This window comes from Roseovarius aestuariivivens (genome assembly GCF_004761875.1).
Lineage (GTDB): Bacteria > Pseudomonadota > Alphaproteobacteria > Rhodobacterales > Rhodobacteraceae > Roseovarius > Roseovarius aestuariivivens.
This window is the reverse complement of the sequence record NZ_SJEY01000008.1, coordinates 57,460-253,845: the sequence shown is the minus strand read 5'-3', so window position 1 is coordinate 253,845 and position 196,386 is coordinate 57,460. Positions and strand designations below refer to the sequence as shown.

The 196,386-nt window shown below is 62.1% G+C and carries 181 protein-coding genes and 1 tRNA gene (1 of these 182 only partly in view); 74 read left to right on the top strand and 108 right to left on the bottom strand.

The annotated features are described in order from the left end of the window. Positions 1-97: formate--tetrahydrofolate ligase (locus EZV60_RS14520; protein WP_135506312.1), on the top strand; the 97-nt coding region annotated here is incomplete at its 5' end. An 82-nt stretch (positions 98-179) separates the two neighbouring features. Beyond that, the gene (gene folD, locus EZV60_RS14515; protein ID WP_135506311.1) at positions 180-1,070 is read left to right on the top strand and encodes a bifunctional methylenetetrahydrofolate dehydrogenase/methenyltetrahydrofolate cyclohydrolase FolD; all 891 of its coding nucleotides are present in this window, start codon (positions 180-182) and stop codon (positions 1,068-1,070) included. A gap of 103 nt (positions 1,071-1,173) precedes the next feature. On the opposite strand, the gene EZV60_RS14510 is transcribed toward folD, so the two are convergent. After that, positions 1,174-1,596 (bottom strand): PaaI family thioesterase, encoded by a 423-nt coding sequence (locus tag EZV60_RS14510; RefSeq protein WP_135506310.1) that lies wholly within the window; start codon positions 1,594-1,596, stop codon positions 1,174-1,176. A gap of 171 nt (positions 1,597-1,767) precedes the next feature. Between EZV60_RS14510 and EZV60_RS14505 the strand changes: the two genes are divergently transcribed. After that, positions 1,768-2,526, top strand: coding sequence for a LytTR family DNA-binding domain-containing protein (locus tag EZV60_RS14505; protein ID WP_135506309.1), 759 nt, complete (start codon positions 1,768-1,770; stop codon positions 2,524-2,526). Here EZV60_RS14505 and pdeM read toward each other — a convergent pair. The 15 genes from pdeM to EZV60_RS14430 all read right to left on the bottom strand — a co-directional run bounded on the left by pdeM (position 2,523) and on the right by EZV60_RS14430 (position 18,009). Beyond that, positions 2,523-3,185 (bottom strand): ligase-associated DNA damage response endonuclease PdeM, encoded by a 663-nt coding sequence (gene pdeM, locus EZV60_RS14500; protein ID WP_135506308.1) that lies wholly within the window; start codon positions 3,183-3,185, stop codon positions 2,523-2,525. The genes EZV60_RS14505 and pdeM overlap by 4 nt on opposite strands. 41 nt (positions 3,186-3,226) lie before the next feature. Next, on the bottom strand, positions 3,227-5,629 hold the full coding sequence (locus EZV60_RS14495) for a ligase-associated DNA damage response DEXH box helicase (protein ID WP_135506307.1): 2,403 nt from the start codon (positions 5,627-5,629) through the stop codon (positions 3,227-3,229). 76 nt (positions 5,630-5,705) lie between these two features. Continuing rightward, positions 5,706-7,016, bottom strand: coding sequence for an ATPase (locus EZV60_RS14490; RefSeq protein WP_135506306.1), 1,311 nt, complete (start codon positions 7,014-7,016; stop codon positions 5,706-5,708). A gap of 139 nt (positions 7,017-7,155) precedes the next feature. Then, positions 7,156-7,659, bottom strand: a complete 504-nt coding sequence (locus EZV60_RS14485; RefSeq protein WP_135506305.1) for a prepilin peptidase — start codon at positions 7,657-7,659, stop codon at positions 7,156-7,158. Between the two features lie 19 nt (positions 7,660-7,678). Beyond that, positions 7,679-8,533: a tetratricopeptide repeat protein gene (locus EZV60_RS14480; RefSeq protein ID WP_135506304.1), complete on the bottom strand. Its 855-nt coding sequence runs from the start codon at positions 8,531-8,533 to the stop codon at positions 7,679-7,681. Between the two features lie 26 nt (positions 8,534-8,559). Then, positions 8,560-9,000, bottom strand: coding sequence for a tetratricopeptide repeat protein (locus EZV60_RS14475; protein ID WP_342588802.1), 441 nt, complete (start codon positions 8,998-9,000; stop codon positions 8,560-8,562). 142 nt (positions 9,001-9,142) lie between these two features. Then, entirely contained in the window at positions 9,143-10,129 is a 987-nt protein-coding gene (locus tag EZV60_RS14470; protein ID WP_135506302.1) for a type II secretion system F family protein, read from the bottom strand. A gap of 12 nt (positions 10,130-10,141) precedes the next feature. Then, a complete protein-coding gene (locus EZV60_RS14465) occupies positions 10,142-11,110 on the bottom strand; it encodes a type II secretion system F family protein (protein ID WP_135506301.1) in 969 nt (322 codons plus the stop codon). Between the two features lie 5 nt (positions 11,111-11,115). After that, positions 11,116-12,573 carry a TadA family conjugal transfer-associated ATPase gene (locus EZV60_RS14460; protein ID WP_135506300.1) on the bottom strand — a complete coding sequence of 486 codons (1,458 nt, stop codon included), beginning with the start codon at positions 12,571-12,573 and terminating at the stop codon, positions 11,116-11,118. Between the two features lie 12 nt (positions 12,574-12,585). Beyond that, positions 12,586-13,821 carry a CpaE/TadZ family protein gene (locus EZV60_RS14455; protein WP_135506299.1) on the bottom strand — a complete coding sequence of 412 codons (1,236 nt, stop codon included), beginning with the start codon at positions 13,819-13,821 and terminating at the stop codon, positions 12,586-12,588. 248 nt (positions 13,822-14,069) lie between these two features. Then, on the bottom strand, positions 14,070-14,732 hold the full coding sequence (locus EZV60_RS14450; RefSeq protein ID WP_135506298.1) for an OmpA family protein: 663 nt from the start codon (positions 14,730-14,732) through the stop codon (positions 14,070-14,072). Between the two features lie 16 nt (positions 14,733-14,748). After that, complete coding sequence (locus EZV60_RS14445; RefSeq protein ID WP_135506297.1) at positions 14,749-16,167, bottom strand: type II and III secretion system protein family protein; 1,419 nt, start codon at positions 16,165-16,167, stop codon at positions 14,749-14,751. Between the two features lie 201 nt (positions 16,168-16,368). Further along, on the bottom strand, positions 16,369-17,235 hold the full coding sequence (gene cpaB, locus EZV60_RS14440) for a Flp pilus assembly protein CpaB (RefSeq protein ID WP_135506296.1): 867 nt from the start codon (positions 17,233-17,235) through the stop codon (positions 16,369-16,371). 213 nt (positions 17,236-17,448) lie between these two features. Further along, positions 17,449-17,637: a hypothetical protein gene (locus tag EZV60_RS14435; RefSeq protein WP_135506295.1), complete on the bottom strand. Its 189-nt coding sequence runs from the start codon at positions 17,635-17,637 to the stop codon at positions 17,449-17,451. 183 nt (positions 17,638-17,820) lie between these two features. Then, positions 17,821-18,009, bottom strand: coding sequence for a Flp family type IVb pilin (locus EZV60_RS14430; RefSeq protein ID WP_135506294.1), 189 nt, complete (start codon positions 18,007-18,009; stop codon positions 17,821-17,823). A 358-nt stretch (positions 18,010-18,367) separates the two neighbouring features. Here EZV60_RS14430 and EZV60_RS14425 point away from each other — a divergent pair, with 358 nt between their 5' ends. After that, positions 18,368-19,186 carry a lytic transglycosylase domain-containing protein gene (locus tag EZV60_RS14425; protein WP_135506293.1) on the top strand — a complete coding sequence of 273 codons (819 nt, stop codon included), beginning with the start codon at positions 18,368-18,370 and terminating at the stop codon, positions 19,184-19,186. Between the two features lie 113 nt (positions 19,187-19,299). Here EZV60_RS14425 and topA read toward each other — a convergent pair whose 3' ends face one another. Then, the gene (gene topA, locus EZV60_RS14420; protein WP_135506292.1) at positions 19,300-21,840 is read right to left on the bottom strand and encodes a type I DNA topoisomerase; all 2,541 of its coding nucleotides are present in this window, start codon (positions 21,838-21,840) and stop codon (positions 19,300-19,302) included. 182 nt (positions 21,841-22,022) lie between these two features. Next, positions 22,023-23,177 (bottom strand): DNA-processing protein DprA, encoded by a 1,155-nt coding sequence (gene dprA, locus EZV60_RS14415; RefSeq protein ID WP_135506291.1) that lies wholly within the window; start codon positions 23,175-23,177, stop codon positions 22,023-22,025. Positions 23,178-23,428: 251 nt separating this feature from the next. On the opposite strand from dprA, the gene EZV60_RS14410 reads away from it, so the two are divergent. Beyond that, positions 23,429-25,114, top strand: coding sequence for a hypothetical protein (locus EZV60_RS14410; protein ID WP_135506290.1), 1,686 nt, complete (start codon positions 23,429-23,431; stop codon positions 25,112-25,114). Positions 25,115-25,163: 49 nt separating this feature from the next. On the opposite strand, the gene tldD is transcribed toward EZV60_RS14410, so the two are convergent. Beyond that, the gene (gene tldD, locus EZV60_RS14405) at positions 25,164-26,585 is read right to left on the bottom strand and encodes a metalloprotease TldD (protein WP_135506289.1); all 1,422 of its coding nucleotides are present in this window, start codon (positions 26,583-26,585) and stop codon (positions 25,164-25,166) included. Positions 26,586-26,789: 204 nt separating this feature from the next. Between tldD and coxB the strand changes: the two genes are divergently transcribed. The 9 genes from coxB to EZV60_RS14365 all read left to right on the top strand — a co-directional run bounded on the left by coxB (position 26,790) and on the right by EZV60_RS14365 (position 34,334). Then, complete coding sequence (gene coxB / locus EZV60_RS14400) at positions 26,790-27,689, top strand: cytochrome c oxidase subunit II (protein ID WP_135506288.1); 900 nt, start codon at positions 26,790-26,792, stop codon at positions 27,687-27,689. 106 nt (positions 27,690-27,795) lie between these two features. Further along, a complete protein-coding gene (cyoE, locus tag EZV60_RS14395) occupies positions 27,796-28,743 on the top strand; it encodes a heme o synthase (protein WP_135506287.1) in 948 nt (315 codons plus the stop codon). Beyond that, on the top strand, positions 28,743-28,904 hold the full coding sequence (locus EZV60_RS19135) for a hypothetical protein (protein ID WP_167853530.1): 162 nt from the start codon (positions 28,743-28,745) through the stop codon (positions 28,902-28,904). Before cyoE ends, EZV60_RS19135 begins: the two co-directional genes overlap by 1 nt. After that, a complete protein-coding gene (locus tag EZV60_RS14390; protein WP_135506286.1) occupies positions 28,904-29,485 on the top strand; it encodes a cytochrome c oxidase assembly protein in 582 nt (193 codons plus the stop codon). Before EZV60_RS19135 ends, EZV60_RS14390 begins: the two co-directional genes overlap by 1 nt. Before the next feature lie 25 nt (positions 29,486-29,510). Next, a complete protein-coding gene (locus EZV60_RS14385) occupies positions 29,511-30,311 on the top strand; it encodes a cytochrome c oxidase subunit 3 (RefSeq protein ID WP_135506285.1) in 801 nt (266 codons plus the stop codon). A gap of 105 nt (positions 30,312-30,416) precedes the next feature. Further along, complete coding sequence (locus EZV60_RS14380; protein WP_135506284.1) at positions 30,417-31,106, top strand: SURF1 family protein; 690 nt, start codon at positions 30,417-30,419, stop codon at positions 31,104-31,106. After that, the gene (gene thrC / locus EZV60_RS14375) at positions 31,103-32,491 is read left to right on the top strand and encodes a threonine synthase (protein ID WP_135506283.1); all 1,389 of its coding nucleotides are present in this window, start codon (positions 31,103-31,105) and stop codon (positions 32,489-32,491) included. Before EZV60_RS14380 ends, thrC begins: the two co-directional genes overlap by 4 nt. Beyond that, positions 32,488-33,750, top strand: a complete 1,263-nt coding sequence (locus tag EZV60_RS14370) for a M16 family metallopeptidase (protein WP_135506282.1) — start codon at positions 32,488-32,490, stop codon at positions 33,748-33,750. Before thrC ends, EZV60_RS14370 begins: the two co-directional genes overlap by 4 nt. Next, positions 33,750-34,334, top strand: a complete 585-nt coding sequence (locus EZV60_RS14365; protein ID WP_210115098.1) for a GNAT family N-acetyltransferase — start codon at positions 33,750-33,752, stop codon at positions 34,332-34,334. Before EZV60_RS14370 ends, EZV60_RS14365 begins: the two co-directional genes overlap by 1 nt. 103 nt (positions 34,335-34,437) lie before the next feature. Here the strand turns inward: EZV60_RS14365 and EZV60_RS14360 are convergent, their stop codons facing one another. Further along, positions 34,438-34,713 (bottom strand): DUF4242 domain-containing protein, encoded by a 276-nt coding sequence (locus EZV60_RS14360; RefSeq protein ID WP_135506281.1) that lies wholly within the window; start codon positions 34,711-34,713, stop codon positions 34,438-34,440. Between the two features lie 159 nt (positions 34,714-34,872). On the opposite strand from EZV60_RS14360, the gene EZV60_RS14355 reads away from it, so the two are divergent. The 3 genes from EZV60_RS14355 to EZV60_RS14345 all read left to right on the top strand — a co-directional run bounded on the left by EZV60_RS14355 (position 34,873) and on the right by EZV60_RS14345 (position 37,337). Beyond that, positions 34,873-35,571 carry a winged helix-turn-helix transcriptional regulator gene (locus tag EZV60_RS14355; protein ID WP_135506280.1) on the top strand — a complete coding sequence of 233 codons (699 nt, stop codon included), beginning with the start codon at positions 34,873-34,875 and terminating at the stop codon, positions 35,569-35,571. 54 nt (positions 35,572-35,625) lie between these two features. Further along, positions 35,626-36,480 carry an MBL fold metallo-hydrolase gene (locus tag EZV60_RS14350; RefSeq protein WP_135506279.1) on the top strand — a complete coding sequence of 285 codons (855 nt, stop codon included), beginning with the start codon at positions 35,626-35,628 and terminating at the stop codon, positions 36,478-36,480. Positions 36,481-36,695: 215 nt separating this feature from the next. Beyond that, positions 36,696-37,337 carry an NAD(P)-dependent oxidoreductase gene (locus EZV60_RS14345; protein ID WP_135506278.1) on the top strand — a complete coding sequence of 214 codons (642 nt, stop codon included), beginning with the start codon at positions 36,696-36,698 and terminating at the stop codon, positions 37,335-37,337. Positions 37,338-37,398: 61 nt separating this feature from the next. On the opposite strand, the gene EZV60_RS14340 is transcribed toward EZV60_RS14345, so the two are convergent. After that, entirely contained in the window at positions 37,399-38,001 is a 603-nt protein-coding gene (locus EZV60_RS14340; RefSeq protein WP_135506277.1) for a GcrA family cell cycle regulator, read from the bottom strand. Positions 38,002-38,124: 123 nt separating this feature from the next. Between EZV60_RS14340 and EZV60_RS14335 the strand changes: the two genes are divergently transcribed. Next, positions 38,125-38,931, top strand: coding sequence for an ABC transporter permease (locus EZV60_RS14335; RefSeq protein WP_425353572.1), 807 nt, complete (start codon positions 38,125-38,127; stop codon positions 38,929-38,931). A gap of 107 nt (positions 38,932-39,038) precedes the next feature. Here the strand turns inward: EZV60_RS14335 and EZV60_RS14330 are convergent, their stop codons facing one another. After that, positions 39,039-39,389, bottom strand: a complete 351-nt coding sequence (locus tag EZV60_RS14330; protein ID WP_245306314.1) for a hypothetical protein — start codon at positions 39,387-39,389, stop codon at positions 39,039-39,041. Positions 39,390-39,573: 184 nt separating this feature from the next. On the opposite strand from EZV60_RS14330, the gene EZV60_RS14325 reads away from it, so the two are divergent. Then, entirely contained in the window at positions 39,574-40,401 is an 828-nt protein-coding gene (locus EZV60_RS14325) for an SDH family Clp fold serine proteinase (protein ID WP_135506276.1), read from the top strand. Between the two features lie 6 nt (positions 40,402-40,407). On the opposite strand, the gene EZV60_RS14320 is transcribed toward EZV60_RS14325, so the two are convergent. The 5 genes from EZV60_RS14320 to EZV60_RS14300 all read right to left on the bottom strand — a co-directional run bounded on the left by EZV60_RS14320 (position 40,408) and on the right by EZV60_RS14300 (position 43,618). After that, positions 40,408-40,941: a hypothetical protein gene (locus EZV60_RS14320; protein ID WP_135506275.1), complete on the bottom strand. Its 534-nt coding sequence runs from the start codon at positions 40,939-40,941 to the stop codon at positions 40,408-40,410. Positions 40,942-41,027: 86 nt separating this feature from the next. After that, complete coding sequence (locus EZV60_RS14315; RefSeq protein ID WP_135506274.1) at positions 41,028-41,426, bottom strand: DUF2177 family protein; 399 nt, start codon at positions 41,424-41,426, stop codon at positions 41,028-41,030. A 68-nt stretch (positions 41,427-41,494) separates the two neighbouring features. After that, complete coding sequence (locus tag EZV60_RS14310) at positions 41,495-42,130, bottom strand: class I SAM-dependent methyltransferase (RefSeq protein ID WP_135506273.1); 636 nt, start codon at positions 42,128-42,130, stop codon at positions 41,495-41,497. A gap of 71 nt (positions 42,131-42,201) precedes the next feature. Beyond that, the gene (locus EZV60_RS14305; protein WP_135506272.1) at positions 42,202-42,483 is read right to left on the bottom strand and encodes an acylphosphatase; all 282 of its coding nucleotides are present in this window, start codon (positions 42,481-42,483) and stop codon (positions 42,202-42,204) included. A gap of 106 nt (positions 42,484-42,589) precedes the next feature. Then, positions 42,590-43,618: a hypothetical protein gene (locus EZV60_RS14300; RefSeq protein ID WP_135506271.1), complete on the bottom strand. Its 1,029-nt coding sequence runs from the start codon at positions 43,616-43,618 to the stop codon at positions 42,590-42,592. A gap of 209 nt (positions 43,619-43,827) precedes the next feature. On the opposite strand from EZV60_RS14300, the gene lepA reads away from it, so the two are divergent. Together lepA and EZV60_RS14290 are read left to right on the top strand one after the other, a co-directional pair. Next, positions 43,828-45,627, top strand: a complete 1,800-nt coding sequence (gene lepA / locus EZV60_RS14295; protein WP_135506270.1) for a translation elongation factor 4 — start codon at positions 43,828-43,830, stop codon at positions 45,625-45,627. Between the two features lie 6 nt (positions 45,628-45,633). Further along, complete coding sequence (locus EZV60_RS14290; RefSeq protein WP_135506269.1) at positions 45,634-46,443, top strand: hypothetical protein; 810 nt, start codon at positions 45,634-45,636, stop codon at positions 46,441-46,443. 190 nt (positions 46,444-46,633) lie between these two features. Here the strand turns inward: EZV60_RS14290 and EZV60_RS14285 are convergent, their stop codons facing one another. Beyond that, the gene (locus EZV60_RS14285) at positions 46,634-47,059 is read right to left on the bottom strand and encodes a type II toxin-antitoxin system Phd/YefM family antitoxin (RefSeq protein ID WP_135506268.1); all 426 of its coding nucleotides are present in this window, start codon (positions 47,057-47,059) and stop codon (positions 46,634-46,636) included. A 99-nt stretch (positions 47,060-47,158) separates the two neighbouring features. Continuing rightward, positions 47,159-47,932 carry an alpha/beta fold hydrolase gene (locus tag EZV60_RS14280; RefSeq protein WP_135506330.1) on the bottom strand — a complete coding sequence of 258 codons (774 nt, stop codon included), beginning with the start codon at positions 47,930-47,932 and terminating at the stop codon, positions 47,159-47,161. A 93-nt stretch (positions 47,933-48,025) separates the two neighbouring features. Between EZV60_RS14280 and EZV60_RS14275 the strand changes: the two genes are divergently transcribed. Beyond that, entirely contained in the window at positions 48,026-48,400 is a 375-nt protein-coding gene (locus tag EZV60_RS14275) for a hypothetical protein (RefSeq protein WP_135506267.1), read from the top strand. 64 nt (positions 48,401-48,464) lie between these two features. Here EZV60_RS14275 and glyA read toward each other — a convergent pair whose 3' ends face one another. Further along, the gene (glyA, locus tag EZV60_RS14270) at positions 48,465-49,772 is read right to left on the bottom strand and encodes a serine hydroxymethyltransferase (RefSeq protein ID WP_135506266.1); all 1,308 of its coding nucleotides are present in this window, start codon (positions 49,770-49,772) and stop codon (positions 48,465-48,467) included. 165 nt (positions 49,773-49,937) lie between these two features. Here glyA and EZV60_RS14265 point away from each other — a divergent pair, with 165 nt between their 5' ends. Further along, the gene (locus EZV60_RS14265) at positions 49,938-50,705 is read left to right on the top strand and encodes an NAD kinase (RefSeq protein WP_135506265.1); all 768 of its coding nucleotides are present in this window, start codon (positions 49,938-49,940) and stop codon (positions 50,703-50,705) included. Here the strand turns inward: EZV60_RS14265 and EZV60_RS14260 are convergent, their stop codons facing one another. The 3 genes from EZV60_RS14260 to EZV60_RS14250 form a co-directional block, all read right to left on the bottom strand. Continuing rightward, positions 50,706-51,197 carry a CIA30 family protein gene (locus EZV60_RS14260; RefSeq protein ID WP_135506264.1) on the bottom strand — a complete coding sequence of 164 codons (492 nt, stop codon included), beginning with the start codon at positions 51,195-51,197 and terminating at the stop codon, positions 50,706-50,708. A 67-nt stretch (positions 51,198-51,264) separates the two neighbouring features. After that, positions 51,265-53,157, bottom strand: coding sequence for a propionyl-CoA synthetase (locus EZV60_RS14255; protein WP_135506263.1), 1,893 nt, complete (start codon positions 53,155-53,157; stop codon positions 51,265-51,267). Positions 53,158-53,354: 197 nt separating this feature from the next. Continuing rightward, on the bottom strand, positions 53,355-55,634 hold the full coding sequence (locus EZV60_RS14250) for an NADP-dependent malic enzyme (RefSeq protein ID WP_135506262.1): 2,280 nt from the start codon (positions 55,632-55,634) through the stop codon (positions 53,355-53,357). A gap of 146 nt (positions 55,635-55,780) precedes the next feature. On the opposite strand from EZV60_RS14250, the gene EZV60_RS14245 reads away from it, so the two are divergent. The 5 genes from EZV60_RS14245 to EZV60_RS14225 all read left to right on the top strand — a co-directional run bounded on the left by EZV60_RS14245 (position 55,781) and on the right by EZV60_RS14225 (position 60,992). Further along, a complete protein-coding gene (locus tag EZV60_RS14245; protein ID WP_135506261.1) occupies positions 55,781-56,197 on the top strand; it encodes a cytidine deaminase in 417 nt (138 codons plus the stop codon). Beyond that, a complete protein-coding gene (locus EZV60_RS14240) occupies positions 56,194-57,501 on the top strand; it encodes a thymidine phosphorylase (protein ID WP_135506260.1) in 1,308 nt (435 codons plus the stop codon). The genes EZV60_RS14245 and EZV60_RS14240 overlap by 4 nt, the downstream gene beginning before the upstream one ends. Continuing rightward, the gene (locus EZV60_RS14235) at positions 57,498-58,685 is read left to right on the top strand and encodes a phosphopentomutase (RefSeq protein ID WP_135506259.1); all 1,188 of its coding nucleotides are present in this window, start codon (positions 57,498-57,500) and stop codon (positions 58,683-58,685) included. Before EZV60_RS14240 ends, EZV60_RS14235 begins: the two co-directional genes overlap by 4 nt. A 77-nt stretch (positions 58,686-58,762) precedes the next feature. Next, positions 58,763-59,395, top strand: coding sequence for a uracil phosphoribosyltransferase (gene upp, locus EZV60_RS14230; protein WP_135506258.1), 633 nt, complete (start codon positions 58,763-58,765; stop codon positions 59,393-59,395). A 64-nt stretch (positions 59,396-59,459) separates the two neighbouring features. Next, the gene (locus EZV60_RS14225) at positions 59,460-60,992 is read left to right on the top strand and encodes an SPOR domain-containing protein (RefSeq protein WP_135506257.1); all 1,533 of its coding nucleotides are present in this window, start codon (positions 59,460-59,462) and stop codon (positions 60,990-60,992) included. Between the two features lie 39 nt (positions 60,993-61,031). Here the strand turns inward: EZV60_RS14225 and EZV60_RS14220 are convergent, their stop codons facing one another. Together EZV60_RS14220 and EZV60_RS14215 are read right to left on the bottom strand one after the other, a co-directional pair. Beyond that, on the bottom strand, positions 61,032-62,057 hold the full coding sequence (locus EZV60_RS14220; protein ID WP_135506256.1) for a M48 family metalloprotease: 1,026 nt from the start codon (positions 62,055-62,057) through the stop codon (positions 61,032-61,034). A gap of 74 nt (positions 62,058-62,131) precedes the next feature. Continuing rightward, positions 62,132-63,760 carry an AMP-binding protein gene (locus EZV60_RS14215; protein ID WP_135506255.1) on the bottom strand — a complete coding sequence of 543 codons (1,629 nt, stop codon included), beginning with the start codon at positions 63,758-63,760 and terminating at the stop codon, positions 62,132-62,134. 133 nt (positions 63,761-63,893) lie between these two features. Between EZV60_RS14215 and EZV60_RS14210 the strand changes: the two genes are divergently transcribed. Both EZV60_RS14210 and EZV60_RS14205 read left to right on the top strand, forming a co-directional pair. Further along, positions 63,894-64,538 carry a sulfotransferase family 2 domain-containing protein gene (locus EZV60_RS14210; protein ID WP_135506329.1) on the top strand — a complete coding sequence of 215 codons (645 nt, stop codon included), beginning with the start codon at positions 63,894-63,896 and terminating at the stop codon, positions 64,536-64,538. A 174-nt stretch (positions 64,539-64,712) separates the two neighbouring features. Continuing rightward, positions 64,713-65,396 (top strand): Hint domain-containing protein, encoded by a 684-nt coding sequence (locus EZV60_RS14205; protein ID WP_135506254.1) that lies wholly within the window; start codon positions 64,713-64,715, stop codon positions 65,394-65,396. Between the two features lie 93 nt (positions 65,397-65,489). Here the strand turns inward: EZV60_RS14205 and EZV60_RS14200 are convergent, their stop codons facing one another. From EZV60_RS14200 to EZV60_RS14165, 8 genes are all read right to left on the bottom strand, one after another. Continuing rightward, complete coding sequence (locus EZV60_RS14200) at positions 65,490-67,688, bottom strand: 3-hydroxyacyl-CoA dehydrogenase NAD-binding domain-containing protein (RefSeq protein WP_135506253.1); 2,199 nt, start codon at positions 67,686-67,688, stop codon at positions 65,490-65,492. 23 nt (positions 67,689-67,711) lie between these two features. Beyond that, a complete protein-coding gene (locus tag EZV60_RS14195; protein ID WP_135506252.1) occupies positions 67,712-68,923 on the bottom strand; it encodes an acetyl-CoA C-acetyltransferase in 1,212 nt (403 codons plus the stop codon). A 13-nt stretch (positions 68,924-68,936) separates the two neighbouring features. Further along, positions 68,937-69,572 carry a glutathione S-transferase family protein gene (locus EZV60_RS14190; protein ID WP_135506251.1) on the bottom strand — a complete coding sequence of 212 codons (636 nt, stop codon included), beginning with the start codon at positions 69,570-69,572 and terminating at the stop codon, positions 68,937-68,939. Between the two features lie 142 nt (positions 69,573-69,714). Continuing rightward, positions 69,715-70,854: an acyl-CoA dehydrogenase family protein gene (locus EZV60_RS14185; protein WP_135506250.1), complete on the bottom strand. Its 1,140-nt coding sequence runs from the start codon at positions 70,852-70,854 to the stop codon at positions 69,715-69,717. Between the two features lie 14 nt (positions 70,855-70,868). Beyond that, the gene (locus EZV60_RS14180) at positions 70,869-71,081 is read right to left on the bottom strand and encodes a hypothetical protein (RefSeq protein WP_135506249.1); all 213 of its coding nucleotides are present in this window, start codon (positions 71,079-71,081) and stop codon (positions 70,869-70,871) included. 68 nt (positions 71,082-71,149) lie between these two features. Next, the gene (locus EZV60_RS14175) at positions 71,150-72,928 is read right to left on the bottom strand and encodes an acyl-CoA dehydrogenase C-terminal domain-containing protein (protein WP_135506248.1); all 1,779 of its coding nucleotides are present in this window, start codon (positions 72,926-72,928) and stop codon (positions 71,150-71,152) included. A 38-nt stretch (positions 72,929-72,966) separates the two neighbouring features. Continuing rightward, positions 72,967-73,368 (bottom strand): MerR family transcriptional regulator, encoded by a 402-nt coding sequence (locus tag EZV60_RS14170; protein ID WP_135506247.1) that lies wholly within the window; start codon positions 73,366-73,368, stop codon positions 72,967-72,969. Positions 73,369-73,567: 199 nt separating this feature from the next. After that, entirely contained in the window at positions 73,568-73,936 is a 369-nt protein-coding gene (locus EZV60_RS14165) for a MerR family transcriptional regulator (RefSeq protein ID WP_135506246.1), read from the bottom strand. Positions 73,937-74,053: 117 nt separating this feature from the next. Between EZV60_RS14165 and EZV60_RS14160 the strand changes: the two genes are divergently transcribed. From EZV60_RS14160 to EZV60_RS14140, 5 genes are all read left to right on the top strand, one after another. Then, positions 74,054-74,473, top strand: coding sequence for a PaaI family thioesterase (locus EZV60_RS14160; protein ID WP_135506245.1), 420 nt, complete (start codon positions 74,054-74,056; stop codon positions 74,471-74,473). Further along, positions 74,470-74,979 carry a PaaI family thioesterase gene (locus EZV60_RS14155; protein ID WP_135506244.1) on the top strand — a complete coding sequence of 170 codons (510 nt, stop codon included), beginning with the start codon at positions 74,470-74,472 and terminating at the stop codon, positions 74,977-74,979. The genes EZV60_RS14160 and EZV60_RS14155 overlap by 4 nt, the downstream gene beginning before the upstream one ends. Beyond that, on the top strand, positions 74,972-76,306 hold the full coding sequence (locus EZV60_RS14150; protein ID WP_135506243.1) for an MATE family efflux transporter: 1,335 nt from the start codon (positions 74,972-74,974) through the stop codon (positions 76,304-76,306). Before EZV60_RS14155 ends, EZV60_RS14150 begins: the two co-directional genes overlap by 8 nt. Positions 76,307-76,390: 84 nt before the next feature. Continuing rightward, the gene (locus EZV60_RS14145; protein WP_135506242.1) at positions 76,391-77,389 is read left to right on the top strand and encodes a type I glyceraldehyde-3-phosphate dehydrogenase; all 999 of its coding nucleotides are present in this window, start codon (positions 76,391-76,393) and stop codon (positions 77,387-77,389) included. A gap of 93 nt (positions 77,390-77,482) precedes the next feature. Beyond that, positions 77,483-79,501, top strand: coding sequence for a Hint domain-containing protein (locus tag EZV60_RS14140; protein WP_135506241.1), 2,019 nt, complete (start codon positions 77,483-77,485; stop codon positions 79,499-79,501). On the opposite strand, the gene EZV60_RS14135 is transcribed toward EZV60_RS14140, so the two are convergent. Together EZV60_RS14135 and EZV60_RS14130 are read right to left on the bottom strand one after the other, a co-directional pair. Further along, entirely contained in the window at positions 79,477-80,163 is a 687-nt protein-coding gene (locus EZV60_RS14135; RefSeq protein WP_135506240.1) for an SOS response-associated peptidase, read from the bottom strand. The two genes, EZV60_RS14140 and EZV60_RS14135, sit on opposite strands and share 25 nt — an antisense overlap. Next, positions 80,163-81,356: a class I SAM-dependent methyltransferase gene (locus tag EZV60_RS14130; protein ID WP_135506239.1), complete on the bottom strand. Its 1,194-nt coding sequence runs from the start codon at positions 81,354-81,356 to the stop codon at positions 80,163-80,165. The genes EZV60_RS14135 and EZV60_RS14130 overlap by 1 nt, the downstream gene beginning before the upstream one ends. Before the next feature lie 130 nt (positions 81,357-81,486). On the opposite strand from EZV60_RS14130, the gene EZV60_RS14125 reads away from it, so the two are divergent. From EZV60_RS14125 to EZV60_RS14110, 4 genes are read left to right on the top strand one after another with little or no spacing between them, the layout of a single operon-like run. Continuing rightward, on the top strand, positions 81,487-81,825 hold the full coding sequence (locus EZV60_RS14125; RefSeq protein ID WP_135506238.1) for a DUF952 domain-containing protein: 339 nt from the start codon (positions 81,487-81,489) through the stop codon (positions 81,823-81,825). Next, a complete protein-coding gene (locus EZV60_RS14120; RefSeq protein WP_135506237.1) occupies positions 81,822-82,880 on the top strand; it encodes a quinone-dependent dihydroorotate dehydrogenase in 1,059 nt (352 codons plus the stop codon). The genes EZV60_RS14125 and EZV60_RS14120 overlap by 4 nt, the downstream gene beginning before the upstream one ends. Further along, a complete protein-coding gene (arsC, locus tag EZV60_RS14115; RefSeq protein WP_135506236.1) occupies positions 82,871-83,218 on the top strand; it encodes an arsenate reductase (glutaredoxin) in 348 nt (115 codons plus the stop codon). The genes EZV60_RS14120 and arsC overlap by 10 nt, the downstream gene beginning before the upstream one ends. Before the next feature lie 22 nt (positions 83,219-83,240). Next, the gene (locus EZV60_RS14110; protein ID WP_135506235.1) at positions 83,241-84,830 is read left to right on the top strand and encodes an MFS transporter; all 1,590 of its coding nucleotides are present in this window, start codon (positions 83,241-83,243) and stop codon (positions 84,828-84,830) included. A 196-nt stretch (positions 84,831-85,026) separates the two neighbouring features. On the opposite strand, the gene EZV60_RS14105 is transcribed toward EZV60_RS14110, so the two are convergent. Next, positions 85,027-85,617: an outer membrane protein gene (locus EZV60_RS14105; RefSeq protein ID WP_135506234.1), complete on the bottom strand. Its 591-nt coding sequence runs from the start codon at positions 85,615-85,617 to the stop codon at positions 85,027-85,029. A 281-nt stretch (positions 85,618-85,898) separates the two neighbouring features. Further along, positions 85,899-86,327 carry a DUF1489 family protein gene (locus EZV60_RS14100; protein ID WP_135506233.1) on the bottom strand — a complete coding sequence of 143 codons (429 nt, stop codon included), beginning with the start codon at positions 86,325-86,327 and terminating at the stop codon, positions 85,899-85,901. Between the two features lie 229 nt (positions 86,328-86,556). Here EZV60_RS14100 and EZV60_RS14095 point away from each other — a divergent pair, with 229 nt between their 5' ends. Next, the gene (locus EZV60_RS14095) at positions 86,557-88,848 is read left to right on the top strand and encodes an adenosylcobalamin-dependent ribonucleoside-diphosphate reductase (RefSeq protein ID WP_135506232.1); all 2,292 of its coding nucleotides are present in this window, start codon (positions 86,557-86,559) and stop codon (positions 88,846-88,848) included. A gap of 64 nt (positions 88,849-88,912) precedes the next feature. On the opposite strand, the gene EZV60_RS14090 is transcribed toward EZV60_RS14095, so the two are convergent. Next, positions 88,913-90,571 carry a BCCT family transporter gene (locus EZV60_RS14090; protein WP_245306313.1) on the bottom strand — a complete coding sequence of 553 codons (1,659 nt, stop codon included), beginning with the start codon at positions 90,569-90,571 and terminating at the stop codon, positions 88,913-88,915. 284 nt (positions 90,572-90,855) lie between these two features. Between EZV60_RS14090 and EZV60_RS14085 the strand changes: the two genes are divergently transcribed. The 4 genes from EZV60_RS14085 (at position 90,856) to EZV60_RS14070 (ending at position 95,702) form a co-directional block, all read left to right on the top strand. Further along, a complete protein-coding gene (locus EZV60_RS14085) occupies positions 90,856-91,773 on the top strand; it encodes a DMT family transporter (protein WP_135506231.1) in 918 nt (305 codons plus the stop codon). A gap of 159 nt (positions 91,774-91,932) precedes the next feature. Next, positions 91,933-93,036 carry a TRAP transporter substrate-binding protein DctP gene (gene dctP / locus EZV60_RS14080; RefSeq protein ID WP_135506230.1) on the top strand — a complete coding sequence of 368 codons (1,104 nt, stop codon included), beginning with the start codon at positions 91,933-91,935 and terminating at the stop codon, positions 93,034-93,036. 82 nt (positions 93,037-93,118) lie between these two features. Next, positions 93,119-94,339, top strand: coding sequence for a TRAP transporter small permease subunit (locus EZV60_RS14075; protein ID WP_135506229.1), 1,221 nt, complete (start codon positions 93,119-93,121; stop codon positions 94,337-94,339). Between the two features lie 4 nt (positions 94,340-94,343). Next, positions 94,344-95,702: a TRAP transporter large permease gene (locus EZV60_RS14070; RefSeq protein WP_135506228.1), complete on the top strand. Its 1,359-nt coding sequence runs from the start codon at positions 94,344-94,346 to the stop codon at positions 95,700-95,702. Here the strand turns inward: EZV60_RS14070 and EZV60_RS14065 are convergent. Continuing rightward, positions 95,699-96,613: a hydrogen peroxide-inducible genes activator gene (locus tag EZV60_RS14065; RefSeq protein WP_135506227.1), complete on the bottom strand. Its 915-nt coding sequence runs from the start codon at positions 96,611-96,613 to the stop codon at positions 95,699-95,701. The two genes, EZV60_RS14070 and EZV60_RS14065, sit on opposite strands and share 4 nt — an antisense overlap. Positions 96,614-96,782: 169 nt before the next feature. On the opposite strand from EZV60_RS14065, the gene katG reads away from it, so the two are divergent. The 4 genes from katG to EZV60_RS14045 all read left to right on the top strand — a co-directional run bounded on the left by katG (position 96,783) and on the right by EZV60_RS14045 (position 101,467). Further along, positions 96,783-98,999 (top strand): catalase/peroxidase HPI, encoded by a 2,217-nt coding sequence (katG, locus tag EZV60_RS14060; RefSeq protein WP_135506226.1) that lies wholly within the window; start codon positions 96,783-96,785, stop codon positions 98,997-98,999. A gap of 148 nt (positions 99,000-99,147) precedes the next feature. After that, positions 99,148-99,732 (top strand): response regulator transcription factor, encoded by a 585-nt coding sequence (locus EZV60_RS14055; RefSeq protein WP_135506225.1) that lies wholly within the window; start codon positions 99,148-99,150, stop codon positions 99,730-99,732. After that, on the top strand, positions 99,710-100,108 hold the full coding sequence (locus EZV60_RS14050) for a thiol-disulfide oxidoreductase DCC family protein (RefSeq protein ID WP_210115097.1): 399 nt from the start codon (positions 99,710-99,712) through the stop codon (positions 100,106-100,108). Before EZV60_RS14055 ends, EZV60_RS14050 begins: the two co-directional genes overlap by 23 nt. A 30-nt stretch (positions 100,109-100,138) precedes the next feature. Further along, on the top strand, positions 100,139-101,467 hold the full coding sequence (locus EZV60_RS14045; protein ID WP_245306312.1) for an ABC1 kinase family protein: 1,329 nt from the start codon (positions 100,139-100,141) through the stop codon (positions 101,465-101,467). On the opposite strand, the gene EZV60_RS14040 is transcribed toward EZV60_RS14045, so the two are convergent. The 5 genes from EZV60_RS14040 to EZV60_RS14020 form a co-directional block, all read right to left on the bottom strand. Next, positions 101,458-101,613 carry a DUF2256 domain-containing protein gene (locus EZV60_RS14040; RefSeq protein WP_135506223.1) on the bottom strand — a complete coding sequence of 52 codons (156 nt, stop codon included), beginning with the start codon at positions 101,611-101,613 and terminating at the stop codon, positions 101,458-101,460. The two genes, EZV60_RS14045 and EZV60_RS14040, sit on opposite strands and share 10 nt — an antisense overlap. Further along, positions 101,610-103,139: an FAD-binding domain-containing protein gene (locus EZV60_RS14035; RefSeq protein WP_135506222.1), complete on the bottom strand. Its 1,530-nt coding sequence runs from the start codon at positions 103,137-103,139 to the stop codon at positions 101,610-101,612. The genes EZV60_RS14040 and EZV60_RS14035 overlap by 4 nt, the downstream gene beginning before the upstream one ends. Positions 103,140-103,290: 151 nt before the next feature. After that, the gene (locus tag EZV60_RS14030) at positions 103,291-105,933 is read right to left on the bottom strand and encodes a TRAP transporter large permease subunit (RefSeq protein WP_135506221.1); all 2,643 of its coding nucleotides are present in this window, start codon (positions 105,931-105,933) and stop codon (positions 103,291-103,293) included. An 18-nt stretch (positions 105,934-105,951) separates the two neighbouring features. Beyond that, positions 105,952-106,920 (bottom strand): TRAP transporter small permease subunit, encoded by a 969-nt coding sequence (locus tag EZV60_RS14025; RefSeq protein ID WP_135506220.1) that lies wholly within the window; start codon positions 106,918-106,920, stop codon positions 105,952-105,954. 114 nt (positions 106,921-107,034) lie between these two features. Further along, complete coding sequence (locus EZV60_RS14020) at positions 107,035-108,117, bottom strand: TRAP transporter substrate-binding protein (protein WP_135506219.1); 1,083 nt, start codon at positions 108,115-108,117, stop codon at positions 107,035-107,037. A 341-nt stretch (positions 108,118-108,458) separates the two neighbouring features. Here EZV60_RS14020 and EZV60_RS14015 point away from each other — a divergent pair, with 341 nt between their 5' ends. Beyond that, on the top strand, positions 108,459-110,126 hold the full coding sequence (locus EZV60_RS14015) for a gamma-glutamyltransferase family protein (protein WP_280952597.1): 1,668 nt from the start codon (positions 108,459-108,461) through the stop codon (positions 110,124-110,126). Positions 110,127-110,164: 38 nt separating this feature from the next. Here the strand turns inward: EZV60_RS14015 and EZV60_RS14010 are convergent, their stop codons facing one another. Continuing rightward, positions 110,165-112,567 (bottom strand): mechanosensitive ion channel domain-containing protein, encoded by a 2,403-nt coding sequence (locus tag EZV60_RS14010; RefSeq protein ID WP_210115096.1) that lies wholly within the window; start codon positions 112,565-112,567, stop codon positions 110,165-110,167. Positions 112,568-112,915: 348 nt separating this feature from the next. On the opposite strand from EZV60_RS14010, the gene EZV60_RS14005 reads away from it, so the two are divergent. Continuing rightward, positions 112,916-114,409, top strand: a complete 1,494-nt coding sequence (locus EZV60_RS14005; RefSeq protein ID WP_135506218.1) for a tryptophan halogenase family protein — start codon at positions 112,916-112,918, stop codon at positions 114,407-114,409. 534 nt (positions 114,410-114,943) lie between these two features. Here the strand turns inward: EZV60_RS14005 and EZV60_RS14000 are convergent. The 5 genes from EZV60_RS14000 to EZV60_RS13980 form a co-directional block, all read right to left on the bottom strand. Next, positions 114,944-115,018 (bottom strand) — tRNA-Glu (locus tag EZV60_RS14000). 103 nt (positions 115,019-115,121) lie between these two features. Next, on the bottom strand, positions 115,122-116,864 hold the full coding sequence (gene recJ, locus EZV60_RS13995) for a single-stranded-DNA-specific exonuclease RecJ (protein WP_245306311.1): 1,743 nt from the start codon (positions 116,862-116,864) through the stop codon (positions 115,122-115,124). Continuing rightward, complete coding sequence (gene glpX / locus EZV60_RS13990; protein ID WP_135506217.1) at positions 116,861-117,820, bottom strand: class II fructose-bisphosphatase; 960 nt, start codon at positions 117,818-117,820, stop codon at positions 116,861-116,863. Before glpX ends, recJ begins: the two co-directional genes overlap by 4 nt. A gap of 82 nt (positions 117,821-117,902) precedes the next feature. Continuing rightward, positions 117,903-119,189, bottom strand: coding sequence for a homoserine dehydrogenase (locus tag EZV60_RS13985; protein WP_135506216.1), 1,287 nt, complete (start codon positions 119,187-119,189; stop codon positions 117,903-117,905). Positions 119,190-119,276: 87 nt separating this feature from the next. Then, on the bottom strand, positions 119,277-119,615 hold the full coding sequence (locus tag EZV60_RS13980; RefSeq protein ID WP_245306310.1) for a hypothetical protein: 339 nt from the start codon (positions 119,613-119,615) through the stop codon (positions 119,277-119,279). An 81-nt stretch (positions 119,616-119,696) separates the two neighbouring features. Between EZV60_RS13980 and EZV60_RS13975 the strand changes: the two genes are divergently transcribed. Together EZV60_RS13975 and EZV60_RS13970 are read left to right on the top strand one after the other, a co-directional pair. Continuing rightward, on the top strand, positions 119,697-120,320 hold the full coding sequence (locus EZV60_RS13975; protein ID WP_135506215.1) for a TetR/AcrR family transcriptional regulator: 624 nt from the start codon (positions 119,697-119,699) through the stop codon (positions 120,318-120,320). After that, on the top strand, positions 120,317-120,808 hold the full coding sequence (locus tag EZV60_RS13970; protein ID WP_135506214.1) for a hypothetical protein: 492 nt from the start codon (positions 120,317-120,319) through the stop codon (positions 120,806-120,808). The genes EZV60_RS13975 and EZV60_RS13970 overlap by 4 nt, the downstream gene beginning before the upstream one ends. A gap of 56 nt (positions 120,809-120,864) precedes the next feature. Here the strand turns inward: EZV60_RS13970 and EZV60_RS13965 are convergent, their stop codons facing one another. From EZV60_RS13965 to EZV60_RS13955, 3 genes are read right to left on the bottom strand one after another with little or no spacing between them, the layout of a single operon-like run. Next, a complete protein-coding gene (locus EZV60_RS13965; RefSeq protein ID WP_135506213.1) occupies positions 120,865-121,446 on the bottom strand; it encodes a TadE/TadG family type IV pilus assembly protein in 582 nt (193 codons plus the stop codon). Further along, entirely contained in the window at positions 121,446-121,982 is a 537-nt protein-coding gene (locus EZV60_RS13960; protein ID WP_135506212.1) for a TadE/TadG family type IV pilus assembly protein, read from the bottom strand. Before EZV60_RS13960 ends, EZV60_RS13965 begins: the two co-directional genes overlap by 1 nt. After that, complete coding sequence (locus EZV60_RS13955) at positions 121,979-123,787, bottom strand: TadE/TadG family type IV pilus assembly protein (RefSeq protein ID WP_135506211.1); 1,809 nt, start codon at positions 123,785-123,787, stop codon at positions 121,979-121,981. The genes EZV60_RS13960 and EZV60_RS13955 overlap by 4 nt, the downstream gene beginning before the upstream one ends. A 291-nt stretch (positions 123,788-124,078) precedes the next feature. Between EZV60_RS13955 and EZV60_RS13950 the strand changes: the two genes are divergently transcribed. Then, on the top strand, positions 124,079-125,512 hold the full coding sequence (locus tag EZV60_RS13950; RefSeq protein ID WP_135506210.1) for a Glu/Leu/Phe/Val family dehydrogenase: 1,434 nt from the start codon (positions 124,079-124,081) through the stop codon (positions 125,510-125,512). A 49-nt stretch (positions 125,513-125,561) separates the two neighbouring features. On the opposite strand, the gene EZV60_RS13945 is transcribed toward EZV60_RS13950, so the two are convergent. After that, on the bottom strand, positions 125,562-127,115 hold the full coding sequence (locus EZV60_RS13945; protein WP_135506209.1) for a phytoene desaturase family protein: 1,554 nt from the start codon (positions 127,113-127,115) through the stop codon (positions 125,562-125,564). A gap of 231 nt (positions 127,116-127,346) precedes the next feature. Here EZV60_RS13945 and EZV60_RS13940 point away from each other — a divergent pair, with 231 nt between their 5' ends. The 5 genes from EZV60_RS13940 to EZV60_RS13920 all read left to right on the top strand — a co-directional run bounded on the left by EZV60_RS13940 (position 127,347) and on the right by EZV60_RS13920 (position 133,028). Beyond that, positions 127,347-127,676 (top strand): hypothetical protein, encoded by a 330-nt coding sequence (locus tag EZV60_RS13940; protein WP_135506208.1) that lies wholly within the window; start codon positions 127,347-127,349, stop codon positions 127,674-127,676. A gap of 42 nt (positions 127,677-127,718) precedes the next feature. Continuing rightward, positions 127,719-129,668, top strand: coding sequence for a DNA primase (dnaG, locus tag EZV60_RS13935; RefSeq protein ID WP_135506207.1), 1,950 nt, complete (start codon positions 127,719-127,721; stop codon positions 129,666-129,668). A gap of 114 nt (positions 129,669-129,782) precedes the next feature. After that, a complete protein-coding gene (rpoD, locus tag EZV60_RS13930) occupies positions 129,783-131,771 on the top strand; it encodes an RNA polymerase sigma factor RpoD (RefSeq protein ID WP_135506206.1) in 1,989 nt (662 codons plus the stop codon). A 157-nt stretch (positions 131,772-131,928) separates the two neighbouring features. Further along, the gene (locus EZV60_RS13925; RefSeq protein ID WP_135506205.1) at positions 131,929-132,468 is read left to right on the top strand and encodes an SRPBCC family protein; all 540 of its coding nucleotides are present in this window, start codon (positions 131,929-131,931) and stop codon (positions 132,466-132,468) included. Between the two features lie 122 nt (positions 132,469-132,590). Beyond that, on the top strand, positions 132,591-133,028 hold the full coding sequence (locus EZV60_RS13920; RefSeq protein ID WP_280952596.1) for a secondary thiamine-phosphate synthase enzyme YjbQ: 438 nt from the start codon (positions 132,591-132,593) through the stop codon (positions 133,026-133,028). Between the two features lie 4 nt (positions 133,029-133,032). On the opposite strand, the gene EZV60_RS13915 is transcribed toward EZV60_RS13920, so the two are convergent. Further along, on the bottom strand, positions 133,033-133,710 hold the full coding sequence (locus tag EZV60_RS13915; protein ID WP_135506203.1) for an SDR family oxidoreductase: 678 nt from the start codon (positions 133,708-133,710) through the stop codon (positions 133,033-133,035). A 207-nt stretch (positions 133,711-133,917) separates the two neighbouring features. Here EZV60_RS13915 and nrdR point away from each other — a divergent pair, with 207 nt between their 5' ends. Further along, entirely contained in the window at positions 133,918-134,394 is a 477-nt protein-coding gene (nrdR, locus tag EZV60_RS13910; protein ID WP_135506202.1) for a transcriptional regulator NrdR, read from the top strand. After that, complete coding sequence (ribD, locus tag EZV60_RS13905) at positions 134,391-135,488, top strand: bifunctional diaminohydroxyphosphoribosylaminopyrimidine deaminase/5-amino-6-(5-phosphoribosylamino)uracil reductase RibD (RefSeq protein ID WP_280952595.1); 1,098 nt, start codon at positions 134,391-134,393, stop codon at positions 135,486-135,488. Before nrdR ends, ribD begins: the two co-directional genes overlap by 4 nt. 101 nt (positions 135,489-135,589) lie before the next feature. Here ribD and EZV60_RS13900 read toward each other — a convergent pair whose 3' ends face one another. The 3 genes from EZV60_RS13900 to EZV60_RS13890 form a co-directional block, all read right to left on the bottom strand. After that, complete coding sequence (locus tag EZV60_RS13900) at positions 135,590-137,629, bottom strand: capsular polysaccharide biosynthesis protein (RefSeq protein WP_135506201.1); 2,040 nt, start codon at positions 137,627-137,629, stop codon at positions 135,590-135,592. Continuing rightward, the gene (locus EZV60_RS13895; protein WP_135506322.1) at positions 137,629-138,720 is read right to left on the bottom strand and encodes a polysaccharide biosynthesis/export family protein; all 1,092 of its coding nucleotides are present in this window, start codon (positions 138,718-138,720) and stop codon (positions 137,629-137,631) included. The genes EZV60_RS13900 and EZV60_RS13895 overlap by 1 nt, the downstream gene beginning before the upstream one ends. 153 nt (positions 138,721-138,873) lie before the next feature. Further along, on the bottom strand, positions 138,874-140,166 hold the full coding sequence (locus EZV60_RS13890; protein ID WP_135506200.1) for a capsule biosynthesis protein: 1,293 nt from the start codon (positions 140,164-140,166) through the stop codon (positions 138,874-138,876). A 145-nt stretch (positions 140,167-140,311) separates the two neighbouring features. Here EZV60_RS13890 and EZV60_RS13885 point away from each other — a divergent pair, with 145 nt between their 5' ends. Then, positions 140,312-140,899, top strand: a complete 588-nt coding sequence (locus tag EZV60_RS13885) for a riboflavin synthase (protein WP_135506199.1) — start codon at positions 140,312-140,314, stop codon at positions 140,897-140,899. 213 nt (positions 140,900-141,112) lie between these two features. On the opposite strand, the gene EZV60_RS13880 is transcribed toward EZV60_RS13885, so the two are convergent. After that, positions 141,113-142,168: a proline racemase family protein gene (locus tag EZV60_RS13880; RefSeq protein ID WP_135506198.1), complete on the bottom strand. Its 1,056-nt coding sequence runs from the start codon at positions 142,166-142,168 to the stop codon at positions 141,113-141,115. 138 nt (positions 142,169-142,306) lie between these two features. Between EZV60_RS13880 and EZV60_RS13875 the strand changes: the two genes are divergently transcribed. Continuing rightward, positions 142,307-143,272, top strand: coding sequence for an MBL fold metallo-hydrolase (locus EZV60_RS13875; protein ID WP_135506197.1), 966 nt, complete (start codon positions 142,307-142,309; stop codon positions 143,270-143,272). A gap of 6 nt (positions 143,273-143,278) precedes the next feature. Here EZV60_RS13875 and EZV60_RS13870 read toward each other — a convergent pair whose 3' ends face one another. From EZV60_RS13870 to glpD, 16 genes are all read right to left on the bottom strand, one after another. Continuing rightward, positions 143,279-143,932, bottom strand: a complete 654-nt coding sequence (locus EZV60_RS13870) for a DUF3726 domain-containing protein (RefSeq protein ID WP_135506196.1) — start codon at positions 143,930-143,932, stop codon at positions 143,279-143,281. A gap of 11 nt (positions 143,933-143,943) precedes the next feature. Further along, on the bottom strand, positions 143,944-145,638 hold the full coding sequence (locus EZV60_RS13865; protein ID WP_135506195.1) for a hypothetical protein: 1,695 nt from the start codon (positions 145,636-145,638) through the stop codon (positions 143,944-143,946). 71 nt (positions 145,639-145,709) lie between these two features. Next, positions 145,710-147,263, bottom strand: coding sequence for a BCCT family transporter (locus EZV60_RS13860; RefSeq protein WP_135506194.1), 1,554 nt, complete (start codon positions 147,261-147,263; stop codon positions 145,710-145,712). A 57-nt stretch (positions 147,264-147,320) separates the two neighbouring features. Further along, positions 147,321-148,301, bottom strand: a complete 981-nt coding sequence (locus EZV60_RS13855) for a membrane dipeptidase (RefSeq protein ID WP_135506193.1) — start codon at positions 148,299-148,301, stop codon at positions 147,321-147,323. Next, positions 148,298-149,749 carry an aldehyde dehydrogenase family protein gene (locus EZV60_RS13850; RefSeq protein ID WP_135506192.1) on the bottom strand — a complete coding sequence of 484 codons (1,452 nt, stop codon included), beginning with the start codon at positions 149,747-149,749 and terminating at the stop codon, positions 148,298-148,300. The genes EZV60_RS13855 and EZV60_RS13850 overlap by 4 nt, the downstream gene beginning before the upstream one ends. A gap of 87 nt (positions 149,750-149,836) precedes the next feature. After that, on the bottom strand, positions 149,837-150,718 hold the full coding sequence (locus tag EZV60_RS13845; RefSeq protein WP_135506191.1) for a LysR family transcriptional regulator: 882 nt from the start codon (positions 150,716-150,718) through the stop codon (positions 149,837-149,839). 86 nt (positions 150,719-150,804) lie between these two features. Beyond that, on the bottom strand, positions 150,805-151,926 hold the full coding sequence (locus EZV60_RS13840) for an iron-containing alcohol dehydrogenase (protein ID WP_167853531.1): 1,122 nt from the start codon (positions 151,924-151,926) through the stop codon (positions 150,805-150,807). Next, positions 151,926-153,413, bottom strand: a complete 1,488-nt coding sequence (gene glpK / locus EZV60_RS13835; RefSeq protein ID WP_135506189.1) for a glycerol kinase GlpK — start codon at positions 153,411-153,413, stop codon at positions 151,926-151,928. Before glpK ends, EZV60_RS13840 begins: the two co-directional genes overlap by 1 nt. An 82-nt stretch (positions 153,414-153,495) precedes the next feature. Beyond that, complete coding sequence (locus EZV60_RS13830; RefSeq protein WP_135506188.1) at positions 153,496-155,217, bottom strand: ABC transporter substrate-binding protein; 1,722 nt, start codon at positions 155,215-155,217, stop codon at positions 153,496-153,498. Between the two features lie 78 nt (positions 155,218-155,295). Beyond that, positions 155,296-155,568 (bottom strand): DUF2160 domain-containing protein, encoded by a 273-nt coding sequence (locus EZV60_RS13825; RefSeq protein WP_135506187.1) that lies wholly within the window; start codon positions 155,566-155,568, stop codon positions 155,296-155,298. Between the two features lie 12 nt (positions 155,569-155,580). Continuing rightward, positions 155,581-155,907 carry an SH3 domain-containing protein gene (locus EZV60_RS13820; protein WP_245306308.1) on the bottom strand — a complete coding sequence of 109 codons (327 nt, stop codon included), beginning with the start codon at positions 155,905-155,907 and terminating at the stop codon, positions 155,581-155,583. After that, positions 155,907-156,779, bottom strand: a complete 873-nt coding sequence (locus tag EZV60_RS13815) for a carbohydrate ABC transporter permease (RefSeq protein WP_245306307.1) — start codon at positions 156,777-156,779, stop codon at positions 155,907-155,909. Before EZV60_RS13815 ends, EZV60_RS13820 begins: the two co-directional genes overlap by 1 nt. A 4-nt stretch (positions 156,780-156,783) precedes the next feature. Next, positions 156,784-157,653, bottom strand: coding sequence for a carbohydrate ABC transporter permease (locus EZV60_RS13810; protein ID WP_135506185.1), 870 nt, complete (start codon positions 157,651-157,653; stop codon positions 156,784-156,786). Further along, positions 157,653-158,729 (bottom strand): ABC transporter ATP-binding protein, encoded by a 1,077-nt coding sequence (locus EZV60_RS13805; protein WP_135506184.1) that lies wholly within the window; start codon positions 158,727-158,729, stop codon positions 157,653-157,655. The genes EZV60_RS13810 and EZV60_RS13805 overlap by 1 nt, the downstream gene beginning before the upstream one ends. 13 nt (positions 158,730-158,742) lie before the next feature. Next, positions 158,743-159,831, bottom strand: a complete 1,089-nt coding sequence (locus tag EZV60_RS13800; RefSeq protein WP_135506183.1) for an ABC transporter ATP-binding protein — start codon at positions 159,829-159,831, stop codon at positions 158,743-158,745. A gap of 18 nt (positions 159,832-159,849) precedes the next feature. Beyond that, positions 159,850-161,469: a glycerol-3-phosphate dehydrogenase gene (gene glpD, locus EZV60_RS13795; protein WP_135506320.1), complete on the bottom strand. Its 1,620-nt coding sequence runs from the start codon at positions 161,467-161,469 to the stop codon at positions 159,850-159,852. 237 nt (positions 161,470-161,706) lie between these two features. Between glpD and EZV60_RS13790 the strand changes: the two genes are divergently transcribed. Next, the gene (locus EZV60_RS13790) at positions 161,707-162,468 is read left to right on the top strand and encodes a DeoR/GlpR family DNA-binding transcription regulator (RefSeq protein ID WP_135506182.1); all 762 of its coding nucleotides are present in this window, start codon (positions 161,707-161,709) and stop codon (positions 162,466-162,468) included. Here the strand turns inward: EZV60_RS13790 and EZV60_RS13785 are convergent. Further along, the gene (locus tag EZV60_RS13785) at positions 162,450-163,316 is read right to left on the bottom strand and encodes a LysR family transcriptional regulator (RefSeq protein WP_135506181.1); all 867 of its coding nucleotides are present in this window, start codon (positions 163,314-163,316) and stop codon (positions 162,450-162,452) included. The genes EZV60_RS13790 and EZV60_RS13785 overlap by 19 nt on opposite strands. A 108-nt stretch (positions 163,317-163,424) precedes the next feature. Between EZV60_RS13785 and EZV60_RS13780 the strand changes: the two genes are divergently transcribed. The 5 genes from EZV60_RS13780 to EZV60_RS13760 all read left to right on the top strand — a co-directional run bounded on the left by EZV60_RS13780 (position 163,425) and on the right by EZV60_RS13760 (position 168,304). Beyond that, on the top strand, positions 163,425-164,897 hold the full coding sequence (locus tag EZV60_RS13780; RefSeq protein WP_135506180.1) for an aldehyde dehydrogenase: 1,473 nt from the start codon (positions 163,425-163,427) through the stop codon (positions 164,895-164,897). Between the two features lie 11 nt (positions 164,898-164,908). Then, positions 164,909-165,964 (top strand): LLM class flavin-dependent oxidoreductase, encoded by a 1,056-nt coding sequence (locus EZV60_RS13775; RefSeq protein WP_135506179.1) that lies wholly within the window; start codon positions 164,909-164,911, stop codon positions 165,962-165,964. Continuing rightward, positions 165,954-166,562 carry an amino acid synthesis family protein gene (locus tag EZV60_RS13770; protein WP_245306306.1) on the top strand — a complete coding sequence of 203 codons (609 nt, stop codon included), beginning with the start codon at positions 165,954-165,956 and terminating at the stop codon, positions 166,560-166,562. The genes EZV60_RS13775 and EZV60_RS13770 overlap by 11 nt, the downstream gene beginning before the upstream one ends. Further along, a complete protein-coding gene (locus EZV60_RS13765; RefSeq protein ID WP_135506178.1) occupies positions 166,562-167,356 on the top strand; it encodes an alpha/beta fold hydrolase in 795 nt (264 codons plus the stop codon). Before EZV60_RS13770 ends, EZV60_RS13765 begins: the two co-directional genes overlap by 1 nt. Positions 167,357-167,572: 216 nt before the next feature. Further along, positions 167,573-168,304: a Crp/Fnr family transcriptional regulator gene (locus tag EZV60_RS13760; RefSeq protein WP_135506177.1), complete on the top strand. Its 732-nt coding sequence runs from the start codon at positions 167,573-167,575 to the stop codon at positions 168,302-168,304. Between the two features lie 304 nt (positions 168,305-168,608). On the opposite strand, the gene argE is transcribed toward EZV60_RS13760, so the two are convergent. The 18 genes from argE to EZV60_RS13670 form a co-directional block, all read right to left on the bottom strand. Beyond that, positions 168,609-169,823 (bottom strand): acetylornithine deacetylase, encoded by a 1,215-nt coding sequence (gene argE / locus EZV60_RS13755; protein WP_135506176.1) that lies wholly within the window; start codon positions 169,821-169,823, stop codon positions 168,609-168,611. Beyond that, the gene (locus EZV60_RS13750) at positions 169,820-170,746 is read right to left on the bottom strand and encodes a LysR family transcriptional regulator (protein WP_135506175.1); all 927 of its coding nucleotides are present in this window, start codon (positions 170,744-170,746) and stop codon (positions 169,820-169,822) included. Before EZV60_RS13750 ends, argE begins: the two co-directional genes overlap by 4 nt. A 60-nt stretch (positions 170,747-170,806) precedes the next feature. Beyond that, positions 170,807-171,481 carry a DUF1028 domain-containing protein gene (locus EZV60_RS13745; RefSeq protein ID WP_135506174.1) on the bottom strand — a complete coding sequence of 225 codons (675 nt, stop codon included), beginning with the start codon at positions 171,479-171,481 and terminating at the stop codon, positions 170,807-170,809. 28 nt (positions 171,482-171,509) lie between these two features. After that, positions 171,510-171,926, bottom strand: coding sequence for a RidA family protein (locus EZV60_RS13740; RefSeq protein ID WP_135506173.1), 417 nt, complete (start codon positions 171,924-171,926; stop codon positions 171,510-171,512). 48 nt (positions 171,927-171,974) lie between these two features. Beyond that, positions 171,975-172,973 carry an NAD(P)H-quinone oxidoreductase gene (locus EZV60_RS13735; RefSeq protein WP_135506172.1) on the bottom strand — a complete coding sequence of 333 codons (999 nt, stop codon included), beginning with the start codon at positions 172,971-172,973 and terminating at the stop codon, positions 171,975-171,977. Beyond that, positions 172,970-174,040, bottom strand: a complete 1,071-nt coding sequence (locus EZV60_RS13730; protein WP_210115095.1) for an ABC transporter ATP-binding protein — start codon at positions 174,038-174,040, stop codon at positions 172,970-172,972. The genes EZV60_RS13735 and EZV60_RS13730 overlap by 4 nt, the downstream gene beginning before the upstream one ends. A 43-nt stretch (positions 174,041-174,083) precedes the next feature. Then, entirely contained in the window at positions 174,084-174,893 is an 810-nt protein-coding gene (locus EZV60_RS13725; protein ID WP_135506170.1) for an ABC transporter permease, read from the bottom strand. 1 nt (position 174,894) lies between these two features. Continuing rightward, complete coding sequence (locus EZV60_RS13720) at positions 174,895-175,746, bottom strand: ABC transporter permease (RefSeq protein ID WP_135506169.1); 852 nt, start codon at positions 175,744-175,746, stop codon at positions 174,895-174,897. Positions 175,747-175,806: 60 nt separating this feature from the next. Beyond that, complete coding sequence (locus tag EZV60_RS13715) at positions 175,807-176,832, bottom strand: polyamine ABC transporter substrate-binding protein (RefSeq protein ID WP_135506168.1); 1,026 nt, start codon at positions 176,830-176,832, stop codon at positions 175,807-175,809. A gap of 442 nt (positions 176,833-177,274) precedes the next feature. After that, complete coding sequence (locus EZV60_RS13710; RefSeq protein WP_135506167.1) at positions 177,275-178,210, bottom strand: 2-hydroxyacid dehydrogenase; 936 nt, start codon at positions 178,208-178,210, stop codon at positions 177,275-177,277. Beyond that, positions 178,207-178,653: a type II 3-dehydroquinate dehydratase gene (locus EZV60_RS13705; protein ID WP_245306305.1), complete on the bottom strand. Its 447-nt coding sequence runs from the start codon at positions 178,651-178,653 to the stop codon at positions 178,207-178,209. The genes EZV60_RS13710 and EZV60_RS13705 overlap by 4 nt, the downstream gene beginning before the upstream one ends. A gap of 68 nt (positions 178,654-178,721) precedes the next feature. Continuing rightward, entirely contained in the window at positions 178,722-180,020 is a 1,299-nt protein-coding gene (locus tag EZV60_RS13700) for a flavin-containing monooxygenase (RefSeq protein ID WP_135506166.1), read from the bottom strand. A gap of 610 nt (positions 180,021-180,630) precedes the next feature. Then, complete coding sequence (locus EZV60_RS13695) at positions 180,631-180,921, bottom strand: hypothetical protein (protein WP_135506165.1); 291 nt, start codon at positions 180,919-180,921, stop codon at positions 180,631-180,633. Positions 180,922-181,027: 106 nt separating this feature from the next. Then, a complete protein-coding gene (locus EZV60_RS13690; RefSeq protein ID WP_135506164.1) occupies positions 181,028-181,273 on the bottom strand; it encodes a MoaD/ThiS family protein in 246 nt (81 codons plus the stop codon). Between the two features lie 66 nt (positions 181,274-181,339). After that, complete coding sequence (locus tag EZV60_RS13685) at positions 181,340-183,592, bottom strand: xanthine dehydrogenase family protein molybdopterin-binding subunit (RefSeq protein ID WP_135506163.1); 2,253 nt, start codon at positions 183,590-183,592, stop codon at positions 181,340-181,342. Beyond that, positions 183,592-184,071 (bottom strand): (2Fe-2S)-binding protein, encoded by a 480-nt coding sequence (locus tag EZV60_RS13680; protein WP_135506162.1) that lies wholly within the window; start codon positions 184,069-184,071, stop codon positions 183,592-183,594. The genes EZV60_RS13685 and EZV60_RS13680 overlap by 1 nt, the downstream gene beginning before the upstream one ends. Before the next feature lie 3 nt (positions 184,072-184,074). Continuing rightward, the gene (locus tag EZV60_RS13675; protein WP_135506161.1) at positions 184,075-184,932 is read right to left on the bottom strand and encodes an FAD binding domain-containing protein; all 858 of its coding nucleotides are present in this window, start codon (positions 184,930-184,932) and stop codon (positions 184,075-184,077) included. Between the two features lie 97 nt (positions 184,933-185,029). Beyond that, complete coding sequence (locus EZV60_RS13670) at positions 185,030-185,920, bottom strand: LysR substrate-binding domain-containing protein (RefSeq protein WP_135506160.1); 891 nt, start codon at positions 185,918-185,920, stop codon at positions 185,030-185,032. A gap of 94 nt (positions 185,921-186,014) precedes the next feature. Here EZV60_RS13670 and EZV60_RS13665 point away from each other — a divergent pair, with 94 nt between their 5' ends. The 3 genes from EZV60_RS13665 (at position 186,015) to EZV60_RS13655 (ending at position 189,336) form a co-directional block, all read left to right on the top strand. After that, positions 186,015-187,169 carry an aromatic ring-hydroxylating oxygenase subunit alpha gene (locus tag EZV60_RS13665; RefSeq protein WP_135506159.1) on the top strand — a complete coding sequence of 385 codons (1,155 nt, stop codon included), beginning with the start codon at positions 186,015-186,017 and terminating at the stop codon, positions 187,167-187,169. Then, entirely contained in the window at positions 187,166-188,356 is a 1,191-nt protein-coding gene (locus EZV60_RS13660; RefSeq protein ID WP_135506158.1) for an aminomethyl transferase family protein, read from the top strand. The genes EZV60_RS13665 and EZV60_RS13660 overlap by 4 nt, the downstream gene beginning before the upstream one ends. A 110-nt stretch (positions 188,357-188,466) precedes the next feature. Further along, positions 188,467-189,336 (top strand): DMT family transporter, encoded by an 870-nt coding sequence (locus tag EZV60_RS13655; protein WP_167853529.1) that lies wholly within the window; start codon positions 188,467-188,469, stop codon positions 189,334-189,336. Positions 189,337-189,345: 9 nt separating this feature from the next. On the opposite strand, the gene EZV60_RS13650 is transcribed toward EZV60_RS13655, so the two are convergent. Further along, entirely contained in the window at positions 189,346-190,110 is a 765-nt protein-coding gene (locus tag EZV60_RS13650) for an SDR family NAD(P)-dependent oxidoreductase (protein ID WP_135506156.1), read from the bottom strand. Then, positions 190,103-190,888, bottom strand: a complete 786-nt coding sequence (locus EZV60_RS13645) for an MBL fold metallo-hydrolase (protein ID WP_135506155.1) — start codon at positions 190,886-190,888, stop codon at positions 190,103-190,105. The genes EZV60_RS13650 and EZV60_RS13645 overlap by 8 nt, the downstream gene beginning before the upstream one ends. 158 nt (positions 190,889-191,046) lie before the next feature. Here EZV60_RS13645 and EZV60_RS13640 point away from each other — a divergent pair, with 158 nt between their 5' ends. The 3 genes from EZV60_RS13640 to EZV60_RS13630 all read left to right on the top strand — a co-directional run bounded on the left by EZV60_RS13640 (position 191,047) and on the right by EZV60_RS13630 (position 195,225). Next, the gene (locus tag EZV60_RS13640; RefSeq protein WP_135506154.1) at positions 191,047-191,994 is read left to right on the top strand and encodes an ABC transporter substrate-binding protein; all 948 of its coding nucleotides are present in this window, start codon (positions 191,047-191,049) and stop codon (positions 191,992-191,994) included. A 73-nt stretch (positions 191,995-192,067) separates the two neighbouring features. Beyond that, positions 192,068-193,162, top strand: coding sequence for a quaternary amine ABC transporter ATP-binding protein (locus EZV60_RS13635; protein ID WP_135506153.1), 1,095 nt, complete (start codon positions 192,068-192,070; stop codon positions 193,160-193,162). Continuing rightward, positions 193,159-195,225, top strand: a complete 2,067-nt coding sequence (locus EZV60_RS13630) for an ABC transporter permease (protein WP_135506152.1) — start codon at positions 193,159-193,161, stop codon at positions 195,223-195,225. Before EZV60_RS13635 ends, EZV60_RS13630 begins: the two co-directional genes overlap by 4 nt. Here EZV60_RS13630 and bchO read toward each other — a convergent pair. Next, positions 195,222-196,097: an alpha/beta fold hydrolase BchO gene (bchO, locus tag EZV60_RS13625; protein WP_135506151.1), complete on the bottom strand. Its 876-nt coding sequence runs from the start codon at positions 196,095-196,097 to the stop codon at positions 195,222-195,224. The genes EZV60_RS13630 and bchO overlap by 4 nt on opposite strands. Positions 196,098-196,100: 3 nt before the next feature. Further along, positions 196,101-196,386: the 3' end of a magnesium chelatase subunit D gene (locus EZV60_RS13620; RefSeq protein ID WP_135506150.1), read on the bottom strand. It continues 1,367 nt past the right edge of the window; 286 of the gene's 1,653 nt are visible here — the last part of the coding sequence; its start codon lies beyond the right edge, outside the window; its stop codon occupies positions 196,101-196,103.

Sequence of the window (196,386 nt, the reverse complement as noted above, 5' to 3'; positions counted from 1 at the left end):
CTGCGGCGAGATCATGACCATGCCCGGCCTGCCCTCAAGACCCGCCTCCGAAAACATCCGCCTCAACGAAGACGGACAGATCGAGGGGCTGTTCTGAGACAAAAGGTGGCATGGTCTTGCGCGCGGTTAGCGCTAAAACCGCCTCACAAAGCACAAGGACAGAAAGAAGAGGGACAGAGATGACCGCGCAAATTATCGACGGCAAGGCGTTCTCGGCCAAGGTTCGGGAACAGGTGGCGGCCCATGTGGCCCGCCTGAAGGAAGAGCACGGGATCACGCCTGGTCTGGCCGTGGTGCTGGTGGGCGAGGACCCCGCCAGCCAGGTCTACGTGCGTTCGAAGGGCAAGCAGACGGTCGAGGCGGGGATGAATTCCTACGAGCACAAGTTCGACGCCACGATCAGCGAGGAAGAGCTTCTGGCGATTGTCGACAAGCTTAACAAGGACCCCGACGTGCACGGCATCCTCGTGCAATTGCCGCTGCCCGATCATCTTGATTCCGATCTGGTGATCAACTCGATCGACCCGGCCAAGGATGTGGACGGTTTCCACATCTCGAACGTGGGTCTGCTTGGCACCGGTCAGAAAAGCATGGTGCCCTGCACGCCGCTGGGCTGTCTGATGATGCTGCGCGAACATCACGGCAGCCTCTCGGGCATGGATGCGGTCGTGCTGGGACGCTCCAACATCGTGGGCAAGCCGATGGCGCAGCTTCTCTTGGGCGACAGCTGCACCGTGACCATCGCGCATAGCCGGACCAAGGACCTGCCCGAGGTCGTGCGCCGCGCCGATATCGTGGTGGCCGCCGTCGGCCGGCCCGAAATGGTGCCGGGCGACTGGATCAAGGAAGGCGCCACCGTTATCGACGTGGGCATCAACCGGATCGAGCGCGAAGGCAAGAACAAGCTGGTGGGCGATGTCGATTTCGACAGCTGTGCCGCGCGTGCCGGGGCCATAACGCCCGTGCCGGGCGGGGTGGGGCCGATGACCATCGCCTGCCTTCTGGCCAACACCGTGACGGCCTGTTGCCGCGCGAACGGCCTGCCCGAGCCCGAGGGGCTCACCGCCTGAGCAGGCCCATCATGAAAAGCCAAAGCCCCCGCGCGACACCGCGGGGGCTTTTTTTGGGGGGTCCAGGCGACCTCCCGCACGGCATCCACCGGCAGGGACGACCTTAGCCCAAGGGTACGGGAATCATCGTGCCCGTCATCAGCGCCACCTGTTTTTCCGCGCCGGATGTGACCGAGAACACCTTTGCCTCGACCACCACCAGCCGTCGGCCCGCACGGATCACCCCGCCCCGCGCCACGAGGCGGTCGCCGGCCGCCGGAGCGAGCAGATGTATCTTCATCTCGGTTGTCAGTACCTCGTGCCCTTCATCCAACAGCGACAGCGCGGAATAGCCCGCGGCGCTGTCGCCCAAGGAAAAGCTGAGCCCGGCATGGGCGAAGCCGTGCTGCTGACGCACGTTGTCCCCGATAGGTGCGCTGATGTCGACCGCGCCGGGCGCAACACGCTCCAGCCGGGCGTCAAATGTGCGCATCAGGGATTGCGCGTTGAAGCTGTCGCGGATGCGGTTTTCGGGGCTGACGGACATGCGCGGATCGGATCCTAGTGCGACAATTGGGAGGCTGACAGGGAACCTTTTTTTTAACTTAATGGTTGAACCAGAAAAAAGCCATATATTACATGGTATTGTGTGAGTTAGTGCGAGGTGACTGTGTTCCGGGACAGGTTTAGGAAACAATTGACCCTTCAAGCTCGGTCATTGTTCACGATCGAGACCGGGTTGATCTGGTTTTGCGCGGTTGGGGTTGCGGTTGTCGCCGGACCCTTCGGTACGCTTGACTGGCTCGATACTATCAACCGCGCGGCGTTCTGGGTCGTGATCGTTTCGGTTTCGATCCTGGTGGGCTATGGCGCCCGCGCCCTCGTCTTTTCACTGGTGCGGACCGACAGGCGGCTCTGGCAGGAGGCGCTGGTCACTGTGTTCCTGGTCGCGCTGCTTTCACCCGCGATCTGGTGGATCACGCGGGCCTTCGCAAGCCAGACAGGCGCACAGGCGCCGGGCCTGGCCTATGTCGCGTTCTATGTTCTCGTGCTGTCCCTGTCGGTCGCGGTGGTGCGGCATCTCATTCCTTCTTTGGACACGCGCGCGCAGCGCTTCATGGGCTCGGAAATCGGCGGACTGGGCGGATCTCTGGACCGCTCGGCACCACGCCTGGCGCGGCGGCTTGACCCGGATATGACAAGCCCGGTTCTGCGTCTTTCCGCACAGGATCACCATGTCGAGGTTGCCACCGCCGACGGCGTACAGATGCTGCGGATGCGCCTTGCCGATGCAATCGACGAGATGGAACCGGTCGAAGGTTACTGTACCCACCGGTCGCACTGGGTCACGCGCGCGGCCATCGCCGGCATCGACCGTGAGAACGCGCAGAAGACCTGGATCGTGCTGACCAATGGCGACCGCGTGCCGGTCAGCCGTACCTATCGTCGGGATCTGGAAGAGGCCGGAATTCTTTAGCGCGGCATCGGTGCCGCGCGTGGGGTCGTGCCGGTCAGAACGGCGATGGCCTCGGGCCGCATCAGGTCGGTCAAGGCCGAATCGTGGCTACGTAGACCGCCCGTATAGGTGCCGTAGGCGGGCAGGATCACCCTGTCGGTGTCGATCAGAAAGGCCGGTCGCGTGATCGCGCGGCCCCGCACCGGCAGCGTCACCTTCGGATGATAATGCCCCGAAAGCTCGCCCGAGCGTCCGGGCTTCGCGATATGGCGGAAGGTCAGCGGCGGCAGCGGCAATTCGTGCAGATGCGTGCCACCCAGATCCATCGGGCCGGGATCGTGATTGCCCTCGATCCAGACCCAGCGCCGCCCGGCCTGCAGCCGCGCGATCCATAACTTTTCGGCCTCCAGAAGCGCGCGCGCGGCGGCGGCGTCGTCGAAACTGTCGCCAAGGCAGATCACCGTGGTGGCCCCCGTCGCCGCCAGATCGGCCTGTAGCCGGGACAGGGTATCGTGGGTCTCGTAGGGCGGAAGGGTGGCCTCGCCCAGCCGTGCGCGCCGCTCGGTCTTGCCCAGATGCATGTCGGAGACGCATAGAAGGTTCTTTTCGCGCCAGTAAAGCGCGCCCGAGCCAAGTGCCGTCAACGCGGCCCCGGCGAGAATAAAATCGTATCCGTTCATGTCTTGTTCTTGTCGCGCCATGCCAGCCGATGCAAGCCCTATCACGCCAGTCCTGCGGCCTCCATCAGGCGCTGCGTCTCTTCCTCCAAAAGCCGCTCTTGCGCCGCGCCCTCGACCGGGGTGCGCCCGGCCTCAAGGAACAAGGGTGCAGCGAAGGGTGTGACGCGGGGCAGGCGCACAAGGTCGATGCGGTCCTCGATCCGGTCCAGCATCTCCTCGATCCGGCCAAAGTCGATAAGCCCGCGCATCGCCTCTTCGCGGGTGATGTCCAGAAGCAGGTGATCGGGATCGTATTTCGCCAGCGTGTCGTACAGGATATCCGAGGAAAAGGTCGCCTGACGCCCGGATTTGCGCGCCCCCGCGACGTTGCGCTGAATGAGCCCGGCGATGGTGGCCGAGGCCCGAAACGTCCGCTTGATCAACTGGTTGCCGGCCAGCCACTTGTCCAGCCCCGCGCGTAGCGCAGCCCGGTCAAAGAGTGGCGCAGCCTCGGTCAGCGGATCGAGCCCCCAGATGAGCGTCGCGTAATCGGTGGACACGAACCCCATTGGCGCAAGGCCCATCTCCTCCATCCGTTTGGACAGCAAAAGCCCCAATGTCTGCTGCGCGTTGCGTCCGGCAAAACCGTAGATGCAGGCGTGTTCGCGCCCCTCATGCGGAAAGCTTTCGATCAGAAGACGGCCCGCCTTGGGCAGGCGCGACATCTGCGTCTGCAGGTCGATCCAGTCGCGCGTGTGGGCGGGCAGGGGGCGCTGGTCGCCCTCGTTCAGCAGGTGCAGGATCCGCTGGCTGAGCTGGGTCGACGTGGCGAATTTGGTGCCGGCGAAGGTGGCGATCTTGGGCTTGCGGGCGCTGTCGCGGCTGACCTCGACCACCATCTCGCGCAGGCCTTCATATTTCACGATCTGACCGCCGATCAGAAACGTATCGCCGGGGGTGAGGGACGCGGCAAAGCCCTCCTCGATTTCGCCCAAGGGCTTGCCGCCGCGCTGGCGACGCATCCGCACCTTCAGAAGGTCACTGTCCTGAATGGTGCCGATATTCATCTGGATCAGACGCGCGGCGCGCGGATCGCGCAGCTGCCACAGCCCGTCGCGACAAAGAAGCCGCTGCCACTGGTCATAGGCGCGCAGGGCATAGCCGCCGGTGGCGCAGAAATCGAGGCAATCGTCGAATTGCGCGCGGGTCAGACCCTGATAGGCGCCAACGGTTTTCACCTCGTCAAAAAGCGCGTCCGCCTCGAACGGGCCGGCACAGGCGCGGATCAGGATATGCTGGCACAGCACGTCGCGCGGCCCCGGTCCGCGCGGTTCCCCGTCGAGATCGCGGTCTTTGACGGCTTCGAGTGCTGCGTGGCATTCGATCACCTCAAACCGGTTGGCGGGCACAAGCAGCGCCTTCGAGGGCGCATTGTAGCGGTGATTGGCCCGCCCAATCCGCTGCACCAGTCGCTTGACGTTCTTGGGTGCGCCCACCTGGATCACGAGATCCACATCGCCCCAGTCGATGCCGAGATCGAGCGAGCCGGTGCAGACGACCGCGCGCAGCTCGCCACGCTGCATCGCGCCTTCGACGCGCTCGCGCTGATAGCGGTCAAGGCTTCCGTGGTGGATGCCGATGGGCAGCGCGTCTTCGTTGGCAAGCCACAGGTTGTGAAAGAAAATTTCGGCCTGCGCGCGGGTGTTGTGGAAGATAAGCGTGATCTTGTGGCGCCTGACCTCGTCCAGAACGGCGGGAATGGCATAGGCCGCGCCGCCCCCGGCCCAGGGCGGGGGCGCGTCCGTTTTCAGCATGGAGATATCGGGCTCCGGCCCCGGATCGGCCTGCAGGATCTCGCAGGGATCGGGGTTTTTGGCCAGAAGCCGGGCGATGGCGTCGGGGTCCTCCACCGTGGCCGAGAGACCCACGCGGCGCAAATCCGGGCACATCGCCTGCAACCGAGAGAGCGCGAGGAAAAGCTGATCGCCCCGCTTGCTTTCGGCCAGTGCATGGATTTCGTCCACCACCACACGCTTCAACCCTTTGAAAATACGCGGTGCATCCTCGTAGGAGGTCAGAAGCGCAAGGCTTTCCGGCGTGGTCAGCAGGATATGCGGCGGGTCCGCGCGCTGACGGCGCTTGGCGCTCGACGGCGTGTCGCCGGTGCGGTCCTCGATCCGGATGGGCAGGCCCATCTCTGTGACGGGCGTGGTCAGGTTTCGCTTGATATCTGCCGCCAAGGCCTTGAGCGGTGAGATATACAGCGTGTGCAGCCCCTCATGTCCGCCCTCCGCCAGATCGACCAAAGTGGGCAGAAACCCCGCCAGCGTCTTGCCGCCACCGGTCGGCGCAATAAGAAGAAGCGCAGGCGCCTGGGCGCGCTCCAGCATCGCCTGCTGATGCGGATGGATCGACCAGCCGCGTGTGGCGAACCAGTTCTCGAAGACGGAAGGCAATTGCGTCATCCGCCTGATGTAGGCGGACCTGCAAAACTTTTCAGAAAAAGTTTGCCAGGAGTTTTCGAAAAACTCCTGGCCGCGCTTATTTCACGATTTTCTCGTCTTTCACGAACATGTTCGCCCAGGCCCGGTCGACCAGTTCGGGCGACATCTGATAGGGGATGCCCTCGAACTCGCAGATGGAGATCATCTGGTCGATCAGGAAGATCGGCTGATAGTTCGCATAGATGTTGTCGATCGTCGGATACTTGACCTTGAGCAGGTGCAAGAGCGCCGCCTCATCGAGTGGCATTCCCCGCTTCTTGGCCACCATCGCGAAGATCTTGAGGAAATCCTGCTGGCACGGTCCGTCGATCTTGATCTTGAAGAAGATCCGGCGAAGTGCGGCCTGGTCGAAGATCTCGTTGGGGTGAAAGTTGGTCGAGAAGATCACCAGTGTATCGAAGGGCACCTCGAATTTCTCGCCGGACTGAAGCGCGAGGATGTCTTTCGATTCCTCCAGCGGCACAATCCAGCGGTTCACAAGGCTTTGTGGCGGCTCGGCCTGACGGCCAAGGTCGTCCACGATGAAGATCCCGCCGGTGGATTTGAGCTGCAGCGGCGCCTGATAGGTGCGTGCGGTGGGGTTGTAGACCAGATCGAGCATGTCCAGAGACAGCTCGCCCCCGGTGATCACCGTGGGCCGTTCGCAGCGCACATAGCGGGTATCAAACGTGCGCTTGCGGCGCAGGCTGTTGGGGTCGTCGACCTCGACCTCGGCCTTGGAATGCACGATCGGGTCGTAGACGGTGATGACCTGGCCCGCGTATTCGATGGCGCGCGGCACATAGATCTTGTCGCCCATCGCGTCGCGGATACCGTTGGAGATCGAGGATTTACCGTTGCCCGGGGGCCCGTACATCAGGATCGACCGGCCCGAGGACACCGCCGGACCGAGGTTGCCAATGAGCGCAGGGGGCAGCACAAGATGTCCCATCGCCTTGGTCAGCTGGTCGCGGGTGATCTGAATATCGCGGATCGACTGGCGTTTGATCTGCTCGCGGTACACCGACAGCGGCACCGGCATCGCGCCGAAATATTCCGACTGCGACAGCGCGTCCATCGCGCGGGTCTTGCCCGCATCGGTCAGCTGATAGCCCATCTCGCCGTTGCCTGTCGCGGTCAGGCTGCCCGTCGCCTCGAGATATTTCTGGCCGCGGGCGATATCGACAAGCTCCTGCGTGACGGCGCGGGGCAGACACACCGCCTCGGCCAGTTCGCTGACCATGTCGAGATTCTTGCGGAACATGGTCTTGAGCACGATATCCCGCATCATCACGATGGGCAGCCGCATGTCCTGAAGGTCCTTGGGCGGGGGTGGCGGCTGCACACCCGTGGTGACTTGCATATTCATTGGCTTCTGGCCCCGTTGCTTGACACTGCGACCGGTCCGTCGCGGGACAGGCCCACGCGGAACGCTTCGTTTCAAGATCGGCGATAATCGTGCAGAAATTATGGTCCGTCCCGGGCAGGGACGAGGCATTGCGCGGCTGTCAGCGGCCCCAGACGACGCCCGCGATGAGATACATCACCAGACAGGCGCCCAACGCAAAGCCCATCGGGAACTTGCGGCCCTTGTCCCAGCTTGTCCAATCCGGTGCCAACGCGCGCAGGGGCGTGTGTTTCGCGATCCGGTGGGTGACGTAGCAGGCCAGCAGGTTGGCCATCAGGATGAACACGATCACGCGCCAGTCGGCGGGCGCCACGAAGGGTGCTGCGGCGGCGATGAACTTGCTGTCGCCCGCCCCCATAAGACCGGCGGCATTGGCGATGATGCCGGCGATCAGCATGACCACCAGCGCCATCAGACGCATCGGGTAATCCGGCCAGATCGGCACGGCCCAAAGCCCTACGATCATGAAGATCCCCGCCATGGTCAGCACAGCGGCATTGGGAATGCGCATCGCCTTCAGATCGCTCCAGATCACCCAGAGGCAGATCGGCGTGACGAACGGCAGGAACCACGCCGCGGACCAGCTCGTGATGTCGAGGGGCATGAAACGGGCCTTTCGCGGCTTACTCGACGTTGTTTTCCAGCGCGCGCAGGGACCGCACGGCGGCCTCGAAATGCTGCGGATGGGTCTCGATGGCGTCGCGCAACAGGCCCTTGCCGATATTGGTGTCGCCCTGCTTGATCGCCGAAAGACCGAGCGTATAGAGAAGCTGCGCGCGTTCGACCTGCGTGGTCTGCATCACGGGCAGGGAGTATTTCTTCTGCGCGCCACGCGCCAGAACGAGGTTGTTCTTCGCGGTAAAAAGCTTGTCGTCCTGGCGGATCGCGTCCGAGAACAGGCTTTCCGCGGCGGCGAAATCGCCCCGGGTCAGCTTGGAATAGCCCCAGTTGTTCATCACGCCGGCGGGACGGGTCGTCAGGCCGATGGCGGTCTCATAGAAACTGTCGGCCTTTTTCCATTCCTTGTTGCTGTCGGCGATCATCGCCTCGAGACGGTAGCGTTTGAACGTCTCGAAGGTCGGCGGAATGTTGTCGAGCACTTCGTCGGCGCGCTCCCATTCCCCGTTGCGAATAAGCGCATCGGCGAAATCCACCCGGTCGTCGTCGGTGGCGTCCTTGTGCTCGGTCACGCGTTTCCAGGCGGCAGCGGCCTCGGTGTGGCGCTTGGCGCGGATCAGCGACTGCGCCAGACCGCGCTGCACGTCGATGCGGTCGGGGTTGTCCTTGAGCGTGCGCTGGAAATACGACACCGCCTCGTCGGGGTCGGCGACATTAAGCATCACGTCGTTGAGATTGCTCTCGTCCACGACATTGATGTCGGACAGGGCCCTGTCCACCTGCGACGATCCTTGTTCATCACAGCCCGAAAGTGCAAATGCGCCTGCCGCGCAGATGCCTAGAAAGATGGGATGGCGCATTCTTGCGTCCTTTTACTGCCTTCGCCTCAATCTGATATCGTGCGTATCATGTAGTCGCTGCTACCGCGTCGTATCAGTTTATAGTCTTGTTCTTGGGGTTCATCATAAACGGAATTTTCCGTTTTTGCGAGAACTAACCGCAGATTGTCGCGAATTGAGTCACTTTGGCCATTGTCGAGCGCGTAGGCACGTTTGAGGACCTGTTCCGCTTCGGCGATCTCGCCTTTTTCCAGCAGGGCGACCCCAAGATTGTTCCAGATTTCCGGCGAGGTCTCGTCCTTCTCCAGCGCATCGCGCAACAGCCGTTCGGCGGTATGCACGCGGCCAAGGCCAAGATTGGCGCTGCCCATGCCGGCCAGAACGTCCGCCGACAGCCCCTGATCAAGGGCTGCTCGCGTGAACGCGTCGATCGCCAGTTCGTATTCGCCCGCATCGATCAGCCGGTTGCCCACCAGAATACCGTCCACGGACTCCTGGTTGCGGGCGACGCCGGGGGCGAAGGGGCCATTGTCCGCACCGGACAGCCCGGCGCCCTGGCCGCAGGACGCGGTCAGGGCGCAAGAAATCAATAGCCAGACACCTGCTCGTGCCATGTTGCCCTTTGGTCTTTTACTGGCCGGCCATCGCGAAGAGTTCCATGATCCCCAGCACCGACGGACCGACTAGGATGATCAGCAATGGTGGAACTGTAAGCATCATCGTTGCCAATGTCATCTTCGTCGGCAGCTTGTTGGCCTTTTCCTCGGCGCGCATGACCCGTTTGTCACGCATCTCGCCGGCATAGACCCGCAACGCGTCGGCGATCGAGGTGCCGAAGGATTGCGACTGCACCAGCACGGTCACGAAGCTGGAAATGTCCTGCACGCCACAGCGCTCGGCCATCTCGTTAAGCACCGAGGGTTTGTCGCGGCCCGCCTTGATCTGGTGCGCGACGATCTCGTATTCCTCAGACAGCGCGGGGTAGGAGGCGCGGATCTCGTTGGCCACGCGGATGATCGACTGATCCATCGACTGGCCCGCTTCCACACAGGTCAGCATCATGTCGAGACTGTCGGGAAAGCCGTCGGTGATCTCTTCCTGGCGTTTCTGCTGACGCTTGGTGACCCAGTATTTGGGCAACATGTAGCCCGCGCCGCCCGGCCCGAGAATGTACATGATCGTCTGCTGCGTGCTGGTATCCTCGCTGCCCGAGACGAACACGACGAAGTAAAGCACGCCCAGGATCAGAAAGCCGATCCCCAGCGCGAACTGCGCGAAGTGGTAGTAGCGCACCGCGTCGCGGTTGCGATACCCGGCCTGCATCAGCGTCAGGCGGATCTGGCTGAGCTGCTTTTCATCATCGGGTTCGAGGAACTTGGCGTATTTGTCCAGTTTCTCGTTTCGCTGACCCGCGCGCAGGCGTTTTTTCGGCTCCTTGTCGGCGGCCCCGGCGCGCGAGTTCTTCTTCAGTTTCTCCAGCGGATCCTGCGATTGGCGGATCATCAGCGGGATCGTGAGAAGAACAAGGATAAGGCCCAGCGTGCCGATCACGATGATCGGGCCGAAGGGGCCGAGCGTGTCGGTCATGGTCTGCATGACACTATCGAGAAAGCCCATCGAACCGGTCCTTTACACTTTAATGTTCACGAGCGCGCGCATCACGATCAGGTTCGCGATGAGGAACCCGCCCACCGCCAGACAGGCGGGGATGAAATACGGGTGCTCCATGGCCTCGTCGTAATAGTCGGGCTTGATCAGCTGGATGGCGATCAGCGCAAGGATCGGGAAGCCCGACAGGAACTTGCCCGACCACTTCGCTTCTGCCGTGATGGCCTTCACGCGGCGGAAGAGACGGAAGCGCGCGCGGATCACCTTGGCCAGACCGTCGAGGATCTCGGCCAGGTTGCCGCCCGATTGCTGCTGGATCGTCACCGCCACCGCAAGGAAGCGCAGATCCTGCATGTCCAGCCGCTCGGCCATGTCCTTGAGCGCCTCGCCCATGTCGCGGCCGTAGGCGGCCTCGTCGGCGATCACCCCGAATTCGGTCGCCAGCGGGTCGGCAACCTCGTTGGCGACGATGGCGATGGCCGAGCTGAACGGATGACCGACGCGAAGAGAGCGCACCATCAGTTCGATTGCGTCGGGCAGCTGCTCTTCCAAAAGCGCCATGCGCTTGTTGGCCTTCATGTTGATCCAGGTGAAGATGCCGCCGACGCCCATGGCGATCGAAACGAAGACCCGCACCGGCACCGCGGTGGCCGTACCAATCGACAGGCCGATAAAGGCCAGAAAGCTCAGGCCGACCATCAGCATGATCAACTGCTTGGGGGAAAACGCGATCGCAGCCTTTTGCGCCTTGGTCGACAGGATCGAGTAAAGCGGGATCTTGCGCGCCTTGAGATGCTGTTCCATCTCCTTGCGCAGCTTTTCCATGACCTCTTCGCGGTTGCCGCCCTTGTCCAGCATCTCCAGCCGGCGATTGACCCGGTTGTTGAGGCTGATCGAGCGCCCGAAGACGGTCAGATAAAGGCCCTCGACGAGGACAAGCACGCCCACGAAGATCAGGCCGTAGATGATCGGTTCTGCACTGATACTCATATCATTTACTCCGCGGCGATGGGCTCGTAGATGCTGGGTGGCAGGTCATAGCCCCACAGACGGAACCGCTCTGAAAAGTTGGACCGCACACCTGTGCCGGTGAAATGGCCGATGATCTTGTTGTCGGGCGTCAGGCCCACGCGCTGAAACCGGAAGATTTCCTGCATGGAAATCACGTCGCCTTCCATGCCGGTGATCTCGGTGATCGAGGTCATCCGGCGCGAGCCGTCCTGAAGACGGCTGGCCTGCACCAGAAGGTTCACGGCCGAAGCGATCTGGCTGCGCACCGCCTTGAGCGGCATTTCCAGACCAGCCATGGCGACCATGTTTTCCAGACGGCTGATGCCGTCGCGCGGGTTGTTGGCGTGGATCGTGGTCATCGACCCGTCGTGGCCCGTGTTCATGGCCTGCAGCATGTCGATCACTTCCTCGCCGCGCGTCTCGCCGACGATGATGCGGTCGGGGCGCATCCGCAGCGCGTTCTTGAGACAGTCGCGCGGGCTGACCTCGCCTTTGCCTTCCACGTTGGGCGGGCGGCTTTCCATCCGGCCCACATGGATCTGCTGCAGCTGAAGTTCCGCGGTATCCTCGATGGTCAGGATCCGTTCGGAATTGTCGATGAACGAACTCAGCGCGTTAAGCGTGGTGGTCTTACCGGAACCGGTACCGCCCGAGACGATCACGTTCAGACGGCAGGCCACGGCGGCCTGCAGGTAGGCCGCCATTTCCTCGGAAAAGGCGCCGAAGCGCACCAGATCGTCGATCCCGAGCTTGTCCTTCTTGAACTTACGAATGGACACCAGGCTGCCGTCGACGGCGATGGGGCCCACCATGGCGTTGAAGCGCGAGCCGTCCTGCAGACGGGCGTCCACATAGGGGTTGGATTCGTCCACCCGCCGACCCACGGCGCTCACGATCTTGTCGATGATCCGCAAGAGATGCTTTTCATCCTTGAAGGTCGTGTCGGTCAGCTCCAGCTTGCCGGCGCGTTCGACGAACACCTGATGCGGGCCGTTGACGAGAATATCGTTGACCGTGTCGTCCTTCAGAAGCGGCTCAAGCGGGCCAAGCCCGCGCACCTCGTCATAAAGTTCCTGCGTAAGGGTCGTGCGATCCTCACGGTTGAGCACGATGTTACGCTCTTCGAGCGCCTCGCTGGCGATTGCGCTGATCTCGGCGCGCAGATCGGCCTCGGTCGCGCTGTCGAGCGCGCCCAGATTGAGGTTGTCGAGCAGCGATCGATGCAGCTCGATCTTGATTTCCGCAAGACGTTCCTTGCGCTTGCGTTCCTTGTCCTGCGGCGCGGCATTCGCCGCCACCTGGGCCGGGCGGCGCAGCGACGGTTTGGGCGCGTCCTCGACCGGGCTGGTCTTGGGCGCGTCCTCGACCGGCTTTAGCCCGGCCTTGGCGCTGGGTTTCGCCGCTTTTCCGGCCTCGCCGGGTTTCTTGTATCGTGAAAACATCCCCTGGATCCCTTATGCCGCTTGCTCGGCGTCGCTCTTGCCCAGCTCGTGCAGGCTTTGGGCGAGCTTGGCGATTTCCTTGCGCAGCGGGTTCTTGGCCACGGTATTGGCCAGCGGCAGGCCATGGTCGCCCGCCTGCATGACCGGGCGTCCGCCATCGGGCAATTGCACCTCGATGCCGATCTCAAGGCTTTCGGCCATGCGCTTGACGCGGCTCTTGCCGTTCAGATCGGTGAATTTCGGCGCCCGGTTGAGACAGAAGCGCAGCTTTTCCACCGGCAGTTCTTCGGATTTGAGCGCCCGCTTGAACCGGAGCGCGTTCTGCGCCGAGCGCATGTCGAGCTCGAGCGAGCAGAAATAGATCTGCGCGGCGTTCAGCACCGTTTCGGTCCACAAAACCAGCGTGCCGGGCATGTCGACGATCACGTAATCGAACCGTGCACGCGCATGTTCGAGCACGCGCTGCACATCCTCAGCCGAAATCATGTCGAGCGGCAGGATATCGGCAGGCGCGGTCAGCACCCACATCTTGTCCTCGAAACTCACCAGCGCCTGCTTGAACACCTCCTCATCCATCGACTCGGTGTCGGCCCACATCTCGTAGACGACATCGCGGCGGGGCAGGTCGAGATAGGTGGCGACCGATCCGGTCTGCAGGCCGAAGTCCAGAATGCAGACGCGCGGCGGGTCCTTCTTGTCGACCGTGGCCAGTTCCCAGGCCAGGTTGACGGCCAGCGTCGTGGCGCCGGTGCCGCCGGCGATGCCCTGCACGGCCAGAAGCACGCCGTCGCCGGGCGTCTGGTCGGGCACGAAGGCGACCTCGCTCTGCACCGCGCGTTCCTCGCGGCGGCGCAGGCGGTCGATCGCGGATTGAAGTTCGTTCTCGGGCAGAGGGTAGGGCACGAATTCATCCGCGCCCTGGCGCAAAAGCTGATGCAGCGCGGCGGGGCTGACATCCTCGGCGATGAGGATGACGTTGATGCCCCGCGCCTTGGCCAGGGTGATGATCTCGCTCAGAAGCGCGATTTCGTCCTCGTCGCTTTCGTCGATGGCCAGCGCCACGAATTCCAGACTGTCCGCCTCGGGCTGGTTGAAAAAGGCCAGCGCCTCGGCAAAGCCAAGATCGCCCCAGCTTTCGCCAAGGGCGGTTTCCATGTCTTCGATCAGAAGGTCGAAATCCTGTACGTCACGGCTGATCGTGCAGGCCGTGATCGGACTGGCTTCGGGTTGTTGCTGTGCACTACTCATCTTTTATCGGCCCCGTAGGTTTGTCGCGGCGTATCCTCTGCCGAAACCGTTATTTTTTCGCAGCCGTATCCCGGAATCGCTCCGATAAAGACCCCTGCGATGATGAGAAGGTGCGGGATAATCTAGGCAACATTTGGGCCAAAAGATCGTAATTGTGCGATATCAAAAGACAAAAAAACCCCGCCCGGACGATTGTCGAGGCGGGGTATCAGGTGGCCCGGCCGAGACCGGACAGGGAGAAACTTGCGCTACTCGGAGCCGCTGGTCACCTCGCCACCCTTTTCGACCATCTGGATGGTCGAGACCGGCTCGGCGCTCTTGATGTATTCGCGGTAGACGACCTCGGCGTATTTGCCGTCCATGACGATGGGATGGCTGCCGACAAAGCCCGTCACTTCGGTCACGGTCCGGCGGTTGCGCCGCTCGCGGCCCTGCGTGACGACCAGAGGCTGGGTTTCGCCGTAGGACACGACCGCTTCCAGCCGTGAGCGGCTGATGCCGTGGCTCACAAGATAATTGACCACCGCGTTCGCCCGGGCCTGACCCAGACGACGGTTATAGGCCGCCGATCCGACCAGATCGGTGTGGCCGTAGACCCGGAAACGGACCTCGGGGAACTGCTTGATCCAGTGCGCCTGTTCGCGCAGCGTGTCGCGCGCGCCGGCGTCCAGCTCGGCCGAGTTGAAGGCGAAGTTGACCGTGCTCAGCACCTCGTTCGAGAACCGGTTCGCCAGGTCGTGCACATAGGTGCGTTCGCCCGTCATCACCAGGCTGTTGTGCATGTTGGCATTGCCGAAATTGCCACTGTCCACCAGGCCCCCGGCTTCGCCGAAGTAGGATTTGTACACCTGGCCTTGCTGGGAACAGGCCCCCATGGCGATCAGGGATGCGGCTGCGAGAAGATATTTCATGTGCGCCTGCCTTTCCTCAGTCCATCACGTAGCCGTAGGACCCGTTGAAGTCCTGCTGCGCCACTTCGCCCGCGGATCCGGACTCTCTTACATCCTTGGCCACGCGGCCATTCAGGAAGAGATCCTTCTCGGTGGGCAGTTTGACCCGGTCGGTGGGCAGCACGTAGGCGTCCCCGCTGGTCGGCGTGACCAGATGCGCCGACACGATGATCACCAGCTCGGTCTGCGAGCGTTCGTAATCCGCACTGCGGAAGAGCGCGCCAAGCACCGGCATGTCGCCAAGCCACGGCACCTGGCCCGCGTTGTCGCGGAAATCGTCCTGCAGAAGACCCGCGATGGCAAAGCTCTGCCCGTCGCGCAGCACCACCGTGGTGGATGTGTCGCGGCGGCGGAAGGCGTCGACGGTAAAGCCGTTCGTCGTGATCCCGTTGGAGGGGTCGATCGACGACACAGCGGCGGCCATTTCCAGGTTGATCGCCTCGTCGTCCAGCACCCGCGGCACGAAGTTGAGCTCGACGCCGAAAGGCTTGAACTCAATTGCGGTGGTGCCGTTGTCCTGGGCCACGGGGATGGGATATTCGCCGCCGGCCAGGAACTTGGCCTCCTGGCCCGACAGCGCGGTCAGGTTCGGTTCGGCCAGCGTCCGCACCATGCCCTTGGTTTCAAGCGCTTCCAGCAGGATGCCCACCTCGACCGAGCCGAGGTCGAACCCGATGCCGAGCGCGCCGTTGTTGTTCTGAACGTCCGGGATGGCGCCGCCCAACAGGCCCAGCACGCCGCTTTGCGTGTTGGTCGTGTTGGTGCCGCCGATCGTGCCGACCGAGTTGTTCGAGCGCCCGTCGATGCCAAGCGAGGTGCCCAGCGCCTTCGAGACGCTGCGCTGCATCTCGGCGAAGCGGACCTTCAGCATCACCTGCTGCTTGCCCGAGACCGACAGAAGGTTCGACACCCGCTCGGGCGCATAGCGTTGCGCCAGTTCCAGCGCGCGATCCATCTTGGATGCGCTGGTGACCGTGCCCGACAGCACGATGCCGTCATTGGCCGAGCGAACCTCGATCTTTTCGCCTGGCAGGATCTGCTGCAGGCGTTCCTTGAATTCCGAAATATCGGGGCTGACATGCACCTCGACATTGGTGATCAGCCGCCCCGTCGCGTCCAGAAGCGTCAGCGTCGTGCGTCCGGGCGCCTTGCCCAGCACATAGACCGTCCGGTCCGACAGGGTCGAGAAGTCCGCGATGGACGGGTTCGCGATGCTCAGTTCCGCGAAGGGAACGTCGCTTTCGATCACAACGGCGCGGTTCATCGGAATGCTCAGATCCCGACTTGCGCCCTTGCGGATGACTTGGATGTTTTCAGCCAGTGCGAGCTCGGCGGACGGGCCAAACAGCACGGCAACCCCCAGCAGGGCCGCCTTCAGCATACTCGAATTTTTCATGTGACCTGCCTTTCCGATCACGCCTCATTTATCGGGTCTGTCGCCCGGTTTCGAAAAACCTTGGGGCAATTCCGAAATTTTTTCAAGAATCAATGACCTTTATTCTCGAATCAGTGTGATTTTCCGAGAACAGTTGCCCGAATGAGACGAGGCGCCCTGTGGTGGGGGCGCCTCGCGAGTACCATATCTTGTGGTTTTAGGTCAGTTCGTGCAGGGGATCGGGGTCGAGATCACTTCGCCACCGCGGCGCGTCTTGATCGTGCAGATCTCCTCTTTGGGGATCTCCTTGGGCGCTTCGGCCTGCACGATCCCGAGAAGACTGCGCTGATCGACCTCGATCGCTTCGGCGACGGAGTCATCCTCGGCTCCCACCAGCGACAGCGACAGCCGGCCGGTCGATTGCGCCTGCGCCAGTGCCGCGACCTGATGCGGACGCACCGCCACGGTCACGGTCCGCGCGATGATCGCCTCGGTCGTATCGCCGTTGGCGACCTGGTCCACCGCGATCAGTTTCACGCCGGTCTCGATCAGTTTGGTCACTTCGCCGGCCGATCCGCGGCGGTCATCCTCGCCGACAGACACCTGGCCGGTCCAGTAGACATCGACCCGGTCGCCCGGACGCAGGAAGCCCGACACGCCCGACGACACGTCGACCTTGATCGCAAAGGCGCGCATGCCGCGCTCAAGCTGCGAGGTGATGCCCGCCTCTTCGCCGGGGCCGGTCACCTTGACAAGCATGATCGCCTCTTTCGGCTCCATCGTGCGCAGCACGGTCCGGGGTTCGTCCTCGCCCTCGGGGAAAAGCTCTTCTTCGGTCGTGAAGATGCCCTCGGGCAGCGATGCCTCGGGGAAGGCGACCTTGCGCACATGCTTCTTGAGCAGGCGCTGGCCATATTCCAACCGTTCCTTGGCGACATAGATATCGACCACGTCGATTGCTGGGCCGCGGTTGTTGCGTTCTTCTTCCAGCTGCGCCTGGTAGCTCTGGATGTAGCTTTTCGCCATGTAAACGGCGAACCCGGCAAGGCCGAGGCCAAGAATAAGTACAAGTCCGAACACCACACGCATGGCTTGTCCTTTCTACGTTAACTGCTCTTTCGGACGCGTTCGCGCCATTAGTACAATCCCGGGTATCCTGCAAAATTGTGGCATAATGATGGACACTCGGGGCTTTTTTCCGGGGCGTCGACCCGTGGATATTGCCGGACGCCTTGGGCGGTTCGGCTTTGGGCGATGCCCACCCGGGCACCGCGACGTCGTCCGGCCAATCCGGCGGCGCGTTCAGTCGCCGTTTTCGACGGTCTTGGCGGCAACTTCCGTCTTGATGTTGCCCGACAGGGTGTTTGTCGCCGACAGGATCGCCGATCCGCCACTGGCCGCCAGTCCGACGACCGCCGCGGTCAGTACGACCCAGTCAACGGTCACGGCGCCGTCCTCTGCTGCGTAAAAGCTGCTTAAGATATGTCGCATAAGGTCTCACTCATATTGGATGAACTGCTCATTCTCTTCGATCGTGCGACGGCAGGCCCGAAATCGTTCTGATGTCGTGTGGCCGGGGGGGGGGTGGACGTGGTCCGGCTGCTCCGCTGTCATGCAAATGGCCGCAAATCGGTCGATTTGCGGCCAAAAGCAGTTTCAGACGTCGGCCGATAATTAGTCGCCGTTGTCGACCGTCTTGGTCGCCACACCCGACTTGATCGTGCCGGCCAGGGTGTCAACACCGCCCTGAACGGTCGAAACGCCGGCAACGCCAAGGCCCACGACTGCTGCGGTCAGAACGACCCAGTCAACCGTCACGGCGCCGTCTTCTTCCTTGCGGAATTTTTTGATGAACTTGATCATGTTTGGTCCCTCCATAGGATCACTTGCTAGGTTACAACCGGTTCTGCAGGGTCCCGGGCCATCTCTCTCTTTGGCCCGCTGCTTTGCGGTATGAGCAGATATAGCCAGCGAATTCCGGCAAGAATTGGGCGGCTTTATAGCGATTTTTGCGGGCGTAAATTTTTTTTAGAGGGAATCTCTTAACCCACTGTTTTTACGTGACGAAAAAGTTAATCTTTTCGAGATTTCCCGGAATTGACGGTCAAAAAGGGGGGCTTTTGCGCAGATGGCTGTTTCGCTCTTTTTGACAATGCTGGTGCGGTTGCGCGATTGGTGGCATACTGCCGACAAATCCAAAGAGGCAGAGCAGGCCCGTCATATGCGATTCATTTTTCTGACCGCTCTTTGCGCGGCAATCTTGCTGTCTTCCGGAGTTCAAGCGGGCGATCCGCCCCCTTTTCCGGAGTTCACCTTCAAGAAAGGCAAGCCGCCCAAGGCCGGCGCGCGCGTCAAGCTGGTGCAGATCGACCCAGAGGAACAGGCAAAGGCCTTGACCCCTACAAAGGACGAGAGCGCGGCGATGCCCGCCGTGCCCACCGCCAAAGCCGCCTATGCCTGGTTCTGGACAAAAGTTCCTGCGGGGCAGGGCGAGGATGGCGCGCGGCGCCTCGCGCTCGCGTTCGAGACCCTGCGCAACGGGCCGGGCGGCGCGCGGGTCGCGGGGCCGCGCCTGCAGGCCGTACAATCCATCGCCCAGGCGCGCGGGGCCGAGATCCTGCGCGCGACCATCGGCACCGATGTCTCGCCCGCGCTGGTTCTCGCCGTGATCGCCGTGGAATCGAGCGGGCGCACCGATGCTGTCAGCCATGCCGGCGCGCAGGGTCTGATGCAGCTTATGCCCGCCACCGCCGATCGCTTTGGTGTCACCGACAGCCTGTCGCCAGCCCAGAACATCAAGGGCGGCGTGGCCTATCTCGACTGGTTGCTCAATGAATTCGGCGGCGACGCGGTGCTGGCGCTTGCAGGCTACAACGCCGGCGAGAACGCGGTGAAAAAGCACGCGGGCGTGCCGCCCTTCGCCGAAACGCGCGATTACATCCCAAAGGTGCTGGCCGCTTTCGAGGTCGCCAGCGGTCTTTGCCACACGCGGCCCGAACTAATTACGGACGCCTGCGCGCTCAGGCTTGCGTCGAACTAAAGCGTTTCGCCTTTACCCTGAGACATCAGAAAAAGGCGGAACGCGTGCGCCGTCTGAGCCCTGCACGGCCTTTCGCGAAAATCTGTTTCCCAGGTTTTTCGCGAACGCTTTAATCAAGCCTTCTTTTTGGCCGCCGGTTTCTTCACGCCGGTCTTCTTGGCGGCGGGCTTGCGCCCTTTGCCCTTTTTCGCGGCCTTCTCGGCGATCAGTTCCACCGCCATGTCCATGGTGACATCGCCGGGCTCGGTGCCCTTGGGAAGCGTGGCGTTGATCTTCTCCCACTTCACATAAGGCCCGTAGCGTCCATCCATGACGTTGACCGGCCCGCCGCTCTCGGGGTGCTCGCCCAATTCCTTGAGAGGTTTGGCCGCCGCGCCGCGGCCCTGGCCCCGGCTCGCGGCCTTCTTGGCCAGCTCCTCCACCGCGCGGTTCATGCCGATGGTAAAGACGTCGTCGACCTCCTTGAGGTTCGCATAAAGCCTGCCGTGCTTGACGAAGGGCCCATAGCGCCCGATCCCGGCCTCTATCATCTCGCCGTCTTCCGGGTGCGGCCCGACCTCGCGCGGCAGGCTCAGCAGCGTCAACGCCTTTTCAAGATCCATGTCATCGGGGCTCCAGCCCTTGGGCAGGCTGGCGCGGGGCGGTTTCTTGTTGTCTTCGGTCACCTCGCCGCGCTGCACATACGGCCCGAACCGGCCCGAGCGCAGCGAGATCTCGTCGCCATTGTCCTCGCCCAGCACCCGGTCACCCTGTTCGGCGGCATCGCCCCCGATGGGCCGAGTATAGCGGCATTCAGGATACCGCGAGCAGCCCACGAACCCGCCAGAGCGCGAGGTCTTGAGATGCAAGGCCCCCTCGCCGCACAGCGGACAGGCGCGCGGATCGCTGCCGTCTTCCTTCGGCGGATAAAGCTGCGGCGCCAGCGCCTCGTCCAGCACGTCCAGCACTTCCGAGATCCGCAGCTCCGAGGTTTCCTCGATCGCGGCGTGGAAATCGCGCCAGAACTTCGCGAGCACCTTCTTGTAATCCGCCTCGCCCGCGCTGATCACGTCCAGCTCGTCCTCGAGATTGGCGGTGAACTCGTAGCCCACATATTTGCGGAAGAAGTTCAGCAGGAAGACGGTCACGATCCGGCCCTTGTCCTCGGGGATCAGGCGGTTCTTGTCCTTGCGGACATATTCGCGGTCCTGGATCGTGGTGACGATGCTGGCATAGGTCGAGGGGCGCCCGATGCCCAGTTCTTCCATCTTCTTGACCAGCGTCGCCTCGGTGTAGCGCGGCGGCGGCTGGGTGAAATGCTGCTCAGGCGTCACGCTGTCCTTGGCGGTGGCGTCGCCCTCGGCCATCTGCGGCAGGCGCTTGTCGTCGTCATCGGCGACCACATCGTCGCGGCCTTCCTCGTAAACACGCAGGAAGCCGTCGAAGAGAATGACCTGCCCGGTGGCGCGCAGGCCGACCTGGCCATCCTGGCTGCCGATCTCGACCGTGGTCCGCTCCAGCCGCGCGCCCTCCATCTGGCAGGCCAGCGTGCGCTTCCAGATCAGATCGTAGAGCTTCTTCTGGTCCGCATCCGTCAGGCGCAGCGAGTCCGCGTCCTTGGTCATGTCGGTAGGGCGGATGCACTCATGCGCTTCCTGCGCGTTCTTCGCCTTGTTCTTGTACATGCGGGGCGAGGACGGCACGTAATCCTTGCCGAAGCGGTCCGCGATGGCGTCACGCGCGGCACTCACGGCTTCGGGGGCCATGTCGATCCCGTCGGTTCGCATATAGGTAATGTGCCCCGACTCGTAGAGACGCTGCGCCGCGCTCATGCATTGCCGCGCGCCCATGCCGAACTTTCGGCTGGCCTCTTGCTGCAGGGTCGAGGTCATGAAAGGCGGGCTGGGGTTGCGGCTCGCCGGTTTGGCCTCGACCGAGATCACCTTGAGGTCCCGGCTCTCGATCGCCTGCACGGCCATCTCGGCCTGCGTTTCGTTTTCAAGGTCGTACCGGTCGAGCTTGTCGCCTGCGAGCGTCACCAGACGCGCCTCGAACTCCTGTCCGCGCGGTGTCTTCAACGCGGCCTTCACGCTCCAGTATTCGCGCGCCTTGAAAGCCTCGATCTCCATCTCGCGCTCGACGATCAACCGCAGACAGACCGACTGCACCCGGCCCGCGCTCTTGGCGCCCGGCAGTTTCCGCCACAGAACCGGGCTCAGGTTGAACCCCACCAGATAATCTAGCGCGCGGCGCGCCAGATACGCCTCCACGAGTGGCCCATCCACGTCGCGCGGGTTCTTCATCGCCTCGGTGACGGCGCTCTTGGTGATGGCGTTAAAGACCACGCGCTTGACGGGCGTGTCCTTCTTGATTGCCTTGCGCTTGCGCAGCGCCTCTTCCAGGTGCCAGCTGATCGCCTCGCCTTCACGGTCGGGGTCGGTCGCGAGGATGAGCGCGTTGTCGTCTTTCAGGGCGTCGGCGATGGCCTTGACATGTTTCTTGCTGTCATTCGCCACCTCCCATTTCATCTCGAAGTCATGGTCGGGATCGACAGAGCCATCCTTGGGCGGCAGGTCGCGCACATGCCCGTAAGAGGCGAGCACGGTGTAATCGGGCCCCAGATACTTGTTGATGGTCTTGGCTTTGGCCGGGGACTCGACGACGACAACGGGCATGACAACTCCTGGCGATTCAAAGCGCGATTCAAAGCGGGTCGATTGGCGGCGCAACATGTGGTGCCGGGATGGGGATTGTCAATGCACCCCGAAAGCGGGGTTGTCACGCTGAAAGGACAGCACCCCGCGCCGCGTGGGCGCGGGCGGGGAAACCTGGGCCGGGGCGGGCGGACGCTACGGCGTCACTGCTCCAGCGACACAAGGCCGCCGGGATGGCGCCGGATGCGGCCCGACATTTCCAGGTCAGTCAGCACCGGCGTCACCTGCGCCGTCGGCGCCGAAAGGTCGCGGATCAGTTGATCCTCGGCCAGCGGCGAAGGCCCCAGCCGTTCGAGGATCCGGCTGTGCAGCGCGGCGGTCTCGCGCAATGTGCGTTTCTCCGGCGGCGGCGCAGGTACCGTGTCCAGCGCAAGTTGCGGCTGCGCCTCCGCCGGTGCCTTGCCGGCAGGCGGCAAAAGCTCGATCACGTCCTCGGCGCGGCGGACGAGGCCGGCCCCGTCGCGCAACAGCATGTTACAGCCCGAGGCGCGCGCGTCGAACGGATGTCCCGGCACCGCCATCACCTCGCGCCCCTGGTCCAGGCCCAGCCGCGCGGTGATGAGAGAGCCGGATTTCGCCGCCGCCTCGACCACGACCACGACCCGCGCCAGCCCGCTGACGATCCGGTTGCGCGCCGGAAAATGCCGCGCCTGCGGGATCAGGCCCATGGCCTGCTCCGAAAGGCGCAGACCCTTCTGCCCGATCTCCTCGCCCAGTCGGGTGTTCTCGGCGGGGTACATCACATCCACACCGCCGGCCATCACCGCCACCGTGCCATGCCCCAGAGAGGCGGTATGCGCCGCCGTGTCGATCCCGCGCGCCAGCCCCGAGATCACGGTATAGCCCGCCTCGCCCAGTTCCTTGGCAAGCGCGCGCGCCATGCGCAGCCCCAGCGACGAGGCGTTGCGCGCGCCGACGATGGCGACGCCCGGCTGCGCGAGAAGCCCCGGATCCCCAACAGCCCAGAGGATCGGTGGCGCATCCGGCAGTTCGCCGAGCGCCGCGGGATAGTCTTTCGCGCCCGCGCAGAGCATCCGCGCCCCCTGCGCCCGGGCCGCCGCCATTTCCGCGCGCGCCACGCCCTCGGGGCAGGAGGTGTAGCTCTCGACCCCCGCCGCACGCGCGATGTCGGGCAGCGCATCAAGCGCCGCCCGGGCCGAGCCGTGTTCCGTGAGCAGTCTGTGAAAGGTCGCCGGCCCGACGCGCCGTGATCGCAAAAGGCGAAGCCACGACACCCGTTCATCTTCCGTGGTGGGTGGGAGTGGGGGGTAAGTGGAAGGATGTGTAGCCTTGGCCATCGTCGCTCCGCCATGTTGCACGATCATGACTAGCGCACGGATGGTTAAGAGGCGGTAAACCAAACCGGGACAAAGCAAAAGAATCTGTGCCAGGCCGATGGTCCCCCAGTTCGCGCCTTATCCGAAAGAGAAGAGTACAGGCCTTGATCGGTGTTGCGCGTGCCCGCACACTCGACCCATTGTGTGCCGGCCTAGCCCGCGACTGGTTTTGAGCAATCCCTTGGAATTTGAAAAAAACTGGACCTGCCTTCATGTTCGACTTCGACCCCAAAGAGCTGCGTGACCTGTCTTCCTATGCCGACAAGGCGCTCACGGGCGCCAAAAGCCTGGAGGCCTACGCGGAAAACGCCCGCAAGATGCAGGAGGCGGGCAAGACTCTCAGCGACATTCAGAGCTTCGCGGCCAGCCTCACGTTCCTGTCCAACGTCACGGCGGGCTTGCAGATCCTGTCGATGGGGCTGGCGGTGGCCTCGGCCCTGATGCCGGTCAAGAGCGATACGGATCGTATCCTCGATGCGATAGGTGCCGTCATGGATCGGCTCGACACGCTGGAACGACGGGTCATGGTCGCGATCCAGGGGCTGGAAACGAGCATTCAGCTGACGGGCCTGTCCACCGCGACGTTCCACGACGAGGCCCTGCTGACAACGGCGGAATCCACGCTCAAGCGGATTGCGTCGGATCGCAGGCAGGGAAAGACCCCGCGCAAATCCCTCGACACCCTTGCCCGGTTCGATCCAAACGACTTTCGCGTTTATCTCAAGGAATTGCGCCATCTGGCCGAGGGTCATTCCGGGAACAGCTCGCTGTTCAATCTGCTCTACAAGCAATCCTACGGCAACAGCGATCAGATCGTGTCGATGGCGCATTACCTTGTCCAGCGCGCCCAAAGCTGCGTGATCCTGATCGGTGCCATCGAGATAGAGCAGCTCTCGCGCCAGAGCAAAGCCGCGGACACGGAATTCGGACCCAAAGACGTGGCCGAGCACATGGAGTATGTGGCGACCACCACGCAAGAGGACCTGGACGCCATTGCCCAGGCCAGCCAAAAGGCCATCAAGTGCACCATCGACCGAAAAGAGATACGCGCCTGCGTCAAGAGATACCTGTTGGAGCGGATAGATGATCTTCCGCTGGAATACGGCCCGTTTCAGAAAGTGGCCAAAGACACGGTCAAGAAGCTGGCCGCGCGGTGGCCTCAGCTGAACTTCACCTGCTGGATCTACCCGGCGATCCGCGGCTTCGACAAACACGTGGTGAAATCCGGGTCAGGAGACTGGGATCACCGGTTCAGCCTGAAGGTCAAAGGCGGCACCATTAATTTCGTCGTCTTCTGGGCGGTGCGGAAAACCAGCGGGAAACCGGAGATTCTGACATTGGGCCGATTGCAACCGGTGTCGCGCAAGCCGGTCACGGACCCTTTCGCGGCTTCGCGCGTCCTGACGCTGGAAGAGACGCTTGACTACGAGACATCCGTCGCCTCACCCGATCCCGAGCAAGCCGCGAACCGCGCCGAAAAGCTGGTGCACTTCTACAGCGACATCAACGAGAGCATGATTTCCAAGATCCGCGACGAGACCAGCCATGCGCATCACACGCACGGTATTGCCACACCATTGGGCGGCGCCCACGTACTCGACTGGCATTTGCAATATGGATCGGTCGACGCCAAGGCAAAGCTCAACACGCATTTCCGGCGACTGGGGGCGATGGACCCCAGCAAATTCATCCTCTGGACCGGGCTTTTCAACGGCACGACCAAGCTCAATCTTGGCATCGCGAGCATGAACCCCGGCTGCTTCGTGCGTGCCGCAGCGTTTCGCGTCTCTGAAAGCAGCGATGTCTACAAACGGTACAGAAAGCTCGAGAAGGGTGAAGAGCTCTCTCTTATCTCAAAGAGCAAACACTACCGGACGCTGGCGATCTGGGCGGAGTGACTTGGGCCGCAGGGCAAGCTGCCCGCCCGCATCCAGACTTGAAAACGCCTCAGGCGTTGGAGCCGCCCACCGTCAGCCCGCCGATCATCACCGTGGGCAGGCCCACGCCCACCGGCACCCATTGCCCCTGCTTGCCGCAATTGCCGATGCCGGGATCAAGCGCCATGTCGTTGCCGATCGCCTGAATCTGCTGCAGCGCGGTCGCGCCATCGCCGATCAGCGTCGCCCCTTTGACCGGCGCGCCCACCTTGCCGTTTTTGACACGGTAGGCCTCGGTGCAGCTGAACACAAACTTGCCATTTGTGATATCGACCTGCCCGCCGCCGAAGCCCACGGCGTAAATCCCGTCCCTGAGGTCGGCCACAATGCTTTCGGGGTCCGCATCGCCGCCCAGCATATAGGTATTGGTCATGCGCGGCATCGGCGCATGGGCATAGCTTTCGCGCCGCCCGTTGCCGGTGGGTGCCACCCCCATCAGCCGCGCGTTCTGGCGGTCCTGCATATAGCCCACCAGCACGCCATCCTCGATCAGCGTGGTCTTGCCAGAGGGCGTGCCCTCGTCGTCGAAGGTGATCGAGCCGCGCCGGTCGGGGATCGTGCCGTCATCCAGAACGGTCACGCCTTTGGCGGCAATGCGCTGCCCCATGAGCCCGGCAAAGGCCGAGCTGCCCTTGCGGTTGAAATCCCCTTCCAGCCCGTGCCCGATCGCCTCGTGCAGAAGGATCCCGGGCCAGCCGGGGCCAAGCACTACGTCCATCACGCCCGCCGGGGCCGCCTCGGCGCGCAGGTTGACCTGTGCGATGCGCAGCGCCTCTTTCACCTGCGCCTGCCAATGTGCGGGGTCGATCAGCCCGTCGAGCGTCATGCGCCCGCCGCCGCCCGCGCCGCCGGTTTCGCGCCTCCCGTCTTCCTCCACGATCACGCTGACATTGAGGCGGGTCATGGGGCGGATATCGCTCACCTCGTGGCCATCCTCGCGCAGGATCACCACCTCCTGCAGCGACGCCGAAAGGCCCGCCGACACCTGCACCACGCGGCTGTCGAGATCACGGGCGAAGGCGTCGATCTCGCGCAGCGTGTCAAGCTTCACGGCAAAGCCCAGCCCGGCGATGGGATCTGCGTCGGTATAAAGATGCCGGTTGGTGCGCGCGGGCGGCGCGGACAGCGTGCCGCCGCCATCGCCCACGGCCAGCCGCGCCGTTTCCACCGCGCGCGTCAGCGCGGCCTCGGAAATGTCCGAGCTGTGCGCATAGCCCGCCACCTCGCCACGCACGGCGCGCAGGCCGAAGCCCTCCGACGCGTCGTAAGAGGCGGTCTTGACCCGGCCGTCATCGAACACCAGCGACTCAGAGCGCCGCCGTTCGAGGAAGAGCTCGCCGTCATCGGCGCCGGCCACGGCCTCTTGCAGGCGCGCCAACGCGCTGTCGCGGTCGAGCAGGGTCTCAAACGGGCGGAACGGGGCGTCCGACATGCGGTCTTCCTTTCTGGCGCTGCGGCAAACTGGCCCGGATCGGACCTGATCCAGGTCAATAAAGTGCCGATTTGCCGCAACGGCTTTGCTTGTGTGCTGGGCGAGAATATGGTTTTTACCGTTCCCGAGACAACGGGATTCCATCGCATGCGCGGTGGGAACGTCCAGGGTACATATAACCGATTTAACCGATCAGGGTGCAACATGCGCAAATTCACCAGTTTTCTGGCTGCCACGATGGCGGCTGCCACCGCGCTTCCGGCCATGGCGCAGGAAGGGCTCGAGATCATCGGCCGCCCCGAACAGGGCGGTATCGGATTCCAGCCCGCGGCGACGGAGCTTGCCAGCGACCTGCAGTGGCTGGACGGCATGATCCTCGTGATCATCACGGCGATCACGATCTTCGTCTGCGCTCTGCTGGCCATCTGCATCATGCGGTATAACCGCAAGGCGAACCCGAACCCTGCCTCGTTCACGCACAACTCGCCGATCGAGGTGGCGTGGACCGTGGTGCCGATCGTCATTCTGGTCTTCATCGCAGCCTTCTCGCTGCCGGTGCTCTTCAAGCAGCAGGAGATCCCCGAGGCGGACGTGAACATCAAGGTGACGGGCTACCAGTGGTACTGGGGCTACGAGTACACGGATCACGATTTCGCCTTCGACAGCTACATGATCGGTGCGCCCGCGACGGGCGGCAACAACGCCATCAGCGACGAGGTCGTGGCCCAGCTCGAAGAGGCCGGCTATACCAAGGACGAGTTCCTTCTGGCGACCGACACTTCGGTGGTCGTGCCCGTCGACAAAACCGTGGTGATGCAGGTCACCGGCGGTGACGTGATCCACAGCTGGACCATTCCCGCCTTCGGCGTGAAGCAGGACGCGGTGCCGGGCCGTCTGGCGCAACTCTGGTTCAAGGCCGAGAAGGAAGGCGTCTATTTCGGCCAGTGCTCCGAGCTTTGCGGCCAGGCGCATGCCTATATGCCGATCACCGTGAAGGTCGTGAGCCAGGAAGAGTATGATCAGTGGCTCACTGGCGCGGTCGAAGAATATGCCGGCGATCCCTCGACCCTGCCCGCGCATCTGCAGGTCGCCTCGGCTGAGTAAGCCCCAAAGGGCGCGCTGAAGCACGCCCTACGAGATCTAAGACACCGGTAGGGCGTGCTTCAGCGCGCCCTGCCTTGCAAGAACCGACAGACCGCCAAGGACCCAGATGAGCGACGCCAGCCTCACCTCCGCGCAAAGTCCCGCCCAGGCCAATGAGGCCGGGTTCGGCGACTACTTCGCCCTGCTGAAGCCGCGGGTGATGACGCTCGTGGTGTTCACCGCTTTCGTCGGTCTCATCGCCGCGCCCACCGCCGTGCACCCGATCGTCGGTTTCGCCGCGATCCTCTTCATCGCTGTCGGCGGCGGGGCGTCGGGCGCGCTCAACATGTGGTGGGACGCCGATATCGACGCGGTGATGAAACGCACCGCGCGCCGGCCCATTCCCGCGGGCAAGGTCACCGGCGACGAAGCCTTCGCCATCGGCATGACGCTCACGGCGTTCTCGGTCGTGATGCTGGCGCTGGCGACGAATTTCGTCGCCGCCGGCCTTTTGGCCTTCACTATCTTTTTCTACGTCGTCATCTACACGATGTGGCTCAAGCGCTGGACGCCGCAGAACATCGTCATCGGCGGTGCTGCGGGCGCGTTTCCTCCGATGATCGGCTGGGCCGCTGCCACGGGCGGCATTTCCGTGGAATCGGTGCTGATGTTCGCGCTCATCTTCATGTGGACGCCGCCGCATTTCTGGGCCTTGGCGCTGTTCACCAAGATGGATTACGACAATGCCGAGGTGCCGATGCTGACCGTCACCCATGGCCGGCCCTCCACCCGCCGTCACATCCTCGTCTACACCGTGCTGCTGGCCGCGCTGGCGATCGGGCTGGGTTTCACCTCCATCGGTGGGCCGCTCTATCTGGCCGTGGCGCTCTACCTCAATGCGCGCTTCCTGAAGGGCGCCGTCGAGATCTGGCGCCGGGACGAGACCATGGCCGAGGCCGACAAGTACCTGGCCGAGCGCCGCTTCTTCAAGGCGTCGCTGCTCTATCTCTTCGCGCATTTCGGCGCCATCGCCGCCGAGGCGCTGCTGACCTCGCTGGGATGGGGGCTCTGGTGATGGCGCTGTCGCGGCAACACGAGATGCACAAGCGCCGGTTCAGCCGTAACCTGGGGCTGGGCCTTGTGCTGGTGGCCTTCGTCGCGCTGGTCTTCGGGTTGACCATCGCCAAGGTGTCCGATGACAATTTCGCCATGCCGACCGAAGAGGAGGCAAGCTGATGGCTATGGATGCAAAACAGAAAACCGTGCTGAAGCTGGTGGGCGTGGGCGTTACCATGGGCGCACTCGCCTGGGCCTCCGTCCCGTTCTACGACTGGTTCTGCCGGGTTACCGGCTTCGGCGGCGCGCCGGGCGTGGCCTCGGTGGGCTCCGAGGATATCCTCGACGAGACCATCAAGATCCGCTTCGACGCCTCAAAGGAGCGCGGCTTTGCGTGGGAGTTCAAGCCCGTTCAGCGCGAAACCGAGCTGCGCATCGGAGAGACGGGCTTGGCCTTTTACGAGGCCTACAACCCCACCGACCGGCCCATTGCCGGCTCGGCCAGCTATAACGTGACGCCCTACGAGGCCGGAGGCTTTTTCACCAAGATCGACTGCTTCTGCTTCGAGGAGCAGGTGCTGCAGCCCGGCGAACGGGTGCAGATGCCGGTGACCTATTTCGTCGACCCCGAGATCGTCACCGACCGGGACGCGAAATACACCCACACGATCACGCTCAGCTACACATTCTATGAAATCGACCTGCCCGAAAGCCAAGCCGCGCTTGACGCGGGCGCCGAGACAGACAACACCGTGAACTAACCGCCTTCGACGAGGGACAAGCAAGATGGCACATGAGAAAAACCACGATTATCACATTCTGAACCCCTCAATCTGGCCCTTCCTGGGGGCCTTGGCGGGCTTTGTCATGCTCTTCGGGGCCGTTCTTTTCTTCCACGACAACGGACCCTGGGTCATGCTCATGGGCTTTGTCGGCGTGCTTTACGTGATGTTCGGCTGGTGGTCGGACACGATCAAGGAAAATCAGGTCGGCGATCACACGCCCGTGGTCCGGATCGGTCTGCGGTACGGCTTCATCATGTTCATCATGTCCGAGGTGATGTTCTTCGCGGCCTGGTTCTGGAGCTTCTTCAAGCACGCCATGTACCCGATGGGCGCCATGAGCCCCGGGGTGGACGGCGTCTGGCCGCCCGCTGGTATCGAAACCTTCGACCCCTGGCACCTGCCGCTGATCAACACGCTGATCCTGCTCTGCTCGGGTGCGGCGGCCACATGGGCGCACCACGCTCTGGTGCATGAGAACAACCGCGAAGACATGAAGTGGGGCCTGATCATCGCCATCGCCCTGGGCGCGATCTTCACAGTGTTCCAGGCCTATGAATACAGCCACGCAGGCTTTGGCTTCTCGGGCAATATCTACGGTGCCAACTTCTTCATGGCGACGGGCTTTCACGGGGCGCACGTGATCATCGGCACGATCTTCCTCTTCGTGTGCCTGATGCGCGTGTTGCGCGGGCATTTCACGCCGAACAACCACGTGGGCTTCGAGGCCGCAGCCTGGTACTGGCACTTCGTGGACGTGGTTTGGCTCTTCCTCTTCGCCGCAGTCTATATCTGGGGCGGCTGAGGCCGGTTTTTCACGGAAAAATCGACGGCTGAGGCCAAGAGTATTTCTACCAAGAAGAAGATGCGGAGGGGGGACCTTCCGCATTTTCGCGTCAGATGGGGCATCATGCGAAAAGGTCTGCTCATTCCGCTGATCTTCGGCCTGGCCGGGGCGGGCATTCTTGTCGGGCTCGGGATCTGGCAGATGCAGCGCCTGACCTGGAAAGAGGGCGTTCTGGCCGAGATCGAGACGCGCATCGCAGCCGAACCGGGGGCGCTGCCCGCGCAGCCCGCCGCGCAGGCCGATCAATACCTGCCCGTGCGGGTCGAGGGAGAGTTCGGCGAGGGCGCGCTCAAGGTGCTCGTCAGCCGCAAACGCGTCGGCGCGGGCCATCTGATCATTTCACCGTTTGAAACTGCGACAGGCCGGCGCATTCTCGTGGACCGCGGCTTTCTTAAGCTCGACACGGACCTGCCCGCAGCGCCGCAAACGCCCGTCACGATCACCGGCAACCTGCACTGGCCCGATGACCGCAATTCCTCGACACCTGCGAACGATGTCGCGGACAACACCTGGTTCGCCCGCGACATCCCGCAAATGGCCGAGGTGCTGGGCACCGAGCCGATTTTGCTCACGTCGCGGCGGATCGCACCGCCCGAAGCCGCGCTGACGCCTTTGCCGGTCGACACCACGCATATCCCCAATGATCACTTGCAATATGCGGTGACGTGGTTTTCCCTCGCCGCCGTCTGGCTGGTGATGACCGGCTATTACATCACCCGCAGCCGCAAACCCGCAAAAGGCCCCGGCACATGAAATACATCTCCACCCGTGGCAACGCACCCACCCTAAGCTTCGAGGAGGCGATGCTAACCGGCCTCGCGCGCGACGGCGGTCTTTACCTGCCCGAGCGTATCCCGCAGATGAGCCACGCCGAGATCGCCGCGCTCGAAGGCGTGCCCTATGAAGAGGCCGCCTTCCGCGTGATGTGGCCGTTCCTGGGCGACACCTTCACCGAGGACGAGTTTCGCGGCATCCTCGCGCGGGCCTATGCCGGTTTCGGCCACGCCGCCCGCGCGCCCCTGAAGCAGCTCGACCAGGGGCATTTCCTGCTCGAGCTCTTTCACGGGCCGACACTTGCCTTCAAGGACTTCGCGATGCAGCTCATCGGACAGATGTTCGAGACGTCGCTCACACGCTCGGGCTCTCGCGTCTGCATCGTTGGCGCCACGTCCGGCGATACCGGCTCTGCGGCGATCGAGGCGTTTCGCGGGCTCGACGCGGTCGACGTCTTCATTCTCTACCCGCATGGACGGGTGAGTGAGGTCCAGCGCCGCCAGATGACCACGCCGGTCGAGAGCAACGTCCACGCGCTCGCCATCACCGGCCATTTCGACGACGCGCAGGCGCGCGTGAAGGACATGTTCAACGACTTTGCCTTCCGCGATGCGGTCGGTCTCGCGGGCGTCAATTCGATCAACTGGGCGCGGGTGCTGGCGCAGGTGGTCTATTTCTTCACCTCCGCCGTGGCCCTTGGCGCGCCGCACCGCAAGGTGTCCTTCACCGTGCCCACCGGCAATTTCGGCGACATCTTCGCGGGCTATATCGCGAAACGGATGGGCCTGCCCATCGACCGGCTGGTGGTGGCGACCAACCAGAACGACATCCTACACCGCTGTCTGACGAGCGCCGAGTATCGCCCCGACGGCGTCAGCCCGACGATCAGCCCGTCGATGGATATCCAGGTCAGCTCGAATTTCGAGCGCGCGCTTTATTATGCCTACGACCAGGACGGCGCCGCCGTGGCGCAACTCATGGACGAGCTGAAAGGGGGCGGCTTTTCCGTCAGCCAGGGCGCGCTCGAGGCCCTGCGCGAAAGCTTTTCCTCGGGCCGCGCCTCCGAGAACGAGACCAGCGCCACGATCACATCCACCCTGGCCGAAAGCGGCGAGTTGCTCTGCCCCCATTCGGCGGTGGGGGTGAAGGTCGCCAACGAGATGCGCGAGACCGGTACGCCCATGATCACGCTGGCCACCGCCCACCCGGCCAAGTTTCCCGACGCCGTGGAGACGGCGACCGGCGTGCATCCCCCGCTGCCCGAACGCATGTCCGATCTCTATGATCGCGACGAACGCCTGACCCGCGTCGAGAACGACCTCGCCGCCATCGAAGCCCTCATCAAGGAGCGTGTGCCCCAGTGACCGTCCAACTGACGACCCTGTCCAACGGATTTCGCATTGTGACCGAACACATGCCGTCGATGAAATCGGCGGCGATCGGCGTCTGGGTGCTCGCGGGGGCGCGCCACGAAGAGGCGAGCCAGAACGGCGTTGCGCACTTCCTCGAACACATGGCCTTCAAGGGCACCAAGACCCGCAGCGCCCTGCAGATCGCCGAGGCGATCGAGGATGTGGGCGGCTATATCAACGCCTATACCAGCCGCGAGGTGACGGCCTATTACGCGCGAGTTCTGCAAGAGGACGTGCCGCTGGCGCTTGACGTGGTGGCCGATATTCTGCGCAATCCCGTCTTCGAAGAGCGTGAGATCGAAGTCGAGCGCGGCGTGATCCTGCAGGAAATCGGCCAGGCGCTCGATACGCCCGACGACATCATCTTCGACTGGCTGCAGGAAAAGGCCTATCCCGATCACCCCCTTGGCCGCGCCATTCTGGGGCAGGCCGAGCGGGTCAGCGGGTTTTCCCGCGCCGACCTGCTGCGGTTCGTCGACGAACGCTACCGCCCCGGGCAGATGATCCTCGCCGCGGCCGGCGCGGTCGATCACGACGCGCTGGTGCGTCGGGCTGAGCAGCTTTTCGGCGACATGCCGGCCAGCGATATCATGCCCGCCAGCGGCGCGCGTTTCTCGGGCGGGGAAAGCCGGACGATCAAGCCGCTGGAACAGGCGCATTTCGCGCTGGCGTTCGAGTCTCCTGATTACACCAGCCCCGAGATCCACACTGCCCAGATTTACGCCACTGCGCTCGGCGGCTCGATGTCCTCGCGGCTGTTCCAGGAGATCCGCGAGCGGCGCGGGCTTTGCTATACCATCTTCGCGCAGGCCGGCGCCTATTCGGACACCGGCATGATGACGATCTATGCCGGCACCTCGGCCGAGGAAATGCCGGGGCTGGCGCGGATCACCATCGACGAGATGAAGCGCGCCGCCGACGACCTGTCGGTGGCCGAACTCGAACGCGCGCGCGCCCAGATGAAAGCGGGGCTACTGATGGGGCTGGAAAGCCCGTCGAACCGGGCCGAACGGCTGGCGCGCATGCTCCAGATCTGGGGCCGGGTGCCGGCGCTCGACGAGGTGATCGGCCATATCGACGAGGTCACGCTGCCCGGTCTGCGCGCTTTTGCCGGCCACATGGCGCAGGAGGCCCCGGCGGCGATGGCGCTTTACGGCCCGGTGGACCGGGCGCCCGGCTTGGGCGAACTGGTGGAAAGGCGCGCGGCCTGATGTTCCTGCCGCGGCGGAAAATCCGGATCGAGACCGAGCGTCTCACGCTGCGCCAGCCGGTGCTGACGGATTTTCGCGCCTGGTCCAGCCTGCGGGCGGAAAGCGCCGGGTTTCTCACCCCGTGGGAGCCGCAATGGGCCGATGACCACCTGTCGCGCAAGGGATTTACCAATCGCGTCACCTGGGCGCAGCGGTCGATTTCCGCGGGCTCCGCGGTGCCGCTCTTTCTCTTCCGGCGAGACGATGACCGGCTTCTGGGGGCGATCACGCTCGACAATATCCGGCGCGGTCCCGCGCAGGCGGGCACGCTGGGCTACTGGACCGGCGAAGCCCACGCGCGGCAGGGTTACATGCGCGAGGCGCTGCAGGCGGTCGTGCATTACGCCTTCGGGCGGCTCGACCTGTCGCGGCTCGAGGCCGCCTGCCTGCCGGAAAACGCACCCTCGCGGCGGCTTCTGGAAAGCTGCGGGTTCAAATACGAGGGCGTCGCGCAATCCTATCTGCAGATCAACGGGCGCTGGCGCACCCATGTGCTTTACGCCGCGCTGCGCGCCGACCGGCGCGGGCGCACGGATGCGGGCTGAGGTTGCGTAATCCGGCGGAGTGGCTGCGCCACGCTTTCCAAGGGGAATGAGGGGCGCTGCCCCTCAAACTCCCCGAGGTATTTCCGGCCAGATGAAGCAGCGATCACGCGTCGGCGGTGGTCGGATCGATCATGCCGGTGATTTCGTTGACGGTGTCGGCGGGAAAGCCGCTTATCTCTGAATGTTTGCGGACATCCGAGGCGTCCTCGGCAAGGTAGACGCAAAAGGTCTTGTCGCCGGCCACGTAGGAATATTGCCACTGAACGCGCGGTGCGAGCTCGCGCAGCGCATCGCAGGATTTGGCCGCCGCGCCGGCGAGATCATCCGATCCCAAGCCGCCGACGCCGGGCATCTCGCGTTCGATCATGAACTTTTTCATCGCACTGTCTCCTTTGTTTTCTGGTGTAGGACAAGCCTGTCACGAATGGCGCCCGGGCCGCCAGTTCAGGATCTGAATCCACCCGGTACAGTTTCTGAACTGGCATGGCGGGGGCCGGTCATGCCACGATCGGGGCGGGGAAGAGAAGGGGAGAGACCAATGTCACAACCAAGCTACAACCAGTTCTGTCCTGTCGCCATGGCCGCAGAGATCCTTGGCGCGCGCTGGACGATCGTGCTTTTGCGCGAGCTTTGCGCGGGATCAACGAGGTTCAACGACCTGCGGCGCGGGGTGCCGCGCATGTCGCCCGCGCTTTTGTCCAAGCGCCTGAAAGAGCTCGAGGACCAGGGGATCGTCGAGCGGCGGCTCGTGCGCCGGAGCCCAGAGTTATACGACTACGTGCTGACGGAGGCGGGCCGGGACCTGGGCGAGGTGATCATGTCCATCGGCATCTGGGGTCAGCGCTGGGTGCAATCCGCGCCGAGCCTGGAAAACACCGATCCCGCGCTTCTGATGTGGGACATGCGCCGCAACATCCGTACCGGAATCCTGCCCGCGCGGCGTGTGACGGTGCAGTTCATCTACGGCGATCTCGGGCCGGCCTGCGCCAACTGGTGGCTGATCCACGCGCCCGAGACCGGCGCGGATCTCTGCTCGGTGGATCCGGGCTTCGACGTGGATCTCTTTGTGCGCTGCGATCTGAAGACCATGACGGCGATCTGGATGGGGCTCGACACGGTGTCGCGCGCGCAGCACGAGGACCGGCTCATGCTGGTGGGCGACCGCGACGTGGCCGGCGCCATGCAGGACTGGCTGGGGCTCAGCCCCTTTGCCGCCTACGACAAACACGCGCCCTAGGGGCGTGACCTGATCGGTGCGCGTGCTATGATTTGCTCAAACGGAGGTGTCCCGATGCGCATGACCGCCCTGATCGCCACGGTTCTGGCCCTGCTGAGCGCGCCGCTTGCCGCCCTGGCGCAGGAAACGGACGAGCTTGACCGCAAGCCGTCTCACTGCCTTGCTGTGGCGCAAAAGACGCCCGGGGTCGAGTACTTGCAGAAGGCGTCCTTTCGCGATCCGATGGAGCCGCACACGGTGCGGCTGCACTACATTGCCCATGCGTCTTTCCTGATCCAGACCCATGGCGGGACCTCGGCGGTCACCGATTACACGGGCTTTATCGGGAACGTGGATTTCATTCCCGACGTGGTGACGATGAACCACGCCCACGACACGCACTGGACACCCTATCCCGATCCCGGGATCGCGCATGTGCTGCCCGGCTGGGGGGAGGAACACGGCGCAGGGATAGAGCATCACGTTGATCTGGGCGACGTGGTGGTGCGCAACGTGTCCACGGATATTCGCTCGCCCTACGGCGCGGGCACCGAACCCAAGGGCAATTCGATCTTCGTCTTCGAGGCGGCGGGGCTCTGCATCGGCCATCTGGGGCATCTGCATCACGTGCCGACCGAACAGCAATTCGCGGCACTTGGCCGGGTCGATGTGGTGATGGCGCCGGTCGATGGCGGCTATACCCTGTCGCTGCCCGAGATGATCTCGGTCATCAAGCGGCTCAAAAGCTCGATCGTTATTCCGATGCACTGGTTCGGAGAGCCGACGCTCGACCGGTTCCTGGCGGGGATGGACGGGGTCTTTCCGGTGGTGGACACCGGGCTGAGTACGCTCAAGGTGTCGCTCGACACGCTGCCCGCGCAGCCCACCATCATGGTGCTGCGCCCGACCTACCTGCGCGAGCCGGGCTGACGCATGTCAGTGCGCGATGCACCCCGTCGACTCTGCGCGGGGGCTGACAGGCCGTCCCGGCGGCCTATCTTGGCCGGTATGACAGAGCACGTTTTTCATACCAAACCGCACGCCCCGGCCGCGCCCCGGCCATATCTGGGCCTGCCTTGTACGCCACACCATCACGACCGCTTCGGGCGGTGCGGGTCTGGCCCTCATCTTTCGGGACCGGGAACATGACCGCGCCGCTCCTCGTGATGGGCGCCACCTCGGGCATCGGCGCTCTGGCGGTGGAAGAGGCCGCGTCGCGCGGCCTTGAGGTGCGCGCCTTCGCCCGAGGGGCCGGCGACATGACCCCGCAAGACCATGTGACCCCGATGGGGGGCGATGCGCGGTCCGAGGCGGATGTCGCCACGGCCCTGACGGGCGCAGGCGCCGTGATCTATTGCCTGGGCATCCGGGAACGTCCCGCGATGATGTGGGAGGAAGAGACGCTCTTCTCCGACACCACGCGCGTGCTTCTGTCCGCGATGCAGCAGGCCGGGGTCACCCGGCTGGTGGCGGTCACCGGGTTCGGCGCGGGAAGGTCGCGCAGCGCGATGTCTAGGCTGGAGCGTTTCGGCCATAACGCGGTGCTGGGCCGCGTCTATGCCGACAAGACGCGACAGGAAGAGATGATCATGGCCAGCGATCTGGACTGGACCATCGCGCGGCCCGTGATCCTGCGGAATTCCCCGAAATCGGGGCGCATCCGCGTGCTGCGCGACCCGTCAGAGTGGCGCAACGGGCTTGTCGGCCGCGCCGATGTGGCCGCCTACTGTGTCGATGCCGTGGAACAAGGGCTCGATCTCCGCGCCGACGTGGTGCTGGCACGCTGACGCAACGCCCACGCTCCGGCACAAGACCCCCCGTAGGCCGTGCTTCAGCGCGGCCTTGGCCCTAGCGTTTGCGGTCGCGCCGCGCGCTCATCGGCTGAAACGCCACGCCCACATGCGCCTCGCAATAGGGCTTGCCCGATTGCACCGGCAGACCGCAGAACCAGAAATCCGGCGTCGCGGGGTCGCCCACGGGCCATTTACAGGTCCGCTCGGTCAGTTCCATCAGGCTCAGCTTCTTGGCCTTCTTCTCGATCTCGCTCACTTTCTTGAGCGCTTCGGGATCGATCTCGTTGGCCGAAGGCTGTGGCGGCAGAGGCTGTCCGGCGGGGATGATCGCCTTGACCCGGGCCTGCGCTGCGGTGGGCTTGGCCTCTTCGGTCTCGGTCTTCTCGGGTTCGGCGCGCGGGGTTTCGGGCTTGGCGGGCTTCTGCGTGGGCTTGGGCGCGGCAGGCTTGGCCGTCGCTTTCGCCTTGGCCTTCGATCCGCCGTCCGACGCGGCGGCGCCGCCGCCCGATCCGTTGCGGTTCGACAGGCCCAGCCGGTGCACCTTGCCGATGACCGCGTTGCGCGTCACGCCGCCCAGCTCCTTGGCGATCTGACTCGCGGACTGGCCTTCGCCCCACATTTTCTTCAGAAGTTCAACGCGCTCGTCGCTCCAGGACATGAGCCACCTTTCCGTCTCATCGCGCCGCTCTAGCTTGGCGGCACGGGATCATTTCAACAGGCTTCTATTCTAATCACTGACCTGTCAGTTACAAGGCAAAGACGCAAGGTCAGAGGAAGGGACATGATGCAGGACATGACGGAAATGGGCGCACGCCGCTTCGGGCGGGTGAACTGGCTGGGGCTCTACACGCTGGCCGCGCGCGAGATGCAGCGCTTTCTGGCGGTCTGGACCCAGACGCTCATGGCGCCGCTCGTCACCGCCGGGCTCTTTCTGGTGATCTTTTCCATCGCCATCGGGCCGCGCCGGGGCGACGTCATGGGCGTGGATTTCACCACCTTCATCGCGCCGGGCATCCTGATGATGACGGTGATCCAGAACGCGTTTGCCAACACGTCGTCCTCGATCGTGATCTCCAAGGTGCAGGGCAATATCGTCGACACGCTGATGCCGCCCTTGGCGCCGCTGGAACTGGTGCTGGGCTATCTCGCCGGGGCGGTGGGCCGCGGCGTCTTCGTTGCGGTGGCCATCGCGCTGGGGCTTTTCGTGTTCCTGGGGCTGGTGCCGGCGCACCCGCTTCTGGCGCTGGCCTTCGTGGTGATCGGCGCGGCTTTTCTGGGGGCCCTGGGCATGATCGCGGGGATCTTCGCCAACAAGTTCGACCAGATGGCGGCGATCACCAATTTCATCGTCACCCCGCTGGCGTTCCTTTCGGGCACGTTCTACTCGGTCGAGGCGCTGCCGCCCGGGCTTTACGAGGTCAGCCACGTGAACCCGGTCTTCTACCTGATCGACGGGGTGCGCTTCGGCATGATCGGGGTCTCGGATTCCGATCCGCGCTTGGGTTTCGTGATCGTGCTTGGCTCCACGCTCGCGGTCGGCGTTCTGGCGTGGCTGATGTTCCGGCGCGGCTACCGGCTCAAGGCATAAGGTCACGCAGATCCGAAGGGGCGCGCGTGCCGCGCGCGCCGGTCATCTCGCCGCCGGCCCCGCGCGCCCTTTGGGGCCGGCCCATGGCGCAGGGGGCTCATGCGGGCTCAGCTGCACTGCCGCTCGGCCTGATCGCCATAGGCGCGATAGGCGGTCCAGAAGTCCTCGTCGCGGGCGCGGTCGCTTTGCCGGATCTCCTGTGCCTCATGCGGGTTGCGGTAAAAGCCCACCGCGCGGCGCTGCTGGGCAAAGCTCAGCGTGTCATCGGCCACCGCCTGAATGCAGCCGCAAAGCTCGCGCGAGCGCCGCTTGCGGTCCGAGGCCATGCAGGCCTTGGAGATCGGCCCGAAGGCCATGGGCATGCCGCGGCTCACCGGCCCGCCGCTGCTTTTCAAGCGCTCGGGCTGCCCGCAGGCCGCCACGGTCAGGATCATCGCGATCACGATCAGCTGTTTCATCTCTGCCTCATTCGCCCGGGGTGCCGCGCGGCCATGGGTGGGGTTTGTCCCTTCTGTCCCTTCGCGCGGCTCTCTTGCCTGCGTGTATCCTTGGCCGATCCGGCGCGTTTTTTCAATTCACAACATCGCCGGGCCCTGCGAAACTGAACGCATTGCGGCGCATCGGCACGGAAAACAGGCGGTCATGGAATTCACCTTCTCGAACCTCATCTTCCTGGTTTTCCTCGTGATCGTGCTGCAGCCGCTTCTGGCCGGGCGGCTTTTCGCCTTTCGCCGCGAACAGGCGATCCGCGCGGTCGAAAAATCGCGCCGCAGCCGGGTCATCACCATGATCCACCGCCAGGAAAAGCGCAGCCTTTTCGGAATGAATGTCAGCCGGATGATCGATCTCGAGGATGCGCAATCGATCATTCGCGCGATCAAGGCCACGCCAAAGGACACGCCCATCGACCTCGTGATCCACACGCCCGGCGGGCTGGTGCTGGCCGCCATGCAGATCGCCCGCGCGGTCGAGGCGCATCCCGCCCGCGTTACCGTCTTCGTGCCGATCTACGCCATGTCGGGCGGCACGCTCATCGCGCTGGCCGCAGACGAGATCGTGATGGGCGAGTTTTCGATGCTGGGCCCCATCGATCCGCAGATCATGGGCATCTCGGCGGCCTCCATCGTCGCCGCGCGCGACGCCAAGCCGGTCGAACATGTCTCGGACGTGGCCCTTGTTCTTGCCGATGTCAGCGACAAGGCCATCGCGCAGGTCAAGGCTGGCGCCGTCGAAATCATGACGCCCCGCCTGCCGCGCGACAAGGCCTGCGCGCTGGCCGACACGCTCGCCTCTGGCCGCTGGACGCATGACTATGCGTTGACCCCGGCCGAGGCGACCGAGCTCGGCCTGCCCATCACCGTGGGCATGCCGTCGGAAATCCTCGACCTGATGAAGCTCTACCCGGCGCCGGTGCAGCAATCCGCGGTGGAATTCCTGCCCTTCGATCCGCCCGGCAAACGGATGATGTAGCGCGGCTCAGCCGCCCCAATGCGTCCAGCTTTCGGGCAGAAGCGAGCCCGCGCCAAGCGCCGGGTTGGGCCGCTCGGCGGCGCCGAAGCGCAGGTTCAGCCCGCCACGGTCCCGCATCACGACCTGGCGCGGGATCCGCACCTCAAGCCGTTCCGCGCCGGTGAACTGCCGCGCCGTCACCCGGCACCCGGCCTGCGCGCCAGAATAGCTCTTGGCGGGGGCGGTCTTTTGCAGAAAGCGCAGGTTTGAGAGCACCGTCACGCCATCCACGGCGATGGAGCCGGTCTGCAGCACCTCCGGCGCGCGCCCCCGCGCATGCCCGGGCAGACGCCGGCTTTCGGCCCAGACCCCGCAAATCGCGAGATGCCCGTCGGCTGTGCGCCGCGGCTCGACCGCCACGGTGAGGCCGCCGCCGGTGGAATAGCTGCCGCCGCCCAGCACGGGCGCAGGTCCCAGCGTGGCGGTGATCTCGGTCGCCGGGGCAGGTGCGGCAAGCGCCGCGATCAGGGCCGCGGCAAGGCTGGCGGTCAGGACACGCATCAAGGGGCCTTTCTTCGGACGGTCACGCGCAGGGTAGGGATCCCGCCGGGCCGTGGCAAGCCGGGCGGCGGGGCTCAGCCCACTGCTCAGCCCAGCGCGCGGATCACCGCCACGCCCGCCGCCGCCGACACCGCGGTCAGCACCGTGCCCCAGGCGAGATCCGTCGCGACCATCTGCCAGGTCCAGGCCTTGAGCGTGGCGTAATTCGAGAATTCATACGTGCCATAGGCGATGGCCCCCAGGATCGCGCCATTGAGCGCCGCCGCGCCCACCCCATCCCCGCGCAGCGCGGGCCACGAGACGAACCAGACAAGCCCCGCCACGTAAAAGAGGTAAAACACCAGCGCCGGCCCGGCGCGAAAGCTTTCCAGCAGCAGATCGCCCACGTGGCGCTGAAAGAGCGGGCCGACCAGATAACGCAGCCCGAGAAAATCGAGCGCAAAGAACATCACCACCGTGACGCCGTATAATCCGAGAAGTTGCATGGGCCCGCCTCGTTGCGTTGGGCCCCAAGACCTAGCCTGCGCCGGCCCAGCGGCAATGGCCCCCGGGCTTATCCCGGCCGCCGCGCTACCACGAACCGCCGGGGCGGCGCCTCGGGATAGTTTCCGGTCTCGACAATCTCGAACCCCGCCCGCCCGATCGCCGCGTCAAGCTCGGCCACCCGGTGAAAGACCACCTTCGGCGCAAGGCCCAGAAGCTGCAGCACCGGCAGGGCAAGCCGGATCACCCGGTAAAGCAACGGCCCGCCGCGCTCGGGCGCGCAGAATGTCTTCGAGATGAAAAGCCCGCCCGGTCGTACGGCGCCATGGATGTCGGCCAGCGCCGTGTCGAGATCGTCCAGAAGGTGCAAAAGATTGAAGGCCATCACCACGTCATAGGGCCCTGTCGCCACCGCCGCCTCGATGCCGCCGGTGTGAAAGGCGACCGGCGCGTCCGCCGCCTCGGGCTTGCCCTCGGCGATGGCGATCATCTCTTCAGCGTAATCCCAGGCGTCGATCTGCGCCACCGCATCGGCCAGCCGCAGCGCGGTCGTCCCGGTGCCGCAGCCCAGTTCCAGCACGCGGTCCTCGGGGCTCAGATGCGCGCGCACCCGTGTAAGCGTGGCCTCATAGGCATCCGCGTCGCCCACCGCGCTCGCGGCATAGGCCTTGGCCCGTTTGTTCCAGAACGTCGCCGGGGTTCCCATCGCGCCTCTCGCCTTGCGTGTGGCGGCATCGTGCCCGATCCACCGCCGGGGTCAATGCGAAACGCGGCCCGTCAGCGCCGGATCTCGAACCCGGTATTCTCGGGGGCTTCCGCCGGTTCGGGCAGGACGGCCGTAACCTCTGCCGCCGCCGGGCCGGTTTCCAGCGCGCGCAGCATGTCCGCCACGGCGTCCTCCGGTCCGGAGAGGACCGCGCGGACCGAGCCATCCTCCTCGTTCTTCACCCAGCCCCGCAGCCCGCGTGCCGTGGCCTCGTCCTGCGTCCAGGCCCGAAACCCCACGCCCTGCACGGTGCCAGTGATCTGTACGCCGGTCAGTGTCGTCTGATTGTGCATCTGCGCCTCCTTTTGGTGAGAAAGAATATAGGGCGCAAGCCAAAGTTGTCGCGTCAGCCTGTAGGGTGGGCATTTTGCCGACCTACCGCTGCGACATCCTCAAGACTCATTGAAGAAACGGCAGCCATTTTTGGACGGCCTCAACAAGGCCCACAATCTCGTCACTGTTCTGCGTGATCCAGCCGACACCGGCAACGCCGCCTGCACCACCCGCTGCGATAACGGCAGCTTGCAAACCGCTGTCTACTTTTTTTGCCGCCCATAATCCGCAAGCTTTCAAGACACCCAGAATGGCGCCCAGTGCCTTTTCGATCCGCGCCTTGTCCGGCTTTGCGGCCTGCGCCTCCTCCTTCAGCTCATGCGCAGCGGCCCAGATGATCGTCACGCCGTCAGAAGTCTTGAGCGCATCGTCAATCGGCGAAGGCGGATTGTTGTCCCCCATACCGCGCACGGATCTAAGGTCGGAATGTGGATAGGCGCTTTCTTCCAACTCCGAGGCGCGTTTCTCCACCTCATACGCCGCCTCGATCCGCGCGATCTCCTCGGCCACCGCCGCTGGCCCGGCTTCCCAGATGTCATCTGCGATCAACGCTACTCGCCGCTGAAGCTCCCAGTTGAGCGGTATTTCATTTAAGAAGCCTTGATACCAGTTGCGCCAGAAGGACCAAATATCGTCCGGGTCAGCGTTATGCCTATCCACGAACTCCTGAGCTGTACTACGAAGGTGGCTCACGCCGTCGGATGCCTCGGTCTCGCTAGTGAGCTCCGTCCAAAGAAATTCTATTTTGCCGGGTCGTCTAAATGGTCTTGTTAGGTCTTGGTTTTCAAGAGCGTAGAACTCGCTGTCAAAGAAGATAAAGTCACCACCCAAGCTGACGGGATCTTCCCGCAGTGCCAAGCTGGAACTGTAGGTTGCTTTGAGAGGGGATAATTCTAGCCGGCTCGCAGACGTGGGGAAGTGCTCATGACCCTCTCTAAATTGGCGCCATGAACGCCCAGCGTCGTCGATCGTACCTTTGACGAGGCTTTCCAAGTGTTCTCTGAGTTTTAAATTAGTAAGGTCCGCACAGACATTTATATTTTCAGAGCCTTGGTTGCGTTGAACCATGTCTCGCGCGTCGAGGACAGTTGCCATCAGTAGCCTTGCATTTTGAAGACGTGCAAGCTGATCTCCGGCGTAGTCGTCACGATTGAATGCGCATGGAAAAACGCTAATTGCGTAGCGAAGACTAAGGTAGAAACTACTCCTGCCATAGGGTCCATGATCTAAACCCAAAAGGTCGACATAACTGCTCGACATGGCCTCTCGACAAACCCTCTAATTCTCGACATACAACGCCAACCATGACACCGCTCAGCCATATCCGCAATTTCTCCATCGTGGCCCATATCGACCACGGGAAATCCACGCTCGCCGACCGCCTGATCCAGATGACGGACACGGTCGCCGAACGGGACATGAAGGAACAGCTGCTCGACTCCATGGATATCGAGCGCGAGCGCGGCATCACCATCAAGGCCAACACCGTCCGCATCGACTACACCGCCCAGAACGGCGAGCAATATGTCCTCAACCTCATCGACACGCCCGGCCATGTGGACTTCGCCTACGAGGTCTCCCGCTCCATGCGCGCCGTCGAAGGCTCGCTCCTGGTGGTGGACTCCACCCAGGGCGTCGAGGCCCAGACGCTCGCCAATGTCTATCAGGCCATCGACGCTGATCACGAGCTTATCCCGGTCCTCAACAAGATCGACCTGCCCGCCTCGGACGTGGACCGCGTCGCCGAGCAGATCGAGGACGTGATCGGCATCGACGCGAGCGGCGCCATCCCCGTCTCCGCCAAGACCGGCCAGGGCATTCGTGAGACGCTCGAGGCCATCGTGCACCACCTGCCGGCCCCTAAAGGTGACGAAAACGCGCCGCTGAAGGCGATGCTGGTGGATTCCAAATACGACCTCTATCTCGGCGTCGTCGTCCTCGTGCGCATCATGGACGGGCGCATGAAAAAGGGCGACCGCATCAAGATGATGCAGACCGGCGCTGTCTATAATGTCGAGCGTATCGGCGTCTTCCGCCCCGCCATGACCGTCGTCGACAGCCTCGGTCCGGGCGAGATCGGCTTCATCACCGCCTCGATCAAACAGGTCCGCGACACCCGCGTCGGCGACACCATCACGCACGAGAAAAAGCCCTGCGCCAAGGCGCTGCCAGGCTTCAAACCCTCCGTGCCGGTCGTCTTCTGCGGCCTCTTCCCGGTGGACTCGGCCCAGTTCGAAGACCTGCGCGACGCCATAGACAAGCTCGCCCTCAACGACGCCTCCTTCTCCTATGAAATGGAAAGCTCCGCCGCGCTCGGCTTCGGCTTCCGCTGCGGCTTTCTGGGGCTTCTCCATCTCGAGGTCATCCGCGACCGGATCGAGCGCGAATACGATATCGAGCTCATCACCACCGCGCCCTCGGTGATCTACCACGTCTTCATGAAGGACGGCACCAAGATCGACCTGCACAACCCCGCCGACATGCCCGACATGACCCATGTCGACCATATCGAGGAGCCGCGGATCAAGGCCACCATCCTCGTGCCCGACGAATTCCTCGGCGACGTGCTCAAGCTCTGCCAGGACCGGCGCGGCATTCAGCTTGACCTGACCTATGCCGGCGCCCGCGCGATGGTGGTCTACGACCTGCCCCTGAACGAGGTGGTGTTCGACTTCTACGACCGGCTCAAATCCGTGACCAAGGGCTATGCCTCTTTTGACTATCAGCTCGAAGGCTACCGCACCGACAATCTGGTGAAGATGCAGGTGCTTGTGAATGACGAGCCGGTCGACGCGCTCTCCATGATGGTCCACCGCGACCGGGCCGAGATGCGCGGCCGTGCGATGTGCGAGAAGCTGAAGGACCTCATCCCGCGCCACATGTTCAAGATCCCGATCCAGGCGGCGATCGGCGGCAAAGTCATCGCGCGAGAGACCCTCTCGGCCCTGCGCAAGGACGTGACGGCGAAATGCTACGGCGGCGACATCACCCGCAAGAAGAAGCTTCTGGAAAAGCAGAAAGCGGGCAAGAAGAAGATGCGCCAGTTCGGCAAGGTGGATATCCCGCAGGAAGCGTTCATCAGCGCCCTGAAAATGGACAACTGAGGTAAGTTGGCTGAGGTAGAAAGCAGCCCGAAGCTATTTTCAGCTCAATGGCTCAAGCCTGTAATATGGCTTGCGCTTTCTGCTTGGCTGAACTTTACAATTTCCTATGTCATTGGGTTCTTTTATGCTGCCGGGTTCAATGCTTTACTTCTTGCAGACGTCGTTGTCATTTCAAACTTAGCTTTTCATGCGGGCCTGGCGACCTCAATGGCTTTATTTTGTCACGTGGTCATTTTACGCTACGCCACATCTGAATTCTATGCAAAGAGTAGTCTTGCTGAAATGTTTTCTGGGCTTATAGCGGATAAACATGACGCAACTATTTTGATAGTTCCTTTGCCATTTATGGTTTTGCTATTTCTTGCACCAACTGCAGCTTTTGGGAACCTGCCGACGCTTCTGAGTCTATTGGGACTGCTCTTTCTGTTTTTTCTCTGGTGGCTCCCTACCAGAACGAGTATCTTTGAAAATCCTCGTAGAATAAAAAAAATTCTTTTTGGGCGAGGCAAGTTAGTATTAAAGATTTTTATGGCTAATGCAAAAAAATTCTTGATGAATTATGCGGTGACTATAATTTTCCTAATTGGTAGTTGGGCTGGTTTTTCGCGAGCTGAGCATCAAAAGAATATTGAGGTAACGTTGTTGAGCGGTGCTTCGTATAACTTTGAGAAAATTTCTTTGTTGTTTCGCAATAGTGAGGGCGCAGTATTTTCCTTAGAAAATGGAAACGTCTTACAAATTCCTAATGCAAATTTCATACTTGAAAACCGTGGTAAGCTTAATCAGGAAGGCGCGGGTGTAGGAGTTGAAGAGTAGAGCATCGGGAATCCATATTGTCTAATAATGACAAGAATTGGATACTATAAAGTATTTCTACGTTCCCACCAAAATTTTAATTTTCTCAACCTTTAGTGCGTGCGTGAAAGTCCCTACTGTTCAAAGTAACGAGTGATCGTGTTTTATTAAGTTGAATGCCTTTTATTTACTCACTGCGGAGCATGTATTCTCATACATTCCCGAGCCACCCCCACCACCCCTTCCGCTTCACCACCTCCTGAACCTCCTCCACCTCGACACCCAGCTCCCCGCCCTCAACCGGCGCCAGCCCCGCGTGGGCCAGCAGCGCGCGTTCCGCCTTGCGGTCCATCTGCACGCGGCGCACTTCTTCCGCCGCCGCGAAGGGTGTCGTCTTCCCGCTCCGCCGGATCCCCGCCGTCACCCATTCCAGGGGCGTCCGGTTCGCCAGCATCGCCTCCACCTCCTGCGCCGACCAGATCCGCCGCAGCTCTTCCATCGACACCACCGCCGCCACCGGCTTGTCGTGGCGCGTCAGGATCACCGACGCCCTCGGGTCCTGAACCTTGGTGATGATCTCCGACAGTTTCGCCCGCGCCTCGGACGTGGGCAGGCAGAGCGGTGTTCCGGTCTCCATGGGGGCCTCCTGATTTTTGTACAAAATGGATTCTGGTCCCGGAAAACCTGCTCCATTTTGTACAAAAGGGCCCTTACCCCACCGTACGCACCCGGTGCGTCAGGGGTCGGCGTGCCCGTCCAGAAACGCCCGCACCGCCGCCTCGAAATCGCGGGGTTGCTCGGCATGCAGCCAATGCCCGGCACCGGGGATTTTGGCGAATTGCGCGTTGGGGAAAAGCCCCTTGATCAGGTCCCGGTCCTCGCGCCGCACATAGTCCGATTTGGCCCCTGACAGGAACAGGACGGGCCCGTCGAACGTGCCGCTAACCTCTGGAAAATCAAGGATTTTCGGCATGTCCCGCGCCAGCACGTCCAGGTTCAGCCGCCAGCGTTTTTCCTTCAGGTCCAGCGATTGCGTGAAGAACGACATCAGCGTCTTGTCCTCCACGTGATCGGCCAGTTGCGCCTCCGCGTCCGAGCGTTTCTCGATCTGGCTCAGATTCACCGCCCGCATCGCGTCGATATACTGTATCTGGGTGTGCTTATAGCCCACAGGCGCAATATCTGCCACGATTAGCCGGTTCACCAGCTCCGGCCGCGACAGCGCCAGCACCATCGCCGCCTTGCCGCCCATGGAATGGCCCAGCACATCGGCGGGCGCGGTCATCTCCTCCTCGATCACCTCGGCCAGATCCCCGGCCATATCGGGATAGGAATGCGTGTCATACCAAGGGCTTAGTCCATGGTTGCGCATATCCGCGGCGATCACCGGCCCCCGGTCGGACAGGCGTTTGGCGATCACGCCCCAGTTCCGCGCCGAGCCGTAAAGACCGTGCGCGATCAATAGGTTGGTGGCTGGCGACTCGGAGGATTGCAGGATCGTGTTCAGCATGGTCCAGACATACCGCGCGGGCGCAAAGCTGGCCAGAGGGCATTGTAACTTGCCCCGCACCTGCCTAATCTGCCGAGGCATGAGGACAGCCAAGTGATTGATACAAAAGAGTTTCATGCGCGCGCGGCCAAGCTGGAGGCGCTGTTGCAGTCCAAGCTCGGCCTCAAGGGCAAAAGCTTGTCGGCCCGTCTGCGCCGCGCCGGGCGTCTTTTGCCGCGCCGCTTGCGCGCCGAGGCCGCCATCCTGACCGAGGCAGAGCACAAGCTGACCCATCCCGGCCTCGCGCGTCAGGTCGATTTTCCTCGCGTTACCAAGGCCTTCGCCGCGCTAGAGGCGCATCTGTCCGAGGTCGATCCAAAGGACCGGCGCAAGGGCAAGATCCTTGGCTGGGCCGGTGGTCTGGTCTTCAATCTGCTGGTTCTGATCGCGCTTCTGGTGCTGATCCTGCGCTGGCAGGGCCTCGTCTAAAACCCGCGCACGAAAAAACCCGCGCAGGCCTGCCGCGCGGGTTTTCTCTTGATTTCGTAATGGCTTATAGGTTCGGGTAGAGCGGGAACTTCTTGCAAAGCGCCTCGACTTCGCCCTTCACCTTCTCCTCGACGGCGGCATTGCCCTCTTCGCCATTCGCCGCCAGCCCGTCGACCACCTCGTTGATCCAGTCGCCGATCTGGCGGAACTCGGCCTCACCAAAACCGCGCGTCGTGCCGGCAGGCGTGCCAAGCCGGATGCCGCTTGTGACGGTGGGCTTTTCGTCGTCAAACGGCACACCGTTCTTGTTGCAGGTGATATGCGCCCGTCCGAGCGCCTTTTCGGTGGCGTTGCCCTTCACGCCCTTGGGGCGCAGGTCCACCAGCATCACATGGGTGTCGGTGCCGTGTGTCACGGTGTCCAGACCGCCTTTGTGGAGCTGATCGGCCAGCGCCTGCGCGTTGCGGATCACCTGCTGCTGGTAGGTTTTGAACTCGGGGCGCAGCGCCTCGCCAAAAGCCACGGCCTTGGCGGCAATCACGTGCATCAGCGGGCCGCCCTGAATGCCGGGGAAGATGGCCGAGTTGAACTTTTTGGCCATTGCCTCGTCATCGGTCAGGATCATGCCGCCGCGTGGGCCGCGCAGGGTCTTGTGCGTCGTTGTCGTGGCGACATGCACATGCGGGAACGGGTTCGGATACTCGCCCGCCGCGATAAGGCCGGCGAAATGTGCAACGTCTGCAAGCAGATAGGCACCAACGCTGTCGGCGATCTCGCGGAATTTGGCAAAGTCGATCTGGCGCGGGATGGCCGAACCGCCGGCGATGATCATCTGCGGCTTGTGCTCTTTTGCGAGCTCCGCGATCTGGTCATAGTCGATTTCGAGCGTATCGCGCTTCACGCCGTACTGAACCGGGTTGAACCACTTGCCCGACTGGTTCGGGGCCGCGCCGTGGGTCAGGTGCCCACCGGCGTCAAGGCTCATGCCAAGAATGGTATCGCCGGGCTTCAGCAGGGCCTGGAACACGCCTTGGTTGGCCTGGCTTCCCGAATTGGGTTGCACGTTGGCGAACCCGCAATTGAAGAGCTTGCACGCGCGCTCGATGGCCAGTTCTTCGGCGATATCCACAAACTGGCAGCCACCATAGTAACGACGGCCCGGATATCCTTCGGCGTATTTGTTGGTCATCACGCTGCCTTGGGCTTCCATCACCGCCGCAGACACGATGTTTTCCGAGGCGATCAGTTCGATCTCCTCACGCTGACGGCCAAGTTCCTGGCTGATGGCCTTGGCCAGGTCAGGGTCGCGCGTTGCGAGCGATTCGGTAAAAAACCCTTCCGAAACAAACGACTGATTTCCGTCATGTGCCATGAATTCTTCTCCGTCCAAGAGGTTTTGTTAGATTTCCTATCGGAAACCTAGACTGTTTTAAAGGTTGTAAAGCGACAAAAGCCGCCTTGTCGCCGGCATTGCTGGTGTGCGTCGTTAAAGTGTGCTTCGATCCGGGTCCAGTCATGCTTTTGGATGTATGTCCCAATGACCAGCAAGAAACGGATCGCTTTCGTCGCCAGCGATGTGCCCATGGCGCAGACCGCGCGCGGGGCTTTGATCTCCCGGTTCGGCAACGTCCCCGAGGCCGAAGCCGAGGTGATCGTGGCGCTTGGCGGCGACGGCTTCATGCTCCAGACCCTTCATGACAAGCATAACCTGAGCGTTCCGGTTTACGGCATGAATCGTGGCACGGTCGGCTTTTTGATGAATGAATACAGTGAGTCAGACCTACTTGACCGGTTGGATGAAGCGCAGGAAGAGGTGATAAACCCTCTGGCGATGACCGCGACACGCCAGGACGGCAGCACGCATGAGGCGCTGGCGATCAACGAGGTTTCTCTGCTGCGCGCAGGGCCCCAGGCGGCCAAACTGCGCATCACCATCGACGGGCGCTTGCGGCTCGACGAGCTGGTGTGCGACGGCGCGCTTGTTGCCACGCCAGCGGGCAGCACCGCCTATAATTACTCGGCTCACGGTCCGATCCTGCCGATCGGCTCGGATGTGCTGGCGCTCACGGCGGTTGCGGCATTTCGTCCCCGGCGCTGGCGTGGGGCGCTCCTTCCCAAGACCGCCCATGTCAGGTTCGACGTCCTGAACCCCGAGAAACGCCCAGTCATGGCCGATGCCGACAGCAAGTGGATCGAAAACGTGACCGTGGTCGAGGTCCGCTCGGAGCCCTCGGTCGAGCACCGCTTGCTATTCGATCCCGGTCACGGGCTTGAAGAACGGTTGCTGCGCGAACAGTTTTCCTGATCAGACCGCTTCGACCCGCGCGAGCGAAACGTCCGGCTCATGGTCTCGCCCATAAGCGACAAGCGCCACGCTGGTCACGCGCTCGGGTCGCGGTGTGCCGGGCAACAGCCGGCCGGATGGCTTGAACGCGGTGAAGGGCAGGGTGATCTCCTGCCAGTTCCTCGCGGCGCGGAACGCCACCTGATAATATTGCCAGGGCAGGGCCGTGGCGCGCGTGCGCAGGTGTATGAAATATGTCTCTCCGTCGCCCCGCACCCTGATCCTCAGGGCACTTGCATCCTCGGGCAGTGGCGCGTCCAGATCGCGCCGCGCCTGAATAAAGCCACCGCGGTTCTTCGTGCTGACAGTGCCTGTCAGCCGCAGGAACCGCACGCCGCCTTCTGTGGCGACACGGCCCTCGCCCGTCGAAACCCCGCCCATCACCTGATCGGTGAAGAAGCGCCACGGCCCCGTTGTGTCGGAGAAATCGTCGATAAGGATCGTGTCTGCCATGACCCCTCGTGGCAGCAAACAAAGAGCCGCGCCACCCACGAGAGCGGCACGGCGTGTCGGGCCTTGTCTATTTGGCCCCATAGCCGATGCTCTGAAGGGCGGTCTTGATCTCATCGAGGATGGCCGGATCGTCGATTGTCGCGGGCAAACGGAATTCCTCGTTGTCAGCGATTTTCACCATAGTCGCCCGCAGAATCTTGCCCGAGCGCGTCTTAGGCAGACGATCGACGACCAGAGCCAGCTTGAAGGCGGCCACCGGGCCGATCTTGTCGCGAACCAGTTTTACGCATTCCGCTGTGATTTCCTCGTGTGGGCGGTCGACGCCCTTGGTCAAGCACACAAAGCCCACAGGAAGCTGGCCCTTGAGCTGATCCGAGACGCCGATCACGGCGCATTCGGCAACGTCCGGGTGGCTGGCAAGAACCTCTTCCATCGCGCCGGTGGAGAGGCGGTGACCCGCAACGTTGATCACGTCGTCGGTGCGCGCCATGATGTAAAGGTACCCGTCCTCATCGATCATGCCTGCGTCGCCAGTCTCGTAATAGCCCGGAAACGTCGTGAGATAGCTCTTCCGGAACCGTTCCTCCGCACCCCAGAGCGTCGGCAGTGTGCCGGGCGGAAGGGGAAGCTTGACCGCAATCGCGCCAAGCGTGTTCGGACCCACGGGATGACCTGCCTCGTCGAGGATCTGTACGTCATAGCCCGGCATCGCCACGGTCGGCGAGCCGATCTTGACCGGCATCGCCTCGATCCCCACGGGATTGCCGGCGATTGTCCAGCCGGTCTCGGTCTGCCACCAGTGGTCATAGACCGGCTTGCCGGTCATGGCCTGGGTCCACTCGATGGTGTCGGGATCGGCGCGTTCTCCCGCAAGATAGATCGCGCGCAGGTTCGAAAGGTCGTATTTCTTGAGGTATTCGCCCTTGGGATCCTCTCGCTTGACCGCGCGAAAGGCGGTTGGAGCGGTGAAGAACGACCGCACCTTGTGCTCTTCGATGACGCGCCAGAACGTGCCTGCATCGGGCGTGCCGACCGGCTTGCCCTCGAAGACGATCGTGGTGTTGCCGTGAATAAGCGGCCCGTAACAGATATAGCTGTGACCGACGACCCAGCCCACATCCGAAGCCGCCCAGAACACCTCGCCGGGCTCGACATTGTAGATGTTCTTCATCGACCAGTTCAGCGCAACGAGATGTCCGGCCGTGGCGCGCACCACGCCCTTGGGCGCACCGGTCGTCCCGGACGTGTAAAGGATGTATGCCGGATGATTGCCCTCGACCGGCACGCAATCGGCGGGCGCGACGCCCTTTTGCAACTCGTACCAATCAAAATCGTATCCGTCCTTCAGTGTGGCCTCATGTTCCTCGCGCTGCAGGATCACGGTAAAGTCAGGCTTGTGCGCCGCCATCTCGATCGCGCCGTCGAGAAGCGGTTTGTAGCTGACCACACGGCCCGGCTCCAACCCGCAGGAGGCGGCAATCACCGCTTTCGGCTTGGCATCGTCGATCCGCACGGCAAGTTCGTTGGCGGCAAACCCACCGAAGACGACGGAATGGATTGCGCCTAGACGGGCGCAGGCCAGCATTGCTTCCAGCGCTTGAGGGACCATGGGCATGTAGATGATGACCCTGTCGCCCTTCTCGACCCCCTTGGCCTTTAGCGCGCCGGCCAGCGATGCGACCCGGTCGCGCAGTTGGATGTAGGTGATCGTCTCTTTCCGTCCGGTGATCGGGCTGTCATAAATTACTGCGGCCTGATCGGCGCGTCCGCTCTCGACATGGCGGTCTACCGCGTTCCAGCAGGTATTGACCATGCCATCGCTGTACCATTCATATATCGGAGCGTTGTCGTCAAAGAGCGCTTTCGACGGTTTGCGATCCCAGTCGATTGCATCGGCTGCTTGCATCCAGAAGGTTTCAGGATCCTGTTTCCAGCTTTCGTAGACCTCTTTGTATCCCATGGTATTCTCCTCCGGTGTCCGCGATAGCGTTACGGGATCGTTTGCCGTTGCGGCAAGTCTCGGTAGCCTCGGCGTGGCAGATTATCGCAGGGTGACCGCCGCCGCCAAGCCAGAACCTGCAGCAAGATTTGCAAAGTCGCGCGGATTTCCCGAGCTAGTTTGCAATTGTCACACCGGTTTGCAAAGACCCGCTTGCACTAGCCGTAATGGGCGACCGGCGTGCCGGCGATCGCGGCCATGTTCAGAAGGCCCCGCGCCGTAATAGATGGCGTCACGATATGCGCCCGGTTACCCATTCCCATCAGCAGCGGCCCGACCTCTAATCCACCGGATTTCATTTTGAGGATGTTGCGCACTCCTGAGGCCGTGTCCCCGTTCGAGAACAACAGGACATTTGCGGCGCCTTCCATCCGGTTGCCGGGCAAAAGCCGTTCGCGCAACTCGGGGTCCAGCGCAGCGTCCAGGTTCATTTCACCCTCGTAGACAAAGTCGCGCGTCCGGCTGTCGAGGATTTCCAGCGCCGCCCGTAATCTGTTTCCTGAATCGCTGCCCTGATTGCCAAATTGTGATTGAGAGCAGAAGGCAATCTTTGGCTCCAGACCGAAGCGGCGGACGTGGCGCGCGGCCCCGATGGCGGTCTCGGCAAGTTCCTCTGGCGTTGGCCGGCTGCGCACATGGGTGTCAGCGATGAAAAGAGGGCCATCCTCGAGGATCATCAGCGACAGCGCGCCATGCGGATGATGCTGCGCATCGCCCAAGACCTGCGTCACGTAGTTCAGATGCCAGCGGTATTCGCCAAAGCACCCGCAGATCATCGAATCCGCCTCGCCCCGATAAACCATTACGGCCCCGATGGCGGTTGTGTTGGTGCGCATGATCGCTTTTGCCAGATCCGGCGTTACGCCCCGGCGTTTCATGATGTCGTGGTAGGTCGCCCAGTAGTCTCGATACCGGTGGTCGCGCTCAGGGTTCACGATGCTGAAATCCTCGTCCGGACGGATCTGAAGACCGATCCGTTCACACCGCTGCGCGATCACGTCCGGTCGCCCGATGAGAATCGGCAATTCGGTGGTTTCCTCCAGAATGGCCTGAGCCGCGCGCAGAACACGCTCGTCTTCGCCCTCGGCAAAGACGATCCGGCGCGACGCGGTGGCTGCGGCCTCGAAGACCGGGCGCATCAGAAGAGCGGACTTGAACACCGACGCGTTCAGCTTTTCGCGGTAGGCCACGAGATCCTCAAGCGGGCGTTTGGCGACCCCGCTTTCCATCGCCGCGCGGGCCACTGCGGCCGGCACGACGCTTGACAGGCGAGGATCAAACGGCTTCGGGATCAGATAGTCGGCCCCGAAGGTCAATTGCTCGCCCTGGTAGGCCGCCGCCGCCTCGGCCGAAGTGGTCGCGCGCGCAAGCTCGGCGATGGCCTCGACACATGCGATTTCCATTTCGTCATTGATTTCGGTTGCGGCGACGTCGAGCGCACCGCGAAAGATGAACGGAAAGCACAGGACGTTGTTGACCTGATTGGGAAAGTCGCTGCGGCCCGTGGCAATGATCGCATCCGGGGCCACGTCGCGCGCCAGGTCCGGCCAAATCTCTGGCACCGGATTGGCCAGGGCAAGAATGATCGGGCGGCCGGTCATCTTCTTGACATGCTCGGGCTTAAGCACCTCCGCTCCGGACAGCCCAAGGAAGAGGTCCGCGCCTTCGATCACCTCATCCAGCGTGCGCAGGTCGGTGTCCTGCGCAAAGGCCTCTTTCTGCGGATTCATATCTTCGGTGCGACCCTTGTAGACCAGCCCGTGAATGTCGCAGAGCCAGACGTTTTCGCGCTTCACGCCCAGCTTCAGCAACAGGTTCAGACAGGCGATGCCCGCAGCCCCGCCGCCTGTGGAGACGATCTTAATCTCCGAGAACTCTTTTTGAGCCACGAAAAGCGCGTTACGCGCGGCGGCGCCGACCACAATGGCAGTGCCGTGCTGATCGTCGTGGAACACGGGGATATTCATCCGCTCGCGGCAAATCTTCTCGACGATGAAGCAATCGGGCGCCTTTATGTCCTCAAGGTTGATCGCGCCGAAAGTAGGTTCAAGAGCGCACACGATATCGGCCAGCTTTTCGGGATCGGACTCGTTGAGTTCGATATCGAAGCAGTCGATATTGGCGAATTTCTTGAAAAGAACCGCCTTGCCTTCCATCACCGGCTTTGCGGCCAGTGCCCCGATATTGCCCAGTCCAAGAACGGCGGTGCCGTTGGTGACGACCGCGACCTGATTGCCCCGCGCGGTATAACGGCGCGCGTCATCGGGATTTGCTTTGATCTGAAGGCACGCCTCGGCCACGCCGGGCGAATAGGCCCGGGCAAGGTCGCGACCGTTGGCCAGCGGCTTTGTCGCCCGGATCTCCAGCTTGCCTGGTTTGGGAAACTCGTGATAGGCGAGCGCCGCTTCGCGCAGGGGATCGTTGGGGCTATCGGTCATTCGCTTCTCTCCGCCGGGGTGTTGTTTAGCCTTAAACCATCTTCTGGTTTTCGCAACCGGGTATGGCACTTCGAGCGGTGTCTTGCATCCGGTGGGCTGGCTGCGCAAACATGGCGCCAGCGGAGAGGGAAAGCGGCAGGTTACGCATGACACAAGACGATGAGAACGAGCTTCTGGCGCAGGCGCGGGCCGTGCGCGAGAACGCCTATGCGCCCTATTCCGGTTATGCGGTGGGCGCCGCGTTGCGCGGAGCCACGGGCATGGTCTATGTGGGATGCAATGTGGAAAACGCGGCGTTCCCGGAAGGGACCTGCGCCGAGGCTGGCGCGCTTGCCGCGATGATCGCAGCAGGCGAGACGCGGCTGACGGCTGTCGGGGTGGTCGGCGGTGACACGAGACCTGCAGCGCCCTGCGGCGGATGCCGCCAGAAACTGGTCGAGTTCGGCGCGGGGGAAGTGCCTGTCGCTATCGCCGCGCTCGATGGAACGATCGAACGGACCACCCTGGCCGAACTATTGCCGGGAGCCTTCGGACCATCGCATTTGGGCGTCGCTGACAGGTGACGGCCCGGGACACCATTGAAGCCATCCGCGATGGCGCTCAGCTTCCTCAAGGTGCGCTGTTGGAATTTGCCGACGGACTGGCCACTGGCGCGGTCAGCGACGCACAGGCCGGGGCGTTTGCCATGGCGGTTTTGCTTCGCGGGTTGGACAGACCGGCGCGTACCGAGCTCACGCTGGGCATGCGCGACAGCGGCAAAGTGCTGTCTTGGGCCGCAGGACGGCCCGTGCTCGACAAGCATTCCACTGGTGGGATCGGCGACTGCGTGAGCCTCGTCCTTGCTCCTGCGTTGGCTGCCTGCGGTGCCTGTGTTCCGATGATCTCGGGTCGCGGGCTGGGTCATACCGGTGGGACGCTCGACAAGCTCGAGGCGATACCTGGCGTGGGAACCGATCTGCCGGACGCCAAGATGCGCCTGATCGTGGAAAACCTGGGTGTGGTTATCGCGGCGGCCAACACGACTTTGGCGCCCGCCGACAGGCGGCTTTACGCGATCCGCGACGTGTCCGCCACCGTCGAAAGCCTTGATCTCATTACCGCCTCGATCCTTTCCAAGAAGCTGGCGGCCGGATTGCAAGGACTTGTGCTTGACGTCACAGTCGGCTCGGGGGCGTTCATGCGCACGCTTGGCGAGGCGCGGGCGCTGGCCGATGCGCTGGTCGAGACCGCGAACGCCGCGGGCTGCCGTACCGGTGCGATCATATCGGACATGAACCAGCCTCTGGCGCCAGCAGCGGGCAACGCGGTCGAAGTGGCTTCCGCGATGGAAGTCATCACCGGGGTGAGGACTGGACCGCTGCACGACCTGACCTGCACGCTTGGCGGCGCCGCTTTACGGCTTGGAGGGCTTTGCGATACCGAGGCTCAGGGCGCTGAGAGGATCGCAGAGGCCATCGGGTCAGGCACCGCGGCGGAGATTTTCGGCCGCATGATCGCAGCGATGGGCGGACCGATCGGCTTTGTAGACTCGTGGGCGCGGTTCCTGCCCGAAGCCACTGTGATCCGCGAAGTGAAAGCGCCGCGCGATGGTTATATCGGGGCCATCGACGGTACCGTACTGGGACGGGCCGTGGTCGGTCTTGGCGGCGGGCGCAACGTCGAAACAGACCGGATCGATCCTGCCGTGGGTCTGTCGGACATCCTGCCGCTCGGCACGCCGGTCACGCGCGGTCAACCTCTCCTGCGACTGCACGCCAGCCGGTCGCCTCATGCCGATGCCGCCGAGGCCGCGATTGGCCGCGCCATCGAGATCACCGACACATGTCCGGAGATTCCGCCGCTGGTCCATGACCGGATCGGGTTGTGACACGCGCGTTTCTCGTTGTGATGGACTCCGTCGGGATCGGCGCTGCGCCGGACGCGGCGAACTACAGCAGTGGCGGTGTGGCGGATACTGCGGCCAACACCCTAGGGCATATCGCACAGGCGCAGGACGGCGGACTTCACCTGCCAAATCTCGATGCGCTCGGACTGGGCGCTGCGCTCCGGCAGGCCTCGGGCCAGACCGCCCCGGGCCTAGCGGCGCGACCTGGGGGCCTTTGGGGCGTCGCGGTGCCGCAGGCGGCGGGAAAGGACACTCCGTCCGGGCACTTGGATCTGGCGGGTGCTCCGGTGGACAAACCGCTGCACGTCTTCCCGCAAAAGACCCCTGCCTTTCCGGATGAGCTGGTTGCACGCGTTCAGAAAGAGGCGGGCACGGATGGTATACTGGGAAACTGCCACGCGTCCGGGACCGAGATCCTCGACCGGCTCGGGGCGGAACACATGCGCACCGGCTGGCCGATCTGCTACACCTCAACCGACAGTGTCTTCCAGATCGCCGCGCACGAAGAACGCTTCGGGCTTGACCGCCTGATGGAGACCTGCGCGCGCCTTGCGCCTGTCCTGCACGGAATGGGGGTCGGCCGGGTGATTGCGCGTCCTTTCGTGGGCACCGCGCAGACTGGTTTCACCCGTACCGGCAACCGGCGCGATTTCGCCATGCCGCCGCCAAGCCGGACACTGTGCGACTGGGTTCATGCCTCGGGCCGCAGGGTTCATGCCCTTGGCAAAATCGGCGACATCTTCTCGATGCGGGGGATCGACACATTGGCCAAAGGCAGTGATGCAGCGCTGATGGCGCATTTGTCCCGCGCCGTCCAAGAGGCCGAGGACGGCTCACTCACTTTTGTCAATTTCGTGGAATTTGATAGCCTTTACGGTCATCGCAGGGATGCGGCAGGTTACGCGCAGGCGCTGGAGTGGTTCGACGCTGCGATCGGTCCGGTCCTTGCGGCGCTGCGTGGTGGCGACATCATGGTGATCACCGCCGATCATGGTAACGATCCGACCGCGCCGGGCACAGACCATACCCGGGAATGCGTGCCCGTCCTGATCGCCGGGCTCGGCCCGGGAAAGCTGGGCTGGATGGACTTCGTTGACGTGGCCGCCTGCGTGGCCGCGCATCTCGGCGTACCGAACGAGGGCCCGGGCAGAAACCGGTTGCCCTGAGCCGCGCGCGGCGTTGCCCTTTGCGGCGGTTTCTGGAAAACAGAGGCCACACGCGCCCCGACAGGACCGGAGAGATCATGGAAAACCACCTGACCGTCGTCACACATCCCCTCGTGCAGCACAAACTGACCCTGATGCGCGACAAGCACACGCCCACGGCGGTCTTTCGGCAGCTCTTGCGCGAAATCAGTCAGCTGCTGGCCTACGAGGTCACGCATGAACTGGCGATGACGACAAAGGTGATCGAAACGCCCCTGCAGGAAATGGAAGCGCCGGTGCTCGCGGGGCGCAAACTGGCGCTGGTGTCCATTCTGCGGGCGGGCAACGGGCTTTTGGACGGGATGCTAGAACTGATCCCCTCGGCGCGGGTCGGGTTCGTCGGGCTTTACCGGGATGAGAAGACGCTGCAGCCCGTGCAGTATTATTTCAAGGTTCCCGACCAGCTTGGTCAACGCCTGACGATCGTGGTGGACCCGATGCTGGCCACCGGTAATTCGTCGGCCGCGGCCGTAGATCTGCTCAAGAAAGCCGGCGCGCGTGATATCCGATTCCTGTGTCTTCTTGCGGCGCCCGAAGGCGTGGCCCGCATGAAAGAGGCGCATCCTGATGTTCCCATTGTGACAGCGGCTCTCGACACGTGCCTGAATGATGTAGGATATATCCTTCCGGGGCTAGGGGATGCGGGTGACCGGATGTTCGGCACTAAATAGGCGAATTATTGTTTACTCAATGCAGATAATCATGCACTCTTGAGACAACTGTCTTGGGGGCAAAATGACACTGATACGAGTATTGGCGATTGCTGCTTTCGCCATTTCGTTCGCCGACGGTCACGCGATCGCGCAGAGCCGGTCGAACATTCAGGTTCCAGCCGAATTTCCGCCCGCATCCTACACCGGCCGGCAATATGTCGACAGCAAGGGATGCGTCTATATTCGCGCCGGTATCGACGGCCAGACCTCGTGGATTCCGCGCATGACGCGCAACCGAAAGGTGATCTGCGGCTTCAAGCCCTCTTTATCCACGGCGCAGGCACAAGCGGCGCCTGCGCCGACGCGCCGCACAGCGGCTGCCGAGCCGGTGCAGATAATCGTTCCGCGCGAAGCGCGCCCACAGCCGGCCACGGCGCCCACGACCAAGACCCGCGCACCTGCCGCGACGCCCGCACGACGCAGCGCGCCGACGGCGCAATCCCAGATCGTGCGCCGGGCACCGGCGCCGGCAGTCACGGTCATCCGGCCCGCGCCCGTGCAAACGGCCCGGGCGAAAGCTGCCCCTGCGCCCAAGCCGGTCAGCGCTGCCAAGGCACAGGCGACCGGGGCAAAGACCGTGACGGTCCGAAAGGTCGCGCCGCAGGTTGCCCAAGGCGAGCCCGCCTGTCAGGGGGCGAGTCCGATTTCGTCTCACTATTTGCGCGCCAAACCGGGCGTGACTGTGCGCTGCGGACCACAGACGCAACCGCACAGCACGGTGATATCCGGCGGTGGTGGGGCTGGACCGACCATGCGTCCTGTCCATGTGGTACGTGCGACAACTGCCCCCGCCATGCAGCCGTCGCCCGTGCGTAGCGTATCGCCTGCGCCTCAGCCCGCGCCGCGCGCTGTCGTGACGAACCAGACGCGCGTCGTGCCAAGACATGTCTACACCAAGCAAGTCAACGCAACCGGGCTTAGCGTGCCTCCGGGATATCAGCCGGTCTGGGAGGATGACCGTCTTAACCCAGAGCGCGCGCACCAGACTTTTGCAGGCATGGCGCAATCCGATGTCCTCTGGACCAACACCGTGCCGCGCCGCCTGATCGAGCGGATGACGGGGCGTGAAGTGACCTACCGGTATCCGGGCCTGCAGTATCCCTACACCAGTTTCGAACAGCAGCGCGCCGCCGGCGTGACCGTGTCAACGCGCGGTGTGGTGATGCAAGAGCCGATCCGCGTGACCCGTGGACGGGACGGCCGGATCCGCCATGTGGCAAGCGCGACACCGGCCAGGCAGCCTGCTACGACCGTCGCGCAGCGGCAGACAGTTAATACTCCAACCATTTCCACGCGCTCGGTGCCTAAAACACCGGCGAAGGCGGCAAGTCATCGCTACGTCCAGGTGGGCATCTTTGCCGACGCGGCTCAAGGCAAGCGCGCCGCGAGGAAGTTGGCGCAGCGCGGACTGCCGGCCAAGACCGGGACGCTGAACCGCAACGGCAAGGCTTATACGCTTGTGGTAACAGGGCCGTTCGGCACACAATCGCAGTTGCACGCGGCATTGTCGAAGGTGCGGGCCGCCGGCTATGGCGGAGCGAAACTTCGGAAATGAGATGAACCGAGGCCGCGTCGGTTGTCGGCGTGGCTGTGTTCAGCGGGTGCAGATCCCCTGAAGTTGCAGCCAGTCCGCATCGCTCAAGAGCGGCGGCGGGATGTCTCGGGCGAAGGGATCGGCTTCGATCAGCCCTAGGGTCGTTTCCCCTGTCACGTCTACGGCATAGGCATAAGGGCGCGACCGGACCGCCCACCTTCGGAATGCATCCAGCAAGGTCTCATCCGGGATTGGGGGCTCGACTGCGGTCAAAAGCGCTCTGGCATGTGCCTGCAAAACCTCTTGTGGCAGGACACCGGTCGTCAAAAGCTGCGCCACGTCCCAAAGGCTGCTGTCGCCAAGAAGACGGTTGAGCGGATCGCGAAGACTGGCGCGGAGATGGGCGGCGACGACAAAGCCTGCAAGCACGTCCGGTTCGTCGAAATCCTCGATCAGCGTTCGGTTGACCAGAATTGTGCCGCCGGGCAGGGCAACGCTTTGCCGGGCTCCGCTGCGCAACACCGCGATACGGGCCGGTCCCTCGGGGCCGGGAAGCCGGCTCGCCAGCCGGCCCAGTGCGATCTCACCCGCTGGCGTGGTGCAAAGGGGGCCGGTCACCGTCTCGATTTCGCGACGCAAGTTCTCACCGATTTCGATCCGCTTCACGTCTGGCAGGACAGAGGCGGCGTGACCGCGCAGCGCATCTGGCATCCAGACGGTCATAACAGCAGCAAGGACGGCAAAAGACAGCCCTAACATTGTCAACCGCAGCCGACCGGGACGTGGCCGCCCGCGCTCGATTGCGCGGCGCAGTTTTTCGATCGCGTCGATCATCGCGCTTTCGTCGGCGGCCAACTCCAGCGTTTCCTGCATGTCGCCGTCCGGATGATAAATCGCAGGACGCTGTCCCGGGTTGGACCGTTCGATAGCGGCAAGCGACCAGTGCGTCAGTGGTCTGTCCCGCAGATCGCAAATGGTCAGCGTCGCGTCTCCAATTGATACGACAACGTTTACGCGCTGCGCGTCGGGCGACGGGCGCCACAGACCGGCCGCCTCGAGCCGCTGATATTGCTTTAAAGCCGTCATGTGCGGTTGGGCCTGCTCCGCCTCTTTAGAACAAGCGTATCACGTCTGTGGCCAAGGCGGCAATCGCAAGCAGGTCAGCCGCTCTTGAAGGCTTTACGCAATTCGAACTTCTGGATCTTTCCGGTCGACGTCTTGGGCAGCTCCTGGAACATGACCTTCTTGGGCGACTTGAACCCGGCGAGCTTCTCGCGGGCGAAGGCGATCAGGTCTTCCTCAGTGACCGTTGCGCTCTCCTTGACCTCGACGAAGGCGCAGGGCACCTCGCCCCACTTCTCGTCTGGCATGGCGACAACGGCGCAGAGCAGCACAGACGGATGCATCATAAGCACGCCCTCAATTTCGACCGAGCTGATATTCTCTCCACCCGAGATGATGATGTCCTTCGCACGGTCCGCGATCTTCAGGTATCCGTCCTCGTGCTGATAGGCGATGTCGCCGGAATGGAAGTAGCCCCCGCGGAAGGACTCCGCTGTCGCCTCTGGGTTCTTATAATACCCTTTCATCACGGCGTTGCCGCGGATCATGATCTCGCCTTGCGTCTCACCGTCAAGCGGCACCTGCTCCATCGTTTCGGGGTCCATCGACGTGATCTCTTCCATGAAGCCCATCAGGACACCGGTACGTGCCTTGATGGCATACCTCTCTTCGTCCTTCAGATCCTCCCAGCGATCCTGCCAGACGCATTCGGTCACATGACCGTAGGTTTCAGTCAGCCCGTAGACCTGCGTCACCGAAAAGCCGAGCGGCTCGATCGCGCGCAGGGTGGCGGCGGGCGGCGGGGCGCCGGCGGTAAATACATTGACCTGATGCTCGAACGCGCGCCGCTCGGCATCCTTTGCGTTGACGATCATGTTAAGCACGATGGGCGCGGCACCGAAATGGGTCACGCCCTCGTCTGCGATGGCGTTATATATGTTGGCCGCTGTGATATCGCGGCAGCAGACCACCGTGCCACCGACCAGCGGCATAGCCCAGGTGTGGCACCAGTTGTTGCAGTGAAAGAGCGGTACGATCGTCAGATAGCGCGCATGCCGGGGCAGGGGCCAATCCACAGCGGTCCCCATGGTCAGGATATACGCCCCACGATGATGATAGACGACACCCTTGGGCCGTCCCGTCGTTCCGGAGGTGTAGTTGAGCGCGAGGCTCTCCCACTCGTCCTTCGGCATGATCCATGCGAAATCCGCGTCGCCGGTCGCAAGAAATTCTTCGTACTCGGTATGCTCGCCGCTGGCGTCCAGCCCGGCCTCTGGGTCGGCCACCTCGATGATCCGAGGCGCCGGGCCTTCCATCTTGTCGATGGCTTCTTTCGTCACCGCCATGAACTGAGGATCGACCAGAACGATCTTCGCCTCGCCGTGCTCGAAGATATAGGAAATCGTATCGGCCTCGAGCCGCGTGTTGATTGTGTTTACCACCGCACCGCAGGCCGGCACGCCGAAAAGCGTCTCGGCATGGGCGGGCAGGTTCGGCAGAAGCGTCGCCACCACGTCACCGGGATTGACCCCGGCCTTCGCCAGCGCCGACGCCAGTTTGGTGCAGCGCTCGTAATATTCCTTAAAGGTCCGCCGCGTATTGCCATAGACCAGCGCCTCGGTGTCGGGGAATACGTGAGACGCCCGATAGAGATGCGACAGCGGCGTCATCGGCACGAAATTGGCGGCGTTCTTGTCCAGCCCGGTCTCGTCCTTCATCCAACCCATGGTGGTTCTCCCCCTTGTTGCGCTGTCGCTATTCAAACGCCCGGGATATTGCGCATTTCCCCGGTGAAAGCAAAGCAGTTTTCGGGCGCGACCCATCTTTGCAGCCGACGGGCGATAGCCTAGCGTGATGAGCATGATCATCTCGCCCGGCCGCGGCTACATCTTCGTGCATATCCCCAAGACCGGCGGCACCTCGATGGCGTTGGCGCTTGAGGGCCGGGCGAAAAAGGACGACATCCTGATCGGCGACACGCCTAAGGCCCTGCGCCGGCGCAAGCGCCTCAAGGGGGTCAAGACAGCGGGCCGGTTGTGGAAACATTCAACTCTGGCCGACCTCGATGGGCTGGTCTCCTTGCAAGAGATCGGGGCAGCGTTCTGCTTTACGCTGGTTCGCAATCCATGGGACCGCGCGGTCAGCTACTATCACTGGCTGCGCGAGCAGCGCTTTGATCATCCGGCCGTGAGGCGCGCGCAAACTATGACCTTTTCCCGTTTTCTCGCCGAACCGCACACGCAGAAATCCTTCCGTAAGAATCCCTATCCACGTGCAATGATCGCGGCGGACGGGAATGAACATGCAGATCTTTACATCCGGCTCGAACATTTCGAGGAGGATGCGGCGCATTTGTGGCAACATCTTGGGTTCAAACTTGAGCTGCCTCATGAAAATGCCTCAGCGCGTTCGCAAAGTCATCGCAATTACTATTCAGACAAAGACGCTGAGACCCTTGCAGCATGCTGTGCAGAGGATATCGCACGCTTCAGCTACCGCTTTTGAGGCAAGGTTGTTTTGAATTTTAGAAAAGATCTTCAGATCGGTTCTAACTGATCCCGTTTTCGCAACAATGCCTCATTTCGGCCCCTTTTCCGACCAAGGAGCGTCCAGAGAATCACCCCAGATGGACATTGTCTGCTCAAGCCGGCTGCTACCGGCACACCAGGGAAAGAAGCAATGTTCGGATGGATGTCTGCTCGCGCGGAGCAAAAAGACGGGAGGCATGGGTTCGCCGGCCTGTCACGTGCTGCCACAAGTGTCGAGGCGGGCCTGATCGCGGGAACCAGCGTGGCCACAGCCATGGGCTGGCGCCCGGTCGAGGCCATCGCCGAGGGCGATAAGGTCCTGACTTTCGATTCAGGCCTTCAAACCGTGCATAAGGTCAGCCGCATTCGTCTTTGGAGCGCTGAAGACGACTGCCCGCGCCAGTTCTGGCCGCTCGAAGTGCCTGCGGGTGCACTGGGCAACCGCGACGTGATGCACGTTCTGCCCGGCCAGAACGTCATGATCGAAAGCGACGCCGCAGAGGATCTTTACGGCGATCCGTTTTCGCTGATCCCAGCCGAGGCTATAGAGGGCACCAACGGGGTCGAGCGTGTGCCCCCGCAAGGCGATATCGAGGTCATCGTTCTGCACTTTGCCGACGATCAGATCGTCTTTGCCAACAACGGCGCACTGTTTTTCTGCCCGGCTTGCCACGATGTGCTGCAAGCGGCGGCAAGCTCGGAGCAAGCCCGCCCGCATTACGCGATCCTGCCAATGGACGAGGCGCGCTTTCTCGCCGTTCATCTTGAAGAAGAAGCAACCACCGACCGCACATATTCCCCCCAGGATGTGTGGGCGGCGGCTGCGCCGGCTTGATTTTCACAGACGGGGTCAGGCCGTAAAGAGGCCCGCGCGGTGAACTCGCCACCGCGCGGGTCTGACGTTTTTCGGGATCAATGAGGCCGCGACCTAGGCGGCCTGATCTTCCTGCGTGCCGAACCGGCCATAGAAGCTCTGGTTCTTATCCGCCATCTCGCGCAGAAGCGCGGGCGTGGCAAAGCGCTCCCCAAACTTCTCGGTCAACTGATCGCACCGCTCGGCGGCATAGGGCGCGCCAATGATGTCCAGCCACGCGAACGGACCGCCCGACCAGGGCGCAAAGCCCCAGGCGAGTATGGCACCCACGTCACCTTCACGGATATCCTCCAGCACGCCTTCTTCCAGCGCGCGCACCGCTTCGAGCACCTGTGCGAACATCAGGCGATGCTGCACTTCGATCAGGTCGGGCTGCACTTCGGCATGGGGATACTTCTCCGCCAGGCCGGGCCAGTAACCCTGACGCTTGCCCTTCTCGTCATAGTCGAAGAAGCCTGCGTTGGATTTACGTCCCAGACGGCCTTCGCCTTCCATCCAGAAGATCACCTCGTCTACAGCGGCATCGGGATATTCATCGCCCATCGCCGCCTTCGTCGCCCGCGCGATCTTGGCGCCCAAGTCGATCGAGGTCTCGTCGACCAGTTGCAGCGGCCCCACGGGAAAGCCCAGCTGGCGCGCCGCATTGTCGATCAGCGCAGGCGTCACACCTTCGGCCACCATGCGGATGCCCTCGTTGATATACGGAATGATGCAGCGGTTGCAGTAGAAGAACCGCGCGTCGTTGACGGCGATCGGCGTCTTCTTGATCTGGCGGACGTAATCCAGCGCTTTCGCCACCGCGCGCGGCCCGGTCTCCTTACCCTTGATGATCTCCACCAGCATCATCTTCTCGACGGGCGAGAAAAAGTGGATCCCGATGAAGTTCTCGGGCCTATCAGACGCCTTGGCCAGTTCCGTGATCGGCAGGGTCGAGGTGTTGGTCGCAAAGATGCAGTCGTCGCCCACGACCTTCAGCACGTTCTTGGTAACCTCGGCCTTCACGCCCGGGTCCTCGAACACCGCCTCAATGATCAGGTCGCAGCCCGTGAGCGCGTCATAATCGGTGGTCGCGGTGATCAGATCCAGCGTCGCCGCCTTCTTCTCTTCCGTGGCCTTGCCGCGCTTGATGCCCTTGTCCATGTAGTCGGCGGTATAGGCCTTCCCCTTGTCGGCGGCGTCCTGTTTCTGGTCGATCAGCACGACCTGCATGCCTGCCATGGCCGAGACAAGCGCGATGCCCGCGCCCATCATGCCCGCGCCCATGACGCCGACCTTCTTCACCTTCTGGTCCGGCACGTCGGGGCGGTTTGCACCCTTCTCCAGCTTTTCCTTGTTGATGAAGAGCGAGCGGATCATCGCGGAGGATGAGGGGTTCATGAGCACATTGGTAAACCACCGCGCCTCGATCTTGATGGCCGTGTCGAAGGGCACCAGCGCGCCTTCATAGACCGCACTCAGCAGCGCCTTGGCTGCCGGAAACGCCCCTTGCGTCTTGCCATGCACCATGGCCGAGGCACCGACGAAAGTCATGAAGCCCGCCGGGTGATAGGGTGCGCCACCAGGCATCTTGTAACCCTTTTCGTCCCACGGCTTGACGATGGTGGGGTTCGACAGGACCCACTCCTTCGCCTTGTCCAGCAGCTCTTCGGGGGCTACCACCTCGTCGACCACCCCGGCGCTTTTCGCCTTCTTGGGGTCGTTCAGCTTGCCTTCGAGCAAGAGCGGAGAGGCCGCCATCGCGCCCATCTTGCGCACCAGCCGCGTGGTGCCGCCCATCCCGGGGAAAATGCCGACCATGATTTCCGGCAGGCCGATCTTGGCCTTGGGGTTGTCGGCGGCGAAAATCCGGTGACAGGCCAGCGGGACCTCAAGCCCGATGCCAAGCGCGGTGCCCGGCAGACAGCAGGCAATCGGCTTGCCGCCCTTGTTCTTATCGTCCATCCCGCCGCGCTCGATCTTGCGCAGGATGCCGTGCATCCGCATCAGGCCTTCGAAGAGACCCTTCTCGGGCTCGTCGCCGGCCATGTCTTTCATCCGCGCGATGATGTTGAGGTCCATACCCCCGGCGAACGTGCCTTCCTTGCCGGAGGTCAGCACGATTCCCTTCACTGCGTCATCGGCAAGCGCGTCGTCGATCAGCGCCTCGAGGTCGAAAAAGCCCTGCTCGTTCATCACGTTCATCGACTTGCCGACCGTGTCCCAAGTGATCACGGCAACGCCATCGGCGCCTTTTTCCATCGTGAAATCAGTCATTGTTCTATTCCTTCCTGTCCGGCTCACACGCGCTCGATGATCGTCGCGGCGCCCATGCCCGACGCAATGCAAAGCGTGGCAAGGCCCGTTTCCTTGTCGGTGCGCTCCATCTCGTCCAGAAGCGTGCCGATGATGATGGCACCCGTGGCCCCCAGCGGGTGACCCATGGCGATCGACCCGCCATTCGGGTTCACCAATGCGGGGTCCACGTCAAAGGCTTGCATAAAGCGCAGCACGACCGACGCGAAGGCCTCGTTCACCTCGAAAAGATCGATATCGCCGATCTCCATGCCGCTGTCGGCAAGGATCTTCTGCGTCGCGGGCACTGGCCCGGTCAGCATGATCGTCGGATCTGTCCCGATCTTACAGGTTTGGCGGATGCGCGCGCGCGGCTTCAGGCCCCACTTTTCGCCGAATTCCTTGGAGCCGATCAGCACTCCGGCAGAGCCGTCCACGATACCCGAGGAGTTCCCGGCATGGTGAATATGGTTGATCTTCTCGAGATGCGGGTACTTGAGCTTGGCCACGGCATCGAAGCCGGGCATCACCTCACCCATTTGCTGAAAGCTGGGGTTGAGGCTGCCCAAAGCCTGCATGTCGGTGCCCGGGCGCATGTACTCGTCATGATCGAGGATCGTCAGGCCGTTTTGGTCCTTCACCTCGATGATCGACTTGGCAAAGCGCTTGTCCTCCCAAGCCTCCGCCGCGCGCTTCTGGCTTTCCACGGCCAACGCGTCGGCTTGATCGCGGTTGAAGCCATACTCGGTCGCGATGATGTCCGCTGAGATGCCCTGTGGGACGAAGTAGGTTTTCATTGCCACGCTGGGATCTACGGCGATGGCCGCGCCGTCGCTGCCCATGGCCACACGGCCCATCATCTCCACGCCGCCGGCAATATAGGCTTCGCCTGCGCCGCCCTTGACCTGGTTCGCGGCCAGGTTCACGGCCTCCATGCCCGATGCGCAAAAGCGATTGATCGCAAGGCCCGGGATCGACTCGTCGAGATCCGAGGCCAGTACGGCGGTCCGCGCCAGGCACCCGCCCTGTTCCATCACCTGCGTGACGTTGCCCCAGATTACGTCCTCTACAGCGTGGCCCTCCAGTCCGTTACGCTCTTTGAGGGCGTTTAGCACCTCGGAACTCAGCCTTACGGCGGTCACTTCATGCAGTGCGCCGTCCTTGCGGCCTTTCCCGCGCGGGCTGCGCACGGCGTCGTAGATATAGGCATCAGACATTTTGTTTCCTTTCTCAGGCCCGATCCGACGGATTGCCGGGCATCAGGTCATAGGGGTGTTTCCATCCGGGTGTGTTTTCGATGTTCGAAAGCCACCGGTCGATATGGGGCCAAGCCGCGCGGTCGAAACCGAAGGGCTCGGGGTAAAAGAGGTAAGAGCAGCAGGACATGTCGGCGTTGGTGATCGCATCACCGACAATCCAGTCACGACCGCCGAGATGTGCATCGAGCGACGCGTAAGCGGCCTTGAGCCGCCCCTGCATGAATGAAATGACCTCCGCCGGTCGCTTTTCCTCGGGCAGGAAGTTCATCAGGAACCGCGTCATCCCGGCCTGAGAGCTGAGCTTGTGGTTATCCCAGAAGACCCACCGCATCACCTCGCGGCTCTCCTCGGGCGTCTTACCGCCGAACTTGCCGGTCTTCTCGGTCACGTACATCTGCATGACGCCCGATTGCGTCAGCGTGACGTCACCATCCACCAGCACAGGCACCTCGCCCATGACGTTGAGCTTTCGAAACTCTTCCGTGCGTGTCTCGCCGCCGAAGAAATCAACAAAAACGGGCTCCCAGTCTAGCCCGGCGAGTTCCATCGGCAGCGCCGCCTTGTAGGCATTTCCCGACTCGCCCATGCAGTAAAGCTTGATCGTCATTTCGGTTTTCCCGTCGTTGCGCGCGTGGCCACCGCCGGATGTGTGAATTCATGGAGAGGTGAAAGCACCGGTCTTTCGCTGTTCCATGAATGCTCGCGTCCGAGGCGTCCCACGATTACGGCTCTTGCGGTCTTCTGCCAGCTCATAGCGACCTCGAAATCAGTTCTTTCATGATCTCGTTTGTGCCGCCGTAGATCCGCTGGACCCGCGCGTCCGCCCACATCTCGGCGATGTCATACTCGGCCATGTAGCCATAGCCGCCATGCAGCTGCACACAGGCATCGAGCACCTCGAACTGCGTGTCGGTCAGCCAGTACTTGGCCATCGCGGCCTTCTCCACGCTAAGCTTTCCGTGCAGATGCTCCTCAATGCACTCATCGAGAAAGGCGCGGCAGACCTTGGTCTTGGTCAGGCACTCGGTCAGCGTAAAGCGGATTGTCTGGAACTTGTCGAATATGGGAGCGCCGAATGCTTCGCGCTCTTTGGTGTAGGCAATGGTGCGGTCCACCCCGCCTTCCAACGCACCCTGCGCACCGCAGGCGATAATTAGCCGCTCCTGCGGAAGCTGCTCCATCATCTGGTAGAACCCGCGGCCCTCTTCGCCGCCGAGTATGTTTTCCGGCGGCACTTCGACGTTGTCGAAAAACAGCTCAGATGTGTCTCCGGCTTTCAGCCCGTTCTTGTCGAGGTTGCGACCGCGCGAAAACCCCTCGGCGCCCTCCGTTTCGACGGCGACCAGAGAGATACCCTTGGCACCTTCCTTGGGGTCGGTCTTGGCGGCGACGATGATCAGCTCGGCATGCTGGCCATTGGTGATGAAAGTCTTCTGCCCCGACAGCCGATACGCGTTGCCGTCACGGATGGCCCTGGTCTTCATTCCCTGCAGGTCCGATCCCGCGCCGGGCTCGGTCATGGCCAGCGCGCCCACCAACTCGCCCGAGGCCATTTTGGGCAGCCAGCGTTTCTTCTGCTCTTCGCTGCCGTAGGCGAGGATATAATGCGCCACGATCCCGGAATGAATCGGGTTGCCCCAACTTGCGAGATTGGCGCGGCTCTGTTCGATACAGATCACCGCCTCATGGCCGAAATCGCCACCCGCGCCGCCGTATTCCTCGGGGATCGATGGGCATAGCAGGCCGAGCTCACCGGCCTGTTGCCAGATCTCGCGGTCCATGATGCCGGCCTTCCGCCAGCGATCGAAATGCGGCGCCCATTCATCGGTGATGAACTTCGCCGTCATCTCGCCCAGCATCTGGTGCTCGTCCGTCATCCAGCCAGCCATGGCAGGGCCTCCCTTTACTTCTTGCGCTCGTCCAGCTCGGAATTGAAGATCCGGAGCCTGTGGCCAAACGTGTCCTCGTCGATCACGCTGTCGAAATTCTCAAAGAGGAACGACAGCGCCTCGCCCTCATCGAGCCCCGCCTCCTGCGCAAAACGGCGCAGGCGACGATAGCCATCCTCGGTCATCGCCGCGTTGAACCGGCGTGTCAGGCGAAAACGTTTCGGCATGATCCCTCCCGTCGTGACAAAGGCGCCCGTAGGCCGTGCTTCAGCGCGGCCCACCGGCTTGGTCATCTTCAGAACAGCTCGTCTTCCAGCTCCATCACAGGCTCCGCGCCGCTTTCGATGCGCGCAAGGTGCATCGCGGTCGCGGGCAGGCGGCGCTTCATGTAATAGCGCCCGGTTTTGATCTTCGACTGGTAGAAGCGCGTATCGCCCTCTCCGGCCTCGATCCCCTCATGCGCGGCCTTGGCCATCTGCGCCCACATCAGGCCGAGGCAGACGTGACCGAAGAGATGCATGAAGTCGTAAGAGCCCGCAAGCGCGGCATTGGGGTTCTTCATTCCGTTCTGCATGAAGAACATCGCCGCCTGCTGCAGATCTTTAGAGGCCGCCTTGAGCGGGTCGAGGAAATCGGCCTTGAGCGCTTCGTTGCCCTCGTTGTCCTTCAGGAAAGCCTTCACCATTTCAAAGAAGGCCATGACGTGCTTGCCGCCATCCTGCGGCAGCTTGCGGCCCACGAGGTCCAGCGCCTGCACGCCATTGGCACCTTCGTAGATCATGGCGATCCGGGCGTCGCGTGCGAACTGGGACATGCCCCATTCCTCGATATAGCCGTGCCCGCCGTAGACCTGCTGGGCGCGGATCGTCATGTCGAAGCCCTCATCGGTCAGGAAGCCTTTGATGATCGGCGTCAGCAGGCTGACGATGCCCTCTGCGGCGGCGTCCTTGCCGCGGTGGCTCTGGTCGATCATCTGGCTACCCCAGAGCAGGAAGGCGCGCGCGCCCTCGACAAAGCTTTTCTGGTCCAGCAGCGCCCGGCGGATATCGGGATGCACGATCAGGGGATCTGCCGGGCCATCAGGGTTTTTCGCGCCCGTCACATCGCGGCCCTGCAGGCGGTCCTTGGCATAGGCCAGCGCGTTCTGATAGGCGACGTCGGCCTGTGCCACGCCCTGCATGCCCACGCCGATCCGCGCTTCGTTCATCATGGTGAACATCGCGCGCATGCCCTTGTGCTCTTCACCCAGAAGATAGCCCGTGGCCTCGTCATAGTTCATCACGCAGGTCGAATTGCCGTGAATCCCCATCTTCTCTTCGAGCTTGCCGCAGGACACGCCGTTGCGCTCGCCCAGTGTGCCGTCTTCCTTGACGATGAATTTCGGCACGATGAAAAGGCTTACACCCTTGATGCCCTCGGGGCCGCCGGGGATCTTGGCCAGCACCAGGTGGATGATGTTGTCGGCCATGTCGTGCTCGCCCGACGAGATGAAGATCTTCTGTCCCGAAATCTTGAAGCTGCCGTCGGCCTGTGGCTCGGCCTTGGTGCGCATCAGGCCAAGGTCGGTGCCGCAATGCGGCTCGGTCAGATTCATGGTGCCGGTCCATTCGCAGGAGGCCATTTTCGGCAGATACGTGGACTTCTGATCTTCCGACCCGTGTGCCAGTATCGCCGAGGCCGCCCCATGTGTCAGGCCCTGATACATGGTGAACGCCTGGTTTGCGGCGGAAGAAATCTCGCCCACGGCGGTGTAGATGATATAGGGCATGTTCTGCCCGCCATATTCCTCGGGCAGATCAAGTGCGGTCCAGCCGCCGTCGCGCACCTGGTCGAAGGCCTCCTTGAAGCCGGTGGGCGTGCGCACGACGCCGTTTTCCAGCGTGCAGCCTTCGGTGTCGCCCACCGCATTGAGCGGGGCGAGCACTTCCGAGGCGATCTTGCCGGCCTCTTCCAGAACCGCACCGGTGAAATCGGGCTCAAGCTCGGCATATCCGGGCGTGTCGGTCTGGCTCACTTTCAGGACGTCGTGCAGAATGAACTGCATGTCTTTCGTGGGTGCGGTGTAGCTGGGCATCTTTATCCTCCCGTAAAACGTCGAATGGGTCTGGCCGGTTACTCGGCGGCCTTTGGTGTCTGGCGAAGCGAGGCGATCATCTTTTCCCCCCACTTCATCTGGTCCTTCAGATCCGTGATGGCGGCGTTAAGCTCGTCACGCTGGCGCAAGAGGTCGTTCAGGCGCTGCTGGGCAAGCTCGTAGGTCTGCGTCAACTGGGTCAGTTGCTGGTCGCCCTTGTAATACAGGTCCAGCAGCTGACGGATTTCTTCAAGGCTGAAGCCGAAGCGCTTGCCGCGCAGAATAAGCTTGAGCCGCGCGCGGTCGCGCTTGGTGAAAAGCCGTTTTTGGCCACGGCGCTCGGGAAAGAGCAGTTCCTTGCTTTCGTAAAAGCGCAGCGTGCGCGGCGTCACGTCGAAGGCATCGCACATTTCGCGGATGGTCATGGTTTCGTTACTCATGGTCTGGCTCGCTGTCCGGTGTGAACTCGCAGCCTATCTGGAAGCGTTGTTCTTTCGTTACAACAGATAACCAGCTTGACGTAACAGGTACGTCGCGTCACTTTTGAGTTGACGTAAGATAAGGCAAGGTAAAGCGTGTTTTTGCCTAATTTTGTAACTTGAAGCTTTCGCCTTTTCGACCGTCGGCGAACGGAATCGCTCAGTCGACAGAGCGGGCAGTGGCGTCGCGCATCTCGGTCAGTTCGGAAATCGATTGTTCAAGCTGGGCCTTTTGCTCGTTCAGATCGGCCAGCTGTCGATCGGCCAGCGTGATCCACTCCCTGAGCTGTGCATCGGTGCCTTTTTCCTCGTAGATCAGCAGCCATTGGCGGATCTCTTCAAGGGCGAAGCCCCACCGGCGACCGCGCAGGATCAGGGTCATGCGCGCGACCTCCTTGGGGCCGTAGAAACGAGACCGACCGTCGCGCTCGGGGCTGATCAGCTCAATATACTCGTAGTACCGAAGGGTGCGCGGCGTCACATCGAACTTCGCGCACATCTCCTTGAACGACAAACGCTGTTCAGCCATAGCGGTCCCTCCCATGGCGAAATTCTATTTAAGTCACAAGAGCAGGGCAACAGGTACCCTTGCAGCTTTCGCGCATTCAGGCCCATAAAGGCCGCGAATTTCAGGCCGGAGCAGGGCATGGACAAAAAGAAGATAGCCGAACAGTTCATCGGGGCGATCCCGCATTCCCGCGCGCTGGGCATGCAATTGACTGACGTCGGCGAAGGAACGGCGGAAATCGAGATGGCCTACGACGAACGCTTCGTGGGCGATCCCGAAACCGGGGTGATCCATGGCGGGGCGGTTTCCGCCCTGATGGACACATGTTGCGGCGCGGCGGCGATGAGCCATCCCAATTCGCCCGGCGGCACGGCCACGATAGATTTACGTATCGACTACATGCGTCCCGCGACACCGGGCCAGAAGATCCGTGCGCGGGCCGAATGCTATCATATCACGCGCTCCGTGGCGTTCTTGCGGGCAACCGCGATGGACGATGACGAAAGCCGGCCCGTCGCGCAGGCCACCGGAAGCTTCACGGTGGAGAGCGAGCCATGAGCCGAAGACCCCCCGATCCGGTGCAGGTGGTCAAGCAACGCCGCGATGCGGCGCTCCACGCGCTGGTCACGGGCGTGCCCTACATCAACTTTCTGGGCATCGAATTCGACCGCCGCGGCGATGAACTGACCGCGATCATGCCCTTCGACGAAAAGCTGATCGGCAATCCTCTCCTGCCTGCGCTGCATGGCGGCGCGACAGCGGCATTTCTGGAAGTTACGGCCATCATCGGCCTGAGCTGGGCGATGCTCTGGGACGATATCGAAAGCGGTAAGCTGGACCCCGACACTCTGGTGGCGGGCACCCTTCCGCGCCTGCCCAAGACCATCGACTTCACCGTGGATTACCTTCGATCGGGCCTGCCGCGCGATGCCTATGCCCGCGCGCAGGTGACGCGTTCGGGACGCCGATATGCCTCGGTCAAGGTCGAGGCATGGCAGGACAACCGTGCACGCCCCTTCGCGCAGGCCACGGCGCATTTCGTCATGCCCCGCCGCGATGGCTGATATCCCGCCGCCCTCGGCGCCGATCACGCACCGCCGGGTCCTTGCCATCTCGATCCCCATTGTGCTGTCGAACGCCACCGTCCCGATCCTCGGCACCGTCGATACCGCCGTGGTCGGCCAGATGGGAGAGGCCGTGCCCATCGGCGCGGTGGGCATCGGTGCCATTATCCTCAGCGCGCTCTACTGGGTTTTCGGCTTTTTGCGCATGGGCACCACTGGCCTGACCAGTCAGGCCCATGGGGCAGGGCAGACAGGCGAGGTCGCAGCCATGCTCACCCGCGCGCTGATGATCGGGCTGGCGGGAGGTATTGCGGTCATCGCTTTGCAGTCGCTCCTCTTTCGCGGCGCATTCCTCGTTTCGCCCGCCAGCGCCGAGGTCGAGGCTCTGGCGCGCGACTATATGCAAATCCGCGTTTGGAGCGCACCGGCCATCATCGCGCTTTACGGCGTGACCGGCTGGCTCATCGCGCAGGAACGCACCACCGCCGTTCTGGTGCAGCAGGTGGCGATGAACGGCATCAACATCCTTCTGGACCTGTGGTTCGTGTTGGGCCTCGACTGGGGCGTCACCGGCGTCGCCTGGGCCACCTTCATCGCGGAATGGTCGGGGCTTCTGTTGGGCCTCTGGCTTTGCCGCGCGGCGTTTCGCGTGCCCGCCTGGCGCGACTGGCCACGCGTCTTCCACGCCCCCCGCCTTCGCGAGATGATTGCGGTGAACCGCGACATCCTGCTGCGCTCGCTCATGCTGCAGGGGATCTTCGTGTCATTTCTCTTCATCGGCGGCGATTTCGGCGACGTGACGCTCGCCGCCAATCAGGTCTTGCTGCAATTCCTGCATATCACCGCCTACGCCCTCGATGGCTTCGCCTTCGCCGCCGAGGCGCTGGTCGGGCAGGCCTTTGGTCGGGGTGACCGTGCCCGCCTCAGGCGCGGGGCGCTTCTTGCCTGTCTGTGGGGCGGTATCATCACGCTGGGCCTTTGTGCGGTCTTCGCTGTTTTCGGACGGACCATCATCGACCTGATGACGACCGCCGAAGGCGTGCGGGAGGCGGCGCGTGTCTATCTTGTTTACATGGTTTTTGCCCCGGCGCTGGGTCTGGCCTCGTGGATGCTCGACGGAATCTTCATCGGCGCGACGCGGGCAAGGGACATGCGCAATATGATGGCGATCAGTCTGGTCATCTATATTATGTCGGTCGTGACGCTGGTGCCGTTGCTGGGCAACCATGGCTTATGGCTGTCGCTGTTGATCAGCTTCGTGGCCCGCGGCATCACGCTTGGACTGCGCTATCCAAGCCTCGAGCGTAGCGTGGCGAGCTCAATTTGATCAAATTCTGAATTCTGCGCTGGAATTCGCGGCGTGTGGCGGTATGTGTCTGGGCCAAGGGCAGTTTTCGGCGCAGGAGGTCCCATGTCTCAGCCCCCTATCCGCATCGCGATCAATGGCTTTGGCCGGATCGGCCGCACCCTTCTGCGGATCCTTCTGCGCGACGCGCCAGAGTTTGAACTGGTCTGCATCAACGAGATCGAGCCGCTGTCGACCTGCGCCTATCTTTTTCAGTATGACAGCGTCTTCGGACCGTGGCCCGAAGAGGTGCGCGGCGAAGACGGTGTTCTGCAGGTCGGCGCGCGCCGCATCCCCTTTCATGCGGAAAAGGATATTCGCGCCCTCGACCTCAACGGCGTGGATATTGTGCTGGAATGCACCGGCATGGGCGGCAAGCGCGCCATGGCCGAACGTGGCATCGCGGCGGGCGCGCGCAAGGTGCTGGTGTCCGGGCCGTCTGCCGAGGCTGATGTGACGCTGGTCTTGGGGGCCAATGCCGACAGCTACGCCGGCGAGGCGATCGTGTCGAACGCGTCCTGCACCACCAATGCCCTGGCCCCGCTGGCGCGCCTGCTCGACGAGGCCTTCGGCTTGCAAAGCGGCCAGATGACGACGGTGCACTGCTACACAGGCAGCCAACCGACCGTGGACAAGCCTCGCGCCGCGCCTGAACGAAGCCGTGCGGCGGCCCTGTCGATGGTGCCCACGACCACCAGCGCACAGCATCAGACCGGCCTTGTTTTGCCTCATCTTGCCGGCCGGATCGAGGCGCGCGCCGTTCGTGTGCCCACGGCAAGCGTCAGTTGCATCGACTTTACCGTCGATCTGCGCGACCGCCCGTCCGGGGCTGAGATCAACGCGCTTTTGCGTGACGCGGCCACATCCGGCAAGGTCTTTGGCTGGACCGAGGCACCGTTGGTCAGTTCGGATCTGCGCGGGCGGTCGGAATCCATCGTCATGGTCGGGCCGGAAACCTCGGTCTCTTGCGGAGGCCTGGCGCGGGTTTTCGGCTGGTACGACAACGAATGGGGCTTTTCGTGCCGCATGCTCGACATGGCTCGCACTATGGCTGCCAGTGACTGAAAACAAGATTTAAGTATTTCCTCAGCTTTTCGTGGTCTTTGAGCGGATGCAGTAACCTTTTCGCCCGGTCAGCGCCGGGCAGGGACTTCCGTTATGGCCACGACGTTCAACGTCATTTCTCTTGGCAATCTTGCCAGCATAGATCCTACCGAGGGCAATACCGTCGCCGGGAATGCCGGCGCGATCCTCGGCACCTACGGCTCAGCTGGCGCGCCCTTGCATCAGCAAGTGCAGCAATTGACGCCGGGATCTTTCAGCGGTGGCGATCCGGCCAATTACGACACGGACAACACCATCTCGAACGACACGTTCCGAATTGATGGCGGCGCGCTTCAGACATTCGACGCGGTTGCGGCCTATACCGCGACCATCACCTATATCGACGGCACGACCGCAACGATCACGGCTGTCATCATCCAGGATACCGCAGGCAACACCTATCTCGCGCCACGCCTGACGCAGAACGCCAGTCAGGACAGCCTCGAAGCCGCGCCAATCCAATCCATTTCGCTCGACAGCGTATTCTCCAACGATGCGAATTTCGGCGCGGATCGCGATCCGGGCGACTTCATCGAGCCGGTCGATGGCACCGCTGGCGCCGACAGCATCGGCGCCGGGTTCGTCGATGCGCAAGGCAACCAGATCGGGTCCGGCGACGACTATGTACTTGCTGGGTCGGGCGACGATACAATCGAAACCGGCGCGGGCGCCGACACGATCGAAGCCGGGGACGGCGATGATCTGATCGACGCAGGTGCCGGCGCGGATTCCGTGAGTGGCGGGGCGGGCGACGACACTTTCGTCGGCGGCGCAGGGGCCGACACGTTCGATGGCAACGCTGGCAGCGACAAGCTGGATTATTCCGCGTCCGGCGCAGCGGTGAACGTCAATCTCGACACCTTCACCGCCTCGGGCGGCGATGCGCAGGGCGACGTCATCGCGAATATCGAAGATGTCGAAGGTTCAGACTTCAACGACACGCTCACAGGCTATGACGGCACCTTCGACGGGCGCGGCATCAGCAACATTCTCGACGGCGGCGCGGGCGATGACCTGATCGACGGGCGCGGTGGCGACGACATCCTGACCGGGGGCACGGGCAATGACACCCTGACAGGCGGTACGGGCGATGACTTGTTTGTCTATGATCCGGGTGACGGATCCGACACGATCACCGATTTCAATTTCGGCACGACGGGCACGATTTCGGACGGTGACGCGTCCAATAACGATTTCATCAACCTCAGCGGTTTCTACGACAATCTGTCAGAGCTTTACGCCGATCAGGCCGACGATGGCGTGCTCAATCAATCCAACACCACCGATACCAAGGGCCGATCGGTCGATTACTCGGACAATACGCAATTCGGCGGTGAAAGCCTCACCTTTTCAGGTGCGAGCGCGGACAATACCTCTTTCACCGCGGAGAATACGGGCGTGGTCTGCTTTGCTAAGGGCACACGTATTTCGGTCCCCGGCGGAGCTTGCGCGATCGAGGATCTCAGGCCCGGAATGGCGGTGCTGACACGCGATGCCAGGCCACAGACGGTGCAATGGGTCGGTAGTACCAATGTCGACACGGCGCGTATGTCGCGCGATCCCGGCTGCCGGCCGGTTCGGCTGCGCAAGGGATGTTTCGGGGCCGAGCGCGATCTGCTTGTTTCGGCTCAGCATGGCCTTCTGATGTACTGTCCCGCGAGCAAGGAAGAGGTTTTTATTCGCGCCACGCATCTCGCCCGTATGCGCGGCGGCACAGTCCGGATTGCGCGCGGCGTGCGGATGTTGCGCTATTACCACCTGCTTCTGGATCGCCATCAGGTGATCCTTGCGAACGGCGTCTGGGCCGAAAGCCTATATCCCGGCCCAATGGCCCTGCGCATGATGCCGCCCACGGGCCGGGCCGATCTGCTCGTCGCGATGCATGGTCTGCTTCTGCACCAGGGCAAGCGCGACTACGGCCCCGCCGCCCGTCGTTATCTGCGGATGGCGGACGTGAAATCCCTGCATTTGCGTGATCTTTCCGCGCCTTCGGTGATGACCTTACGCAATGGCGCGCGCGCTTGCGGCGCGGCGCGTCGGCGTCTGCCTCAGGAGTTTGGTGACGCTTCCTGATCCTCGAGCGGTTCGATGAGCTGTGGCCCGCTTGCGCGATTGGAATTGACCGTGCGGCCAACTCTGTGCAACGCCATTGCATCCTCGGGCGCCGCCTGCATCAGCCGCGCCGCCCCGTGCCCGGCCTCGCCCAGCCAGAGCGGCCAGTCCGCCTCGGTCACCACCACGGGCATCCGGTGATGGATCTTCGACATCGCCGTGTTCGCTGCCGTCGTCACGATGGCGCAGGTCTGCATCGGTTCCTCGCCCTTGTCCCAGACCTGCCAGATCCCGGCGAAGGCCAGCAGATCACCGTCCTTGGGATAGATGTACCATGGCAGGCGATTGCCATCGGCGTCTTTGGTCCATTCGTAAAACCCGGTCGCGGGAATCAGGCAGCGCCTTGTGCGCACAGCCGCCTTGAAGGCGGCCTTGTCCGCCACCGTCTCCGCGCGCGCATTGATAAGCAACGGGCCATCGGTCGGGGTCTTGTACCATTGCGGCACGAATCCCCAACGCATGGACCCTAGACGCCGCGCATTGACCTCCGATGTCACGACATGCACTTGCGTGGTGGGACAGACATTGAAATTCGGCACCTCGGGCAGGGCGTTGGCAGGTGCGGCCCGGAAAAGCTGCGCCATCGCGTCATTGGGCATGGTAATCGCGAAGCGTCCGCACATCAGCGCAGCACGCCCGAGTAAAGCAGCAGGCCCCAAGGCAGGAGGGCGGCCTCGACCTTGGACCAGAGCGCGCCGAAGGCCATCGGATCCATGCCCGTGCCTTTGGCGATCTCGGCCAGGCTGCGCCGACCGTCAACCGCCGCGATCAGGTGCGCGGCGTCACGCGGCAGGCTGAGACGTCCCGTGATTCCGTCCGTGTCGAGCTTCGGCGTTTGACCCGTCGCCGCCGCCCGCGCCAGGGCTGCGGCATCGACGCCCTTGAGCTGCGGCACCAGCGCGCGATTTCGCCCGCTGGCAGGCGTGCGGGCGTCCTCCAGCGCCACGGCGTAGCCGGTATGCGTGCGGATCGTCCCGTGAAGCTGTTCGGCGAGGGCCATTGCCGTGACCGGATCGATGTGGTCCGGGACGGGGACGAGCCGCGAAAGATCGTACAACACGGGCAGGGTGAAACCCGACAGCGCCCAGCCGGTGCGCGTCAGCGTCTCGACCAACGTGCCGACATCGAACGCCCGGTCCTGGCTATGCAGAAGCAGGTCGTAGAACCCTGCTTCGCCCGCTTCGTGGTCGTTTAGGTTGGGATTGCACTTGAAAGGATGCCCATCGGGCAGCCGCGCGAAAAGCGCGCGCGCCGCCTTCAGCCGCGCCTCGGGCGGTTGGCCTGCAAAAAGCGTACCGAATGCGGCCTGCAAAGGATAGACGCCCGATCGGCCGTAAGGGGCGTAGACCATGAATCCCATACCCCCGCCGGGCGCCAGCGCGTCCCGCAACGCCGCGAAACCGGCCTCCGGCTCCGGCAGGTGGTGCAATACGCCACAGCAATCAATGTAATCGAAAGGCCCCATGGCTGCCGCCTCGAGAAGGGAGCCGGTCTGAAACGTGATGCCGGTCAGCCCCCGCGTTTTCGCTCTCGCCTCCGCAACCTCGCGCGATGCGCGCGACAGGTCGATATAGGTGGCCTCGTATGGTTTGCCGTACCGCGTCAGAAGCGCGGTCAGCTGGATTAGCCCGTCGCCGGTACCGCCGCCCGCCACGAGAATGCGCAACGGCTTCGACCAGTCGCGCTGTCCGCCGAAGACATAGTGGTCGATCTCCTGCGGCAGCGAAGGCGAGCCGGTGATCAGCCGGGTCTGCTCATCCCGCGGGTCGCGCGCGGGATAGGGATAGGCTTCGTACTGATCGCGCACCTCGCTCATGGCGCGCAGGATAAGCGCCGCCCCTGCCGATGCAAGACCAGGAGATGTTCTTCTTGGCCGAAACACTCGATGGCCGTCCGGCCCTGCCAAAGCGCTTGACCGCATCCGGCGCGCACGGCATCACGATCTCATGCTGATCCTCAAGATTTTCCGACAAGACGAATGGCAGGCACTGCGCCGCGACGGCCACAGTGCCGGTGCGCCGGTCGACCTCGCCGACGGATTCATTCACCTGTCGACTCCGGAACAGGCGCCCGAGACTGCAGCGAAGCATTTCGGTGGTCAGGACGGGCTGATGCTTCTGGCTGTCGAAAGCGACAGGCTTGGCGACGACCTGCGCTGGGAGCCGTCGCGCGGCGGTGCGCTCTTTCCGCATCTTTACCGTTCTTTGCACATGAAAGACGTCGCTTGGGCACAGCCGTTGCCGCTTGAGGACGGCGTGCATCGCTTTCCGCCGGGCCTGTCATGACCCTGCCCGAGCGTCTGGGCCTCGCGCTGTTGCACCGGCTGGAGCCCGAACGCGCGCACGGGGCTGCGCTGATGGGGCTCAAGGCGGGTCTCGTGCCTTTGCCAGGGCTGGTCAGCGGCCCGCGCCTGCACTGCGAACTCGCCGGTCTGCGCCTTCCCAACCCCGTCGGGCTTGCGGCGGGATTCGACAAGAACGCGGTGGCGCTTTCGGCGCTCAGCCGGGCCGGCTTCGGCTTTCTCGAAGCCGGGGCAGTCACACCACGGCCCCAGCCGGGTAACCCGCGTCCGCGTCTCTTCCGGCTGAGCGAGGATCGCGCGGTGATCAACCGCTTCGGTTTCAACAACGAGGGCATGGAGGCCGTTTGCGCGCGCCTTGCCAAACGTCCGCGCGATGCGGTGATCGGCCTCAATCTCGGGGCCAACAAGGACAGCGCCGACCGGGCGGAGGATTTCGCGCGTGTGCTGGCGCGCTGCGGGCCCTTTCTCGATTTCGCTACCGTCAACGTCTCCTCGCCGAACACCGAAAAGCTGCGCGACCTGCAGGGCGCCGCAGCGCTGTCCGCACTGCTCAAGGGCGTGATGGAGGCGCGGGACTGGCTGGAAAGGCCTATCCCGGTCTTTCTCAAGATCGCGCCGGATCTTGACGACACCGCCCTTGGCGACGTGGCCGAGGTGGCGCAAGCGTCGGGCGTGTCGGCGATCATCGCGACCAACACGACGCTGGACCGGGACGGCTTGCAAAGCCAGATGCGGGACGAGGGCGGCGGACTTTCCGGTGCGCCGCTCTTTGAAAAATCCACTCGGGTGCTGGCGCGGCTCAGCCAGCTGACCGAGGGAAAGCTGCCGCTTGTCGGTGTGGGTGGCATAGGTTCGCCGGAAGATGCCTACGCCAAGATCAAGGCGGGCGCCAGCGCGGTGCAGCTTTACTCCGCACTGGTCTACGAGGGGATCGGGCTCGTGCCGCGCATCGCGCGGGGGCTCGACCGCTTGCTCGACCGCGACGGGTTCGACAATGTGGCGCAGGCAGTCGGCAAGGAGAGAGACGCATGGCTCTGACGGTGATCTGGCACAATCCGCGCTGTTCGAAATCACGGCAAACCCTCGCGTTGCTTCAGGAGAAGGGCGTGGAACCGGAGGTGCGCAAGTATCTCGAAGATGCGCCCGACGAGGCCGAACTGCGCGAAGCCGCCGAGAAGCTTGGGCTCGGAGTGTCCGGCATGATGCGGCGCGGCGAGAAGGCCTGGAAAGAGTTGGGACTTTCGGAGCATGATCCTGACGATCGGCTGATCTCGGCCATGGCAGAGCACCCGATCCTGATCGAGCGCCCGATCGTTTTCGCAAAGGACCGGGCCGCAATCGGTCGCCCGCCCGAAGCGGTACTGGACATTCTTTAGGCGCGGAAGGCGGGAGAGACCCATGATCCGGGCGGTTCATACCTTTCTTGACGCGGTTGTCTTCGAGTTGGCCCGCCAGATGCGCTGGTCTTTCCTGCCGCCTCTCATGGTCTATTTCGCCGCCGGAGCGTCGGGCCTGACAGCCATCGTCGGGACATTCTACGTCAAGGAATATCTCGATTTCTCGGCTGCCTTTCTGGCCGGGCTGGTGTTTTGGGCTGGTATTCCCTGGGCGCTCAAGATGCCGCTGGGACACTTGGTGGACATCATCTGGAAATGGAAATGGCTTCTGATCTGGCTGGGCGCCGGATGCGTCGCGGCCAGCGTGATGATCATGTATTTCGCCATTACGCAGACCGAGATGATGCAGGCGATCATGCCGATCGGGTCCTGGTATGTGGCCAGCTACATCCTCGCGCCCTGCGGTCTGGTGCTTCAGGACGCGGTGGCGGACGCGATGAGCGTCGAGGCGGTGCCGCTTTACGACGAATTGGGTGCGGAAATTCCCGAAGACCAGTCCAAGGCGCTGCACACCACGATGCAGACGCTGGGGCGCTTCGCGCTGATCGGTGGCACCGTGGCGGTGGCGGTGATCAATATCTGGATGTTTTCCGGGATCGAGGCGATGGATCAGGCCGCCAAGGCCGACATTTACGCGCGCATCTATTTTACGGCCCTGATCATTCCCGCCCTGTCGGTCAGTGGCGTGGTGCTCGCGGGGCTGCTGCGCCGCTTCGGCGCGCAAAGCGCCGAGTTGCCACCGCCGACCGAGACAACGCCCAACTGGTGGTACTTCGGCGGCGGCGGCGCCTTTGTCGCGCTGTCGCTGATCGTCGGGTTGGGGCAGGTGCCCTACGGGCAAGAGATCATCTTCGTCGGGTCGATGAGCATCGTTTTGCTGCTCATGCGCCAGCTTGTCGAGGTCCTGCCGCGCCCCCAGGCCCGCACCCTTGTTGGAACGGCGATCATCATTTTCGTCTTTCGCGCAATTCCCGGGCCAGGCCAGGGGCAGACGTGGTTCCAGATCGACGTGCTGGGCTTCGATCAGCAGTTCCAGTCTATCCTGTCGCTGATCACGTCGGTCATGACGCTGGTGGTCATCGTCCTTTTGCGCCCCATGATGGCGCGCAAATCCATCGTCTGGATCGTCGTCGTGCTGACGCTTCTGGGCGGCGTTCTGATGCTGCCCAATATCGGACTTTACTACGGAGTTCAGAACTGGACCGCCGCCGTCACCGCAGGCATCGTGGACGCGCGGTTCATCGCTATTCTTGACACAGCAGTGGAAAGCCCGCTGGGACAGGTCGCGATGATACCGATGCTTGCGTGGATCGCGAGGAACGCCCCGCGTGAACTCAAGGCCACATTCTTCGCGGTGATGGCGTCTTTCACGAATCTTGCGCTTTCGGCGTCGAACCTCGGCACGAAATATCTTAACGAGGTCTATCTGGTCAGCCGGCAAGTGACCGACCGTGACACGGGTGCCGTAACCGTGGCCGCAGACTACAGCGAGCTTGGCTGGCTCTTGCTGACCGTGACGGCAATCGGCGTGGCGTTGCCCTTGCTGATCGTCTTCGTGGTGCAGAACACCGCTTTTCGCAGCCGGGAATAAGGCACCCATCGCGCGGAGGAACAAATCTTCGTCGGTCCGGATGAAACGGCCAGTCGCACGCGGCTGAAGACGGCCGTATTGGTTTCTGGTGCCTGCCTTTACCGACATGAAACCCGACAGGCATTACCCAAAAAGAAACCGGCCCGCCAAAAGGCGGGCCGGGAACAATCTTTCACTTATGACGCAGCTCGGGTTTCTAGAACCGCAGCATGCCGCGCAGCTGAACCGTGGTCGGTTCGATATCCGCGTTCGAGCCGTTGAAGTTGTCGAACTCGTGGTAAAGCAACTCGGCGCCGAGCGAGAAGTTGTCGGTCACCATCGTCTCATAGCCTGCACCGATGAAGTAGCCGTCGTCGCTGCCGAAGTTGTCGGAGCTGGCCTCGGCGTAGCCGCCGGTCCCGTAAAACAGGCCGTCACCGTACTTGATGCCGCCGCGCACCTTGGCGCGGAAGATATTTTCGAGCGAAATGCTCGGGTTGGGCGCTTCCGAAATGGCCGTGTCGGTGAAATCGTAGTCGATTCCGGCACCCAGAACGAAATCGCCGAAGTCATAGTCGTAACCTGCGATCAGACCGCCAATTGCGGACTCATCGTTGCCGGCAATGTTCGAGTCCATGTTGTTGTAGCCCAGCTGCACGCCGCCGTAGAGACCGGTCCAGTTGGGAGTTGCGGCCACGGGGGCGGGAGCCGCGACGGGCGTGTCGACCGGCGCCGGCGCCGGCGAGCCGGCGAAAGCCGGGGCTGCAGCCAGAGCGAGTGCCGTTGTGGCGATCATCGTACGTTTCATGGTCAGATCCTTTTTGTCTGTCCGGTGATTTCAACTCTTGCGGGTACGACAGGTTGCCGCCCCGTGCTGAGACTGGAGATGGGATGTCAACGCGCCGAAGCCAAGGATGGGTCCATCAATTCCTCGTCGATCTGTGGGAAAAACGTAACACCTCTTCGGTGCGATCGGCCTCCAGGCTGCCAGTGGGTTGGCATTTCAGGCGGATTTTTGCTGCTTTGCCTCCGGAAGCGGCACATTGGGAACGTGCCGCTTTTTTCGTGGGCGTCGACCGGTCGCTTTTCTTAAAGCACTCCGATATCCGCCAAAGCCGCGGAAAGGCTTGCCGGTAAGGCTTCCTCGTTCTGGCGTGTCTCGGGCAGGTCAGCCGGAGCGTCCCCGGCCGGAAGATAGCGCCATCCCTGAAAAGGCCGTTTGGGCGCGGTCTGAGTGCGGATGATCTCGGGGTCCAGCACGATGCCGCAACGGCGGATACCATCGGCGCGTACGACCTCATCAAGCCGCACGATGCGCTGACGGCATTGCACAAGGCCCTGAACGACCCAATAGATCGAGCCGCCGTCGAGCAGTTCCGCCTCGCGCCGTGGCCACATGCGCGTCACGTGGCGCGGCAAACCATCCGGCCCCTTAGCCGGCGCGCTTGACTGCCATGCGATCAGGCTTTCGACGGTTTCCGACCCTACGCTTAGCTTTATGAGATTGAGATCGCCCAATAGACCCCCTCGCGAATGCTGCAATCAAAGTAGCCGAAACAGGCATGGCTTCAAGGGTTATAGGCAGGGCGATATCGGCCGAGCGCTGCCGACAGGACAGGATCTTCCGGCGGCGCTGGCCTCGGCTTTACCGCAGAAATCCTGCGGCTTTGGCAGACCGACATGCTTGACCGTCGAGGCGTCAAGTTATAGTTTGACTCGTCTCTTCACACGCAACTGATGGTGTTCCATGAGCCGTTTCGCCGCGCCGATTGCTGAGTCCATTTGGGACATGAAATACCGCTTCAAGGAGGCGGACGGCACACCGCATGACGGCACGGTCGAGGACACGTGGCGCCGCATCGCGCGGTCCCTCGCGGCGCAGGAGTCTGACCCGAAAGCTTGGGAGGCGCGGTTTTATGCCGCGCTCGAGGATTTCCGCTTTCTTCCCGCTGGCCGCATCACCGCCGGCGCGGGCACGGGGCGGGCCGTGACGCTTTTCAATTGTTTCGTGATGGGCACGATCCCCGACGACATGAACGGTATTTTCAACGCCTTGCGCGAAGCCGCGCTGACCATGCAGCAAGGCGGCGGGATCGGCTATGACTTCTCGACCATCCGGCCGAAGGGCGCCGAGGTGAAGGGCGTTGGCGCTGATGCCAGCGGCCCGCTCAGCTTCATGGATGTATGGGACGCGATGTGCCGCACGATCATGAGCGCCGGAAGCCGCCGTGGCGCGATGATGGCGACAATGCGCTGCGACCACCCAGACATCGAAGACTTCATCGCGGTCAAGGCAGACCCCGCAAGGCTGCGAATGTTCAACCTGAGCGTGCTGGTGACCGATCCCTTCATGGAGGCGGTAAAGCAGGATGGCTCGTGGGATCTGGTCTTCGGCGATTCCGTCTACAGGACGGTGCAAGCGCGCGACCTGTGGAACCGGATCATGCAGGCGACCTATGATTTCGCCGAGCCGGGCGTCATTTTCATCGACCGCATCAATGCCGCCAACAACCTGAGCTATTGCGAAACCATTGCCGCCACGAATCCCTGCGGCGAACAGCCTCTGCCGCCGTATGGCGCCTGCCTTCTGGGGTCGATCAATCTTGCGCGGCTGGTCAGTGATCCGTTCGGTGACGCGGCAGGGCTTGACGACAAGCAACTCGATGATCTCGTGGCCACCGCCGTTCGCATGATGGACAACGTGGTCGACGCTTCGAATTTCCCATTGCCAGAACAGCGGGCCGAGGCGCAGGCCAAGCGCCGCATCGGCCTGGGTGTCACCGGACTTGCCGACGCGCTGCTGATGTGCGGGCTGCGCTACGGCGATGACGACGCCGTGGCCCAGACCGAGGCCTGGATGAAGCGCATCGGACGGGCGGCCTATCTCGCCTCGGTGGATCTGGCCAAGGAAAAGGGCGCGTTTCCGCTTTTCGAGGCCGATCCTTTCCTTTCCAGCGGTACAATGCAGCAGATGGACGAGGACGTGCGCGCCGCCATCGCCGAGCACGGCATCCGCAACGCGCTGCTGACAAGCGTGGCCCCCACCGGCACGATCAGCCTGTACGCTGGCAACGTCAGCTCGGGCATTGAACCGGTCTTCGCCTATTCCTACACCCGCAAGGTGCTTCAAAAAGATGGCAGCCGGACCGAAGAAGAGGTGGTCGATTACGCGGTGCAGCTCTGGCGCGAACGGTTCGGCGACGCCGAGCTGCCCGACTACTTCGTCAATGCGCAGGTGCTGGAGCCAGAGGCGCATGTAAAAATGCAGGCCGCAGCACAGAAGTGGGTCGACTCGAGTATCTCGAAGACCATCAACGTGCCGGCCGATATCGGCTTTGAGGCCTTCAAGAACGTCTACCTGCAGGCCTGGGATCTCGGCTGTAAGGGCTGTACCACCTACCGCCCGAACGACGTGACCGGTAGCGTGCTCAGCGTGTCGGAAAGCGCCGACGCCACCCCGGGTGAGGCACCGGCGCAAACAGGTGGCGCAATGCCCGCCGAGGGTGGCGAAGTGGTCTACATGTCCGAGCCGCTCGACCGGCCGGAAGAGCTTGAAGGCGCGACCTACAAGCTCAAATGGCCCGATAGCAGCCATGCGATTTACGTCACCGTCAACGATATCGTTCTTAACGGCCACCGGCGGCCCTTCGAGGTGTTCATTAACTCTAAGAACATGGAACATTTCGCCTGGACAGTGGCCTTGACCCGGATGATCTCGGCGGTGTTCCGGCGTGGCGGCGATGTGTCTTTCGTGGTCGAAGAACTAAAAGCGGTGTTCGACCCGCGTGGCGGGGCATGGATGAACGGGAAATACATCCCCTCGATCCTTGCCGCCATCGGTGGCGTGCTGGAAAATCACATGATTTCCATCGGATTTCTGGAAGGCGAGGGGCTTGGCCTCAAAAGCGATCCGACAGCAAAGGTCGTCAATCTTGACGGGCCGCGCGGCGCGGCCTGCCCGTCATGTGGCAGCTATGATATGCGCAAGATCGAGGGTTGTCTGACCTGCGCAAGCTGCGGGCATTCGAAATGCAGCTGACGAGGTAAAGCCACAAAAAAACCGCGCGCCAAGGCGGCGCGCGGTCGTTAGGGTTCGGTGGCGTTTACTCCGCCGGCTGGGCCGAGCCTTCGCTGGGCACAACCGGGTCCTGCCCGTAAAGCTCTCCAGGTAATTCGTCCGGCATGGCGTGGTCTGCCTCCGCGTCATTACGGTAACGCTGGTTGTGCCGGTAAACCATCAGTGGATCCCAGCTTAGCGCTTTGAAAAGACCGACTAGGATCAGCACGATCACCACCGCAAAGGGGAAGCCCGCGATCACAGCGGCGGCCTGCAGGGCCGAGAGTCCGCCCGCCAGCAGCAGGACAGAAGCCACCGCGCCCTCGCTGACGGCCCAGAAGACCCGCTGCACCTTTGGCGGATCGGGGTCCCCGCCCGCCGTCAGCATATCGATCACGAAAGAGCCCGAGTCCGATGAGGTCACGAACCACAGTGTAATAAGCACGATCGCGAAGCCCGAGGTCAGTTCGGACGCAGGGAAGTAGCCCAAAAGCGCGAACATCGCATCGCCATACGACTCCTTGGTCGCCTCGACCAGCGTCGGATCGCCTCCAAGCGAAATGGACAGCGCGGTGCCTCCAAAGGCACAGAACCAGAAGAACATGATTGTCGCAGGGATCAGCATGACGCCGACAAGAAACTCGCGGATGGTCCGGCCGCGGCTGATGCGGGCCACGAAAACGCCCACGAACGGCGCCCAGCTGACCCACCACGCCCAGTAGAAGATGGTCCAGCTGTTCTGCCACGTCCCGCCATCGGTCCAAGCCTCCGACCATGTGCCCCAGAAGACCAGGTCACGCACGTAGGCGCCATAGCTTTGCACGAACGTGTCAAAGATAAAGAGCGTCGGGCCGACGATCACCATAAATACAAGAAAAACGAGGCTCAGCAGAATGTTGAGGCTCGAGAGCCGCTTGATGCCGCCATCAAGGCCTGCCACAACCGAGAGCGTCGCCATGGCCGTGATGCCGGCAATCACAAGGATCTGCACCGTCGTGCTTTGCGGCACACCAAAAACCTCGCCAAGGCCGGAATTGATCTGCATCGCGCCAAGACCAAGCGAGGTGACGATGCCGAACATCGTGCCGAAGACGGCGAGGATATCCACCACATCGCCCCAAAAGCCGAAAATCTTTTCGCCCAGAAGCGGGTAAAGCGCTGACCGGATGGTAAGAGGCAGGCCCTTGCGGAAATGGAAATAGGCCAGGCTCAACGCGACAATGGCGTAAATGGCCCACGCGTGAAAGCCCCAGTGCAGGAACGAAATGGTCATCGCCTGCTTGGCGGCAGCTTCGGTTTCGGCCTCTCCAATGGGCGGCGCGAAATAGTGGTAAAGCGGTTCCGCCGCGCCCCAGTATATCAGCCCGATGCCGATCCCGGCCGAGAACAGCATCGCCGTCCAGGGAAATAACCCGTAGGCAGGTTCTTCCGTCATTTTACCCAGACGAATGTCGCCGAAACGCCCGAAGGCAAGGTAAACCACGGCGATCACCAACACGTTCACAAGCGCGATCATGGCCCAGCCCAACTTTCCGGCCAGCCAGTCCTGTGCGCCATTGAAAACGGTCCCGGCGGTCTCGCTGAACGCGGCCCCGAGAATGATGAAGCCGATGATGAGGATCGCCGACACCGAGAAGACCCGCCGGTTGACCCTCGGAAAGAAGAGCAGGCTTTCTTGGTTCATTTTGTCCATATGATCAGGCATTTATTGCCACCCTCGTTTCCCGCAGCGATGACATCGGCGGGTTTATTGGCGTGCAAGGAATGGGCCGCAGCGAAAAGGGCTGCGGAGAATTCACGTGCTAGTCTTTTGTGTAACCGCACAACCCCGGCGCGATTGAAAGGTTCCCGGCTATTTGAGATTTCCGGACACCTCACCCGCACTGAATCCCGGCGGCGATCAATCTATTCACCCGGAAATGTCGCAAACGTTCGCGCGGTCGGCGCGTGCGCGTGTCTACGGTCGTCGCAGGAAGGAATGACCTGACAATGACCGCCCCACCTCGCCCCCTCATCGCAGTGGACGCCCCGCGCACAGGACTTCTGTTCGTATTCGCGGCGGGTGTGTTGTGGTCGACCGTGGGGATCGGGATCCGTCTGATCGAGGATGCGGTGGTCTGGCAAATCCTGCTATATCGCTCGCTCAGCCTTTCCGCATTTCTTTATGTCGTATTGCGCTGGCGGTCCGACGTGCCGCCTCTGCGACAGGTGCAACGTCTTGGTCTGCCGGCGGTCTTCGGGGGTATATCTCTTGTCGCCGCCTACTCGGGCGGGATATATGCCATTCAGGCGACCTCGGTCGCCAATGCGATGCTGCTTTTCGCGACGGCGCCTTTCATGGCGGCGGTGCTTGGCTGGATCGTTCTGAGAGAGCCCGTGCGCCGGGCCACCTGGATTGCCATCGCGGTCGCCATCGGCGGGATCGCGATCATGGTCGTGGACAAGTCTGGTGGCGTCGCCCTGCTTGGAAGCCTGGCCGCCCTTGGCTCGGCGCTTGGTTTCGCGGTGTTCACGGTCGCCTTGCGATGGGGCAAATCCGGCGACATGCTTCCGGCGGTCTTCCTGTCGGGGATCTTCGCTATCTTCATCACCTTGGGCTTTTGCCTTGTTCTGGGTCTGCCCGTTCTATTGACCGCGCGCGACGCGGGCATCGCCCTGGCGATGGGCGTTTTTCAGGTCGGCGCGGGACTTATCCTTTACACGCTAGGCTCCAAAAGCCTGCCGGCGGCAGAACTTGCATTGCTGTCGCTCGCCGAGGTTCTGCTGGGTCCGCTTTGGGTCTGGCTGTTTCTCGGCGAAACGGCAAGCGCGTTTACACTTGCCGGTGGTGCGATCCTTCTGGCAGCCATCGCCGGCAACGCGCTCTCTGGCAAACGGCGCAAGCCGCCGCCGATCACGACGCCCTGACGGGCGATTCAATCATGGGCGGAGTAACCGGCCAATCCTTCGAAAGAATTGGAAAAACTCCTTTACCAATTTGCCCCGGGCCTTAATGTATGGCGACGTTCCGAAGGCCGGGAAGAGGAGCCAGCGCTTCGGGATGCAGAACACTCTAGGGAGGATGTCATGACAGACACGAAACGTATTTCGCGGCGTGCCGCGCTCAGCGGTCTTGCCACCGCAGGGGCGGCGGGTCTCGCCGCGCCGTCCATCGCCACGGCGGCGAGCCACACCAAAACCTGGAAGGTCCAGACGTCCTGGCCGGGCGGCATCGGCCTTCAGATCTTCAAGGACTGGGCCGGCTCGATCGTCGAGAAGACCGGCGGAGAGCTTGCCTTCGAGCCGTTCGGCGCCAACGACGTCGTCGGCGACTTCCAGCTTTACGATGCCGTCAAGAACGGCGTGCTCGACGCCGTGAACCCCTTCACCATCTATGCGCAGGGCATCATCCCGGCGGCGATGTTCCTGACCAGCTACCCGCTCGGCCTGCGCAACCCGCACGAATTCGACACGTTCTACTACGGTCTAGGCGGGCTCGAGATGGCGCGCGAGCTTTACGCGGCGCAGAACATGCATTTCGTCGGCCCGATTCACCACGGCCCGAACATCATTCACTCCAAGGTGCCGATCCGGTCCGTCGATGACTTTGCCGGCCGCAAGATGCGCGCGCCCGGTGGCATGGTCGCGGAACTCTTCTCGGCACTTGGCGCCAAGACCACGCTGCTGCCCGGCTCGGAAATCTTCCCGGCTCTGGAAAAAGGTACGATCGACGTGGCCGACTATGTGGGCCCGGCGGTGAACTACGCCCTCGGCTTCAGCCAGGTGACCGACTACATCTCGATGGGCCCTCCGGGCTTCATGTCGGTCTATCAGCCGGTCGACCTCATGGATCTGACCGTGGGCATGGAAAGCTGGAACGCGCTGTCCGACCAGATGAAGCAGTTCGTCGAAATGGAGGTGCACAGCTACTCGGACGCGCACCACGCCGCGATCCAGAAGGCCGACCAGGACGCCTGGGCCAAGTTCGAGGCCGACGGCACCGAGGTCACGCGCCTCAGCCAGACCGATGTCGAGATCATGACCGAGGTCGCCGTGCCGATTTGGTTCAAGTATGCCAACCGGGACAAGGACGCTGCGCGCGTCTTCAAGGTGCAGCTTGACTACATGATGTCCGGCTCGCTGGGCTACGTCACGCCCGAGATGGTCGAAGGCCAGACGCTCGATCTCTGATCGGTCCGGTCGCCGTACAACTCCGCGCGTTCCCCGGCATCGGTCGGGGGACGCGCCTCAGGTTTCAAAAACCGGATAACCCATGCCAAATATCGATTTCATTCTGCCGCACTGGCTGTACTGGGGTGCGCTGATCGTCTTTCCGCTTGTCGCGATGGTGATGTCGCGGCGCTCGCGCACGACGGGCTATTCCCTGCCGATCGGCTATCTCGTCCTCGTGACCGGGGGCATTCTTGGTCTGCACCGGCTGTACCTGCGCAACATGCTCGGGCTCATCTTCATCCCGATTTTCTTCGTGATCCTCTTCGCCAACGGGCAGGGGCGCGACGCGCGCGAGGTTGAAAGCCAGGCGGCCAACGTCGTCGCAAGCGCCGAGCGCGTGATCGACAGGCTGGAACCGAAAGTCGCCGGCGCCGACGCCAAGATCGAAAAACTTCGGTCAGATCTGGCCGAGGCCGAAGAAGGGACCTTTGCGTATATCCGCGCTGAACGCACGCTGGAAAAGGCCGAGGCGGACAAGGTCGCCGATACCGAGCGGCTGGCCGCAGCCCAGGCCGATCTGGAAGCCGCACAGCCCGACCTCGTGGCCGCGACGGGCCAACGCGACCGCTGGGCCAATGTCGCCTATTACGCTTTCCTCGTGCTGTGTGCGCTGGTCGCCGTCGATGCGCTTCTGCTGCCGGGACTGGTGCGCAAGGCACAGGAGCGCGCCGACCAGCAAGATGCACATGCCTCTCCCGCCGAGATCGCGATCGACGCGGTCGAGACCGAGGAGGTCAAGCACGACATGGATCATATCGGCACCGGCTGGACCGGGGCCATAGACCGGCTGTCCTATTACGCCGGCGAATTCGTGGCCTACTGGGCCGTGATCGCCGTCTTCGCCTACTACTTCGAGGTCATGGCGCGCTATGTCTTCAACTCGCCCACGATCTGGGTGCATGAGGGCATGTTCCTGATGTTCGGGATGCAATACCTGATCGCCGGCGCCTACGCCGCGATGACGGAGGCGCATGTTCGTGTCGACGTCTTCTATGCGGCGTGGTCGCCAATGCGCAAAGCGCTGGTCGATCTATTCACCTCGATCTTCTTTTTCATCTTCGCGGGCACGCTGCTGGTCACCGGGTGGATCTTCGCCATGGATGCGACCGTGGTGGACGAAGTATCCTTCTCGGAATGGCAGATCGCCTACTGGCCTTTCAAATGGGCCATCGTGGTCGGTGCCGTGCTTCTGATCCTGCAAGGGATCGCGAAACTCGCGCGCGACCTGATGACAGTGCGCAACGCGATGCAGGGGGCCTGAGCCTATGGGTATTGAAATTGATATTGCATGGCTCACGCTGCTGATGTTCGGCAGCCTGATGGTCCTGCTCATGGCGGGCCTGCCGCTTGCTTTCGTCACCGGCGGTCTGGCCTGTGTGTTCCTGTTCATCCTTGGCGATGCACGGACGCTAAACATCGTGCCCAGCCGGATCTTCCCGCTGATGACGAACTACCAGCTTTCGGCGATTCCACTTTTCATCTTTCTAGCCGCAATGCTGGAGAGGGCGGGGATCATCAACGAGATGTTCGACGTCATCTACAAGCTTCTCGGCGGCGTGAAGGGTGGTCTTGCGGCTGCGACGATCATCGCCTCGACGATCCTCGCGGCAATGGTGGGCGTGATCGGTGCAGCGGTGGTGACAATGGGTATCATCGCTTTGCCGGCGATGCTGAAACGCCAGTATGATCCGAAGATCGCCATGGGGTCGATCATGGCGGGCGGAACATTGGGCATTCTCATTCCGCCATCGATCCTTGCCATCATTTACGCGGTGGTCGCCGAACAGTCGGTGGGCGAGCTTTTCATCGGTGCGGTTCTGCCGGGTCTGATGCTCTCGGGGCTCTACATCGTCTACGTGACCCTGATGTGCTACGTCGACCCGGCCAAGGGGCCACCGATCCCAGTCGATGAACGCGTCAGCACCGCCGAGAAGATGCGCCTTCTGGGCAATATGGCCGCGCCTATCACGCTCATCGCCGTGGTGCTCGGCGTGATCTTCTCGGGCGTCGCCACCCCGGTGGAGGCCGCGGGCATCGGCACCTTCGGCGCCTTCATCGTGGCGGCCATCCACCAGAAGCTCAACTGGGCCACGGTGCGCGAGGCGTGTCTCACCACGCTTAAGGCCAGCGCCATGGTCATCTGGATCATGTTCGGTGCGACGATCTTCGTAGGGCTTTACGTGCTCGAGGGCGGTCAGCAATTCGTCGAGGACACGATGACCGGTTTGGGTCTCGGCCCGTGGGGCATCCTGATCCTGATGCAGGTCGTGCTGATCCTTTTGGGCATGTTCCTCGACTGGGTGGGCATCCTGCTTCTGGCGGTGCCGATCTTCGTCCCGATCATCAAGGCGCTCGGCGCGCAGGCCTTCGGTCTGGGATCCGAGGGCGAACTGGTGCTGTGGTTCGGCGTGCTTTACCTGGTAAACATGCAGATGAGCTTCCTGTCGCCGCCTTTCGGCTACGCGCTCTTCTACCTGCGCGGCGTGGCGCCGGCGGAAATCCCGATGAGCGACATCTTCAAGTCCGCGCTCCCGTTCCTGTTCCTGCAGATAGTGGGGCTGGTGGCCTGTATGATGTTCCCGGAAATCATCACCTGGTTACCCAGTATCGTCTACGGGTCCTAGCGAGGATCCCCGGCCGTCGCGTCTTGTTGCGCGGCGGCCAGAACAAGCTCTGACAGGCCGGTAAATTGTTCGGTCAGCGGGCTGTTCTTTCGCCACACCATGCCAATCGTCCGGGTGGGCTGTGGTGCGTCGAATGACGAAACGCGCACATCAGCCGAACGGGTCTCCACCTCGACCGCCATGCCGGGGATTAGCGTGACACCGATGCCCGCGCCGACCATCTGCACCAAAGTTGACAGCGACGTGCCTTCCAGCCCCTCGCGCGGGCGCTGCCCCGGCAGGTTGCAGAACGACAACGCCTGATCGCGAAAACAGTGTCCTTCCTCCAGCAGCAAAAGGCGCAGACCCGCTAAATCCTGTGGGTTCCGCGGTGCCGGTCCGGTTGCGCCGGCAGGTTCCACCAACACCAGGGGTTCCTCGAAAATCGCCACTTCCTGAAGGGCGGGATCGGATACCGGCAGCGCCACGATGGCCGTGTCCAGCCGCCCCTCGCCCAGCTCGGTCAGAAGGCGCGGCGTCACGCTTTCGCGGATCTGCACGTCGAGGTCGGGAAAGCGGTCGGATAAATCGGGCAGCAGCCGCGGCAGAAGATAAGGCGCGATGGTGGGAATGACCCCCACCCGCAAGCGCCCCGTCAGGGTATCCCGCGCCGCCCGCACCATCTCGGAAATCTCGTCGACCCCGCGCAGCACCTCGCGCGCCCGGGCGATCACCGCTTCGCCCAGCCCTGTGGGCCGCACCTCCCGCGCGCCGCGCTCAAAAAGCTGCGCACCGAGCGTTTCCTCAAGTTCCTTGATCTGGATGGACAGCGCAGGCTGGCTGATCGCACAGCTTTCCGCGGCACGTCCGAAATGCCCCGTACGCGCCAGCGCCTCGACATAGCGCAACTGTCGAAGGGTGATTTTCGTCATATCTTTTTCTTATGATAATAATCAAAAATTGCAACTTATATATATGGCCTGAATCTGGTAGAACGATTCTAAACTGATATCGGGGCGATTCCGCGAAAACCTGGTCAGACCGGTTGGACAGAGCTCCCGTCAGTCCCAAATAATGCAGTAGAAAAACTGGGAGATACTCATGGACGGCAACGATCTTGAAAATCAGGGCAAATGCCCGGTGATGCATGGTGCCACGCGCTTCAGCGTGCAGTCGAACAAGGACTGGTGGCCGAACCAGCTCAACCTCAAGATCCTGGCGCAGAACGGGTCGAACATCGATCCGATGGGCGAGGACTACAATTACGCCGAAGCTTTCAAGTCGATCGACTATGAGGCGCTCAAGAAGGACTTGACCGCGCTGATGACCGACAGTCAGGACTGGTGGCCCGCGGATTACGGCCACTACGGACCTTTCTTCATCCGTATGGCGTGGCACAGCGCTGGCACCTACCGCACGGCCGACGGTCGCGGCGGCTCGCGCGCCGGTACGCAGCGATTTGCTCCTCTGAACAGCTGGCCCGATAACGGAAACCTCGACAAGGCCCGCCGCCTCCTGTGGCCGATCAAGCAGAAATATGGCAACAAGCTCTCCTGGGCCGACCTGATGATCCTCGCCGGTAATGTCGCCATCGAATCCATGGGCGGCGAAACCTTTGGCTTTGGCGGCGGACGTCAGGATGTATGGGAGCCCGAGGAAGACATTTATTGGGGCTCCGAGACCGAGTGGCTCGCCACCAGCGACCAGCCCGGCACGCGCTATGCCGAAGGCCGGGTTCTGGAAAACCCGCTGGCCGCCGTGCAGATGGGCCTTATCTACGTCAATCCCGAAGGCCCCGACGGCCAACCCGATCCGCTCGCTTCGGGCCGCGACATCCGCGAAACCTTCGCACGCATGGCGATGAACGATTACGAGACCGTCGCGCTGACCGCCGGCGGCCACACGTTCGGCAAGTGTCACGGCGCAGGCGAGGCCAGCCATGTCGGGTCCGAGCCCGAAGGCGGCGCGATGGAACTTCAGGGCTTTGGCTGGATGTCGACTTACAAGTCCGGCAAGGGCCGTGACGCCATTACCTCGGGCCTCGAAGGCTCGTGGACGCCGACGCCGACCAAGTGGGACATGTCCTATTTCGACGTCCTTTTCAAATACGAGTGGGAGCTGACGAAAAGCCCCGCCGGCGCGTGGCAATGGACGCCAAAGGACATGAAAGAGGAAGACATGGCGCCCGACGCCGAGGATCCCTCGAAAAAGGTGCCGATCATCATGTCGACCGCTGACATGGCGATGCGCATGGACCCCGAGTACGAGAAGATCTCGCGCCACTTCCATGAAAACCCCGACGAATTCGCCGATGCTTTCGCCCGCGCGTGGTACAAGCTGACGCACCGCGACATGGGCCCCAAGGACTATTATGTCGGTCCCGAAGTGCCGAAAGAAGACCTGATCTGGCAGGACCCGGTTCCGGCGGTCGATCACCCGCTCATCGACGACACGGATGCGGCGGCGCTCAAGACCAAGCTGCTAGAATCTGAGCTTTCGGTGTCCGAGCTGGCCTATACCGCGTGGTCCGCGGCTTCCAGCTATCGCGTGTCCGACCGCCGGGGCGGTGTGAACGGAGCGCGCATTCGCCTGGCGCCGCAAAAGGAGTGGGAGGTCAACATGCCCGACCAGTTGGGCCGAGTGCTGGATGTGCTGGAGCGCGTGCAGGCCGAGTTCAACAACAGTGCCTCGGGTGGCAAGAAAGTCTCCCTCGCGGATCTGATCGTTCTCGGCGGTAACGCGGCTGTCGAAGCGGCGGCCAAGGCTGGCGGCTACGACATCGAAGTGCCCTTCACCCCCGGCCGCACGGATGCGACGGAAGAGCAGACCGACGCCGAAAGCTTCGATCCGCTCGAGCCCGAGGCCGACGGTTTCCGCAACTACGCCAAGGGCGAGTACAGCGTTTCCATTGAGGAAATGCTGATCGACAAGGCACAGCTTCTCACTCTGACGGCGCCGGAAATGACGGTGCTTGTCGGCGGGATGCGCATGTTGGAAGCGAACTATGACGGCTCGCAGCATGGTGTCTTCACGACCCGTCCCGGCGCGCTGACCAACGATTTCTTCGTCAACCTGCTGGACATGGCGAATGAATGGAAAGCGGTAGACGAAAAGGGCAGCCTGTTTGAGGCGCATGACCGCAAGACGGGCGAGAAGAAGTGGACCGGCACGCGTGCTGACCTAGTCTTCGGGTCCAACTCGCAGCTGCGCGCCCTTGCCGAGGTTTATGCACAGGCCGACAACGGCGAGAAATTCGTCAAGGACTTTGCCAAGGCCTGGGCCAAGGTCATGGACGCCGATCGCGCGGGGCTCATCTAAGCCTTTGGAAAACCTTTAGAAGAACGGCGCCGGACCTCTGGTTCGGCGCCGTTTCTCGTTTCCTGCGGCACCTGTGCAAATTGACGCAGGCCCCGGTCCGGACCGATCCAAACAGGGTGTACATGCGTATTCCTAACAGGAGGTCGTAATGGACAAACCCCTTCAAGATCCCACGCTCCTCATCGTGGAGAACGACACCGTGTTTCGGGACCAGTTGGCCAAGGTTATGGCCAATCGCGGGTTCGATCCGATCAAGGCATCTGGCCTGACCGAGGCGGTCGCCGCCATAAAGGCGCGCCATCCCGCGTATGCTGTCATCGATCTGCACCTCGATGACGGATCCGGTCTTGAGGTTGTCGAAATGCTAAAACAGGTCTGCGCGGACGCGCGGGCCATCATTCTGACCGGTTACGGCAACACGCCGACCGCCGTGGCGGCGGTTAAACTTGGCGCGATCGACTATATCGCCAAACCCGCCGATGCCGACGAGATTGTCGATGCTCTACTGGCGCCAGAGGGCAACCTGCCGCCCGCCCCGGATAATCCGATTTCGCCGGAAGAGGCCAAGCGCATTCATATCGAGCGTTTCTTGGAGCGCACCGACGGAAATATCACCCGCACAGCACGGCTTTTGAACATGCACCGGCGCACATTGCAGCGTATTCTCAAGCGCTCGCCCGAGGCCGGACCAGACGATGAGGACCCTGATCATGACACAGCACAATGGCGATGAAATTACCGTATATTTCGACGGCGGCTGTCCGCTCTGCCGGGCCGAAATCTCGCTCTACAAGGAAACGGACGGTGCCGAGGTCATCGATTTCGTCGACATAACCCAGTCTCATGATCTGGGTGAGGATCTTGATCCCGAGGAGGCCGCTGCGCGCTTTCACGTCCGCAAGCCCGACGGCTCGCTCGTCTCCGGTGCCGAAGGATTCGTCGAGGTCTGGCTGCGTTTGCGTGGGTGGCGGTGGCTGGCCGCGATGGCCCAGATCCCCGGCATGCTCTGGCTCATGGAAGGGGCGTATCGCGCGTTTCTTCCGGTCCGGCCGTACCTCGCCAAAAAGCTTGGCCCGCATCTGCGCAAACGTGAAACGGCGCAGGCATGACCAGGGCCTTCTTGCCATCGGGACCGTGCCTTGTCTGATTCCTCCAAGCGCAGCCATCAACAGGCCGTTTCGATCCCGCAGGGCCGCTTAAATCGCATGGCCCGTCTCGGCGGTCTCACGACGGCGCTGGCTGGCAATGTCGCGGCACGGGGCGGGCTAGAGCTTTTGCGCGGGCGGAAACCGTCGTTGCCCGACCTGCTGATGACCCCCGGCAATGCCGCACGCGTTGCCAACCAACTGGCGCGGATGCGGGGCGCCGCGATGAAGGCCGGGCAGCTTTTGTCGATGGAAACCGCCGACCTGCTGCCACCCGAGATGGCCGACATCCTGTCGCGCCTGCGCTCCGAAGGGCATTTCATGCCGCCCGCGCAGTTGAAAAAGGTCTTGGCCGCCGAATGGGGAAGGAATTTTCTAAAACATTTCAAACGCTTTGATATTCATCCCATCGCCGCCGCCTCGATCGGACAGGTCCATCGCGCCCAGACCAAAGATGGGCGCGATCTGGCGATCAAGGTGCAGTTTCCCGGTATCCGTAACAGCATCGACAGTGACATGCGAAATCTCGGGCTGGTCGCGCGCGCCTCAGGCATGGTGCCGGACGCCTTCGATCTGGACCGGCTCTTGGCCGAGGGCGCGGCGCAGCTGCACGAGGAAACCGACTACCAGCGCGAAGCAGAGGCGCTGGTCCGGTTTGCCGCGCATCTGGACGGCGACGCACGTTTCGTTGTCCCGCGCCTGCACCGGGACCTCAGCACGCGCAACATCCTCGCCATGGATTTCGTTTCCGGTACGCCCATCGAAAAGCTGGCCGCGGCGCCGCAGCAAACCCGCGACGAGATCGCGACCGCCCTCATCGATCTCGCCCTGCACGAGCTTTTCAACCTTCAGGACATGCAAACCGATCCGAATTTCGCCAACTACCTTTACCAGCAGGAAACCGGCCGCGTGGTGCTTCTCGATTTCGGGGCGACGCAAAGCTTTGATGCGGCGTTGGTCCGGCGCTACAAAGCGCTGTTTCGTGCGGCGATTTCGGGCGACGGCACGGCGGCATTTGCCGAAATGGTCGGCATCGGCCTTTTGCCCGAAGACATGCGCGGCGCAGACCGCAAAAAGGTCCTAGATCTTTTCGGCATCGCGGCCGCACCGCTCCGGCAGGGCGGTGTGCTCGATTTCGGCACGTCGGGCTTGCTCGCCCGTCTGCGCCGGGCCGGCCTCGTCCTCGCGGAAGAACAGGTCTCGATCCACGCGCCGCCGACCGAGACACTTCTGCTGCAACGCAAGGTTCTGGGCTGTTACCTGCTGGCCGAGCGTCTGCGCGCACGGGTCGATATGGATCCGCTGATCGCGCGCTACGCCTGATCCGCACGGCGCTTTTCACGCCTGCACCGGTCCGAGCAATACCGCACTTCGTCCCAGACCTTTTCCCATTTCTTGCGCCACGTGAAAGGCCGGCCGCATGTCAGGCATAGCTTCGTCGGCAGGTCGGATTTGCGGCGCATCTTCATGACCGGTTACCGTCAAAGGGAAACGACATCTGTGCGGTTTCCGTCTTCGCTTTGCCGCGTTGGCCGCGGTTGGGAATGCCGCTTTTACGGCTGCCGTGCTTTTCCTGGATATCCTCTGCCGCAGCGCGATAGTCAGACCCGCGCCGTACCGCCCAGACCTTCTGGCGCGCGGCCTTCGCCGCCTCCAGGTGATCGACAATCGGATGCGGATAGGTTTTGCCAAGAACCTTTCCCGCATTCTCCGCCTTCCACGGCTCCTGAAGATGCTTGTCGGGGATCTCGGCCAGTTCCGGCAACCAGCGGCGGGTAAAGACGCCGTCGGGGTCCTGGTCTTTGCCCTGCTTCACGGGGTTGTAGATCCGCACGGTGTTGATGCCCGTTGTGCCCGACTGCATTTGTGTCTGGCTCCAGTGAATTCCGGGTTCATAGTCCGTGAACATTCGCGCCAGCGCGAGACCCGGTGCCCGCCAATGCAGCCAGAGGTGATAGGACGACACCGCCATCACCATCGCCCGCATCCGGAAATTGAGCCACCCGGTGTGCCGTAGGGACCGCATGCAGGCGTCAAGAAAGGGCAGGCCGGTCTCGCCCTGTTCCCACGCCGCCAGCCGGGCGGCATCTGGTTCGGCGGGCCGCATCCCGTCATAGGCGCTATGCAGGTTCTCAAACTCGATGCGCGGCTCGTCTTCCAGCTTCTGCATGAAATGGCAGTGCCAGTGCAGCCGCCCGGTGAAAGAGTTGAGAGAGGGCCGCCATCCGCCGGTACGCCCCGGCTGCGCCTTCAGCGCGCGTTGCCGTGCCCATGTCGCCTGGGCCATCTCTCGCATCGAAACCGTGCCCCAGGCCAGATGCGGTGAGATCCTCGAACACGCTGTCGCCCCGTCAAGCGGAGAGGACATCGCCTTGCGATAAGGTTCGCCGCGCTCAAAAAGGAAACTGTCGCGGCATGCAAGGGCCGCCTTGCGCCCGCCGCGCTGACGGTCGGGGCAGGGGTCTTTCCCCAGCCCCAGATCATCCGCCGAGGGAATGCCGCCGGGCTCAATCTCCAGCGGGTGCAGTGCGGGCGGTTCGCGCACCGGCTCTGCCATGAAACTGTCCCACTGCTTGGCCCAGCCATTGCGCGACCCAAGCCGCCTGATCACGCCGTGGTTTTGCAGTTCGTGCCAGGCGAGACCGCGATCACGACACCATGCGGCCACGCGCCTGTCACGCCGGAAGGTCCAGTCGTTCCCGGTTTCCTCATGCGACCAGAGCGCGTCGATCCCGTGCTCCTCGTGCAGCATGTCCAGCACCTGTGTCACCTCTCCCCGCCGAAGAACCAGGGGCTGGCCAAACCCGGCAAGGTCGCTTTGCAGCTCTTCGAGGCTTTCGGCGATAAAGGCCCAGTGCCGCCCGGCCATATCCGGCTCGGCCCAAAGATCTGGCTCGATAACGTAAAGCGGCAGAACGGGGCCGCGCTGGGCCGCTTCGACCAGCGCCCGATGATCGTGCACTCTCAGGTCCCGCTTGAACCAAACAACTTGCATGGGCCGCCGCCGTCCTTTTCTATTCTGACGGTCAACCTAGGCGCAAAGCCCGCTTTGTCAGCGGCGCGGCGGCAGATTACCGCGCTGCCATCGCGCAACGAAAAAGACCGGCGGGCGCCCCGCCGGTCTGATTGTGTGCCTGTCGCGCCGATCAGAAGTTCAGCGAGATATCGCGATGCTCGGCGTTACAGGACGCGACGAAAAGCGCCTGTTCACGCGGCAGACGCGGCTGCTGGCGCAGGCCGATCGTGCCCTGGATCGCCTCGTCATAGGCGCGCAGTTCGGGCAAAAGCTCGGACTGGGCGCGTGTACGCCATTCGACCTCTTGCGCGAAAAGCGCCTGCGCGTCGGCGATGTAATCGAGCGCGCGCTCAAGATTGGGCGTACGCGCATCAATCTCGCGCCGCGCATCGGACAGAAGGCTGCGGATCTCGCGCGCGCCGGCCACGTCGCCGAACATGCGCTCCACCTCCTTGAACCGCTCGTCGGCGGTCTCGCCGTCCATGTCGGGCGCATCAGCCGCAAGCGCGTCCAGCTCACTTTCCAACGCGGCCAGCTGATCGGCAGAAGCGATAATCTGCTGCAACTCGGCCACGGGCTCGTACGCCTGGTCGACGGTGCGGCGGTACATGCCGCGCGCGCGCCGGTCGGCGGCGGTGACCTGACCGTAGGCGCGTTGCACCTCGCTCCAGCTTTCCGGGATCTGCGCCAGCAGCGCCTCGCGCTCCGCCTCAAGCTCGGCACGGCGCTCGCGCTGCCGTTCGGTGTCGCCGTAGCCACGGCTGATCGAGGTGTCGAGATCCTCGATCTCGTCTGCCAGACGGCGCGCGTCGCGCTGCAACGCCCGGACCACCGTATGCTGGGGGCGGTAATCGACGGCCTTTTCAGCCTGCTCGACTTTCAGGCTTTCGATTTCTTCCATCAGCGTGAAGGACTCGCGCGCCTTTTCGATCCCGTCGTTCCAGTCATCCTGCAGGTCTTCGGGCAGGTACGAGATATTCAACGAGGCCGCCTGCTCGACGGCGGATTTGATCGCATCGCCGTTCTGCTCGAATTCCTGCGCGACGTAGTTTTCCACGCAGTACTGAAGCGCCGGGTTGATCGGCGGCGGGGCCGTTTCGGCGGTCAGCGAACTTCGCATCGGCAGATAGTTCACCAGCGGGGGATAGACCGCCACGATCACCAGCGCCACAAGTTGCAGCCCGATAAAGGCCAGAACACCGGTATAGATCTGGATCGTCTTGACCGCCTTTGAGGCCACACCGCGCAGGTAGAAAAGCGCGAAGCCGAAGGGTGGTGTCAGGAACGAGGTCTGGATATTCAGACCGATCATCACGCCAAGCCACACCGCCGTCACGTTCGCTTCTGGATCGGCCAGAAGGATCGGCGCCACGATCGGCACTACGACCACCGCGATTTCGATGAAATCAAGGAAGAAGCCGAGGACAAAGATCACCGCCATGACGATGGCGAATTTCGTCCAGAACCCGCCCGGCAGGCCTTCCAGGAAGTGCTTCACAAGCTCTTCGCCCCCGAAGGCGCGGAAGGCTGCGGTCAGCATCGCCGCACCGAGAAGAATGATGAACACCAGAGAGGTCGTCTTGGCGGTTTCCACCATCACCCCGGTCAGGGCGTCCTCCGTCATGTAGGCGCGGAACCCGCTCCAGATGATGGCAAAGACAACCAGCACCACGCCAAAGATCGCAAGGCGCACGCCCTCGACGTCGTCGGCGTTCTGGATGTTCTGTACGTTGGTGTCGTAGTTCGACAGCACGTACCCGATGATGCCGAGGCCGACCAGGGCTATGATCGCGGGCACATAGCGCAGCTTGCCGCCCGGATGCAGGCGATAGCCCGCCATGATCATCGCGCCCACGGCACCGATGGCACCCGCCTGGTTCACCGTGGCGATACCGCCGATGATCGAACCCAGCACCAGCACGATAAGCGCCAGCGGCGGCACCATCGCAAGAAAGACCTGCCCGAGGAATTTGAAGTCGTATTCGCCCTCGTAAGGCACTGCCGGGGCCAGCTTGGGCCGGATGAGCGCCACCGCGAGGATGAAGAGGATGTAGAGGCCGACAAGCACAAGGCCCGGCACCATAGCGCCGAGGAACATGTCGCCCGCGCTGGTCGAGACAACGCCGAACTCCGACGGCATGACCAGCTCGCCGGTCACTTCCTTGTAAAGATCCTGCCGCGCCTGCCCGGCCTGGTCCACGGCCGAGGCCAGCTGGTCGGCCAGAATGATAAGCACGATTGAGGGCGGGATGATCTGCCCCAGCGTGCCCGAGGCCGCGATGATGCCGGACGACAGCGAGTTGGAATAGCCGTTGCGCATCATCGCCGGCAAAGAGATGAGGCCCATCGCGACCACCGTCGCGCCGACGATGCCCGTCGTGGCGGCCAGAAGCGCGCCCACCACAACGACCGAAATGCCCAGACCGCCCGGGATCGGCCCGAAAAGCTGCGCCATCGTGACGAGAAGGTCCTCGGCGATCTTCGAGCGCTGCAGCATGATGCCCATGAAGATGAAGAGCGGGATCGCGATCAGCGTATCTCGTTCCGGTTCCCAATAGACGCCGCGTAGGTTCGTAACCCCTGCGCTCAGCCATTGTGACGGGCCGCCGGATTCAAAGAACGCGTCGGTGCTACCGGTGAAAAGATAGCCTGCGCCGGCCGCGGCCAGCACGGTGATGATCGCCGAGCCCGGCAGCGCGAAGGCCACCGGATAGCCGGAGCCAAGCGCAGTGGCCATGATCACGATCAGTAGAAGAAGGAAGAAAAGTTCCATCGGGCGGACCTGCTCTTTTTACATCATGTCGGCGTGCGTCTCGCGCGCGCCGGGTTCACCGCGTTTGTCGGCGATGGATTCAAGAAACTGGGCGACGAACTGGATCATCATGGTCACTGCAAAGACACCAAGGAATCCGGCCATGAAATACTTCACGTACATACCGAAACCCGACTGCGTCACCTCGAAGACCAGAATCGGCCCGACGATGATGCTCGAAGAGCCGCCGAAACCGATGATCAGGATGGACCAGCACAAGAGCATGCCCAGCAAGATCGACCCCACCGCGTTGACCTTGCCCTTCGTCTGGCGCCGCATGCTGGCGTAAAAGAGGTCCACGCGCACATGGCCGTCTTCCAGCAGCGTATAGGCGGACGCGAAAAGGAAAAGCGCGCCGTACCAGAAGCGCACGAGATCCGCCATAAAGGCCTGTTCATAGGAAAAGACAAAACGGCTGATAACAATCAAAAGCTCGGCCAGAACCACCAGAAGCGCCAACCAGATAAAGCCGAGCGACCGCGTCACCGAAGCAATTAGGATGCCCAGAAGGATCAACGGACCATGAAAATAAAGCCCGCGATACTGCGCCCGACCAAGGTTGCCGGCCAGTTCCGACCCGACGACGGCTTCAAGAGAGCCATTCACCCGCAGGAAAGATACGATTGCATCGCCAAGCCCGACCAGCACCACGACCCAGAAAGCCGCACGCACGAGGAAGGTGTTGATGCCGGTGATGCGCGCCGCGTCCTCGCGCAGCGTCGTGCCGGGCGTGCGATTTACGCTGACCACCGCCGCGAACACCGCCAGCGCGTAGATCCCGATCTGCACCGCCGACAATATCCCGCCGCCGGATGTGATCGCACCAACACCGGGAAACCCGAACCAGAACTTAAGGATCGCGTTGACAAGAAACGCCGTCATCGACGCGATCACGATCCAAGCGAAAGAGCGCGGAAGCAAAGCCGGCGCGCCAAACGTATCCGTCATCCGGAAAGTCCCCCCTGACTGCAGTCGGTGTTTTATAAATGGATCGGGCCAGAGTGACAATCTGGCCCGATCTCGGCCAGCCGAAAAATCAGCCGGCTATTCTACGCACCGGGCTTATATGCCCAGGAAGCGGTTCCGCTTCGCGATGTAGGGCGCGTCGGAGTAGTTGGTCCAGACACCCACGTTGTCGCGTGCAGCAAGGAAGCTGTCGACGATTTCCGCGGCCAGCGCGCTGTGATCGCGGGTTTCCTCGATCACCTCGGTCGCGGCTTCACCGAAGGCCTCGTAGACGTCGTCGTTGAACTCGCGCAGCTCGACGCCGTACTCGTTGACCAGACGGTTGAGGTAGATACCGTTGTTGTAGTTGGTCTCCGCGGGCTGACGCGCGTTTTCTTCGGCACAGCAGACCGTGATGATGTTCTTGTCGCTCGCGCTCAGGCTCGACCACCAATCGGCGTTCATGCCCAGGCTGACCTGCGAGGCCGGCTCGTGCATACCCGGCCAGTAGTAGTACTGGGCCGCTTCATAGAGCTTGAGGAAGAAGTCGTTCCACGGACCCACCCATTCGGTCGCGTCGATGGCGCCCGAAACGAGGTTTTCGTAGATCTGACCGCCCGGAAGCGAGACCGGCGAGGCGCCGACCTTGGCCATGACGTCGCCGCCGAGGCCCGGGATACGCATCTTGAGGCCCTTGAGGTCCTCGGGCGAGTTGATTTCCTTGTTGAACCAGCCGCCCATCTGCAGGCCGGTGTTGCCGCAGGGGATGCCCTTGATGCCGAACTCTGCGCCGATCTTGTCAAGCAGGGCCTGGCCGCCGCCGAACTTCATCCACGCATCGATTTCGGTGTAGGTCAGACCGAACGGAACGGCAGTGAACGGGGCCCAGCCCGGGTGCTTGCCCTTCCAGTAATAGTCGGTACCGATATAGGCGTTCGCGTTGCCCGAGGCGACCTCGTCGAAGCTGTCGAACGCGCCCACGCGCTCGCCTGCGGCGAAGTACTGAACGGCGATGCGGCCTTCGGTCACTTCTTCGATCCGGGCAGCCAGGCGCTGCGCGCTGGTGCCGAGGCCGGGGAAGTCGCGACCCCAGGTCGACACGATGACCATGTCGATGCGGTCCTGCGCAATGGCCGGTGCGGCCAGCGCCGATGCGGCCGCGCCGCCGGTGGCGACTTTCAGAAATTTACGTCTTTCCATGTTGGTTGTCCTCCTTGTTGACCCTTCAATGGATACATCGCGTTAAGTAGTCAGATTTTTCGCTCCGCCCACAATTTTCGCGATCCATCCCTGTGGCATACCGGGTTTGCGCGGTGTTTCCCGCGCGGTGCCGATAAACGCTGACGGCACTTGGAGCGTCACACGCGGCGGCTTGCAAGAGCAGATCACGCACATGCCGCCAAAATAATCGGAAATGGTGTTTTTCACAGGCGTTTGATTAAAAAATAGGCGCAAAATAAGTCGGCCTTGCTGCAAGATTCGGCGAAAAATGTGCAAGACTTCGAGGTGCGAAGACGTTTTTCGGGACCAAAACGACGGTTTTGCGCGAAACAGCAGCGGCGCAGGATTTACTCGGCCATGCGAATGGGGCAGAGACCCGTGACCGCGACAACAAGGAAGACAAGACCGTGATCGAAACCGCTTTTGGCCTGCGCAGTGCCTTCACCGCTCCCCATCGTCTCGCCACAAAGGCGGGCGCGGATGTTCTTGAAAGCGGCGGCAGCGCGATCGAGGCGATGGTCGCCGCCGCCGCCACAATCGCCGTCGTTTACCCGCATATGAACGGCATCGGTGGCGATGGGTTCTGGCTTATCAAGCGGCCCGGCGCTGCACCTGTTGGCATCTTCGCCTGCGGACAGGCCGCCGGGCTTGCGACACCCGACTGGTACGCCCGGCAAGGATTCGAAACCGCCCTGCCAAGCCGTGGCGGTCTTGCCGCGCTCACCGTGCCGGGCACCATCGGCGGCTGGGGGCAGGCGCTTTCGCTTCTGGACGCGCCGCGCCCGTTGGCCGACCTGCTCGCCCCGGCGATTCGCTATGCCGCCGAAGGCGTCGCCGTGACCCGAAACCAGTCACAGACCACGCGTGAGAAACTGGATGGCCTCGCCGACGTGCCGGGCTTCGCCAACGCGTTCCTGACCGCCGGTCATGTGCCCGAGAGCGGCACGCCGCTGCGCCAGACGGCGCTGGCCGCCACCCTGTCGCGGCTGGCCGAGGTCGGGTTGGATGACTTTTACGCCGGCGATCTTGCCGCGACTCACGCGCGCTTTCTCGAGGCGTCCGGCAGCCCTCTGCGGGGTGACGATTTCGCCGGCTACGCGGCGCGGCAGGTCACGCCTCTGACGATCCGCATCCGGCAGGGCACGCTTTACAACATGATTCCGCCGACCCAAGGCATGGCGGCTCTGGGCATTCTCGGAACCTTCGACCGGCTGGGTGTCACGCAGGCAGAGACCTTCGCGCATTGGCACGGCCTTGTGGAATCGACCAAGCAGGCGTTCCTCATCCGTAACGCCGAACTGGGCGACGAGCGTAGCATGCGTCAGCCCGCACAGGACTTCCTGACCGATGCCGAGCTTGACCGTATGGCCGCCGCGGTCGACATGACCCGCGCCGCGCCCTGGCCGCACGCTCCCGTGCCCGGTGACACGATCTGGATGGGCGCGGCCGATGCCGAAGGCACGGTCGTCAGCTTCATCCAAAGCGTCTTCTGGGAATTCGGCTCGGGCCTCGTCTGCCCTGATACCGGCGTCTTTTTCCAGAACCGGGGCGCGGGCTTCTCGCTCAAGCCCGGCCCGAACCAGCTGGCACCGGGCAAGCATCCCTTTCACACCCTCATCCCCGGCATGGCCGAGCTCAAGGATGGCCGCGTCTTTTCCTACGGGACGATGGGTGGCGAGGGGCAGCCGCAGACACAGGCCGCCGTCTTTTCGCGCTACGCGATGTTCGGCCAGCCATTGCAGCAGGCGGTCAGCGCACCGCGCTGGCTTCTGGGCAAGACATGGGGCGACAGCACCGACAGTCTCAAGATCGAGGCCAATGCCGATCCCGACCTCGTCCAGAGCCTGCGAGACGCGGGCCACGACATTGAACTGATGGAACCGTTTTCCAGTCTCGCCGGTCACGCCGGCGGCGTCGTGCGGCACGCAGATGGCCGGACCGAGGCGGCCAGCGACCCGCGCAGCGACGGCGTGTCTTTCGCGGAATGACGATGTCATCCGCGCCCGCACTCCCGGGCGCGGACGCTTTAGTCGCCTTTCGCCTCACCCGCGTCCGAGGCCTCCGACTCGATCGTGGCTTCCTTGGCGTCCGAGGTGGGCTTTGCCGCATCGCCAGACCCTGACGCCCCGCCCGAGCCGCCTTTGGTCTCGGCCACCGGGCCGCCGACGCGCAGGGTCTGCGTGCTGCCGTCCTTGGCCTCGCCGAAAAAGATCGTCTGGTGCGGGAACGGAATCTCGATGCCGCGCTCGTCGAAGATGCGCTTGAGGATCCCGTTATAGGCCCGGCCGACACCCCATTGCTTGCCCGGGATCGTCTTGATCCGGGCGCGCAGCACGACGGCACTGTCGCCAAAGGAGTTGAGGCCGAACCACTCCAGTTCGTCGATCACGAACTGGCCGAAATCCGGATCGTCGCGCAGCTCGGCAAAGCCGTCGAACATCGCCTGTTTCGCCTCTTCGATATCCTCGCGATAGGCCACGCCCATGTCGCAGACGAAGTAGGAAAAATCGCGCATGAAGTTCGACACCATATCGACCGACGAGAACGGAATGATGTGATACGTGCCCTGCACGTCGCGCAGTGACACCGACCGCACGGTCAGTTTCTCCACCGTGCCGGTCGTGCCGCCCACGGTCACCACGTCGCCCACGTTGATCGCGTTTTCGAACTGGATGAAGACGCCGGTGATGATGTCTTGCACGAATTTCTGCGCCCCGAAACCAATCGCCAGGCCCAGCACGCCGGCCGAGGCCAGAAGCGGGCCGATATCCAGACCGATCTCAGACAGGGTCAGCATCAGCGTCAGCACGAGCAGCGCGATGGTCGCCGCGTTGCGCAGCAGCGTCAGCAGCGTCGTCTCGCGCGAGGTCGGCGCCGTGCCGTAATCCGGATTCAGCTTGTAATCGACCCAGGAATTGAGCGCGAGCCAGATGATGGCGGCCACCAGAAGGATACCGAGCACCGACAGCAGCCGCGCCGAGAATGAAATGCCCCCCGCCGAGGCAAGCCAGCCCCCGACGTCGATCAGTCCGGTTACGTCAAGCGAATAGGCCACGACCGCCAGCGCCACCAGAATCCGCACCGCCGTCAGCACCTTCGGCACGATGTTGTTGAGACGCGGTTCAAGCAGCGGGATCTTGTGGCGCAGGTCCTCGGGCAGGTGCACCCCGGCGCGCAGCGATTTGCCGATGCCCCCGATCACAAGCGACCCCAGCAGCGCGGCCATCAGCACCTTGCCCGACCCCACAAGGTAGTCGACCACCACGCTCGTGGGGCGCGACACCACAAGGAAAAACATGAACAGCAGATAGGCCAGCGTGAACCAGTGCCAGGTGCGCGTCAGCGTGCCCAGAAACCCGCCCAGCCTTTCCTTGTCGGGCATGTCCTCGTCGGTTTCCTCCTCGTCATGCCCGGCGGTCAGGCGGCGCGCGATCCAGTTGGCCACGTGGTCGCGATGCCGGATCACCAGCACCACGAGATAGAACAGCACGAACAACGACAACAGCGCCGAGACGCCCAGACCGGCGGCGAAGGAAACGTTGCGATTGACGATCGGCACCACCAGAAGCTGGCCGTAGCCTAGCACGCTGACCACCACGCTGGCGTGCCGGTTCAGCTTGCGCGCCGCCCGGTTCGACAGGTTGATAAGACGCAAACCGCCCGTCGTGGGCGACACGATGGCCCGGATCGCGACCTTGATCAGTTCGACCAGCAGGAACGCATTGAGATAAAGCGCCTGGCGAAAGCCCATTTGCGCATATTCACCCAACGCCAGAAGCGTGATCGCATAGCCCAGGGCCCAGGCCAGCAGCACGATGATCACGTCAAGGGCGGTGGAGCCGAGGAAGATGAAAAGCGAGCGCAGGAAATTCGCGTCCGCCGCGCGCGCGCCCATCTTCTGGAAGACCGGGCGCATCAACCGCCGCAGGGTCAAATAGACCGCAACGGTAATCACGATAACCAGCGCGAGGTTCTTGAAGCTTTCGAGGATCACGACGAATTCCGCGCCCGACAGCCCTTCGAACACGCTGCCGCCGCTCTTGACGGCACTTGTCAGCGAGGCAAGCCCACCGGCCAGATCCTCGGCGATGGATTGGGTGAATTCCGCGATCTGCGCCCCGATTGACGGGGTCTGCCCGGGATCTGGCAGGATCTGCTCTACCGCACTTTCCGAAGACTGGCCCGTATCGCCGCCCTGTGCCGCGCTTCCCAGCGCGTCGATCAGGCTCTGCCGCGCGGCGTCGTCCTTCAGCACGTCCAGCAACGCGTCGAGGGGAGCCGAGGACAGGGCGCTGTCCGCCTGTGCATCTGCCTGGCCGCTTCCGCCGCCCTGTTCCTGTGCGGCCGCCGGGGCAAGACAGGCGAACCCCGTCATGAGGATCAGGGTGAAAGCCACGGCACAAAGCCGCACGCGGGGGAATAGAGACATCGTTTCGCCTTTGCTTCACCGGGGTTGGACACCGCATGGCGCCGGTCCGGGCGCCTGCTGCATCGCGCTTGGTGCGCCGCACGCGGCCCATCCGCCCCCTTATTACTTCGCGCGCGACATAACAGCCTTTGCACGGGCTGTCCAACGCTTGACCGGCCAAGAGGTTGCATGGCTTGGCGTCGGTTTTTCGCCGCCGGTTGGCAGTTCGGCGAACTTGTGTGGCTCGTGCGCGGCCTCCTGGCCCATTGGCGCACCGCGGCATTCCGGGGCCGATGCGGCCTTGCAGTGCCATGCCGCGCGCCGTAGCCTTGCGCGGCGACGCGAAGGAATAAGGCCGAAAGAATTTCCATGAAAGAAATCAAGACGATCTGCGTCGTGGGCGGCGGCAGCGCGGGGTCTCTTTCCGCGCTAACCCTCAAGCGGTTGCTGCCCGGGCGTCGGGTCATCTCCCTTCGCGCGCCGAACATCCCCGTCATCGGGGTAGGAGAATCGACCACCGCCTACCTGCCGCAGTTCCTGCACGGTCAATTGAAGCTGGACCGCGCGCAATTCTACAAAGAGGTGCAGCCAAGCTGGAAACTTGGCATTCGCTTCGTCTGGGGCCCGCAAGAGCGGGATCATTTCAACTATCCCTTTTCCTTCGAACTGTCCGAACGGGTCGGGACCCTGCGCAAACGCGCGGCCTATTATCACCTGCAACTGGGCGGGACGACGGGTTTGCTCGGCGCGCTGATGGACGACGACACCGCGCCGATCGTCGCCGAGAACGGCCGCTACGGGATGATCGACCTGCCGTTCGGATATCACATCGATAACCAGCGTTTCCTGGCCTATCTCGAAAAACAGGCGACCGCCTTTGGCGTTGAGAACGTGATCGCCACGATGACCGGCGTCGAAAAGACAGAGACAGGAGACATCACCGCGCTGCAGCTCGATGACGACCGCAGGATCGAGGCGGATCTCTTCGTCGATTGCTCGGGCTTTCGCTCTTTGCTGCTCAAGGAACAGATGGGCGCGCAATTCCAAAGCTTCTCTCCCCCCTTGCGCTGCGACACTGCGGTTCTCGGGGATATTCCGCGCGATGGCACGATCCGGCCCTATACCTCGGCCGAGACCATGGAGTGCGGCTGGTGCTGGAAGATCGAGCTGCCCGAGCGGGTGTCGGTCGGCTACGTGCACAGTTCGGACTACATCTCGCTCGAGGACGCCAAGGCAGAGCTTCGGCGCAAGACGCCCGACCTCACCGAGGAACTGCGCGTTGTCCGTTTTCCATCAGGTCGGTTTGACAGGTTCTGGATCGGCAACGTCGCGGCGATGGGCAATGCCTCGGGTTTCGTGGAGCCGCTGGAATCCACCGCGCTTCATGTCATCTGCGAACAACTGGTCAGCCTCTGCGGCGCATTGCTTGACAGCGATTACCGCATCGAGGCTGCAGCCCAGGCCGACGCCAACCGCCGGTTCGCGGCCACATGGGACGCGATCCGCGATTTCCTGGCGGTGCATTACAAATTCAATACGCGGTCGGACAGCCAGTTCTGGCAGGATTGCCGCGCCGACACGCAGCTCGGCGATGCCGAAGACATCGTGCGGCTCTATCAAGAGATCGGACCCCACACCGCGATGAAATCCGTGATCGGGCAAGAGCGGATCGTCCAGTTCGAGGGATATCTCGCCCTGCTCATGGGTCAGCAGGTGCCCACCTGTGCGAAAAGCCATTTCGACGCACAGGATCTCAAGGACTGGAAAGACTGGCAGGCCCGCATCGCGGCACTGCGCAAAAAGGCCGTTCCCCTGCGCCGCGCGCTCGATGTCGTCAGCCGGCCGGACTGGACCTGGAACTAGGCAGGCCGCGCGCGTCTGAGACTGTCGGTCATCCCGTGGCTTTCGCGCCTTGACGGCGCAAGGACAAGACAGCGTGCCGAAACAAAAACCGGCTCAGGCCCCCCGCAGAAAATCGTCGGGTCCGGGTCGCGCAATTCCGTCGCGGTCTTTCCGAGGATGGATCGCTAGGCCAGCAAAGCCACGGCCAAGATCGCGACAGACATCCAACTAAAGGCAAAAGCGGCATAAGCCATAACAATTACTCTCGGTAAATCGATGCTAGAAGCATATGTCGGGCGCACCGATCTCTCCTAAGAAAAACAGACCTCGCGGTGGAAACACTGTGGTTCCAATCAAGCGCAGGATCACCCCGTGTTACCGTCGCTCGACGCGTATGCAAGGGTCTGCCAAAGCGACAGGTTCTGTTGCGATGGGTAAAAGACCGAGAGAATACCGTCTATGCCGTACCGCAACGGTTCAAGATTGGGGCAACATGCGGCACCCGAACCAGATACTCTATCCAGTTCCGTCGGACCGACCATTCGTGGAGGGGGATGGCAGCCCGTAGGGGAATCGAACCCCTCTTTCCAGGTTGAAAACCTGGCGTCCTAACCGATAGACGAACGGGCCATGCCTTGGCGTGAGCCGGTTCCTATGAAAATCCTCGGCGCTGCGCAAGGGGCAAATTGCAGAATCTTCTCGGGCTTGGCGCGAAATTTCGGGGCCGGTAAGGTCAGGCTGGCGCGGCATCCTCAAGACGCAATTGCACGCTTTGCCGCCCGCCCCAGGTGTTGATCTCCAGCCGTCCGGCCAGGTGAAACTGGGCGCCGCCATGCCCTTCCAGAGCTGCACCCAAAGGCCCGTCGAACGCCCCGAAGGCGATCGCGTCGAGGGTGGGCCCGCCCCCCTCGCCAAAGCGCAGCTTGAGGTGATTTTCGCCCACCCGCTTGGCGAAGGTGACGCCCATTTGGGGAAAGACATAGCGCGGTCCGGGCGCCCCGGCGCCGAAAGGGCCCGCGGCCTCGATCTGCGTTACCAGCTCCGGCGTCGCCGCTCCCGGCATCAAAAGCCCGTCCAGATGCAGATCCGCCGGGCCGGCCTGTCCGGCACCCTGCCGCCCCAGAAGATCGGCCAGCCGCGTCATCGCCGGTTCCAGCTTGTCGCGCGCCACGGTCAGACCGGCGGCCATCTTGTGCCCGCCGCCCTTGCGCAACAGCCCCTCGGCCGCCAGCCGCTGAATCGCGTGGCCCAGATCGACGCCGCTCACCGACCGGCCAGATCCCTTGCCCTCGTCGCCCTCGAAGCCGATCACGATGGCAGGACGGTTGGTGGCCTCCTTGAGGCGCGCCGCAACAATGCCCACGACGCCCGGGTGCCAGCCGTCGCCGGCGGCCCAGACAAGCGGCGCGTCCAGCCCGCGCGCCTCGGCCTGGTTCAGCGCGGCGGCGCGCACGGCGGCCTCGACCTCGCGGCGTTCCGCGTTCAGCTGGTCCAGCCGCTCGGCCAGCGCCTGCGCCTCTGCCGCATCCTGCGTTGACAAAAGCCGCGCGCCCAGATCGGCCCGCCCGACGCGGCCGCCGGCGTTGATGCGCGGCCCAAGGACAAAGCCCAGATGATAGGTGGTGGGCGCGGTATCGATCCGCGCCAGATCGCCGAGCGCCACCAACCCGAGCCGCTGCCGTTGTCCCATCACGTGCAGGCCCGCGCGCACGAAGGCCCGGTTCACCCCGCGCAGCGGCGCGACATCGGCCACCGTCGCCAGCGCCACCAGGTCGAGCATCGCCATCAGATCGGGACCGGTCTTGCCGGCCTTACGCAGCTGCCGCCCGGCCTCGACCAGCATCAGGAAAACCACGGCGGCTGCACAAAGATGCGCCAGATCCCCGCTTTCGTCCTGCCGGTTGGGGTTGACCACCGCCAGCGCGGGAGGCAACGTCTCGCCCCCCAAATGGTGATCCAGCACCACCACATCCGCATCTTGCGCCGCAGCCAGCGCGTCATGCGACAGCGTCCCGCAATCCACGCAGATGATCAGGTCATGCGCGCCTCCCAACTCGGTCATGGCGGGTGCATTCGGGCCATAGCCCTCGTCGATCCTGTCCGGTACGTGAAGCGTGGCCGTCAGTCCCAACTGACGCAGCCAATCGATCAGAAGTGCCGCCGAGGCGCCGCCATCCACATCGTAGTCGGCGAAAATCGCGATCCGCTCGCGCCGCTCAACGGCGCGCAGCACCCGCGCCGCGGCGCACTCCATGTCCTTGAGGCCGCGCGGATCGGGCATCAGGTCGCGAAGCTTGGGGTCGAGATATTGCGCCGCTTCAGCCGCCGGTACACCCAGCCGTGCCAGCGTCTGGCAGAGCGGCCGGGGCAGGGCGGTGTCCTGCGCCATCGCCTCGGCCAGACGATCCGCTTCTGCCGCGGGCCCGCGCCAGAACCGCCCGGTCAGCGACTGTTCGATCCCAAGAAAGGCGGTCACGCGACCTTGTGGCGACAGGTCATCACGCGCCGTTCCCCTGTCGAGGAGCGCAGCAAAAGGGTCTGGGTCTCGATGAAGTCCCCGCGCGGCTTCAACCCCGCGACCAAAGAGCCCTGCGTGACCCCCGTCGCGGCAAAGATCACATCGTCGGTCACCATCTCGTCGCGGCTGTAGATCCGGTCGAAATCCGTGATCCCGGCCTTTTCGGCGCGGCCCCGCTCGTCATCGTTGCGAAACAGCAGCCGTCCCCAGATCTGCCCGCCAAGCGCCTTGAGCGCGCCCGCGGCAAGCACGCCTTCTGGCGCGCCGCCGGATCCCATATACATGTCGATGCCGGTGGCGTCGGGATCGGTACAATGCATGACGCCCGCCACGTCGCCATCCCCGATCAGATAGACCGACGCGCCAAGACCGCGCAGCTCGGCGATGATCTCTTCGTGGCGCGGGCGCTCCAGCACGCAGACCGTGATCTCCGAAGGCGCCACGCCCTTGGCCTTGGCCAGCGCCTCGACCCGCTCTGTCGGGCTCATGTCAAGCGATACCACGTCCTCGGGATAGCCCGGTCCAACCGCCAGTTTGTCCATGTAGACATCGGGCGCATGCAGCATGGTGCCGCGCGGCGCCATGGAAATGACCGTGAGCGCGTTGGGCATCGCTTTGGCGGTGATCGTCGTGCCCTCCAGCGGATCAAGCGCGATGTCCACCTCGGGGCCTTTGCCGCTGCCGACTTCCTCTCCGATATAAAGCATTGGCGCCTCGTCGCGCTCGCCCTCGCCGATGACCACGGTGCCCTGAATGTCCAGCTTGTTGAGCTCTTCGCGCATGGCGTTGACGGCGGCCTGATCAGCGGCTTTCTCGTCGCCGCGCCCAATGAGTGGGCGACAGGCCAGCGCGGCTTCTTCAGCGACACGCGCCAGCGCGAGGGACAGAATGGCGTCATCAAATGCGGTGGTCATGGAAACTCCTGTTTTAAGGCCGATAAAGCTTTAACGGCTCGGCCGAGCCCGCACAAGCAGGGCGCGCGGGGTGAACGATGGGTCAGACGCTCTCGATGCGCAGCGCAACCGGGCTGCTGGCCAGCACGTCAAGCTGCGACATCGCGGCCAGCGCATCCTCAAGTGCTGCGGGCGCGGTCTTGTGCGTGACGATCAGCACCGGCGCGGTGGCGTCCTTGTGGCGATACTGCCGCATCCGGTCGATCGAGACGCCCGCATCGCCAAGCACCGTCGCCACCTTGGCAAGTGCGCCGGGTTTGTCATGCAGCGCCATGCGCAGGTAATAGGGCACCGGGGTGGCCGTACTGGCCTGGCTTGCCGCGGTCAGGGTGCTGGCGGGCTGTCCGAAGGTCGACACGCGGAACCCGCGCGCGATGTCGATCACGTCGCCCATCACCGCGCTGGCGGTCGGACCCATGCCCGCGCCGGGGCCGCGCAGCACGATCTGCTCCACCTCGTCGCCCTCCAGCACCACCATATTGGTGCCGCCGTCAAGCTGGCCAAGCGGGCTCTTTTTGGGCACGAGACAGGGCGACATGCGCTGTTCCAGGCCCCGGCCCGTCATCCGCGCCACGCCCAGAAGCTTGATGCGATACCCCATGTCGTCGGCCTGCTTGATGTCGTCGATGGTGATCTTCTCGATCCCTTCCAGCGCGACCCCGCCGAAATCCACTTGCGCGCCAAAGGCGATGGCGGCCAGCAGCGCCAGCTTGTGGCCCGCATCGATGCCGCCTACGTCAAGCGTCGGATCGGCCTCGAGATAGCCAAGCTGGTTGGCCTCTTCGAACACCTCCTCATAGGGCAGGTTCGAGGCCTGCATCCGCGTCAGGATGTAGTTGCAGGTGCCGTTCATCACGCCCATCACCCGGGTCATCTCGTTGCCGGCCAGCGCCTCGGTCAGCGCCTTGACCACAGGGATCCCGCCCGCAACGGCCGCCTCGAAGCGCAGCACGACGCCCGCCTCCTCGGCGGCAAGCGCCAGCGCGTGACCGTGCAGCGCCAGCATTGCCTTGTTGGCGGTGACCACATGCTTGCCGGCGGCGATGGCGGCCTCGGTGGCGGCTTTCGCCGGCCCGTCCGAGCCGCCCATCAGTTCCACGAACACATCCACGTCGTCACGGGTGGCCAGCGCGACGGGATCGTCCTCCCACGCGTAGCCCGAGATCGACACGCCGCGATCCTTTTCGCGGGTCCGCGCCGAAACGGCGGCAATCTCGATCGGGCGGCCCGCCCGGGCGGTCAGAAGCTGCGTTTTCTGGCGCACGATCTTGACCACGCCAGTGCCGACAGTGCCGAGGCCGGCGATACCAAGGCGGATGGGGGATGACATGGCGCGCTCCGTTTGCGGCTGGTGTGAAATGCTGGCGCGGATGTAGCCGGTTGCGCGCGCGCTTGCAACGCGGGTTTGCAGCCGGGGTCAGGACGGCTCGGCGATGGTCACGGGCTGCGACAGGCGCGCCCGCGAGGGGCGGTCGATCACCTGGCCGCGAAGCCGGGCCGCGCGTGCGCGCAATCCCGCGATCCGCACCTCCAGCGCGGTGCGTGTCTGCGGGGCGATGCGTGTCTGCGGCAGGTCTGCGCGCAGCGTTTCGGCCGGCACCAGATCGGGATAGCCCGCGCGCCGCGCCTCGGCGTCAAAGGTGTCGTCCAGTTCCGGAAACTGCGCACAGCCGGTCAGCCCGGCCAAAAGCAGCACGGCAAAGATACGGGAAAAGCGTCGCGGTAGGGGCACGGCATGGCTCGGCGGTTCGGGCACGGTGGATCCGTCATGCCACGGACCGACCAGCGGCGGCAAGCGGGGCTTTGATCTGAACGGGTGTTCAGTTAAACCGGGATCATGGCCCGCACCCAAGGATCCCATTCCGACATCACCGGCCCGCGTCTGCGCGACGCGGCCTTGCGGCTTTTCGCGCAGGATGGCTACGCCGCCGTCTCGATGCGGCGCATCGCGCAGGAGGTGGGCGTGCAGGCCGGCGCGCTTTATAATTACATTCCCGACAAGCAGACGCTGCTTTTCGAGCTGCTTCAGGCGCATATGCAGGATCTTCTGGCCGCGTGGCGCGCCTGCGCCCCCGGCCCCGACGCAGACCCGCTGGCCCGGCTCGAGGCCTTCACGCGCTTTCATATCCGCTTCAACACGCAGCGCGCCGACGCGGTCTTCATCTCCTATATGGAGCTGCGCAATCTCTCGCCCGAGAATTTCGCCGCCATCGAGGGGCTGCGCCGTACATATGAGACCACGCTTGAAGACATCCTGCGCGCCGGTGTGGCGCAGGGCGCGTTCACCGTGACCGAGCCGCGCATCACCGCGATGGCGCTGATTTCGATGCTGACCGGCGTCAACACGTGGTATCGCGGCGCCGGACGGCTGTCTCTGCCAGAGGTGGAGGCGCTCTACTGGGACATGGTGCGCCGCGCCGTGGCGGCCGGGCCCGCGGCGACAGGAGATGACACCCGATGACGGATCCCGACGAGGTTCTGGCCCGGCTCGAAGCCTCGGGCGGTCGTCGCGCCCTTGGCGTGGGCATGATGACGGCTCTGGGCGCGCTGGTGCTTTACGCCGCACTGGTCCATCCGCCGGCCAGCGTGGGCTGGCGGGTGTTCGCGATCCTTTGCGGCGGGCTCGGGCTCTGGCTGGGTCACGCCATGTATCACGCCACGCAGGGCGCGGTGGAACTGACCCGCACCGGGCTGCGCACGCGCGATGGCGAATGGATCGCGCGCCTGTCCGAGATCGTCTCGGTCGATCGGGGGGCCTTCGCCCTGAAACCCTCCAACGGGTTTCTGGTGCGGCTCAACGCCAAGGCCCCGGCGCGGTGGCGTCCGGGGCTCTGGTGGCGCGTCGGCGCGCGCGTCGGGCTGGGCGGCGTCACCTCGGGCGGCCAAGCCCGCGCGATGGCCGATATTCTCGCTACGCTTTTAGCGGAAGACATCGACCGTGAAAACTAACCTGCCTCAGGGCTGATTCATAAAGCAATGAAGGCCCTGCGCCGATTATGATCAAATCAGCTATGCAGGCCGCAAGTCCCTTCGTAGCAAATCTGTGGTGCAAATCTGATTGCCGAGAAAACTCGCGTTTGCATGGTTACATCATTAATACCTACGTTGAACAGTGGGTCGTAGTTAGAAATAGACTCGATGAGGATGATTTCTTCGCCGTCACTCACGACCGGCAAACTCGCGTGCGCAGACCGAACTTCACCGTCTGTTAAAGGAGCAAGGGAACCACTACCACGCACCTGCGACCAAGCAATCCCATACTCGTTGCTGTCGGCATCATACGATATCACCGAAACGCGGATCTGGTTCACGCCGCTGTCGTTTGTGATCTCATCGAATAACACTTTAGCGTTGTCAATGTAGACAGATGTGATTCCACCCGGAGACGTTTCTCGCGAAATCATATCCGCGAGCGTGAAGGTCGCCTTTTCTCGCACGCTTTTGTAGCGATGAACTTCAAAGAACTCGAAGGTTGCAGCAATCATCCAGAACAGCAGAGGTATAGTAATGACAGCTTCGACCATGAGCGACCCACGCGTTTCCTCAAAGAAGTTACGCAGGAAAGCTTGAAAACGAGACAAGTGCATCAGTTCGGTTCCTGTACAAAGGCTGTCAAAGAAATGATGGACGCTTCGCCGCTTGCGTCTTTACTAAGCGCAGAGCCTAGAGCTGCCTTAGGAAAAAGCGGCTCGTACTTGTAGCAGGCTCGCAGTAACATCAGTTGGTTCGCGACTCCAGGCACAAAAGCCCGCACTGGCTTGGCCGGTTCGGCAGCATCCGTACAGTCCGCAGTGGTGTCAAGCGATGTGAACGCGAACGGATCGGCCGGGCGCATCTCGAGGCGGAGTTTTTCCTTGCAGCTCAAGACCATTATGGCGTTTGCACAAACCAGGTCCTTTATGGCGTCGTGCTGCGGCACCTCGCCGGTACCCAGTCGAACTTCGCGCACCGCGATGTCGAGGCCGCGTTCGATCAGTGTGTGGCGCATCGTTACGAAGCCTAATTCGATCGACATCAAAAGCATTGACAGATAGACTGGGAATATCAGGACGAACTCGACCGACGCGGAACCGCTCTCGTCAAGGGCTTTGCTGCCAAGAAAACTTTTGATTGAAGTTATCATTGCGTTAGCCTCAGAGCTTGGACGTTACCGGCGATGGAGCCGAACGCGTCGGTGATATCGAGTCCCTCCACACGATAGTAGTGCGAATTAGACGAAGCGCAGCTTTCCAGTGCCGTTTCAGCGACCCCGCCTTCTGCGATCTCAAAGCCGATCGTGTAAATTATAGCTCCGGCTGTTTTTGCCGCAGTGCAAACATTGTCCATCCGGCTATTTTTGGTCGCGCCCGTAATTTGCTCAGCATACCTGTAGTCGTTCCAAGGCTGCCAGTTTTCTGTGATCTCGCCGTAGTAATGTGGCGACATCAGACCCCAAGCGGTCTCCCACGACACCTGTTCACTGGACACAAAGCCTATATCATCGCTGAGGTCGTTAAATTCGTTGGCGGAAAGCCATCTGTTCTTCTCGATGTTGTAAAAGACATCCTTGATGCCGTCTCCATCTCGGTCTGTCGGGTCGGGGTCTTCCAGGTAGTATGCCGACTTTAGCGGGCCGTAAGCCTCATACTTACAAACCCAATTGCTGTCAGCGCAGTAAGCCTCGTATTCCAGTGATGAAAACTTGGCGTCCCGGTTACGTTTCTCGTAAGCGTACTCGAATTTCATGAATTGGTGCGTCACGAGGTGCAGATCCGAGTTGGCACCACGGAATTCCGAAGGCATTTTGTTGAAGAAATGCGTCGTGGTGTTCTCTCCGTCGCCCATAACGATCATGATCTTTAGCGTTTCAGGCTCATCGTAATCCGCAGGTACGTTAACTTGAGATGCATCTACGACACCGTCAGCGATGAGTGACGAAGATACTTCCCGCCAGTCGGGGTGAAGAAGCGCAGAGCCGTATTTAATGCCTTGGTCTGTCGAAGTATTGCCTGCTGCTTGAAGAGAGTTGATTTTGGCATGCAAGACATTTTTATCGATCGAGTAGGGCAGTATTTGAAAGTATTCATCTGTATAGCAAGACCGCCATACGGAGTTGAGGTCGTCAAACCCGCCGTACATCGATGTATAGATGGCTTGCTTAAGGTTCTGGCCCGAACTGTTGGATGACGAGCCGGTAGCAAGCGAGGGGTGAGTGTAGTCGTTTTCTTCAAGATAAAGACAATTGGAGTAGGTGTGATCTTCGCCGACGGCTAGCACCTTGAAAATGCCGTCTGAGGGTGTCACCGAAGTGCTGAACGGCACAATTGACATAACTGTGCTGCCCGGCCTAGACCTCCATGAGGCCATGACTTTGTCAATGAAGGCATTCGCAGCCGTTTTCAGATTTCCGATCTTCGAATTATTCGCCATGGATCCGGAGACGTCTAGCACGAGTACAATTTCCAGTTTCGGCACGCGCATTTCAGCGGTCGCTTCAGCCGAGCTTGAGAGCTGCTCGACGCCCGACAATTTCATCAAATACGTGTCCATCGTAAAGCTGGCCGACGCAGAGACACTTGAGGTGTTCAACGTCATCTGAATATCTCCTTCAGAGATATCTGTCAGCTTATCGGCCATGCCGGCCTTTGCGAAATAATCTTTCACCACCGCCTCGGCGTCTGGTGCAGTCGCGGCGCCGGCGCCAGCGAGCACCGCAGAGTCGAGCGTGGCCTGCAATTTGGCCCGGTTCATCTCGTGACGCATCGTGTCGATCCCGAGGCCAGCCATCACTAGCATGAAAAGGAAGATAAAAAGTGTCAGAATTGTCATCGCACCCTCTTCGTCTCGCTTGAAAAGGGCGAAGGTCTGTCTCAGTTCATAGAGTCGCACGTTGGTTGGATCATCTGTTTGATACCAGCTCTTTGGCGCAAAAGTTTCTGGAATTTTCATAACACACCTTTTTAGACGTTTTACGACTCTGTTACGGATTTCGTCTCGGTATGTATTAACAAGATCTGTGTTCTAAATATGGCGAAACGGCGGAAAATTGGCCGTTATTTGTTCCGGATTAGAGACAAAATTCAGAGGCTTAACGGATTGTTACCGCACCTGCGACATGCCCCCATGACCGGGTCGCCCCGTCGCTCTGCCGCTGGACAATTGAGCCGCGACCCTTAACCATGTTTTCAAGAACGCCGTTCAGAGCTGTTCGCATGTGTAAAGGAAAAAGGGAGACCCACCATGACTGCGCCCATCAAGGAACCGAGCTTTCGCGAAAGCGTCGATCTCATGTTCAACCGCGCGGTGGCGCTCATGGATCTGCCCCCGGGGCTCGAGGAAAAGATCCGCGTCTGCAACGCCACTTACACGGTGCGCTTTGGTGTGCGGCTGCGCGGCCAGATCCAGACCTTCACCGGCTATCGTTCGGTCCATTCCGAACATATGGAACCGGTCAAGGGCGGCATCCGCTACGCCATGGGCGTCAATCAGGACGAGGTGGAGGCGCTTGCCGCGCTCATGACCTACAAATGTGCCCTGGTCGAGGCGCCCTTCGGCGGCTCCAAAGGCGGGCTTCGCATCGACCCGCGCGAATGGGACGAGCACGAGCTGGAGCAAATCACCCGCCGCTTCGCCTATGAACTGGCCAAGCGCGACCTCATTCACCCCTCTCAGAACGTGCCCGCCCCCGACATGGGCACCGGCGAGCGCGAGATGGCCTGGATCGCCGACCAGTACCGGCGCATGAACACCACCGATATCAACAGCCGCGCCTGCGTGACCGGCAAGCCGGTGAACGCGGGCGGCATCCAGGGCCGGACCGAGGCGACCGGACGCGGCGTGCAATACGCGCTGCAGGAATTCTTCCGCCACCCCGAAGACATCAAGGCGGCGGGCCTGTCCGGCACGCTCGACGGCAAGCGCGTGATCGTGCAGGGCCTGGGCAACGTGGGCTATCACGCCGCCAAGTTCCTGCAGGAGGAAGACGGCGCGATCATCACCGGCATCATCGAACGCGACGGCGCGCTTTTCAACGCCGGTGGCATTGACGTCGAGGCCGTGCGCCAATGGATCCTCAAGCATGGCGGCGTCACCGGCTATCCCGATGCCGCCCATCAGGCCGAAGGCGCGGCGGTGCTGGAGGAAGACTGCGACATCCTCATTCCCGCGGCCCTCGAAGGCGTGATCAACATGGGCAACGCGCCCCGGATCAAGGCGCCGCTCATCATCGAGGCCGCCAACGGTCCGGTCACGGCGGGCGCCGACGATGTCCTGCGCGAAAAGGGCACGGTCATCATCCCCGACATGTACGCCAACGCCGGCGGCGTCACGGTGTCCTATTTCGAATGGGTCAAGAACCTCAGCCATATCCGCTTCGGCCGCATGGGCCGCCGGCAGGAAGAAGCGCGCCACGAGCTGATCGTGCGCGAGCTCGAAAAGCTCGACGATCACATCGGCGACGCCTGGAGCATGTCACCCGATTTCAAGGCCAAGTATCTTCGCGGCGCGGGCGAGCTGGAACTGGTGCGCTCCGGCCTCGATGACACGATGCGCGTCGCCTACCAGTCCATGCGCGAGGTCTGGCACAGTCGTGACGATGTCAGCGATCTGCGCACCGCGGCCTATCTCGTGGCGATCGAAAAGGTCGCCGCCAGCTACCGCGCGCTGGGCCTCTGAGGCGACGGCCGGCGACGCAAGGCGCGGCGGTCATGACAGCTGCCGTGCCTTACGTCCTGAACGTTCGGAACACCCTCGGGTCCACACTCGCCGCGGACAGCATCCCGCCCCATAGCGCGCCCTGGATGCCCTGAGACACCACGTCCTGACCGGTCAGGTACAGCCCCCCGACCGGCGTCCGCGCAGTAAGCGCCCGGCTCATCACGCGCTCTGGCGTGCCGTCCAGCCCGTAAAAACGGCCCTCGTGATGCCCGGTGATCGCCGCCGTGGCCAGCGGCGTCGACAACTCGCGAAACACCACGAGCTTCGCCAACTCCGGAAAGGCCGCTTCGAACTGTGCAAACATCTTGGCCGCGATCCGCTCCTTGAGGGCGGCGTAGTCCGCGCCGCGCGCGCCCGGCTCGGTCTTAGCCCACCGGGCCACGCAGCGCCAATCGGTCCAGACCACCATTTCGCCTGCGTATTTCCGCTTCGGCCCGGGATCGTGGTGCGGGTCCTTCAGCGACCCGAACGAGACGAAAAATCCCGGCGGATCGCCGTCGGGGGCCTCCGCCCAGATCGCGTCGACCTCGCTCTGCGGATAGAACCAGTGGTTCGATCGCGTGGCACCGGCGGCCTGCACGTCCCCTTCGAACCCTAAAAACAGGCTGAAATGCGCGATCGAGGGCGGCAGGGCCCGGATCTCGTGCTTCCAGTCCTCGGGCCCGACTCCCTCGGGCAACAACCTGTCCACCGTCTCGCGCGCGCCGATATCGGAAATGACAACGGGCGCGCGAAGGGTCTCGCCCCGGGACGTGCGCACCCCGACGACCCGGTCCTCTTCGACCAGCAGCGTCTCGGCCTTCACACCCGCGCGGGCCTCACCGCCAGCGTCGGTAATCGTGGGGATCAAATGCGCGGCAAAGGCGCGGCCGCCGCCCACCGGATACCACGCGCCGCTTTCCAAATAGGATCCGCAGATCAGCGCGTGCATGGCAAAGCTGGCCTTGTGCGGCCGGCCGCCGTGGTCGCCCCATTGCGCGGTCAGCGCGGCGGCAAGATTGGGATTGTCCGTGATGCTGTCGACGACCTCTTTGGTCGTGCGCTTGCACCAGGTCTCGATCGCCCGGTGATTCCACCACTCGATCATCTGCGACGCGAACTCGGGCATCGTGCGCGTCGGCATCAGCGCATAGATGGCGCTCCGCGCGTTGCGCAATGCGGCGGTCCAGGCCTCGATCGCACGCGCCTCGTTAGGAAACCTGTCCTTCAGATCGCGCTCCTGCGCCTCATAGGGGCGCGACAGCGCAAGCGGCGCGGTATCGCCCAGATGCAGGATGTCATAGACAGAGCCCATGGATTCGAACGCCATGGGCGTCTGCGTCAGCCAGTCAAGCATGCTCCGTTCACGGTCTCCGGGGGCGACGCATCCCAGGTAATGGATGCCCACGTCCCACGAAAACCCCTCGCGCGAAAAGCTGTGCGTAAGACCGCCCAGCGTCTCGTATTGTTCTAAAAGCAGCACGCGATGACCCAGCTTCGACAGGGCGGCGGCGGCGGTCATGCCGCCCATCCCTGATCCGACGACAATGGCGTCCCAGGGGTTGGTGGGTTCTTCGGTCATGGTCGCGATCCTCCTCGCTGCATCTGCGGCCCGGCCGGCCGCCCCCCCGCGCGGCGCAGGCGGCCCGGGGCAGGGCGGATCCCGATTGGTACGGCGCGACGTGCCGCCTGTCCTTGATATGCGACAAGGCGCGTCCCGGCGCATCACGTTCTCGCGGGCGGGGATTGCGGCCAGCGGCGCGGGCTGACAAACTCCGCGAAATCCGCTGCGTCACCCGATAGGATAGCCGCCATGTTCCGTTTTCTGCCCGCCGCCGCGCTTGCGCTGACGTCGCTCGTCGCGCCGGTGACCGCCCTTGCCACCGACCAGTCCGAGACCTGCCAGGTCACCTCCGGCGTTGTCGCGACCATCGTCACCCTGCGCGCCGACGGCGCGTCGGCCCCCGCGATCAAACAAAGCCTGACCAACGGCCAGAACGCCGTGCCGTCCAAGTTCTCCGGCACCGTGGCGCCCCTGGTGGACTGGGTCTTCACGCTCGATCAGGCCGTGGTCGAGGGGCCTGCCGCCGCCCAGACGATCTCGGACGCCTACCGCCAGACCTGCGTGGGCTTCAAACCCTGACGCCACTTGGCGGCGGGGCGCATATGGCCCATATTCAGGTGCATGAGCCTGCCTCCCGGATTCCTTGATGAATTGAGAACGCGCACCTCGCTGGCGCAGGTCGTGGGCCGCAAGGTCATGTGGGACACGCGCAAGTCCAACCAGGGCAAGGGCGACATGTGGGCGTCCTGTCCGTTCCACACCGAGAAATCCGCGTCCTTTCACGTCGACGACCGCATGGGGTTCTATTACTGCTTCGGCTGCCACGCCAAGGGCGACGCCATTTCCTTCGTGCGCGAAACCGAGAACGTGGAGTTCATGGAGGCGATCCGCATTCTCGCGCAAGAGGCCGGAATGCCCATGCCCGAGCGTGATCCGCAGGCGCAGGCCAAGGCCGACAAGCGCACCGAACTGGCCGAGGTCATGGACATGGCCGTGCGCCACTTCCGCCTGCAGCTGCGCACGGGTGCCGCGGCCGAGGCGCGCGCCTATCTCGAAAAACGCGGCCTCGACGAGGCGACGCTCGAACGCTTCGAAATCGGCTTTGCGCCCGATGCGTGGCAGGGGTTGTGGGATCACCTCAAGGGCAAGGGCGTGGCCGACGACCTGATCCTGGGCTGCGGTCTGGCCAAACCCTCGCAGCGCGGCGGCAAGCCCTACGACACGTTCCGGGGCCGCATCATGTTCCCGATCCGTGACGCGCGCGGGCGCTGCGTCGCCTTCGGCGGTCGGGCGATGGACCCGGACGACAACGCCAAGTATCTCAACAGTCCAGAGACCGAGCTTTTCGACAAGTCCCGCACGCTCTACAACCACGGCCCGGCGCGCGAAGCGGCGGGCAAGGGCCAGCCGCTGATCGTGGCCGAAGGCTACATGGACGTGATCGCGCTCAGCCAGGCGGGGTTCGAGGCCAGCGTCGCACCGCTCGGCACCGCCGTGACCGAACATCAGCTCGCCCTGCTCTGGCGCATCGCCGACGAGCCGATCATCGCGCTCGACGGCGATACGGCGGGCCTACGCGCGGCGCACCGGGTGATCGACATTGCCCTGCCGCTGCTCGAGGCGGGCAAATCCCTGCGGTTCGGTCTCATGCCCGAAGGCAAGGATCCCGACGATCTTCTGCGCGCCGAAGGCGCTGGCGCGGTGCAGACGGTGCTGGATGCCGCCCTGCCGATGGTCAAACTGCTCTGGCAGCGCGAAACCGAAGGGCGCGATTTCGACAGCCCCGAACGCCGCGCCGCGCTCGACAAGGCCTTGCGCGAGAAGATCAAGCTGATCCGCGATCCCTCGATTCGCTCTCATTACGGCCAGGCCATCAAGGACCTCCGCTGGCAGCTTTTCAATCCGCGCAACACCGGGGGGCGTGCGGGCGGCGGCCCAGGCAAGGGGCGGTGGCAAAAAGCTGCGCCCGTGCGTGCCGCGACCAAAACCTCTCACCTCGTGATGTCCGGTGACGCCGCCCAGGTCGAATTGCGCGAGGCGGTGATCCTCGCCACGCTGCTGCGCAATCCCGCGATCCTTTCGGACTGCGAGCACGCGCTCGACCGGCTCGACTGCCGCACCCCCCTCCATGCCAGCCTGCGCAACGCGCTTCTGCGCAGCCTGGGCGCTGAGGATCCCGTCGCGGCAGTGGCCGCGGAAATCGGCGTCCAGGCGCTTGAAAACCTCCTGTCGCTGCCCCATGTCGCGCTGGTGCCCGCGGTCCGCCGGCCCGGGGACGCGGAGCTGGCCCGCATGACCGTGGCCGAGACCCTCGCCAAGCTGGAGGCCGAGCGCGGCCTCGCGGCAGAGATCTCGGAGGCGGTCGAAGATATGGCCGGACCCGGCGACGAACACGTGACCTGGCGGCTGAGCGAGGCGGCCGAGGCGCGCAATCGCGCGCTGCAAAGCCAGCAGGAAGACAAGACGGAATACCAGCGCGGTGCCAACGGGGCCCCGGTCAGCCGCGCGGAAAAGGAACGCTTCGACGCGCTGCTTGCCCAGATCGGCTTCAAAAGCCGGCCTGACGGGTAACGCAGCCGCAGGAATTGTGAAAGAATACCGGGTCAAGGGTGTGCGAATCACCGGATCGCGCTATTGATTCGTTTTAGCGAATCACCCTCGCCCGACCAGATGCAGGAGAGCTTCATGGCCGCCAAGGATACCGACGACGACAACAAGTCCGAAGAGCAGGATGCCGAAATCTCGCTCGACATGAGCCAGGCGGCCGTCAAGAAGATGATCGGAGAGGCGCGCGAACGCGGCTTCATCACCTACGACCAGCTCAACAAGGTCCTGCCGCCAGAACAGGTCTCGTCGGAACAGATCGAGGACGTGATGTCGATGCTCTCGGAAATGGGCATCAACATCATTGAGGAAGAAGAGGCCGAGGAAGAAGAGCAGAAATCCACCGCCGTCGCCGAGATCGGGCGCAAGGGCGAGATCACGCTCGGATCCGGCAAAGAAGAGAAGCTAGACCGCACCGATGACCCGGTGCGCATGTATCTGCGCGAGATGGGCAGCGTGGAACTGCTCAGCCGCGAGGGCGAGATCGCCATCGCCAAGCGGATCGAAGCTGGCCGGAACACTATGATCGCCGGACTTTGCGAGAGCCCACTAACCTTTCAGGCCATCACCATCTGGCGCGACGAACTTCTGGGCGAAGACATTCTTCTGCGCGACGTGATTGACCTCGAGGCCACCTTCGGCACCCAGATGGGCGACGAGGACGGCGGCGAAGGCGTGGTGGCCCCCGCCAACATCTCCAGCGCGCCCAAGTCCGAGGACAAGTCCGACGAGCCCGAGCTTGACGCCGACGGCAACCCCATCGCCAGCGACGATGACGACGACGAGGACGAACAGGCCAATATGAGCCTTGCCGCGATGGAGGCCGCGCTCAAGCCGCGGGTCCTCGAAACGCTCGACCGCATCGCGCAGGATTACGAAAAGCTCGCCGAAATGCAGGACAGCCGCATTTCCGCGACGCTCAACGAGGACGGCTCTTTCACCGACAAACAGGAAAAGACCTATCAGAAGCTGCGCTCGGAAATCGTCGAGCTTGTGAACGAACTGCACCTGCACAACAACCGCATCGAGGCGCTGATCGACCAGCTTTACGGCATCAACCGTCGCATCATGTCGATCGACAGCTCGATGGTGAAGCTCGCCGATCAGGCGCGTATCAACCGCAAGGAATTCGTCGACGAGTATCGCGGACGCGAGCTTGACCCGACCTGGCTTGAAGACATGGCCAAGAAGGACGGTCGCGGCTGGAAAATGTTCATGGAACGCAGCCCTGAAAAGGTCGAGGAACTGCGCGCCGACATGGCCCAGGTCGGTCAGTATGTCGGTCTCGATATCTCGGAATTCCGCCGCATCGTGAATCAGGTCCAGAAGGGCGAGAAAGAGGCGCGTCAGGCCAAGAAGGAAATGGTCGAGGCCAACCTGCGCCTCGTGATCTCGATCGCCAAGAAATACACCAACCGCGGCCTGCAATTCCTGGACCTCATCCAGGAAGGCAATATCGGCCTGATGAAGGCCGTGGACAAGTTCGAGTACCGCCGCGGTTACAAGTTCTCGACCTATGCGACCTGGTGGATCCGGCAGGCCATCACGCGGAGCATCGCCGACCAGGCCCGCACGATCCGCATCCCGGTCCACATGATCGAGACGATCAACAAGCTCGTCCGGACCGGACGCCAGATGCTGCACGAGATCGGCCGTGAGCCGACGCCGGAAGAACTGGCTGAAAAGCTGCAGATGCCGCTCGAAAAAGTTCGCAAGGTGATGAAGATCGCCAAGGAGCCGATTTCTCTGGAAACGCCCATCGGCGACGAGGAAGATTCACAGCTCGGCGATTTCATCGAGGACAAGAATGTCATCCTGCCGCTGGATTCTGCCATTCAGGACAATCTGAAGGAAACGACGACGCGGGTTCTGTCCTCGCTCACCCCGCGTGAGGAACGGGTGCTGCGCATGCGCTTCGGCATCGGCATGAACACCGACCATACGCTCGAAGAGGTGGGCCAGCAGTTCTCAGTCACGCGCGAACGCATCCGCCAGATCGAGGCCAAGGCGCTGCGCAAGCTCAAGCACCCGTCGCGGTCGCGCAAGCTGCGGTCGTTCCTAGATCAGTAGGCCGGCCTGCCGGGCGCCCCGAGCGCCGAGCCCATAGGGCTCGGCACCGGCCCACCCGCCAGCCACGGCCCGGCCCTGGGCGATGCCTCGCGCAGGCGCTTTCCGGATCGACGAATTTGCGGTAATCTTCCGGCGTTGTGGCGTCGGGAGACAGCCCATGAAGTTTATCAAGCGCCTTTTCATCGGATGCGTCGTCGCCATCGTCCTACTGGCAGGCGTGGGTCTGCTTTTGCCGCGCGAAATATCCGTGGCGCGCAGCATCGTAATCGACGCGCCGGCCTCTGCTGTGTTTCCGCATGTCAATGATTTGCAGGCGACCGTGGACTGGTCACCGTGGCTGGCGCGTGACCCCGACACATCATTGGAGTTCAGCGCGGATCCGGTCGGTGAAGGCGCACGCATGTCCTGGGCCTCGGACAACCCGCAGGTCGGTACGGGCACCATGACAATCACTGAGTCGCGTCCCGATGACTATGTGGAGGTCGCGCTGGATTTCGGTGACATGGGAACGGCGACGGCGTCTTGGGATTTCCAAGAGGCCGATGGCGCGACCACCGCCACTTGGAGCATGCAGACCGATATGGGGGCAGGTCCCGTCAACCGCTGGTTCGGCGTGATGATGAAGCGCTGGATCGCTGACGATTACGATGCGGGTCTGCAAAATCTGAAACAGCTAGTCGAAGCCAAAGGCGGGTAAAGCTTTTCCCTTGGATATTGAGTGCCAGGTAATCGCGCGGTGCGTTTCCGAAAATCTGCACTGCAGGGTATCGCGCGCTGCGCTACTCTTTCAGTCAGGCCCAGTTTGCAAGGAACGTCGCTTTGCCCGGAACGTCTCGACCACATCAGACCGAATTTCAGATCGAAACCCGAGGACAGGGTTTGTACGAAATGACCAAAGCGGTCAAAAAATTTGTACAAAACGTACAAATTGACGCCGGACTGCTGACGCTCTTCATCCGGCACACGTCGGCCAGTTTGCTCATCCAGGAAAACGCCGATCCCGAGGTGCAGACCGACCTGAGAAACTACTTTGCGCGTCTCGTGCCACCCACGACCGACCCGTCGATGTCCTATCTTAAACACACATATGAAGGACCTGACGACATGCCCGCCCACATCAAGGCCGCAATGATGCCGGTCAGCCTGTCGATCCCGGTCCGTGACGGCCGGCTGGTGCTGGGCACCTGGCAGGGCATCTATGTCTTTGAGCATAGAGACGCGCCGCACACCAGAAAAGTCGCGGCGCATCTCCTCTAAGTCTTTATTGCGTCGGCATAATAACCATCTCGCGCACATCCGCGCGTTCCGGCTGTTCCAGCGCATACACCACCGCGCTGGCGATATCCTCGGGCTTCAGCTTGTCCGGCTTCGGGCTGTCGAAGAACGGCGTGTCGACCATGCCCGGACAAATGACCGTGCACCGACCGCCCCATTCGCGCATCTCTTGGCTCAGATTACCGGCAAAGCCCTGCACGAACCATTTGGATGCTCCGTAGATGGACCCCGAAAGGTTGATCTTCCCGGCCACCGACCCGGTCAAGACGGCATGTCCTTTGGATTTTTGCAGGTGTGGATAGGCGCATTTCACCGTGTAAAGCAGCCCGTTGATGTTCAGATCGAGCATGGTTTTCCATTCTTCCGGATCGCCATTCTCGACACCGGCGGTGTCCAAGCCCTTACCAGCATTGGCGAAAATCGCGTCGATCCCGCCGAAGTGTTCGGCGGTCCGATCCATTGCGGCCTGAAGCGCAGACATGTCGGTCACATCGCCCGGCAGCGCAAGCGCCAAGTCGTCGCCCATCTCGTCAACCAGCGCCGTCAGCTTGTCTTCACTGCGCGCAAAAAGAGCCACGCGCCAGCCGGCCTTGATCGCGTGCCGGGCGGTTTCCGCGCCGATGCCGGACGACGCCCCGGTGATGAAAAGTGTTTTGTTGGCCATGATCTTGGTGTCCTTTTTGTGTCATTAAACATATCTCAACGGGCCAACCACGGCCTACCGGAATGGTTCCGCGGCCTCTTTCACCGCTTGATCTAGAGGCGTCATTTGCCCTCTACCCAAAACCTTGCGGCTGACCTATAGTGGCTGTGGATAACTGGGCATCAGACCCATGACCGACAGAGGCAGAGAAGAAAAGGGGGACGGCCGATGCGCTGCCCGTTTTGCGGAAATATCGATACACAGGTGAAAGATTCCCGCCCTGCGGAGGATCATGTGTCCATCCGTCGCCGGCGGTTCTGCCCGGCGTGCGGTGGGCGTTTCACCACTTACGAACGCGTGCAGTTGCGCGATCTTGTGGTGGTGAAGTCTAACGGGCGGCGCGAGGATTTCGACCGCGACAAGCTCGAACGCTCGATCCGGATTGCGCTGCAGAAGCGTCCGGTGGAGCCTGAGCGCGTCGAGCAGATGATCTCGGGCATCGTGCGCAGGCTGGAGTCCCTCGGCGAAACGGACATCCCTTCCAAAACCGTCGGCGAAATCGTCATGGAAAGTCTGGCGCGGATCGATACCGTTGCCTACGTGCGTTTTGCCAGTGTTTACAAGAACTTCCAGGCTGCGGACGATTTCGATAAATTCGTGAGCGAGTTGCGGCCCGGCACGGCGGAAGAGCCTGGCACCAAGTGACCCAGCACGACGACGCGCGTTTTCTGCGACTGGCGCTTTCATTGGGCCGGCGCGGGATGGGCCGCTGCTGGCCCAACCCTGCTGTGGGCTGCGTGATTGTCAAGGATGGCCGGATAGTCGGGCGCGGCCACACCGCGCCCGGGGGGCGCCCTCACGCCGAAACCCTCGCTCTTGCGCAGGCGGGTGAGGCTGCGCGAGGCGCTACCGCTTATGTCAGCCTCGAGCCCTGTTCGCACCATGGCGCCACGCCGCCCTGTGCCGAGGCTCTGGTCAAGGCCGGGGTCGCCCGGGTTGTGGCCCCGCTGGAGGATAGCGATCCTCGCGTGTCGGGCGGGGGATTCGCGATCTTGCGCGCGGCCGGAGTGGATGTGTCGAGCGGGCTTCTGGCAGGCCAGGCCCGGTGCGATCACGCCGGGTTCTTTCGGCGCGTGACCCAAGGACGCCCGGAACTGACGCTGAAGCTTGCAACCTCGCTTGATGGACGCATCGCCACTGCCAGCGGTCACAGTCAGTGGATCACCGGCACGCTGGCGCGCCGCACGGTGCATGCGATGCGGGCGCGCCACGACGCGGTGATGGTCGGGGCCGGCACGGCGCGCGCCGACGACCCGTTGCTGACCGTGCGTGACATGGGTGCAACCCGTCAGCCGGTCCGCGTTGTCGTGTCGCGACGCCTCGATCTGCCACTGATGTCAAGGCTGGCCCAAAGCGCCCGTGAGGTGCCGCTCTGGATTTGTCACGGTCCTGATGCCGACCCTGCGCTCATCGAGGCATGGCGCGGAGTGGGGGCGCTTCTTCTGCCCTGTGGTCTGCGCGCCGGACAGCTTGACATGGGGGGAGTCCTAAGCGCTTTGGGACAAAGGGGCCTAACGCGCATTTTCTGCGAAGGCGGCGGCGCGCTTGCGGCGTCTCTGCTGGCCGAGGATCTTGCGGATGTACTGGTGACGATGACTGCAGGTCTCGCTATCGGGGCAGAGGGGCGCCCCGCGATCGGCGCCCTTGGCCTTGGCCGTCTTGATGAGGCCGCCCGCTTCCGTCTGGAGGAGGCGCGCCCCCTTGGGGGCGATGTGCTACAGGTCTGGCGCCGGGTCTGAAGGCGGACCACGCAAGAGGAGCCAAACCTGAAAACTCTGCGGGGTGTCGATAAAAAACCACGCTTTGAAGCGTAGTTATCGCAAGAATTTGCCAGACAGCTCTAGCGCCAAAGGCCAGCGTAAGATGCGAAAACTCCCTGCAGTTTCGACAGCGCGCGATTGGCACGCCCGGGATGCGGGATGTCGCCGGACGACAGCCGGTCGAGCGCGACCTCGACCGGGCAGGGCAGGCCGGTCTTGGGATCTACGTAACGCGGATAATCGATAAGCGCCGCATGTACGAGACCCGCGAGCGAGGGCCGGGCCCGGCGACGGGGCGGCGGCGCACCACGATCCCGCGTCAGGCCCCAACCGGCATAAAATGGGGCACCTGTCGTGGTCACGCGCACGCCGCGCAAAAGGGCTTCGAACCCCATCAGCGAGGTCATTGTCCAAAGCTCGTCGACCTCCTGCAATAGGGACGCGGGATCGACATCACGCAAGACGATGCAGCCGATTGCATCGAGATCGGTCTGCGGCACCGATCCCCTACGCAGGCCAGCCTCGACATCCGGATGGGGCTTGTAGAGCAAGGTGGCACCAGGATTGGCTGCGCGGGCGGCTTTCAAAAGCGCAAGATTTGTCGAGATCTCGCCCGCGCCCAAGCGGATCGACGCGTCATCCTCAACCTGCCCCGGTACCAGCAGGCGCGGCCCGGATGGCAATTCTGCCGCAGGCAGTCCCAAATTGTATTTGCTCAGCCCGAGATCGATGAGTCGCGCAATCAACGCTTCGGCGCGGTTTTGCTGATCGGGTCGCAGCGTTTCGCGGCTTGCGATCAGACGCTCCAACCCGCTTTCCTTATGGGGATCATAGTAGATTCCGAGATCGTCGGTCACGAGAGACATAGGGGGTACCAAAGCTGCACCAAGGCCACGCGAGCGTAGAAAGCCGTCCTCGACCCGTGTCGCCGAAAGGCCGGGCGGGGCCTTGCCCGCCCAGATCATGAGTCTGCGCCCGGTACGCGTGGCGCGCGCGTCGGCCTTGGCGGGATCGTTTTCAAAGAGCAGCCTTTTTTGCTGGCCAAAGACCCTCTGAAGAGGCGCGCGCTTCCAAAGGCGCATCCCCGCCGCCACCCACCCGCGGTGGTCGGCGCGCCAGGCACGCGTCTGTGCCTCGAGATGGGCTATCGCATCCTCGAATGAACACAGCCTGTCGCGGCATGGATCATACCATGTCGGGTAAAGGATCATTGCCGCTGCGAAAAGCTGGGCCCGCGACAGGCGGCGGCCCCGGCGCGCCAGTGGATGCGGATGGCGGTCTTGGGTGAGGTCCCACCCGGCATAGAAGGGCTGACCGAAAACCTGAGGTCTGTGGCCTGCGAAGATCGCTTCAAAGCCAAGTTGCGAGGTCACCGTGTAGACGCCGATCGCACCTTCCATGAGTGTCCACGGGCTGACGGTATCCGAACAGAGTTCGACGCCGTCGCAGACGTCATCGGGGCCGAAGTACCCTTTGCGATGGCCCCGCACCGTTTCTGGATGTGTCTTTATCAATACGCGCGCGCCGGGGTTCTCCATGCGCGCACAGACCAGCATGTCCCGAAATGTGTCCGCCGTCGCGCCGCCATGAATGACCGAGGCATCGCCGCGTGTCTGATCGATCACAAGCACATAGCCCGGCTCTGGGCAGGGCGTTTGCGGGTCGACTCCGGAATACTTTGTAAGATGCGCCTCTTGCAGGCGGGCGATGCCGGCGCGCGCCCGGTCCAGAAGCGGCGTGTCGTCCAGTGGACGTGTGGCCAGAAGGGTCTCAAGGTCGGACGGGCCAGTGCTGTCGAAATGCACGCCTGTGCGGTCGATCAGAAGGCCAAGCGGCGGCTCGCCGGCGCGACCGGGAAAGAGCGACCGCAAGAAGGCGTCTTCGATCCGGATCAGGTCTGCCCCGCTGCGCGCCGCCATCGCCTCGCCGCGAACCGCATAGGGAGAGCGACCCCAGACGGCTATCGCATCTTCGGCGCCGGGCCGTCCGAGACGCAGCGGAAGACCGGCAAGCTCCATGATCCGCCGGATACGTTTTTGACGCAGAAAGCCCGCATTGAAATAAAGCACCCGCCGAGGCGTGCGTGGCTCGGCGGGTGGTTTCGGATCTGGGACCGGCATCAGTTGCCGTTAAGCGTATCGCCTGCGGTCGAGATTGAGCCGACGGCGCCAAGCGTGCCGGTCAGCGCACCGATGACCTTGCTCCACTGGGCGAACGGGGCTTCTGTCACGAAAATCGTGTCGTCGTCGCGTATCGCGAAGTCGCGCGCCATGAACATGCCATTCGGCTGCGTCAGATCGAGCACATAAACCAGGCGTTGCGCGCCACGAAGATCGTCGCGACCAAGCACCTGATTGGCGATTTCGGCCGGCTCATTGCGCAGTACGAAGACGCCGGTCGGATCCGCCGCACCGGCCTGAAGGCCGCCCACCTGCGCGATGGCCTCGAGCGCCGAGATCGTGGGCGAAGGAAAGGGCACGCGGGCCTGGCCGCCGGTAGCACCGAGCGCGGTGAAGGCGCGGGTGTCTTCTTCGACCAGAATGCGATCGCCGCCGCGTAGCGCGATGTCGAATTCAGGGTGCCGGTATAGGTCCTGGAACCAGATTTTCGACCGCATGGCGCCACGGATCACGGTGATCTGGGCCGTTTCGGGCTCGATCGCGATGCCGCCCGCCGTGGCGAGCATGGTGGACAGTGTCCGGGTCGGCTGTTCGATGGCATAGACGCCTTGTGCGCCAACTGCACCCACCAGCGAGACCGTCGATCCGTCCCCCGCCAGGCGGCGCACCTCGACCTGCGGATCCGGTGTCGTCGGGCTTAGCTTGTTGGTGATGATGCGGCGGATCGCATCGGGCGTGTTACCAGCGGCACGAATGCGACCGGCGTAGGGCACAAAAATGAACCCAGCGCCATCGACCTGCACTTCGTCGAGGACCGTCTGCTTGGTGCCTTCGCTGGCCAGAAGACCGTCATCGACGTTCTCCCAGATCGTCAGACCCAGCGTATCACCCGGTCGGATCGTGTCCGAACCAACAAGCCCGGCATTTTTGAATTCTTCAGTGAAGCCGAGCGTCGGTTGCACAGCGGTGGCGCGGGTGACACGGTCGTTGACCGTAACGACGAACGCATCGCCAGATCGTTGTACTGATCCTTCATATATCTCGCGCTTGTTGGGGCCTGAACGGGGAAGAAAGCCGCAGGATGCGACCATGGTCGCCACAAGCAGTACTGCGACGGACCGCGCCCATCGGCTGGATTGAATATTCACTGCCCGGTCTCCTCGACCTGTTTTTGTACTGCCTCGAACTTTTTTGTCACAATAGCTTACGCGGGCGGTCAAATCCAGTGCAACCGTCGGACGCCGTCAGGTGACTGCCTGCAACTGTTGCCGCGGCGCCGCGGTACCGGAGACGAGCGCGTCATAGGGATCCTCGTCGTTGAGCATCATGTCGACAGCCTGCCGCAGCAGTTGTCTGCGGCCCCGGGCTGAATAGAAACCGCCCGCCACCTGGCTGGTTTCAAGCAGGTAGCGCCGATAATCGGCGTAGGCCTTGCGGTCGGGCCGCTCGGGCGCGGCAAAGAAATCGCGAAGGGGTTTGGTCGACACGAATTCTGGCTTGGCATAGACGGCCTCGCCGAAAGTCTTGAGCGGAATACCGCGCCAGAGCACCTGTTGCGCAGCGGTTGAGTTGACCGTCACGGCACTTCGCGCCTCGTCGAGTAGCTGCGCCAGCTTGCCGCCGCGGACGTAGTGTACGCGGTCGGCGATGTTGTGTTGTCGTGCGAGCCGCCGAAGCTCGGATCGGATCGGGATGCGCCCATCTTCGAGCGGATGGGCTTTGACGACAAGGTGATGATGTCGGGGCGCGCCTTTTGCAAAATTCTCGGTCACGGTTTCAAGGAATTCGGTCATCGTGGAGAATGGCGAATGCATCTGAAATGATGCGTCATGCTCAAGCTGCAGCAGCGCGAGATGGTACGGGAACCCGCCATTGCGAATACGCCGCGTCGCGATGCGCCGGTCAATGGCCTGTGCCGGCATCAGCAGCAGGCGCTTGATGTACAGACGAAATTCCTGGCTGACGGAAAGGGCGCGGTGCGGTCGGAAGTTTCGATAGCGTCGATTGAGGAAAAGAACGCATCCGTGATAGGCCGCCCCGTAGAAAATATGCTGTCGCATGTCGCCCCACGAAGCGGGCGGCAGGGCGCTGTCCATGTCGGAATTCTCCAGCGCGCGGCGCATATCCGCCACGCCCATTTCCATGAGGCGTGAATTTCCGTTGCTGCCACCCCGCTCATAGGTCACCCAGTAGGGCCGCAAGTAGCCTTCCTCGAAAACGTGAATGCGTAATCCGGCTGTGCGCGCCGCTTCGACGGCCTGGGCATGGATGGGTCTTGTGTCGCCATATAGAACAAGGTCCGTCACGCCCTTTTCCGACAGCAGCTCGCGGAAGGCGCCGCGCCAGTTGTCAATGGTTCCGGTGAAGGGGATGTACTGGCCCTTTTGGGGCCAGAATGCCGCGTCGCCCGCGTTGAAGCCCACGCGCCAGACCTGAGCGCCTGCACGGCAGAGCATCGTTCCGAGCTTTGCGAAAAACGGCCCGTGCGGCCCCTGAAGAAAGAGGAAAACCAGATTATCGCCGGAAAGCGCACTCATATTAGATCGCCTGCTTTCGTCTGCTCTTTTGCTTTTTGGTCGCACTACCTCAGTATTGGGGCGAATTTAAGACCCGGGCAAGAGGCCGTCTTGCCAGAGCGCGCCGCGCCCGCTAGGTCCGGATCAAAGCACAGGGAGCGCTTTCATGTTTACAGGTATTATTACCGATATGGGCGAGATCCGCGCCGTTGAGACGCGCGGCGACATGCGTGTGCGCATCGGCACCCGCTATGACATGAGCGACGTCGATATCGGCGCCTCGATTGCCTGCGACGGGGTTTGCCTGACGGTGGTCGACAAAGGCGCGGACTGGTTCGACGTGGACGTATCCGCAGAGACTGTATCAAAAAGCAATCTCGGGACGTGGTCCGAAGGCCGTCGTGTCAATCTAGAAAGGTCACTCAAGGTCGGGGACGAGCTTGGCGGGCATATCGTATCGGGACATGTCGACGGCTTGGCAGAGGTTGTTGACCTTCGTGACGATGGCGACAGTACCCGCGTGACCTTGCGTGCACCGGAGGCACTTGCACGGTTCATCGCCCCAAAGGGATCCGTTGCGCTGAACGGGACGTCGCTGACAGTGAATGAGGTGGAAGGCCGGGACTTCGGCATAAATTTCATCCCGCATACGAAAGAAGTTACGACCTGGGGCCAGACAAAGGTGGGGGACCAGGTCAACCTGGAGATCGATACGCTGGCGCGCTATGTGGCGCGTCTGCAAGAGGCCGGCTGAGCGGCTGAAATCCGCGCAAATTCGGGCAGGAGTCACTTCCCGCTGCGACAGAGCGTCGGTTGAGGTATCATGAATTTATTCAACGTACCGTTTTTCAGGCTTCAGCCATGCTTCGTATTCGCAACTATCATATCATTGCCGGTCTTGCCGTCGTCGTTTTCGTACTCGCCACTGTAACGGGTGGTGTGGGACCCTACTAACGCCGGTTTCACGTCAGGCCCAGATATCACCGATCCTGTAACCTTGCCGGAACGGGTCGGTTGGATCGAGCGTCCACTGAGACAATCCGGTGATCCATCCCTGTCCCGACAGAGACGGGATGATTGCAGGATGTCCCGCGACTTCCGTTACGTCTGTGATCGACCCCGTGAAAAGGGTTCCGAGCGGACCGGCATTGACGAAATCCTGCCCCGGCTTCAACTCGCCGCGAGCGAAAAGTGCTGCCATGCGCGCGCAGGTGCCCGTACCGCACGGCGAACGATCCAGCGTGCCGGGCACGGCGTGCGGTTTGTCAGGATCATACCCGCCGGATGAAACCGTGACGGCGTTGCGTTGATGCGTGCCGGGGAGTACCGGCGCGCCGTAAAGCTGCGTGATGGTCGGCCCCGTAATCGCAGGATTTTCGGGATGTGCGACGGGCAGTTGCTCTTGCGCCGCTGAAAGAATGCGTTCGGAAACCTGTACGATCTGCGCACCGTTCTCGGCGGCAAGAGAGACGCCAAGAGCATCGGCATCGGCCAGCACATAGAACATCCCGCCCCAGGCGATATCCACGGCGATGCGCCCCAAACCTGGCACGTCGAGCGATGCGTCGAGATGCAGGGCAAAAGCCGGCACATTTTGAAATGTCACCTGCACAACCTTGCCGTTCTTGCAGTCGGCGCGCACCCGGATCAGACCGGCAGGCGCTTCGAGCGTCAGGTTGGTGACCGGCTCAGTCATCGGAAGAATGCCGGTTTCGAGAAGCACGGTCACGACGCAGATCGTGTTGGAGCCTGACATCGGCGGATACTCCGTCTGCTCCATGATAATGAAACCCGCGTCGGCCTTCGGATCACAGGGCGGCACAAGCATATTGCAGCACAGCGCCGGATACCCACGCGGTTCTCGCAGCATCAGAAGACGCAGATCGTCGTGATTGCGCGCCATGTCCTGCATTTTTTCGAACACGCTGGCGCCGTGAAGGATCGGCGCGCCACCTGTGATGACGCGACCGGGCTCGCCTTCGGCATGGGCTTCGACGGCGGTGAGGATGCGGGACGTGCGCATGGGAACTGCTCCGGTGACCTCGGTCGAGAGTATGAGCGGTCTGGGTGCCGGTCCAGCGGCAAACATATTCAGAAAACGTGTTGCGTTGAACGAAGGCGTGGCTATCCTCGCGTGAAATGTAAACGGGGAGGATCCACAATGCCGCTTTTCAAACCCACGCGCCGCGAGATTATGAAACTGGCGGCCGCTGCGCCGGCCTTCGCGATGCCGGCAGCGGTGCGCGCTGAGCTAGGCCGCCCCGTCGGTGAAAACCCCGGCTTTTTCCGCTTTTCGGTCGGTGATGCGCGCATCACGATCGTCTCTGACGGTTGGTTCAGCCTGCCTACCACCGGGCTTGGCATCAACGCCCCGCGCGAGGAGGTTCAGGCGTTTCTTGAGGCCAATTATCTTTCACCCGAGGAGGGGTACTCTCATACCAACCATCTTTACGTCGAAACTGGGGACGCAAAGGTGCTGGTTGACGTTGGATCCGGCAATCGGTTTTTCGACACCGCAGGTCAGCTGATGCGCAATCTTGACGCGGCAGGGATTGATCCGTTCGCAATCACCCACGTGGTCATCACGCATGCCCACCCCGACCACATCTGGGGTATCAGGGACGATTTCGACGAGGCAATCATTCCGGATGCCGAGTATATCCTAGGCGAGGCAGAGCATGCCCACTGGATGCAGGACGGTCTGGTCAACCGCGTACCGGCGGAGGATCAGCAATTCGTCGTCGGCGCGGTCAATTCGATCGAGACCGAGGGTGTCGAGTGGACGCTTGTCGGTGATGGATACGAGGTGGTGTCGGGGGTGACGCTGTTTGATACACCGGGTCACACGCCGGGTCATATGAGCGTGCGCGTGGATAGCGGCGACAGCTCCCTGATCGCGCTTGGCGACGCGATGAGCCACGCCTACACGAATTTCGCGCACCCCGGCTGGTACAATAATTTCGACAGCGATGGCGAGCAGACGGTCGCGACTCGCAAACGATTGCTCGACATGGCGGCCGAGGACCGTATCGCGGTTTTGGGTTATCACTTCCCGTTCCCGGGCGTGGGCCATGTGAAGCGCGACGGCGATGCATATCGCTTCGTGCCCGCGCTCTGGCAGTTTTGATCGACGTCAGTCGTTGTCGCTAAGCCCCGCGCCGGCCCCGGCGCGGCGGCTTTCCTCGGTTTCGGGCGCGTAGGTGCGGTGGGCCAGCTGTTGCAGGCGCGCGGCCGGGTCAGCGCTGACATGCGCGCGATACGCGCGGATAAGAGGCAGGCCAGTCACCGATGTCGCCGGGGTGAGAGTCGCGCCCTCGACCTGCGCAAGGCTCAACGTGGCGGGATCAGGCAGGTGGATGCCGGTCTGACCTGCGCCGCGAATGATCTTCAGACCGGGCCATTCGAGCATGAGCGGCACACCCGTCCGATCCGCAGACCAAACCATATAAGGTACGAGGAAGAGGGGCGCCGCCACAGCGCCGAGTTGCAAGGTCTCTCCCGACGCCCAACGCGGCGCAAGATCGCAGATCGCGGCGCCCGTGATCAGAGGGCAGAGCGTGCCAAGCCGCGCGCGCCATGGCCCGGTGCAGCTTTCGGGCCGGATATCGTCGTAGGCGACACCGTCCAGCCTTGTCAGCAAGTCGGCCAGCAATTCGGCCCCTGGCCATCCCGCGGCACAGATCCAACGTGTCGCCTTCCCTGCTTCTTCGGCATGACCCCAGCCATAGCCGGCCCCTCGCACGGCCTTGCGCGCCAGCCCCTCTATTTCATTGAGTGACCAGTCCATGCGCTTGCGTCCTATTCCGCGGCCAGTGGCAGCGGCGGCAATGTCCAGTCGTCGCCGGTCACGCGGTCAAGCTCGTGCGGGAAGGGGGCATGCTGGTACATATTGATACGCAGCCAGCGGTCCGAGCGCGGGTCGAAATGACAGGCTCCGAAGAATGACAGCTTCAGCCGCAGCATATCGATGGGCAGCATGCGCGCGTCGAGCGTGTTGTCGCGAATCTCGGCATAGGGCAGGCGCGCGGCCATCTGGGCGCGGCGGGCGATATGCCGGAACTCGGGACGCCGAAGCAAGAACGCGGCTGTTGTGGTGGCCTCGGTATCTTGCAGCGCGGCGTGAAGTCTTGCTGCATCTCTCCCCGGGCCCAAGGGTTGTTCATAGGCTTCCAGAGGTTCTTCAAAGCGCTGCCCGAGCCGCGGCTCCAGCTTGGCCTCCGACACGTACCAGACCCGGGCACAGGGTGCGGGATCGGTCCAGTCGATTTTGAGCGCCCAGCCATAGACATCCTCAACGATCCCGCGCAGGTCTGAAACGGGCATCGTGCCGTCGATGGGCCACGCGGTGTGCTCCTCCGCCGACATGCACGAGGCGAGCTGGTCAACGATGGTTCCGTGCGGTTCAAGGATGAGCGAGGCCAGTTGTTCCTGTCCTTCCATCGACAGGTGATCCTGGGCCCACAGCCAAAGCCGGTTCCAGGGATAATCACTGGTGAGATCCGCCTGGCTTAGATGCGTGGCAAGAGCAGCCATATCAGCCCGCAGGGCATCAAGCTTCTCAACCTGCAGGGGGTGCTCCGAACTCCAGCTTTGCGCGTGCATCTGGGCGCGGATGACGAAGGTGCGGAACGCCTCGACCTCTGCCGCGCCGCCTGTGGGAAGCGACCTCACGCGCGCAAGCGCTTCCTCGCGCGCGGCAATCCAGGCGTTGAGCAGTTGGGGATGATTGATCAGAAACGGCGCCATCCCGAGCCCGGTTGAATTGCCGATCCCGAACCGGCGGCGCAGCGCCGGGTCGAGCGGCACGGCCGTCAAAGGCGCGCGGGCGCGGGCCATATGCTCGACCAGATCCATGACGAACGCGCGTGTCAGGTAGACCGACAGCATCTCGATCTGGAAGGGCCCGGCGCATTCTGGACGGTGGCGTGTGTATTCTCGGTCCGCCGCTCCGAACTTGCCAGACCCATAGACAGCCGTGGTACGCATCAGGTAGCCGACAGTGTCGACCAGGCTCTGATCCGGTTGTCGCCCTTCGGAAAGCGCGTCGATCACATGGTTCCAGAGCCGGACAGAGCGGTTGGCACGGCTCAGTGACAATTCGCGGTCAGAGATGCGCCCAGCCTCCTGCTTGGGGACATTACCCCGCAGCCTGGCGATGTCTGCATCCGTCGGAATCCCGTCGAAAAGTGTGAATGTCGCGTCCCAAGCGGTGGCGATCACCCGATCCGAGCGTTGCTCGGGAGGCAGATCATGCGAGAAGGCAACCAGCGAATAGGCGCGTTCTGGTCCATGGGCGGTGTAGACCGCGTGACCCACGCCGGCGCTGTCAATCTCGAACGCGGGCACGTCAAAGCGCCACTGTTCGGCTGCCATGCGGCGCAGAAGCTGGCGCATGAAGCTAAGCCGCGACTGATGAAAAGAGCCAAGGCGCGCCAGCCTCATGACCACGTTCGGGTCGCGCGGGGCGATGGTGGGGGGTGAAGCTTGGGTCATCCTGGCACCTCCGGTCTTTCTTCGAGTTGAGCATATCCGGGCGGCCCTGCCTAGGGCCGCCCGGGGCTACGTCATTTGCCCTCGCGGCCCTTCATCAGGGTAATGCGCGGCGCGTCCCAAAGCGACGGCAACAGCACCAGCGAAACCGGCACGGCGGTCACGACGATGAAGCTTTGCAGTTTCGAGATGCCGCCCGAGCCGGTGTAGATGAGGATGAGCGCCATGGCCGCCATGGCCACACCCCAGAAAATGCGAACGGGAAGCGCGGGGCGGTCCTCGTTCGACATGGCCACCGAGATCACATAGGTCATCGAGTCCCCCGTCGTGGCCACGAAAACCGTGGTCAGGATCAGGAACAGGACCGAGACAAGGAAGCCCATCGGAAGCTGCTGGGTGATTGCCAGTAGAGCGGCAGGCAGGTTAAAGCCTTCGAAGGCTTGCGACACGCTGCCCGGGTTCGACAGTTCATAAGCCATGCCCGTGCCGCCGATGATCGAGAACCAGAAGGCGGTCACGATGGGGGCGATGAGCGCCAGCATGATCACGATCGACCGGATCGACCGCCCGCGTGAGATGCGTGCGATGAACATCGCCATCAGGGGGCCGTAGCCCAGGAACCAGCCCCAGAAAAAGACCGTCCACCAGCCAAGCCAGCCCGGATCGCCGAAGACCCCGGCCTCGCCCCGGTAGAGCGCCATCGGGAAGAATTCCTTGAGATACGTGGCAAAGCCGCCAAAGAAGCCCTTGAAGATGAAGGCAGTCGGGCCTGCGATCAGAATGAAGGCCAGAAGGATCGCGGCGAGGATCACGTTGAAACGGCTCAGGATCTGAATGCCTTTCGACAGGCCGGTCGCCGCGGAGATCGTATAGATCGCCGCAAGCCCGATAATGACGGCGGCCTGCGTGGCAAACGTGTCGGAGATGCCGAAGAGTGCCGAAAGGCCGTAGCTTACCTGCAGACCAAGAAAGCCGATCGGGCCGACCGTGCCGGCAACAACCGCGATGATGCAGGAGGCGTCGGCAATGAGGCCTATAGGACCCTTGATCGCCTTGTCGCCGAAGACGGGGTAAAGCAGCGTGCGCGGCGAAAGCGGCAAACCAAGGTCGTAGTGGTAATGCATCAGCATCACGGTCGTCAGCGCGCCGAGGATCGCCCAGGCCAGAAAGCCCCAGTGCATGAAGCTTTGTGCAAGTGCCGGATTGACCGCCGCCTGTGTTGCGCCTTCGGCCCCGTAAAGCGGTGGCGAGGACAGAAAATGCGCCATCGGCTCGCCCGCGGCCCAAAAGACGCCGCCGCCCGCCAGAAGCGTGCACATGATCATGGCGCCCCACTGGAAGACTGGGAATTCTGCTTCGTCGCGGTTGCCCAGGATTGCACGGCCACCGGGTAGCACGACCAGCAAAAGGCCGATCAGGAATGTGGCCAGCAGCAGCAGTTGCCAGTAAAGGCCGAAATACCGCGCGGAGAAGGCAAAGCCCGCATCGACCATGCTGGACAAGAGATCGAGATCAAACAGAGCCACCGCGCAAAAGAGCGCGATGAAGCCGCCGGTGATGGCAAAAAGGGGCTTGTTGATGTGGTGCATCTGCCCTGTCGTCTTGGTTTCGTGGGTCGTGTCGGACATTCGGGGTCTCCTCATATGAACATCCGTGGGTGGGGCGGACCCCTGTGTCCGGTCGCCTCAGGGCGCCGGGCCGAAATTCTCGTCGTAGAAGCGCAACCAGTTGTCACCAAGGATCCCGGCGACTTCGGCTTCGTCGAAGCCAACCTTGCGCAGGCCGTCTTCGAGATTTCCGAAGTCTCGGTTGTCACGGAACCACTCTGGCTGATCCGGAAAGCCCGGCGCAGAGGCTGAGCCCTCGCCATAGTCGATTTCCTTCGACCAGCGACCGACCCGCATCCATTCGACAACGCTGTCTGGCTGATCCTGACACAAGTCCGAGCCGATGCCGAAATGCGTCGGCCCGAAACGTTCGGCGGCCATGGCGATCATCTCGCAAAAGCTTTGCAGCGTGCAGTCGGATTTGTTTTTCAGGTGATGCGGGTACATCGAAAAACCCATCATTCCGCCATTCTCGGTCACCGCGCGCACCACGTCGTCACGCTTGTTGCGCAATGCGGACTGCCAGCTGTGCAGGTTGGCGTGCGTGATGGCGATGGGGCGTTCCGAGATATCCGCCGCCTCGATTGTCGAGCGGTCGGCGGAATGGGACATGTCCACCACTAGCCCGACGCGGTTCATCTCCTTGATGACCTGTTTGCCCATCCGGGTGATCCCTGCATCCTCGGCCTCGTAACAACCCGTCGCGAGCAGCGACTGGTTGTTGTAGGTCAGCTGCATGAACCGCGCGCCCAGATCGTGCCAGATCTCGACAAGGCCGATATCGTCCTCGATGGGCGAGGGGTTCTGAAAGCCGAAGAAGATGGCGGTGCGGCCGCTCTCGTGCGCGGTGCGCACATCGCCCGCCCACCGCCCCTTCATGATCAGGTCGGGATATTGCTCGAACCAACGGTTCCATTGTTCGAGGTTGAGCACGGTTTCGCGGAAGGTCTCGTGATACGCGATGGTGACATGCACCGCGTCGAGACCCCCCTCGCGCATCTGGCGAAAAATCTTCTCCGACCAGTTGGCGTATTGCAGGTTGTCGATCCGGTAGGTCATGCCGGTTTGCCCGCCGAGATATAGGCGGTCTTGACGGTGGTATAGAATTCGCGCGCATAGGTGCCCTGTTCGCGCGGCCCGTAAGAGGAATTGCCGCGCCCGCCAAAGGGCACGTGATAATCCGTACCGGCGGTGGGCAGGTTGACCGTGACCACGCCGGTCTGCGCGTTGCGGCGGAAATGGGTGGCGCGCGCCAGATCGCGCGTGACGATGCCCGAGGTCAGACCGAACTCGGTGTCGTTCACGACATGCAGCGCCTCGTCATAGCTGCCGACCTTGATCACGGAGGTCAGCGGCGCGAACATTTCCTCGCGGTTGATGCGCATCTCGTTGGTCGAGTTTAGGAACACGCCGGGCGACATGTAATAGCCTTCGGTCTCCATCGTCAGGCGCTCGCCGCCACAGGCCAGTTCGGCGCCTTCGGATTTGCCAAGCTCGACATAGGACAGGTTTTCGTTGAGCTGCTGTTCGGAGACGACGGGCCCCATCTGCGTGCCCTCGGTCAGCGCATGGCCCACTTTCATCGCCTTGGCGCCCGTGACCAGCTTTTCGACGAAGGCGTCATGAATGCCTTCATGGACCACCAGCCGGGACGACGCGGTACATTTCTGACCGGTGCCGCCGAACGCGCCGCCAAGGGCGAGCGTCACGGCAAGGTCCAGGTCGGCGTCGTCCATAATCGCCAACGCGTTCTTGGATCCCATCTCGGCCTGGATTTTCGTGAAGTTGTGCACGGCGGCCGTGGCGATGCCACGTCCCACCGGAACCGAACCGGTGAAGGAAATTGCGTTGACGCGCGGGCTTTCGACCAGACGCTGACCCACGTCGCGGCCTGGGCCCATCACAAGGTTGAAAAGCCCGTCCGGGATGTCCTGCTTGGCGATGATCTCGGTCAGGGCAACTGCCGAGGCGGGCGTCAGGTTCGCGGGCTTCCAGATTACCGCATTGCCATAGGCCAATGCCGGCGCGATTTTCCAACTGGCCGTGGCGGTGGGGAAGTTCCATGGGCTGATGACGGCCACTGTGCCGACAGGCTCACGACGCACATCGACTTCGATATCAGGACGCACTGAATCGGCATTTTCGCCCAGTTGTCGCAGGACCTCATGCGCGTAATAGGTAAAGAACTGACCTGCGCGAAACACCTCACCCTTGCCCTCTGCCAGCGGCTTGCCCTCTTCGCGGCTGAGCAGGCGACCGAGTTCTTCGGCACGGGACATGAGCTCGTTGCCAATTGCCGAAAGGACATTCTGTTTGCGTTCCAGACCGTAGGCGGCCCACTGCGCTTGCGCTGTGCGCGCTGCGCTTAGCGCATCTTCCAGTTGTTCGGTCGAAGCCTGAGCGAACATGCCGACGAGATCCGACAGGTCGGACGGATTACGGTTTTCGATCTCGGATGCGCCCGCGACCCACGCGCCGGCGATATAATTCTTCTTCGTCTCTGACATGGTTGATCCCTTCGAAAGCCGCATAAAATTTGGCGGACTCCATAGGATTTCTTCCGTCAGTTCAACTGCAAAGTTCTGATGGAAATTTCAGAATCTCTGAAATGGCGCTTCTGCAGCCCTTATGGCGTCGACAAGGGCGCGCGCGGCGGGTGTCATGGTGGAGGGGGCCGGGGATGCCATCCAGACCTCGCGTCGTACTCCGTCATCTGCCAACGGCAAAAACGCGAGGTCGGCGTGACCGGGACGCAAGACAAGCTCGGGCAAGAGGGTCACGCCCATCCCCGCGCGCACCAGTGCCAGGATCGAGGCCGTGTTGTTCGCGTTCAGCGCCGAACTCGCCAGAATTGGGGCGAAGCCGGGATCATCGATCTGTTTGCAAAGACCGTTGGCAATGAAAGGCATGTCCTTCAGATCGGACCAGGTCAGACTGGTCCAATTCTGCGCCAAGGGACTATCAGCTTGGCAAACAAGGCCAAATCGGTCTGAAAAGAGCAAATGCCGCTCGAGCCCTGGCAATTCCGGCTGGCTCGCCAGGCCAATATCGGCGCGGCCTGCCACCAGATCGGCCTGAACCGAAGCGGAATCCGTATCTTTCACATCAAGCCGCACATCAGGATGCTGTTTGACGTATGTGCGCAAGATAGGTGGCAAGATGGACTGCGCGACCGAGGGCGTTACCGCAAGCCGGACATAGCCGCCGCGCGCTTGCGCCAGTCCTTCGATGGCCGCGATCGTCGTGTCGAAATGCACCAGTTCCCGTCGGGCCTCGTTGCGGATGAGCTCGCCCAGAGGCGTCAGCCGCGACTTGCGCCCGGCCTCGAATAACGGTGCACCGATGTGATCTTCGAACTGACGCAACATCATCGAAACGGCCGATGGCGTGCGCGCCAGCGTCTCTGCCGCCGCGGAAAGGCTGCCGCTGTCGGCCACGGCCATGAAACACCGCAGCATTTCTATTTTGATCGCCAATTTCAGAAAGCCTTTCTTTTCGCGGGGCGAACTTCCGTCTTTCTGAATACTTTTCGAATGAAGCTCGTGTAAAGCCTCGTCACAGTTCAGGCGGCGGCGGTCAGCGCTTCGACGAGCATCGCATCCGATAGTTTCACCGGGTTCGCCTTCATAGAGGAAGAGACCTGTGCCTCTGCGGCGACGGTGGAAAAATCGCTGGCCTTCAGGCCCATCTGTACAAGACCCGGAAGGCTATGGTCACGTGCCCATGCCGCAAGATCGTCGGTGCCGAGTGCCGCGGTAATCCACCGGACAACCTCCGCAATGCGCGCGGCGATCGGTCCGTCCCGGTTGAGCGCGACCGAATTCAAGTTGAGGACATGTGGCAGCAGCGCACCGCACACGGCGCCATGTGGCGCCTTCGGGGCATGACCCCCGATCACTCCGGCCAACCCGTGGACTGCTCCGAGCCCGGCATTGGAAAGCGCAAGACCACCAAAGAGGCTGCAAAGCGCGAGATCATCCCGGGCGGTCGCCTCTTCGGTCGTCATCAAAAGCGCCAAGGCTTGTAACCCGCGCGGAATGGCATCGCGGCAAAGCGCGTCCGTTACCGGATTGGCGCGCGAAGAAATATAAGGCTCGATCACTTGGGTGATGGCATCGAGACCGGAGGCGAGCGTGGTTTCCGGCGGCGTGTTGTCGGTCAGTGCGGGATCGACAAGCGCGATATCGGCGATCATGCGTGGGTCACGAAGCGAGACTTTCCGGTTATGGCTCGGAACGCCGATTACCGCGTTCTTCGTTACCTCCGCGCCGGTTCCTGCAGTGGTCGGAATGGCCATGAAGGGCGCGGGCGACGCCGCAAGCGGCTGACCTTTTCCCACCACTTCGAGGTGATCGAGCGGATCGTTTGACGAGGCGAGCAATCCGGCCACGGCCTTGCCCAAGTCCATGGCCGCGCCACCGCCGATGGCGATCACGCAATCCGCTTTTGTCGCACGCGCTGAGGCAAGTGCGCTCATCAGCAGATCCAGATCGGGTTCTTTAGGACAGGCAAAGCTCTGAACGGGCATGTCGAGCGCGGCAATAAAGGGTTCTGCGTGGCGTGGCGTGGCGCCGTGCACGACAAAGACGCGCGTTCCGAGCTTCATCGCAAGCGATGGGGCTTTCGCAAACTCGCCACGGCCGAATAGAATTTGCGTAGGCGCCGTAATGCCGAAGGGCGCGATCATACCGAAATCGTGGCTTCGACGGCGCGTTTCCAAGCTGAGTAGCGCGTGCTTCGCGTCGCGTCGTCCATCGCCGGTTCGAACCGTCGTTCGAGCGCCCATCCGCTGGAAAACCCGTCTGCGTCCGGATAGACACCCGCCTTCATTCCAGCCAGCCAAGCTGCTCCGAGAGCGGTGGTTTCCAGTACCTCGGGCCGGTCCACCGGTGCGCCGATAATGTCTGCCAGAAACTGCATCGCCCAGTCAGATGCGCTCATACCGCCATCGACGCGTAGGACCTGTCCGCCGCCTTCCGGCACCCAATCCGCTGTCATCGCCTCCAGCAGGTCCCTCGTCTGAAACCCGACGCTTTCGAGAGCCGCGCGGGCAAGCTCGGCCGGCCCTGAATTTCGGGTCAGGCCGAAGACCGCTCCACGGCAATCCGGTTGCCAGTAAGGGGCGCCAAGCCCTGTGAAGGCGGGGACGAGAATGACGTTCTGATGCGGATCGGCTGTGTCGGCAAGCGGTTGGGTTTCTTTAGCTTCGCGGATCAGTTTCAGCCCGTCGCGCAGCCATTGAACCACGGCCCCCGCGATGAATATGGAGCCTTCGAGCGCGTAGGTCGGTTTGCCGTCCAACTGATAGGCAATTGTCGTCAGCAGCCGATTTTGCGAACGTACCGGCGTATCGCCTGTGTTGAGCAGGGCGAAGCAGCCGGTACCATAGGTGGATTTCAGCATGCCGGGATTGAAACAGGCCTGACCGACGGTCGCTGCCTGCTGATCTCCCGCCACGCCGAGGATGGGAATCTCGCGTCCAAAAAGATCGGGACGTGTGGTGCCATAATCATCCGCGCAATCGCGCACCTCGGGAAGCATCGACATGGGCACGTTCAACAGATCGCAGATCGTCTGGCTCCAGCGCCCCTTGCGAATGTCATAAAGCAATGTGCGGGACGCATTGGTGGCGTCCGTCGCATGCACCTTGCCGCCTGTCAGTCGCCAGATCAGGTAGGTGTCGACTGTTCCAAAAAGTAAATCACCGGCCTCCGCCTTGGCGCGTGCGCCCTCGACGTTCTCGAGGATCCAGGCCAGTTTCGTTCCTGAAAAATACGGGTCGAGCAGAAGACCAGTGCGCTCGGTGATCATGTCCTCGTGGCCTTGACCCCTTAGACGGCGGCACGTCTCGGCGGTGCGGCGGTCCTGCCAGACGATGGCGCGATGCATCGGCTGCCCGGTCTTGCGATCCCAGACCAGCGTGGTTTCGCGCTGGTTCGTGATGCCGATCGCGGCGATGTCGGCGGGGTCGATGTTCGCGCGTTCGATCACGCCGCGACACGTGCTGGCAGTGGTGGCCCAAAGATCGTCGGGTGCGTGTTCAACCCAGCCCGATTGCGGGAAATGCTGGGCAAACTCTTCCTGATCGGTGGCGGTGACGCGCAGGTTGGAGTCGAACAAAATGGCACGGCTCGACGTGGTGCCTTGGTCAATGGCAAGAATATGGGTCATGGTCTTGGTCTTTGCATGAAATCGTGCCCGCCCCAAGAAAATTGGGGCGGACACATAATGGCCATTTCAGGCGGTCCCCGATCTACTTCCAGCTGGCGATCAGCTCGTCATAAGAGACGGTCTTGGGCTCTTCGTCCTCATTCTCCAGTTTGGGGTAGGGCGCGCCGGGCTGCTCAAGCCAGTAGGACGGATCCTGCGGCTCGTTCATCACCGGTCCGAGATCGCCTTGTACGCCAGCCCGTTCCAGACGCTCCAGCACACGCTCCTGATCTGCGCACAGGCTGTCGAGCGCCTCTTGCGGCGTTTTGGCGCCGGACATGGCGTCACCGATATTCTGCCACCAGAGCTGCGCGAGCTTCGGGTAGTCCGGGACGTTGGTGCCGGTGGGCGACCACGCGACACGCGCGGGCGAACGGTAGAATTCGATCAAACCGCCCAGTTTGTCGGCGCGCTCGGTGAAATGGTCCGAGTTGATCGTCGACTCGCGGATAAAGGTGAGACCGACGTCTGATTTCTTCAGGTCCACGGTCTTGGAGGTGACGAATTGCGCATAAAGCCATGCGGCCTTGGCGCGATCCACCGGTGTGGACTGCATCAGCGTCCAGCTGCCTGCGTCCTGATAGCCGATCTTCTGGCCTTCTTTCCAATAGACGCCATGCGGCGAGGGGGCCATGCGCCACTTGGGCGTGCCGTCCTCGTTCATCACCGGCAGGCCGGGCTCGACCGTGGCGGCGGTGAACGCTGTGTACCAGAACATCTGCTGGGCGACGTTGCCCTGCGCCGGGATCGGGCCTGCCTCGGAGAAGGTCATGCCGGCGGCGGCGGGTGGCGAATACTTCTGCAGCCATTCGATCGCCTTGGTGACGGCATAGACCGCCGCGGGCGCGTTGGTGGCCCCGCCGCGCGACATGCACGATCCTGTGGGCTGGCTGTTTTCGTTCACACGGATGCCCCATTCGTCCACGGGCAGACCGTTGGGTTCACCCACGTCTCCCATGCCGGCCATGGACATCCACGCGTCGGTGTAGCGCCAGCCGAGGCTTGGGTCTTTCTTGCCGTAGTCCATGTTGCCGAACACTTCACCCTCGACGCCCAGATGGCTCAGATCGCGACCGGTGAAGAATTCCGCGATATCCTCATAGGCCGACCAGTTGACCGGCACGCCGAGGTCATAGCCGTATTCGGCCTTGAAATCTTCCTTGTTCTTCTCGTCGTTGAACCAGTCGTAGCGGAACCAGTAGAGGTTCGCGAATTGCTGGTCAGGCAGCTGGTAAAGCTTGCCATCAGGACCTGTGGTGAAGGACGTGCCGATGAAGTCATCGATGTCGAGCGTCGGCAGAGTGACGTCCGCGCCTTCGCCCGCCATCCAATCGGTCAGGTTGCGCACCTGTTGATAGCGCCAGTGCGTGCCGATCAGATCGCTGTCATTTACATAGCCGTCATAAATGTTCTCGCCCGACTGCATCTGCGTCTGCAGCTTTTCCACCACGTCGCCCTCGCCAATGAGGTCGTGGGTGACGTTGATACCGGTGATGGCCGAGAACGCGGGCGCGAGCACCTGGCTCTCGTATTCATGCGTGGTGATGGTCTCCGAGACCACCTTGATATCCATGCCCGCAAACGGTGCTGCGGCGTCGACGAAGAACTGCATCTCGGCTTCCTGCTCTTCGCGGGAAAGCACGGAAAGGCCGTCGATCTCGTTGTCGAGAAACTCCATCGCCTCTTCCATGCCCGCGAAGGACGCGCCGCCTGTCAGGCTGAGCGCGACCGCGAGGGCCGTGGTTGATCTGAGTGACAAGTTCATCTGGTTCCTCCCATTTTATATGAACGTCTTGTCGGTATCTGCGCCCCCGGGCTGGCCGGAGGCGCGGGGTTTGGTCGCCTAGACCCAGCGAAAGACCGCTGCAGCGTAGACGAGGCAAAGAATGAGCGCATAGGGCTGGTTCGCGCCGACAAGGCCGAGCCAGGCCAAATTGATAAAGGCCGAGCCAAGCAGCGTGATGAAAAGCCGGTCGCCCCGTGTCGTTTCAATCCGCAGGATACCCGTGCGCGGAGTTTCCGGGAATTTGATCGCGAGGATCGTAAAGGTGATGAGCAACAAAGCGATGACGCCAAAGAAGGCGGCGGTCGGCCATGTCCATGCCATCCAGTCCATTAAGGTTCCTCCTTACGGGTAAAATTCGCACCAGGCATTGTAGATCCAGCCGCGAAATCTTGCCTCTTTACCGCCTTTAGAGCCGTTTTCGACGTAGAGCCATTTGCCCTTCCCGCCGTAGATGTACGCGGCATCGCCGTTATGCAGGCTGCCGATTTGCTGGTACTTGGTCCCGGGTCCGGTGCGCAGAGCAAGGAAGCCGTCGCCGTTGGGGTCTAGACCCTTGACGAGACAGCCGCTGTCGGTTGGGCCACGGTTGTCCGGAACGACGATGCTTTGCGCCGAAGCCATTGACGAAAGCGCGCCTAGAAGGACCAGAGATATCAAAGTTTTCTTCATCATACTCTCCCTAGGGCAAAGCCCTTAGCGATGTAGTTGCGCACAAAATAGATCACGAGGGCGCCTGGCACGATGGTCAGAACCCCGGCAGCGGCCAGCACGCCCCAGTCGATGCCCGCGGCCCCTTGGGTGCGGGTCATGATGGCGGCGATGGGCTTGGCGTCGACGGTCGTCAGCGTGCGCGAGAGCAGCAGTTCGACCCAAGAGAACATGAAGCAGAAGAACGCCGCAACGCCGATGCCCGATGCGATCAGCGGCATGAAGATCTTTACGAAGAAGCGCGGGAAGGAATAGCCGTCGATATAGGCGGTCTCGTCGATCTCCTTGGGTACGCCGCGCATGAACCCCTCGAGGATCCAGACCGCCAGCGGCACGTTGAAAAGGCAATGCGCCAAGGCCACGGCGATGTGGGTGTCGAAAAGACCAACCGAGGAATAAAGCTGGAAGAAGGGAAGCGCAAAGACCGCCGGCGGCGCCATGCGGTTGGTCAGCAGCCAGAAGAACAAGTGCTTGTCGCCCATGAAGCTGTAGCGCGAGAACGCATAGGCGGCGGGCAGGGCCACGGCCACGGAAATTACCGTGTTCATCACCACGTAGATGAGTGAGTTCACATAGCCCATGTACCACGCCGGATCGGTCAGGATGGTCGCGTAGTTCGCCAGCGTAGGCTCGGACGGCCAGAGCGTGAAAGAGTTCAGGATTTCGGTGTTCGTCTTCAGGCTCATGTTCAGCAGCCAGTAGATCGGCAGCATGAGGAACACGAGATAGAGCGTCATCACAACGGCGCGGGAATTGATGCCTGCACGCACCCGCTTGTTGGCGCCGCTTGGGGTGAGCTTGCCGGGGATCTGATCTGCGGTTGTGTCGCTCATCGCCTCAGCTCCCCTTTTTGTCGAGATTGGTCATGACGGTGTAGAACACCCATGAGATCAGCAGGATCACGAGGAAATACATGATCGAGAACGCGGCCGCAGGACCCAGATCGAACTGCCCCAACGCCATCTTCACCAGGTCGATGGAGAGGAAAGTGGTGGCGTTGCCGGGCCCGCCGCCGGTGACGACAAAAGGCTCGGTATAGATCATGAAACTGTCCATGAAACGCAGGAGGATGGCGATCATCAGGACGCCCATCATCTTGGGCAGTTCGATATAGCGAAAGACTTTCCAACGCGACGCCTGATCGATCTTGGCGGCCTGGTAGTAGGCGTCGGGGATCGACTGCAGCCCGGCATAGGCCAAGAGCGCCACCAGCGAAGTCCAGTGCCAGACATCCATGACGATGACCGTGATCCACGCATCAAGCGTGTTCTGCGTGTAATTGTACTCAATACCCAGCGCCGCAAGCGTATGGCCCAAAAGGCCGATATCGACGCGCCCGAAGATCTGCCAGATGGTGCCGACCACGTTCCATGGGATCAGAAGCGGCAGCGACATCAGCACGAGGCAGACGGAGACCCACACGCCTTTCTTTGGCATGTTAAGGGCTACGAGGATGCCCAGAGGCACCTCGATGGCGAGGATGATAGCAGAGAACAGAAGCTGCCGGCCTAGCGCGTCCCACATCCGCTCGGAATGCAAAAGCTCGTCGAACCATTCCAGCCCGGCCCAGAAAAACTGATTGCCCCCGAACGTGTCCTGCACGGAGTAGTTCACCACGGTCATCAGCGGGATCACGGCAGAGAACGCCACCAGTACCAGCACAGGCAGGACAAGAAACCACGCCTTTTGATTGGGAGTCTTGTCCATCACGCGGCCTCTTCTTTGACCCGCCAGTCATTGGCGTAAACATTGACATGGTCAGCATCGAAGGCCACGCGGGTCATGTCGGCCCTGATCTCGTCGGCTTCAGCCGCGACGATATTGATTTCGGTCCCGAAACAATCGGCACGGATGATCTTGTGGCGGCCAACATCTTCGATCCTGCGGATTTTCACGGGCAGTCCCTCGCTGTCCGACAGGCGGGCGAATTCCGGGCGCACGCCGATGGCGATGTCGCCCTGCAATTTGCCGTAACCGCGCGCAAGCATCACTTCCGCGCCGTTTATATAGGCACGGTCGCCGTCCACTTTGGCCGGGATCACGTTCATTCCGGGTGAGCCGATGAAGTAGCCAACGAAGGTGTGCTCGGGCGTCTCGAAAAGCTCTTGAGGTGTGCCGATCTGCACCACGCGCCCGTCATGCATCACGACGACCTTGTCGGCGAATGTCAGCGCCTCGGTCTGATCGTGGGTGACGTAGATCATCGTATGTCCGAATTGTTGGTGCAGGCGCTTGAGCTGCGTTCGTAACTCCCATTTCATATGCGGATCGATGACCGTCAGCGGTTCATCGAAGAGAAGTGCGTTGACGTCCTCTCGCACCATCCCGCGTCCCAAGCTGATCTTCTGCTTGGCATCCGCCGTCAGACCGCGCGCCTTGCGATCGAGCGTATCCTCCATACCGATCATCGCCGCGATTTCCTGTACACGGGTCGCGATATAGTCCGCATCCGCACCACGATTGCGAAGCGGGAACGCGAGATTGTCGCGCACGGTCATGGTGTCGTAGACGACCGGGAACTGGAAAACCTGCGCGATGTTGCGCGCGGTGGTGGGGGCGTGGGTGACGTCTTGATCGTTGAAAAGTATCCGCCCCTGGCTGGGCTGCAAAAGCCCTGAGATGATGTTCAAGAGCGTGGACTTGCCACAGCCCGAAGCGCCCAAAAGGGCATAAGCCTCGCCATCGTTCCAGTCGTGGTTCAGTTCCTTGAGCGCAAAGTCATCTTCGCTGCCGGGATTGGGCAGGTAGGAATGCGCGAGATTGTCGAGCGTGATCTTTGCCATTATCGGGTCCCCGTCAGGCCGCCATCGCATAAGAGGCCGGCGCTTTGAGCGTGCCGTCCTCGTCAAAAATGTAAATGTGCGACGGGTCCAGGTAGACAGCGATGTCGCGGTCGAGTTCCAGATTGTGGACGCCGTGGATCAGGCCCACCCAACGCGTCCCGGCATGATCGAGATGCACGAAAGTTTCCGATCCCGTGATCTCTGTCACCCTCAGGGTCGCCTGAAAGCTGAGCGCGTTGTCGGTGTGCTGTATGATCTCAAGGTGATTGGGCCGAAAACCGGCTGTGAACCGACCATCGGGCAAATTCGCCAGCGGTCCTCTGGCAGGCAGGCTTTGCCCTTCACCGAACATCAGCTTGCCGCCCGTCTTGGAGATCTGAAGGAAATTCATCGGAGGGTCGGAGAACACGCGCGCCGTCGTGGCATCGGCCGGTTTGCGATAAACCTCTGCCGTAGGGCCGAACTGGGTCACGCGCCCTTCCCACAGCGTGGCTGTGTTTCCGCCCAGAAGCAGGGCTTCTTCGGGTTCCGTCGTGGCGTATACGAAGATTGCGCCGGATTCTTCGAAAATGCGGGGGATCTCGATGCGCAGTTCTTCGCGCAGCTTGTAGTCCAGATTGGCCAACGGTTCATCCAGCAAAACAAGGCCGGCGCCTTTCACAAGCGCTCGCGCCAGCGCACAGCGCTGCTGTTGTCCGCCAGACAGCTCCAGCGGTTTACGCTGCAGCATCGGGGTCAGTTGAAGCATCGCCGCCGTCTCTTGCACCGCACGGTCGATCTCGTCCGATGGTTTGCCAAGAAGACGCAGAGGGGAGGCGATATTGTCATAAACCGACATCGACGGGTAGTTGATGAATTGCTGATAGACCATGGCGACACCACGATCTTGCACGCGCTGCCCGGTCACATCGTCACCCTGCCAGAGGATCCGCCCCGTATCTGGTACATCTAGTCCGGCCATCAGCCGCATGAGCGTCGTCTTGCCTGCAAGAGTTGGCCCAAGCAGAACGTTCATTGTCCCGTTCTCAAGCGTCAGATCGGTCGGGTGGATGTGGATTTGTCCCCCTACCTTTTTTGACACGTTGTCCAAAACCAAGCTCATCGAAACGTCCTTGTCATCCTATTCAGCAGCCGCCGCAACCGAGCCATCGCGCACGGTTTGCGCGCGCATCCAGTCGTCGAGTACCGCGATCTCGTCCTCATTCATGCGCAGGCCAAGCTTGCTGCGTCGCCAGACCACGTCGTCTGCCCGCTTGGCGAACTCGTGTGCCATGAGCCAGCGGACCTCATGCGCCGTCAAGGTTGCGCCGAATTGCCGGCCAAGATCATCGACCTCGCGTGCCGTGCCCAGAAGGCGTGCTGCGTCGGTCCCGTAGGCGCGAACCAGGCGAAGCGCCCATCGCCGATCAAGAAAGGGATAGTCCTGCATCAGTTTCTCGATCAAGCCGTTGACGCCATCGACCTCGAAATCGCCGCCGGCGAGCGAGGCCCCGGCAGTCCATTGCCCTGACATCTGCGCAAAGAAGGGTTTGAAGCGGTCCACCGCGCTTTGCGCAAGCCGGCGGTAGGTCGTGATCTTGCCGCCAAAAATGTTCAACAAAGGAGCGCCGTCTTCGTCGAGCTTGAGTACGTAGTCCCGGGTCGCGGCCGTTGCCGATTTGGCACCATCGTCATAAAGCGGGCGTACCCCGGAATAGGTCCAGACGATATCGTCGCGGGTGACGGGTTCCTCAAAATACTGGGACGCAAAATCGCACAGATAGTCCTGTTCTTCCGGTGTGCATTCCGGTTTTTGCCCGGGGTCCGGATGATCGGCGTCGGTTGTCCCGATGAGCGTGAAATCCGTCTCGTAAGGTATGGCAAAGATGATCCGACCATCGGTGCCTTGGAAGAAATAGCACTTGTCGTGATCGAAAAGCTTGCGCGTCACGATATGGCTGCCACGCACCAGACGCACCCCTTCGCGGCTGTCGATATGGGTCACATCGTGGATGATATTGCCAACCCACGGTCCGCCCGCATTCACCAGGGCCCGGGCGTGACGAAGCTTTTTCTCACCGGTTTCGCCGTCTTCGAGACAAAGTTCCCAAATATCGTCCACGCGCTTGGCTGAAATCACCCGGTGACGTGTCAGGATTTCGGCGCCCCGTTCAGCGGCGTCGCGCGCATTCAGCGAAACGAGGCGCGCATCTTCAACCCAGCAATCGGAATACTCGAAAGCCTTCTCAAATCTGTTCTGAAGCGGCGCACCTTCGGGCGCCCGACGCAGATCGATTGACCGGGTGGCGGGCAGTATTTTGCGGCCACCGAGCGTGTCGTAAAGGAAAAGACCCAGCCGGATCAGCCAAGCCGGGCGCCGCCCGCGCATCCACGGCATGATCTTTTCCAAAAGCCGGGACGTGGGCGTGCCTCCTTCGAAGCGCATGTCGGGATGGTAGGGTAGAACGAAACGCATCGGCCAGCTGATATGAGGCATGGCGCGCAGCAACGTTTCGCGCTCGATCAACGCTTCGCGGACCAGTCTGAATTCAAAATATTCAAGATACCGAAGACCGCCGTGGAAAAGCTTGGTTGATGCGGAAGAGGTCGCCCAAGCGAGATCGTTCATTTCGGCGAGGCAAACCGACAATCCACGACCCGCCGCATCACGGGCAATTCCACACCCGTTGATCCCGCCGCCAATGACGAACAGGTCGCAGATGTCGGTTTGATCCGTGTGAGCCGTCAACGTCCCCTCCATACGTTGCATGGCAAGCGAACCATAAAGCGTAGATACTTGTCAAATTCTTCTTTCGTTTATTTTCGTTTTTGAAAAGTTCTCGCATTTCGAGCTTCAGTATCTATACTTTTCACCACGGGAGGATGGCGATCTTAGGCAATTTAAAAGGGCTTTTGCGAATCGGTGCGCATCTCTCTCGCCGAGATCAGCAGCGGGCCAGGTAAGAAAAACGAATGAAAACGAACTTTGACGTGATCCATGTCTCAAACTTTCCGACACCCCGAAATCCTTGAGATCGCGCGCGCTGAAGGAAAGGTCGTGGTCGAGGACCTGGCAGACCGTTTCGGTGTTACCGTCCAGACCATACGACGCGATCTGACCGAGTTGGCCGATGCGGGTAAGCTTGAACGTGTGCATGGCGGCGCCGTGATGCCGTCCGGCGTATCGAACATTGGCTATGAGGATCGACGCGACCTCAACGAAGCTGCCAAACGCGCCATCGCCAAGGCCTGTGCGCATGAAATTCCCGACGGCGCGTCTGTCTTTCTTAACATCGGTACCTCGACCGAGGCCGTCGCCCGCGAACTGCTGTCCCACCGGGATCTGATGGCGGTCACCAACAACATGAACGTGGCAAATATTCTGGTCGGCAATCCGAATTGCGAGATCGTCGTTGCCGGCGGGGTATTGCGCCGCTCTGATGGGGGGCTTGTGGGTAACCTGACTACCACGACGATTCAGCACTTCAAGTTCGATTATGCCGTAATCGGTTGTTCGGCTCTCGATCTCGAAGGCGACCTTTTGGATTTCGATTTTCAGGAGGTCCATGTCAGCCAGACGATCATCCGGCAGGCTCGTCGTACGTTTCTTGTGGCGGACAGTTCGAAGTTTCAGCGCAGCGCACCGGCCCGCATTGCCTCTTTGCGCGAGATCGATGTCTTTTTCACCGATCAGCCACTTGCAGCAGAACTGGCGGCGCGTTTCTCGATCTGGGGAAACGCCTATCGGATCTGTGATTGATCCGTCGTTACGGGCTCTGCCAGTCGGGCCGCAAGCGGGCCAAACCAATCCCAATTCCGTGCGACGACATCATTGACCACCAGGTTTTTCTTGCGGGTGAATACCGGTGCGTCGGTTCTCTCGATCAAGCGTCCCGAACGTTGATACGGACCGGCCAGCGCCCGGGGCAGATAGGCCGATCCACCACGAGAAAGAATGTGTTGAAGCGACCACCATGAGCTGTCGAAGCTGATACGCGCGACGCCGGCATGGTGGTAGGCTTCATCGTGCTGGCGTCGGAAATCGAGGCCGTGATCCACGAAGACGTAAAGCGGATCGGCGTCTATCGGACTATCGGCCCGCGTTGAGTAGAGCACGAGTTCCTCGGCCGGCAGCGGATGCACTGTCTGGTTGCCGCGCGCCACAGCGGCATAGGTCACGATCACGTCCACCATGCCTTCGTTCAACCACGTCTCGAGCTCTTGCGGCCCGGCCTGTTTGACCGCCACGGCCATTTCCGGGTGGCCTTCGACCACCCCGTTGAAAAAGGCGCGCCCGGGTCCATGCCAAAGCTCGGGATCGCATCCCAGCGTGCAGACCGAGGCAAGGCCCGAGGGCAGAGCCGTCTCGTACCTGGCCTGTCTCCATAGCCCGGTCATGATGCGCGCATATCTGAGAAATCGCGTGCCTGCCGGCGTCAGAGTTGCACCCGACTTATGTCGATTGAGGAGCGGCTGCCCAAGCGTATCTTCCAACGTCTTGAGCCTGGCCGTTACGGTCGATTGGGTCACGTTCAACCGCTGCGCGGCCCGGACAAGACTGCCGGTGTCGACGATGGTCACAAAGGTTTGCAGGGCCGCGATATTCATGCGGTATAATTCACATTTTCCGAACTTAATCAGCAATTAATTTCATTATTCAAAATCGAGCTGCTGTGAAACACTGGGGGGTGTCAAAATTGGATGGGGCAGGGCCAGATGACTTCACGCTACGCGATGCTGATTGACGGAGACTGGGTGCAAGCGAGCGACGGCGTTTTCTTCGGGTCGGCAAATCCCGCAACGGGCGAAATCTGGGCCGAAGTACCCGAGGCCACGGCAGAAGATGTGGACCGCGCGGTGAGGGCTGCGCATCGCACGTGTTACGAAGGACCGTGGGCGGCAATGACGCCGTCGCAGCGTGGACAATGCCTGCGCCGTCTCGGCGATCTACTTTCCGAGCGCTCCGAACATCTTGGTGAAATCGAAACGCGCGACAGCGGCAAGATGTTCAAGGAAACCCGTTGGCAGGCGAAGTACATCGCTGAGTTTTTTCACTTCTACGCTGGCGCTGCCGACAAGATTGCCGGTGAGACACTGCCTATCGACAAGCCCGACATGTTCGTTTTCACAAATCGAGAGCCATTGGGAGTCATCGCGGCCATTGTGCCGTGGAATAGCCAGCTTTTCCTGACGGCCGTAAAGCTCGGTCCGGCTTTGGCGGCTGGAAATACGGTTGTTTTGAAGACGTCCGAACATGCCCCCGCTGTTATCCTCGAATTCGGCAAGCTCATTGCGGAGGCGGGCTTTCCCGATGGGGTTGTGAACATCGTCACCGGCCACGGCGATCCCTGTGGCCAGGTCTTGACCTCGCACCCAATGGTCGCGCGGGTTTCTTTCACCGGCGGGCCAAGCGCGGCCCGGCACGTGATCGGAAACTCCGCAAATAATTTTGCTCAGGTCAGCCTCGAGCTTGGGGGCAAATCTCCATTCATCGTTTTTGCCGATGCCGATCTCGAGAGTGCCGTCAACGGGTCTGTCGCCGGAATTTTCGGGGCCTCGGGACAAAGCTGCGTCGCGGGATCCCGTCTGATTGTGCATGAGGATGTTGCAGACGAGTTCTTGAAGCGGATGACCGAAATCGCCGCAGGAATCCGCATCGGCGACCCTATGGCAGAAGATACCGAGATGGGGCCGCTTTGCACGCATGGTCAGATTGAAACGATCGAGCGCGAAATAGCGCGAGCGCAAACAGAGGGGGCGCAACTTCTTTGTGGCGGAGCGCGCGCCGAGGCCGGCCCCCTGTTTTACCAGCCGACCATCCTTGAATGCCCGTCTCCCGACCTCGACATCGTCGATACCGAACTTTTCGGTCCGGTCTTGTGCGTCTTGCGATTCCGGACCGAAACCGAGGCTCTCGCACTTGCCAATCAAAGCGAACACGGACTGGCCGCAGGCATTTTTACCCGCGACGTGGCGCGTGCGCACCGCATGGCGCAGGCGGTGCGCGCCGGTATCGTGTGGGTCAACACATACCGGGCGATCTCGCCCGTGGCCGCATTCGGGGGCGTGAAAGCCAGTGGATACGGCAGAGAAAGCGGATTTCAGGCGGTTTATGATTACACGCGTCCGAAAACCGTTTGGATGAACCTGTCAGAGGAACCGGTTGCCAACCCGTTCCAGATGCGTTGAGGAGAAACGCCATGAAATTTCATCTTGCCATCAATCTTGAGCGCATGAACCCCGCCACGGACATGAAAGCGGTTCGGGATCACACGCTTGAGATGGTGAAAATGGCCGACGCGGCCGGCTTCGAAATCGTCTGGGCGGCAGAGCACCATGCGCTGGAAATGACAATCGCGCCCAACCCGTTCCAGATCCTTGGCTGGTGGGCGGAACATGCCAAACGCATCCGGCTGGGCGTCGGTGTGGTGAACGCGGCCTATTGGCATCCGATCAATCTCGCAGGCGAGGCGGCGATGCTGGACCTGCTGAGCGACGGTCGGCTTGAGTTTGGGATCGGGTCCGGGGCCTATCAGCGCGAATTCGATCGTATGAAGCCGGGATTGGATCAGCGCGACAGTTGGCGTTACATGCAAGAGGCACTGCCGGTGGTGCGAAAGCTCTGGACAGGCGACTATGCCCATGACGGAGAGTACTGGCAGTTCCCGACCTCGACCTCCTGTCCGAAACCTCTGCAGAAAGAGGTGCCGATCTGGGTCGCGGCCCGCGCGCCCATCACGTTCGATTACGCCGTGGCGGAAGGCTGCAATATTCTGAGCTGGCCGCTGACCATGCCGATGAGCGAGGCCGAAACCTATCGGAGGCGGCTGGATGACGCCATCAGCCGGCACGGCCCGTTCCGCGGCAACTGGGCAATGATGCGCCACGCGGCGGTCTACGATACAGAAGATGACCGGCAGGACGCGTTGGCCGCGATCCGCCATGTGCTGGGTCAGTTCGGCAATCTGATGATGCAGAAAGGCGATGTCAAAAACGGTTTTCCTGACCAAGTCCCCTTGGAAGAACTGGACGGCAACGCGCGGGTCGACCCCGGCATGCTGGAAGAGAACCTGATGTTCGGTTCGCCGGAACAGGTTGTCGCAAAACTGAAGCTTTATCAGGACCTTGGTGTCGATGCCTTCGTTTACTATGCATCTATGGGTATGGACATGGAGCAGCAAAAACGCAGTCTTCGTCTTTTTATCGACCGCGTCATGCCGGAATTTGCGCAAAGAGAGATGGCCCGTGCCGGATAACGCCGAGGTCGAAATCCGCCGCACTCTGAGCCATGTGCAAACCACCTATGTGGAAGGTTGGCAGAGCGTGGATCGTCCAACCCGGCTGATTGCGGCGCTGGCCATCATCCGCAATCCGTGGTTCGGCAGGGGCCATGTTGCAGACTTGCGGCCCGAAATTCGCAGTCACGGTCCCGTGCTGGGGCAGGTTCTGACAGACATCATACTCGAGGCAAGCGGCGGACAGATCGAGGGCTACGGAAAAGCCTCGCTCGTGGGCATGGGCGGAGAACAGGAACACGGGCAGGCGCTCACGCATACGCTCTGGTTCGGCAACCGCTACCGCGAGGCGGTGTCTGCGAAATCCTACATGGTCTTTGCCAACACGCGCGGTGGGGCGGGGACGTCGCTGGTCATTCCGCTGATGGACAAGGATGACGGCTCAAGGCGGTCGCATTATCAGACCATCCACCTCTCGATCCCCGACGCCCCGGCCGAGGATGAGATCGTTATTGCGTTGGGGGCCTCGATCGGCGGGCATCCCAATCACCGGATCGGCGACCGCCATGCCGATCTGAAAGAGATGGGACACTCACTCGACAATCCGGCCGGGGTCTGATGGCGCACGCGCGCGACGGCACGGCCTATGACCTCACCGGCCCAAAGGACGCGCCCTGCGTCGTGCTGATCCACGGTCTGGGCCTCTCGCGCCGCGTCACATGGGACGCGTTTGTGCCACGCCTCTCCGACCGCTTCCGCGTGCTCAGCTATGATCTGCCCGGTCACGGCAAGAGCGCGCCGGTTGCCGGAGAGATCACGCTGACGCGCCTCTCCGCGCAGCTCATCGGCCTGATGGATGAGCTGGGTCTCGCGCGTGCCGCCCTCATCGGCTTCTCGCTCGGCGGCATGATCAACCGGCGCGTGGCGATGGACAACCCGGATCGCGTGCAGGCCCTCGCGATCCTCAATTCCCCGCACGAGCGCGACGCCGAGCGCCAGCGCCTGATGGAAGAGGCCGCGCGTCAGAGTGCCGAAGGCGGCCCGGCAGCCACGCTCGATGCCGCGCTGGAGCGGTGGTTCACACCGGAGTTTCGTGCGACCGAGACCGAAACCGTGGCGCGCGTGCGCGAGACCGTTCTCGCCTGCGAGCCGGCAAGCTACGCCGCGCATCGCTACGTCCTCGCCGCCGGCGTGACCGAGCTGATCCGCCCCGACCCGCCGATCCCGCACCCGGCGCTGGTCATGACCTGCGAACACGATCCCGGATCGACACCCGCCATGAGCCGGGCCATCGGGTCAGAAATGCCGCGCGCCGAGGTTCGGATCGTGCCGGGCCTGCGTCACCTTGGTCTGATAGAGGCGCCGCAGGCCTTCCTAGATCCGGTCCTCGCGTTCATCGATCGACTCGAATAGCGGCGCAAGATTTTGGTGATGTCCGCAATCCGTGTTGGTCCGCTCTGCGGACAAACCGGTCGCTGCTTTCCAGCGTGCTTCGTTGGGAAGACAGCTGGTTTGCGGACAACAGAGATAATCCGGTTCGACCCTTCAGCCCTATCTAGAATTGAAGCATCAAGTCCAATACACTTTTTTGACTCATTGCGCCCAAACGAAGTCACCCAGAACGATTATATGGAAGACCTGAATTTATCCGATTTTCTTGTTCTCGCCGCTGCCGGGATGTTCGTCCTTGGATATCTCATAATCAACCAGATCATGCTCCGCACCATGCTACTCATTGGGACGATGCTCTATATCTGGTACTACGCGGTGGTCGATGAAACGCCTTTATGGCCTGCCATTTGGGCAAGTGCTGCGACTGGGACTGCGAACATGATTGGCTTGCTCAGCCTGTTGTACCGCGGTTCAACTTGGGCGATACCCAATAAGTACAGGGACATATATGTCCAGTTCGACCTGCTGCCGCCGGGTGATTTCCGGAAATTAATGCGAGCGGCACACCGGGCCATGAAACCGGCTGGGTTTCAGCTGACGAGGGAAGGTAGCCGCGTCAACACGCTCTACTATGTCATCGACGGTGAAGTTGAAGTCGCAAAATCCGGCAGCCGCTTCTCCATTCCGGAAGGAATTTTTGTCGGCGAAGTCGCCTATCTGACTGGCAACCGTGCTTCGGCCTCGACCTATCTGACGCGAGACAGCGATGTACTGGAATGGGAAGTTGCCATGCTGAAACAGCGTGCCGCGCGAGACCCGAGATTCCGATTGGCGATGGACGCAATGATTTCTCTGGATCTTGCCGGTAAGGTCTCGCGCGCGGGGTCTCCCGTACAATTACAAAAGGGGGCAAAGCTAAATGCCGATACAGTCTCGCCTCTGGCGGCAGTGAACGCGATGGACGCCTGATTTGGGCATATCGACGTGCAAGCATCGGAAAAATAATTCAATGCGCGCTACGGGCTCTTTTCGGCCATCTGAGTGTTTTCATCGGATGACCGGACAATGATCCAGAGCACACGGTGCACTCGCAAGTCGCAACCGGCTGGAACTCCGCGCAGAGGGTCGTCGCCGGTTAGCAGGTTGTCTTTCACCTGGCGGGTGGTGCTGATCAGCCAAACCGGGGCGCTTCAGACAGCTCCGGCACGCGGGTGTGAGCCATTTGACGATCGCACGATGATTGGAAGATCAACTGGCCCGCAGTATCGGTGTTTCAGGCGCGTCCGGTCGAGGAGATCAGATCCTCTGTTTCGCCCTGCTCAAGTGCATCCGTCAAAGCCGAGAGTAGACGGGCACACTCCTCAAGTTGTGTTTCTTCAACGTATTCGTCGGGCTTGTGTCCCTGCGCCATATGGCCAGGGCCGCAGATCAGGGTCGGGACGCCCAGCCTTTGCTGATACAAACCGCCTTCCGTCCCGAACGCTACCTTGATCAGCGGATCGCGCCGTCCAAGAAGCTCTTGGATAACCGAGACAAAAGATGCATCCGGTGGCGTCTCAAGACCGGGATAGCCCGAGATCTCCTCGATTTCGATCCGCGCATCGGGAAAGCGGTTCCGATGCGCGGCCGCGATGGCCTCTGCATCTGCCTCTATATGGCCAAGAATTTCGTCCGGGTCGTCCGTGGCTAGGTTGCGGATCTCAAAATCGAGCTGACAGGTGTTCGGAACGATGTTCAGCGCCGTGCCGCCCTGCATCATGCCGACATGAACCGTCGAATAGGGGATTTCGTAGGCGTCGTCGCGGCTGCCGTTGACGCGTAAATCTTCCTGCCGCACCTGTAGCCGCTCAACAAGGGCCGCCCCCATATGCAGCGCGTTCAAGGCGTTTGGGGCGAGCGCAGAATGCCCCTCCTGACCGTGGCAACAGGCGCGCAAGCCTCTCTTGCCCTTGTGGCCGATGGCGACCTGCATCCCGGTCGGCTCTCCGATCAGGCAAAGCGCGGGGCGAAAGGGTCTCGCCGCAAGCGCATCGAGCATTCCCCGAACGCCGAGGCATCCGATCTCCTCGTCATAGGAAATCGCCAGATGCAAAGGCGCGCAAAGGTCGCGCTCTGCGGCGTTGAGAATGGCGTGGATCGCGACGCTGAGAAAACCTTTCATATCGGCTGTCCCGCGCCCGTAGAGCCGCCCGTTCTTGCGGGTCATGACGAAGGGATCGTTGGTCCAATTCTGGCCTTCGACCGGCACCACGTCGCAATGCCCGGACAGCACGACACCGCCTGACCTCTCGGGACCGACGCTTGCCCAAAGATTGGCGCGGGTGCCATCGTCGCTCTGAAAACGCTCAAGCCGCGCGCCAACCGGCCTTAGGAGGCCCTCGACATAGTCCAGAAGCTCGAGGTTCGACTGCCGCGACAGGGTCGGGAAGGCAATCAATCTGTCGAGGACCGACAGAGGATCCGTAGAGGGCTCAGCCGCCTGGCTCATCGCGCCAGCCCAGGCAGTGCATCGGCGTCCGCCGCCTCGTGGCAATGCTCGATGAACGCTTCGATCGTGCGCGAAATATGGGCCGCGCGGGATGTGGCGATCCCAAGCTGAAGGGGAGCGACCTTCGTCTGCAACGGGATGAACTTCAGCTGTTTGCCGTCCATCGAATATTCGGACACAGTCCGCATGTTGCAGATACCGAACCCGAACCCGTTGGCGACAAGACTGCGCTGCACCGCGATTTCCGAGGTTCTCTCGGCGATCCGCGGGCGTCGTCCGGCCGCCCGGAAGAACGACATGAAATAGTCGGAACTGTGCGGCATATCGAGCAGGACCATCTCGTGAGAGATCAGATCGTCGACTGTGATTTCCGATCGGCCTGCCAGCGGATGGTTCACATCGACCATCACATAAGGTGGCAGGGTCCGAAGCGGCTGGAATTCGATATCGCTGGGGATCGACATGTCATAGGTGAGCGCCACGTCGATACGCGCCGAACCGAGGGCGTCGAAAATCTGGGCCTGATCCAGTTCGATCTGGCTGAAGTCGACGCTCGCATGCTTGTCCTGAAAACTGCGCCGTAGCTGAGGCACGATCAATTGGACGAAGGTCTTGAGACACCCGACGCGCAGCGATCCGCACACGCTTTTCGTGTAGATATGCGCGAGATCGTTAAGTTTGTCGGCGGCCTCCAAAACCGCACGGGCCTGTTCGATGAACCGCTCGCCGGTCGGGGTCAGGACAGATCCATGCGCGTGCCGGCGGGTGAAAAGCTGCACGCCGAACCCCGCCTCAAGCTGGGCGATGGCCGAGGACATCGACGGCGCGGTCACGTTCACCTTCTCAGAGGCAAGCGCAATGCTTCCGGCTTCGCCGACTGCGATGAAGTATTCCAGTTGTCGCAAGGTGAACCTGAGTGGCATCGCAAAACCTCGATTTCACGCCTCTGTCGGGCGGCCAAAGGTACGTTTGCCAAAGTCTAGTCAGTCATCCCCGGGAACGCCATAGGACGGCGCCTTGCGCGGATCGAGCGCGCGCGTGACGTAATCGGCCATCTGCGGTTCGTAGACCTGCCAGGCGGTTTCGAGCGCGGTGATCGGACAATCCTCGGTCCAGTCGATCCGCAATTCCGCCAGAGGCCAGATCTGATCGTCGACCACCAAAAGGCCGGCAGAGTGCACCGGCCCGGCCTCGCCGCCGGCATCAAGCCCGGCACGCAGCGCGCCCACCAGCCTTGCGCCGAGATGTCCGGAACTGCCGGAAAAGTGCTTGATCATCGCCTCGGGCACACCGGCATCGGAAAGAAGATTGCCCGCCGCCGCAGCGTCATGCGCCTCCGCCTCGGACCACATCCCCAGAACCTGGGAGCCCGAGTAGATTGCGCTTTCCCCCGATTTTCCCACCGCGAGAACCTGCCTGTACGCCATATGCGCGTTGCTGCGTTCGACGATGGACAAGGCCTCTGACGCACTTGCGCCGCGCTCCATCAGGTCGAGCGTATGCGGCCCGAGCCGGGGATCGGTGACGTTCTGCGTTGCTACTGCGCCCACTTGTGCGCGCGCAAAAGAACAGCGTGCCGCGACCGCTGGCGAGGACGAGGAAATCGCGACCCCGAACATGCCGGTTTTCGGGCAATGCCCAATAATTGAAAAAGTCATTTCTCCTCCTTGTGCCTCGCACCGTGGTTCAGTCGTCGATAATTGCCGTGGCGTCGATCTCCACCAGCCACTCGGGCCGCGCGAGCGCGACGACAACCAGCCCGGTGCAGACCGGGTGTACGCCCTTGATGTACTCGCCCATGGTGCGATAGACCGCCTCGCGATGGCGCACGTCCGTCAGATAGACCACCAGCTTGGTCACGTGATCCATCCTGCCGCCACACTCCTCAACAAGCTGCCTGATATTCTGCATCACCTTGTGCGTCTGCTCGACCGGATCACTGCTGGTGATGTTCTCGGCTGTATCGAGATCCTGCGGGCACTGGCCACGCAGAAATACGATCCGCCCGCCTTCGGCAACCACAGCCTGCGCAAGGTCGTTGTCGAGGTTCTGCTCGGGGTAGGTGTCCTTCGTATTGAATTTCCGGTGACGGGTATGTGCCATGGCTTTGGTCTTTCTGTTCAGGGGCGCGGGCGCGATCCCCGCGGGTGTTCAGGGCTGTTCATCGTGGATGCTGAGCGCGATCTTTCCGAAATTGTCACCGCTTTCCAAGAGCGTATGCGCGGCGGCGGCCTCGTCCAGCGTGAGAGTTCTCGAAAGGACCGGCCGAACCTTGTCCGGGCCAAGAAGCGGCAGAAGATGATGACGCACATCGCGGGCTATGGCAGCCTTTTCGGCGTCGCTCTTGGGGCGCAGGGTCGATGAAGTGAGCCACAGTCCTTTGCGCATCACCAGCCCCAGATCAACCGGCGCGACCATGCCGATCATGAAGGAAAGTCCGATATGTCGCCCGCCCGGTGCCATGCAGGCCAAATGCTTGTTGACCGCGTCGCCGCCCAGTATGTCGAGCACCACGTCGACGCCACGATCGTCTGTCAGGCGCAGCACCTCTGCGGTCAGGTCCGCCTTGCGATAATCGATGGCTGACACGTCCATCTCTTCAAGACGCGCGCATTTATCCGGGCCACCCGCCGTGACGATGACGTCCGCGCCCCACGTCTTGGCCAATTGCAGGCCGAGCGTGCCGATCCCGCTTGCGCCGCCCTCTAGCAATACGCGATCCCCCTTCCGCAAAGCGCCGCGGTCGAAGAGATTGTGCCAGAGCGTGAAAAGCCCTTCGGGCAGCACGGCGGCCTCTTGCAGGCTCAAACCTTCGGGGATTGGCAGGCATTGTTCAGCCTTGGCGATAACCTGTTCGGCATAACCGCCTGATTTGACAAGCGCCATGACGTGGTCACCCGTCGCCCATCCGTTCACGCCGTCGCCAACCGCGTCTATTTCGCCCGCGACTTCCAGTCCGAGGATGTCCGAGGCATCGGGCGGTGCCGGCAGCGCGCCCGAACGTTGCATGATGTCGGGCCGGTTCACGCCTGCTGCGCTCACACAGATGCGAACCTCGCCAGGTTCAGGCTCTGGCACGGGCCGTTCGACCAGTTGCAGAACCTCCGGCCCTCCGTTCGTTTCGGCGATTACGGCTTTCATGGATGTCATTCGGGACCGCCTTCCTTCGCATAAATCGCCGGGCCTCGCTGGGGCAGGGCAAGACCCACCTTCGTGCCCGCATCCTGCGCTTCGCCACATGGCACGCGCAGCATTACACGTCCGTCTTCCGAGGCCGGGCAATCCAGGTGAAGTTCCGCGTGGCTGCCCTGATAGACCGACAAGGCGACGGTAGCCGTGATTGCGCCCGGCTGATCCGGGGCGGTCAACGTGCACTGTTCGGGCCGCACGAAAAGCGTGACCGGACCGGGATCGGGCAGGTCGTCCTGATAGGTGTCCAGATCTAGCGTTGTGCCGCCCACACCGAGACGTGCGCCCTGCGCGGTTTTCCTGAGAAGATCGGCCGAGAACAAATTCGCATCTCCCACGAAGGTCGACACAAAGCGATTTTGCGGATGGTCGTAAATCTCGGTGGGTGTGCCTATCTGCCGGATGCTGCCACGGGACATGACCGCGATACGCTCCGACATGCTGAGAGCTTCGGTCTGGTCATGCGTGACAAACACCGTCGTCAGGCCAAGGCGTGACTGAATTTCCTTGAGTTCCACCTGCATCGCCGTGCGCAGATTGCGATCAAGCGCGGAGAATGGCTCGTCCAGAAGCAACACACGCGGACGGATCACCAGAGCGCGCGCGAGAGCGACGCGCTGTTGCTGTCCGCCTGACAGCTGCTTGGGACGTCGGTCGGCAAAGTCCTGAAGCTTCACCAGGTCCAGCGCCTCGCGAACACGCGTTTCGGTCTCGGCCTTGGAGATCCGCCGCGTACGAAGACCATAAGCAACGTTCTGCGTCACGCTCATATGCGGGAACAGCGCGTAGTTCTGAAAGACGATTCCGATCTCGCGCTGGTGCGGGGGCACTTGAGTGACAAGCTCATCATCGATGAAGATCTCACCCTTGTCGGCCTCCAGAAAGCCCGCGATCAGGTTCAGGATGGTGGTCTTGCCACAACCCGATGGGCCCAGCAGCGTCAGAAATTCACCCCGCCTGATCTTGAGCCAGACAGGCTCCAACGCGACGGTCTTGCCGAAGGATTTCGAGACGCCGTCGATTTTCACGGCGTGTTTTCCGAGGGTCCGGGATGGACCGTCGGCAGGAGGATCAGTCGACATTGAGAACCTTTTCGAGCCGGAAGAGCTTGTGAACTATGACAAGGGCCGTCGCGACCACGACCAGGTACATCACCGAGACCGCCGCGAGCGTGGGGTCTGCATATTCACGCACGTAGTCGTACATCGCCACGGGTAGGGTCTTGGTGCTTTGGTTGACAACGAAGAGCGAAGCGGTGAATTCATTGAACGACAGGATCGCGGCGAAAATCCCGCCCGAGATCAGCCCCGGTAAAAGCAGCGGCAGCGTAACCGTCCAGAGCACATGCACGGGCGTGCCGCCAAGGCTTTCGGCTGCCTGCTCATAGCGCCGTTCGAAATTGCGCAGGGATACATAAACCGACCGCGCGACGAAGGGCAGCACGATGATCACATGCGTCGCGACGACCAACCAGGTCGAGCGTGGCAGCGAGGCCGCTGCCGACAGGACAAGCAGGCCGAGACCGATGGTGAAGTTCGGAATGATGAGCGGCGACATGAGAACGCTGTTCAACAGCGCCTTGAACCTGAAATCATAACGATCGAGGACATAGGCGAACCCGGCTCCGGCGATCAGGGCCAGCGTTGCTCCGAAAGCGGCGATCTTCAGCGAGTTCACAAGCCCCAGGCCGAAATCACGGTACTCGAAGGCATTCACGTACCACTTGGTCGACCACGACCTCGGCGGAAAGCTGAGGATGGCGCTTTCGTTGAAGGAGGCAATGAAGACGACCACAAAAGGGAGCATCACGAAACCCAGAATGGCCGCGAGCAAGAGCCTGCCCGTCCAGTCGAGAACGCGGTCGAGAGGGGTCTTTCTCATCTCAATGCGCCCCCATCTGTTCGAGCCTTCGGATCCCGGTGTTGAAGATCGCCAGCACTGCGATGGTGAAGAGCAGTCCGACCAGCGACAACGACGCGGCAAGTGGGAAATTGAACGAGGCGAACCCGACCTGATAGACCAGTGTCGAGATCGTTTGCACCTTGCCGCCTCCGATCATCTGCGGCGTTGCAAAGGCAGAGAAGGTCCAAGCGAAGGACGTGGAGGTCGCAGCGACGATACCGGGAATCGAAAGCGGTAAGGTGACGGTGAGAAAGCATCTCACGCGCCCTGCGCCAAGCGAGGTGGCGGCGCGTTCGAGGTTTCGGTCGATATGCGACAACGCCGCGGCCAGCATCACGACGACGATCGGCAGCGTAAAATGAACCAGAGCGATCACCACACCGGTCATCGTGAACATGAAGTCGATGGGCCTGTCGATCAGATCCAGTTGGATCAGAGAGGCATTCAGGAACCCACGATTGCCCAGAACGATCATCCATGAATACGTCCGGACGATTTCCCCCAGAAAAAGCGGCGTGAGAGAGATCAGAAGGATTGCGCTGCGCAGGGCCAGAGACTTCGCACGGATCATCGCATAGGCAAGCGGATACCCGATCAGCAGCGTGAACACGGTCGTCCAGAAGCATAGCAGAACCGTGTTGAGGAACGCTTGGCCATACACCGCTTTCAAAAGCGTGGTGAAGTTTTCGAGGGTGAAGCCGCCGGGGTCGAGCGATCCCGGAACATGTGCGCGCAGGCTATATTGGACGATAGCCAGAAACGAGGCCGTTATCCCGAAAGCGATCAGGATCGACGGTGAGGCAAACCAGCCAAGAAAAGGGCGCTTGTTCATCGAACAGCCTGCTTCCCGGAAAAATGCGCCCCGGCAGAAACCACTGCCGGGGCAGGGCGTTTAGTTGCCGGACATCATGTTTTCAGAGAACCACTGGCGCCATTCAGCGGTCTTCTCTGCACGCAGTTCATGCGGGATGATGAGCGTCTGGGTTTCCCACTGTTCCGGCGTGGTAAAGATGCCGGGCAGAGAGGCAAGCTCTTCGGGCAGTTCCACGTTGGAAACGACTGGGCTGCCTTTTTTGATCTCGGCGATCTTGGCCTGCACCTCCGGGTCGAGGGCCGCGTTGATGAACTTGTAGGCAAGCTCTTTCTTGTCCGTGCCGGTCGTGATGCCCATGGTGTCGACACCCAGAACCGCGCCTTCCGACGGGATCGCGATTTCCACGTCCAGACCTTGCGACTTGATGTGGTAGGCATTCATTGAAAGCAGGATCTGCACCGGCGTTTCACCCGTCGACAGAAGCTGCTGAGAATTGGCATCGTTGGTGTAGAACGCCTTGAAGTTCGGCTTCAGCGCCAAAAGCTTGTCAGTCGCGTCGCGCCAGTTCTCGATGTCCACGCCTTCTAGCTTGGCCGACGCCGCAATGATATGAGAGGGATCGAAATCAGGCGCCGCCAGCATGCCTTCAAGCTCGGGCGACCAGAGGTCTTCCCAGCTGTCGAAATCAATGCCCTCGGGCACGTAATCCGGCAAATAGCCGATGGTGTAGACATAAGCCCAGGCCCCGATATGCGAGGGGCTGATCTTGGCCTGATCGACGAGGTATTCCGCGTTCGGGATCTGGGACATGTCCAGTTCCTCGAACAACCCGTCGTTATGATAGAGCCAGCCGATATGCGAGGTCGTGAAGGTCACGTCGCTTTCCGGCGTGTCGCGGCTCAGTTTCGCTTGGTTCAGCCGGTCAATGGTGCCGCCCGTGATGAACTCGACTTCGACACCGGTTTCCTCCGTGAACTTCGCGGCGATGGTGTCATCGATCAGATCTCGAAAACTTCCGCCCCAGCTGCTCACAATTAGCGTTTCGGAAAAGGCTGCTGGCGCGAGAAGGCTCAGCGCCGAGGCGGTCAGGAGGAGACGTTTCATGTGATTATCCTGTTGGTTGAGAGTTTATGTTTCGGCAACGGTTTGGAATGTTGCCGTAGGAGGACCGGACCTGATTGACCGTCCGGATGGTCCCCCGAGCCGCGTGACAGCGCGTGATCGGGGCTGGTCTCGAAAAGTCCTGTGCTGCTGACTTGTGTGATGGCGACGATGTCGGCTTGCCACCGGATGGCGCAATCCGTCTGGATGATCCGCTGCCTTTCCATGTCGCGCACATGGGTCTTTCCGATCTTCTTTTTCGCTATGCGAGGTCTTTGTGTGTTTCTAATCTTTCCTCTCAAAGGCCGATTGGCGGAGTCGCAAAAATCAAGGTTCTGCGTAGGCATTTCCATCCTATCCGACTATGCCTCTGTTTTTTCTTCATAAATATTGAGATCGGGCGTGTTGGTCGATAAATCGCAATCCCTGGTTGTTGGGTGTTTGCCTAATATCCGTGCACCCGCGAGACCGTGTTGGCGAGCGTGCCGCCGGTTTGTGCGGCACGGATGTTCGCGGCGATCTGCGGTGCCGCGCTCTTGGGCAGCGCGACCGAGGCCAGATGCGGTGTGATCAGCACCCCGGGCAGTGTCCACAGCGGATGATCCTCGGCGAGCGGCTCCGCTTCGAAGACGTCGAGCGTCGCACCCGACAGATGGCCGATGCGCAAGGCTTCGACTAGTGCGTCTTCATCCACAACTTCGCCACGTGACACGTTGATTAAAGACGCGCCGGGCTTCATCGCGGCGAACGCCGCTGCATCGAGGCGTTTCCGCGTGGCCTTGGTCAGGGGTAGCATGCTGACTACAATGTCCACTTTGCCGAGCAGGGTGAGGAGCGCATCGTCACCGTACTCTACCGTAACGCCGGGCAGGTCGCGGGCTCGGGTTGCCCAGCCGTAGGTTTGGAATCCCTGCCGCGCGACCTCGGTCGCGGCAAGCGCGCCAAGCTCGCCAAGCCCAAGGATCGCCACGGAAATCTCGGTTGCCGCACGCGGATGTTTGTAGGCCCACTCGCGCCGGGCCTGCGCCGCCTCGAAATAGGGGATGTCGCGCGCGTGCCGCAGCACGGAGAAGAGCACGAACCCCGCCATCATCTTGCCCATCTCGGGGTCGGATAACCGCGTGATCGGAACATCTGGCAGATCGTCCCGCGCCACGAGCCGATCCACACCAGCGCCAAGATTTATCACAAGCTCAAGGTTGGGGAACCTTGCGAAGAACCCATCGGGAGGCATCCAGACAAGCGCGAAGCGTACGCTTTCTGGGTCAGTGACCTTGTCCGCGTTCTCGATCTTCACGGTGTCGCCCAAATGAGGCGCAAGCGCATCGCGCCACGCTTCAAACGGATCCGGGCCGCTGTAGAAAACGAGCGTGTCGGTCATGCCGCGTCGTCTGCGAGCATCGATTGCATCGCCGTCAGCCCAAGCAGGTAGCCCTGCAAGCCCAGCCCGGCAATCACGCCCGTCGCCGCCTTGGAAATATAAGAGTGATGACGGAACGGCTCGCGCTTCCAGATATTGCTCATGTGGCACTCGATGATCGGACCATCGAACGCCAGAAGCGCATCCAGAATGGCAACCGAGGTATAGCTCAGCCCCGCGCCGTTGATCATCAGCCCGTCACAGGTCTGCCGCGCCTCCTGAATCCAGTCGACCAGCACGCCCTCGTGGTTCGACTGCCGGAAATCCAGCTTGAAGCCCAAGGCCTCGGCGCGTGCGATGCAGGCCGCCTCTATCTGGGGAAAGCTGTCCGTGCCATAGGTGCCGTTCGGGTCGAGACCGTAGAGATTGGCATTGGGTCCGTTGAGAAACATGACTGTTTTCAAGGTTATCTCCTTAAAACGGAACGCGGCGTCGATCCCGTGATGTCAGGGCAAGGGGCGTTGCATGAGGCCTAGGATGCCGCTGCCCCGCGCTGCATCGGAATGTCGTTCTGCGCCTCATACGGTTTTTCATAGCTCACGTAATTTCGCTGCACGCCGATATGCGTGGCGATGTACTTCGCATCGTACCAACAGCCGTAGATGAAAGAGGACGCGCGGTTCGTCAGTTCCGGAAGACCGAGAAAGTAGATGCCCTGTTCCGCGGAAATGCCCCGCTTGTGAAAAGGTGTCCCGTCTTCGTGAAACGCATCGACCTCAAGCCAGCTGAAGTCGAATTTGAATCCGGTCGCCCAGATGATCGTTCGGATCCCGGCCTGCGCTAGGTCAAGTTCGCGCAAGGGGTCCTTGATGCAATCCGGGTCGGGCAGAATGTCCCACGCCTCCGGTTCCGGCGGCAGGTCGATGCCGTTGCGCGCGACATAGGTATCGGCCTCGCTCAGCACTTCGAGATACGCCCGATCCCCTTCGCGTATGTTCTCCACAAGATCTCCGGCAAAGCGGACAACGCCGTTGTCATAGGCTTCGGTCTTGCCAAGCACGGTGATGCCCATATGACCGAGACGGCGAAAATCCACGGTCTTTCCACCGTCATAGCCACTGACAGCAAAGGCCACGTGCTTTTTCTTGGAATCCTTCCTGATCTCGTCCCATTTGCCGAGAACGCCCAGCCACCAGACATAGTCGCGCGCGCGGTAGGACCGCGGCGGCCGGTAGTGCTCTCCGATCGACAGGTAGACCTCGCGCCCGCTCTGCCGAAGCTCCTCGGCAATCTGACACCCCGACGCACCGCCGCCAACGACGAGGACCGCACCCTGTGCCAGTTGCTCAGGGTTCTTGTAATCCTTCGAGTGGATTTGAGAGACAGGTGCGGTGTCGGGCACCAGCCGGGGCCACGACGGCACTTGAAAAGGCCCCGTGGCCGCGACGACGCGCAGTGCCTCGAAATCCCCTTGAGAGGTCGTGACGATAAATCCGGGACGGCCTTCGCACCGGCGGACGCGCTTGACCTCGACGCCGGTGCGGATGGGCGCATCGACCATGCGCGCATAGTCCTCGAAATAGCGGGCCATGCGTTCTTTGGGTGGGAAGCTCTCCGGATCAACATCATCGAATTCGAGGTTCGGAAACCGGTCGTGCCAAGCCGGTCCGTTGGCGACCAGAGAATCCCAACGCTCCGAGCGCCAGCGTTCGGCGATCCGGTTGCGTTCCAGAACAATGTGTGGAACGCCAAGCTCTGTCAGGTGCTCACTCATCGCGATGCCGGACTGACCCGCGCCAACGATCAGCGTGTCGGTCTTTTCCGGTATCATTCTGTCACTCCAGTTTGCTTGTATACTTTGCGGATCGTCAGATAACCGCGCATTTGGCGCCCTGTTGAAAAAATGATGAGGTGATTGCCAAAGCCTTGAACATTAACCTGAACGGGCCGCTGAGCATAGGAAAGTAGAAAATTCCATGGCAAGGGACAGGAAAATTCAGGCAGCTACGCGCACCATGCCGTCAGTTGACCTGCCGTCGTGTCTGGCGACGGATGTTTCTGACCATTTTTGAGGCCGAGCCTTCGGTGTTCCGGATTGCCGGAGTTTCCGGGACAGCGGAGAGGCGGACGCTGCCGAGATCATCAGGCGGCGACCGATCCATTGGCCCGACAGGCCCTCAGCAAAAAAGATGTTGAACACCGGCACGAATATCAACGGAAAGCGGGTCGGGCATGGACTGACCTTCCTGAACAGGACGAATCAGAAAGCAAGCCCGCGGTGAATACCCTTCGATTCAACAGAAGCCGCAACCGCTTTGAGAAACGTGGTCGTACCACTTCGGATTTGTCCCGCAACTTGGACATCGATGCCGGAAAGTTCTCTGCATTCGAATGGATGTCCGCGTATCTTGCTGCATCACGGCTGACCTCACTAGTCGATTTTATGGCTGAATCTGCGAGCAATAGAAGCTGAGGACTTCCGCTTTGGGCTCGAAGCAGACCTCTGCGCGAACCGTATTTACGATGCGCGGACAAACTCCGCCGGGCACATACCCGCCATCCACACCTCCGGCCAAGACGTGCGCGCGACCGCCTGCTGCTGCGACCGTCTTGTCGCCTCTGGCGCCGTCGGAACAGAGCACGGTATCGCGGTCAGCGACGGTGAGAATGGAGAGCTGCCATCTGGAAAGTCGTCGCATAATCTTCAGCCCTTGCGTCCTGACATCTTCCATCTGGGGCACCTATACAGTTCGCGGACGCCACCGAAAATTTTGTACAAAATGGACAACGGCCCCAGAAAAGTTGCTGCATTTTGTACAAAATCGCGCGGCAGAGACCTCAGCCGCCCTTGAGGCGCGCCAGCAGCACGACCTCGCTGTCCTCCTCGATGGGTTGAAACCAGCTGTCGTTATAGACCCGCCCGTCGATGGACACCGACACGCCCCGCTCCAGCTGCGGCTTCAGCCCGGGATAGCTCTCTGCCAGCCCGTCAAGCAGTTCGCGCAGGTTCTTCGCCTCGATCTCGACCTCGCGCCGGTCCTCGGTGAATTGGCTCAAGGAGCCCCAGATCTTGACCTGAACCATGCGTGGTGCTTTCGGCAAAACGCGGGAAGGCCCCGGGTCAGGCCCGTGGCGCGCGCGGGGGGGTAACTAGCTGTTCTGGATGGACTTTAGGACTTTGGGTGGCGACATGGGCAGGTCGGTCATCCGCACGCCCGCGGCCTCTGACACGGCGTTGGCGATCGCCGCGAGCGGCGGCACGATGGAGGTCTCTCCGACGCCCCGCACGCCATAGGGGTGGCCCGGATTGGGGATTTCCAGAATGACCGTGTCGATCATTGGCAAATCCGAGGCGACGGGGATCCGATAGTCGAGGAACCCGGCATTCTGCAGGATCCCGTCCTCGCCATAGATGTATTCCTCGTTCAACGCCCAGCCGATGCCCTGCGTTGCACCGCCTTGAAACTGCCCTTCCACATAAGCCGGATGCACCGCCTTGCCCGCGTCCTGGAAGACCGTGTAACGCAGGATTTTGACCGCGCCGGTCTCGGGATCCACCTCGGTGTCCACCATATGGGTGGCAAAGCTCACGCCGGCGCCTTCCGGGTTGGCCTCGCAATGGCCGGCAATGGGCCCGCCGGTGTTTGAGGCAATCGCGGCGATCTCGGCCAGTGTCATTGGCGGGTGGGTGCCCGCGTTGGGGCCTGCCGGATGCGCGGCGCCGTCCTTCCATTCGACCGCCTCGGCGTCAATTCCCCAGACCATCGCGGCGCGCTTGCACATCTCGGCCTTCGCGGCGCGTGCAGCTTTGATCGTGGCCAGACCCACGGCAAAAGTCACACGGCTGCCATCGGTTACCTCGTTCTGACCAAGGCTGCCAGTGTCTGCCACAATTGTGCGGACCTTCTCATAGGGTATGCCCAGTTCTTCGGCGGCCATCATCGACATCGACGCACGAGAGCCGCCGATATCGGGGTTGCCCTCGGACACGGTGACCGTCCCGTCGGGAGTGACGTTCAGCGAAACGCATGTGTCACCGCCAAAGTTGAACCAGAAGCCGCAGGCCACGCCACGTCCCTGATTGGGACCAAGAGGTGCGGACCAATGCGGATGGTCCTTTGCCTTGCGCAGCGTCGCCTCAAGCCCAATGGCCGGGTAGGTCGGCCCGTAGGAGGCACGTGTGCCTTCGCGTGCGGCATTCTTCAAACGCACCTCGAGAGGGTCGAGACCAAAACCTTTGGCCAACTCGTCGATGGCACTCTCGACGGCAAAGGCCGCCATGGGCGCACCCGGAGCACGATAAGCGGCCTGCTTGGGCCGGTTGGTGACGATGTCCCAGCCGACCGTTTTTACATGTTCTAGATCGTAAGGCGCGAAAGCCGACATGGAGCCCATGTCGACTGGCGAGCCGGGATATGCCCCGCCCTGATACCGCAGTTCGGCAAAGGCGCCGGTGATGATGCCTTCTTTTGTCATGCCGATCCGCACATCCACCGAACTGGATGCGGTCGGTCCTGTCGCGCGCAGAACTTCCGAACGGCTCATGACCATCTTGACCGGGCGTGCCGATTTCTTGGCCAGCATCAGCGCGACGGGTTCAAGAAAAACGGTGGTCTTCCCCCCAAATCCGCCGCCGATTTCCGATGCGGTTACACGCAGCTGTCCCTGCGCGAGCCCGAGGATTTCGGCGCAGGTGTTGCGCACCATGTAGTGGCCTTGGGTACAGCACCAGAGATCCGCCTGCCCATCCGGTCCCATCTGCGCAAGACAGGCGTGCGGCTCGATATACCCTTGATGCGTCGCCTCGGTTTTGTAGCTGCGTTCCAGCACCCGGTCGGCTTGCGCTAGGCCCGCCTCAATATCGCCATGGCCGAATTCATAGCGCGCCATGATGTTCGGCGAAGAGCCTTCGGGTACGCTTTCATTGGCGCGGCCTGGATGCAACACCGGTGCGCCGGGCTTGATCGCCTCGTCGACATCGGTCACATGGTCGAGCCTTTCGTACTCGACCTTGATCGCCCTAAGCGCCTTGCGTGCGATATGCGTGGACGAGGCTGCAACGGCTGCCACTGCATGACCGTCATAGAGCACTTTTTCGCCCGCCATGCAGTTGTCGAGTACATCGCCAGTCCCGGAACCGGGTTCTAGTGAGGGAAAATCACGCCGCGTGACCACCGCATGCACGCCCTCCATCGCCTCGGCGGCGGAGACGTCTATACTCTTGATCTTCGCATGAGCATGAGGACTGCGCAGCACGAGGCCAGTCAGCATGCCGGGGGCCGAAATGTCGGCTCCGAACCTTGCGCGGCCGGTTACCTTGTCAATGCCGTCAGGCCGCAGCGGACGCGTGCCGACGACCTTGAACTGAATTGCTTCGTTGCTGGTCTTGCTGTCCAGTGCCATTACGAGGCCTCCCGCATGTCCGCCGCCGCATCCAGTACGGCGCGGATAATCTTGTCATAACCCGTGCAACGACAAAGGTTGCCTGCCAGCCAATAGCGTGTCTCTTCCTCGGTCGGGTCGGGGTTGTTTTCCAGCAGGGACTTCGCCGCGACAAGAATGCCCGGCGTGCAGATCCCGCACTGTAGCGCGGCGTGCTCGATGAATTTCTGCTGCAACGGGTGCAGTGCCTCGCCCTGCGCCATGCCCTCGATCGTGCCGATTTCGGTCCCTTCGGCTTCGGCCCCCAACACGAGACAGGAACAGACCAGCCGGCCGTTCACCGTGACCGAACAGGCACCGCAATCACCTGTGCCGCAGCCTTCCTTAGAACCGGTCATGCCAAGCTTGTCCCGAAGCACATCAAGCAGTGTTTCGTCGGGCTCGCAAAGGTACTCGACGGGATCGCCGTTGATCTTGGTGGTGACGTGAATTTTGCTCATGGGTCAGCCTCCGGCCCTGGTCAGGGCGATATTGGCAGCACGGCGGGCAAGCACGCCCGCCACATGGGTTCTGAATTCAACCGTGCCGCGTTTGTCAGCGATAGGGTTTGCGGCTTTGGTACAAGCATTGGCAAGTGCCTCTAACGCCCCGTCGTCGACCTTGGTCCCTTCAAGCGCGGCAGCAGCCTCGGGAACGAGGATCACAGTTGGGGCGACGGCACCCAGCGAAACGCGGGCGGCGGTGCAGGTGCCGTCGTCCGAAAGCGTGAGAGAGACGGCACAGCCGACAACTGCGATATCCATTTCCGTCCGCGGGATGAACCGCAAGTAAGCGTCACCACTCTTCTCTGGGCGGGCGGGCAGAAAAATCGAGGCGACGAATTCATCCTTTTCCAGACAGGTCTTGCCGGGACCCTGCGGCACATCTTCAACCGCGACGTCGCGGGTTCCATTCGGTCCCGCAATCCGCGCGACGGCGCCTGCCGCGACCATCGCGGGCACGCTGTCAGCGGCGGGAGAGGCATTGCAGAGGTTGCCGGCGATGGTACAGCGTCCCTGGATCTGTGTAGACCCGATAAGGCTCGCGGCCTCGACAACGCCTGGCCAGTCGGCGCACAGGCCTTCGTGTTCCCTCATTTCGGCGCCCGATACTGCTGCGCCGATGCGCCATCCACCCTCTTCGCCTGTGATCTCTCGCAGGGCGTTTATACGCTTTATGTCAAGGATGCTGTCGGGTTCAGCATGACCAGAGCGCAAACGAACCAGCAAATCCGTGCCGCCGGCCAGAACACGGCAGTCTCCGGGGTCCTCGGCAAGCATGTGAACGGCATCTTCGAGGGTCGTGGGGGCGAGGTAGCGCATGACCGTAGTCCTTGGCTTGAAATCGATCAGCCTGTAGCAAACACCAATCCACCCCAAGCTTCAATCAGGATCGTCGCGACATCGCTGTGCCCGGCGGCTATGTCGCGCCAAATATGGATGGGGCAAGTTGTCCGGCCACGTCGCGCGCGGCGGGCGGCGCACCATCCCGAAGTAGCAGATAATAACCGAATGCGCTTCGGACGCTGTTTTCAAGCGGGCGTATCAGACGTCCGGCCTGTAGGTCTTCGTCCACGAGGCCGGCCCAACCCAACGTCACGCCTAGCCCGCGCCGCGCCGCATCGAGCAGCGCGGTGTAGCTGTTGGTGCGCAGGCAAATCGGCGCGCGGGTGGCGTCTACACCGGCCTCCGTCAGCCAGATTCCCCAGTTCATCCAATTCCAGTGAATGTAGTCGAGATCGATCAATTCGCACCGCAAGAGGTCTTGGGGTGTCTCGATACGGCTTTTCGCCTGGTACGCTGGCGTGCAGACCGGAAATACTTCGTCTCGGAATAACTCTGCCGATCGAAACCCCGGCCATGTTCCGCCTCCGTGCATCAAGGCGATATCGGCCGCCAGTAGCTCTGCCTCATCATCGGTGACGGTCAAGTCTATGGTCACCGGCGTGCCGTCGGCCAAGCGTGGTTGCAGCCGTTCCAGAAGCCAGAAATGCGCCATTGAAACATCCGCCGACAGCCGCACATTGGGTCGGTCTTCGCCAAGGCGCAGGCTATTGGTTGCTGCGCTAAGGTGCTGTAAAGCCGCCCGAACCCCGTTCAGAAGCTCACGTCCCTGCGCCGTGAGTACGATCTTCCTGTGATGGCGTTCGAAAAGCTCAATTCCCATTAGATCTTCAAGCTTGCGCACGCGTTGAGAGATCGCGGATTGCGTGACGGAAAGTTCCTCTGCGGCGCGAGTAAAGCTGCCAAGCCGGGCCGAGGCCTCGAATGGCTGCAAAAGGTCTAGAGGGGGTAGAGAAAGCCTTTGCATAAGAAATTGTTCCTCAAAACCCCCAGAAAACAGCGTTTGTCATAAATCAGGTTAATGGTGTTTCCTGTCAAGCATGAGCCGAGGGAGTGCCGCTATGACCAAACCGATTCTAAACCTTATGCCCGATGATGCCCCGTTCCGCGCGGACCCGGCCGAGTCCTACACACTGCCTGCGAGGTTCTACCACGACCCGGAAATCTGGGCTCTGGAGAAGGACACAATTTTCTACCGCAGCTGGAACTACGCCGGCCATGTAAGTCAGGTAGCCGAGCCGGGATGTTTTTTGACGGTAAGGATCCACGAGCAGAATATTTTCGTCGCCCGGACGCGGCAGGGCGACCTAAAGGCGTTCTACAACGTGTGTCCCCATCGCGGGCACGAACTTGTCAGCGGGACGGGTCGAAAGAACGTGATCACTTGCCCCTACCATGCCTGGGCTTTCGACTTTGACGGTACACTCAAATCCGCGCGCAACACCCAGACAGTCAAGGGCTTCGACAAGTCAGATTTTTCGCTGAAGGAAGTCAGGGTAGAAGTGTTCTGCGGCCTTGTTCTCGTCAATCTGGATCCTGACGCGACGCCTTTTGCCGAGCAGATGGGCGAGCTGGAGAAGGAAATCCGGCATTACGTGCCTTCGGTCGATGATTTGCAATTCGCGCAGCGCGACACGTACGAGGTCGAGGCGAACTGGAAGGTGCTCGTTGACAACTTCCTCGAGTGTTACCACTGCCATCCTGCGCACAAGGACTTCGTTGATCTTGTCGATATGGATACCTACCGCACCGTGACATGCGGGCTTTATTCCAGCCAGTGTGCAGGCAACCCCAAGTCACTAAGCAACCGCGCCTATTCCTTCAAGCCGGGCGATGTCGATTTCGGCTATGCAGGTTGGTACGTGTGGCCGAACTTCACCATCTGGGCCTATCCTGGTGAGGCCAATCTTTCGGTTCTCCAGATGAACCCGACCGCGCCTGAGGCTTGCGTGGAGTACCAGGACTGGTTCGTGAAGGACGGCGTCGTCACCGATCAGTTGCGCGATGCGATCAACTACCAGATCGACGTGCTGCAACCCGAGGATATCGGGCTTTGTGAAAGCGTGCAGAAGGGGCTGAAATCCTCGGGCTACAATCAGGGCCGTTTCGTCGTGGACGCGGGAAAGACCGAATTGAGCGAACACGCGGTGCACCATTTCCAGAAACTTGTGGCTGATGCCCTCGGCGCAAATCTTGATGTGGAGGCCGGCACATGATGCGATCTAGCGACGGACAAACACGCGACCTGGTTACCTCGCGCCCTGGCGCAGGCTGGGACTTCAACCTCAACCGTCATGCTTACCACGCCATCGAGGCGCGGCATGGTCCGCATTACTGCGTCTACAACCGCCGCCTGATGTGCGTTTACATGGACGACCTTCCGACGGACGAGGGGTATTGGCTTTTGCGGACCAAGGCGGCGTGTCTCCACACTGGCGAATGGCCGATCGAATTCGTCGGACCGGACGCCGAGAAACTGATGAGCCTTCTATTCGTCAATAATATTTCCAAAGTCCGCGTCGGCCGCTGCGGCTACGGGATCGCCTGTTTCGATCATGGCGGGCTGATCGTCGATGGAGTCTTCGTAAGGCTGGCAGAGGACCGGTTTTGGTATGCACAGGCCGATGGCGATTTCGTCAACTGGGCACGTGCGCATGCCAAAGGCATGGATGTCCAGATTCTCGACCCGCACGTAAACGTCAGCCAGATCCAGGGACCCTCGGCAATGGAAATTCTGAAGATGGCGGCCAAGGACGGGGTGCCTGAACCTTTTGGATACTTCGGAAGCGCCTGGGTGGATCTCGGGGGGCAGAGAGTTCTGATCACGCGGACAGGCTACACCAACGAGCTGGGTTGGGAATTCTATACGGAGCCCCATCACGATGCCAAAGCACTTTGGGAACACATTGAACGTGCCGGCGCGCCCTATGGTCTGCGGATGTTCGGTCTCGACTCTATGAACATTCGCCGGATCGAGGCGGGAATTCTAAACGCGAATTCCGACTTCGATGAAACCACGACGCCATACGACGTGGGACTTGGGGGGTTCGTGGCCATGGACAAGGACGACTTTATCGGCAAGGCCGCGCTGGAAAAGGCTGATAAGCGGCGGCGTCTTTATGGGATTATCTGCCCGGACGAGGAACCGCGCGTGAACGGTCGGGTGGAATGGCAGGGAAAACCGGCCGGGCGGATCACCGCCGGGGCCACATCGCCGTATCTTGGCCACGGGATCGGCTATGCCCTGATGGACAGCGCCGAGGCTGGTCCGGGAACCGAAATCACGGTCGAGGGAAATGACGGCAAGATGTATGCCGCAACGCTGGCCGAAACGCCGCTTTACGACAAGGCGTGCGAAATACCGCGCGGCAAACTCGTGGATATCCCGGAACGCGCTGCCTGACAGCGCTTGGTCTGACTGGTTGATTGAGATTTACTGCGCGGTGGGTGTCCCACCGCGCGCATCACGTCCAACGGAGATTTCATTTGACCCACAGCACCCAAGGAGCGGTTTTGGCAGGCCTTTTCGCGGGCGTCTGCTGGGGCATCTTCTGGTTGCCCCTACGCATGATCGAGCAAGCGGGCCTGGACGCTCCGTGGGCCATGGTGGTTTTCACAGTTCTGCCCGCACTCATGTCGCTGCCGCTGGTGTGGCATTTGCGCGCCGATTACAGGCTGGGTTTGCGCCCGCTGTTGGGGGGCATGCTTGGTGGCGTGGCTTACGCTCTTTACGCGGCCTCGCTGCTTTACACCGACGTGGTCCGTGCAGTGCTGCTGTTTTACATGACGCCGATCTGGGGCTTTTTCCTGGGATGGTTGTTCCTTGGCGACCGGATGACATGGTACCGCTGGTTGGCTATAGCGGTTGGCCTCGTCGGTCTGGTTGTGATCTTTGCCGATGACACGGGTCTTCCGGTGCCTCGAAATGCGGGCGACTGGTTCGGTCTGGTGTCCGGCATGTTCTGGGCTGCCGGCTGTACACTGATCCTGACTGAAAAACGGGTGCGCATCGCCACGCAAGCGGTGAATTTCCTCGGTGTCGCGGCCATCGTGGCCTGCGTCGTGGCGTTTTTCGCCACGTTGCGGGGCGGCGCAACTGTGCCGGCCGTCGTGGAGGTGACGGGCTTGCTGGCCTGGTTCATTCCGGTTGCGGTGATCCTCATTCTGCCCAGTTGTTTGGCGACAATCTATGCTCCGTCAAAGCTCAATCCCGGCGTGGTGGGATTGCTATTCATGACAGAGATCGTGGTCGCGGCGGTGACGGCGGCGATCTGGGCCGAAGAAAGCTTCGGCCTGCGAGAAGCCGTGGGCCTGCCCCTGATCCTGTCGGCGGGTCTGATTGAGCCCGCCGTTATGACGTGGCGGACCCGCAGACTAGCCTGACATTTAGTCTTACCAGAGTGCGCCCGCATTGATCTGAATATCTTCCATTGTCAGGGCCGGCGCATCGGAAGAACAGAGAAAGGCGATCAACGCGGCGACTTCCTGCGGTTGAACCAAGCGATTTTGCGGATTGCTTCTTGCGAGTGCCTCGATCTCTTGCGCGAGACTTGTACCGTTTTCTCGGGCCATCATCGACGCTGACTCCCGTAGCATGTCGGTTTCCACCCAGGTCGGACTAACGGTCATCGACGTCACGCCGTGCGGCGCGCCCTCTAAGGCCACGGCGCGCGATAACCCAAGAAGTCCCGCCTTCGACGCGCAATACGCCGCCTGATCGGGCATCGCGGTGTGGGCCGCTGTCGACGCAATCGTCACGATCCGCCCCCATCCGCGTGCCTTCATCCCCGGCAAGACCTCTCGCATCATCAGGAAACTGCCCGTCAGGTTGGTATCGATCACCCGTTGCCACGCTTTGATATCGTGCTCCGATACAGTTTGATAAACCTCTATGCCCGCGCAGTTGACCAGAATATCGGCGTCTCCAATCGCGGTCGCCGCGTTCTGACAAAACCTGGCGACGGAGGTCTCATCGCACACGTCGAGCTCGTGCGCGAAAGCGTCCTCACCAAGCGCTTCGTGTGCCGCCTGTTGTGCCTCGACGTTCCCGCCGCGCCGTCCACCGACCGCCACGCGGTGTCCGGCGGCCCGCATTGCGCGCGCCACTTCAAGGCCCATGCCCGCCAAGCCGCCGCTGATATAGGCTGTTCTAGTCATGTCCGCCTCCGGCGATTTCGTCTGCGACCCACGTCGAGGCATCGCCGAGCCGGCGCCCGCCCGCCGCGTACTCATGTAGTATTTCCAGCATCTTGTCGCGCCCAAAGGATGCGAAGTGCCCAGCGTGCACCGTGTGCACCGGAAGGTCTCGCAGACGCGCATGCGACGCCGCAAGAAGTTCCGGCTCGGAGTGGTAGAGATCGTCGATCAGCGCGCCATCGTAGACAACATCGCCGCTGAAAAAGAGCCCGGTGTCGCCTTCGAAAAGCGCGATGGATCCCGGGGAGTGGCCCGGCAAGTGCAGCACGCGGAACACCCGGTCGCCCAGGTCGATGACGTCGCCCTCGTCGAGGTGTTCCGTCAGCGAGGCCGGTTTCACATGATATCGACGATGGTCGAAATCCTCGAAGGGCGAAGCAGTAAAGGTCTCGGCGATAAGAAACCCGGTATTGGCAACGGTGTTGGCATCGGTCGGTGAAGCGATGATTCCGGCCTCTGCAGCATGACCGCAGCGATGTTGAAACTGGTGCAGGCCGCCCGAGTGGTCGAAATGTGAGTGAGTCATGATCGCTATGACAGGTCGCTCGGCCAGCGCCGCGACCGCCTCGCTCAGGGGGCGCAGGCCAAGACCGGTGTCGATAATCAGATCCCGATCCCGGCCTCTCACATGCCAAATATTGCACCTAAGCCAGTGCGCGACATGGCGCTCGTGAATGCGCGTCACCCCGTCGTCCAAATTTTGTACACCGTACCAAGTGGCGGCGATCGGAAGGGTCATGCAGGGCCTTTCTCAGGGGATCGGTTGATGCCCGAGCTTAGCTTCCCGCAAGACAATTGGCGAGCGGCACCCGGTACAGTGCTTGAATAGACGGGGGCAGGTGGTAAGCTTCGACAAATCCAGCGAATAAGAAACAGACCAACGGGAGAAGTCTTTTGATGACGACACGTATCAGCCTTGCCGCCGGCCTTGCGCTCGGACTTGCAAGCGCGTTCAGCGCCAGCGCCGACAGCAGTGATCCGATCCGAATTCCCATCAACGAATGGACCGGCCAGCACATATCGGCCTACATAACCGGCAGCCTGTTCAAGAAAGCTGGGTATGAGGTGGAATACGTTACAGCCGGCGCCGTCCCGCAATTCATCGCTCTTGCCAATGGCGATTTGCACGTGCAGCCCGAGGTCTGGACCAACAACGTGGGAGAGATCTATCCCAAAGCGGTCGAAAGTGGCGATATCCTCGTCTTGGGACAGCTGGGTCTCAAGCCTCAGGAGGGGTGGATTTATCCACCCTACATGGAAGAAATGTGCCCCGGCCTGCCGGCCTACGAGGCGCTTTACGATTGCGCGCAGGCTTTTGCCGCCGCCGATACCTTTCCCAAGGGCCGACTGATCACCTATCCGGCGGATTGGGGCACACGCTCAAAGGACGTCGTGGCGCAGATCGATCTACCGTTCGAACCCGTTGCGGGTGGTTCCGAAGGCGCGATGATCGCCGAGGTGAAATCCGCTGTGGCAACCAAGGACCCGCTTCTGATGATGTTCTGGCAGCCGCATTGGCTTTTTGCCGAGGAAGAATTCAACTGGGTCGCGTGGGACCCCGCCGACGGTGAATGCGTCGAGGAGGAAGGCCAGACGCGCGGGGACGCTTGCGGTTTTCAGCAGGCCTCGATCGACAAGATCGCCAATATAAGCTTCAAGAAAAACTATCCCGGTGCCTTCGCGCTCTACCAGGCTATTGAGATTGACAACGACACGCAAAACGCGCTGATGCTGGAGATTGACCAGAAAGGCCGGGACCTCGAGGAGGTCGTTGCGGAGTGGATCGACGCGAACGAGGCGGTCTGGTCTCCTTGGGTCGAGGCGGGCATGGCCGCGAAGAAATAATCCTGATCAAGTACTCGGCCGAGGCGACCCTTTTGCCTTGGCCAGACCGCCCTTGCGCGAAAGACCGTCACCGATGACCAAGTCCCATCCCGGCGCCGCCGATGGTTCGGACATTCGTCTGTCCTGCCGAAACATCTGGAAGGTCTACGGCAAGAATCCCGAGCGATATTTTTCTAAGGACGAAGACGTCGCAGACCCCGCGACGCTGGTTCGGCGTATCCGGGACGATGGCGCTATACCGGCGGCCGCAGATGTTAGCTTTGACCTGCGCGTGGGTGAGATATTCGTCATCATGGGGCTTTCCGGCTCGGGCAAGTCAACGGTGGTGCGCTGCCTGTCGCGTCTGGTGGAGCCGACCCACGGTCGCATTACGCTGAACGGCGACGATCTGCTGGCGAAATCGGCGAAGGAGATGATCAAGATCAGGCGCCACAAGATCGGCATGGTGTTCCAGAACTTCGGATTGATGCCTCATCTTTCCGTCTACGACAACGTCGCCTTCCCCCTGAGTCTGCAGGGGGAAAGCAAGGCTGACATTCGCGCGCAGGTGGACAATGTCATTGACCTTGTGGGCCTGCGCGGCCGTGAAAAAAGCTATCCGCATCAGCTCTCGGGTGGACAGCAGCAGCGCGTCGGCATCGCCAGATCTCTTGCCGTGGATCCCGACCTTTGGCTTCTCGACGAGCCGTTTTCGGCGCTCGATCCGCTGATCCGTCGGCAAATGCAGGACGAATTCCTGCGGATCCAGAACGATCTGCAAAAATCCATCGTGTTCATTACGCATGATTTCCTTGAGGCTCTGCGTGTTGCCGACCGCATGATGATCATGCGCGGTGGGCAAGTGGTTCAGACCGGCACCCCGGCAGAACTCATTACAAACCCCGTGAATGACTACGTGGCCGAATTCACCAATGACGTGCCGCTTGCGCGGGTACTGACCGCAGCAGAGGTCGCCGATGCCAAAGGACAAAGGGATGACGGGCTTAAGCGGGTTGCGGCGGAAACGCCTGTAGAAACCCTCCTGCCGATGCTGGCCGAACATCCCGACGGATTGATCGCCGAGAGTGATGGCGCTCCCCTCGGCTTGGTCACAGCGCAAAGCGTGATCGCCGCTCTTGCCCGCCATTCGGGCCAGAGCGCGGACACGATCGGGCAGGCCGGGACATGAAACTCGGTCAAGAGGGGGCACGCCAGCACTGGGCCTGGATCGCATTGATCGGGCTGACGCTGGCTGTGCTCGGTGCGCGCGACAGTTTGGACGCGCTGATGGTTTTCCCCGACGCCTGGGTGCTTCCTATGACCGACTGGTTCAATGCCGGTATGGACGTGGTCGTAGCGCAAACCGGCTCGTTCTTCCGTGGGGTCTCTGCGGCAATGTCTGTGCCGATGGGTTGGATCCGGGGGCTTCTGCAATGGATGCCTTGGGCGCTGACGATCAGCCTTCTGGCGCTGGCCTCCTTCGCCGTCTCGGGATGGAAACTGGCACTATTCACCGCGTTGGCCACGTTCTACATGGTGCTGATCGGCTACTGGCCGGAATCGATGAACTCGTTGTCACTGGTGGTGATGTCCGTGCCGATGGCTGTCGTTATCGGGTTTTTCATTGGGACTGCGGCCTATTACTCCGCGCGTGCCGACCACATCGTGTCCCCGACCATGGATGTACTGCAGACAATCCCGGTTTTCGCCTATCTTTTGCCGATCCTTCTATTGTTCGGGTTCGGGCCCGTGGTGGGCCTCATCGCCTCGATCCTTTATGCGGTGCCGCCGATGGTGCGCAACACAACGCTTGGCTTGCGCCGGGTAGACCCCGAGGTCATCGAGGCTGGCATGATGGCCGGCGCGTCGCCTTCACAAATGTTCTGGCGTGTGCGCGTGCCAAGCGCTCTGCAGCAGATCCTTTTGGGCATCAACCAGACGATGATGGCGGCCTTTTCGATGGTGATCATCGCATCGATCATCGGTGGAACGGCCGATATCGGCTGGGAGGTTCTTTCGACCATGCGCAAGGCGGAATTCGGCGAAAGCATCCTTGCCGGCATTGTGATCGCACTCATGGCAATGGTGATGGACCGAATGACCGCCCGCGTGGCGACAGCGCAGACCCCCGGTGATGCGCCCGAAGGTCTGTGGGCACGCTACCGCTACTGGATCATCGCGGTTGGGATGACGCTAGCCATCCTGCTATTGTCCCGCACCTTTCCTTTCCTGCAGAGGTACCCGGAAGCGTGGGAGGTTTATCCGGCGCAGATGCTCAATAATTGGCTGACTTTCGTGCTTGTCGAATATGCCGACACGATCAAGTCGATCAAAACCCTCTCGCTCTTTTACATCATGCTGCCCGTGAAAATGGGGCTGGAACAGACCGTAAGTCCGTTTTCCTGGGGTTTTGCGCTCACACCCTCCCTCAAGATGGGATACGCTGGACTGGCGCTTGCCTTGGCCGGTTGGCTGTGGTTCTGCGGGCGTATCAATGTTGCGCTTCTCGTCGCGGGCTTGGCAATCCTGTTTTACTTTGGTCTGACACGGCTTCCTTGGCCGTCGGTCATGGGCGTTCTGATCTTGCTCGCGTGGCAGGCCGGAGGCATGCGTCTTGCGCTCGGTGCAGGGTTGGGCATGGCTTTTCTCTTGCTGGTCGGTGTCTGGCCGCAAGCGATGCTGTCGCTTTACCTTTGCGGGATCGCAGTTGTCTTGTCCTTCATGTTAGGAACTGTCCTTGGTATCCTCGCATCGGAAAACGAGACTTTCTCGGCAGTCCTGCGCCCCATCAACGATACGCTTCAGACGATGCCGCCTTTCGTGCTGCTGATCCCGTTCGTCATGATCTTCAAACTCGGCGATTTCACGGCGCTTCTGGCGATTATCTCTTATGCCATCGTGCCGGCGATCCGTTATGCCGAACATGGATTGCGCAACATCTCACCCGAAGTGATCGAGGCCGCGAAGGCCTCGGGCGCGACGCGATGGCAGATCCTGTGGCGGGTGCGCCTGCCGCTGGCTGCGCCGCAGTTGATGCTGGGTCTGAACCAGACGATCATGTACGGCATCGCGATGCTTGTGATCGCGGCGCTGGTCGGCACGAACGGATTGGGACAACGTGTCTATATCGGCCTCAGCAACGGCGATTTTGGCACTGGAATGATCGCCGGGATCGGCATGGCGATCATCGCCATGATTGCAGACCGTATGACCCAAGCCTACAGCCGGAAAGTGCAGCCCGCCGCGCGTTAACGGCCCGTCGCATCACAGAAATCGAGTATGAGGCCTGATAGCGCGTCCGGGTCTTCCTCATGCGCCAAATGCCCAAGCCCGGACAATTGATGCACCCGGCCCTGCGGAAGTTCACGGGCTGCGCGGGTCGACACTTCTGGCGGCACGGCCTTGTCGCATTCGCCCGTGATCAGAAGGCAGGGCGTGTCGATTTCGGCCATTTTGTCCCAGAGCGCATCGGTGTTCCAGTTAGCCATCATCTGCAACGTGCCGTCGATATGCTCGCGATCCGATAAAAGCCGGGCGTAGTAGCCGAGCGCCTCGTCAGAAAGGTTTGAACCGGTCGAGCGGATCACGTTGCGTGCCCGATCCGGCCGCGCGCCGCCCATGGCGAAGGCGTAGGACGTCAGCGGATTGAGCGCGAGCATTTTGGCCAACGCCGGAAAAAGCCAGCTGGCCACACCCTCGAAGCGATCAAGCGCGGCGTTTATCCCGACGAGCCGCGGCGGTCCGCCGTCCGGCGTGGTCAGGCGCGTCGACAGATCTAGCGCCACTGCACCCCCAGCCGAGTGGCCCACGATAGCCGATGGTTGCCAGCCCTGCGCGGCGCAAAGTTCGGCGATGTCTTCCGACGTTTTGGCAAGGCCGAACCGGTTCCGGCTGCCGGGCCGGGTGAAGCCGTGACCGGGGAGGTCAACCGCGACCACGTGGTGATGGGTGGCCAAGGTCGGGATAACGTCCCGCCAGCTATGGGTCGTCGCGCCGGCCCCGTGCAGCAAAAGGATCGTTGCGCCCTTGCCCGTTTCCTGCACGTGCCAGTCGTGCGGGCGATGGCGGATGCGGCGCGATAGATGGTTGAGGGGCCAATCCTTCAGGTCGCGCGCCCAGTCCATCCTTTAGCTGTCCAAAGCTTCGGACACTGCCGTGGAAATGACCCGTGCGTCTGCGCGGGGCAGGGCTATATAACGCGCGCCCAGACGGGCGGCGATGCGCTGTGCCTGATCCGCCGGACGGTTGGACGTGTCGATGAGAACGCCGGCGATACCTTGCATGTTCAGACCAGCCGCAATGGTCTCGGCATCTTCAAGTGCCGTCTTGCGATCGGCCTCGCCGGACAGCGGGATATTGGCGCGACCGTCCGTCAGCAGGACGAGCATGGGCGTCAAGCCCCGCCCGGTCGCG

Coding starts and splice junctions, on each gene's coding strand:
- EZV60_RS14330 (WP_245306314.1), bottom strand. CDS start 39,389: ATGAAACAGCTGATCGTGATCGCGATGATCCTGACCGTGGCGGCCTGC.
- coxB (WP_135506288.1), top strand. CDS start 26,790: ATGCGCAAATTCACCAGTTTTCTGGCTGCCACGATGGCGGCTGCCACC.
- katG (WP_135506226.1), top strand. CDS start 96,783: ATGGACGGCAACGATCTTGAAAATCAGGGCAAATGCCCGGTGATGCAT.
- EZV60_RS14345 (WP_135506278.1), top strand. CDS start 36,696: ATGACCGCGCCGCTCCTCGTGATGGGCGCCACCTCGGGCATCGGCGCT.
- EZV60_RS14155 (WP_135506244.1), top strand. CDS start 74,470: ATGAGCCGAAGACCCCCCGATCCGGTGCAGGTGGTCAAGCAACGCCGC.
- EZV60_RS14480 (WP_135506304.1), bottom strand. CDS start 8,533: ATGCGCCATCCCATCTTTCTAGGCATCTGCGCGGCAGGCGCATTTGCA.
- EZV60_RS14450 (WP_135506298.1), bottom strand. CDS start 14,732: ATGAAATATCTTCTCGCAGCCGCATCCCTGATCGCCATGGGGGCCTGT.
- EZV60_RS13760 (WP_135506177.1), top strand. CDS start 167,573: ATGGAAGACCTGAATTTATCCGATTTTCTTGTTCTCGCCGCTGCCGGG.
- EZV60_RS14055 (WP_135506225.1), top strand. CDS start 99,148: ATGGACAAACCCCTTCAAGATCCCACGCTCCTCATCGTGGAGAACGAC.
- EZV60_RS14305 (WP_135506272.1), bottom strand. CDS start 42,483: ATGCACAATCAGACGACACTGACCGGCGTACAGATCACTGGCACCGTG.
- EZV60_RS14320 (WP_135506275.1), bottom strand. CDS start 40,941: ATGCGTGTCCTGACCGCCAGCCTTGCCGCGGCCCTGATCGCGGCGCTT.
- EZV60_RS13695 (WP_135506165.1), bottom strand. CDS start 180,921: ATGGAAGATGTCAGGACGCAAGGGCTGAAGATTATGCGACGACTTTCC.
- EZV60_RS14260 (WP_135506264.1), bottom strand. CDS start 51,197: ATGGCAGACACGATCCTTATCGACGATTTCTCCGACACAACGGGGCCG.
- EZV60_RS13750 (WP_135506175.1), bottom strand. CDS start 170,746: ATGCCACTCAGGTTCACCTTGCGACAACTGGAATACTTCATCGCAGTC.
- arsC (WP_135506236.1), top strand. CDS start 82,871: ATGGCTCTGACGGTGATCTGGCACAATCCGCGCTGTTCGAAATCACGG.
- EZV60_RS13650 (WP_135506156.1), bottom strand. CDS start 190,110: ATGACTAGAACAGCCTATATCAGCGGCGGCTTGGCGGGCATGGGCCTT.
- EZV60_RS14135 (WP_135506240.1), bottom strand. CDS start 80,163: ATGTGCGGACGCTTCGCGATTACCATGCCCAATGACGCGATGGCGCAG.
- argE (WP_135506176.1), bottom strand. CDS start 169,823: ATGAGCCAGGCGGCTGAGCCCTCTACGGATCCTCTGTCGGTCCTCGAC.
- EZV60_RS13720 (WP_135506169.1), bottom strand. CDS start 175,746: ATGAACAAGCGCCCTTTTCTTGGCTGGTTTGCCTCACCGTCGATCCTG.
- EZV60_RS14470 (WP_135506302.1), bottom strand. CDS start 10,129: ATGGGCTTTCTCGATAGTGTCATGCAGACCATGACCGACACGCTCGGC.
- EZV60_RS13820 (WP_245306308.1), bottom strand. CDS start 155,907: ATGAAGAAAACTTTGATATCTCTGGTCCTTCTAGGCGCGCTTTCGTCA.
- EZV60_RS14445 (WP_135506297.1), bottom strand. CDS start 16,167: ATGAAAAATTCGAGTATGCTGAAGGCGGCCCTGCTGGGGGTTGCCGTG.
- EZV60_RS14025 (WP_135506220.1), bottom strand. CDS start 106,920: ATGACGGATACGTTTGGCGCGCCGGCTTTGCTTCCGCGCTCTTTCGCT.
- upp (WP_135506258.1), top strand. CDS start 58,763: ATGGAAAACCACCTGACCGTCGTCACACATCCCCTCGTGCAGCACAAA.
- EZV60_RS14095 (WP_135506232.1), top strand. CDS start 86,557: ATGAGCCGTTTCGCCGCGCCGATTGCTGAGTCCATTTGGGACATGAAA.
- glyA (WP_135506266.1), bottom strand. CDS start 49,772: ATGGCACATGACGGAAATCAGTCGTTTGTTTCGGAAGGGTTTTTTACC.
- EZV60_RS13740 (WP_135506173.1), bottom strand. CDS start 171,926: ATGGCACATACCCGTCACCGGAAATTCAATACGAAGGACACCTACCCC.
- EZV60_RS14075 (WP_135506229.1), top strand. CDS start 93,119: ATGCCAAATATCGATTTCATTCTGCCGCACTGGCTGTACTGGGGTGCG.
- EZV60_RS14185 (WP_135506250.1), bottom strand. CDS start 70,854: ATGGCTGGCTGGATGACGGACGAGCACCAGATGCTGGGCGAGATGACG.
- EZV60_RS14195 (WP_135506252.1), bottom strand. CDS start 68,923: ATGTCTGATGCCTATATCTACGACGCCGTGCGCAGCCCGCGCGGGAAA.
- EZV60_RS14220 (WP_135506256.1), bottom strand. CDS start 62,057: ATGACGGCTTTAAAGCAATATCAGCGGCTCGAGGCGGCCGGTCTGTGG.
- EZV60_RS14210 (WP_135506329.1), top strand. CDS start 63,894: ATGATCATCTCGCCCGGCCGCGGCTACATCTTCGTGCATATCCCCAAG.
- EZV60_RS13670 (WP_135506160.1), bottom strand. CDS start 185,920: ATGCAAAGGCTTTCTCTACCCCCTCTAGACCTTTTGCAGCCATTCGAG.
- EZV60_RS13850 (WP_135506192.1), bottom strand. CDS start 149,749: ATGTCAGAGACGAAGAAGAATTATATCGCCGGCGCGTGGGTCGCGGGC.
- EZV60_RS13855 (WP_135506193.1), bottom strand. CDS start 148,301: ATGACCTACCGGATCGACAACCTGCAATACGCCAACTGGTCGGAGAAG.
- EZV60_RS14335 (WP_425353572.1), top strand. CDS start 38,125: ATGATGCAGGACATGACGGAAATGGGCGCACGCCGCTTCGGGCGGGTG.
- EZV60_RS14410 (WP_135506290.1), top strand. CDS start 23,429: ATGTTCGACTTCGACCCCAAAGAGCTGCGTGACCTGTCTTCCTATGCC.
- EZV60_RS14110 (WP_135506235.1), top strand. CDS start 83,241: ATGATCCGGGCGGTTCATACCTTTCTTGACGCGGTTGTCTTCGAGTTG.
- lepA (WP_135506270.1), top strand. CDS start 43,828: ATGACACCGCTCAGCCATATCCGCAATTTCTCCATCGTGGCCCATATC.
- EZV60_RS14490 (WP_135506306.1), bottom strand. CDS start 7,016: ATGAATATGCAAGTCACCACGGGTGTGCAGCCGCCACCCCCGCCCAAG.
- EZV60_RS13925 (WP_135506205.1), top strand. CDS start 131,929: ATGAAGTTTATCAAGCGCCTTTTCATCGGATGCGTCGTCGCCATCGTC.
- EZV60_RS13985 (WP_135506216.1), bottom strand. CDS start 119,189: ATGTCATCCCCCATCCGCCTTGGTATCGCCGGCCTCGGCACTGTCGGC.
- EZV60_RS13970 (WP_135506214.1), top strand. CDS start 120,317: ATGACGGATCCCGACGAGGTTCTGGCCCGGCTCGAAGCCTCGGGCGGT.
- EZV60_RS14035 (WP_135506222.1), bottom strand. CDS start 103,139: ATGCAAGTTGTTTGGTTCAAGCGGGACCTGAGAGTGCACGATCATCGG.
- EZV60_RS14125 (WP_135506238.1), top strand. CDS start 81,487: ATGCTGATCCTCAAGATTTTCCGACAAGACGAATGGCAGGCACTGCGC.
- cpaB (WP_135506296.1), bottom strand. CDS start 17,235: ATGCGTGTGGTGTTCGGACTTGTACTTATTCTTGGCCTCGGCCTTGCC.
- EZV60_RS14460 (WP_135506300.1), bottom strand. CDS start 12,573: ATGTTTTCACGATACAAGAAACCCGGCGAGGCCGGAAAAGCGGCGAAA.
- EZV60_RS14030 (WP_135506221.1), bottom strand. CDS start 105,933: ATGGAACTTTTCTTCCTTCTTCTACTGATCGTGATCATGGCCACTGCG.
- EZV60_RS14465 (WP_135506301.1), bottom strand. CDS start 11,110: ATGAGTATCAGTGCAGAACCGATCATCTACGGCCTGATCTTCGTGGGC.
- EZV60_RS14390 (WP_135506286.1), top strand. CDS start 28,904: ATGGCTATGGATGCAAAACAGAAAACCGTGCTGAAGCTGGTGGGCGTG.
- EZV60_RS14145 (WP_135506242.1), top strand. CDS start 76,391: ATGTCTCAGCCCCCTATCCGCATCGCGATCAATGGCTTTGGCCGGATC.
- EZV60_RS13640 (WP_135506154.1), top strand. CDS start 191,047: ATGACGACACGTATCAGCCTTGCCGCCGGCCTTGCGCTCGGACTTGCA.
- EZV60_RS13915 (WP_135506203.1), bottom strand. CDS start 133,710: ATGGCCAACAAAACACTTTTCATCACCGGGGCGTCGTCCGGCATCGGC.
- EZV60_RS13725 (WP_135506170.1), bottom strand. CDS start 174,893: ATGAGAAAGACCCCTCTCGACCGCGTTCTCGACTGGACGGGCAGGCTC.
- EZV60_RS13950 (WP_135506210.1), top strand. CDS start 124,079: ATGACTGCGCCCATCAAGGAACCGAGCTTTCGCGAAAGCGTCGATCTC.
- EZV60_RS14090 (WP_245306313.1), bottom strand. CDS start 90,571: ATGCCTGATCATATGGACAAAATGAACCAAGAAAGCCTGCTCTTCTTT.
- EZV60_RS13780 (WP_135506180.1), top strand. CDS start 163,425: ATGACTTCACGCTACGCGATGCTGATTGACGGAGACTGGGTGCAAGCG.
- EZV60_RS13895 (WP_135506322.1), bottom strand. CDS start 138,720: ATGGTCGCATCCTGCGGCTTTCTTCCCCGTTCAGGCCCCAACAAGCGC.
- EZV60_RS14200 (WP_135506253.1), bottom strand. CDS start 67,688: ATGACTGATTTCACGATGGAAAAAGGCGCCGATGGCGTTGCCGTGATC.
- EZV60_RS13685 (WP_135506163.1), bottom strand. CDS start 183,592: ATGGCACTGGACAGCAAGACCAGCAACGAAGCAATTCAGTTCAAGGTC.
- tldD (WP_135506289.1), bottom strand. CDS start 26,585: ATGTCGGACGCCCCGTTCCGCCCGTTTGAGACCCTGCTCGACCGCGAC.
- EZV60_RS13885 (WP_135506199.1), top strand. CDS start 140,312: ATGTTTACAGGTATTATTACCGATATGGGCGAGATCCGCGCCGTTGAG.
- EZV60_RS14005 (WP_135506218.1), top strand. CDS start 112,916: ATGAAAGAAATCAAGACGATCTGCGTCGTGGGCGGCGGCAGCGCGGGG.
- EZV60_RS13680 (WP_135506162.1), bottom strand. CDS start 184,071: ATGAGCAAAATTCACGTCACCACCAAGATCAACGGCGATCCCGTCGAG.
- EZV60_RS13875 (WP_135506197.1), top strand. CDS start 142,307: ATGCCGCTTTTCAAACCCACGCGCCGCGAGATTATGAAACTGGCGGCC.
- EZV60_RS14170 (WP_135506247.1), bottom strand. CDS start 73,368: ATGAGTAACGAAACCATGACCATCCGCGAAATGTGCGATGCCTTCGAC.
- EZV60_RS13745 (WP_135506174.1), bottom strand. CDS start 171,481: ATGACTTTTTCAATTATTGGGCATTGCCCGAAAACCGGCATGTTCGGG.
- EZV60_RS14010 (WP_210115096.1), bottom strand. CDS start 112,567: ATGTCTCTATTCCCCCGCGTGCGGCTTTGTGCCGTGGCTTTCACCCTG.
- EZV60_RS14175 (WP_135506248.1), bottom strand. CDS start 72,928: ATGCCCAGCTACACCGCACCCACGAAAGACATGCAGTTCATTCTGCAC.
- dctP (WP_135506230.1), top strand. CDS start 91,933: ATGACAGACACGAAACGTATTTCGCGGCGTGCCGCGCTCAGCGGTCTT.
- pdeM (WP_135506308.1), bottom strand. CDS start 3,185: ATGAACGGATACGATTTTATTCTCGCCGGGGCCGCGTTGACGGCACTT.
- EZV60_RS13630 (WP_135506152.1), top strand. CDS start 193,159: ATGAAACTCGGTCAAGAGGGGGCACGCCAGCACTGGGCCTGGATCGCA.
- EZV60_RS13710 (WP_135506167.1), bottom strand. CDS start 178,210: ATGACCGACACGCTCGTTTTCTACAGCGGCCCGGATCCGTTTGAAGCG.
- cyoE (WP_135506287.1), top strand. CDS start 27,796: ATGAGCGACGCCAGCCTCACCTCCGCGCAAAGTCCCGCCCAGGCCAAT.
- EZV60_RS14105 (WP_135506234.1), bottom strand. CDS start 85,617: ATGAAACGTACGATGATCGCCACAACGGCACTCGCTCTGGCTGCAGCC.
- EZV60_RS14215 (WP_135506255.1), bottom strand. CDS start 63,760: ATGGGTTGGATGAAGGACGAGACCGGGCTGGACAAGAACGCCGCCAAT.
- EZV60_RS14085 (WP_135506231.1), top strand. CDS start 90,856: ATGACCGCCCCACCTCGCCCCCTCATCGCAGTGGACGCCCCGCGCACA.
- EZV60_RS13825 (WP_135506187.1), bottom strand. CDS start 155,568: ATGGACTGGATGGCATGGACATGGCCGACCGCCGCCTTCTTTGGCGTC.
- EZV60_RS14160 (WP_135506245.1), top strand. CDS start 74,054: ATGGACAAAAAGAAGATAGCCGAACAGTTCATCGGGGCGATCCCGCAT.
- EZV60_RS14180 (WP_135506249.1), bottom strand. CDS start 71,081: ATGCCGAAACGTTTTCGCCTGACACGCCGGTTCAACGCGGCGATGACC.
- thrC (WP_135506283.1), top strand. CDS start 31,103: ATGAAATACATCTCCACCCGTGGCAACGCACCCACCCTAAGCTTCGAG.
- EZV60_RS13860 (WP_135506194.1), bottom strand. CDS start 147,263: ATGTCCGACACGACCCACGAAACCAAGACGACAGGGCAGATGCACCAC.
- EZV60_RS14065 (WP_135506227.1), bottom strand. CDS start 96,613: ATGACGAAAATCACCCTTCGACAGTTGCGCTATGTCGAGGCGCTGGCG.
- EZV60_RS13775 (WP_135506179.1), top strand. CDS start 164,909: ATGAAATTTCATCTTGCCATCAATCTTGAGCGCATGAACCCCGCCACG.
- EZV60_RS14245 (WP_135506261.1), top strand. CDS start 55,781: ATGACACAAGACGATGAGAACGAGCTTCTGGCGCAGGCGCGGGCCGTG.
- EZV60_RS14455 (WP_135506299.1), bottom strand. CDS start 13,821: ATGAGTAGTGCACAGCAACAACCCGAAGCCAGTCCGATCACGGCCTGC.
- EZV60_RS13975 (WP_135506215.1), top strand. CDS start 119,697: ATGGCCCGCACCCAAGGATCCCATTCCGACATCACCGGCCCGCGTCTG.
- EZV60_RS14430 (WP_135506294.1), bottom strand. CDS start 18,009: ATGATCAAGTTCATCAAAAAATTCCGCAAGGAAGAAGACGGCGCCGTG.
- EZV60_RS14040 (WP_135506223.1), bottom strand. CDS start 101,613: ATGAAGATGCGCCGCAAATCCGACCTGCCGACGAAGCTATGCCTGACA.
- EZV60_RS13690 (WP_135506164.1), bottom strand. CDS start 181,273: ATGGTTCAGGTCAAGATCTGGGGCTCCTTGAGCCAATTCACCGAGGAC.
- EZV60_RS14050 (WP_210115097.1), top strand. CDS start 99,710: ATGACACAGCACAATGGCGATGAAATTACCGTATATTTCGACGGCGGC.
- EZV60_RS14315 (WP_135506274.1), bottom strand. CDS start 41,426: ATGCAACTTCTCGGATTATACGGCGTCACGGTGGTGATGTTCTTTGCG.
- EZV60_RS14340 (WP_135506277.1), bottom strand. CDS start 38,001: ATGTCCTGGAGCGACGAGCGCGTTGAACTTCTGAAGAAAATGTGGGGC.
- EZV60_RS13790 (WP_135506182.1), top strand. CDS start 161,707: ATGTCTCAAACTTTCCGACACCCCGAAATCCTTGAGATCGCGCGCGCT.
- EZV60_RS13960 (WP_135506212.1), bottom strand. CDS start 121,982: ATGATAACTTCAATCAAAAGTTTTCTTGGCAGCAAAGCCCTTGACGAG.
- EZV60_RS13810 (WP_135506185.1), bottom strand. CDS start 157,653: ATGGACAAGACTCCCAATCAAAAGGCGTGGTTTCTTGTCCTGCCTGTG.
- folD (WP_135506311.1), top strand. CDS start 180: ATGACCGCGCAAATTATCGACGGCAAGGCGTTCTCGGCCAAGGTTCGG.
- rpoD (WP_135506206.1), top strand. CDS start 129,783: ATGGCCGCCAAGGATACCGACGACGACAACAAGTCCGAAGAGCAGGAT.
- EZV60_RS14265 (WP_135506265.1), top strand. CDS start 49,938: ATGACCAGCAAGAAACGGATCGCTTTCGTCGCCAGCGATGTGCCCATG.
- EZV60_RS14150 (WP_135506243.1), top strand. CDS start 74,972: ATGGCTGATATCCCGCCGCCCTCGGCGCCGATCACGCACCGCCGGGTC.
- EZV60_RS14355 (WP_135506280.1), top strand. CDS start 34,873: ATGTCACAACCAAGCTACAACCAGTTCTGTCCTGTCGCCATGGCCGCA.
- nrdR (WP_135506202.1), top strand. CDS start 133,918: ATGCGCTGCCCGTTTTGCGGAAATATCGATACACAGGTGAAAGATTCC.
- EZV60_RS14435 (WP_135506295.1), bottom strand. CDS start 17,637: ATGCGACATATCTTAAGCAGCTTTTACGCAGCAGAGGACGGCGCCGTG.
- dprA (WP_135506291.1), bottom strand. CDS start 23,177: ATGGCCAAGGCTACACATCCTTCCACTTACCCCCCACTCCCACCCACC.
- EZV60_RS13870 (WP_135506196.1), bottom strand. CDS start 143,932: ATGGACTGGTCACTCAATGAAATAGAGGGGCTGGCGCGCAAGGCCGTG.
- EZV60_RS14120 (WP_135506237.1), top strand. CDS start 81,822: ATGACCCTGCCCGAGCGTCTGGGCCTCGCGCTGTTGCACCGGCTGGAG.
- EZV60_RS13700 (WP_135506166.1), bottom strand. CDS start 180,020: ATGATACCGGAAAAGACCGACACGCTGATCGTTGGCGCGGGTCAGTCC.
- EZV60_RS13785 (WP_135506181.1), bottom strand. CDS start 163,316: ATGAATATCGCGGCCCTGCAAACCTTTGTGACCATCGTCGACACCGGC.
- glpK (WP_135506189.1), bottom strand. CDS start 153,413: ATGACCCATATTCTTGCCATTGACCAAGGCACCACGTCGAGCCGTGCC.
- EZV60_RS13965 (WP_135506213.1), bottom strand. CDS start 121,446: ATGCACTTGTCTCGTTTTCAAGCTTTCCTGCGTAACTTCTTTGAGGAA.
- EZV60_RS13945 (WP_135506209.1), bottom strand. CDS start 127,115: ATGACCGAAGAACCCACCAACCCCTGGGACGCCATTGTCGTCGGATCA.
- EZV60_RS14070 (WP_135506228.1), top strand. CDS start 94,344: ATGGGTATTGAAATTGATATTGCATGGCTCACGCTGCTGATGTTCGGC.
- EZV60_RS14255 (WP_135506263.1), bottom strand. CDS start 53,157: ATGGGATACAAAGAGGTCTACGAAAGCTGGAAACAGGATCCTGAAACC.
- EZV60_RS13900 (WP_135506201.1), bottom strand. CDS start 137,629: ATGCCGGTCCCAGATCCGAAACCACCCGCCGAGCCACGCACGCCTCGG.
- EZV60_RS14285 (WP_135506268.1), bottom strand. CDS start 47,059: ATGGAGACCGGAACACCGCTCTGCCTGCCCACGTCCGAGGCGCGGGCG.
- EZV60_RS14485 (WP_135506305.1), bottom strand. CDS start 7,659: ATGCCCCTCGACATCACGAGCTGGTCCGCGGCGTGGTTCCTGCCGTTC.
- EZV60_RS13880 (WP_135506198.1), bottom strand. CDS start 142,168: ATGCGCACGTCCCGCATCCTCACCGCCGTCGAAGCCCATGCCGAAGGC.
- EZV60_RS13675 (WP_135506161.1), bottom strand. CDS start 184,932: ATGCGCTACCTCGCCCCCACGACCCTCGAAGATGCCGTTCACATGCTT.
- EZV60_RS13805 (WP_135506184.1), bottom strand. CDS start 158,729: ATGGCAAAGATCACGCTCGACAATCTCGCGCATTCCTACCTGCCCAAT.
- EZV60_RS13715 (WP_135506168.1), bottom strand. CDS start 176,832: ATGAAACGTCTCCTCCTGACCGCCTCGGCGCTGAGCCTTCTCGCGCCA.
- EZV60_RS14325 (WP_135506276.1), top strand. CDS start 39,574: ATGGAATTCACCTTCTCGAACCTCATCTTCCTGGTTTTCCTCGTGATC.
- EZV60_RS14365 (WP_210115098.1), top strand. CDS start 33,750: ATGTTCCTGCCGCGGCGGAAAATCCGGATCGAGACCGAGCGTCTCACG.
- EZV60_RS14225 (WP_135506257.1), top strand. CDS start 59,460: ATGACACTGATACGAGTATTGGCGATTGCTGCTTTCGCCATTTCGTTC.
- bchO (WP_135506151.1), bottom strand. CDS start 196,097: ATGGACTGGGCGCGCGACCTGAAGGATTGGCCCCTCAACCATCTATCG.
- dnaG (WP_135506207.1), top strand. CDS start 127,719: ATGAGCCTGCCTCCCGGATTCCTTGATGAATTGAGAACGCGCACCTCG.
- EZV60_RS14140 (WP_135506241.1), top strand. CDS start 77,483: ATGGCCACGACGTTCAACGTCATTTCTCTTGGCAATCTTGCCAGCATA.
- EZV60_RS13865 (WP_135506195.1), bottom strand. CDS start 145,638: ATGACCCAAGCTTCACCCCCCACCATCGCCCCGCGCGACCCGAACGTG.
- EZV60_RS13765 (WP_135506178.1), top strand. CDS start 166,562: ATGGCGCACGCGCGCGACGGCACGGCCTATGACCTCACCGGCCCAAAG.
- EZV60_RS14020 (WP_135506219.1), bottom strand. CDS start 108,117: ATGGAAAGACGTAAATTTCTGAAAGTCGCCACCGGCGGCGCGGCCGCA.
- EZV60_RS14190 (WP_135506251.1), bottom strand. CDS start 69,572: ATGACGATCAAGCTTTACTGCATGGGCGAGTCGGGAAATGCCTACAAG.
- EZV60_RS13635 (WP_135506153.1), top strand. CDS start 192,068: ATGACCAAGTCCCATCCCGGCGCCGCCGATGGTTCGGACATTCGTCTG.
- EZV60_RS13940 (WP_135506208.1), top strand. CDS start 127,347: ATGTTCCGTTTTCTGCCCGCCGCCGCGCTTGCGCTGACGTCGCTCGTC.
- EZV60_RS19135 (WP_167853530.1), top strand. CDS start 28,743: ATGGCGCTGTCGCGGCAACACGAGATGCACAAGCGCCGGTTCAGCCGT.
- EZV60_RS14360 (WP_135506281.1), bottom strand. CDS start 34,713: ATGAAAAAGTTCATGATCGAACGCGAGATGCCCGGCGTCGGCGGCTTG.
- EZV60_RS14385 (WP_135506285.1), top strand. CDS start 29,511: ATGGCACATGAGAAAAACCACGATTATCACATTCTGAACCCCTCAATC.
- EZV60_RS14300 (WP_135506271.1), bottom strand. CDS start 43,618: ATGGCAACTGTCCTCGACGCGCGAGACATGGTTCAACGCAACCAAGGC.
- EZV60_RS14495 (WP_135506307.1), bottom strand. CDS start 5,629: ATGACGCAATTGCCTTCCGTCTTCGAGAACTGGTTCGCCACACGCGGC.
- EZV60_RS14510 (WP_135506310.1), bottom strand. CDS start 1,596: ATGTCCGTCAGCCCCGAAAACCGCATCCGCGACAGCTTCAACGCGCAA.
- EZV60_RS13800 (WP_135506183.1), bottom strand. CDS start 159,831: ATGAGCTTGGTTTTGGACAACGTGTCAAAAAAGGTAGGGGGACAAATC.
- EZV60_RS14425 (WP_135506293.1), top strand. CDS start 18,368: ATGCGATTCATTTTTCTGACCGCTCTTTGCGCGGCAATCTTGCTGTCT.
- glpD (WP_135506320.1), bottom strand. CDS start 161,469: ATGGAGGGGACGTTGACGGCTCACACGGATCAAACCGACATCTGCGAC.
- EZV60_RS14380 (WP_135506284.1), top strand. CDS start 30,417: ATGCGAAAAGGTCTGCTCATTCCGCTGATCTTCGGCCTGGCCGGGGCG.
- EZV60_RS13830 (WP_135506188.1), bottom strand. CDS start 155,217: ATGAACTTGTCACTCAGATCAACCACGGCCCTCGCGGTCGCGCTCAGC.
- glpX (WP_135506217.1), bottom strand. CDS start 117,820: ATGACCACCGCATTTGATGACGCCATTCTGTCCCTCGCGCTGGCGCGT.
- EZV60_RS14250 (WP_135506262.1), bottom strand. CDS start 55,634: ATGACCGATAGCCCCAACGATCCCCTGCGCGAAGCGGCGCTCGCCTAT.
- EZV60_RS14350 (WP_135506279.1), top strand. CDS start 35,626: ATGCGCATGACCGCCCTGATCGCCACGGTTCTGGCCCTGCTGAGCGCG.
- EZV60_RS13735 (WP_135506172.1), bottom strand. CDS start 172,973: ATGACATCCATGAAAGCCGTAATCGCCGAAACGAACGGAGGGCCGGAG.
- EZV60_RS13815 (WP_245306307.1), bottom strand. CDS start 156,779: ATGAGCGACACAACCGCAGATCAGATCCCCGGCAAGCTCACCCCAAGC.
- EZV60_RS14130 (WP_135506239.1), bottom strand. CDS start 81,356: ATGAGCGAGGTGCGCGATCAGTACGAAGCCTATCCCTATCCCGCGCGC.
- EZV60_RS14165 (WP_135506246.1), bottom strand. CDS start 73,936: ATGGCTGAACAGCGTTTGTCGTTCAAGGAGATGTGCGCGAAGTTCGAT.
- EZV60_RS13890 (WP_135506200.1), bottom strand. CDS start 140,166: ATGAGTGCGCTTTCCGGCGATAATCTGGTTTTCCTCTTTCTTCAGGGG.
- EZV60_RS13955 (WP_135506211.1), bottom strand. CDS start 123,787: ATGAAAATTCCAGAAACTTTTGCGCCAAAGAGCTGGTATCAAACAGAT.
- topA (WP_135506292.1), bottom strand. CDS start 21,840: ATGCCCGTTGTCGTCGTCGAGTCCCCGGCCAAAGCCAAGACCATCAAC.
- EZV60_RS13665 (WP_135506159.1), top strand. CDS start 186,015: ATGACCAAACCGATTCTAAACCTTATGCCCGATGATGCCCCGTTCCGC.
- EZV60_RS14205 (WP_135506254.1), top strand. CDS start 64,713: ATGTTCGGATGGATGTCTGCTCGCGCGGAGCAAAAAGACGGGAGGCAT.
- EZV60_RS13645 (WP_135506155.1), bottom strand. CDS start 190,888: ATGACCCTTCCGATCGCCGCCACTTGGTACGGTGTACAAAATTTGGAC.
- EZV60_RS13660 (WP_135506158.1), top strand. CDS start 187,166: ATGATGCGATCTAGCGACGGACAAACACGCGACCTGGTTACCTCGCGC.
- EZV60_RS14310 (WP_135506273.1), bottom strand. CDS start 42,130: ATGGGAACCCCGGCGACGTTCTGGAACAAACGGGCCAAGGCCTATGCC.
- EZV60_RS14280 (WP_135506330.1), bottom strand. CDS start 47,932: ATGCTGAACACGATCCTGCAATCCTCCGAGTCGCCAGCCACCAACCTA.